This window comes from Streptomyces sp. NBC_00726 (assembly GCF_045161735.1).
GTDB lineage: Bacteria > Actinomycetota > Actinomycetes > Streptomycetales > Streptomycetaceae > Streptomyces.
Genome location: NZ_CP108983.1, coordinates 5,712,491 through 5,942,157 on the forward strand (window position 1 = coordinate 5,712,491; position 229,667 = coordinate 5,942,157).

Consider the following 229,667-nt stretch of genomic DNA (forward strand, 5'->3'; position numbering starts at 1 on the left):
CCGCCGCGTCGAGGCCGAGCCCGTCCGCGTAACCGCGCAGCAGGGCCGCGCCGCCCAGGATGTTGGCGGCGGTGTCGGTGCGCAGGGTGGCGGCCGGCTCGCCGGTGAGGGCGGCGGCGCGTTCCAGGGAGTGCCGCGTCGGGTTGCTGACCAGGTGCATCACCCCGTAGCCGCCCGCCTGGCTCGGGTGTCCGGAGTGGCCGTCGAGGCGGGTCTCGCCGTACCCGACGGCGGCGAGCAGATCGCGCGGTACGTCGAAGGCCCGGGCGGCCCGAGTGAACGCCCGGTCCATCGGGTGCCCGGGGTCCGCCGCCGCGAGGGCCGGGGAGCCGGTCGCGACGAGGACGGTGGCGGTGAGGGCCGCCAGGGCGGAGGCACGTGTGGGCATACCTGCTCCTGCTCTGTGGGGGGAGGGCGCCCGGGGCCGGGCACCCGCGAAGCCTGCTCACGATAGAGAGCCACCGAAGGTATGACAATCAGTCCGCGCGCGTGTCGAACCACCGCCACTCCGGAGGAGTTGACGGCCCGTGAGTACGTGCGCGCCGCGCCGGATTCGTACACCTGGGCGACAGCCCACCGCACGGGGGAACGCGGGCCGGGCCCGCCGCCGACAGGGCGTATAACAGAGAACTCCGGACCGGCCGGCGTCCCCGATGGCACTCACATCTCACGCGGCAAGGCGTCACCGCGTACGACAGCGGAGAAGCGCCCGATGAGCATGAGCACGGCAGACGAGGTCAGCACCTTGCTGACCGCCAACTTCGGAACCGACCCCGTGGCGATCCGCCCCGACGTGCCGCTCAGGCAGCTCCGGCTGGACTCGCTGGCGCTGGAGGAGCTGCGGCTCCTCATCGAGGACCGGCTCGGCATCGACCTGGACGACATCCAGCTCACCTCGCGCGACACCGTCGGCCAGCTGGTCGACGCCGTGCACCGCAAGGCCGCCGCGTGACGGCCCCCTACCGCCTGCCGCCGTTCGCCGCGGCCGTCACCGGCATCGGCCTCGTCACCTCGGCGGGCGTCGGCGCCGAGGCCACCTGGCGCGCCGTGAACGACCCCGCGACCGCGCCCTGTGTGCCGCACCGCACCGAACTGGCCGGACTGCCCTGCGACTTCATGTACAGCGTGACCGGCCTCGACACCCGGGCCGTGCTCGGCGTCGCCGCCCACCGGCTGATGGACCGCTTCTCGCACCTCGCCGTCATCGCCGCCCGCGAGGCCGTCGCCGACGCGGGCCTGGACCCCGCCGTCTGGGACAGCGGCCGGGTCGCCGTCGTCATCGGCTCCGCCCACGGCGGCCTGCCCTTCTACGACGAACAGCACACCGCCCTCACCGAACGCGGCGCCCGCCGCGTCTCGCCCAAGCTCGCCCCGCTCACCGTCGTCAACGGCGCCGCCAGCAGCGTCGCCACCGACCTCGGCGCCCACGGCCCCAGCCAGGCCGTCTCCACCGCCTGCTCCTCCGGCACCGTCGCCATCGGCACCGCCCACCAGATGCTGCGCACCGGCGCCTGCGACATCGTCGTCGCCGGCGGCGCCGAGTCCGTCTGCTCCCGTCTCCTGATCGCCAGCGCCTGCCGCCTGAAGGCCGTCTCCACCCGCATCGACGACCCGCAGGCCGCCTGCCGCCCCTTCGACACCCACCGCGACGGCTTCGTCGTCGGCGAGGGCGCCGGGCTCCTCGTCCTGGAACGCCCCGAACACGCCCGCGCCCGGGGCGCCACAGTCCGCGCCCACGTCACCGGCTACGGCTCGTCGAGCGACGCCTATTCGGCCGTCGCCCCCGACCCGGACGGGCTCGGCATCGAACGCGCGCTGCGCACCGCCCTCGCGGACGCCGGGACCGACCCCGCCGCCATCGGCCACGTCAACGCGCACGGCACCTCCACCGTCTCCAACGACCTGATCGAGACGGCCATGCTCCGCCGGGTCCTGGGCGAACACCCCCTCGTCACCTCCACCAAGGCGATGACCGGCCACACCCTCGGCGCCGCCGGAGGCATCGAGACCGCGCTCACCGTCCTCGCCCTCCAGCACCAGCTGATCCCGCCCACCGTCAATCTCGACGCCCCCGACCCGGACATCCCGGTCGAGGTGGTGAGCAAGGAGGCCAGGCCCGCCGCGTTCGAAGCGGCCGTCAAGACCTCGCTCGGCTTCGGGGGCCACAACGCCGCCCTCGTCCTCACCAGGTGACCGGGGCCAGGAACCAGACCTCATGACCGCTGAAATCATCCGCACCCTCACCGTCGACGGGCTGCGCTACCGCTACCGCGTCCTGCCGCAGCCCGCGCCCCGCACCGAACCGGTCGTCGTCCTCGGCGGCGCCCTCCAGGGCATCCACGGCTGGCCGCAGATGGACGAACACCTCGGCCCGCACGCCTCGGTGATCACCCTCGACCTGCCCGGCATGGGCGGCGCCGACCCGCTGCCGCCCGGCACCGGGGACGGCCTCCTGTGCGCCGCTGTCACCGGCGTCATGGACGACCTGGGCGCCGACCGGGTCAACCTCTTCGGCTTCTCCTACGGCACGTCCATCGCCTTCGGCTGCGCCCGTCGCCACCCCGGCCGGATCGCCCGCCTGGTCCTCGGCGGCGTACCGTCGCATCTCAGCGACGCCCAGCGCGACGGCTGGAGCCGGGCCGTCGACCGGCTGGCGGCCGGGGACGCGGAAGGGCTCGCCGCCCTGACCGCCGAGGCGCTGATGTGCCTGGACCCCGAACGGCCGGTCCACCGGCGGGAGCTGGCCCTCCGCTACGTCCGCCGGTCCTTCGTGCACGCCCTCACGCAGTCCCCGCACGCGGAGCGCTCACTGCGCCGGTCCCTTGAGCACCGCCCGGACTTCTCCGGCGGGCTGACCGGCGTCCCGGCGCTCGTCTTCGCGGGCGAGCACGACACCGTGACCTCGCCGCACCACCAGCGGGCCTTCGCGGCGACGATCGAGGGCAGCCGCTTCCTGACCATCGGCGAGTCGGACCACTGGGTCGTCCTGGAACGCCCCGACGACGTGGCGGACCTGGTGGCGCGCTTCCTGACCGACCGGCCGCTGGAACCCGCGCCCGCGCTGCGGCCGGTCGCGCCGCTGCCGCGCCCGCGTACGAGCGCGACGGCCCCGGTGCTGCCGCGGGCGGGCGGCTGAACCGCCCGCCCGCGGGCCGGGTCAGTGGTGCCCGCGGTGCCCGCCGTGGTCATGGCCGTGGCCGTGGCCGTTTCCGTGGCCGTGCCCGTGCTCCTGGGCGTTCACGTCGACGCGTACGATCTGCGGGTCGTGGTCGCTCGCCTGGTCGGCGAACTCCGCGTTGATGTGCACCACGTCGTAGTCGAAGCGGCGCACGCCCGGGCTGGTCAGGATGTGGTCGAGGGTCTGCGAGTTGCCCTCGTACACATAGCTGTACTGCTCGTTCTTCGGCAGCGTGGTGATCAGCGGCTTGAGGACCTTGCCGGCGGTCAGCGCGCCCACGGTCGGCGAGAACGCGAAGTCGTTGAGGTCGCCGAGGACCACGACCCGCGCCGACTTGTCCGCCGCCAGCAGCGACTTGACGAAGGTGTTGACCTCCTTCGCCTGCTGCACCCGCTGGGTCTCCGAGCTGCGCACCGGCTCCTGGTAGCGCCCGTGCAGGGGCTGGTCGCCGCCCTTCGACGCGAAGTGGTTGCCGATGACGAAGACCGGCTTCCCGTGGAAGCGGAACTCACCGACCAGCGGCTTGCGGCTGCTGTCCCAGGCCGTGCTCGTCGGGGCGATCCGGCCCGGCGACACCGACAGCGTGACGCCCTTCTTCGTCTTCACGGCCGCGACCGGGGTGGTGGCGTCGCCGCCCGGACGGTCCACGAAGCCGACCCGCTTCGCGTTGTACAGGAAGACGTTACGGATGTTGCCGCCGGGCTCGCCGCCGTCCTTGCCGTCCTCCGGGGCGACATAGCGCCACGAGTAGCGCGGGCCGCCCGCCGCGACGATCGCGTCCGTGAACCGCTTCAGCGTGGCCTCGGAGCCGACCGTGCCGTCGTTGACCGCGCCGTTGTCGTCCTGGATCTCCTCCAGCGACACGATGTCGGGCGAGGAGAGATTGACCGCGACGCCTTCGGCCAGCGTGTCGAACTTCGCCTGATCGTCCAGCGCGTCGAGGTTCTCCACGTTGTACGTGGCGACCGCCAGCTCCTTGCCCTTCTGCTTGCGTGTGACCTCGCGCTTCAGGTGGTGGTCGGTGACCTCGCCGAGCGCGGTGGCCTGGAGGTTGTAGCCGCCGTACGAGTCGTAGTCCAGGACGCCCGAGGTGGTCCCGGCGAGCACGTCGCCCACGTTCGCGGTGGGCACCGGCGCGGCCGGGTCCAGCGACATGACCTTGAGCCGGCCGGTGTTCTGGTCGGTGTACGAGGCGTAGAGCGTGCCGCCGCGCCGGGTCGGGTTCTGCTTCGGCTCGACCGTCACCCAGACCTCGTGGTACTTGGTCGTCGCGCCCGTGACCCTGGTGTCGGCGATCTGGACCCGGGTGCCCTCCAGCGACTCGTACAGATCCAGTGCGTACGTCGACGGCTCCAGGGGCAGCGCGTCGATCGAGCCGCCCCCGGCCGAGGGCACGTACTTCGACGGCACCGCCTTCGCGTCCAGCACCACCGGCGCGGGCAGCGCGTTCCCGGACGAGACGACCGTGACCTTCGGGGCGGTGATCTCGGTGACCGACTGGGTGGTGGACGACGGGTAGTACTCGTCCACGGTCCCGCTGACCAGCACCGAGTCGCCCACCTGGACGGCCGGGGCGGCGGAGCCGGTGTACACGAACACCCCCTCGCCGGTGCGCGGGTCGGTGTCCGGCGTGGTGTCCTGCATCCAGAAACCGCGTGACCCCGAGGTGCGGACCGCCGTGACGACACCGGGGACCCCGGTGACCGCCTGGCCGTCCAGCGGGGAGACCCGGGTGGTGCCCTGGATGTCGTGGATGCGCACGGTGCCGGGCTCGGTCGGGTTGCCCGGGTCACCCGGACCGCCCGGGTCCTCGCCGCCGCCCGAGGTCTCACCGGCCGCGTTCACCGGGGACGGGGTGCCCGAGGTCAGGTCGGCGGCGTTGTCGTCGGTGTCCGCGAGCGAGGCCGCCCGCGCCACGGAGGCGGTGGCCGAGGTGCCCTTGGCCGGTCCGCCGCCTTCCCGGACGACCGCGGTGCCGTAGCCGACCAGGTCCACGATCCGGGTGTCGGCGGCACAGTCGGCGGCCGTCTTGCAGGTCAGCGGTTCCGTCCCGGAGACCAGGGCCACGGTGCCGGCCGTGGCGGACATCGCGACGGTGCCCGTGGCGTCCGGGGCGGGCAGGGCCACCGTGCCGCCGGTGCCCGCCGCCTCCGCGACGAGATAGCGGCCGCCCGGGGCGACGGAACCGGTCAGCGTGGACACCTGCCACCGCGAGCCCGCCGACGGGGCGCCCGGCAGGTACTGGACGCTGAGCCCGTCCAGGCCGTACGCGGCGGAGCCGGCGTTGGCCAGCTCGATGAAGTCACGGGTCAGCGTCGCACCGGAGTTCCCGCCGCCCCCGTACACCTCGGAGATCACGGCGGTCGCGGACGGGGCCGCGAAGGCGGCGGGCAGCGCGGTCGCCGAGAGCGTCACGGCTACCGCGCCGGCCAGCAGGGCGGAACGGGTGGTGGATATGCGCACGGAGAATGCCCCTCAGAGTGTGGTGAGGGAGCACAAGCTATGCGCGTAGAACAGGCGATGACAAGGCATCAGAGGTGAATTCCGGAAAACGTTCGGTCACGCCCGGAGCTGTCCAGGATGCGGCAATGGTTTGACCGGGTTGCGCCGGTCCGGCTACGTTGCGCGGCATGCAGCGATCCGCATACCTCACGACGCGGGGTCACATCGACCTCAAGCGGGTGTGCTCCGCCGTGTGTCACCGCGCCTGAGGCACCGCGCCCGCGCCCTGTGCGCCCCGGCCCCGTGCCGCGCCGACACCGCGCCCATCGCCGCCCCGAGGTCTGGAAGACACGGTGAAGAGTCTCGCCGCCCCCGTCCGCCGCCCCCACGACACCCGCACCACCCCGCCGCGCCGCGCCGACATACCGGCCCCCGGGCCCGGCCGCCGCCCGACCGGCACCGGCTCCGTCCTCGGCGCGATCCTCGACCACGGGCCCGTCGCCCGGTCCACGGTCGCCCGCCTCACCGGCCTCTCGCCCGCCTCCGTCAGCGGCCATGTCGGCCGGCTGCTCGCCCGCGGACTGGTCCGGGAGGCCGCCGAGACCGCCGGGCCCAAGGGGCTCGGCCGGCCGCACATCCCCGTCGAGATCGACACCGGAAGCTATCTGGTGGCCGGCGCCCATATCGCCGTCGCCCACTCCACCCTGTCGCTGATGGACCTGCGCGGCCGGATCGTCGCCGAGGACCGGCGCCCCCACACCACCACGGACCCCCACCGCCTCCTGGCCCAACTCGCCGACCGGCTGCCCCCGTTGGCCGCCGCGCACGCCGGCGGGCGGACCGTCCTCGCGCTCGGCCTGGCCACCGGGCACCGCGTCGATCCGGTCGACGGGGTGATCGTGGCGCACCCGCAGCTCGGCTGGCGCGACGTCCCGGCCCGCGAGCTGCTCGCCGCCGCGACCGGGCTGCCCGTCCAGGTGGACAGCCACTCCCGCGCCCTGGCCCGGGCCGAGCAGCTGTTCGGCCAGGAGTCGACCCGGGCCAGCACCGTCCTGCTCTTCGTCGGCGCGGTCGTGGACGCCGCCTTCGCCACCGGGGGCACCCTGCACCGGGGACCGCGCTCCGGCGCGGGCAGCGTCGCCCATCTGCCCCTGGGTGCCGGGGGATCGGGCGGTGCGGAGCCGTGCCCCTGCGGGCGGTCCGGCTGCCTCCAGTCGGAGGTGTCCGAGCGGGCCATGGTGCGGCGCGCCGCCGCCCAGGGGCTGGTGACCGGGTCCTTCCCGGAGCTGCTGGACCGGGCGCTGGCCGGGGACGCCCGGGCGGTGGCGCTGTTCCGCCGGCGGGCCCGGCTGGTGGGGCGGGCGGCGGCCCTGCTCCTCGACATGTTCGACCCGGAGGTCCTGGTCGTGGTCGAGCCGGGGGCCGGGCGGATGCCGGAGTGCCTGGCCGATCTGCGGGCGGAGGCGGGCGCGCGGTCGGTGGTGTGCGACGACCCCGAGCGGGCCGTGGTGCCGAGCAGCTTCACCGGGTCGGTCCTGGCCGTGGCGGGTGCGGCGGTGGCCCTCGGCTCGCTGTACACGGACCCGCTGGGGCCGTGGCCTGCGCTGCCCGCGGTGTCCTGACGACGGGCCTGCCCCGCCCTTCCGTAATCCGATTTAATTCAGCCAGTTGCATTGTTGACCGGCCGCGAACGCCGACGGGATGATGGATTCATGACCAGCCGACAGCGGAATGCAGCGAAAGCGTCCTCGATGACGCCGCGCTTCCGCTCGTCCGCGTCTTCTTTTGTTTCTGCTTCTGCGCCCACCGCGCTCGCCGCCTCGCAGCCGTGTCGCGGCCGCTGTCCGGGTCTCCGGTAAACACCCGCTGATATCCGGCGAACTTTCCGCGCTTCCGTGCGCCTCGCCGTGCGCGTCCACGCCTTCGCGTAATTCCCGCTGCCTTTCTCTGCTGCCCTTTCGGCTTTTCACCTTCGGGAGACACCTTGACCGTCACCGTGCCCTCGTACGCGGCCCAGGCCGCCGCCCCCGCCCCGGCGGGGATCGCCCCCGACCGGTTCCGGCAGGCGTTCCGCCGCTACCCCGCCGGGGTCGTCGTCATCACCACCGATTCCGGGCGCGGCCCGGTCGGTTTCACCGCGACCTCGCTCACCTCGCTCTCGCTGACCCCGCCGCTCATCTCGTTCGGCATCGGCACCACCACCTCGTCCTGGCCGCACTTCGAGCACGCCCGTACGGCCGTCGTGCACTTCCTCGGCGCCGACCAGCAGCCCCTGGCCGCCACCTTCGCCACCAGCGGCATCGACCGCTTCGCCGCCCCTACCCGCTGGCACCGCCTGCCCGGCGGCGAGCCCTTGCTCGACGGGGTGGCCGGCCATCTGCGGGTGGCGGTCGAGCAGATCGTGCCGGCCGGTGACCACCGCATCGTCATCGCCCGGGTGGTGGAGGCCGAGCACGACGAGGGCCGCGGCCCGCTGCTCTTCCACGACGGCGCCTACCTCTCCCTCTGACCGGATCAGGACCTTTTCCCATGTCACGCCATCACGCATCCCCGGCGCTCGGCCGCCGCTCGTTTCTCGCCCTCGGCGGCTCCGCCCTCATCGGTACGCTGGCCGCCTGCTCGCCGCGGACACAATCCGTGGCGAGCGCCGAACCGGCCGGAAAACTGCCGTCCGGAGCGCCGCCGCCCGGCACGAAACTCTCCGTAGCCGTGCGCTCCACCCAACTCCAGCTCGGCCCGGCCGGACTGAAGAAGGACCTTCCCTTCACCGTTTCACAATGGCCCAACCTGGGCGCCGGCCCCGATATCATCCAGGGATTCCGGGCCCATTCCATCGACCTCGCCGTCAACGCCGGAATTCCGCCGATCCAGGCCCACGCCATCGGCGTCGGCGCGAAGATCGTCGCCGTGCAGGTGCGGAACAGTCCCTCGTACGTCTTCGCCACCGCACCCGGCTCCGGCATCCGCTCCACCGACGATTTCCGGGGCAGGAAGATCGGGTTCTCCCAGGGGCAGGCCCAGGGAGTCGTCGTGCTGCGGGCGCTGAAGCAGGCGGGCATCCCCACCAAGGACGTGGAGCTGGTCGCCCTGCCCAGCACCCAGTTCCTCACCGCTCTCCAGTCCCGGCAGGTCGACGTCGCCCCGCTGGGCGAACCCACCCTCACCAAATACCTCACCCAGTACGGCAAGGACGGGGCACGCGGTGTGAAGACCGATGTGGTGGACCTGCTCACGGTGCTCTGGGCGCCCAACGAGGTGCTGAACGACCGGGCCAAGGCCGCCGCCGTCCGCAGCTTCGTGCCGCTGTGGGCCCGGGGCCAGGTCTGGGCCTGGGAGCACACCGACGAGTGGATCGACACGTATTACGTCGAGGACCAGGGCGTCTCCCGGGAGGACGGCAAACGCATCGTCGCCTCCCTCAACAAGCCGCTCTTCCCGGCCTCCTGGGACGCGGCCATCGCCTGGGAGCAGGAGACCGCCGACCTGCTCGCCGCCGGCGGATTCGTACCGGAGCAGGACGCCACCGAGCTGTTCGACCGCCGCTTCGAGGGGCTGGCGGCCCAGGCCGTACCCGCCGAATACCGGGAGAAGTCATGACCGAGCTGCTGACCCACACCACCCGCCCCGCAGCACCCCCGGTCGCGCCACCGGTGAAGGCCGCCGCGCCCGCCCCCGCGCCGAAGACCCGCAGACGGCTCGGCCCCGGCCGGTCCGTCCCCTTCGGGCGGCTCATCGGCCCGGTCCTGGTCATCGCCCTGTGGTGGGCCGCCTCCGCCACCGGCTACCTGGACCCCCGGATACTCTCCAGCCCCGGCACGGTCCTCTCCACCGCGTCCGACCTCCTCTCCAGCGGCCGGCTCCAGGAGAACGTCCTCGTCTCGCTCCAGCGCGCCGGGCTCGGCCTCTTCTTCGGGGTGGGCGCCGGGGTCCTCCTCGCCGTCGCCGCCGGGCTGAGCCGGACCGGCGAATACCTCCTCGACGGACCGCTCCAGATCAAGCGGGCCATCCCCTCCCTGGCCATGCTCCCGCTGCTGATCCTCTGGCTCGGCATCGGCGAGCAGATGAAGGTCACCGTCATCGCGCTCGGCGTCGCGGTGAACATGTACGTCAACACGTACGCCTCGCTCACCGGCATCGACAGCCGCTACGTGGAACTCGCCGAAGGACTCGACCTGAGCCGCGCGCAGTTCATCCGCAAGGTCGTCGTCCCCGGCTCGCTGCCCGGGTTCTTCGTCGGGCTGCGCCTCGGCGTCACCGCGTCCTGGCTCGGCCTGATCGTGGTCGAGCAGATCAACGCCACCAGCGGCATCGGCTACATGATGTTCCAGGCCCAGCAGTACGCCCAGTCCGACGTGATCATCGTGGGCCTGGTGGCCTACGGGATCTTCGGCTTCGCGTCGGACGCGGCGGTACGCGCCGTGGAGAGGAAGGTCCTGTCATGGCGACGCACCCTGGCGGGCTGACCGCCCCCGGCGCGACGGCCCCCGCCCCGCGCCCCGCCATCCGCACCCGGAAACTCGTCCGCCGCTTCGGCGACCGCGACATCCTCAAGAAGCTCGATCTCACCGTCGCCCCCGGCGAGTTCACCGCACTGCTCGGGCGCAGCGGCTCCGGCAAGTCCACCCTGCTGCGCGCCGTCGCCCGCCTCGACCACACCGTCGCGGGCTCCGGCGAACTCGGCGTCCCCGACCGGGTCTCGCTCTCCTTCCAGGACTCCCGGCTGCTGCCCTGGCTCCGGCTCATCGACAACGTCACCCTCGGCCTGCGCGGCCCCGGCGCCCGGGAACGCGGCCTCACCGCCCTGGCGGAGGTCGGCCTGAAGGGCCGCGACCGCTCCTGGCCGCACGAGCTGTCCGGTGGCGAACAGCAGCGCGCCGCGCTCGCCCGCGCCCTGGTCCGCGAACCCGAACTCCTCCTCGCGGACGAGCCGTTCGGCGCCCTGGACGCGCTGACCCGGATCAAGATGCACGACCTGCTCCGGGAACTCCACGCACGCCACCGCCCCGCGGTGCTCCTGGTCACCCACGACGTCGACGAGGCCGTCGAACTCGCCGACCGCGTCCTGGTCCTGGAGGACGGCCGGATCTCCGTCGACCTCCCCGTCGACCTCCCGGCCCCGCGCTCCCGCCGCGACCCGCGCTTCCAGCAGTACCGGGACTCCCTCCTCACCGCCCTCGGGGTCACCGAGCCCCAGCCTCAGCCCCGTACCGAAGCGAAGGACTCCCATGACCCGCACGCCTGAGCGCAAGCAGCTCCACCTCAACGCCTTCCTCATGTCGACCGGCCACCACGAGGCGTCCTGGCGGCTGCCCGAGAGCCCGGCCGAGGCGAACTCCGACATCGAGCACTACAAGAACCTCGCCCGGATCGCCGAACGCGGCCGGCTCGACTCGCTGTTCCTCGCCGACAGCCCCGTCCTGATGGGCGACCCCGGCCGCCGCCCCGCCGCCAAGCTGGAGCCGACGGTCCTGCTCACCGCCCTCGCCGGCGCGACCAGCCGCATCGGCCTCATCGCCACCGCGTCGACCAGCTACAACGAGCCGTACAACCTGGCCCGCAGGTTCGCCTCGCTCGACCATGTCTCGGCCGGCCGGGCCGGCTGGAACATCGTCACCACCGCGGGCGCCGACGCGGCCCGCAACTTCGGCCTGGACGACACCCCGCTGCACCGCGACCGCTACCGGCGCGCCGGCGAGTTCGTGGAGGTGTCCACCAAGCTCTGGGACAGCTGGGCCGACGACGCGGTGATCGCCGACAAGGAGCGCGGGGTGCACGCCCTGGCCGAGCGGGTCAAGCAGATCGGGCACCGGGGCGAGTTCTTCCGGGTCGACGGACCGCTCAACGTACAACGGCCCCCGCAGGGCTACCCGTTGCTCGTGCAGGCCGGTTCCAGTGAGGACGGCAAGGACTTCGCCGCCCGGTACGCGGAGGCGGTGTTCACCGCCCAGCAGACCCTGGAGGAGGGCATCGCCTTCTACAAGGACGTCAAGGAGCGCACCACCGCCCTCGGCCGCAACCCGGACGGCATCAAGATCCTGCCCGGCATCGTCCCCGTCATCGGGGACACCGAGGCCGAGGCGCTGGCGCTCGACGCCGAGCTGGAGAACCTCATCGTCCCCGAGTACGCCAAACTCCAGCTCTCCCAGCGGCTGAGGATCGCCCCCGACGACCTCGACCTGGACGCGGAACTCCCCGAGGACATCCCCACCGAGGACGACATCGAGGGCGCCAAGAGCCGCTACACGCTCGTCGTGGAGCTGGCAAGACGCGAGAGGCTGACGGTACGTCAACTGATCGGCCGGCTCGGCGGCGGGCGCGGCCACCGCACCTTCGCCGGGACCGCCGAGCAGGTCGCGGGCACCATCGAGCACTGGTACGACAGCGGGGCCGCCGACGGCTTCAACATCATGCCCGCCGTCCTCCCGTCCGGCCTGGAGGTCTTCGTGGACCGGGTGGTGCCGATCCTCCAGGAACGCGGCCTGTTCCGCACCGAATACACCGCGAGCACCCTGCGCGGCCACTACGGACTGCCCCGCCCCGCCAACCGCCTCTTCGACCCCGTCACCCGCGACGCCGACAACTACGGAATCGGCCTGGAGGAGAACGCACGATGACGCACTACCGCCCCTTCGGCCGCACCGGAGTGCGGGTCAGCCCGCTGTGCCTGGGCACCATGATGTTCGGTGCCCGCGGCAACCCCGACCACGACGACAGCGTCCGGATCATCCACCACGCCCTGGACTCCGGCATCAACTTCGTGGACACCGCCGACGTCTACTCGGCCGGTGAGTCCGAAACCATCGTCGGCAAGGCGCTGGCGGGCGGCCGCCGCGACAACGTCGTACTGGCCACCAAATTCCACGGCAGCCTCGGCACCGACCCCAACGAGCAGGGGAACAGCCGACGTTGGATCATCCGTGAGGTGGAGAACAGCCTGCGCCGGCTGGACACCGACTGGATCGACCTCTACCAGGTGCACCGCCCGGAGCCCGGCACCGACTTCGACGAGACCCTGGGCGCCCTCTCCGACCTGGTCCGCCAGGGCAAGATCCGCTACATCGGCACCTCGACGTTCGAGCCGTCCGCGATCGTGGAGGGCCAGTGGACCGCCGAGCGGCGCGGCCGCGAACGCGTCGTCGCCGAGCAGCCCCCGTACTCGATCCTCGCCCGGGGCATCGAGCGCGAGGTGCTGCCCACCGCCCGGCGGCACGGCCTCGCCGTGCTGTCCTGGAGCCCGCTGGCCGGCGGCTGGCTCTCCGGCCGCTACCGCAGGGGCGCCGGCCGGCCGGACTCCAGCCGCGCCGCACGCCGGCCCGGCCGCTTCGACATCGCGTCCCCGGAGAACACCGCCAAGCTCGAAGCCGCCGAGGCGCTCGCCCAGCTCGCCGACGAGGCCGGGCTCACCCTCGTACAGCTCGCCCTGGCCTTCGTGCTCGAACACCCCGCCGTCACCTCGGCGATCATCGGCCCGCGCACCCTGGAACAGCTGGAGGGCCAGCTCGGCGCGGACCGGGTGCGGCTGAGCCAGGACGTGCTGGACCGGATCGACAAGATCGTGCCGCCCGGCACCAACCTCTCGTCCCAGGACGCCGGTTACCACCCGGCGGACCTCACCGACCCGGCCCTGCGCCGCCGTTCGCACCCCGCCGCGTGATCAGACGGCCGGCACCCGGTCCAGGAAGCCGCTGACCGAGGCGATCCGGCCGTCGTCGGCGAGCGTCGCCACGTCGAATCCGGCGACGGGCGCCGAGCCGTCGGGCGCCACCAGCTCCCACCCGAAGCGGACCACCGCGTGATGCCCGTCCACCGCCCCGACCGGCCGGAACGTGAACCCGGGGAACTGCTGCCGCGCCCCGCCGATGGCGGCCGCCAGCTGCTCGTGCCCCCGTACGTCGGCCAGCGGATCGGTGTACGCGGCCTCATCGGTGAACGCGGCGGCGACGGCCTTCTCCCGCTCGTCCGGACCGGCGTTCCAGGCGGTGAAGTAGCGCTGCACGGCGTCGTCGTACATGGTCATCGTGGGTCCCTCCGGTAAGGGCTTCCGGCCGGTGGGCCGGGAGCGCTGTGCTCGTGAGGAACACGATGTCCGAGGCCGCGCGGGGCGTCGATTACCTCCGGGGTAAGGGGGAACGGGCCGGCGGGAGGGGCCGGCCCTTCTACGCCTCGTCCGCGATGACGTGCACCGCGGCCTCCTCGGCCGAGGCCGCGGCGCCGTCGATCCCGACGTCCTCGCCCGCCGTGCTGTCCGGCTCGCGGATGTCCAGGTCCCGGGTGAGCCGCCCGGCGCGTACGGTGCCGACCTCGCGGTCCCACGGTTCCCCGTCCCCGTCCACGACATCGCCCACCCCGTCCCCGGGCGGGCCGTCGTCCTCGGGCCGCTCGCGCGCGAGCCGGCTCTCCAGGGACTCGCCCCGGTGCTGCTCGGCGGCGGTGGTGCCCACGTCGTCCACCGCGTACGGGCGCTCCGGCGGTGAATAACCCCGGTCCAGGACGTCGTCCACGTCCGGATCGGCCAGGGTGTCCTCCGTGTCGAGCTGCTCGACCGGATCGGATGCCTCCGACTCCTGCTGGGGCTGATAGACGTCGTCGCCCAGACCGGCCTCGTCCATGGCGCTTCCCTTCCCGCGGCGGGGCTCTCCTTCAGCATAGGCAGCCCCCGCCCCGGCCCGCAGGACACGCCCGCCCCTGCGTCCGGCCCGGGTCTGCGCGACCATGGACAGTGCAGGCCGGGCGCGCCCCGGGGGCCGGCCCGGCGAAAGTCGTCTGGAGAGCCCTCATGGATTATCCGGAAAGCTACGAGCTCGTCTTCCAGTCCTCGGCAGTGGAGGACGACGCCGTCACCGTCCACCGGACGGCACAGAGCGGAGCGGGCGGACACCCCGTCTACGAGGACGGCACCGGAATCGTCCGCGCCGAGATCAGCGACCAGGCGGAGGTGCGCATGCTCGCCAGCGGCGGCCACCAGCACCTCGGAGCCCCGCTGGTGGTGCGCGAGGAAGCCGCCTGAAACGGCCGACAACCGACGCCCGGTCCACGCCCCGGACCGGGCGTCTTCGCCGTGTCCGTATCACGTGGACACGTACCCGTACATCATGCCGAGGCAGGACAATCCGGCCGGGTGCCTCCCACACTTGGTCGAAATTTTGCCCCTGATGAGGGGTAGCGGAAGCGCACCAGGCAGACTCACCCTGTAGGAATCTCGCCACGAAGAGGATCACGCATGATCACGTTGAAGAAGGAAGACGGCCCGGCGGACCTGGACGGGGTGACCCACCTCTCCATCGGCGTCTCCTGGGACCCCACCGTCGGCAGCAGTGGCGGGCTGATGGGGAAGCTGAAGCAGAAGAAGGGCACCGACCTCGACCTGATCGCCATCGCGATGCAGGGCGCGGACCCGGTCCGGCTGGCCGGCCTGGACTCCCTGGACCCGCTGGGCAACGGCTCGATGGTGCACAGCGGTGACAACCAGACGGGAAGGGGCGAGGGCGACGACGAGACGGTGACCGTCGACTTCGCGAAGGTCCCGTCGAATGTCACGGCGATCGTCTTCATCGCCGCCGCGTACAAGAAGGGCAGCTCCTTCCAGAACGCGCGCAACGTCAGCATCAAGGTCTACGACGCCACGGGCGGCAGCAGCCAGCAGGTCGCCGACATCTGGCCGAGCCTGCTCACGCATGACAACGGCTGCGCCGTCGCCAAGGCCGTGCGCGTCGGCGCCGGCTGGAAGCTTGAGGTCATCAACGAGACCGGCAAGATCAAGCAGGGCGACGAGCACGCCCTGATGCGTTTCGCGATCAGCAAGTAGTACGCGAACGGTCCGGCCCCGGTCCGCACGCGCCAGGTCAGTCGACCCGGCGGGCGCGGGCCGGGGCCGTCGGGTTCCCGGCGGCCAGCGGCGACCGCGCCAGCTCCACGCACCCCGCCGCGATCAGCCCCAGCGCCAGCAGCTCGGGCAGCACCCACCAGCCGGTGCGCACCTCCTCGCCGAACAGCGTCACCCCGTACAGGACACTGATCAGGGCGTCGCCCAGGGTCAGACACGGCTGTACGGCGACGAGCGTGCCCGCCTGAAGGGCGTTCTGGAGCAGGAACAGCGCGCCGACCCCCGCCACCGCCATCGCGTACAGCTGCCAGGAGCTGAACAGCGCCCCCACGCCGCCCGTGTCGAGCCGCGCCATCGCGTCCTTCATCAGCGCGGCGGTCAGCGCGTAACCGCAGGCGGCGGCCGTGGCCAGCAGGGCGGCCCGGACATCGCCCCGGGTGGCCAGCGCGCCCGCGATCAGCAGTGTCCCGGCCAGGCCCGTCAGGATCAGCGCCGGCACCCACGCCGCCCCGTGCACGCTGTCGACGCCGCCGCCCGGCGCGGCCGCCGCCATCCCGAGGGCCAGTCCGGCCGTCACGGCGGCGACCCCCAGCCAGACCGTCCGGGGCAGCCGCGCCCGCATCATGAAACCGGCCAGCAGCAGGGTCGCCGGAAGCTCGATCACGAAGATCGGCTGCACCACGGAGATCGGCCCGGTGGCCAGCGCGACGGCCTGGCAGACGGCGGCGACGATCACCAGGACGATCCCCGCGAGCCACACCTTCTGGCGCAGCAGATGGCCGATGAGCGACACCCGCAGGGCCCCGGTCTGCGGCACGTCGAGGGCGGCCCGGCGCTGGAACACGGAGGCGGAGCCGTTGCTGAGGGCGGTCAGGACGGCGAACAGGACGGCGATCACGGGACCATGATGCGGGCGGCCGCACCGCGATTCCGGCTTCGCCGGGCGAGGGCGTGGCGGCCCCGGACCAGGGGCATGGCGTCCCCCGGACCGCGCTATTAGGACAGAATCCGGCCGCATGGACGCGTAGCGTGCCGTCATGGCCGTAACGAAGAAGACCCCCGCCGGTGCCGCCCCCGCCCCCGTCCCCGTGCTCACGCCCAGGGCCCTCGGCCGGGCGACCCTGGACCGCCAGCTGCTGCTGCGCCGGACCGCGATGAGCGCGAAGGACGCCGTCGCCCACCTCGTCGGCCTCCAGGCGCAGAACACCAAGCCGCCGTACTACCAGCTCCTGGCCCGGCTCCAGGACTTCCGGCCCGCCGAACTGTCCCTGCTGATGGAGGCGCGCGAGGCCGTCCGCATCGTCTCCCTGCGCTCGACCATCCACACCCACACCGCCGAGGACGCCCTGACCCTGCGCCCCCTGATGCAGCCCGCCGTCGACCGCGAGCTGAACATGTTCCGCAAGCGGCTCCCGGGCGTGGACCTGGACCGGGTGCGGGCGCTGAGCCGGGCGTACGTGGAGGAGGCGCCGCGCACCCCGAAGGAGATCCGCGCACGGCTGCTCACGGAGTGGCCCGACGCGGACCCGCAGGCCCTCGGTATCGCCGCCCGCTGCCTGCTGCCGCTGGTCCAGGTGACCCCGCGCGGCCTCTGGGGCATCAGCGGCGGCGTCGCGCTCACCACCGTCGAACACTGGCTCGGTCACGGGGGTGAGGCGGCGCCCGACATCGAGCGCGCCGTGCTGCGCTACCTCGGCGCGTTCGGCCCCGCGTCGGTGAAGGACATGCAGAGCTGGGCGGGGCTGACCCGCCTGAAGGAGGTCTTCGACCGGCTGCGGCGCCGGCTCGTCACCTTCCGCGACGAGCACGGCACCGAACTCTTCGATCTGCCCGACGCCCCGCGCCCCGCCGAGGACACCCCCGCGCCGCCCCGCTTCCTGCCCGAGTTCGACAACGTCCTCCTCGGCCACGCCGACCGCACCCGGATCATCCCGGCAGCCCTCAAGGGCCTCAACGGGGTGGGCAACCAGACCTACGGCAGCGTGCTGGTGGACGGCCTCTTCGCGGCGGTCTGGCGGCTGGACACGCCGCGCGACGCCCCCGCCGCCGTCACCGTCCAGGAGGTGCGCCCGCTGACGGCCGCGGAGTGCGAGGCCGTGACGGGGGAGGCGAGAGACCTGATGGCGGCGATGACCTCGGCGACGGAGCACGACGTCCGCTTCGGGGCGTTCGTGGACCTGGGGCGCTGACGGGGGCGCGGATGCGGGGGGACGGTTTACGGGGCGGGGGGACGCCCTACGGCGTTGGGGGCCCTACGGTGCGGGAGGACGCCCGACGGCGCGGGACGCGCCTACGGCAGCAGCCCCGCCCGCCGCGCCGCCACCACCGCCTCCAGCCGGGTGTGTGCCCCCAGCCGCCGCATCGCGGACCGCAGATAGCCCTTCACCGTCTCCGGGCGCAGCCCCAGCCGGTCCGCCGCCACCGCGTTCGTGGCGCCCGCGGCCACACACGCCAGCACATCGACCTCGCGCGGCGCCAGCCGGACCTCGCGCGCCCCGGGCTCCCGGGTGCCCGTCGCCGACGCCAGCCGCCCGCACACCGCGAGCAGCTCGTCCCGCAGCGCCGGGTCGAGCACCTTCGGCATCAGGGCGCGCAGCTCGCGGTGCGCCTCCCGGACGTCCTCCCAGGCCCCCGCCGCCGCTCCCGGAGCGGCATCCGGCTCCGGGCGGCCCGCCGCCAGCAGCCGCCGCACCTCGTCCCGGACCGCCAGCGCCTGCTCCACATCACGGGCGGCGGCCACCGCCGCGTCGAACGTGCGGTCCCCCAGCGTGAGCGGCTCGCGCAGCGCCCCGTACAGCACACCCCGTACCTCGCGCCGCACCACGACGGGGACGGCGACCACCGAGCGCAGGCCCTCCGCCGCGACGGCCGTGTCGTACTCGTGGCTGATGTGGCGCGAGACGCGGTAGTCGGTCACCGCGCACGGCCGCGCCAGGGCCATGGACTTGCCGCCCAGGCCGCTGCCCGACGAGATCACGAGCCCGCGCAGCGCCGCCGAGCGCGCCCCGTGCACCTCGGCGATCCTGGCGTGCCGGCTGTCCGAGAGCAGCCCGCCGAAAGCGACCGGCAGCCCGCTCGTCCGGCGCAGCCGCAGCAGCGCCGCTTGCATCTCGACCGCGTCGACGGATTCCGGCACCCTGCCGCCTCTCTGCCCGGCCCCCGATGGGATGGCGGCCCCGCGACACCCCCGTCCGGGGGTGGTGAGACCTGAGTCACTGTTTACATCATGTGAGGAGCCAAAGGACCGGCCGGGTCGGTAAAGAGGAGGGCACATGCCGGAAACGAGTGCGACGGAGACGTTCCGGGCGGCCCGGGACTTCCTGCTCCGGCACCGCGAGGACTACGCCGCCGCCTACGAGGGCTTCCGCTGGCCCCGCGACGACCGCTTCAACTGGGCGCTCGACTGGTTCGACGTCATCGCCCGGGACAACGACCGGACCGCCCTGCACATCGTGGAGGAGGACGGCACCCGCACCGAGGTGTCGTTCGCCGAGATGTCCGCCCGCTCCGACCGCGCCGCGAACTGGCTGCGTGCCCAGGGGGTGCGCGAGGGCGACCGCGTCCTCGTCATGCTCGGCAACCAGGCCGAGCTGTGGGAGACCGCGCTCGCCGCGATGAAGCTGCGCGCCGTCGTCATCCCGGCGACCCCGCTGCTCGGCCCCGCCGACCTGCGCGACCGCGTCGAGCGCGGCCGGGTCCGGCACGTCCTGGTCCGCGACACCGACACCGCGAAGTTCGCCGAGGTGCCCGGCTCCTACACCCGGATCTGCGTCGGCGCCCCGACCGAGGGGTGGCTCGACTACGCGGCGGCCGCCGAGGCGCCCCGCCCGTTCACGCCGGACCGCGAGACCGACGCGGACGAACCGCTGATGCTCTACTTCACCTCCGGCACGACCGCCAGCCCCAAGCTGGTCGAGCACACCCATGTCTCGTACCCGGTGGGCCACTTGGCGACGATGTACTGGATCGGGCTCAAGCCCGGCGACGTACACCTCAACATCTCCTCGCCCGGCTGGGCCAAGCACGCCTGGTCCAACCTCTTCGCGCCGTGGAGCGCCGAGGCCACCGTCTTCATCTTCAACTACACCCGCTTCGACGCCGGCCGTCTGATGGCCGAGATGGACCGCTCCGGCATCACGAGCTTCTGCGCCCCGCCCACTGTGTGGCGCATGCTCATCCAGGCCGACCTGACCCAGCTGAAGACCCCGCCGCGCGAGGTCGTCGCGGCCGGTGAACCGCTGAACCCCGAGGTCATCGAGGCGGTCCGGCGCGCCTGGGGCGTTACCATCCGCGACGGCTTCGGCCAGACGGAGACCGCCGTCCAGGTCGCCAACAGCCCCGGCCAGGTCCTCAAGCCCGGCTCGATGGGCCGCCCCAGCCCCGGCTTCCGGGTGGTCCTGCTCGACCCGGTGAGCGGGGAGCCCGGCGCGGCCGAGGGCGAGATCTCGCTCGACCTGTCGGCGCACCCGGTGGGCCTGATGACCGGCTACCACGGCGACCCGGAGCGCACGGCCGAGGCGATGGCCGGCGGCTACTACCGCACCGGTGACATCGGCTCCCGCGACGAGGACGGCTACATCACCTACGTGGGGCGCGCCGACGACGTCTTCAAGTCCTCCGACTACAAGATCTCCCCGTTCGAGCTGGAGAGCGCCCTGCTGGAGCACGAGGCGGTGGTCGAGGCCGCCGTCGTACCGGCCCCCGACGACGTCCGCCTCTCCGTCCCGAAGGCATATGTGGTGCTCGCCGAGGGCTGGGAGCCCGGGCCCGACACCGCCAAGGTGCTCTTCGCCCACTCCCGGTCCGTGCTCGCCCCGTACAAGCGGGTGCGGCGGCTGGAGTTCGCGGAGCTGCCCAAGACCGTCTCCGGCAAGATCCGCCGGATCGAACTGCGCGAGCGCACCGCCCAGGGCGGCGGCACCGAGTACGCCGAAGGGGACCTGGCATGACCGAGCTCTCGTACGCGCACGGCACGGGCACCACCGCCCTGCTCGGCGACACCATCGGACGCAATCTGGACCGGGCCGTCGCCGCCTGGCCCGACCGCGAGGCGCTGGTCGACGTACCGTCCGGGCGCCGCTGGACGTACACCGAGTTCGGCGCGGCCGTCGAGGAGCTGGCGCGGGCGCTGATGGCGTCGGGCGTGGCCAAGGGGGACCGGGTCGGCATCTGGGCGGTCAACTGCCCCGAATGGGTGCTCGTCCAGTACGCCACCGCGCGCATCGGCGCGATCATGGTGAACATCAACCCGGCTTACCGGGCACACGAGCTGGAGTACGTGCTGAAGCAGGCCGGGATCTCCCTGCTGGCCGCCTCCCTCACCCACCGCACCAGCGACTACCGGGCGCTGGTCGAGGAGGTCCGCGCCAACTGCCCGGACCTGCGTGCGGTGCACTACATCGGCGACGCGTCCTGGGGCGAACTCCTCTCCGCAGCACCGCAGGTGACGGCTGATCAGCTCGCCGCCCGTGAGGCGGAGCTGTCCTGCGACGACCCGATCAACATCCAGTACACCTCCGGCACCACCGGCTTCCCCAAGGGTGCGACGCTCTCGCACCACAACATCCTCAACAACGGCTATTTCGTGGGGGAGCTGGTCGCCTACACCGAGCAGGACCGGGTCTGCCTCCCCGTGCCCTTCTACCACTGCTTCGGCATGGTGATGGGCAACCTCGGCATCACCTCGCACGGCGCCTGCATCGTGATCCCCGGCGGCTCCTTCGAACCGGCCGCCGTGCTGAGCGCCGTGCAGCAGGAACGTTGTACCTCGCTGTACGGGGTGCCCACGATGTTCATCGCCGAACTCAATCTGCCGGACTTCGCCTCGTACGACCTGTCCTCGCTGCGCACCGGCATCATGGCCGGGTCGCCGTGCCCGGTCGAGGTGATGAAGCGCGTGGTGGCCGAGATGCACATGGACGAGGTGTCCATCTGCTACGGCATGACGGAGACCTCGCCGGTCTCCACGCAGACCCGCCGCGACGACGACCTGGAGCGCCGCACCGGCACCGTCGGCCGCGTCATGCCGCACATCGAGGTCAAGGTCATCGACCCGGCGACCGGCGTGACCCTGGAACGCGGGCGGTCCGGCGAGCTGTGCACCCGGGGCTACAGCGTGATGCTCGGCTACTGGGACCAGCCCGAGCGCACCGCCGAGGCCATTGACGCGGGGCGCTGGATGCACACCGGGGACCTCGCGGTGATGCGCGAGGACGGCTATGTACAGATCGTCGGCCGCATCAAGGACGTGATCATCCGGGGCGGCGAGAACATCTACCCGCGCGAGATCGAGGAGTTCCTGTACCGCCACCCGAAGATCGCCGATGTGCAGGTGGTCGGCGTGCCCGACGAGCGTTACGGGGAAGAGGTGCTGGCCTGCGTCATCCCCGCCGACCCCGCCGACCCGCCGGCCCTGGACGACGTACGGGCGTTCTGCGAGGGGAAGTTGGCGCACTACAAGATCCCGCGCCTGCTCCAGATCCTGGAGACCTTCCCGATGACGGTCAGCGGCAAGGTCCGCAAGATCGAGCTGCGGGAGGACTACCGGAGGTAGCCCGCGTCAGGCCGCCTCGATGACATCCCCCGCCGCCGGCCCGCGCGTCGCCGCCGCCCACTCGATGAGTAGCACCTCGTACGCGGCGGACTCCACGGGGGACCACTCCTGCCCCGCGCGGGCGTCCACGAACGCCCGTATCGCCTCGTTGGCCTCCAGGGCGGCGCGGCCGGCGAGCGCCGGGGCGTGCGCGGGAGTGTCCGAGGGTGGTGAAGTCCGTGGAGTTAAGACCATGCGCTCCACTGTAGGGCCCGCCACTGACAACGAACCGCAGATCGGGGCCGTTGGCCAGAACGTGACGGATCACACGCAGGGTGGCCGGGCGGTTTCTGTGAGGTACGGCACGTCGCCCGGCCCGGGTGTCCGATTCTGATGGGTGCGCGCGGGTCAGGCGCCGGTGCTGACGAGCTCGTCGGCCGCGCCGTTCACCGGCTGTGGCGTGCCGGTGAGGTCCAGGACGAACAGCGGCACCCGTAAGGTGTCCGCGCGCTTCCGGGCCTCCGGCGTATAGCCCGCGAGCGAGAACAGCACCCCGCGCACCGAGCCGTTGAGCGCGTTCAGCCACAGGCACTCGACGTCCCGGAGCCCGGTCGGCCGGGTCGTGGAGTCGACCTCGGCGATCAGCCCGGCCGCCCGCAGGTCGATCCGGGACGCCGGCCGGTTCACCGGGTGCGTCACGTCCCGGAAGCCCAGCCAGGCCAGATAGAGCGCCGCCGCCGCGACCGCGTCCCGCGCGGTGCGGATGGTCAGCGGCCGGAACGCCGGACGGGGCGCCGCCGCCGTGCGCGGCAGCGGTATGTGCGCGGGCCGGACCGCCCCGGCGGACGCCACCGGCCGCACCGGCACCCGCAGCACCGCGCCGCACGGGCAGCACAGCTCGGGCTGCGGCCACTGGTCGTGCCGCCCGCAGCTCCGGCACCGTACGGTCACCCAGTCGTCGGTCCAGGTGCGATGGGTGATCGGGACGACGGGGGCGCCGCGCAGTAACGGCGGGGCCGTCGGCTCCCCGCACGGGCACGGGTAGACGGGGACCACGTACGCGTGGTCGCGGCGACAGGCCGGGCACCGTACCGGCACCGACTCCACCCCGTGCTCCCTCCATGCCACTTCCGTGATCCGTCCATGCTCCCCCAAGAGCCCGCCGCCGGGTGCGGAATCGCTCCACTTCGCGCCCCTCGCCGCGCGCCTTCCCGCTCCCTTGACGGCCCTCCGGTCTCGCTTTAGATTGGCTTCCACATAACAGAAGAAGTTTTCCGCAATGCGGAATCGGTGAATTGGTGCTCTCAGGTGGCGCGACAGAGCCCGACTCAACCCCCGACTCCACCCAGGGACGAGCAGGAGCACTCAATGCCTCGTATGACCGCTGCCCGCGCGGCAGTCGAGATCCTCAAGCGCGAAGGCGTCAGCAACGCGTTCGGTGTGCCCGGCGCCGCGATCAACCCCTTCTACGCGGCCCTCAAGGCGGCCGGCGGCGTGCACCACACGCTCGCCCGCCACGTCGAGGGCGCCTCCCACATGGCGGAGGGCTACACCCGGGCCCGCCCGGGCAACATCGGCGTCTGCATCGGTACGTCGGGGCCCGCCGGCACCGACATGATCACCGGCCTGTACTCCGCGATCGCGGACTCGATCCCGATCCTGTGCATCACCGGCCAGGCGCCGACCGCCGTCCTGCACAAGGAGGACTTCCAGGCCGTCGACATCGCCTCGATCGCCGCCCCGGTCACCAAGGCCGCGACGACCGTCCTGGAGGCCGCGCAGGTCCCCGGCGTCTTCCAGCAGGCGTTCCACCTGATGCGCACGGGTCGCCCCGGCCCGGTCCTCATCGACCTGCCGATCGACGTCCAGATGACCGAGATCGAGTTCGACCCCGACCTGTACGAGCCGCTGCCGGTGCACAAGCCCGCCGCGTCCCGTAAGCAGATCGAGCGCGCGCTGGCCATGCTCGACGCCTCGGAGCGCCCGCTGCTCGTCGCGGGCGGCGGCATCATCAACGCCGACGCCTCCGAACTCCTGGTCGAGTTCGCCGAGTTGACCGGCATCCCGGTCGTCCCCACCCTGATGGGCTGGGGCATCATCCCCGACGACCACGAGCTGAACGCCGGCATGGTCGGCCTCCAGACCTCGCACCGCTACGGCAACGCGAACTTCCTGGAGTCCGACTTCGTCCTCGGCATCGGCAACCGCTGGGCCAACCGCCACACCGGCAAGCTGGACGTCTACACGGCGGGCCGCACCTTCGTCCACGTGGACATCGCGCCCACCCAGATCGGCAAGATCTTCGCCCCGGACCTCGGCATCGTCTCCGACGCGAAGGCGGCGCTGGAACTGTTCGTGGAGGTCGCCCGCGAACGGAAGGCGGCGGGGAAGCTCGCGGACCGCTCGGCGTGGGCGGCGTCCACGCAGGAGCGCCGTGCGACCCTGCAACGCCGTACGCACTTCGACAACGTCCCGCTGAAGCCGCAGCGGGTGTACGAGGAGATGAACCGCGCCTTCGGCCCGGAGACCCGGTACGTCACGACGATCGGCCTCTCCCAGATCGCCGGCGCCCAGATGCTCCACGTCTACCGCCCGCGCCACTGGATCAACTGCGGCCAGGCGGGCCCCCTCGGCTGGACGATCCCGGCGGCGCTCGGCGTCGCGACGGCCGACCCGGAGGGCTCGGTCGTCGCCCTCTCCGGCGACTACGACTTCCAGTTCATGCTGGAGGAGCTGGCCGTCGGCGCCCAGCACCGCATCCCGTACGTCCACGTCCTGGTCAACAACTCCTACCTCGGCCTGATCCGCCAGGCCCAGCGCAACTTCGACATCGACTTCCAGGTCAACCTGGAGTTCGAGAACCAGAACTCCCCGGAGCTGGGCGTCTACGGCGTCGACCACGTCAAGGTCGTCGAGGGCCTGGGCTGCAAGGCCATCCGCGTCACCGAACCGGACGCCCTCCTCCCGGCCTTCGAGGAAGCGAAGAAGCTGGCCGCCGAACACCGCGTCCCGGTGGTGGTCGAAGCGATCCTGGAACGCGTCACGAACATCTCGATGAGCGGCTCGGACATCGCTTCGGTCAACGAGTTCGAGGACGTGGCGACGGACCCGTCACACGCGCCTACGGCGATCAGGCCGTTCGTGGGGGCGTGACGCCGGCGGGCTGACGGCCCTGCCCCGGAAGGAGCACCTGCGGATCCCCGCAGGTGCTCCTTCTGTTCACACCCCGAAAGGGGGCTCGAACCTGCGACTGCTCGGCCCCGCGCTGTGACCTGCGTAGGCGACGGTCCAGGACGAATATCGCAAGACAACCCGAAGGACCACGCTGAACAATGCCCAGGTGGACTTCGTGATCGACATCCCCCGAGTGGAGGACGCCCCAGCCCTTGCTCACACCCTCCTGGCGGCCTGGCTACTGACCTACCCCAACCAGAACGCGGGGATCGACGAGGCATGGATCCGGGCGCAGCGCGGCGACGTGGTTACCAACGAGGGCATCGCCCAGTGGCGGGAGTTCATCGAGGAGGCTGAGCGCCGGCCCGCACATCTCTTCTGCCGTGTCGTGCGCCAGGGGGACGAGATCATCGGCTTCCTGTGCGGGCGCCGCGACGAAGCGGTCAGCCTCGGACCGATGTACCTGCTGCCCCAGGCGCAGGGCCGAAGCATCGGACGCAACTTGATGACGGCATTCCTCACCTGGGCCAACGACGCACCCATCCGCCTGTGGGTCACTGCCTACAACGAGCGGGCCATCAACTTCTACCAGCACTACGGGTTCGAAGACACCGGCGAGCGGCACCTGTGGCGAGACAAGCTGCCGAACCTCCGCATGGCCCGGACCGGCCCGCCGGAACAACGAACTGACTCAGATCACATGGGAGGCATCGTTTGATGGCAGCGATCAAAGACGATCACAGCAGGTGTCGATTGGGGGACTGCGCAGCGCTCGCGTACGTGGCCAGCGTTACGACCGTCACGCCGGCGGCTTCAAGTTTCTTCGTTCCGTTCGCGTCGGGGACGAAGGTGTCCGGTTCGGTCCAGGCCGTGATTACGCGGCGCAAGCCGGATTCTGCGATGAGCTGGGCGCATGGGTGGGGGCGGGAAGCTCGTTTGGCGCAGGGTTCCAGGGAGCTGTAGATCGTGGCTGTTGTGAGGCGGGGGTCCTGGGGTGGGAGTTTGGCCAGGGCGGCTTCCTCGGCGTGGTCATGCGGATCTGATTCCCGGGAGTAGCCGCGGGAGAGTTCGGTTCCGTCGGCGGCGACGATTACCGCGCCCACGCTGAAGGCGGTTTCCGAGGGCGGGCACAGGGTGGCCAGCTCGCAGGCGCGGGCGAGCCATCTGCCGTCGGCGGCGTTCGGCTCGCGGCCTGTGCCGGGGGCGTCGGGTGAGGTGGGCGTGGCGCTCATCGTGGCTCCGTCGAGGTGTCCTTGGGGGCGTACCTCAGGAGTACCACGTCGTTGATCTGGCGCGTTTCCAGCAGTCGCAGGCGCGCGGTGGGGCCGCCGGGGTAGGTGGCAGGGCCGAGCATCCGCACCGCGTCCGGCTGGCCGACGAGCAGCGGGGCGACCACGAGGTGCAGTTCGTCGGCCAGTCCTGCCGCCAGGAGTTGGGTGTGGACGGCGCCGCCGCCCTCCACCATGAGCCGCTTGACGCCGTACACATCACCCAGGGCATCGAGAGCGGCCGGCCATACGGCCTCGGCGGGGACGGTGTGGATCGCCGCCAGGCCGCCGAGGTTGGCACGGGCCTTGCTGGTGGCCGCGTCGCCGGCGGCCAGGACGAGCTTGTCTCCGCCGTGGTGCCAGAACTTCCAGTCCGGGTCGAGGTCTCCGGTTGCGGTGACGGTGACCTTCAGCGGGTACTCCGACCGCCCGGAAGCCAGCCGGGCCGCCCCGCGCTGCGCCGAGTTCACCAGCAGGCGCGGGTTGTCGGCGCGCAGTGTCCCGGCGCCGACGAGGATGGCGTCGACGCCGGCGCGTACGGAGTCGACCCGGTCGAAGTCCGCCTTGTTGGACAGCATGAGCCGGTCCTCGCCCGGGCGGGTGTCGAGGTAGCCGTCGATCGATACCGCTGCGGAGAGCAGGACGTATGGGTGTGCCATGGGTGGTCTCCAGGATTCTGGCGTCGATGGACGGCGCCGAGACTGGGGTCCGGGTTCAGCTTCTGCGGTGCTCGTTTCCCGGTTGGGCGGTGTCACGGATCATCACGGTGAGGACCGGCGAGGCCGGGGACGGCCGGCTTTGGCCGATGTCCTCGTAGCCCCAGGACTTGTACGGCTCCTCGCCGGTGGCGAGGAGGTGTCGTGGATGCGGCGGGCGGTGCCGGTCTTGCGCCAGGACGGGTGGACGCCGATCTCTTTGAGTGCCATGGCCGGGCGCTCGGTGTACTTCTCCGTCGGGGCCGGGCTGGTGCGCTGCCAGTAGCGGTCCCCGTGCTCGATGGTGTTGCTGTACGCGTAGCCGACCGGCTGGTTGTCCGCGTACGCGAGGACGGCTGTGAATCCGGGTTCGGTGGCGTGCCGGTCGATACGTTCGCCGAACGCGGTGACCGCGTAATGGGGCAGGTGGAGGGACAGGGTGCGTACCTCGGCATGCACGTCGGGCGCGTCGTCGCGGGTTGGCGTGGCCGCCGGCGAGCCGCATGCTCATGTGGTCACCCGCCAGGAGGCGGTGTGCTCGCTCCAGGCTTCCACGGCAGAACTGCCAGGTACGGAGGTGCGCAACGTGGTCCCGAAGTCGCGCAGCATGAGGGCGACCCGGGCGTGCTGGGTGGCCGCGTCGGCCGGCACGCTCATCGCGGTGGCCGTAGCGGCGTCGGGTGCGCCCTGACCGAGTTGGGCCTGTGCGAGCCGGGCGGTATTGATGGCGCGGTCACGCTGGACCTGAGGGGGAAGCAGGGTCAGGCTTCGGTGGGCGTGTGACTCGGCCTGCTCGAAGTTTCCGACGCGGAGGTACGCGGACAGCGCGAGGGTCTCGAATTCTGCGCCGTTGCGAACACCGGACATCCAGGCTGGACGGGGGAGATCCGGATCGGCACGTTCGAACGCGTCCCGGGCGCAGCCGAGAGCGTGCTTCACCGCTGTCGCGTCACCTGTGACACCGAGGGTGGCGGCGTGGCGGGCGTGGCCCAGGCAGGCGAACAGCGGATCGCGACGGGTGAGATGCAGGTTGCGGGCGACGTCGTTCGCGGCGATCGCGTCGGCGGGGCGGCCCATGTGCCGATACATGGTGCCCGCGTGACTCCAGATGCGGAACTTGATCGCCTGGTCGCCCGACATCTCCGCGAGGGCCTGGGCCTCGCGCATGTGCGCCTTCGCGGCCTCGTAGCGCCGGCCGTCGATGGCCGCCCACATCGCGGACGATCGGAATGCGGCGCCTGAGGCGTACAGACTGTTGCGTACTCTCTGGGTCGCGCTGCCCGAGTTCTGGAGGTTGAGTGCTTCGTTGGCGAGCGCGGTGGCCTGCTCCTCGATGCGGGGTTGCCCGCCGTGGCGGTGGTCGTTGGCGACGATTTCAGCGAAGCGCCTGTTCAGCCGGTTGACGTCGCTCATGCCGATCCGGCGCGGTGACGCGGTCCCTGGGGTTGCCGCTGCGGCAGCGGCCGCAGCGATGCCGCCGACGAGGGATCGGCGCTTCATGTCGGACTCCTCCTGCTGCGATGACGCGAGGGTGGGCAATGGTCGGCCCCGTGGCACGAACCCTAAAGCGACAGCGGGTAATCCCGTCACCGTCTCAAGCGCGGCACGCGTCGCTGACTTCGGCCAAGTGACTCGGCCCGCTTTCCACGCCCGGATCGATGACCCGTCGAGCCCTCCTATACGGCCCGTCAGCTCTTCGACGGCACTGTTCACTGCATCGGCAAGGCTGTTGGAGCTGTGCCCATGCTCGGTCATCCATGCCTTAAGGACGGTGTTACGGATCGCCACCATGCGGGCACGGTAGCCGCCGGGCTCTCGGCTCACCACGTAAAGGGCAGGTCAAAACGTCCTAGGTGAGCCCGCTCGATGGTGCTTGAGCGCCCTAACCAGCCTTCGGCGGAACGGAGTTATCTAGATGCCGGTCACTCTTCGCGAGTAACCGGTGACTACTTGTTCCCTTCTTTGAAGCAGGAGGCTCGCCATGCCCCACCAACACCCCCGGAGGAGCCGGCTCGCGTTGGCGGATACGTGCAATGCCGTGGCTCTGGCGCGGCTGCACACTGCCGATGTTCTCGTTGGCTGGGGAGCGTCCTCCGACGTGGTCGAGACGGCGAAGCTCCTGGTGTCCGAGCTGGCGACCAATGCCGTGCGGCACTCGGAGCGGGGGGAGGCGCCGACGCCTCCGCCCTCGTCGGAGTGCGGCGTGCAGACCTTCGAGCTGTTGTTGGAGGCCGTTTCCGGCGCCGTCAGGCTGTCCGTGTGGGACCGCGATCCGAGGCCGCCTGTTCTGAAGGAGGTGGGTGTCGATGCGATGGGCGGGCGGGGGATCTTCATTGTCGCGGCGATGAGCAGGGCCTGGGGGTACTACCCGGCTCGCCGTGCGCCGGGAAAAGTGGTGTGGGCCGAGATCGCGTTTGCCGCCGAGCGGTCGAACGAGGGCCGCGACGCTTCGGCGTCGTCTCCGGGCCTGCCCGAAACGGACGGTCTCCGGGCGTCCGGAGGTGCACAGGCCGACCCGAACCTCATCGGTCGGGTGCTCGTCGGCATCAAGGAACTCTGAGCGCGCCGGCCGGCTGGCCCTCCGTCCCCGAGCGGCGTGCCGCCGCACACGCATGCAGGTGTTCGACCTACCTCACGAGGATTATCCGATGACGAACTCGCTGACGCCCCCGATGGCCACCGCTCGCGCCCTGAAGCTTGTCCTGGAGTACGCCGGTCTCGGCTTCGAGCTGGAGGAAGGTCCCGCGCCGGGTGGCTGCCGCCTGTGGTTGGCTCCCTCGGCCGCCCATCCCTGGACGCGCGGAGACATGCGGGCCAACTTGCTCGCCGAAGGCATCACCGTTCAGGTGGAACACCTCGCGCCCGCGCCAGGTCCCGGCGGCCCCGGGCCGGCTCTCGCCCTGCCGTCGGAGCAGGAAGTCCGCGCTCTCGTGCGGCTGTTGGAGACAGGTCTCACCGAGGTACAGAACGCGGCCCTGCAGCTGCATCGCGCCCTTGCCCGCCTCGGCGTCGAGCGGCATGTGGATATTCAGGACGTGGGGAGCCGGGCCCTCATCGACATCGGCATGTTCGATACGGACGCGGCCGCGCTGCTCTATCGCGGTCTCGGCGGTGACGAGTCGGTCCTGCGCGCCCTCGATCTCGGGGACTGGCACGATCACGAGCGGTTCGCCCGGGAACTGGAGCGAACGATCGCCGCGACCGGCCAGGTGCTGCCCGTCGAGTCGGTGCCCACCTGCGGGCACTGTCGGGGCCGGCGCGGCGGCAACCGTATCCGCTTCGACTACCTGGACGCCGACGACGCGCTGCTCCTGGCGGACACGTTGGTCCGCGCCGCCGCATCGGCGGCGATTCGGTAAGGCCCGGTTCGGGGGCCGGGCGGCACAAGGAGCCTTGACGCCCGGAATTGGTCCAGGCCAATATGTGGATCATCGAGCGCCTCCGGGACCCGGCCGTGCCTCCGGGTGCGCGGTCCGCGCCGGCCGTCGCTGTCGCACGGAAGTACGGACGCACGGAAGTACCGGGGGGAAAGCGCTGTGCCAGGACCAGGACCACGACCGTTCGGCGGAGCCATAGGCGTCATACGGCGCAGGGCCGGCCGCTGGATCGACCTCGCGCGGCTGCTGCCCCGGGCGGGGATGCCGCTGGTGGCGGCGTCGCTTCTGGTGAACACCGTTCTCGGGCTGCTGCCGGGGGGGTTCATGCTCGCGGCGAGCGTGCTCCTGGACCGTGTCGCCGGAGGGTCGGGGCTGACGGGGGAGGTGTACGGGTGGCTGGCCGTCGTCGTCGGGGCCTTCGCGCTCCAGCACACCCTCACGCCCTTCCAGCCCGCGCTGACCGAGGCGGTCTCGCGGCGGGTCGACGGTCACTGCATCGGCCGGCTGCTCGATGTCACGCTGCGCCGGGCGCCGTTCGGGGTGCTGGAGGACACCGCGCACGAGGACCTGCTCGCGGACGCCAGGGCCGCCTTCGCCCGCACCGTACCCACCCCGGGCGAGGCCGCCGCCGCGCTGCCGCTGCTGTTCTCCCGGTACCTCCAACTCACCTTCGCCGTGGCCCTGGTCGGGTACGCGGCCGGACCGGTCGGCGCCGTCGTCACCGCCGTCACGGCGCTGGCGATCCGGTTCGGGGTGCGTGGCACCCTGGGCCGCTACGCCGCCCTCTGGGACTCCCTCGCCGGACACCGGCGGCGCACCGGCTACATCCGTCAGCTGGCGACCGGGACGGGGGCGGCGAAGGAGATCCGGCTGCTGGGCCTGATGCCCTGGCTCAGCGCCCGCTTCGGCCGCGACACCATGGCGCATCTGCGCCCGCTCTGGGCCGGCAGCCGCCGCCTCCAGTTCTGGCCGTTCATCGCCCTCGCCGCCGCCGGATTCGCCGGCGGGACCGCCGTGTTCGCGCTGCTCGCGCACGGCACCGTACAGGGCCGCACCGACCTCTTCGCCCTCGGCATCGGCCTCCAGGCGGCCCTGGTCACCATGCGCTTCGGCATCGCCTTCCCCGAGTGCGACACCCAGACCCAGTTCGGCCTGGTGTCCTTCCACGCACTCGAACGGCTCGAAGCGCTGGAGGAGTCGAAGCCCCGCCCGGCGGCCGGCACGGAGCCCGCGCCGCGCCCCGGGCACAGCATCCGGTTCGAGGACGTCGCCTTCTCCTACCGCCCGGACACGCCCCTGGTCCTGGACGGCCTCGACCTGGAGATCCCGGTCGGCTCCTGCACCGCGATCGTCGGCCTCAACGGCGCCGGGAAGACCACCCTGGTCAAAGTGCTCGCCCGGCTCTACGAACCGACCTCGGGGCGGATCACCGTGGACGGCGCCGATCTGGCCGCGCACAGCCCGGAGTCCTGGCAGCGCCGGATCGCCGTCGTCTTCCAGGACTTCCTCCGTTACGAACTTCCCGCCGCCGACAACATCGGCTTCGGCGCCCCCCACCTGGCGGCCGACGAAGCCCTCCTGCTGGACGCCGCCCGCCGGGCCGGGGCCGGCGCGGTCGTCGGCAAGCTCCCCGACGGACTGCGCACCCCGCTCTCCCGCCGCTACGACGGCGGGCACGACCTCTCCGGCGGCCAGTGGCAGCGCATCGCCCTCGCCCGCGCCCTGCACGCCGTCGAGGGCGGGGCCTCGCTGCTCGTCCTGGACGAACCGACGGCGCAGCTGGACGTGCGCGGCGAGGTCGCCTTCTTCGACGAGTTCCTCGCCGAGGCCGGTTCGCGCGGCATCACCAGCCTGATCATCTCGCATCGCTTCTCGACCGTCCGGCACGCCGACCGGATCGTCGTCGTGGAGCACGGCCGGGTCCTGGAACAGGGCGACCACGACTCCCTGATGCGCGCGGACGGCCGCTACGCCGAACTCTTCCGGCTCCAGGCCCAGCGCTTCGAGGACGACAACGACACCGTCGGGAGCAGAAGTTGAGAACCGTCATGGCCTCGGCCCGCTATCTGCTGGCCCTCGGGTGGCGGCTCAGCCCCGCGCGGCTGCTCACCTCGGTCGGCCTGCTCGCGGCCGGATACGTGGCCGCGCCGGTCGCCGCCGTACTGCTCGCCGCCTTCACCGAAGCGGCACTGGACGGACGGGGCGACGCGGCCCTGACCCTCTCCGTCGGCATCGGCCTGGTGCTGGTGCTCGACCTGACCATGGCGCACTTCGCGCACCTCTCCTACTACGAGCTCGCCCAGCTCCAACAGCTCGCCATCGGGCGGGAGATCGCCGATGTGGTCAACGGCTCGCCGGGCATCGAGGCCCACGACAACCCCCGGTTCAGCGAGACGCTGACCCAGCTCGGCGACCGGATCTTCCAGGTCCGGGCCGCCCTGGAAGCACTGCTGCTGCTCGGCGGCTCGCTGCTGCAAGGGCTGCTGACCGCCGTGGTGCTCGCCCGCGTCGACCCCTGGCTCGTCCTGCTGCCGCTCGCCGCCGTCCCCGCGGTGCTCGCCGGCAGCCGGGCCCAGCGGATCGTCGACGCCGCACGGACCGGCAGCGCCTCCGAACTCCAGCTCGCCCGGCACCTGGTGGAGATCGGCACCACAGCCGCCACCGCCAAGGAGATCCGGCTCTTCGGAGCCCGCCAAGCGGTCACCGAACGGCACGGGACCGCCTGGCGCGGCGTCACCCAGCGGCAGCTGGGCGGCGAACTGCGCGGGGCACTGGTCCGCGCGGCCGGACAGGTCTGGTTCGCCGTCGCCTACGGGGCGGCGATCCTGCTCGTGCTGCGGCGGGCCGCGCGCGGCGAGGCGGGCGTCGGTGAACTGGTGCTCACCCTCACCCTGGCCGTCCAGGTCGGCGGGCAGGTCGCCGCCGCGCTCGGCCAGCTGGGGCGGCTCCAGAGCGCCGGCCGGATCACCGAACTCCTGGCCGACCTGCGCGCGTTGGGCGCCGTGTCCGAGGATTCCGGGCACGCCGCCCCGCCGCCCGCACTGCGCGAGGGCATCCGGCTCGAACACGTCTCGTTCGCCTACCCCGGCAGCGACCGCAAGATCCTGGACGATGTCTCCCTCTTCCTCCCGGCCGATTCCAGCACCGCGCTCGTCGGTGAGAACGGAGCCGGGAAGAGCACCCTCGTAAAACTCCTCTGCGGGCTGTACCGGCCCACCGAGGGCCGCATCCTGGTCGACGGCACCGACCTCGCCGACCTCGATCCCGAGCAGTGGCAGCAGCGGCTCGCGACGCTCTTCCAGGACTTCGCCCGCGTCGAACTGACGCTCCGTGAGTCCGTCGGCGTCGGCAGGCTCGCGGCCCTGGACGACGACGCCGCGCTGCGCGCCGCACTCGTGGACGCCCGGGCCGGGGCGCTGGAGGGCAAGGTGCCGGGCGGTCTGGACGGACTGATCGGACGCGGTTACGGGGACGGCCAGGAGTTCTCCGGCGGCCAGTGGCAGTCCCTCGGTCTGGCCCGCACCGTGCTCCGCGCCGATCCGCTGCTGCTGGTCCTGGACGAGCCCGCCGCCGCCCTGGACGCGGCCGCCGAGCACTCCCTCTTCGAGCGCTTCGCCGCCGCCTCCTCGGCCAGTGGTACGACGGTCTTCGTCTCGCACCGCTTCTCCACGGTCCGCCTCGCCGACCGGATCGTCGTCCTCGACGGCGGCCGGGTCGCCGAGGCCGGCAGCCACCAGGAACTCATGGCCCGACAGGGGCTCTACCAGGAGATGTTCGACCTTCAGGCGGGGGCGTACACCACCTGACCGCTGCTTCCCGGTATCCGGATGCCTTGGCCGGCGATCTTCAACTGGGCCCGCCCGAATGCCCGTTGACGGCGTTCAGCATGGTGAGACGATCTTGACACCCTTCATTGGTCCAGGCCAATATGGGCTCAGTTTCAGCCACTGCGGCCCAACTATGGGCCGAAAGGGCGCTGTTGACGCTGTCCTCACAGCCGGTCGCGCGCCGAGAGACCGCAGTCCCTTTCCGCACCGGACGGAGTGTTCAGCGCTGTGACCGCCACGAGCGACAGGTCCGGGAACCCCGCCGCCGAGCCGCGGACCCCGGGAAGCATCGCCTTCTCCGGCCGGGCGCGCGGGCCGGGCCCCCTCATGTGGGCGCAGCGGCTGCTGTGGAACGACTGCCAGTGGATGGGGGAGGAGGCGCACTACTTCAACATGGCGCTTTCCGTCCCGGTGCCCGACGGGCTGTCGTACGACGAGGTCATGGACGTACTGAGCCGTGTCGTCCACCGCCATGAGGCGTTCCGCAGCTGCATCACCCTCGCCGCCGACGGCGAGCCGCTTCAGGAGGTCGCCGCCTCGGGGACCCTGCCGGTGCTCCTGGCGGAAGCGGCCGAGGGAGCCGTGGACGAGGTCGCCGCGCGCTGCCGCGAAGAGCTGTCCGGCCGCTCCTTCGACCTGCTCGAAGAATGGCCCGCGCGCCTCTGCGTCGTCGCCGTCCGGGGGATGCCCGCGAAGGTCGTCATGGTCCTCTCCCATGTGTTCGCGGACGGCGGCGCGACCCGGGTCCTCTCCCAGGAGCTGGCCGAAGCGATGAGCGGGCCCGTCCCGCCCGCCTCCTGGGCCGTGCCCGCCCCGCAGCCCCTGGACCGCGCCGCCCACGAACAGTCGGCGGCGGGCCAACGCCTCTCCGCGCGTTCGCTCGAACGGCTGGAGCGGCAGCTGCGGACGATGCCGCAGACCATGTTCCCCGGGCCCCGGCTCACGCCCGGCGCACACCGCTTCAAGCGGCTCGAAATGCGCTCCCCGGCCCTCACCGAGGCGCTGCGCCGGATCGCCGGGCGCGACGGAACGACCACGTCGAACGTACTCCTCGCCGCCACCGCCCTGATGCTCGGCGTGTTCACGGGCCACCGGCGTGTGGCCTTCAAGACCATCCTCGGCAACCGGTCCTTCCCCGATCTGAAGCGCATCGTGAGCAGCGCCGTGAGCAACGGCCTGGTGTGCGCCGACCTCGCGGACGGCACCTTCACCGGTCTGGTCCACTCCGTGGCGCAGGCCACCAGGGCGGACCTGCTGCGCAGCCAGTGCGACCCGGCCGAGCGCGAACGGCTGACGGCGCGGGTCAACGATGAACGAGGCGTTCACCTCGACCTCTCGTCGTTCTTCAACGACATCCGGGTGTTCATGGGCGAGCGCTCCGCCGGACCGGACGACAGCGCCGACCTGGACGCGCTCGCGAGCCGTACGCGACTGGCCTGGATCGGCGAATGGGACCGGCAGGACGCGAAGTTCTTCTTCCACGCCCGGACCCTGGGCGACTGCGATCACGTATACGCCATGATCGACACCGCCTTCATGCCGGCCGAGTCGGCGGAACGGCTGATGCGGGGCCTTGAGCGGGTGCTCATCACATCCGCCGGCGCCGACCTGCCGCTCTCCGAGCTGCGTGGCCTCGTCGCCGCCGACGGGTGCCGCCCCCCTGACCGGGGCGAGGACTGGGCCCTGGTGGACCACTGCTGGGTCCACCTGCCCGACGTGGTGTCCCTGCTCTCGGGCCTTCTCCCCGGCCGGCGTGTGGAGGCCGGGGCCGGAGAAGGCGAGAACGGCCCCGTCCTCGCGGCCCGGGTCTTCTGCGACGAGCCCGTCGACGTCGCGGAGCTGCGCCGGGCCGCGCACCGCGCCCTGCCGGACTATCCCGGGGCCATGGTGCCCGCGCTACTGACCGTACTTCCCGCCGGAGGCACCGCCGAGGGCTCCCCGGCATGACCTGACCTCCCGCACTCATCCGACCGTTCGTCGCATCCCATGGGGGAATCGTGGCAATCAGCACGTGGAACGAACTCGTGACAGCCCTGCGGGGCGAAGTCGACTGGACCGACAGCTCGTACCTGGAGCGGCAGGCGCCCGTGGTCGAGGAGATCCTGCGGGCCGCGGCCGCCCGCCCGGAGGTCTTCGCGGAGCGCACCGACCAGATCCTCGCGGACGGTGAGCTGTTCCGCAGCCTCGCTCCGCATTCCGCGTATCCGAGAATCCTCATGGACAAGTTCGTCCTCCACACGGAACCCGGCAACGGCTTCCGCATCCGGCTGCACCGGTTCAAGACGAGGTCGCAGAACGGCGGCGCCGAGGAACGGGTCCACTACCACAAGTGGCATTGCAGCACCGTCATGCTGCGAGGCGGCTACCGGGAGAAGCAGTTCGAGATCCGGAAGACCGACGAGGCGGCCGGTACGGCCCTGCTCCACGAGGATCTTGAACACTCCCTGGCGGAAGGGGAGTCCAACTCGCTTCCGGCCGGCCGGCCGCACCAGGTCATGAACGACAGCGACACCGACCCCTGTCTGACCCTCTTCGTCCGCGGCCCCTCCGTCATGGGCGCCGCGCGCATCTTCGACCTGGAACGCGGCACCTTCTACGACACGTTCGACCCGGACGGCCAGCTGAAGGTCGGACTGGCGGCCATGGGCCGACTCGACCCCGACTTCCACTGACCCGGTCCGCAACCACCACCGACATGGTCCGGCCGGACAGAGACAAGGACGAGCACATGACCGAGCAGGGCATCACCGACGCTCTGGAGAAGTTGCTGATCGCGCACAGCCCCGAACTGCGGGACGGAAGCGCGGCGGTGTCGCCGCAGGCCAGGCTGGCGGACCTCGGCATCGACTCGCTGGAGCTGCTGTCGCTGGCCGCCGACATCGAGGACGCCTTCCGGATCGACATCGAAGACAGCGATCTCGACGCCGCGAAGACCGTCGCCGACCTCGCGCGTCTCGTGGACGGCGTGTCCGGGGGCGGAGCGACGTGACCGATGCAACGGGGGTAGTGGTCACCGGCATGGGCTGCGTCTCGCCCTTCGGGACCGGAGTCCAGCGCTTCTGGGAGGGGCTCTACGCGGGGCGGTCGCCGGACACCGCGGACTGGCCCGGCGCCTGTGCCTACCGGACCTCGGCCGTCCACGAAGTCCCCTTCCGGGAGGGCTCGTCCGAGGACCGCCCGGCCGAACTGCTGGCGGCATCGGCGCGCGAGGCCCTGGCCCAGGCCGGTCTGGCGCCGCAGCACCTGCGTACCGCCGGGCTCGCGCTCGCGTCCACGAGCGCCGGCTGGCACCTGCCGGACGTGGCCTTCGGGGCGGTACCGCCCGACAGCGGGACCGACGCCAGGCGGTACCGCAAGGAGGGACCGGCCGTCTCACTGCGCGAACAGCTCGCGCTGGACGGCCCCTGCGCGGTGCTGTCCTCCGCGTGCGCGTCGAGCACCGGGGCACTGGCCTGGGCCGCCGAGCGGATCAGAAGCGGCGAGGCCCCGGTCGTGCTGGTCGCCGCGGTCGATGTGCTGGCCGAGGTCGTCTTCGCCGGGTTCCACTCGATGCGCCTGCTGTCCCGGACGACGACACGGCCGTTCGCCGCCGACCGGGACGGCTTCGTCCTGGCGGAGGGGGCGGCGGTCGTGGTCCTGGAGGACGCCCGGCACGCCGCGGAACGCGGGCACCCGGCGCTGGCCACCGTCCAGGGCTGGGGCGCCGGCTCCGACGCCGTCCATCTGACGACACCCGCCGCACAGGGCATCGCCCGGTCCCTGACCCGGGCGCTCGCCGACGCCCGCCGCAGCCCGGACGAGATCGGGCTCTACCACGCGCACGGAACCGCCTCGCAGGCCGGCGACCTGGCGGAGGCGCAGGCCGTGGCCGACGTGCTCGCCGGTGGCGGGCTCCCGGTACGGACCACGGCGACCAAGGCCGCCGCCGGACACACCGAAGGCGCCGCCGGGCTGTTCACCTTCATCGCCGCCACCGAGGGACTGATCCGGAACGCGACGCCCCCGGTGCTCCACTCCGGGGAGCAGGACCCCCGGACCGGGGCGCTCGCGCTCTCCGACGGACACGCGCCCCACCCCCGGGGGTCGGTCGTGGTGCACGCCTCCGGATTCGGGGGCGCCAACTGCACCGTGGTGCTGGACGACCGCCCGGCCGAACCCCGCCCCATGGACCGCAGACCCGTCTACGTGTACGCGGCCGCCTCGGTCGTGGACGGCCGCGCCACCGCCCGCGGCTGGTCCGCCGGATGGGCCGGCGGATCGCCCGCCGTCCCCGCCGCGCCCGTCGGCAACCCCCGCCCCGACCGGACCTGCCTCCTGGTGGCCGACGCGGTCGGCACCCTCCTGGGCGGTCTGCGCGGGACGACGCGGGCCGACCTCCGCGCCGGTGGTCTGCTGCTCGGCACCGAGTACGGGATGCAGAGCCACCATTCCCGCATCTGGACCACGCTCCAGGAACGGGGGCCACGGCGCGTCGACCCGATGGACTTCGCGCTGTCCACGTTCAACACCCCCGCCGCCATGGCGTCCGTCCTCTTCGGCGTCACCGGCCAGACCGAGACCTTCCTCGGCCGGACGGCAGGGGTCGAGGCGCTTGTCTCGGCAGCCCACCTGGTCGCGACGGAAAGGGCTTCGGGCTGCCTCGCCGGCGGCTACGACGCCCCGGAAAACCGGCTCTGGGCGGAAGCGGGGGACCCACCGGTCCCGCCCACGGGCACCGTGATCGCACTCGGCGCCGGGCCCGCCCGGGGTGAGGCGTCCGCGGTCGAGCTGGTGGCAGCGGTCCGGCTCCCCGTCGCCGCCGCACCGGCCGGGCTCGACGTGCTGGAGGAAGGGCTCGCGAGGCTCTGCCCGGCCCGGCCGAAGACCCTGATCGCCACGGGGCTCGACGGGACGAGCGCGGTCCTCGCGCCGTACTCCGGCTGGACGGAGTACGAGGCACTGGGCGGCGCCGCCGACCCCTTGACCGCCCATCTGGAGGCCATGGACATGATCGCGCGCGGTGAGATCGAGGAAGCGGTGGTCGCCGGCACGGGGGCCTACTCCGCCACGGTGCTCGTCCACTACCGGCGTCCGGGGCCGGAGGGGGCGGCATGATGCTCGACCTCCTCCACGGCCACGCCGTGGAACGCCCGCACGCGCTCGCCCTGGCCGATCCGGAGCGCACACTGACCTGGTCCCAGCTGGTCGACCGGGTCGCGGAACGGGCCCGCGAGCTGGCCCCGGCACCCGGCGTCCGCCCCGGACTCGCCGCGCTCCACCGGCCGGGCGACTGCCAGTGGGTGATCGACTTCCTGGCCCTGCGGTCCTGCGGACACCCGGTCCTTCCGCTGCCCGAGGCCATGCCCGGCACCACCGCCGAAGCGCTGGCCCGCGACATGGCGGCCACCCTCTTCGTCACCGCCGACGGGGTCGGGCGGCTGCCCGGCCGGGAGCCCGTCGAAACGGACCCCGAACGCCTTGCGCTGGTGCACCTCACCTCCGGGACCACCGGCACCTCCAAGGGGGTCCTGCGGAGCGAAGCGAACATCGAGGACGAGGCCGCCGCGGTCGCCCAGGCACTCGGCCTCGGCCCGGAGCACCCGGTCCTGACCGGCACGCCCGTGTCGCACAGCTTCGCCTCCGGGCTGCTCACCGCAGCGCTCCGGGCAGGCTCACCCAGCTTGCTGACGCCCCGTTACAACCCGGCGGGAATGGTCCGGACGGCGCACGAACACCGCCCCGGGACCATCTGCGGCACCCCCTACGTGTTCCGCGCGGTCGCCCGTACGAAGGAGGCCCGCCGCACCGGCCTCCCCGGGCTCCGCCACCCGCTCTCGGGCGGCGCGCCGCTGCACCCCTCCTGGGCCGAGGCGTGGCAGGACGTCACCGGTGTACCCATCTGCCAGGAGTACGGGCTGTCCGAGGGCGGCATCGCCACGATGAACCTCGCCGCGCACCCGGACACGGTGGGATCGGTGGGGCTGCCGGTTCCCGGAGTCACCGTGCGCATCCTCGGACCGGACGGCTCACCCCTCGGGGCCGGGCAGGCCGGACAGGTCGTGATCGACCGGCCCGCGACCCCCGCCCACTACCTCACGGGCGGCGGCGGACGGGCCCCGGTCCCCGTCGGCCCCGCCCTTCCCGGAGACCGCCCCACGGCGCGCTTCGTGGAGACCGGCGACCTGGGCAGACTCGATGAGCACGGACGGCTCTGGCTCACCGGCCGGACGAAGGTGCTGATCAACGTGGCCGGTGCGAAGGTCAGCCCGTTCGACGTCGAGCACCACCTGCTGAACAGCCCGCTGGTGAAGGACGCGGTGGTGGCCGGGGTCCCGGACCCCGATCGCGGCGAGATGGTCGCCGCCCTCGTCCACGCCGACCCCGGCACCACCGCCGCGGAGCTGGCCAAGCACCTCCGTGAACGCCTCAGCGGTTTCGCGGTGCCCCGCCGCTGGGTCTTCACACCCGACATTCCGCGCACGGCCTCGGGCAAGCCCGACCGGGCACGTGTTCTCGCCATCCTGGAAGGCTGACCGTTGATTCTCGAAGACTCCTACGCCGCGGCGAGGGTGGTCGACTCCGGCCGCTACCTCACCAGCGTGAACGAACTCTGCGACCACATCCCCGCGCTGCGACCGCGGTTGCTGGAGCATGTGACGGGACGACTGCTCGCCGCCCTGGACCTGGAGGGCTGCACCAAGATCCTGGTCGAGGAGGAGAAGGGGGCCGTCATCGGCGCCGCCGTGTCGCTGGCGACCGGAATCCCGCTGGCCATCGCGCGTACCTACCCCTACACCGTCCCGGGACACCGGGTCGACTTCGACAGCGAGTACACCGGGGGCTCCCTCTTCGTCAACGGGATCGAAGCCGGTGACCGGGTCTGCCTGGTGGACGACACCCTGTCCACCGGCGGCACCCTCATCGCCCTGGTGGACGCCGTCCGCGAGATCGGCGCCGAGGTCATCGACGCGGCCGTCGTGGTGGAGAAGCCGGCCAACAGCGGCCGGGACGCGCTCCGGTCGCGGACGGGACTGGAGATCACCTCCCTCATCCGGATCGACGTGACCCCGGACGGCGTCTCGGTACGCGACACCTCCTCCGGTGCCCGGCCGTCGCAGGACCCCGCCGCCGGCTTCCTCCGCCGGATGCGGCCGCACACCGCGCCCGGCCTCCTCGTCGTGGTCGAAGGCACCGACGGTGCGGGCAAGACCACCCTGGTCAAGGGGCTCAGCGCCGAACTCAGGGCCGCCGGTCACCAGGTGTACGACACCTTCCAGCCGACCCCGAGCGCCCGCGCCACCGAGGTGTTCCGCGGCTTCGCCGAGCGGGGCGGCGACGACCCGGCGATCCACCGGGCCCTCTACCTGGTCACCCTCGGCGACCGCCTCTACCACGCGCGGGCCACGATCCTCCCCCGGCTGGAAGCGGGCGAGACGGTGCTCTGCGACCGCTACATCTACACCACCGTCGCCAACGCACTGGCCCGGGGACAGCACTTCGACGGCTGGTTCCAGGACACGGTCGCGCTGCTGCCGGAGCCGGACCTGGCCCTGCTCGTGCACAGCCCGGTCGATGTGGCCGTCAGCCGCATCCGGCAGCGCCCCGAGGAGCGCGACCGGCCCATCGACATCGCGCACATGACCCGCGTGCGCACCGGCTTCCTCGACCTCGTCGACGCCGGCCACCTGACCGGCCTGGACACCTCGGTCTGCGAAGCGGACGAAACGCTCCGCGCCGCCCTCAAGGCCGTCGAGGCCGCGCGTGCCGACCGCGAGAGCGCCCCGGGGACCGGGGCATGACCTCCGCCGCGCTGGCACAGGCGCTCCTGGACCGCGCCCCGTTCGTGACGGCCCACCGGTCGGACGGCCTGCTGCTGAGCGACTACTTCGACGGCCACCGGGTATTGGGCGAACCCGCGCTGCTGCACGCCCTGGCGCTCGCCCTGCACGAGCGGATCGCCGCGACGACGGCCGAGGTGGTCGCCGGTGAGGTCGCCGCCGGCGGCCAGCTCGCCACCGCGGTGTCGCTGGTGAGCGCGTCCACCCCCCGCCCCCTGGAGGCCAGGGCCGTACGCCGTACGGCCAAGGACTACGGACTCTCCGGGCGGCTGTCCAGCCGGGTGCCCGAGGGCACGCGCTTCGCGGTGGTGGACGACGTCGCGGGCACCGGCGCGGCCCTGGAGCGCACGGTCCTTGAGCTGCGGCGTCAACAGCACCCGGTGGTGGGCGCGTTCGTCATACTTGACCGGCAACAGGGTGCGGCCGAAGCGCTCGAACGCATCGACTGCCCGCTCACCGCCCTGTTCCGGCTCGAAGACCTGACGCTCCTGCGCCGGCCGGACCGGGCACCCGAATCTGCAACGAGTAAGAGGACTGGCACATGAAACATCTCGGCGAAGCACTCCGCGCCAACCGGTACCCCGGCCGGCTGGTCGTGCTGGGGCGTACGCACGACGGCGTCCTCACCGCCGCGTATGCGCTGACCGGGCGCAGCGAGGCGTCCCGGGCCCGCCGCCTGGACGGCTCCGCGGCCGGGGAACTCGCGGTCGTACCCGTCGGCGCGCAGGACAACGACGCGCTGCGCCACTACGTCGCCGCATGCGTGGCGGGCCCCTGGACCGTCTACGGAAACGGTGAGCAGGTCGCCGAGGTAGCGGCCCGGCTGACCGGGGGGCAGTCACCGGCCGAGGCGCTGCACGGCCTGGACTACGAGCCGGACCCGCCGATCTTCACGCCCCGGATCACCGTCGTGGTCGGGCGGGCCGACGGCAAGGCATGGCTGGGTGCCGCCCGCCGCCCCGGGAACGGCCGGGAGAGCACCGACACCACCGTCACCGAGGTGGGCCCGCTGCCGGTCGGTCACGGCGTCCTGCTCTCCACCTACGAGTCGGACGGGGTGCAGGTCGCGACCGCCCGCCACCACCTGGACGTCCTGGTCGGTGCCGGCGACGCCGAACAGCTCCTGGAAGAGGTGTGGCAGGCGCTGGACCACGAGTACCGCGTCGCCGCCACGGCCTTCGCCCCGCAGGACGGGGTGGGCGGCCGGGTCCGGCACGCCGCGGACGTGACGGCCGGCTAACCGGCCGGCGCGGCGCCGCGGGCCGGGACACACCGTGACCCGGCCCGCGGCGCGCTTCCGACCGTCCTCCGGCGGCCCCGCACGGCCCGGACCCGTACACACAGAAGGCGAGAGAACATGTCCCCGCTCACCGTCGCCGAACGCATAGGCATCATCAGATCCAGCCTCGCCCCCTTTCCGGGAGAGGCCACAGGACCGCACCGGGACTGCTTCGACCGCCTTCTGGAGCGCCACGGCGACGGCACCGTCTACTCGTATCTGCGGCAGCGCAACGTCATCAACGCGACACTCGTCAGCCATGCCGGTCACCCGGCCGTGGCCGCCGAGGACGGGCCGTTCCAGCTCTACCGGACGGCGGCGCTGGCGATCCGCGAGATCCACCGCACCGAACTGGCGTCGGTCGCGACCGAGTTCCGGACCCAGGACGTCCCGCTGCTCGTCTACAAGGGCCTGGCCCTGGACGCCCTGACCGACAACACCGAGGCCCCGTCGTTCAGCAACGACATCGACCTGCTCGTACGGAAGGCTTCACTGGCCGACGCCAGGAAGATCATCGAGGGCCTGGGCTACGAGACGGGCATCCGCATCGACAACGGACGGGTGCGGCGGATGCCCGCGCGCATCAGCAGAATGACCGAGGAATCGGTCTACTCGTACGGGCAGGTCCAGCCGTACCACCGGCTGGTGCCCGTCCCCGCCCTGGAAGGCGTGTCCGATCGGGTGCAGGCGCTCATGCCCCGGACGTTCTGCACCGTGTCCGGACAGCTGCACCTCAGGGTCTCCATCGACCTGCACTACAGCCTCAACCTGCTGACCGAGGACATCGGCACACGCGTCAAGCCGGGCGAGGACAGCTGGTGGGAGGGGACCCAGGAGGTGCACATCGGCGGCGCGGCCGTCAGGACGCTCGGCGACGATGTGCTCGGCTGGGCGCTGCTGCACCGGCTGTACGTGGACTGCACCGTGCTCCAGGAGACCGGCCTCAAATCCCTGTGCCACATCAAACTCCTGTGGCACCGGGGCCGTTTCGACCTGGACGGCATCCATGAGGCCGCCCGCCGCCACCCCTATCTGGCGCCCTCCGTCCACCAGGCGCTGCGGGCCGTGGACACCATCTGCGACCTGGGCCTCCAAGGGCTGGTGGACCCGCGGGAGTTCCGTACCGCCGCGGCTCCGCTGATGAACGTCGGGGACTGCCTGCCCGCTCTGCTCGACTTCGGTGTCTCCATCGACCTGACCGAGCTCGAACAGGGCGGCGCCGGCGCGCGGTTCCACTGATTCCGGCGCCGCGCGGCGGCAGCCCCTTTTGTTTGCGGCTTTGTTTGCGGCTTTTGTTTTGCGGCACACCAACTGAATTCTCGTGGGCAGGGTGAGGAATGTCGTACGACCAGGATCCGTGGGGCCGTTGCAGCCCGACGGACAGGAAGATCATCGAAGAGCTCCAGGGGCGCCCGGAGGACGTCGCTCCGGATGAGGTGGTGCGCCGCATCGCCGGAAACTACCGGGACCTCGGGCAGCGCACCGCCCTGGTCGACGGCGACCGCGCATGGAGCTACGAGGCGCTGGGACACAAGGTGTCCGCCCTCGCCGCCCGCCTCGCGGCGATGGGGGACGAGCAGGGCTGGGCGGGCCGGAAGACCCTCGCGGTGGCGCTCGGCCGCTCGGCCGAACTGGTCGCCGCAACGCACGCCGTCGCGCTGTCCGGCCATGCGTACTGCCCCCTCGGCACCGGTGACCCGCTCGCCTGGCGGAGCTCGATCGCCGCGCGCAGCGGCGCCGCCGCCGTACTGGTCGACGGTGGCGCGGACGCCGAGACCCTGGGGATTCCGCGGTTCGACGTGACCGGCCCCGAAGGTCCGGCCGCGGACCTCACCCCCGTACAGCCGCTGGCGGACGACCTGTCGCAGGTGATCTTCACCTCGGGGTCGACCGGGCGGCCCAAGGGGGTCCTCTGCACGCACGGCGGCTTCGCCAACCGCATCCACTGGATGCAGCGCGCTTTCGCGCTGACACCGGACGACCGCGTCGCGCTCAAGACACCCTTCACCTTCGACGTGGCCGGCTGGGAACTCTTCTGGCCGCAGTACGCCGGAGCGCGGACCGTGGTCATCCCCGAGGGCGCCCACGCCTCACCCGAGGCGCTCACCGACCTCTTCACCCGGCACCGGGTCACCGTCACCCACTTCGTCCCCTCGATGCTGCGACTGTGGCTCCAGGCCGGTGGCGCCCGGCGGTGCCCGGACCTGCGGCTGGTTTTTTGCAGCGGCGAGGCGCTGGGCGCCGATCTGGTCGAGGAGTTCCGCCGCCAGAGCGGGGCCCGGCTGCACAACCTCTACGGTCCGACCGAGGCGTCCATCGACGTCACGCACTTCGACGCGAGCGAGGGCGCGCGTACGCCGGTGCCCATCGGCCGCCCCATCGCCAACACCCGGATCTACATCCTCGACGAGGACCGCCGGGTCTGCCCCGTCGGGGAGACGGGTGAGATCCACATCAACGGGCTCGGTGTGGCCGCCGGCTACACCGGGGCCGACGCCGGCGACGACGAGCGCTTCGCCCCGCTGGGAATCCCCACCCCGGACGGCTGGCGGACCTTCCGCACCGGGGACCGGGGCACGTACACCGCGGACGGCCTGATCGAGTACGAGGGCAGGGCGGACGACCAGGTGAAGATCCGCGGACAGCGGATCGAGCTGGGTGAACTGGAAGCCGCCGTCCGCGACCACCCGGCCGTGACCGGCGCCTGCGCCCGCACCTACGAGAGCGCCACCGGACGGCTCTGCCTGTCCGCGTACGCCGTCGTCGCCCCGGAGGCACGCGGCACGGACATCGGCGGCGCGATCACCGAGCACCTGGTGCGGCGGCTGCCGAGCCGTTCACTGCCCGGCCGCATCGTGCTCGTGGACGAACTCCCGCTCAGCGCCCACGGAAAGGTCGACCGGACCCGCCTCCCCGTCCCGTCCCGCAGCCGCCCCGATTCGGGCCGCCCGTTCCTCCCTCCCGCCACCCGACTGGAGGTCCACATCGCCGAGATCTGGGCCAGGGTCCTGGACCTGGACGAGGTCGGCCGCGACGACAACTTCCACGACCTGGGAGGGGACTCCATGGCGGCCGTGGAGGTCTCGTTCCTCATCGCCGACCGCTTCGGCCTGGACTACGACCACGACCTGGTGGCCGACATCCTGATCAGCGGCGACACCGTGGCGGCCTCCGCGAGGATCGCCGCCGAGGCGGGTGTCGAGGACCGCGAGCTCTGATACGTGACGGGACGCGTCGTCCGGCAACACCGGCGGGCCCACCCGGGTGGTGGCGATGGACCAGACGGGAGACTTCGGCCGCTCCGCGTGGCGGCGCCATGGGCCCGGGGGCATCGTCATATGCACCCGGACCGGCTCCGGTGACCTGCGCAGCCGCCGAGACTTCCCGGCCGGCGGAAAGCACGTGCCACGTGTTCCTGCGGAGGACGGGAACAAACGAGGAGACTTCATGGTGAACCACCGGCCCGCCCTGCGGCGCGTGCTGACGAGTGCGTCGATCGGCCTCGTCCTGGCCGTCACGGGTGCCGCGGGGGCCGCACAGGCCGACGTGGGCGCGGCTCCGGCCACGGCTGCCGCCGCCCCCACTCCGCGCGCGGAGTGCCCGCCCACGACGCTGTGGGCCAACACCGGCGGAGCCACCCGGGACCTCATCCAGTACGACACCGAGGGCACCGCCCTCAGCACCGCCCCGCTCGTCCGCGACTACGGCGACATCGCGTTCAGCCCGGACGGATCGACCCTGTACGGGGTCGACTTCCCCGGCGACGCCGGGGCGACCACGCTCTACACCATCGACCCGGTCACCGGTGCGGAGACGGCGAGCACGCCGATCACCGGCCCCCTCGCCGAGGTCACCCCGCTGCCCGCCGTCAACGGCCTGACCGCCCGCGCGGACGGGGCACTGATCGCCGGCTCGTTCGACACCGGCCAGATCTTCCTGATCGACCCCGCCACGGGCGTCTCCACGCCGTTCCCCGCGTCCTTCCCGGCCGGGGTCGTCTCCGCCGGCGACTTCATCACGCTGGACGACGGCGACATCCTCGCCTTCGGCACCCCGGACGCGACGAGCCCGTCCCCGGTCTTCCGGATCCACCCCGACAACACCATCGTGCAGATCGGCACGGTCCCGCAGACCTTCGGTGCCGCGAAGTCCGCCGGAACGGTCTACGCCTTCGCCTCCAGCGGCGACATCAACCGGCTCGACAGCCTGCCCACCACCGCCTCCACCGACCCGCTGCCCGTTACGACCGTCAAGGCGACCGGCAGCGGTTTCTACGGAGCCACCTCCACCCAGGACTCCGGCACCTGCGTCACTCCCGCGTACACGGTCGCCAAGACGGCGACACCGGCGGGGAAGGCCGACGAGGGCGACGACATCACCTACCAGGTCACCGTCCACAACACCGGCACCACCCCCGCGAGCGGCGACTTCACCGACGACCTCGGCGATGTCCTCGACGACGCCACCCTCGTCCCCGGCTCTCTCACTTCCACCACCGGAGACGCGAACGTCAGCGGCGACACGCTCACCTGGACGGGCACCCTCGACCCCGACGCGACCGCGACCATCACCTACCGGGTGACGGTGAACACGCCGGACACCGGCAATCACACCCTGTCCAACACCGCCGTACCCACCGCCCCCGGCGGCACCTGCACCGCCACCGGTGCCTGCACCGTCACCATCAAGGTCAACAAGGCCGAGGACTGCGACAAGCCCGGCCACGAGCACGACCACGGAAACGGCCACGACCACGGCCACGATGACGAAGCCGGCACGTGGAGCAAGCAGAAGGCCGCCCGGCCCTGACCCGGGCCTGCGGCAACAGAGAAGGGCGCGGAGTACGGGACCGTATCCGTACTCCGCGCCCTCGTTCAGGGGGGAACAGGGGCCGCGGCGGCGGCGCGAAGGGGGGCTGCACGGGCCTTCAGGTCTGGTGACCGGGCCGCCCTCCCGCGTACCACCGCACTGGCATCACACCACCGCCGCGGCCTCGTCCTGCCCGCACCGCGCAACAACCCCTCATCCGGGTGGACGCGTCGGCGCGAGCAGGGTTCGGGGGTGAGGTCAGTCCTCGCGGAGGGCGCGGACCGCCTCCTCCACGCGCTTGCCGTAGTCGGCGTCGGCGGCGTGGAAGTGGGCGAGGTTCTTCTCGATGACGTCGTCCCGGGTCACCTGGGAGAGGCCGCCCGCGATGTTCGCGATCAGGCGGTCCTTCTCGTCGGCCGACATCAGCCGGTACAGCTCGCCGGCCTGGAAGAAGTCGTCGTCCTTGGTGTGGGCGGGCGCCTCGTGGGTGCCGGTCCAGCCCTGGACGGGGAGCGGGGCGGAGAGCGCCGTGTCCGTCTGGGCGGGGCCCGCGTACGAGTTGGGCTCGTAGTTCTTGTCGTGGCGCGAGCCGTACTGGGTGGCGTGCAGGCCGTCGCGGCCGTAGTTGTCCGCGGCGGCGGCGCGCGGCGCGTTCACCGGGAGCTGGGTGTGGTTGATGCCCAGACGGTAGCGCTGCGCGTCCGCGTAGGCGAACAGGCGGCCCTGGAGCATCTTGTCCGGGGACGGGCCGATGCCGGGCACGAAGTTGTTCGGCGAGAACGCGGCCTGCTCGACCTCGGCGAAGACGTTGTCCGGGTTGCGGTCCAGCACCAGCCGGCCCACCCGCTGGAGCGGGTAGTCCGTGTGCGGCCACACCTTGGTGACGTCGAACGGGTTGAAGCGGTAGTCCGCGGCCTCGGCGGCCGGCATGAGCTGCACGTACAGCGTCCAGGACGGGTTCATGCCGCGCTCGATGGCCTGGAGCAGGTCCGTCTGGTGCGAGCTGCCGTCCTTGCCGACGAGCTCGGCGGCCTGGTCGGCGGAGAGCGAGCGCACACCCTGGTTGGTCTTGAAGTGGTACTTCACGAAGTACGCGTCGCCCGCGGCGTTCGTCCACTGGTAGGTGTGCGAGCCGTAGCCGTTCATGTGGCGGTACGAGGCGGGGATGCCCCGGTCGCCCATCAGCCAGGTGATCTGGTGCGTCGCCTCGGGGGAGTGCGCCCAGAAGTCCCAGACGTTGTCCGGCTCCTGACGGCCCGTGAACGGGTCGCGCTTCTGCGAGTGGATGAAGTCGGGGAACTTGATCGGGTCCTTGATGAAGAACACCGGGGTGTTGTTCCCGACGAGGTCGTAATTGCCGTCGTTCGTATAGAACTTGAGCGCGAAACCGCGCGGGTCCCGCACCGCGTCCGCGCCGCCCAGCGAGTCGGCGACGGTGGAGAAGCGGAGGAACGTCTCGGTGCGGCGGCCCACCTCGGAGAGGAAGTCGGCACGGGTGTACGCGGTGACGTCGTCGGTCACCTCGAAGTAGCCGTACGCGCCGGAGCCCCGGGCGTGCACCACGCGCTCCGGGATGCGCTCGCGGTTGAAGCGGGCGAGCTTCTCCAGGAGGTGGCCGTCCTGGAGGAGGATCGGGCCTCCGGCACCCGCGGTGGCGGAGTTCTGGTTGTCGGCGACCGGGGCGCCGGACTCGGTTGTAAGCACACGCTGCGTCATGGTGTCGGGGCGACCTTCCGTACGGGGAGCTGCTGAACTGCGACGGCTCGGGGCTCCAGGAGCGTAAATACGCTCCGAACCTGACGTCAACAGTTTGTTGAAATTCGTGGTGGGAGGGTGTTCCGGACGGTGCCGGCGCCTGGGCGCGACAGGACAGGTGTCAGCGACGGCACCGTCCGGAAGTCTGAGGGGGAGGGGGCCGGGATCAGCCCTGGACGGGCCGGCCGGACAGGCGCTCGACCGAGCGCAGCAGCGCCGAGTGGTCCAGGCCGCCGTCACCCTGCGCGCGCAGCGAGGCGACGAGCTGGGCGACCACACCGCCGACCGGCAGCGCGGCACCGACGTTGCGGGCGGCGTCCGTGACGATGCCCATGTCCTTGTGGTGCAGGTCGATCCGGAAGCCGGGCGCGAAGTCCCGGTTCAGGAAGTTGTCCTTCTTGCGGGTCAGCACCGTCGAGCCGGCCAGGCCGCCGTTCAGCACGTCCAGCGCGGCGGCGAGGTCCACGCCGGACTTCTCCAGGAAGACCACGGCCTCGGCGCATGCCTGGATGTTCACCGCGACGATCAGCTGGTTCGCGGCCTTCACCGTCTGGCCGGAGCCGTGCGGGCCGCACAGCACGATGGTCTTGCCGAGTGCTTCGAGCACCGGCTTCGCCGCGTCGAAGTCCGCCTGCTCGCCGCCCACCATGATGGAGAGGACGGCCTCGATCGCACCGGCCTCACCGCCGGAGACGGGGGCGTCCAGGACCCGGATGCCCTTCTCGGCGGCGTTCTTCGCGAGGTCCACGGAGGTCTGCGGGGTGATCGAGGACATGTCGATCAGCAGCGCCCCGCGCCTCGCGTTCTCCAGGATGCCGTCGGGGCCGTACGAGATGGCCTCCACCTGCGGGGACGCGGGCACCATCGTGATGACCACGTCCGCGTCCCGGACCGCCTCGGCGATCGAGGAGGCGCCGGTGCCGCCGGCCGCGGCCAGCCGGTCGACCTTGTCCTGCTCCAGGGTGTAGCCGGTGACGTCGTAACCGGCCTTGATCAGGTTCTCCGACATGGGCGAACCCATGATGCCGAGACCGATCCACGCGACCTTGGGGAGGTTGTTGCTCATGAGGGTGTCTTCCGATCTACGTGTATGAGAGGGCTCTCGCCGCGCTCAGCGGGCGGGCCGCGCCGCGGCCGGGAGCCAGTCGAAGGAATCGGCGCTCGGGCGGTCGCCGGGCTTGTACTCCAGCCCGACCCAGCCCTCGTAACCGGCCTTCGTCAGCTCGTCCAGAAGCTGCTCCAGCGGGAGCGAGCCGGTGCCGGGCGCGCCGCGGCCCGGGTTGTCGGCGATCTGGACGTGCCCGGTCCTGTCGGCGTACGCGGTGATGACCTGGCTCAGGTCCTCGCCGTTCATCGACAGGTGGTACAGGTCCAGCAGGAACTTCGCGTTGCCGAGGCCGGTCGCCGCGTTGACCCGGTCCACGACCTCGATCCCGGCCGGTGCGCTCACCAGCGGATAGCGCGGCGATTCCGGCGCGTTCAGGGTCTCGATCAGCAGCACCGCGCCGATCCGGTCGGCGGCGCGGGCCGCCAGTACCAGGTTCTCCAGGGCGAGTTCGTCCTGGGCGGCGGGGTCGACGCCGTCGACCCGGTTGCCGTACAGCGCGTTGAGCGCCTTGCAGCCGACCGAGGCGGCGAAATCGGCCGCCACCTCGATGTTGGCCCGGAACCGCTCCGACTCCGCGCCGGGCACGGAGAGCGCGCCGCGGTCGGGGCCGGGGAGCTGTCCGGCGTAGAAGTTCAGGCCCACCAGCCGGGTGCCGGCGTCGTCGAGCGCCTTCTTGAGGGCGTCGAGCTCGGCCTGCTCGGGGGTGGGGGTCTCGATCCAGGGCCACCACAGCTCGACCGCCGTGAAGCCGGCCGCGGCGGCTGCCGCGGGACGCTCCAGGAGCGGGAGTTCCGTGAAGAGGATCGAGAGGTTCACATCGAAGCGCTGGTCCGGGTAGCCCATGAGGGTTTCGGCGCTCCTTCCGTATTGCGGAAGTTTGTTTCTGCTTAATGGAAGATTGCCTGTCGGGTGGCGGGGCTGTCAAGAGGGTCCCGGGAATTCGCGCCGGTCAGGAGGTCCCTACGACTCGGGACAGCGGTCCCGGGCAGAAGCTCCGGATACGTTCCGGACATGCTCCGGACATGCGAAAGGCGGGGCGGAGGCCCGTCGGCCGCCGCCCCGCCCCTGCGTCCCGCTACCGGATCACCCGGCCGGAACCGTGTCCTGGAACGTCGTCCCCGCCGCGCGGTACGCGGCCACCTTCGCGTTCACCTGCGCGGGCGTGAGGACCTGGTCCTTCACATGCAGCACGTAGTCCACCTGCTGGTCGTACGCGCGCGGGCCGGTGCTCGTCTGCCCGGCGAGGTCGATCAGCCACTGGTTGAAGTTGATCGACATCCCGCGCTCCGGCAGATAGGCCGCCCCGTGCGTGCCGAACAGCTGCCCGTCGATGTAGTACGTGATCGCGCTGTCGTCGATGGTCACCACCAGGTCGTGCCAGCCGGCGTAGCTCTGCCGGGACTCGGTGTGCTGGTTGACGGCCTCCCACGGGTCGGGCCGGTAGGTCTCCCAGGAGGTCGTGTAGAGGATGTTGCCGCTCTCGCCCCAGCCGCCGTTGGGCAGGTACTCGAAGTCGTACTCGGCGTAGTCGTCCGCCATCGGGGCCTTGAGGTCGTTGATGGTGAAGAACGTCTGGACGAGGTGGTCGCCGTCCGGGCCCGACTTCGGCGCGTCGTTGAACTTGACCCGCGCCGCGTAGGTGCCGTTGCGGAACTTCATCGACTGGGTCAGGATCTCGGTCTGCTTGGTCGATTCGCCGCTGCCCGCCGTCGACGTCTCCAGGTTCATGATGGAGTTGCCGCTCTGCGTGGCGAACGTGACGTTCTCCGGCGCCCAGGTGGCGCCCGGCACCCCGGGCCCGCCCGCGTTGGATCGGACGCTCCAGCCGTGCGCGGCGATCTGCGGGTCCGTGTGGCCGCTGTAGTTGAAGTCGTCGAAGAGCGTCGGCCCGTCCTCACCCGGGTCCGTCGGATCGGTCGGGTCGGTGGGATCGGTCGGGTCGGTGGGGTCGTTGCCCTCGGGGGCCGTGCCCCAGACCGTGGCGCCGCCGAGCTGCGCGGTCACCTTCGTCCAGTCGGCGTACGAGGTCGCGCCGGCGCCGAACGAGTAGTCGTCGCTCTGCACCAGCGGCTGCCAGCTGGACCGGTAGAACCGCAGCTGCATGTCACCGGAGTCGGCACCCGGTGCCAGGGAGCCCGCGCCGGAGGTGAAGCCGATCTCCAGATAGCGGTCGGCGGTGGCGGTCGGATGCGCGAGCGTGCCGAATGTGCCCGTGATGTTCCCGCAGCCCTTCACCGCCCAGGAGCAGGCGAACCGGTAGACCTCGCCCACCGCGTCGCCCTTGAAGTAGTAGCGGATCTTCACGTCGCTGAGCTGCACGGACCCGCTGCCGGTGTTGCGCACCTTCAGCCAGGGCTCGCTCTGGTCGGCGCTCGCGCCGGACGCGCCGGTGCGGTACTGCACGGAGATCGGTTCACCGGCGGCGCTCGCCGTCGTCGGGACGGCGGCCAGGGCCGTACAGCCGAGGGCCACGGTGACCGCGGCCGCCGCGGCGGCGCGCAGCCGGCTCTTCGCGTGTGACTTCATGCGTCTGTTCCTTCCGGGAACGTCGTGGGGGAGTGGGGAATCACGAGGTTGGCGCTGTTCCTGGGGATGCCGCGGTGAGCGGCCGGGGGGTCAGGGGGCGATAGCGGACGCCCAATGCGTCCAGGCGGGTGGTGTGGTGGCCGAGGCGGGCGAGGAAGCCGGGCCAGCCGTCGCCGCCGCCGGACCAGGCGCGGTCCGCGAGGGCGCACAGCCTCGGATACGTCTGGTACTCGATCCGGTCCGGGGTGCGCGCGTACTCGGTCCACAGCTGGGCCTGCGTCCCGAGCAGCCGGGACGCGTCGCCCGGCTCCCAGTCGTCGGTCAGCGAGCGGTCGCCGTGCACCGTGCGCAGCTCGACGGGCGGGCCCGGCTGCGTGAGCGGTTCGCCGGGGGCGTCGGACTCCGCGTAGTCGAGGTAGGTGACCCGGTGGTGGGCGGCGACCACCTGGTGGCCGCGGCGGGCGGCGGCACGGGCGTGGGCCGGGTCGCGCCAGGTCATCACCGTGAATTCCGGGGGGAGTCCGGTGCCGGTCTCGGCCCAGCCGACCGGGATACGGCCCCGCTCGGTGACGTACGCCCCGATGCGGCCCATGAACCAGCCGTGCAGCGCCCGCGCGTCGGGCAGCCCCTCGGCGGCGGCCCGCTCCCGGGCCGCCGGGCTGTTCTCCCACTCGGCGGTCGGGCACTCGTCGCCGCCGACGTGGATGTACGGCGACGGGAAGACGTCCATGACCTCGTCCAGCACCGTCCGGCAGAAGTCGAAGACCTCCTCGTGCACCCCGAACACCGTGTCGCAGACACCCCACTTGGTCCACACACCCAGCCGCCGCGACGGATCGTTGCCCAGTTCCGGATGGGCGGCCAGGGCGGCCCGCGCATGCCCGGGCATCTCGATCTCCGGCACGATCCGCACCCCGCGCGCCTCCGCGTACCGGACGAGGTCGCGCAGCTCCCGCGTGGTGTACGCCCCCGAGTGCGGGATGCCGTCGAAGCGCTCGACGGGGCCGCCCGGCGGACCGTCCATCGACTGGGTCCGGTGGCCGCCGATCCCCGTCAGTCTCGGGTAGGCCGGGACGGGCATCCGCCAGCCCTGGTCGTCGGTGAGGTGGAGGTGCAGCGTGTTCAGCTTGTGCAGGGCCATCAGGTCCACGTAACGACGCAGGTAGGAGACCGGCTGGAAGTGCCGGGCCACGTCGAGCATCGTGCCGCGCCACGGATGCGCCGGGACATCGCTGATCTCCACGCACGGCAGCGACCACGTGCCGCCCCGCCGGGCCCCCGCCGCCAGCGCTTCGGCGGGCAGCAGCTGGCGCAGCGTCTGGACCCCGCACAGCAGACCGGCCGGGCGGGCCGCCCGCAGCAGCACCGTGTCCGGGCCGATGGTGAGCCCGTACCCCTCCTCGCCGAGGCCGCTCAGCTGCGGGTCCAGGGCGAGCACGATACGGCCGGTGGCGGAGGGGGCGAGGGGGAGCCCGGTGCCGGGGGCGAGCAGGGTGCGCAGCAGGTCGGCGGCGCCCTCCGCGCCGGGGTAGGCCCGGATGCCGGTGTCCGGGGTCAGAGTGAAGCGGCCGGGGCGCGCGGAGATCTTGCGGGGGCGGGGGACGAGGGAGTGTTCGGGGCGGGGTTCGGGCATGCGGGGCCTCCGGGAGGGGGTGCGGGGTCGTCGGTCGGGCCGGGTCCGGCGGATCAGGGCAAAGGAAAGGCCCTAACCCTTGACGGCGCCGGCGGCGAAGCCGGAGGTGACATGGCGCTGGAGCAGCAGGAAGACCACCAGCGCGGGCAGGGCGAAGAGGGTGGAGGCGGCCATCGTGGCGCCCCAGTCGGTGCCGAAGGTGTTCTGGAACGAGGACAGCCAGACCGGCAGGGTGCGGCTGTCCTGGTGCTTGATGATCAGGAAGTTGGCGTACGCGAACTCGTTCCAGGCGGTGATGAAGCCGAACAGCGAGGTGGCCATCAGACCGGGCGCGAGCAGCGGCAGCGCCACCTTCCGGAAGGCGGCGGTCCTGGTGCAGCCGTCGACCTGCGCGGCCTCCTCCAGCTCCGGCGGGATCGTCCCGATGAAGCCGCGCAGCACGATCACCGAGAACGGCAGCGTGACCATGAAATAGACCAGCGTGAGCGTGGGCAGCCGGTCCAGCATGTCCGTGTCGCGGGAGATGATGTAGATCGGGATGATCAGCGACTCCCAGGGCGCCATCTGCGCGATGAACACCATCAGCATGAACTGCCGCCGCCCCTTCCAGCGCAGCCTGGCCACCGCATACGCCGATGCCAGGGCGACGATCAGCGCCAGCAGGATCGAACTGACCGTCACCAGCACGCTGTTGCGCCAGAACATCCCGAAGCCGTCGGCCTGCACGGCGGTGCGGAAGTGGTCCAGGGTCCAGGTGTGCGGGAAGAGCTGCGGGTTCGACGACTGGATGTCCCTGGACGGTTTGAACGCGGTGGAGATCATCCAGTACACGGGGAACAGACAGACCAGGACGGTCAGCGTGGCGGCGGCGTTCAGCGGCAGCCGGCGCAGTCGGGCGCTACGGGCACGGCTCATCGGATCTCGTCCTCCTGGCGGAGCATCTGGCGGAAGTAGAGGACGAGCACCCCGGACATCAGGACCACGGTGACCATCGAGGCGGCCGAGCCCAGGTCGTAACGCTGGCCGGCGAGTGCGGTCTGGACCGCGTACACGGGCAGGATCGTCGTCGCGTCGCCCGGGCCGCCCCGGGTCATCACCCAGATCTGGACGAACGCCTTGAACGTCCAGATCACCTCAAGCGAGAACACCAGCAGGAAGATCGGCCGGAGCACCGGCAGGGTGACCGAGCGGAAGATCCGGGCCCCGCTCGCCCCGTCCAGCCGCGCCGACTCGTACAGCTCGGCCGGGACCGTGGTCAGCGCGGAGTAGAGGGTGATCGCCGCGAACGGCACCGACTGCCACACGACCAGCAGGACCAGGATGGCGAAGGCGGCGGTGCCGTGCGCGAACCACGGATACCGGTCGAACGAGGAGAAGCCCGCACCGGTCAGCAGATGGTTGACGATGCCGAACTCGGAGTGGAACAGCCACTGGAAGACCGTGGTGGCCGCGATCACCGGCATCGCCCAGGCCAGCACCAGCGAACTGAGCACCACCGTCCGGGCGACCTTGCCGAGCCGCTCGGTCATCAGGGCGACCAGCGTCGCGATCACCATGATCAGGACCACGTTGACCGCCATGAACAGGAAGGTGCGCCGGACCACCTCCCAGAACCGCGGATCGCTCAGCAGCGTGCGGTAGTTGCGCAGCCCGACGAACTCCGCGTCGCCCGTGATCAGCTGCCGCAGCCGGAAGTCCTGGAGCGAGATCAGGACCGCCCGCAGCAGCGGATAGACCAGCAGATAGAGCATGCCGCCGACGGCCGGTGCGATCAGGGCGTACGGCCACAGGCCGCGCGGTTCCCCGGACCGCCGCCGGCGGGGCGGCGGTCCGGACGTGCCGGGTACGGCCCGGCGCCTGGGACTGGGGGGTGCGGTCCGTTCCCGGATGACCGACACGGCACGCCTCCTCTCGACGGTGTGGGTGGGAGCGGGGGATCAGGAGCCGGAGTTCATGGCCCGGGTGATGTCGGCGGACGCCTTCGCGGCCTCCTTCGCCAGGTCACCGCCGGTGAGGACCGCGGTCATGTAGTCCTTGATCGGGTTCTCCGCCTCGACCGCGGCCCAGCTCGGCGTGTTGGGCGTGGCGTGGCCGTTCGCCGCGCCGACCGCCATCGCGGCCGCGCCCGGGTCGGCGGCCACCGCGGAGGCGAGCGTGGTCCGGTTCGGCACGTAGCTCATGGCGACGGCGAGCTTCTTCTGCCAGGTGTCGCCGGTGAGTTCCTTGATGAAGGTGAGCGCGGCCTCCTGCTTGCCGGAGGCGGTGGGGATCACCAGGTCCGAGCCGCCGGTGAAAACGGCACCCGGGGTGTCGGCGGTCTTGCCGGGGATCGGGAAGAAACCCAGCTTCCCCTTCAGCTCCGGATTCTTCTCGATGACGACATTGGCGCCGCCCGGCGTGGAGATGACCTGGGCGACCTTGCCCTGCGCCATCACATCGGCCTGCGGCGGGTCGGCCTCGTCGGCGTCCTTGGGTCCCTTGCCGAGCGCCTGGAGCTTCCCGTAGAACTCCATCCCGCGCTGCGCCTCCGGCGTGTCCAGGGCGCCCTTCCACTTGCCCCCGGACCCGGTGGCGAGGTCTCCGCCCTCGTCCCAGACGAAGCCGGCCAGCGCGTACCAGGTCTGGCCCGGCAGGTAGATGCCCTGGTTGCCGCCCTTGTTCAGCTTCTCGGTGGCGGCGATCCACTGGTCGCGGGTCTTGATGGCCTTCGCGTCGATGCCGGCCTTCTCGAAGAGGTCGGTGCGATAGATGACCACCCGGTTCGCCGCGTAGTACGGGATGCCGTACTGCTTGCCCTCGTACGCCCCCGGCTCGGCCAGGCCCTTGAGCCAGTCCTCGCCGTTCAGCTCGGCCACCTTGTCGCTGAGGTCGAGCAGCCCGCCGCTCTGCGCGAACTGGGCGACCTGGGTGTTGCCGCTCTCGATGACGTCCGGGGCGTCGTTGCTGGCGAGCGCGGCGGTGATCTTCTCGCCGATGCCGTCCCACTCCTGGATCTGGATCCGGGCCCGGATGCCGGGGTGCGCCTTCTCGAAGCCCTGGACGAACTCCTTCTGGAACTGCGCCGAGACGCTGTCGCGCATCAGCCAGACGTCGATGCTGGTCCGGCCGTCACCGGACGCGTCGGAGGAGTCGTCGGACGAGCCACAGGCGCTGAGGACGGCGGCCAGCACGAGCGCGGACCCACCGGCAAGCAAGCGGTACTTCACGGTTCACCTCTGGGAGAACAGGACCTGACCACCTGACCAGTGAAGGCCGCTGGACAGCTCACCTCTTGTTGGTGGATGAAGGTGGCATGGACCAATGAAGCCGTCAACCCCCTGGTATTCAAAGGATTTTGGCGATCTCCCGGAGGGGTGGCCCGCTGGAGCGGCTACAATCGACCTGACCAGTAGTCCAGTGGTTAGGTATGTAACCCGCCAGAAGGGGGCAGCTCATGGACGCCGACGCATCGGGGACGGTGCTCAAACGGGAGCGGGCCCGGGACGCCATCCTGGAAATGATCGAGTCCCGGCGCCCGGGCGACGCGATCCCCTCGGAGCGGTCCCTGTGCGCCACGCTCGGCGTCTCCCGGCCCACCCTGCGCGCCGCGGTGGACGAGCTGGTCGCGGCGGGGCTCCTCGTGCGGGAGCACGGCCGGGGCATGTTCGTCGCGCCCGAGAAGATCACTCAGGAGCTGATCTCCGCCGACCTCGCCCTGTCCGTGCCGCGGGCGGCCGGGGCCTGGTCGAGCCGGCTGCTTGAGTTCACCACGCTCCAGGCCGGCGCCCGGGTCGGCCGGAAGCTGCGCATGTCACCGGCGGCCGACATCGTGTACGTGGCCCGGCTGCGGCTGGTCGACGGCGCGCCCATGGCCATCGAGCACCTGCACATCAGGGCCGAGCTGGTGCCCGGGCTCTCCGCCGAGGAGCTGGAGAGCGGCGACCTCTACGAGCACCTGCGGGAGCGCCACGACGTGCACGTCCACGAAGCGGTCCAGGCGATCGAGCCGACCGTGGTGACCCGCGCCGAGGCCCGCCTCCTGGACGTGCCCGAGCTGTCCCCGGCGCTGCTCTTCGAGCGGCTGACCTCGGACACCACGGGCCGCCCCGTCGAATACGTGCACTCGCTCTACCGGGGCGACCGCTACCGCATCGTCTCCCGCCTGGCCCTCGGCCCGGCCGCCGCCGTCGAGCCCCTGGAGGGCGGCCACCACCCGGGCATCCCGCCGGGCGACTTCGCACAGCGCGAGCCGATCACGTCCTCGACGCGGGGGGACATCCAGTCGGGAGACTGAGGGGGCGGGCAGGGGCCCCGCCGCGCCCGCACAGGGCGCCATGGTGTTGCGCCCTGTGCAATGGCCGGTGCACCTCTTGCGGTGGGCCTCGGGGAGGGCCACTGTGGCTGCCACATCCGACGCTACCGACCCCACGAGGTGCCTCGCATGACGTCCCCCACCAGCCGCCGCACCCTGCTCGGAGCCCTCCTGGCGGGCGGTGCCCTCGCCGCCGCCCCCAGCCTCCCGCGCACCGCGCCCCACCCCGTGCCCCACCACCCCCACCACCTGCCGCGCCCGCCGCACCCCGCCCACCCCGCGACCCGGAGCACCCGCACCCTCTACCTCGGCACCTACACCTCGACCAGCCCGGGCGGCACCGGCGTCGGCGTCGCCGCGTACGACCCGGAGACGGCGGGCATCACCGCCCGCACCGTCGTCACGGGCGTCGAAAACCCCTCGTACCTCGCCCTCCACCCCACGGGCGGCACGCTCTACGCGGTGGACGAGCAGCAGAACGGCGGCGTCACCGCGGTCGCTCTCGCCGATGGCTTCCGGGTGCTCGGCACCCGGTCCACCGGCGGCGCCGGACCCTGTCATCTCTCGGTCCACCCGGGCGGGCGGTGGCTGCTCAGCGCCAACTACACCTCGGGCAGCGTCGCCGTGCACCCGCTCGCCGACGACGGATCGGTGGGGGAGCGCACCGACCTGGTCGCCCACAGCTCGCCCGCCCCCGGACCCGGGCAGGACGGGCCGCACGCGCACCAGATCATCACCTCGCCCGACGGCGGCCATGTGCTCGCCGTCGACCTCGGGAACGACACGGTGTACACGTACCGGCTGGACGAGACGCGCGGCACCCTGGAACAGGTCTCGTACGCCGCGCTGCGGCCGGGCGCGGGCCCCCGTCACCTCACCTTCCACCCCGACGGGCGCCACGCCTACCTGGCCTGCGAGCTCGACAACACGGCGGTGGTCTGCGGTTACGACCCCGCCACGGGCACGCTCACCCCGGGCGACCCGCAGTCCACCGGCACCGGCTCCGGCACCAGCTACCCCGCGCAGTTCCTGGTCACCGGCGACGGCCGGTTCGCCTACCTCGCCAACCGGGGGCACAACAGCATCACCCGGTACGCGATCGAGGACGGCGGGGCCGCGCTGCGGCTGCTCGACACCGTGCCCGTCGGCGGTGACTTCCCCCGGCACACCGCGTTCTCGCCGGACGGCACCCTGCTCTTCGCCGCCAACCAGAAGTCCGGCACGGTCACCGCCTTCCGGGTGGACGCCGAATCGGGCGCCCTGACCTCGGCCGGAACCCCGTACCCGGCCCCGGCGGCCGTCTGCGTGCTGCCGGTGTAGGGCGCTAAGGTCGAGCCCGAGCCGTATCAGGGAGGCACCATGCGCTTGAGAGTGGAGTTCACCACCGAGCCCTTCGATCTGGACGAGGCGCCCGCGCACGCGGTCGTGGCGCGCGAGGTCATCCAGGGGGCAGGGCTGGACGCCGTCGACGTCGGCCCGTTCGGCAACACGGCGGAGGGCGGTGCCGACCAGGTGCTCACCGCCGTGGACAGCCTGCTGCGGCAGGCGCTGGCATCGGGTGCCACCCGGGTCTCGCTCCAGGTCAACGTCATCGGGGAGGACCCGAAGTGACCGGACCGGTGGACCACCCGCTCGTCACCGCCGTGAAGCCGCTCGCGGACGCCATGGGGGCCGAGCTCATCGGCCCTCGTGAGGCGCACCCCGACGACGTGGTGCTGGCCTGGGAGGGCGAGGACGTCGTGGCGGTCCGGCTGCCCCAGCTCTCGGAGTCGCTGGACCACATCCTGGCCGCGATGGAGCGCCGGCACGGCATGCCGCTGGCCGAGCTGGACCGTAAGTCCAAGCAGGAGGCCGTCCGGCTCCTGGAGGCACGCGGTGCCTTCTCCGTACGGCACGGGGTGGAGACCGTGGCAGGGGCGCTGGGCGTCTCCCGGTTCACCGTGTACAACTACCTGAACAGGGAAAACGGGGCCAAGAGCGGGTAGTTGGGCCATCCACGTACCGACTGCCGATGCATGATCGATCAAGCCGCCGCCCGGACCACCGGGCGGCGGCTTTTTCTGTATACGGAATTTCAACAAACTGTTGACGTCGTGTTGCGGAGGGCGTTAGCTATCCGCAGCCCGACCAACGCACAGCGAAGAACAGCCACGGAGGCTCCCGTGACTTCGAGCTCCACACCGGGCCTCACCCGGTTCAACACCCAGGCGGACGCCGAGGCGGCCGCCGCACTGCACGAGGTGTGTGCCAGTGCGGCATGGGGACGAGCGATCCTCGCCCACCGCCCGTACACCACCACCGAAGCCCTGCTCTCCACGAGCGACACCGCCACGGCGGCACTCGGCGCGGAGGACCTGGCCGAGGCCATGGCCGGTCACCCGCCGATCGGCCGCCCGAAGCCCGGGGACCCGACCTCCTCCCGCGAACAGCGGGGCATGGCCGGGGCCTCCGAGGAGCTCAAGGCCGAGATGCTCGAACTCAACCTGGCCTACCAGGAGCGGTTCGGACATGTCTTCCTGATCTGCGCCACCGGCGCCACCGGTGAGCAGATGCGCGACGCGGTGAAGTCCCGCATCGGGAACTCACCCGAGCGGGAGCGGGGGATCGTGCGCACCGAACTGGGCAAGATCAACCGCATCCGCCTCACCCGCCTCGTCACGGAAGACGCGTAACACAAGGAGAGTCTTGAGCACCTTCGCCACCGCATCGGTGTCCACCCACATCCTGGACACCAGCATCGGCCGCCCCGCCGCCGATGTCGCCGTCTCGCTCGCCGCCCGCCAGGGCGCCGGTGCCGAGTGGGTGACGCTCGGGGGCTCCGCGACCGATGCGGACGGGCGCTGCAAGGACCTGCCGGCCCTGCCGGAAGGCACCACCCATGTGCGGCTCGACTTCGAGACCGAGCCGTACTTCACAGCCAAGAAGCAAGCCGAGGCGCAGCAGGACGCCCCCCGCGTAAGGGACAGCGGCGCGTTCTTCCCCGAGGTGGCGATCACTTTCGCCGTCACCCCGGGCGAGCACTACCACGTACCGCTGCTGCTCAACCCGTTCGGCTACTCCGTATACCGAGGGAGCTAGCAGACACATGCCCACGATTCTCGGCCAGAACCAGTACGGCAAAGCAGAGAACCGCGTCGTCAAGATCACGCGGGACGGCGACACCCACCACATCAAGGACCTGAACGTCTCGGTCGCGCTCTCCGGCGAGATGGACGACGTCCACTACTCCGGCTCCAACGCGCACGTCGTGCCCACGGACACCACCAAGAACACGGTGTTCGCGTTTGCCAAGGAGCACGGGATCGAGTCCGCCGAGCAGTTCGGCATCCACCTCGCCCGTCACTTCGTGACCTCGCAGGAGCCGATCAAGACCGCGCGCATCCGCATCGAGGAGTACGCCTGGGAGCGCATCGCCACCTCCGACGCCAACTCCCGCTTCATCGGGTCCGACGAGGTCAAGCACTCCTTCGTCCGCAAGAACCAGGAGATCCGCACCGCCCAGATCACCTTCGACGGTGAGAAGTGGCAGGTCGTCTCCGGGCTCAAGGACCTGACCGTGCTGAACTCGACCAACTCCGAGTTCTGGGGCTACGTCAAGGACAAGTACACGACGCTCAAGGAGGCGTACGACCGCATCCTCGCGACCGACGTCTCCGCCCGCTGGCGCTACAACTGGACCAGCGACGAGCAGCGCATGCCGAACTGGGAGAAGTCCTACGAGCAGGCGCGCAAGCACATGCTGCACGCCTTCGCCGAGACATACTCGCTCTCGCTCCAGCAGACCCTGTACCAGATGGGTTCGCGCATCATCAACAACCGCAGCGAGATCGACGAGATCCGCTTCTCGCTGCCGAACAACCACCACTTCCTCGTCGACCTGGAGCCGTTCGGGCTCAAGAACGACAACGAGGTGTATTTCGCGGCCGACCGTCCGTACGGGCTCATCGAGGGCACCGTGCTCCGGGACGGCGTCGAGCCGCAGATCCCGGTCGACATGACCAACCTCTGACGCGGCGCCGCGCCGGTGCCCGCCCGCCCCCGGGTCCTGTCCTGAGACAGGCCCTCGCGGCCGGGCACCGGCCGGGCCGGAGGGAACCCTCATGGCACAGCCAGCATCCGGGCCCGCGGAAGCAGAAGGCCCCTGTTCCACCCCGCCGGAGCGTGCGGTGCATCCGGTGGACGAGAAACTCACCCCCTCGCGGCTCCTGCCGGCCGCCCTCCAGCACATCGCCGCCATGTACGCAGGCGTCGTCACCCCTCCGCTGATCATCGGTCAGGCCGTCGGCCTCGACGCGGCGGGCATGACCCGGCTCATCGCGGCGAGCCTCCTCATCGCCGGCTGCGCCACCCTGCTCCAGACCCTTGGCATCGGCGGCCTCGCCGGCAACCGGCTGCCATTCGTCAACGCCGCCTCCTCCGCCGGGATCGCCCCGATGCTCGCGATCGCCGAGACCAGCGCACCCGGGCACCAACTCCCCGCGATCTACGGCGCGGTGCTCGTCGCCGGAGCGTTCTGCCTGGTCGTCGGGCCGTTCTTCGGCAGACTCCTGCGCTTCTTCCCGCCGCTGGTCACCGGTGTCGTGATCACCCTCATCGGGGTCACCCTGATGCCCGTACCGGTCTCCTGGGCGCAGGGCGGCGACCAGAACGCCGCCGACTTCGGCGACATGAAGTACCTCGCGCTCGCCGCCTTCACCCTCGTCGTGATCCTGCTGATCCAGCGCTTCGGCCGCGGATTCCTGCGCCAAGTCGCGTTGCTCATGGGTCTGTTGGTCGGCACGCTGGCCGCCGTGCCGTTCGGGCTCGCCGACTTCTCCGCGCTGCGCGACGCCCCGCTCGCCGCCGTGCCGACTCCGTTCGCCTTCGGCGCGCCGGAGTTCCAGCCGGCCGCGATCCTCTCGCTGTGCATCGTGATGCTCGTCCTGATGACCGAGTCGTCCGCCGGGATGCTGGCCGTCGGTGAGATCTGCGACCGCCGCACCGACGGACGCACCCTCACCCGCGGCCTGCGCACCGACGGCCTCGCCACCCTGATCGGCCCCGTCTTCGGCGGCTTCCCCACCAGCGCCTTCGCACAGAACGTGGGCGTCGTCTCGCTCACCAAGGTCCGCAGCCGTTACGTGGTCGCCGCGGCCGGGGCCGCCCTGCTGGTCCTCGGGCTCTTCCCGGTGCTCGGCGCGGTCGTCTCGCTCGTCCCGATGCCCGTGCTCGGCGGCGCCGGCATCGTCCTCTTCGGCTCGATCGCCGTCAGCGGCATCCGTACGCTCTCCGAGGCCGGCCTGGACGACAGCTCCAACATCATCCTGGTCGCCGTGGCCCTCGGCGCGGGCATCGTCCCGCTCGCCGCGCCCGGGTTCTACGCCGACTTCCCGTCCTGGGCCCAGACCGTCCTGGGCTCCGGAATCAGTGCGGGAGCGCTCGTCGCGGTCCTGCTCAACCTGTTCTTCCACCATCTCGGCACCCACGGCCGCACCGCCGTGGCACTCAAATCCTCCTAGGGTCCTGCCGTGCCCACATCCCGCATGAGAGAAGGAAGCACCATGGCAGCACCGGCAGCCCCCGACCGGGTGGAACGCATCGTCATCGAGAACTGCTCGATCGCGACCGTCGACGCCGCCGACACCGAGTACGCCTCGGGCTATGTCGTCGTCGCCGGCAACCGCATCGAGTCCGTCGGCGCCGGCCGGGCACCCGAGGGCCTGGAGAACGTCGTACGCCGGATCGACGGAACCGGCCACCTGGCCACCCCCGGCCTGGTCAACACGCACCACCACTTCTACCAGTGGATCACCCGGGGCCTCGCCACGGACCACAACCTCTTCAACTGGCTGGTCGCGCTCTACCCGACGTGGGCGCGCATCGACGAGCCGATGGCCCGCGCCGCCGCGCAGGGCTCGCTCGCCATGATGGCGCTCGGCGGCGTCACCACCGCGATGGACCACCACTACGTCTTCCCGAAGGGCTCCGGCGACCTGTCCGGCGCCATTATCGGGGCCGCCCGCGACATGGGCGTACGCTTCACCCTCGCCCGGGGCTCCATGGACCGCAGCGAGAAGGACGGCGGGCTGCCCCCGGACTTCGCCGTGGAGACCCTGGAAGGCGCGCTCGCCGCCACCGAGGCGACCGTCGACGCCCACCACGACGCCTCCTTCGACGCGATGACCCAGGTCGCCGTCGCCCCCTGTTCGCCGTTCTCCGTATCCACCGAACTCATGCGCCAGGGCGCCGAACTGGCCCGGCGCAAGGGCGTGCGGCTGCACACCCACGGCTCGGAGACCGTGGAGGAGGAGAAGTTCTGCCACGAGCTGTTCGGTATGGGCCCCACGGACTACTTCGAGTCCACCGGCTGGCTCGGCGACGACGTGTGGATGGCGCACTGCGTCCACATGAACGATTCCGACATCGCCGCCTTCGCCCGCACCGGCACCGGCGTCGCCCACTGCCCGTCCTCCAACGCCCGCCTCGCCGCCGGCATCGCCCGCGTCCCGGACATGCTCGCCGCGGGCGTCCCGGTCGGCCTCGGCGTCGACGGCACCGCGTCCAACGAGTCCGGCGAGCTGCACACCGAACTGCGCAACGCCCTCCTCATCAACCGCCTCGGCCCGCACCGCGAACGCGCCCTGAACGCCCGTCAGGCGCTGCGCCTCGGTACCTACGGCGGCGCCCAGGTCCTCGGCCGCGCCGCGCAGACCGGCTCGCTGGAGGCCGGCAAGCTCGCCGACCTGGTCCTGTGGAAGCTGGACACCCTCGCCCACGCCTCCATCGCCGACCCGGTCACCGCGCTCGTCTTCGGCGCCGCCGCCCCGGTCACCCTGTCACTCATCGACGGCAAGCCGGTCGTGGAGTCCGGCCGCCTGGTCACCGCGGACGAGGAGGCCATCGCCCGCGCCACCCGCGACGAGGCCCGCCGCCTCGCGCAGATCGCCGCCGGAGCCTAACGGCCCGGCGGCCCCGAATACGGCCGGACGAGGGGGACGGCCCTCGTCCGAGCCGCCGTGGACCCGAGCGGGGTCCGCGGCAACCGGTGCGGGAGGCGCGCCGCCCACGCGCACGCGCCTCCCGCACCGGCCATCCCGGCTGCCCGCACGCACCAGCCGTTCGACCTGCCTCACCGCACCACCGCAGCACACGGGGCCCGGTCCGGCGGACCGGCCCCGGCACCACCTCCCTGAACCCCACGTCACCGCCGACGTGTAACCGACCGGAGGAACCGCCGTGGCAGCTACGCCCAGGTTTCGCGACGACGCAAGTGCGACCCCCCACCCCGACGAGGACCCGACGACGACGGAGGCGTCCGGCCGGAAACACCCGGTCGACGGGACGCTTCCCCCGCTGAAGATGTTCACCAGCGGCCTCCAGCACGTGGCCGCGATGTACGCGGGCGTGGTGGCCCCGCCCATGATCGTGGGGCCCGCCGTGGGCCTCAGCCCCCAGGAGACCGCGTTCCTGATGGGGGCGAGCCTGTTCACCGCGGGCATAGCCACCCTGCTCCAGACGCTCGGCTTCTGGCGGATAGGCGCCCGGCTGCCGTTCGTCAACGGCGTCTCCTTCGCCGGGGTGACCCCGATGGTGGCGATCGGCAAGGACCGGGGGCACGACGGGATCGCCGTCATCTTCGGCGCGATCATCGTGGCGAGCCTCCTCGGCTTCGTCCTCGCCCCCTACTTCTGCAAACTGGTCCGCTTCTTCCCGCCCGTGGTCACCGGCACGGTCATCACCCTGATCGGTGTCTCGCTGCTGCCGGTCGCCTTCAACTGGTCCCAGGGCGGCAACGCGACCGCCCACGACTACGGGTCCACCACCAACATCACCATGGCGGCGGTCACCCTCGTCATCGTGCTGGCCCTGCGCAAACTGCTGCGCGGCTTCCTCCAGCAGATCGCGATCCTGCTCGGCCTGATCATCGGCACGCTGATCGCGATCCCGGTCGGCATCACCGACTTCGGCGCCATCAGGAACGCGGACGCGATCGGCTTCCCCACCCCGTTCCACTTCGGCGCCCCGCAGTTCGAGATCGCCGCGATCGTCTCGATGAGCATCGTGATGCTGGTCTGCATGACCGAGTCCACGGCGGACATGCTGGCCCTCGGCAAGATCGTGGACCGCCCCGCCGACGAACGGACCATCGAGGGCGGGCTGCGCGCCGACACCCTGGGCAGCGCCATCAGCCCGCTGTTCAACGGCTTCATGTGCAGCGCGTTCGCCCAGAACATCGGCCTGGTCGCGATGACCAAGGTGCGCAGCCGCTTCGTGGTCGCGGCCGGCGGCGGCATCCTGATCCTGCTCGGCCTGGTCCCGGTGGCCGCCTCCGTCATCGCGCTGGTGCCGCTGCCGGTGCTCGGCGGCGCGGGCATCGTCCTGTTCGGCTCGGTGGCCGCGAGCGGCATCCAGACCCTGGCCGGCGCCGCGCTGGAGAAGGGCGAGAACGCGCTGATCGTCGCGGCGGCCGTGGGGGTCGGGCTGATACCGATCGCGGCGCCGGACTTCTACCACGCCTTCCCGAAGGACCTCCTCGTCGTCCTCGACTCGGGGATCTCCACCGGCTGCGTCGTGGCGATCGTCCTCAACCTGGCCTTCAACCACCTCGGCCGCAAACCCGAGCCGGACGAGCCGGGCACCGCCCCCGGCGGCCACGGCCCGGTGAAGGCGATGGAGGTGGCCGCTCACTGACGTACAGTCAGCAGGCTGTGGCGCGTACGGGGGTTGGCCGTACGCGCCACAGCCGGTTTCAGCCGGTGTGGAAGCTGTCCCCGTAGACCTTCCAGGCCAGCGGCGGGTCCAGGTCCAGATTGCCGTCGCGCAGGAAGACCCGCTGGGCGGTGTCCACCCGGCTGGTGTCCGAGTGGGCCTCCTCCTGCTCCATGGCCCACACCCGGGCGTCCAGGAACGCGTCGAGGTAGGCCACCTCGTCACCACCCCGGGCCGGCGGCTGCGCCTGCGCCAGGGCGCGCCGGTGGATGGACCCGAAGCTCGCGCCGTCGTCGCCGTCGCCGTGCATCACGAAGGCGTCGTAGTACGCGAACTGGCCCAGCGCGCCCAGCCCGTCGCTCCTGGCCCGGCTGACGGCCGGATCGAAGTACACCCGGTCGCGCTCGTCGTTCTGCGCCTGCCGGAAGTCCGGATCCCGGGCGGCCGTCTCCCAGGCGTCCGGGAAGCCCGGGTCCAGACCGTCGTGTGAATCGCCGCCGTCCACCGCGCGCAGGGCCGGCAGATATCCGGCCAGTACGTTGTCCGGCCTGCGCCGCGTGTACAGCTCGACCAGGTCGAGCAGGTCGCCGGTGCCGGAGCAGAAGCCGATGATGCCCGCGGTGTAGCCGCGCCCGTCGCCGATGTCCTCGATGTAGCCGTACTGCGCCTTCCAGTCCAGCGTGGAGTTCTCCGCGCTGGAGACCAGTTGCATGGCGATGTCCTTCTTCGCCGGATCGTCGAGACCGGTCGGGGCGGTGCCGGGCACTTGGGCTCCTTCGAGTCGGGTGAGTCGATCGACGGGCCCCAGGCTACGGGCCCTTGATCTCGTAGCTGTCGCCGTACACCTTCCAGGCCAGCGGCGGGTCCAGGTCCAGATTCCCCTGGTCCAGGAAGACCCGTTGCGCGGTCTCGACGCGGCTGGTGTCGCTGTGCGAGGGCTCCTCGTGGATCGCTTCGATCCGGGCGTCGAGGAAGGCGTCGAGATACGCGGTCTCGTCGCCCCCGTCCGCGGGGGCCCTGGCCGCGTCGAGCGCCTGGCTCCGGATCGTACGGAAACCGGTGGTGCCGTCCGCGTCGGCCTCCCCGTGCATCACATACGCGTCGTAGTAGACGAACTGGCCCAGCGTGCCCAGCCCGTCCTGCTTCGCCCGGCGCACCGCCGGATCGAAGTACGAGGCGTCCCGCTCGGCGTCCTGCGCCTCCCGGAACGCCGTGTCGCCCGCCGCCTCGGCCCAGGCCCGGGTGAACGCCCCGCCCAGCCCCGTGTGCGCGTCGCCGCCCAGCACCTTCCGCAGCGCGGGCAGGAACCGTTCCAGCGGGTTGCCCGGCCGGGACTCCGCGTACCGCTCCACGACCCGGAGCAGGTCGCCCGTACCGGAGCAGAAGCCGATGATGCCGCCCGTGTAGCCGCGGCCGTCCCCGATGTCCTCGATGTACTTGTACTGCGCCTTCCAGTCCAGCGTGGAGTTCTCCGCGCTGGAGACGAGCCGCATGGCGATGTCCTTCTTCGCCGGGGCGGCGAGCCCGTCCGCCGCCCCCTTGCCGGACGAATCCCCGGCCCGGGCACAGCCGGTGAGCGTGGTGGCGGTCAGCAGGAGGGCGGCGAGCGGGGTGACCAGGGCGCGCGGGGTGAGCTTCACCGGTCCAGCCTGCCAGGCCAGGGGCGTGATCCCGGCGCATTCGGCGGTAGCGTCGGGGGCATGGATGATCAGTCTGTGGTGGATGTCGGCGACGTGCGGCTGGCGTACCGGAGCTGGGGTGACCCGTTCGGGTCGCCCGTCGTACTGCTGCACGATCTCGGCGCGAGCGCGGCGAGCTGGGAAGCGGCCGGGAGCCTGCTGGGGCGGGAGTGGCGGGTGTACGGGATCGACCTGCGCGGCCACGGCGAGAGCGACTGGCCCGACGCGTACGACCTGGAGCTGATGCGCGACGACGTGCTCGGGTTCCTGGACGAGTGCGAGCTGGACCGGGCGGGCGTGGTCGGCCACGGGATGGGCGGCGTCGTCGCCCACCTCCTCGCCCAGGAGCACCCGGACCGGGTGGAGCGGCTGGTGCTGGTGGAGACCCCGCCGCCGTTCCCCGGGGCGGCGGGCCCGGCCGTCGAGCCGGACGGGCCCGCCGATTACGACGAGGCGGTGCTCGCGTCGGTGAACGGCGAGCTGGCGGACCCGGACCCGGCCTGGGCGCGGGGGCTCGGGGAGATCGTCGCGCCGACGCTGCTGCTGGCGGGCGGACCGGCGAGCACGATGCCGCAGGGGCGCCTCCAGGACATGGCGTCGGTGATTCCGGACTGCCACCTGGTCACGATGGGCGGCGGGCACCGTCCGCACGAGGCCGATCCGGAGCAGACGGCCCAGCGGATCACGGAGTTCTTCACGAGCTGAGGGCGCGCGTTCCGGCGCGCACGCCGGGGCCCGGGTCCGCGCGCCGGGCGCCCGCGCGCGCCCCGAGTCCCCGCGCCCCCCTCAGCCCCCGACCCCGCGCGCCCCGCGCTCCTCAGTCCCCCGGCCGCCAGTCCGGTCGCCGCCCGCCCCTGGCCACCGCCCGGTCCAGCAGGGGTGCGTCATCGGGGACCTTCACCGGTGCCCCGAACGGGGAGCCGGGGGCCGGGTCGTCGCTCTGGTTCGCCAGCAGCGCGAGCGTGTTGTGCAAGTGGGCCTCCTCGGCGTCGAACGGCTGCCCGGTCGCCTTGGCGAGGTCCCAGCCGTGCAGGACCAGCTCGTTGAGCGCGACCATGCCCGCGACCCGGCCGGGCAGGTCCACGCCGCCCGCCCTGGTCATGCCCTCCCAGGCGTCGGGGGCGCGCCAGGCGGCCGCCATGGCGTCGAGCGCGGCGGGCAGCGTGGTGCGCCAGCCGGAGGGGAGTACGCCGGACTCGATGGCCGGCGGTGCTTCGGCCGTCGGTCCGGATTCCTTGCGGGCGGCGTCGCGGAAGGCGACGGCCAGGCCCGCGACATGGGCGAGCAGGGCGCCCACGGTCACGCCGGGGCAGGGTGTCGCGCCCTCCAGCGCGCTGTCGTCCAGGGCGTCGAGCTGTGCGGTGATCCGGCGCGCGGCCGGTTCCAGGTCAAGTGGTCGGGTATCCATACGAGTGCAGACTGCCGGACCGCCGCCAACTCATCGGTCAACGCACCATGTGTCCCCGCAGAACGATCCGGCGGGGGTGGTCGAGCACCGCGGGATCGGCGGCCGGATCGGTGCCGTACGCGACGAGGTCGGCCGGCGCCCCGTCCACCAGGCCCGGCAGGCCGAGCCACGACCGGGCCGTCCAGGACGCCGCGCCGAGCGCCGCCTCGGCCGGCAGCCCGGCCCGCAGCAGCCAGGACGCCTCGCTCGCGACGGTCCCGCAGGGGAACGAGTCGGTGCCGGCCAGCACCGTGACGCCCGCCTCGTGGGCGGCCCGGACGTTGCCGGACATGGTCTCCCAGCCGGCCGGCCACAGATCGCGGCGCACGCTCGGTTCCCGCGCCCGCATCGCGTCCACGCCCCTGCCGAACGCCGCCGGCGTCGGCACGAACGCCGTGCCCTGCGCCGCCATCCGGTCCAGCAGCCCGGGGTCCAGATGCATGCCGTACCTCGTACGCACAGCATCCGCCGACGGTACGTCAGGCTCCGTGTGTGCCCAGGGGCGGGGGCACACCGGCACATTGCGGAAGGTTCCGCTCCGTCGTCTCGCCGGCCCTCTTGTCGGCGACCCCCGCGCCATGCGATACAGGTCTGGACCATTGCTCCCGGATGGAAGGCAAGACCCGTGCGATCCCCCCACACGCATGCCGCGTCGGCATGCTCGGCCGTCCTGCTCCTCGCCGCGCTCACCACCGCCTGTGGCTCCGAGGCCCACACGGACACCGACGAGCCGACCGCACCGCACGGGGTGACCGCGCAGGCGAGCAGCGCCACTTCCGCGCATGTCATGTGGCAGGCCGCCACCGACGACACGGCCGTCACCGGCTACGACGTCTACCGCCAGGGCGAGAAGGTCAAGTCGGTGTCCGCGAGCCGGCTGATGATCGACATCGACGGGCTCACCGCCTCCACCGCCTACACCTTCACCGTCCGCGCCCGCGACGCGGCCGGCAACCTCTCCGCGCCGAGCACCGCCGCATCCGTCACCACCCCCGCCCCGACCCCCGCCGACCACGAGCCCCCGACCCGGCCCGGCAAGCCGCGCGGCAAGGCGGACGGCGGCCGGGCCGCGACCCTGTCCTGGGGCGCCTCCACGGACGACGTCGGCGTCACCGCGTACGACATCTACCAGGAGGGTTCCCGCATCCACAGCGTGCCCGGTACGCAGACCACCGCACGGCTCACCGGGCTGCGCCCCGGCACCATCTACACGTTCACCGTGCGGGCCCGGGACGCGGCCGACACCTCGTCACCGGACAGCGAGAGCCTCGACCTCACCACCGCGTCGGCCCCCGGCGCGCCCGCCTCCACCGCCCCGGCCGACCTCCGGATCACCAACCGGGCCGACGGCAAGGCGCACACCGTCGAACTGGACTGGGAGCAGCCGGAGACGGGCGGCAAGATCCCCGCGTACCAGCTGTACATGAACGGCAAGCTGACCACCACGATCGTCTGGGGCGGCGAGCCGCCCACGGGCCGCGCGCACTACGAACTCACCGTCACCGACCCGCGCGGCACCCGCTACTCGATGAAGCTCCGCGCCAAGCTCCCGGACGGCAAGTGGGGCGACTTCTCGGCGGCCCGCACGGTGGTGCTCGGTGACTGAGCCGGCTTTGCTTCAAGTGGTCTGTACCTATTGACGACTTGGTCCAGACCAATTACCTTCCCGTGTGCTCCATGGCACGACATCCGCACCTCCCCGAGGACCGCCTCACCGGTCCCTGCCGTAAGGGAGAACCATGTTCGAGCACATGCCACTGAGACGGAGAACGGCGACCGCACTGCTCGCCGTGCTCGGCCTCCTCCTCGCGCTCCTGTCGCTGCAAGCCGTCCCCGCGCACGCGGCGGGCAAGCTCACGGCGGACTTCACCTCCGCCGACAACGGCCCCTGGTGGAAGGGCACCTACGTCCTGCACAACGACACGGACACCGCCGTCACCGGCTGGAGCCTGGAGTTCGACCTGCCCTCCGGGGTCGCCATCCAGTCCTCGTACAACGGGACCACCACCACCCAGGGCAGCCACATCACCGCCGTCAACGCGCACTACAACGGCACGGTCGCCGCGCACAGCAGCACCGAGCCGTACAGCTTCTGGTTCGTCGCCACCGGCCCGATCACCGCACCGACCGGGTGCCGGATCAACGGCGACAAGTGCGACGGCTCCGCCGACGCGCCCCCGGGTGCGCCCGGCGGGCTGAAGCAGACCGACGTCACCGCCCGCACCGCGTCGCTGTCCTGGACGGCCGCCGACGCGGGCGACTTCCCCGTGGCCTCGTACGACATCCTGGCGGACGGCGAGGTCGTGGGCTCCGCCACCGCGACCACCTCCGCCACCGTCACCGGCCTGACCCCGGCCACCGCCTACGCGTTCACCGTCCGGGCCAAGGACACCCGGGGCAACGTCTCCGCCGAGAGCGCCCCGCTGACCGTCACGACCGTCGACCCGGCCACCGACACCTCGGCCCCGACGGCCCCCGGCGCCCTGCGCGCCACCGCCACCGACTCCTCGTCCGTGACGCTGGCCTGGGCCGCGTCGACGGACGACCAGCGCGTCGCCGCGTACGACATCTACCGGGGCTCCGCCCTGGCCACCACGGTCTCCGGCACCACGACCACCGCGACCGTCGGCGGCCTGTCGCCCTCCACCTCGTACACCTTCACCGTGAAGGCCCGCGACGCCGCCGACAACGCCTCCCCGGCGAGCAACACCCTCACCGTGAAGACCGACGACATCGTCGGCGCCGGGAACTACGCGAAGGTCGGCTACTTCGTGCAGTGGGGCATCTACGGCCGCCAGTACTTCGTCAAGAACCTGGAGACCTCGGGCGCCGCCGACAAGCTCGACATCGTCAACTACGCCTTCGCCAACATCGACCCCAACAACCTCACCTGCCTCAACGGAGTCACCAAGGGCACCACCGCCGACCCCCAGGACCCCGAGCAGGGCACCGGTGCGGGTGACGCGGACGCCGACTACGCCCGCCCGTTCAGCGCCGCCCAGTCCGTGGACGGGGTCGCGGACGACGGCTGGGGCAAGCTGCGCGGCAACTTCAACCAGCTGAAGAAGCTCAAGCAGCTCCACCCCGACCTGAAGATCGTGGTCTCGCTCGGCGGCTGGACGTACTCCAAGTACTTCTCGGACGTCGCCGCCACCGACGCCGCCCGCAAGAAGTTCGTCTCCTCCTGCATCGACATGTACATCAAGGGCAACCTGCCCGAGTACAACGGCGCGGGCGGCCCGGGCAGCGCGGCCGGCATCTTCGATGGCTTCGACATCGACTGGGAGTGGCCGGGCACCGGCACCGGGCACCCCGGCAACCACTACTCGCCCGACGACAAGGACAACCTCACCCTGCTGCTCGCCGAGTTCCGCAAGCAGCTCGACGCACTGGGCGGCGGCCACCGCCTGCTCACCGCCTTCACCCCCGCCGACCCGCAGAAGATCGACGAGGGCTGGGACCTGTCCAAGGTTTTCGACTCGCTCGACGTCGCCAACGTCCAGGGCTACGACTTCCACGGCTCCGGCAGCGACAACTCCTGGGAACCGGACCGCACCGGCCACCAGGCCAACCTCTACAACGACGAGCAGGACCCGTACGACTTCCACTTCAGCGCGGACACCGCCATCAAGGCGTACACCGACGCGGGCGTCGAACCCCGCAAGCTGACCCTCGGCATCCCCTTCTACGGACGGGGCTGGCAGGGCGTCACCGACGGCGGCGTCGCCGGTGAGTGGCAGCCGGCGGGCGGAGCCGCACCCGGGCAGTTCGCCGAGGAGGCCGGAACACGGGGCTACTCGAACCTCATCGGCGCCTATCCGACGATGACGGTCCATCACGACGAGCAGTCCATCTCGACGTACGGCTACACCGGCAGCCAGTGGTGGTCCTTCGACGACACCTGGTCCATCGGCAAGAAGACGGACTATGTGAAGGACAAGGGGCTGCTCGGCGTCATGGTCTGGGAGATGTCGGGCGACACCACCCAGGGCACGCTGATGGGTGCCCTGGACAACGGGCTGAAATAGCCCGTCACTGGTTGATTTCCCTCAAATCGAGACTTACCGCCCATAGCGGTAGGCTGGTCGCGGCGGTGCCCCCGTGGCACCGCCGTGCCTGACCACCGGGCTCCGTTACGGGTCCGGCCCCAGCCGTTCGATGCGCGGGAGGAATCATGACCAGCCCCGAGCAGGACCCGAACCAGCAGGAAGGCCCCGCGGACGGTGGCGCGGCGGGCACGCCCGGCGTCCACGACGGCGGCGCCGACGGCGGTGCCGATGGTGGCGCCGACGGCGGTGCCGAAGGTCCGGCCGATGGCGGCGCGTCCGGCACGCCGGGCGTCCACGACGGCGGTGCGGACGGTGGCGCCGAGGGTCCGGCCGACGGTGGCGCCGCAGGCACCCCCGGTGTCCACGACGGCGGGGCCGACGGCGGCGCGGACCGTTCTTGAGCACATCCCCGACCGGCACCCAGGACCCCCTGGCCGCGAGCGCGGCCCCCGGGGTCCTGGAGTCGCGCCTGACGCCCGGCACGAGCCGGGAGGCGTTCGCCCGCGACTTCTGGGGCCGTGAGGCGCTGCTCACCCGCCGGGCCGATGACTTCTCCGACCTCTTCCCGGCCGCCGCCGTGGACGAACTCGTCTCGCGGCGCGGACTGCGGACGCCGTTTCTCCGCGTCGCCAAGAACGGCGCCACGCTGCCCGACTCCTCGTTCACCTCGCCCGCCGGGGCGGGCGCCACCATCGGCGACCAGGCCGACGACACCGCGCTGTGGCGGGAGTTCGCCGACGGCGCCACCCTCGTCCTGCAAGCCCTCCAGCGCACCTGGGCCCCCGTCGCCGACCTCACCACCGCGCTCGCCGCCGAACTCGGCCACCCGGTGCAGGCCAACGCCTACGTCACCCCGCCGCAGAACCGCGGCTTCGACGCCCACTACGACGTGCACGACGTCTTCGTGCTCCAGACCGAGGGCGCCAAGCGCTGGATCGTCCACCGCCCCGTCCACCCCGACCCGCTGCGCGACCAGCCCTGGACCGACCACCGCCGCGCCGTCGCCGAGGCCGCCGGGGGCGCACCGTATCTGGACACCGTGCTCGGACCGGGCGACGTCCTCTACCTGCCGCGCGGCTGGCTGCACGCCGCCGAGGCGCAGGGCGAGGTCTCCGTCCATCTGACGCTCGGCGTCCACACCTGGACCCGGTACGCCCTCGCCGAACAGCTGATGCGCGCCGCGCTCGCGGAGCTGCGCGACGACCCCTGGATGCGCGGCTCCCTGCCGCTGGGCCTCGCGGACCCGGCCGAGGAGGCCGCTCCGGTACGCGAACGGCTCGGCGCGGCCCTCGCCGGCGCCGACCCCGCCCCGCACTTCCACCGCACCCGGCGCGCCCAGGCCCGCCCCGCCCCGCTCGGCCCGCTCGCCCAGCTCGCCGCCGTCGACGGACTCGCCCCCGGCACCCCGGTCCGCCTCCGGGGCGCGCTGGAAGCCCGACTGGAGGACCACCGCCTGGTCACCCGGGTCGGGTGGCTGGACTTCCCGGACGCGGATCTGCCCGCCCTGGCCCGCCTGCTCGCCGGCGAGGTGCGCACCGCCGGTGACCTCGGCCTCGCCTGTGCGGGGAGGCTGCTGCGCGCCGGTGTCCTCGTCCCGGCCGCTCAGTGAGCGCGGAACGCCTGCGGTGACAGCGGAACGCTTCTTCTGCGCCGACGCCGCCCGGGCCCGCGGTGACGCGCTCCCGGGCACCGCCCCGTACGGCCTGGTCTGGGTCCTCGTGGAGTACCACGCGCCCTGGCCGGCCAACGGCTACGACGGCCTCGCGCTCGACCCCGTGCCGAAGTCCCTGCTCTACGAGGCGGCCCGGGCGGTGCGCGCCCGCATCCTCCTGATCCGCCGCCACGGCCGCCGCCCCGAGGGGGCCGGCCCCCCGCGCTGGGCCGTCCTGCGCTACGACGGCACCGGCGCCCACCGCCAGCAGTGGGGGACCTGGGAGCGCGACGAGGACCTGGCGCTCGCCGCCGCCGCGCTCGCCGCGCCGGGGGAGACCGGGCACCCGCCGGTCGTCCTCGTCTGCGCCCACGGCCGGCACGACACCTGCTGCGCCCTGCGCGGACGCCCGGCGGCCCGCGCGCTGGCCGAGCGGTGGCCGGACCCGGTGTGGGAGTGCACCCATGTGGGCGGCGACCGCTTCGCCGCCAACGTCCTCGTCGCACCCGACGGCGTCTACTACGGCGGCCTGGACGCCACCTCCGCCGTGACGGTGGTCGGCCAGCACCTCGCCGACCGGGTCCACGCCGCCCACCTGCGCGGATACACCGACCTCTTCCCGGCCCAGCAGGCGGCCGTCGCCGCGGTCCTCGCCCGCTTCGGCCCGGCGGGCCGCCACGCCTACACGGTCACCGGCACCTCCCGGACCGGCCCGCACTGGCTGATCCGCCTCACCGGCCCCCCGCCCCGCACGACCGCGTACGACGTGGAGGTCACCGCACACCGCGCCCCACCACACCAACTGACCTGCAACGGCCCGGCGACGAGCGCGGCGATGGTCTACGAGGTCACGTCGATCCGGGCCGGCTGAACGCGGAAACCCCGCCCCCGGAGGCGTACGCCAGGGGGCGGGGTTTCCGTGCGGTGGTACCGACGTCAGCGCAGCCGCTCGTACGCCGGCAGGGTCAGGAAGTCCGCGTAGTCCTGGTCCAGGGAGACCTGGAGGAGCAGGTCGTGGGCCTCCTGCCACTGGCCGGCGGCGAAGGGTTCCTCGCCGATCTCCGCGCGGATCGCGGCCAGTTCCTCGGCGGCGACCTTGCGGGCCAGGTCCGCCGTGGCGTGCTCGCCGTTCTCGAAGACCACGTCCGCGTTGATCCACTGCCAGATCTGCGAGCGCGAGATCTCGGCGGTGGCCGCGTCCTCCATCAGGTTGAAGATGGCGACCGCGCCCATGCCGCGCAGCCACGCCTCGATGTAGCGGATGCCGACGGCGACGGCGTTGCGCAGGCCCTCGTACGTGGGCTTGGCGTGCAGGGTGTCGATGGCGATCAGGTCGCCGGCCGCCACCGAGACGTCCTCGCGCAGGCGCTCCTTCTGGTTCGGCTTCTCGCCGAGGACCGCGTCGAAGGAGGCCATGGCGATCGGGACGAGGTCCGGGTGGGCGACCCAGGAGCCGTCGAAGCCGTCGTTGGCCTCGCGGTCCTTGTCGGCCTTGACCTTCTCGAACGCGACCTTGTTGACCTCGGCGTCGCGGCGGGACGGGATGAAGGCCGCCATGCCGCCGATGGCGTGGGCGCCGCGCTTGTGGCAGGTGCGGACGAGGAGTTCGGTGTACGCCCGCATGAACGGGGCGGTCATCGTCACCGCGTTGCGGTCCGGCAGGACGAACTTGGCGCCGCCGTCGCGGAAGTTCTTCACGATGGAGAAGAGGTAGTCCCAGCGGCCCGCGTTCAGCCCGGAGGCGTGGTCGCGCAGCTCGTACAGGATCTCCTCCATCTCGTACGCGGCGGTGATGGTCTCGATCAGGACCGTGGCCCGGACGGTGCCCTGCGGAATGCCCAGCTCGTCCTGCGCGAAGACGAAGATGTCGTTCCAGAGGCGGGCCTCCAGGTGCGACTCCGTCTTCGGCAGGTAGAAGTACGGGCCCTTGCCGAGGTCGATCAGACGCTGGGCGTTGTGGAAGAAGTACAGGCCGAAGTCGACCAGCGCGCCGGGCACCGGGGTGCCGTCGAGCTGGAGGTGGCGCTCGTCCAGGTGCCAGCCGCGCGGGCGGGTGACGACGGTCGCCAGCTCCTCGGCGGGCTTCAGCGCGTACGACTTGCCGGACCCCGGGTCGGTGAAGTCGATGGAGCGGTTGTACGCGTCCATCAGGCTGAGCTGGCCGAGGACCACGTTCTCCCAGGTGGGGGCCGAGGCGTCCTCGAAGTCGGCGAGCCAGACCCTGGCGCCCGAGTTCAGGGCGTTGATGGTCATCTTGCGGTCGGTCGGACCGGTGATCTCCACCCGGCGGTCGTTCAGCGCGGCCGGGGCCGGCGCGACCTTCCAGGAGTCGTCCGCCCGGATCGCCGCGGTCTCCGGGAGGAAGTCCAGCGTACAGGTGCGGGCGATCTCGGCGCGGCGCTCACCGCGGCGGGCGAGCAGCTCGTTCCGCCGGGGCGTGAACCGGCGGTGCAGCTCGGCCACGAACGCGAGGGCCGCGGGGGTCAGGACCTCGTCCTGCCGGGGCAGGGGCTCGGCATCGACGATGGCCAGCGAGGACGGCGCTGGTGCGGACATGAGCTGTCACTCCTTCAGCGGGCGGTGCGGACGGCGTCACGGCCGCCGGGCCGCCCGATTCGGCACGGCGTGCCAGGGCTCCGGGATACGGCTGTGGCCGCCGTCTGAGGTGCAGAGGGCTTCTGAACAGTGGATAGTAGTTTCCTCATGGTGGAAGTTCAATGGTTTGTTGATGTCGAGATTCTTCGGGTCGACAGAACGGCCGGGGTGCTGGCGCAGCGTGCCAGGGCGTTCACTCCAGGTGCGAAAGGTCCGCCGGAGTGTCGATGTCGTACGCCTGTGCCACATCACCGCACTCCACCAGCGTCAGCGCCGCCCGGTGCGCCCGCAGATAGCCCCGGGCCCCCTGGTCGCCCACCGCACCCGCCGCGATGTCCGCCCACCGGTCCGCCCCGAACAGCACCGGATGCCCGCGTTCCCCCGCGTACGAGGCCGCCGCCAGGCTCGTCCGGTCCCGGTACGCCGCGCACACCCGGGCCACCGCCGCCGCCCCGATCCCCGGCTGGTCGACCAGCAGCACGAGCGCCGCGTCCGCGCCCGTCCCCGCGAGCGCGTCCAGCCCCGCCCGCAGCGACGAGCCCATGCCCTCGGTCCACTCCGGGTTGACGCTCACACCGCAGCCTTCGAGCCGGGCCCGGGCCCGCACCTCGTCGGCCGAGGCGCCGAGCACCACCTGGACCGGGCCGCAGCCGCCCGCGCGCAGCGTGCGCACCGCGTGCTCGACGAGCAGTCCGCCACGGTGTTCCAGCAGGGCTTTCGGGCGTCCGCCGAGCCGGCGGCCGCCGCCCGCGGCGAGCAGCAGTCCGGCGATCTGTGCGTGTGTCATGCCGCCTGGATACCCCACGGCGGCCGCTCCCGCCCAGCGCCTCGTACCTCAGCGGCGTGTGTTACGTACGCGGAGTGGCGCCCGGCACCTTTTATGGCGTTAACTTGCCCGCATCCCCGGACACTTGACCACGGTCCCGGGACCGGTCGGAACGACACCGGCACAAGGGTGTGCGAGGGGGAGCTTTGTTGAAGAGCGTCGGGCAGGAGCGGGTGACCGGCAGCGGTGAGGACCCCAGGGTGGCGGAGCTGCGTACCGCGGTCTCCCGGCTCCGGCGGGCCCTGGCCGGGCACCCCGGGCAGTTCCCCGACCGGGCCATCGCCGAGGACGAGCTCGCCGCGCTGGACGCGATGGCGCTCAGCGGGGCGCCCGAGATCCCCCGGCTGCGCCGCTCGCTGCTGCTGATCGCGGGCGCGATCGGCTCGGTCAGCGCCCTGGCCGCGGCCCTGCGCGACGTCCGGGTCGCCGTCGACCTCTTCGGTGAGCCGCCGCAGCGCTGACCGGTCCGATCGCGCCGCGGTCAGCGCCGGATCAGCCTGCGGGCCGTCGCCGCCGCCACGGCCGCCGTGCGCGAGTCGACGCCGAGCTTCGCGTAGATGTGCACCAGATGGGACTTCACGGTCGCCTGGCTGAGGAACAGCCGCTTGCTGATCTCCGCGTTCGACAGGCCCTCGCCGACCAGTTGCAGCACCTCCAGCTCCCGCTTGGTGAGCGCCTGGGCGGGGGTGCGCATCCGGTCCATCAGCCGGTGTGCGACGGCCGGGGCCAGCGCCGAGCGCCCGGCCGCCGCCGTACGGACCGCGGCCGCCAGCTCCTCGGGCGGCGCGTCCTTCAGCAGATAGCCCGCCGCCCCCGCCTCGACCGCCGCCAGGATGTCCGCGTCGCTGTCGTAGGTCGTCAGGATCAGCACCCGGGGCGCGTCCGGCGCCGCCGTGATCGCGGCGGTGGCCTGCGAGCCGTGCATCCCGGCGCCGAACTGGAGGTCCATCAGCACGACGTCGACGCCGCCGGCCGCCGCCCGGGCGACGGCTTCCTCGGCGGTGGCGGCCTCCGCGACGACCCGGAAGTCCGGCTCGGTGTCCAGGACGGCCCGCAGCCCCGCCCGTACCACCGGATGGTCGTCGGCGAGCAGCAGCCGGACGGGCTCCGCGCTCATGCCGCCTCCCGCCCGGCCCGGCCCGCCGGCAGCGGCAGCGTCAGCGCGACGGCGGTGCCCTGGCCGGGCGCCGACTCGACGCTCAGGGTGCCGCCGAGCGACCGGGCCCGGGAGCGCATCGCGGGCAGCCCGAAGCCGCCGGACTCGGTGGCACCGGCCGCCGGGACGTCCTGCGCGAAGCCGCGTCCGTCGTCCACCACGTCCAGCGCCACCGAGGTGTCCATGAAGCTCAGCGTGATCTCCGCCCGCCCCGCCCCGGCATGCCGCACGGTGTTGGCCAGCGCCGACTGGGCGGTCCGCAGCAACGCCACCTCGTAGGGCGTCGGCAGCTCGACCGGTGTGCCGCTGACCGCGAACCGCACGGTGAGCGCGGGCGTCGTGGCACGGGCCGACAGCCGTTCCAGGGCGGCCGTCAGGGAGCCGTTCGCCAGGTCGGGCGGGGTGAGCGCGCGGACGAAGCGGCGCGCCTCGGCGAGGTTGTCCTGTGCCGCCTCGCGCGCCCGGTGCACATGGGCGGCGGCCGGGGCGTCCTCGGGCAGCGCCCGTTCGGCGGCGCGCAGCAGCAGCTGGATGGAGGACAGTCCCTGGGCGAGGGTGTCGTGGATCTCCCGGGCCAGCCGCTCGCGCTCGGCCAGCGTGCCGGCGGTGCGCTCCGCCCCGGCCAGCTCCGCACGGGTCGCGACCAGCTCCTCGATGAGTTCGCGGCGCCGCTCGCTCTCCCGGAACAGCGCCTCGTAACCGAGGACGGTGGCGACGGCGACGGCCGCGCCGAGCAGCGGACCGATGAACGTGCCGGGCGTGACCGCCTGCCCGTGCAGCACGAAGCTCGCGATGGCGGCGCCCGCCGTCACCGCCACGGCGGGCAGGCCCCAGCGCGTCGGCAGCAGATGCAGCTGGAGGAAGTAGAGCGGGAAAGCCACCCACAGCGCGTCCGGCGACAGCACCAGCAGCGCCGCCCACAGCACCCCGAGCACCGCCAGCCACCCCGCGCCCGCCCGGGTTCCCGGCTGCACGAACCGGGCCGCCGCGCCCGCCACGTACACCCCGGCGAGCACCCCGGCGACCGCCGTCACCGCGCCGGGGTGCGGGCGGCCGTCGGTGAACGCCTTGACGGCGCTGAGCGCCAGCAGGCCGAGCATCAGCCCGTGCAGACACAGCCGCAGCGCGGCGGCGACCGGGGGATGGACACGCGTTTCCATGATGTTCCAGCCTAGGCGCGGCCCGCCCGGAGCCGGTCAATCGAAAGGTTGATGTCGTCACCAGCCCGGGGGCGATGTTTCCGGGGCGGCGGGAAACGACGCTGGACGCATGTTCGTCGCATGGAGAGACCTACGGTTCGCCAAGGGCCGGTTCGCGCTCATGGGCACGGTGATCGTGCTGATCACGCTGCTCGTGGGCCTGCTGTCCGGCCTGACCGCCGGGCTGGCCCGGGAGAACACCTCGGCCGTCACCGGGCTGAACGCCGACCATCTCGCGTTCGCCGCCCCGCCGGACGGCCGCTCGGTGTCCTTCACCGACTCGGCCGTCGGTGAGGACGCCGTACGCGCCTGGGCCGGGCGGCCCGGCGTGGCGTCCGCGCACCCGCTCGGCATCCGCACCCTGAACGCCACCGCCGGTACGGGGAAGCGCACCGCCGCCGTCTCCGCGTTCGGCGTCGAGCCCGGCAGCGGCCTGGCGCCCGCCCGGGTCGGCCCCGGCGAGGTGGTGCTCTCGCGCGGCGGCGCCGACGAGCTGGGCGTACGCCCGGGGGACCGGCTGACCCTCGGCGGCCGGGAGGCCACCGTGGCCGCCGTCGCGGGCGACGCCTCGTACAGCCACACCCCGGTGGTGTGGACCGACCTCGCCGACTGGCGGCGGTCCGGGAGCGGGGACGGGCGCGCCACCGTGATCGCCCTGACCACCACCGGCGCCGCCGATCTGGCCGCCGGTGACCGGGCGGCCGGCACCCGCACGCTCTCGCTGGACGACTCGCTGACCGCCATCGGCTCCTACCAGGCCGAGAACGGCTCGCTCCAGCTGATGCGCGGCTTCCTGTTCGCCATCTCCGCCCTGGTCATCGGCGCGTTCTTCACCGTCTGGACGATCCAGCGCAGCGGCGACGTCGCCGTGCTCAAGGCGCTGGGCGCCTCCACCCCGTATCTGCTCCGGGACGCGCTCGGGCAGGCCGTCGTGATGCTCGCCGTCGGCACGGGGCTGGGCACCGCCCTCGCCTCCGGCATCGGCGCCCTGGTCGCCGGCGGGGCCGTGCCGTTCGTCCTGGACGCGGCGACGGTCCTCGTCCCGGCCGCCGTGATGATCGCCCTCGGCGCGGCCGGGGCCGCCCTGTCCATCCGGCGGATCACCGCCGTCGACCCGCTCACCGCGCTCGGGAGTGCCCGATGACCCTCACGCTCACCGATGTCACCCTCACCTATCCGGACGGCGAAGGGCGGCTCACCGCGCTGGACCGCGTCGCGCTCGATGTGCCCGCCGGCACCCTCACCGCCGTCGTCGGCCCGTCCGGCTCCGGCAAGTCCAGCCTGCTCGCGGTGGCGGCGACCCTGGTCGCGCCGGACTGCGGGGCGGTCGTCGTCGCCGGTACGGACACCACGGGGCTGGGGCGCGCGGAGAAGGCGGCGCTGCGGCGGGAACGCATCGGCATCGTCTTCCAGCAGCCCAACCTGTTGCCGTCCCTGACCGCCGTGGAACAGCTCCAGGTCATGACCCATCTGTCGGGCGGCCGGGCCGGGGCGGCCAGGGCCCGGGCACTCGACCTGCTCGACGCGGTCGGTCTCGCCGGGCAGGCCGGCCGCAGGCCCCACCAGCTGTCCGGCGGGCAGCGCCAGCGGATCAACATCGCCCGGGCCCTGATGAACGACCCGGCCCTGCTGCTCGTGGACGAGCCGACCAGCGCCCTGGACCACGAGCGCGGCGCGGCCGTCCTGGACCTGCTGGTGACGCTGACCCGGGAGCGGTCCACGGCGACGGTCCTGGTCACGCACGACCGCGCCCACCTGGACCACGTGGACCGGACGGTCACGATGCTGGACGGGCGCCTGACGGTCCCGGCGGCGGCCTGAAACGGCTCCGGTTCGAAACGGCGGCGGCCTGAAACGCGGGCGGGCCCGGACCTCGCAAAAGGTCCGGGCCCGCCTCATGGCCGCTCAGCCCGTCGCACCGCTGCTCGCCAGCGCGTCCGACAGCTCCTTGGCCGCCTGCTGGAGGATCGGCACGATCCGCTCCGTGGCCGCCTCGGTGACCCGGCCCGCCGGGCCGGAGATCGAGATCGCGGCGGAGGTGGGGGAGTCGGGCACCGAGACCGCCAGGCACCGGACCCCTATCTCCTGCTCGTTGTCGTCCACCGCGTAGCCCACCCGGCGGACCTGGTCCAGCGCCTCCAGGAAACCGTCGGGCGTGGTGATCGTCTTCTCGGTGGCGGCGGGCATCCCGGTGCGGGCGAGCAGGGCGCGCACCTCGTCCGGCGGGGTGTGCGCCAGCAGCGCCTTGCCGACGCCCGTGGAGTGCGGCAGCACCCGGCGGCCCACCTCGGTGAACATGCGCATCGAGTGCTTGGACGGCACCTGCGCCACGTACACGATCTCGTCGCCGTCGAGCAGCGCCATGTTGGCCGTCTCGCCCGTCTCCTCGACCAGCCGGGCCAGATACGGGCGGGCCCAGGTGCCGAGCAGCCGGGCGGCGGACTCGCCGAGACGGATCAGCCGGGGGCCGAGCGCGTAACGCCGGTTGGGCTGCTGGCGTACGTAACCGCACAGGACCAGCGTGCGCATCAGGCGGTGAATCGTCGGCAGCGGCAGCCCGCTGCTCGCGGAGAGCTCGCTCAGGCCGACCTCGCCCCCCGCGTCGGCCATCCGCTCCAGCAGGTCGAAGGCGCGCTCAAGGGACTGCACACCGCCGCTGGAACCGGCGGGCTTGGAGTCGGAAGTGCTGGCGTGGGACGGCGGCACGACAACGGTCCTTTCGAAGCGGAGGAGCAAGTCAGCAGCCTACCGGGCCCTTTCCGGACGGCCCACAGCCGACGGGGGCCGTCCTGGCCGGTCAGCGCCCGTTTGTCCGGGTGTCCGCAGGCCGTGCGGCGGCCCGGCCGGGTGGCACCTGGCCCATTCTACGTTCCGTACTCCGAAATTCACCTTCTACTTTGTGGAAACCTCCAGCGCGGCTGTGACGGCGGGCCCGGTGCGGGGGAGGGGTCTTGACGGGTCGCGCTCCCGAGTGAAGACTCCTTCAACAGTTCGTTGAAAGTGCGAAGTGAGGAGCACCGGTGTCCGGTCCGGACGAGAAGCTGCTACTGCGCTCGACGCGCGTCGTCACCCCCGAGGGGACCCGGCCCGCCTCGGTCGCCGTCACCGGCGGGACCATCGACGCCGTTCTGCCGTACGACACCGAGGCCCCGGCCGGTGCCCGCGTCGAGGACTTCGGCGACGACGTCCTGCTGCCCGGCCTCGTGGACACCCACGTCCATGTGAACGACCCCGGCCGCACCGAGTGGGAGGGCTTCTGGACCGCCACCCGCGCGGCGGCGGCCGGCGGCATCACCACGCTGCTCGACATGCCCCTCAACTCGCTGCCGCCCACCACCACGGTGGAGAACCTGCGGGTCAAGCAGGGCGTCGCCGGGCCCAAGGCGCACGTCGACACCGGCTTCTGGGGCGGTGCGATCCCCGGCAACGTCAAGGACCTGCGCCCGCTGTACGAGGCCGGGGTGTTCGGTTTCAAGTGCTTCCTGTCGCCGTCCGGCGTCGAGGAGTTCCCCGAGCTGGACCAGGAGCAGCTGGCCCGGTCCATGGCCGAGATCGCCGGCTTCGGCGGGCTGCTCATCGTGCACGCCGAGGACCCCCACCACCTGGCATCCGCGCCGCAGCGGCCCGGCCCCGCCTACGCGGACTTCCTGGCTTCCCGGCCGCGCGACGCCGAGAACACCGCCATCGAGGGCCTGATTGCCCACGCCCGCCGGCTCAACGCCCGCGTCCACGTCCTGCACCTCTCGTCCAGCGACGCGCTGCCGCTGATCGCCGCCGCCCGGCGCGAGGGCGTCCGGCTCACCGTCGAGACCTGCCCGCACTTCCTCACCCTCACCGCCGAGGAGGTCCCGGACGGGGCCACCGAGTTCAAGTGCTGCCCGCCGATCCGGGAGGCCGCCAACCAGGACGCGCTGTGGCAGGGGCTCGCCGACGGCACCATCGACTGCATCGTCTCCGACCACTCGCCGTGCACCACCGACCTCAAGACCCCGGACTTCGCCTCCGCCTGGGGCGGCATTTCCTCCCTCCAGCTCGGCCTGCCCGCCATCTGGACCGAGGCCCGCCGGCGCGGCCACACCCTGGACGACGTCGCCCGCTGGATGTCCGCCGCCCCGGCCGCCCTCGCCGGGCTGCACCACAAGGGCGCCATCGAGGCGGGCCGCGACGCCGACTTCGCGGTTCTGGCGCCCGACGCCGCCTTCACCGTCGACCCGGCCGAGCTGTTCCACCGCAACCAGGTCACCGCCTACGCCGGCCGCACCCTGCACGGTGTGGTGCGCTCCACCTGGCTGCGCGGCGTACGCATCGCCGCCGACGGCGTGCTCTCCGAACCCACCGGCCGCCTCCAGACAAGGGACTCCCAGGCATGACGGCGACAGCGCACTTCACCGGCGACGCGAACCCGTACGGCGGCGGCGACCCGTACGCCGACTACCGCACCGCGGACCACCCCTTCACCCACCTCGTGGACCTCGCCGACCGGCGGCTCGGGGCGGGCGTGATCGCCGCCAACGACGAGTTCTTCGCCGAGCGCGAGAACCTGCTCAAGCCGGAGCCCGCCCACTTCGACCCGGAGCGCTTCGGGCACAAGGGCAAGATCATGGACGGCTGGGAGACCCGCCGCCGGCGCGGCGCGAGCGCCGAGCGGCCGCACCCGGTGGACGAGGACCACGACTGGGCGCTGATCCGCCTCGGCGCCCCCGGCATCGTGCGCGGCCTGGTCGTGGACACCGCCCACTTCCGCGGCAACTACCCGCAGGCCGTCTCCGTCGAGGCCGTCTCGCTGCCCGGCTCGCCCTCGCCCGAGGAACTGCTCGCCCCGGACGTGAAGTGGACGACGCTCGTCCCCCGTACCGCGGTCGGCGGCCACGCGGCCAACGGCTTCGCAGTCGACGTCGAGCGCCGCTTCACGCATCTGCGGCTCAACCAGCACCCGGACGGCGGCATCGCCCGCCTGCGGGTGTACGGCGAGGTCGCCCCCGACCCCGCCTGGCTGACCGCGCTCGGCACGTTCGACGTCGTCGCCCTGGAGAACGGCGGCCGCGTCGAGGACGCGTCGGACCGCTTCTACTCCCCGGCCACCAACACCATCCAGCCCGGCCGCTCCCACAAGATGGACGACGGCTGGGAGACCCGGCGCCGCCGCGACCGGGGCAACGACTGGATCCACTACCACCTGGCCGAAGAGGCGGACATCCGCGCCGTCGAGATCGACACCGCCTGCCTCAAGGGCAACGCGGCCGGCTGGGCCCGGCTCACCGCCCGGGACGCGGAAACCGGCGCGTGGACCGAATTCCTGCCCCGGACCCGGCTCCAGCCCGACACCGACCACCGCTTCGTGCTGCCCGTGGCCGTACGCGCCGACCAGGTCCGGATCGACATCTTCCCGGACGGCGGCATCTCCCGGCTCCGCCTCTTCGGCTCGCTCACCGAACGCGGTACGGCCCGGCTGACCGCCCGCCACGCCGAACTCGGCGGCTGACGCGCCGTTACCCCGGGGAGCGGAACGGGAGCGTCAGAACTCCTCGTGCTCCTCGGGGTCCCCGCCGAACCGCTGCCTGCGGCCGCCGCAGATCCGCCCCAGCTCCTCGGGCGTCAGCTCGAAGCCGAACAGGTCGAGATTGTCCCGCTGCCGCCCCGAGTCGGCCGACTTCGGAATCGGTACGGCCCCGAGCTGGGTGTGCCAGCGCAGCACCGCCTGCCCCGGGGTGACACCGTGTGCCTCGGCGACCGCCACCACGTCCGGGTCGGCCAGCAGATCCCGGCCGCGCCCCAGCGGGCTCCAGCTCTGCGTGACGATCCCCATCGCCGCGTGCGCCGCGCGCAGCTCCTCCTGGGGCAGCCGGGGGTGCAGCTCGATCTGGTTGACGGCGGGCACCACGCCCGTCTCGTCCTCCAGCCGCCTCAGATGCTCCGCGGTGAAGTTGGAGACCCCGATCGACCGGACGAGCCCGTCCTCGCGCAGCTTGATGAGAGCCCGCCAGGTGTCCACGTAAAGCCCCACCTTGGGCAGCGGCCAGTGGATGAGGTACAGGTCCACATAGTCCAGGCCGAGGTTGTGCCGGGACTCCTCGAACGAGGCGAGCGTCTTCTCGTAACCGTGGTGCCGGCCGGGCACCTTGGTCGTGACGACGACCTCCTCGCGCGGCACCCCGCTGCGGGCGATGCCACGCCCCGTACCGGTCTCGTTGCCGTAGTTCAGCGCGGTGTCCACCAGCCGGTAGCCGAGACCGAGGGCCCCGGACACCGCCCGCTCCGCCGCGTCGTCGTCCAGCGGATAGGTGCCGAGCCCGACCGCCGGGATCGTACGGCCGTCGTTCAGGGTGTGCGCCGGGATGCCGGACATGATCGCCCCTTCTCCTCGTCTGCCGTTATGGGGTTGCCTCCCCGCCCAGCGTAGGCGGGGCGGGGAGGGGTGGCAGGACGGGCGCGGGCGACGGTCACCGCCCCCGCGCGGCCTCCGCGTGCAGGCGAGTGATGACCTCGTCGACACCGGCCCGGTCGTAGCCCCGGCGGACCAGCTCGAAGCCGACGGCCTCGGCCGGCGGGGCACCGCCCAGGAGCCCGGTGACATAGGCGTCGACCTGGTCGCGGTCGTATCCGCGCCGGACGATGCGGAAGCCGAACCGCTCGTGCGGCGGGCGGTCGTCCTGTGCGTCCGTTGCGTCCGTTGCCGGTCGTGCCGACAGGAACCAGGAAAGTCGTCCGGCAGCCCGGAGACCGGCGGGAAACGGACGCCGAATCCGGGGGCTCGCCACGGCGGGAGCACGCCCGGTAGCGTGATCGTTCCCCAGTGCGAGCCGGTGCCGTCTCCACGTCGTCCCTGTGGAGAGATCAGGAGTCCAGGTGTCCTCCGCCGCCGTTTCCGCCCCCGTCCTCGCCCCGCCGCGCCGTGCCTGGCTCACCGATCTGCCCGTCCTGCTGGTCGCGGTGGTCTGGGGGTCCAGCTATCTCGCCGCCAAGGGCATCACCACCCCGCAGACCGTCGTCGCCGTGCTCGTGCTGCGGTTCGCCGTCGTGCTGCCCGTCCTGGTGGTCGCCGGACGGCGCCGGCTGCGTGCCCTGAGCGCCGCGCAGTGGCGGGGCGCCGGGCTGCTGGGCCTGGTGCTCAGCGGGATCTTCCTGGTGGAGACGTACGGCATCGTGCACACCTCGGCGACCAACGCCGGGCTCATCATCAGCCTCACCATGATCTTCACCCCGCTCGCCGAGGCCGCCGTCACCCGGACCCGGCCGACCGGGGCCTTCCTGGCCGCCGCCGGGCTCTCCGTGGCCGGGGTGGTGCTGCTGACCCAGGGCGGCGGATTCACCAGCCCCTCGGCCGGTGACCTGCTGATGCTCGCCGCCGCCCTCGCCCGGACCCTGCACGTGCTGCTCATGGCCCGCGTCAAGTCCGTCCAGGACGCGGACTCGCTGTCCCTGACGACCGTGCAGCTCGGCGGCTCCGTCGCCGTCTTCGCCCTGCTGGCCGCTGTGCCGGGGACGGGCGCGGTGCCCTGGACGGTCGCCGCCGGATTCGGGGTCCGGGAGTGGGGCGGGCTGCTCTTCCTCTCGGTGTTCTGCACACTCTTCGCGTTCTTCGTGCAGATGTGGTCCGTACGCCGCACCTCCCCGTCCCGGGTCAGCCTGTTGCTCGGTACGGAACCGCTGTGGGCCGCCGCCGCCGGCATCGCGATCGGCGGCGAGCGGCTGGGCGCCGCCGGGGCGGCGGGCGCCGCGCTGGTGCTGGCCGGGACCGCGTGGGGGCGGCGGAGCGCGGACCGGGGTGCGGACGGGGGTGCGGGCCGGAGCGCGGACCCGGGCGCGCCCTGACCGGCTCACTCCCTGACCGGCTCACTCCGTGATCGCGTCCGCCGCGACCATGACGGCCGCGCCCGCCGCCATCAGCACGATCGACACGAAGACCGGGTACTCGTCGGCGAATGGCAGCTTCTGCACCAGGTTGAAGAAGCGGAACCAGTCCAGCCACACATGGAGCAGCCCGGCGACCCCCTGGACGAAGACCAGGAACCCGACCGTCTCGCAGAGTTTCTTCATGACCCCGAGCCTGGCCGCCGGGGCCGCTCCGCCGCGTCGGCCGGTGGGCTGCCCGCCGGGTCCGAAAGTCTCCGGCTCCGCGACTTTGGTCGCTCCCGCGCCCCGGACACCCGGATTCGGGCGCCCGCGTGCGTAGCTTTGCCGACATGACGCGTACGGAGTATCCCTGGCTGCTGCCCTCGGCGATGGCCGGACCCGAGCTGCCCGGCGACCGGGGCCGGTCCCGCCGCACCGTGCGGGACTGGGCCGTCGACCTCACCGCGTTCCTCTGCGCGGCGGGCATCGGCCTGGCCACGCTCACCACGATCGAGGCCGACCCCACCACATCGGACACCTTCGTCCTGGTGGACTCCCTCGTCGGCGCCGCCGCCTGCTGCGCCCTGTGGCTCCGGCGCCGCTGGCCGGTCGGGCTCGCCCTCGCCCTGACCCTGCTGTCCACCGTCGAACCGGTCGCGGCGGGCGCCCTCCTCGTCGCGCTGTTCAGTGTGGCCGTCCACCGGCCGTTCCGCCCGGTCGCCCTCGTCGGCGCCCTGGCCCTGGCCGTCGTCCCCGTACAGCCGTATCTGCGCCCCGACCCCAACACGTCGTTCCTGGTGTCCACCATCGTCGGGCTCCTGCTGATCCTGCTCGTCCTCAGCTGGGGCATGGTCGTACGCTCCCGGCGTCAGCTCGTCGTCTCCCTCCGCGAACGCGCCGTCCGCGCCGAGACCGAGGCCGCCCTGCGCGCCGAGCACGCCCAGCGGCTCGCCCGCGAGGAGATCGCCCGGGAGATGCACGACGTGCTCGCCCACCGGCTGACCCTGCTCAGCGTCCACGCGGGCGCCCTGGAATTCCGGCCCGACGCGCCCCCGGCCGAGGTCGCCCGCGCCGCCGGGGTCATCCGGGACAGCGCGCACGAGGCCCTTCAGGACCTCCGCGAGATCATCGGCGTGCTGCGCGGCCCCCGCGACCGGGACGGCAACCGCCCGCAGCCCACCCTCGCCACGCTCGACGCCCTCGTCGCCGAATCCCGGGAAGCGGGCATGCGGGTCACCCTGGACAACCGCCTCGCCGACCCCGAAGCCGTGCCCGCCGCCTCCGGCCGCACCGTCTACCGCATCGCCCAGGAGGCGCTGACCAACGCCCGCAAGCACGCCCCCGGCACCGAGGTCACCGTCGCCGTCACCGGCGGACCCGGCCAGGGCATCACCGTCGAGGTGCGCAACCCGGCCCCCACCGAGCCCTTCACCCCGGTCCCCGGCTCCGGCCAGGGGCTCATCGGCCTCACCGAACGGGCCACCCTCGCCGGCGGCCGCCTCGACCACGGGCCCGCCCCCGGCGGCGGGTTCGCGGTACGGGCCTGGCTACCGTGGGCGTCATGACCGACGCGCCCGTCCGCCTGCTCATCATCGACGACGACCCGCTCGTCCGGGCCGGGCTGAAGCTGATGCTGGGCGGCGCCGACGACATCGACATCGTGGGCGAGGGCGCCGACGGCAGCGAGGCCACGGCCCTGGTCGACCGGCTGCGTCCGGATGTGGTCCTGATGGACATCCGGATGCCGGTCATGGACGGCCTCACCGCCACCGAAGCGCTGCGCGCCCGGCCCGGCGCGCCGGAGATCGTCGTCCTCACCACCTTCCACGCCGACGAACAGGTGCTCCGCGCCATCCGGGCCGGAGCAGCCGGCTTCGTCCTCAAGGACACCCCGCCCGCCCGGATCGTGGAGTCGGTGCGCCGGGTCGCGGCCGGCGACCCGGTCCTCTCGCCCGCCGTCACCCGGCAGCTCATGGCCCGGGCGGCCGGCTCCGGACAGGGGGAGCGCGTGGACCGGGCCGCCCGGGCGCGCGAGCGGATCGCGCTGCTCGCGGACCGGGAGCGCGAGGTGGCCGTCGCCGTGGGCCGGGGCCGGTCCAACGCGGAGATCGCCGCGACGCTCTACCTCAGCGTCGCCACGGTGAAGACCCAGGTCTCCCGCATCCTCGCCAGGTTCGGCTTCAACAACCGCGTCCAGATCGCCCTGCTCGTACACGACGCCGGTCTCCTGGACGACGAGGACGACGAGAACGGATCGAATCCGGCCTGAACCGGCCCCTTCCCGCAAGCCGCCCGGCATACGCTGAACGGGCCGGCCCCGAGGGCCGGGACGACACGACCGGGAGGGCGGGCCCATGTCCGAAGTCGATGTGGATCTCAGCGGGTTGGCCGATTTCACCGCGAATCCGTACCCCTACTACGAGCGGATGCGGGCGGCCGCGCCCGTGCACCTCGTCCGCACCGACGAGTTCGACCGGATCTGGCTCGTCGTCGGCTACGACGAGGGCCGGGCCGTCCTGGCCGACCAGCGCTTCGGCAAGGACTGGCGCTCGCTGCCCGGCGAGACCGGCGGCGACCCGATCAACGCCAACATGCTGGAGACGGACGCCCCCGACCACACCCGGCTGCGCAAGCTCGTCGCCCGCGCGTTCACCCCGCGCCGCATCGAGGCGCTGCGCCCCCGGGTCGAGCAGATCACCGGCGAACTCCTCGACCTGATGGTCCCCGAGGGCCGCGCCGACCTCGTGGACGCGCTCGCCTTCCCGCTCCCCATGACCGTGATCTGCGAGCTGCTCGGCGTCCCCGACCTGGACCGGTCCGCCTTCCGCAAGCTGTCCAACGGCGTCGTCGCCCCCGCGACCGCGGAGGAGGAGGGCGAGGCGGTCCGCGCCATGGGCGCCTACCTCGTACAGCTGATCGAGGACAAGCGCCGCTCGCCCGGCGACGACCTCCTCAGCGCCCTGATCGCCGCCCGCCACGAGGACGACGACGCGCTCTCGCCCGACGAGCTGGTCGGCATGGCCTTCCTGCTGCTCGTCGCCGGCCACGAGACGACGGTCAACCTCATCTCCAACGGCGTACGCGCGCTGCTCGCCCACCCCGACCAGCTCGCCGCGCTCCGCGCCGACCTCTCGCTCCTCGACGGCGCCGTCGAGGAGATGCTGCGCTACGACGGACCGGTCGAGACGGCCACCCTCCGGTTCGCCCGGGAACCGGTCCGGGCCGGCTCCCGGACCATCGCGACCGGTGACGCGGTCCTGGTCTCGCTCGCCGGTTCGGACCGCGACCCGGCCCGCTACCCCGAGCCCGACCGCTTCGACATCCGCCGTGACACCCGCGGCCACCTCGCCTTCGGACACGGCATCCACTTCTGCCTGGGCGCCCCGCTGGCCCGGATGGAGGGCCGCATCGCGATCCGCGCGCTCCTCGAACGCTGCCCCGGCCTGGCGGCCGACCCGGAGGCCGCCCCGTTCGACTGGCTGCCCGGCACCCTGATCCGGGGGGTGCGCCGCCTGCCGGTGCGCTGGTGAGCGACGCGCCGCCGCCCTCCCGCGCGCCCCTCCGGGTCGCGGCGGCGCCCGCTCGGGGATACTTGCCCAGCCGGGCCGGGACCACAGGGCCCCGGCTCCACCGGCAGCAGCACAGCGAGCAGCACAAGAAGGGCACGGCGTCGTGGCAAGGGTTCGGACAGGGGTACGTGCGATGGGCGCCGTGCTTGCGGCGGTGCTGGGGGTGTCCCTCATGGGATGCAGCAGCACCGGCGGCAAGCGGGCGGAGGAGCGTGCGGCCAAGGCCGCGGCCGAAGGCCGTTCCGCGGTGAACACACCCCGCTGGACGTTCGCCATGGTCACCCACTCGGGCGACGGCGACACCTTCTGGGACATCGTCCAGAAGGGCGCCGACATGGCCGCCAAGAAGGACAACATCAACTTCCTGTACTCGCACAACGACGAGGGCCAGCAGCAGGCCCAGCTGGTGCAGGCGGCCATCGACAAGAAGGTCGACGGGCTGATCGTCACGCTCGCCAAGCCCGATGCCCTCAAGGACGTCGTCGCCAAGGCCGTCCGCGCCGGCATCCCCGTGATCACCGTCAACTCCGGCTCCGCCGAGTCCAAGGCGTACGGCGCCCTCACCCACATCGGCCAGGACGAGTCCATCGCCGGTGAGGCCGTCGGCGAGGAGCTGAACGCGCGCGGCCGGAAGAAGGCCCTCTGCATCCTGCACGAGCAGGGCAACGTGGGCCACGAGCAGCGCTGCGCCGGCGCCAGGAAGACCTTCGACGGCCAGATGCAGAACCTGTACGTGGAGGGCACCAACATGCCCGATGTCCAGGCGTCCATCGAGGCGAAGCTCCAGTCCGACAAGGACATCGACGCGGTCGTCACGCTCGGCGCGCCCTTCGCGGACGCCGCCGTCAAGGCGAAGAAGACCGCCGGCAGCAAGGCCGAGATCGACACCTTCGACCTGAACCCCACCGTCGCCGCCGGGCTGAAGGCCAAGACCCTCGGCTTCGCCGTCGACCAGCAGCCCTACCTCCAGGGCTACGAGGCCGTCGACCTGCTCTGGCTCTACCGCTACAACCGCAACGTCCTCGGCGGCGGCCGCCCGGTCCTCACCGGCCCGCAGATCATCACCGCCAAGGACGCCGGCACGCTCGCCGAGTACGCCGACCGGGGCACCCGATGACCGCCGGGCCCGGATCGTCCGCCGTCGTGGACGAACGGCTGCTGCGCACCTCACCGCTGCGCAAGCTCCTCGGCCGCCCGGAGCTGGGCTCGGTCGTCGGAGCGCTCGCCGTCTTCCTCTTCTTCGCGGTCGTCGCCGACAGCTTCCTGCGCGCCACCAGCTTCGGCACCGTGCTGTACGCGGCCTCCACCATCGGGATCATGGCGGCCCCGGTCGCGCTCCTGATGATCGGCGGCGAGTTCGACCTGTCCGCCGGGGTGCTGGTCACCAGCTCCGCGCTGGTCTCCTCGATGTTCAGCTACCAGATGACCGCCAACGTCTGGGCCGGCGTCTTCGTGTCGTTGCTGGTCACGCTCGCCATCGGCGCGTTCAACGGCTTCATGCTGACCCGTACGAAACTCCCCAGCTTCATCATCACGCTGGGCACGTTCCTGATGCTGACCGGTCTCAATCTGGGCTTCACCAAGCTGATCAGCGGGACCGTCTCCACGAAGACCATCGGCAACATGGAGGGCTTTCCCTCCGCCCGCAAGCTCTTCGCCTCGTACTGGACCGTCGGCGGTGTCGAGCTCAAGGTGACGCTCCTGTGGTGGGCGGGTCTGGTGGCCGTCGCCACCTGGATTCTGCTCCGCACCCGCTTCGGCAACTGGATCTTCGCCGTCGGCGGCGGCGCGGACGCGGCCCGCGCGGTCGGCGTCCCCGTCATCCGCACCAAGATCGGGCTCTACCTCGGCGTCGCCTTCGCCGCCTGGGTCTCCGGACAGCACCTGCTGTTCAGCTACGACGTCGTGCAGTCCGGCGAGGGCGTCGGCAACGAACTGATCTACATCATCGCGGCCGTCATCGGCGGCTGCCTGATCACCGGCGGCTACGGCTCCGCGATCGGCTCGGCGGTCGGCGCCGTCATCTTCGGCATGACCAGCAAGGGCATCGTGTACGCGGAGTGGAACCCGGACTGGTTCAAGTTCTTCCTGGGAGCGATGCTGCTCCTGGCCACCCTGCTCAACGCATGGGTACGCAAGCGCGCGGAGGCGACGAAATGACGGCCCCCAAGGCCCCGGAAGGGCCCCAGGACACCGGCCGGCAGGCCCTCGTCGAGCTGGACGACGTGGCCAAGTACTACGGCAACATCAAGGCGCTGGAAGGCGTCTCCCTCACCGTGCACGCGGGCGAGATCTCCTGCGTGCTCGGTGACAACGGCGCCGGCAAGTCCACCCTCATCAAGATCATCGCCGGGCTGCACCGGCACGACGCCGGGCGGTTCCTCATCGACGGCGAGGAGACCACCCTCGCCAACCCGCGCGACGCCCTGGACCGGGGCATCGCCACCGTCTACCAGGACCTCGCGGTCGTCCCCCTGATGCCGGTCTGGCGCAACTTCTTCCTGGGCTCCGAGCCGACGACCGGCGCCGGCCCCTTCAAGCGCCTCGACGTCAAGCTGATGCGCGGGACGACGCACTCGGCGCTGCTCCGCATGGGCATCGACCTGCGCGACGTGGACCAGCCCATCGGCACCCTGTCCGGCGGTGAGCGGCAGTGCGTGGCCATCGCCCGCGCCGTCCACTTCGGCGCGAAGGTGCTCGTCCTGGACGAGCCGACGGCCGCGCTCGGCGTCAAGCAGTCCGGGGTCGTCCTGAAGTACATCGCGGCCGCCCGGGACGCCGGCCTCGGCGTGGTCCTCATCACGCACAACCCGCACCACGCCTATCTCGTCGGCGACCGGTTCGTCCTCCTGAAGCGGGGCGCCATGGCCGGCAGCCACACCAAGGACGGCGTCACGCTGGACGAGCTGACCCGGCAGATGGCGGGCGGCAGCGAGCTGGAGGAGCTGAGCCACGAGCTGGAGCGCACCTCGGGGCCGGGCACCCTCGGCAAGCCGTAGCGGCGCCGCCCGCCCGCCCCGTCCGACGGCCCCGCCCCCCGGGCAATGGCAGAATCGGGACGGACGGGCGCCGTCCGCCACCGGGATCACTCCTGACCCGGTCACCCCACACCTTTCAGGGACGATGAGCACGTACCGCGACTTCGCACACCGCGGCTCCGCCCGCGCGACCGTCCTGCGGACCGTGGGCACCCGGGAAAGGCGCTCGCACCTCACGGCGCCCCGGGTCCCCACCGTCGGGATCGACATCGGCGGCACCAAGGTCATGGCCGGTGTCGTGGACGCCGACGGCACGATCCTGGAGACCGTGCGCACCGAGACCCCGGACAAGTCGAAGAGCCCGAAGGTCGTCGAGGACACCATCGTGGAGCTGGTCCTCGACCTCTCCGACCGGCACGACGTGCACGCGGTGGGCATCGGCGCGGCCGGCTGGGTCGACGCGGACCGCTCCAAGGTCCTCTTCGCCCCGCACCTGGCCTGGCGCGACGAGCCCCTGCGCGACGCCCTCGCCTCCCGGCTCGTCGTCCCCGTCATGGTGGACAACGACGCCAACACCGCCGCCTGGGCCGAATGGCGCTTCGGCGCGGGGCGCGGCGAGGACCACCTGGTCATGATCACCCTCGGCACCGGCATCGGCGGCGCGATCCTGGAGGACGGCCAGGTCAAGCGCGGCAAGTACGGCGTCGCCGGTGAGTTCGGCCACATGCAGGTGGTGCCCGGCGGCCACCGCTGCCCCTGCGGCAACCGGGGCTGCTGGGAGCAGTACAGCTCCGGCAACGCGCTGGTCCGCGAGGCCCGCGAGCTGGCCGCCGCCGACTCGCCGGTGGCCCACGGGATCATCGAGCGCGTCAAGGGCAACGTCCCGGACATCACCGGACCGCTCATCACCGAACTGGCCCGCGAGGGCGACGCGATGTGCGTCGAACTCCTCCAGGACATCGGCCAGTGGCTCGGCGTCGGCATCGCCAATCTGGCCGCCGCGCTCGACCCCTCCTGCTTCGTCATCGGCGGCGGGGTGAGCGCCGCCGACGACCTGCTCATCGGCCCCGCCCGGGACGCCTTCAAACGCCACCTCACCGGCCGCGGCTACCGCCCCGAGGCCCGGATCGCGAAGGCACAGCTCGGCCCGGAGGCCGGTATGGTCGGCGCGGCGGACCTCGCCCGACTGGTCGCGCGGCGCTTCCGCCGCACCAACCGCCGCCGCGTCGAGCGGTACGAGCGGTACGCGCAGATCTACGACCAGGCCGCGAGCACCCTCCGCAGCAACCGCAACACCCGCACTTCCTAGGGGCCCCTCACCCATGACCGCAGCCGAGCACCCCGTCCTGCCGCGCCAGTCCCCGCCGCCGGACGAGGGCGACGGGCCGGCCCCCGAGACCCGCCGCCATCTGATCCGCCGGCGCCTGATCACGGCGACGATCATCGTGCTGCTCATCGGCATCCCCGCCGGATATCTGCTGATCTCGGCGGGCCAGAGCCGCCGGTCCGGCCAGGACAAGGCCGCCGAGGCCGCCGCGCAGGGCCTGCGCCCCGGCTGGCCGTCGAAGATGCTGCGCCGCATCTTCGAGGTCCCGATCCCGGGTTACGCGACCGGCGTGCAGTACTACGAGACGAACAACTGGAAGGCCAGCCGGATGTACGTGCAGTTCCGCACGACGTCCAACGGCCTGGACGCCTTCCTGACCAACCTCGGCACCGGCCGCGCCGCCCTGGAACCCGGCAAGGTCACCATCGGCAAGCGCGATACGAAAATCGCCGGCTGGTACTTCGGCGACGGTGTCTCCTGGGCGGGCACCACCCACACCAACGAGGACCCGCGCCCCACCCAGGACATCACCGTCGACATGACGGACCCGATGTCACCCGTCGTGTACGTCGTCTCCGCCGCGAGCCCCTGACCCGTCGCCGGGCGCCAGCGCCTGCACCTCGGCGTACGGGAGCGCCCCGCCCCGCACCGGCCCGCCGTCCCGGATCGCGGCAGCCGTGGACACGGCCCCGGTCAGCGCCTCCCGGTACAGCAGCGAACCGAGGCTGACCCGGCGCACCCCCAGGGCGCTCAGCTCGGCGATGCCCGGCCCGGCCGGGCTGTACAGCACGTTCAGCGGGGTCACCAGGGCGGCGGTCAGGGCGGCGATCCCCGCCCGGTCCGAAAGACCCGGCACGAACACCCCGTCCGCCCCGGCCCGCTCGTAGACCGCGAGCCGCCCGGCGGTCCGCTCCCGGTCGAGCCCCAGCCAGTACGTGTCCGTGCGGGCGTTCACGAACAGCCCGGGCACGGCCTCCTTCACGGCGGCGATCTTCGCGGCGTGCAGCTCCACCGGCGCCAGGGTGCCGTCGGCCCGCCCGTCCTCCAGATTGATCCCGGCCGCCCCCGCCTCGTACAGCCGGCGCGCGAAGACGGCGACCTCCGCCGGGTCGTCGCTGAACCCTCCCTCGGCGTCCACGCTGAACAGGAACGGCCCCCGGCCCAGCCGCCGGGCCAGGTCCACGGTCGCCTCCTTCGTCGCCGCGGCCCCGTCCGGCAGCCCCAGCCCCGCCGCGACGCCCAGGCTGGTGGTCCCCACCGCCCCGAATCCCCCGGCGGCCAGCGCGGCGGCCGACGCGTAGTCCCAGGCGTTGGGCAGCAGGAAGGCTTCGCCCCGGTGGTGGAGCCGGGCGAACGGGGTCATCGGCCGCCCGAGCAGCCCGTCCGTGAGCGCGAGGGCGTGGGCCCGGCCCGGGCAGACCCGGGGCGGCGCGCCGAAGGCGAGCGGCACGGAGTTGCCCTGCTGGGCGGCCGCCAGATCGAGGACCACCGCGTCGCCCTCGGTGATCTCCCGTCCGGCGATCCGGGTGGCCCGCGCGGCGACCCGGCGCATGGCCCGCACCGGCGGATCGTCCCGCAGCACCCGGGCCGTCGGCGCCCCGGGCCCGGCCGCCGCGACGGACCCGGCCAGCGCGGCGGTCGCGGCGCACGCCTGGGCCAGGAGCCCGATGCGGTTGGCGACGGCCTCCAGCCCGGCCTCGTCCGCCGGGCCCGGCGCGAGCAGGTCCACCAGCCGGGCGACGGCCCGGTCGGCCTCGGCCCCGCAGTCCGCGCCGAAGTACGCGTCCGCCACCACCGCCACCTCCCGGGCGACCCGCTCCGGCTCCGGCATGTCCAGGGCGGCGGCCAGGCAGCTCACCACCCGCGTCCGCGGACCGCCCTCCCCGGAAGCCGGTGCCGAGGCCGCCCGGTGCACATCGGCCGGGGCGAGCCGGGCGAGCTCGGCCTCCACGAGGGCCCGGCGCCGCCGGTGCGGCTCACCGGAGGCGAACCTCGCCACCGTGGCCCGCAACCAGGCGACACTCGCGCCGGGCGGTCCTTCGCAGGGGCCGGGCGCCGGCGGGACGAGCGCGGGGTCGGCGAGGGCCGCCAGGACCTCCGCGTACTGACTGAACTCATGGGTCGTCGGGTGGCTCATGGCTCCGACCGTAGGCCCGGAACACTTCGGCGCCCGCCGAACCGTCCCTGCGCCACCATGGAGGCATGTCCTCTCTCGCCGGCACCGCCGCCCTCTTCGCCGACCGCACCCGCGCCGCCTTCTGTGAGGCGCTGCTCGACGGGCGGGCCTGGACGTCCGGCGAGCTGGCCCGGCACGCGGGCGTCACCGCGTCCACCGCCAGCGAGCAGATCTCCCGCCTCGTGGCGGGCGGCCTGCTGGCCGAGGAGCGCCAGGGCCGGCACCGCTATGTCCGGCTCGCGGGCCCGGAGGCGGCCGCACTGACCGAGGCGCTGGCCGCGTACGCCCCCGGCACGCCCCGCCCGCGCACCCTGCGCGCCTCGGTCCGCCAGGACGCCGAGGCCCGGGCACGCACCTGCTACGACCATCTGGCGGGCCGGCTCGGCGTGGCCCTGGCGGACGCGATGACCGCGCGCGGCCTGGTCGACACCGGCTCCGGGATCGCCGTCACCCCGGCCGGCCGCGCCTGGCTGGCCGGCACCCTGGACTACCGGCCGCCCGCCGGGGCCCGCCGTCCCCTCGTCCGCACCTGCCTGGACTGGACCGAGCGCCGCTCCCACCTGGCCGGCGCCCTGGGCGCGGCGCTGTGCACGGCGGCCCTGGACCGCGGCTGGGTCCGGCGCGTCGGCTCGGGGCGCGCGGTGAAGGTGACCCCGGAGGGCGGCACGGCGTTCGCGGAACTGCTCGGGGTGGAGGCGTGAGGGGCAGCCCTCAGCGCCAGTCCACCTCCGTGGAGGCGAAGTAGGGCAGGCCCCGGGCGGCCCAGACGCGGCCGTGGTGGGCCAGCCGCTCGCGGTATTCGGCCCACTCCGGTGCGCGCCCGCACCAGGCCGCCTCCGCGACCGAGGCCAGCCGGGGCAGCAGGAGCAGGGAGACGTCCTCGAAGCCCTTGAACCGCTCGGCGAAGACCGTGGCCTCCACGCCCGCCACGTTCGCGTCCGGAATCGGATAGGCGCCCGGGTCCCAGGCCGCCGTGTGCCGGACCCCCAGCGGCCGGTAGCCGTCGAAGCCGAGCCGGGCGGCCTCGGCGGCCTGCCCGGGCGGGGCGAACTCGGCCGCGTACGGGCGGTCCAGGTAGAGGTGGGACTGCGGGGAGAGCAGCACGCGTCCGCCGCCCTCGACGGTGCGGCGCAGGTCGTCGTCGGTGGGGGCGAAGAACTTCTTCAGCGCCGCGATGATTTCCACGGTCCGCCCGGCGGCCACGAGTTCGGGCCGGGCGGCCAGCTCCTCCGCCGTGTCCGGGAGGTCCATCATCGCCACGTCCACCCAGTACTGCGCGATGTCCCCGGGCTCGGTCCCGGCCCGCGAGGACTCCTGCCAGGCCACCGGGCGCTTGCCCAGTTCGCGGACGAGCGCGCGCAGTTCGCGTACGGAGGCGTCGAAGCTCTCCGGGGTCGCGCCGAACGCCTCGTCGGCGCCGATGTGCACATACGGGCCGGCCGTCAGGGCGCAGACCTCGGTGAGGACGCGGGCGACGGCGGTGCGGGTCGCCGGGTCGGTCAGGTCGAGCGGGGGCACGAACGGGAAGCGGTCCGTGAGCCCGGCCGGGGCGGGGGCCGGGGGCAGTCCGGGGACGGCGGCCCGGAGCGTCGCGCAGTGCCCCGGCAGGTCGATCTCGGGGACGACGGTGACGAACCGCCGGGCCGCGTACGTCTGGAGCTCCCGGTACTCGGCCGCCGTGTAGAACTCCGCGCCCGGGGCCGTCAGCGCCGGGGTGCCGGGCAGTTCGATGCGCCAGCCCTCGTTGTCGGTGAGGTGGAGGTGCAGGACGTTGAGCTTGTAGAGCGCGGCCAGGTCGATGATCCGGCGCACCTCGTCCGGGGTGAGGAAGCTGCGGGCCGGGTCGACCATGAGCCCCCGCCAGGCGTAGCGCGGGGCGTCCGCCAGCTCCTGGTACGCGAGTTGGCCGGTGGCGATGAGCTGGAGGGCCGTGGCCGCGCCCCGGAACACCCCGGCCGGGGTGAGGCCGTGGCAGGTGATGCCGTCGGCGGCCACGCGGAGCCGGTAGCCCTCGTCCACCGGGTCCGTGCCGCCGCCGGGGGAGACCCCGAGGGGCGGCGCGGACGCCAACTCGTCCAGCCCGAGGACCAGTTCGCAGGGTTCTCCGCCCGGCGCGTCCGGCAGGTGCGGGGCGAGCAGCGCCCGTACGGTCTCCGCCACCTCCGCCAGCGCCGGGTCGGCCGCCCGTACGTGCCAGGGGCCGGCGGCGGGCAGGGCGCCGGCGGGGGATGACGGTCGGGCGTCGGCGTGCGGAATGACGGCGTTCACGGGCTTCTCCCTGGGGCGCGGGTGGACCAGGGGGCCGGAGCGGCGGCGTCAGGTTCCGGCGGGTCCGGCCCCCTGGGCGTTCGGCGCGGGTGCCGGGGCGAGACCGGACCGGCCGCCTCTTCTCCCGTACCGCTGCCACCTGTACGCTAACACGAAAACCGATCAATGAACGCTTTTTGCGGAGGGGGCGAACGGCCCGCCTCCGGGCGAAAGGAGAACCCGATGGTGCACGAGGCCGGACCCGGTTTCGCCCTGCCGGAAGGCTTCCTCATGGGGGCGTCGACCTCGGCCCACCAGGTCGAGGGCAACAACGTCTCCAGCGACTGGTGGACCCTGGAGAACCACCCCGGGAGCTTCGTCCAGGAGCCCAGCGGGGACGCCGCCGACAGCTTCCACCGATGGCCCGAGGACATGGACCTGCTGCGCGGACTCGGCTTCGACGCCTACCGGTTCAGCATCGAGTGGGCCCGCGTCGAGCCGGAGCGCGGCCGGATCTCGCGTGCTGCCCTCGCGCACTACCGGGCCATGGTGCGCGGCGCGCTGGACCGCGGGCTGACCCCGGTCGTCACCCTCCACCACTTCACCTCGCCCCAGTGGTTCAGCGACCTCGGCGGCTGGACGGCCCCCGGCGCGGACGAACTGTTCGCCGGCTACGCGCGCACCTGCGCCGGCATCCTGCGCGAGGGCGTCCGCCATGTCGCCACCATCAACGAGCCCAACATCATGGCCCTGATGTACGCCCTCAAGCGGCATGCGGCCGAGCACGGCTGGGAGAGCGTCGCGCACGGGGCGAACGCCGCCCGCGAGGCCGGGGCCGCCGCCGTCGACCCGGCCTCCTTCGCCCCGGACCCCGAGGTGATCCGGGCCCTGATCCGCGCCCACCGGGCCGCCACCGCCGCGCTGAAGGAGACCGTGCCCGGCGTCCAGGTCGGCTGGACCGTGGCCAACCAGGTCTACGAGCCCGAGCCGGGCTGCGAGTCCGCCGCGACCGCCTACGCATGGCCCCGCGAGGACGTCTTCCTGGAGGCCGCCCGCGAGGACGACTGGATCGGCGTCCAGGCGTACACCCGGCACCGCATCGGCCCGGACGGCACCCTGCCCCCGCCCCCGGGCGCCGAACTGACGCTCACCGGCTGGGAGTTCTACCCCGAAGCGCTCGGCGAAGCGGTGCGGCACACGGCGGAGGTGGTCGGCCCGCAGGTGCCCGTCCTGGTCACCGAGAACGGCATCGCCACGGACGACGACGAGCGCCGCGTCGCCTACACCGCCCGTGCCCTGGCGAGCCTCGCCGAGGTGATGGCCGAGGGCGTCGACGTACGCGGGTATCTGCACTGGAGCGCCCTCGACAACTACGAGTGGGGGAGCTACCGGCCGACGTTCGGGCTGATCGCGGTCGACCGCGACACCTTCGCCCGGACGCCCAAGGAGTCGGCGCGCTGGCTGGGCGGCCTGTCCCGGGACCGGCGGCTGCCCGCCGGAGCCCCGCTCGGGTCGGTGGCCGCGCCCTCCGCGCGTTAGGGTGACCGGCATGGCGAAACGGGGCCCGTACGAGAAGGGCGAGGCCAAGCGCAGCGAGATCCTGCACGCGGCCCTGGAGATCTTTGCCGCCGAGGGGTACCGGGGTACCTCTCTGCGGAAGGTGGCGGCGAAGTGCAGCCTCAGCCTGCCCGGTCTGATGCACTACTTCGACTCCAAGGAGGACCTGCTCACCCAGGTTCTGCGGATGCGTGACGAGACCGCGCGGGTGCGGCAGGCGGAGCGCGCCGATCCGCACGGCTACCGCGAGATCATCCGGGAGGGCGCGAAGACCCCCGGCCTGGTCGAGCTGTTCGTCTCGATGGCCGCCGCCGCCAGCGACCCGGCCCACCCCGCCCACGCCCACTTCGCCGAGCGCTACCCGGTGGTGCGCGAACGCGTCGCGGACTTCGTCCGGGAGAGGGTCGCGGAGGGGCGGATCAGCTCCGCGATCCCGCCGGAGCGGCTGGCCGTGCTCCTGGTCGCTGTCGCGGACGGCATCCAGCTGCAATGGCTGATCGACCGCTCCACGGACATGGAGCAGCCCATCGAGGACCTGCTCGCCGTGCTCGACCCGCGCCCGGCACCCGAAGGGGCCTGACCAGCAGTGGAGGGGCGGCGCGCATGCGCCGCCCCTCCACTTTTCTCTACGGGTCAGAGCGCCGCCGCCGTCGCGGTCACCGCCTCCGTCCAGTCCGTCCAGCGCGGATCGGGTCCGGCCGCAGGCTCCCAGGCCATCGCCGTACACACGTATCCCACCGCGAGACCGCTGCCGGGGTCGGCCATGCCCAGCCGGCCGCCCGCCCCCGCGTGCCCGAAGGAGCCCTCGCCCAGCATCGGCAGCCCCTTCCGGGGCAGCTCGAAGCCGAGCCCGAAGCGGGACCGGCCGGCCGGGTCCCCGCCGTCGAGCGGTGGCGGGGGCGGCACGTCGTCGCGCGGGGCGACCGCCCGTGCGAGCGCCGCCGGGGACAGCAGCCGCACTCCGTCCACCGGGCCGATCAGCGCGGCGTACATCCGGGACAGCGACCGGGCGTTGCCGATCCCACCGGCGCCGGGCAGCTCGGCCGCCCGGCCCTCGCGGGTCGCCAGACCCCGGACCGCCGCCGCCAGCTCCGCCTGCGAGGCCCGCAGCGCCGTCGCGAGCGGCGCGTCCGGGGCGAGCCCCAGCCCGGCGAGGAAGCCGGCGACCCGCTCCGGAGACGGATCGGGGCGTACGGAGAACTGCGGGGCGAACCGGTGCTCCTCCTCGGCCGGCAGCCCGATCCACAGGTCGAGCCCCAGCGGCGCCGCCACCTCGGAGGCGAAGAACGCCCCGATGCTCCGCCCGCTCACCCGGCGCACCACCTCGCCGACCAGATGGCCGTACGTCAGCGCGTGGTACAGGCACGCCGTGCCCGGCTCCCACACCGGCCGCATCGCCGCCAGGCCGGCCACCCGGGCGTCCCGGTCGAACAGCCCGGGCAGCCCGCACCCCGCCGGACCGGCCGAGAACGCGGGCAGCCCGGCCCGGTGCGTGAGGAGGCCGGCCACCGTCGTCCCGGCCTTCCCGGCGGCGGCGAACTCCGGCCAGTAGCGGGCCACGGGCGCGTCGAGGTCCAGGGCGCCCCGTTCGCTCAGCAGGTGGGCGCAGACCGCGACGAGCCCCTTGGTCACGGACATCAGCGCGCCGACCGAGTCCGTCCCGAAGTCCGGCGGACCGGTGGCCAGGTCGACCACCGGGCGGCCGTGGTGGTGGACGGCCAGCTGCGCGGCGCCCGGGTCGTCGGCGCAGCCGCGTACGAAGGCGTCGCGGACGGGCTCCCAGCCGGGCGCCACCCGGCCGGTGACCATCTCAGCCCTCCCGCTGTTCCGCGCGCGCCGCCACCTCGTCCGCCAGGGCGGGCAGGCTGTCGGGGGACAGCGGGCTCTGCGGGAACTCGCAGATCACGTCGAGCGGCACCCCGGCGAGGAACCGCAGCATCACGGGATCGGCGAGCGCGCCCGCGGACTCGTCCGTACGGGCCTTCGCGAACGCCTCCATCAGCAGCGGGCCGCCCACCGGGTGCTCGAACCACTCGGCGAGGGTGTTCCGGCCGGTCAGCCGCAGCCCCGAGGGGTCGCCCGCCACGTCGGTCTCCACCTGGGCGCGGATGTCGCGCGAGGAGGCGCCGGCCTCGAAGCGGTAGCGGCCGTCCTCGACCTTCCAGCCGCCCTCCCGCTCGCTGTAGTACGCCAGATCGTGCCGCGCCACCCGCACCGCCACCCCGGCACTCGCGCCCGGCTCCAGGAACACCGAGGCGAAGCCCCGCAGTTCGCGCACCGGCCGCAGGACGCGTGAACCGTCCGGCCCGGCCACGTACAGCTGCACGATCTCGCGCCCGGCCACCGGGCCGGTGTTGGTGACGGTCAGCGTGGCGAGGAAGCCGTCCCCGTCCTCCCGTACGGTCAGGTCCTCGTAGCCGAACGTCGTGTACGAAAGGCCGTGGCCGAACGGGAACGCGACCTCGCGGCGCTGCGCGTCGTACCCCCGGTACCCGACGAAGATCCCCTCGCCGTAGCGGGCCCTGCCCTCCTCGCCGGGGAACGTGAGGTGGCTCGGGGAGTCCTCCAGGCGCAGCGGGACGGTCTCCGTCAGCTTTCCGGACGGGTTGACCGCGCCGAACAGGACGCGGGCGAGCGCGCCGCCGCCCGCCTGGCCGAGCAGCCAGCCCTCCACGAGCGCCGGCACCCGGTCCTGCCAGGGCGCGGTGCGGACGACACCGCCGTTGGACAGCACCACGACCGTGCGCGGGTTGACGTCCACGACCCGCCGCAGCAGCTCGGTCTGGGCGGCGGGCAGGTCCAAGTGGTCGCGGTCGAAGCCCTCGGACTCGTCCTGCGCGGGCAGCCCGAGGAACAGCACCGCCGTGTCCGACGCCTCCGCCAGCCGCACCGCTTCGTCGGCCAGTTCGGCGTCCGGCGGCCCGTCCTCCGCGCCCGGCAGCGCGTACCCGGCGGCGAACCGCACCTCCGCGCCCGTCGCCAGCTCGCGCAGGCCGTCCAGCGGGACGTCGAGCCGGGTCGGGGTGACCTGCGAGCTGCCGGCGCCCTGGAAGCGGGGCGTACGGGCGAACTCCCCGATGACCGCCAGGCTGCCGCGCGCCGGGTCCAGCGGCAGCAGTGCGTCGTCGTTCCTCAGGAGCACCACGCACTGGTCGGCGGCCCGCCCGGCGATGCGGTGCGAGACGTCCGCGTCGAAGGTGCCGGGCGCCCCGGTTCCGCCGGTCGCGCGGTCGGCGAAGAGTGCGAGCCGTTCGACGGTCCGGTCGAGCACCGCCTCGTCCAGCGCGCCGGACTCCACGGCGGCGGCCACCTCGCGGTCCGTGTGCCCGCCCGGGCCCGGCATCTGGAGGTCGAGGCCGGCGCGGAGGGCGGCGACCCGGTCGCGTACCGCGCCCCAGTCGGAGACGACGATCCCGTCGAAGTCCCACTCGTCGCGCAGGATCTCGGTCAGCAGGCGGGTGTGCTGGGCCACCGGCACACCGTTGACGCCGTTGTAGGAGGCCATGACGGACCAGGGGTTGTCGCGGCGGACGACGCGTTCGAAGGCGCGCAGATAGATCTCGCGCAGCGGACGCTCGTCGATGTCGGCGCTCACCCGCATCCGGTCGGTCTCCTGGTTGTTGGCCGCGTAGTGCTTGAGCGACGCCCCGACCCCGGCGTTCTGGAGCCCGCGCACCATGGCGCCGCCCAGCTCCGAGGAGACCAGCGGGTCCTCGGAGAAGTATTCGAAGTTCCGGCCGCACAGCGGTGACCGCTTGATGTTGATGCCGGGACCGAGCACCACATGGACGCCGTGCGCCACCGCCTCGGCCGCGATGGCGGCGGCGACCTCCTCGGCCAGCTCCGGATTCCAGCTGGAGCCGAGCGCGACGGCGGGCGGGAAGCAGGTGGCGGGCGCCGCGCTGTGCAGGTCGAGCTGGCCGCCGTCGCCGGTCTCCCGGGGCAGCCGCAGCCCGTGCGGGCCGTCGGACATCCGGACGGCGGGCAGCCCCGCCGCCTCGGACCCCTCGCTGACGAAGTCCCCGGAACCGCTGGTCAGGGCGGCCTTCTCGGCGAGCGGGAGGGCGGTCGCGGGGGAGGGGCGGGGAGTGGATCGCTGAGTCATACGAATACCTGTCGGGCTTCCGTGAAGGGGGCGAGTGCCGGGCGCGAGGGGCGGGCCGTGGCCGTCCGGCGGAGCGAATCGGGGCAAGACGGCATGCGACCCAAAAACGTATGGTGATCGGTTTTCGCTGTCAAGGGTCCCCGCGCGCGGCGTGCGGGACCCCCTCGACCGGCCGGATTTCATTTCGGACGCGGCCCTTGACGGCTAGAAACCGATCACCGTACGGTTTTCGAGCTCGGGCGGTCCGCTCCGATGAGCTCCCTGCTGCCGACCGCCTCATCGGCCCCGCACTCCCATGAATCGCCCCGCACTCCCACGAATCGAGGAACGGTCATGTCGGTATCCGGTCGGTCGACCACCCCCGCGCTCCGAGTGACGGGCCACCCGGCCCGCGCCCCGCGCCTGGCCCTCGCGGCGGCGGCCGCCGCCGCACTGCTGGCGGCCGCCGCGACCCCCGGCGTCGCCGCCCCGGCGTCCGGCGAGCCCGTCCGGTACGTGGCGCTCGGCGACTCGTACAGCTCCGGGCTCGGCATCCCGCAGCAGACCGACACCGGCTGCGGCCGCTCCGACCGCAACTACCCGTCGCTGGTTGCGGCCGCGGTGGGCGCCGCGTCGTTCACCGACGTCACCTGCGCCGGGGCCGACACCACACACATGGCGGGGCCGCAGGACGCCGTGGCGCCCCAGCTCGACGCGCTGCGCCCCGACACCACCCTGGTCACCCTCGGTATCGGCGGCAACGACCTGGACCTGGCCGGGGTCATCACCCGGTGCGTCCTGGTCGGCTACCTCGCCCCGCACGGCTCGCCCTGCAAGACCAGCTTCACCCTGTTCGGCACGGACGAGATCGGCTCCCGGATCAACGCCACCGCGCCGAAGCTCGACGCGGTGCTCGACGCGATCCACGCCCGCTCGCCGCAGGCCCGGGTCCTCGTCGTCGGCTACCCGTCGCTGATGCCCGACGACGGCAGCGCCTGCCGTGCCACGGTCCCGCTCGCCGAAGGCGACTTCGGCTGGGTCCGGGACAAGGAGAAGCAGCTCGACGCGATGCTGGCGCAGCGGGCCGGGACGCGCGGTGCGGATTACGTCGACACCTACGGCCCGTCCGTCGGGCACGACGCCTGCCAGGCCGCGGGGGTGCGCTGGATCGAACCGGCCGACTCGGCCGAGGGCGCCGGCTTCCACCCGAACGCCTCCGGACACAGGAGCACGGCCGATGCCGTCCTCGCCGCCCTCGGTCACTGACGCCTCAGCCCCGTCCCTCCGCCGCCAGGCCGCAGCGGCGGAGGAAGGCGCGGACCTGCTCCGCCATGTCGACCGCGTCCGGGTCGAGGAGCCACTGCGTCTGGAGCCCGTCCATCAGGGCCAGCAGCTGCTGTGCCACGGCGGCCGGGTCCTCCCGGACATCCGCCGCCGCGAACAGCTCCGCGAGGAGGCCGGTCAGCTCGCGGCGCAGGACCTGGTAGCGCCGTACGAAGTAGGTGTGAGCGGGGTGGTCCGGATCGGACGCCTCCGCCGACAGCTTCGCGTACAGCGCGACCAGGCCCGGCGTCCGGGCATTGCGGTCGACCACGTCGAGCAGCAGGCGCAGCCGCTCGGCGGGCTCCGGCTCCGGTTCGCCCGGGGTGAGCACGCCGGGGAAGAGGCGGCGCGCGTCCAGCTCGTCGCGGCGGCTCAGCACGTCCAGGAGCAGGGCCTCCTTGCCGGGGAAGTGGTGCAGCACCCCGGCGTGGGTGAGCCCGGCGTGGGCGGCGATGTCGCGCAGCGAGACCGCGAGGAAGCCGGAGTGGGCGAACAGCTCGGCCGCGGAGTCCAGGACGCGGGCGCGGGTGCGCTCGCCCTTCGACAGCCGCCGGGGCGCCTCGGGCGCGGTCTCGGTCACTTCGGTCTCCTGCCGCGATCGGGTCTCGTCCAGCAGAACTTACCGGCTGGTTAATTCCACCGAGCAAAAACCTACCAAGTGGTTAATTCCGTGAGTAGGCTCACCGGCAATCTTCGCCGGGGCGGTGCCCCCGGCTCTCCAGACGGAGCGAAAGACATGAGCAGAACTGCCCGAACCGCGACGGTCGCCGCCTGCGTCGCGGCCTCGCTCGCCCTCGCCGGATGCGCCGGCGACAACGGCGGCACCGCGGGCGCCGGAGCGTCCACGCTGAACATCGCGACGATGACCCTCCCGCAGAGCCTGGACCCCGCTGTCGCCACCGGCAGCGCCCTGCCGTACTTCCAGGCGGTGTACGACACCCTCATCAAGCGCGAGCCCGACGGCACCTTCAGCCCGATGCTCGCCACGGAGTGGACGTACGACAAGAGCCGCACCGCGCTCGCGCTGACCCTGCGCGAGGATGTGAAGTTCGCCGACGGCACCGCCTTCGACGGCGCGGCGGTCAAGGCGAACCTGGAGCGCTTCCAGAAGGGCGGCGGCGCCTCCGCGAAGTGGCTGAACGACCTGGCGGCCGTCGACGTCACCGACGCGACCCACGTCACGCTGAAGCTCAAGCAGCCCAACCCGGCGATGGAGTTCTACCTCAGCGACGCGCCCGGCCTGATGGCGAACCCCGAGCAGTTCGCGAAGGGCGACAGCCTCAAGACCACCCCGGACGGCACCGGCCCCTACCGCCTCGACAAGACACGGACCACCGTCGGCACCAAGTGGTCCTACAGCCGCAACGCCGACTACTGGGGCGAGGAACTCCCGTACCAGAAAATCGACATCAGCTTCTTCGACAACGAGACCGCCATCACCAACGGCCTCAAGACCGGGCAGATCAACGCGGCGCTCCTCCAGACCGCCGACCAGCAGATCGCCATCGAGACCGACCCCGAGGTCAAGACGGAGAAGCAGGAGTTCGACTTCCAGGGGCTGCTGCTCTTCGACCGCGACGGCAAGATCACCCCCGCCCTGCGCGACCCGCGCGTGCGGCAGGCGCTCAACTACGCCGTCGACCGCGACACCATGCTCGACCGCATCCGCCAGAACCGCGGCCGTACCACCTCGCAGGTCTTCGGCCCCGAGACCCAGGCGTACGACAAGAAGCTGGACGGCTACTACGCGCACGACCCCGCCAAGGCCAAGTCCCTGCTCAGGCAGGCCGATTACGGAGACGGCTTCACACTGAAGCTGCCGCGCATCACGGCGATCGTCAACGACGCGCTCGCCGCCTCGCTCCAGTCCGACTTCAAGGCCATCGGCGTGAAGCTGGTCTGGGACACGCTCGACGGCGCCTCGGCCGTCCAGAAGGTGTTCAAGGACCGCCAGTACTCCGGCATGGTCATGAACATGGGCCAGTCCACCTCGGACTGGGCGGCGGCCGACGAGCTGGTCACCCCGGGCGCGTTCAACATGTTCGGCACCACGGACGAGGTGACGCGGAAGCTGCTGCCCGCGCTCAAGGCCGGCAGCGAGGCCGAGGCGAAGTCGGCCGCCCGCGAACTCAACCAACACCTGGTCGAGGAAGCCTGGTTCGTCCCCTTCTACCGGATGAGCTATCTGCACGTCTCGGACGGCACCGTGAAGATCGCGCCGCAGTCCGGCATGGCCGTCCCCTCGATCTACAACTACGCGCCCGCCAAGTAGCGCCCCGCGCCGACGGATACCGAGTGTCATGCTGAACTTCATCGCCCGCAGGATCGCCTCCGGAGCCCTGCTCCTGGTCGTGATCTCCTTCCTCACCTATCTGCTGCTGTCCGTCCCGCACATCGACGTGGGCCGGCAACTGCTCGGCGAGAGCGCGTCCCAGAGCGCCATCGACGCCAAGAACGCGTCGCTGGGCCTGGACGACCCGGTGCTCCAGCAGTACGGGAGCTGGCTCGCCCACGCCGTCCGGGGCGACCTCGGCACCTCCTGGTTCACGAGTGAGGACGTGGGCCGGGCCGTCGGCAACCGCCTCCCCGTCACGGCCAGCCTGATGCTCGGCGTCACCGCCGTCACCACGGTCCTCGCCTTCCTGCTCGGCGTGTGGGCCGGGGTGCGGCGCGGCGCCGCCGACCGCTTCGTGCAGGTGCTGGGCGTGGTGGGGTACGCCCTGCCGGGATTCCTGCTCACCCTCGTCCTGGTACTGGTCTTCGCGGTACGGCTCCGCTGGTTCCCGGCCATCGGCTACACCGGGTTCACCGACTCGCCCAGCGGCTGGCTCTCCACCATCACCCTGCCGGTGCTCTCCCTGTCGGTGGCCTCCGTCGCGGGGGTCTCGCAGCAGGTGCGGGGCGCCGTCATCGACGTCCTGCGGCAGGATTACGTACGCACCCTGCGCGCCCGCGGACTGCCCGCGTCCCGCATCGTGTTCAAGCACGTCCTGCGCAACGCCTCGGCGCCCGCGCTCTCCGTGCTCGGCATGCAGTTCGTCGGCCTGCTCGGCGGCGCCGTCCTCGTGGAGCAGATCTTCGGGCTCCCCGGCATCGGCTCCATGACCGTCACCTACACCACCCGCGGCGACATCCCCGTGATCATGGCGCTCGTCATGCTCACCGTCGTCGGCGTCGTCCTGATCAACCTCCTGGTCGACATCCTGATCGGCTGGCTCAACCCCAAGGCGAGGGTCGCATGAGTACCGGCCGCACCCTGCGCAGGGTCCTGCGCAACCCCCTCGGCGGGCTCTCCGCCGCCCTGCTCCTGATCGTCGTCGCGGCCGTGCTCCTCGCACCCGTGCTCGCCTCGCAGGACCCGGGCGCCTCGTCGCTGAGCGAGGCGTTCGCCGGGCCGAGCGGCGGGCACCCTCTCGGCATGGACTCGGCGGGGCGCGACATCCTCGCCCGGGTCCTTTACGGCGGCCGCAACACGCTGGGCGGCGCGCTGCTCGCCCTCGCCATCGCGCTGGTGCTCGGTGTGCCGGCGGGGCTCTACGCCGGATACCGGGGCGGCTGGTTCGACTCGGCCGCCAACTGGACGGTCAACCTCGTCATGGCCCTGCCCGCCATGGTCGTGCTGCTCGCCTCCCGCGCCATCCTCGGCCCGGACGTCCACGTGCTGATGATCGTGCTCGGCGTCCTGGTGGCGCCCAGCTTCTTCCGCCTGGTGCGCGGCATCGTCGCCAACGTCCGGGGCGAGTTGTACGTGGACGCCGCGAAGGTCTCCGGACTCTCCGACCCGCGCATCGTCGCCCGGCACGTCCTGACCGTCGTACGCGGCCCCATCATCATCCAGACCGCGCTGGTCGCCGGCATCGCGATCGCCCTCCAGGCCGGCCTGGAATTCCTCGGCGTCGGCAGCGGATCGTCGGCGACCTGGGGCGCCATGCTCAACGAGGCGTTCCAGAACATCCAGCGCGCGCCCCGGCTCATCCTCTGGCCCGGACTCGCCCTCGGCCTCACCAACTGCGCGCTCGTCCTGCTCGCCGGAGCCGTGCGCGACGCCCTGGAGGACCAGGCGCCCCGGCCCGCCCGCCGCCGGCGCACCGGGCCCGCCGCCGCCCCCGCCGAAGGGGCATCCACCGCCCCGCGCGCCGAACTGCTCTCCGTGCGCGGCCTCACCGTCGCCTACGCCCGGCCCGACGGCACCGACAAGGAGGTCGTGCACGGCGTCGACCTCGATGTGCGCCCCGGCGAAATCGTGGGCCTGGTCGGGGAGTCCGGCTCCGGGAAGACCCAGACCGCGTTTTCCGTGCTCGGCCTGCTGCCCGAGGGCGGCCGCGTCACGTGCGGCAGCATCACGGTCAACGGCCGCGAGACGGCGGGCCTGCGGGAACGCGACCACCGCGCGCTGCGCGGCCGCACCCTCGCGTACGTACCGCAGGAACCCATGAGCAATCTCGACCCCGCCTTCACCATCGGCAGCCAGCTCATCGAGCCCGTACGCCACCACCTCGGCCTCGGCCGCAAGGAAGCCGCCGACAAGGCACGCGAGTTGCTGCGGCTGGTCGAGATCCCCGACCCGGACCGCACCCTGCGCCTCTACCCGCACGAGATCTCCGGCGGCATGGCCCAGCGCGTCCTGATCGCCGGAGCCATGTCCTGCGACCCGGACCTCCTCATCGCCGACGAGCCCACCACCGCGCTCGACGTGCGCGTACAGGCCGAAGTGCTCGCCCTGCTGCGCCGGCTGCGGGACGAACGCGGCCTCGGCGTCCTCCTGGTCACCCACAACCTCGGGGTCGTCGCCGACCTCTGCGACCGGGTGGCCGTGATGAACGCCGGCCGCATCGTGGAGACCGGCACCACCGGACAGATCCTCGGCGCACCCCGCGACCCGTACACCCGCACCCTGCTCGCGGCCGTCCTGGACGACGCCCCGGCCCGCGCCCCCTGGCAGCCCCGAGAAGCAAGGACCGTCACCGCATGAAGACCCCCGACGCCGCGTCCGAAGCCGCCAGGCCCGAAGCCGCCGCGCCCGCCGACGCGGACGCCCTGCTCTCCGTGCGGGACCTGCGGGTCTCCTTCCCCGGCAAGGGGCGCCGCGCCCCGGAGACCGAGGTCCTCAAGGGCGTCGGCCTCTCCGTGCGGCCCGGGGAGACCCTGGGGCTGGTCGGCGAGTCCGGCTCCGGCAAGTCCACCATCGGGCGCGCGGTCCTCGGGCTCGTCCCGGTGCGCTCCGGCACGGTCACCTTCGACGGCGAGCGCGTCGAGCACGCCACCGCCCGTCGCCGCAGGGCCCTCAGCCGCGACCTCCAGGTCATCTTCCAGGACCCGTACACCTCCCTGAACCCGTCGCGCACCATCGGGGACACCCTCGCCGAACCGCTGATCGGGCAGGGCGCGGCGGCGCGGGAGGCCCGGGGGAGGGTCGCCGGGCTGCTGGACCGCGTCCAGCTGCCGTCCGACGCGGCGGACCGGCTGCCCCGGGAGTTCTCCGGGGGCCAGCGGCAGCGGGTCGCGATCGCCCGGGCGCTGGCGCTGCGGCCCCGGCTGGTCATCTGCGACGAGCCGGTGTCCGCGCTGGACCTGACGACCCAGCGCACGGTGCTCGACCTGCTCCTGGAGATCCAGGAGGAGACGGGGGTCGCGTACCTCTTCGTCTCCCACGACCTGGCCGTCGTCCGCTTCATGAGCCACCGTGTATCGGTCATCCACCGGGGCGAGATCGTGGAGACGGGCGACGCCGCGACGGTCACCTCCGCGCCGCGCCACGCCTACACACGCACCCTGCTGCTCGCCTCGCCGGTGGCGGACGTCGCCGGGCAGCGCAGCCGGCGCGCGGCGGCCGAGGCCGCGGCCCGAACGGGCTGACCTGCGGGGATACGGACGTGAACGGGGCGCTCACCGGGCGCCCCGTTGGCGTGTCCGAGGGCTCTTCGGGGCGGACCGCTATCGGCTACTCAGGGCACTTATCGCACTTTTCAGAGTGTTACGCGGCATTTATCCCATGCGTCATGGCATCTCTTAGGTCGATCGATTGATCAGTACGACAATCATCCCGGCTCGAAGGAGTTCAGCATGCGTATTTCCGCTTCCGTCCGTGCCCGCAGCGTCCGCGCGGGCACCGTCGCGGCCGCCGTGGCCGCGGCCGCCGCCGCCACGCTGGGCGGGGCGTCGGCCGCCTTCGCCGCCCCCGGCGACAGCGGTGACATCGACGTCCGCGCCGGCGGCTGGGCGGCGCGCGGCGGCGACGGCAACGAGGTCTGCAAGTTCGTTCTTCAGGCCGACAACTTCGGCGACATGCCGGCCGTGCCGTGGACCATCACCGCGCAGCCCCCGACCATCCCCCCGGGGGACACCCTCGCCAGCACCCTGCCCCTGGTGAACGGCTCGGCGCGCAGCCAGGAGTACCTGCTCCCCGAGGGCACGTACCAGCTGGTGTGGATCGTGCCGTCCGGCCCGAAGAACAAGGCGTTCAAGGTCAACTGCACCAAGCCCGCCGGTAACAACGGGTCCGCCAACAACGCCCAGCGCGGTTCCGCCGCTTCGGGCTCCGAGGCGGGCTACGAGCAGCCGTCCGGCGGCGTCCCCGCCGGTGGCGGCGGCGTCCCGGACATGGAGGGCGTCAGCTCCGAGAGCGACTCGAACGTCGGGACCACCGCCGCGCTGGCGGCCGGCGCCGTCGGAGCCGCCGGGCTGATCATGGTCCGCCGAGCCGCACGCCGCCGTGCCCGCAACGAGGCATAACCCGCGCAGAAGACGCCGACGGGGCCCGAGCCGGGCGTGTCGTCTCACGATGACCTTGTGCGTGACCTCCTCGCTGGTGACCGGCATCGTCTGGGCGAGTTCCGACTCGTCCGACGATGCGGTCGCCGCCGCCCACGGCAACGACGCCGCGGGCGGCGGCGACCGGCCGGTCCCGCACGCACCCCTGTCCCCGTCGCGGCCGGTGAAGGTCGCGGTGCCCGCGATCTTCATCGAGGCGCCGGTCACCGGCCTCGGACTCGACAAGAAGGGGCACCTCGGGGCCCCGCCCATGAGCAGGCCGAGGGAGGTGGGCTGGTACCGGGACGGGCCCTCGCCCGGCGAGCAGGGCACCTCGCTGATCGTCGGCCACCGCGACACGGAGACCGGACCGGCGATCTTCCTCAACCTCAACGCCCTGCACAAGGGCGACAAGGTCACCGTCACCCGGGCCGACAAGCGGAAAGCGGTCTTCACGGTCGACGCGGTCGAGACGTACACCAAGGACAAGTTCCCCGACGACAAGGTGTACGGCGGCACCGGCCGTCCGGAACTCCGCCTGATGACCTGCGGCGGGCGCTTCAACAAGAAGGACGGCTACGCGGCCAACGTCGTCGTCTTCGCCCACCTCACGTCGATGAAGAAGCTGTGACACCCCCGCACGTCCGGCACCCGCTCCTGCTACCCGGCGCCCCGACCGGCCCCGTCCGCCGGGCGCAGGGCCGCCGCACGGTAGTCGCGCGGAGCCATCCCGTACGCCGTCCGGAACGCCCGGCTGAACACGGTGGCGTCGGTGAAGCCCCATCGGGCGGCGACGGCCTGGATGGGCTGCCGGCGCAGCTCGGGGCGGGCCAGGTCCGTGCGGCAGCCGTCGAGCCGGCGGCGGCGGATCATCGCGGCGACGCTCTCGGGCTGGTCCCGGAAGAGCGCGTGCAGGCTCCGCAGCGACAGATGGTGGCGGGCGGCGATCAGGCTCGGGGACAGCCCGGGGTCACCGATGTGGTGGTCGATGAAGGCGCTGATCCGCCGCAGCAGCACATGCGTCCGCAGCTCGGCGGGGGCCCGCAGCGGGGACGAACCGATCCGGTCGGCCAGGCAGGACGCGGCCATGTCCACGGCCATCTCGCCCAGCACGCCGAGCTGTTGGGGCGAACAGCCGGCCCCCGTGGCGGCGAGGTTCGTCAGGAAACCGGCCAGGATCGCACCCATCCCCGTATCGCCCGGGACGCTCCGCGCGAGAATCCGGTCCACCCGCTGCGAGGGCAGCGGCATCCGGGCCTTCGGTATCTGGAGGACGATCACCTCGACGTCCCGCCCGTCCGTCCCCGAGCCGGACTCGTACGGGCGCGAGGTGTCCCACAACGCCATGCCGCCGGCGCCCAGTTCGGCCTCGCCGCCCTGCTGCGCGAACCACGCCGAGCCACGGGTCACCAGCGCCAGCTGGTACTGCTCCGGATCGCCCCGCCGGATCAGCGCCGGGGTCCTGCGCGACCGCAGCGGCCCATAGCTGAACCGTGCCAGCTGTACGGTCCCGAGCCCGAGCATCCCGCCCCGCGCGTCGAAGCCGCCTGGGTCCGCGGCGCGGAACTCCGTGGGAAGCAGGACGTCGGACACCACCTGCTGGAACCATTCGAACCGGTTGTCCGGCGCCATCTCGGCCGCCGCCATCTCCTGCCACACCGTCGGGCCCCCGTCAGATCGCGGCGGACCCCGCCGCTCCCGCCGGTGAACGCAGCACCAGCAACGTGATCTCGCTGGGCGCGAACACCCGGAACGGCGGGCCCCAGAAGCCGGTGCCCCGGCTGGTGTACAGCTGCGTGCGGTCACCGTGGCGGCTCAGCCCGGCGACGGCCGGCTGGTCGAGGCGGACCAGGTAGTGGAACGGCCAGATCTGACCGCCGTGGGTGTGGCCGGACAGCTGGAGGTCGACACCGCCCTCGGCGGCCCGGTCGATGAACTTCGGCTGGTGCGCCAGGAGCAGCACCGGCAGCTCCGGATCGGCGCCGTCCAGCGCCCCCGCGAGGTGCGCCCGGTGACCGGCCAGACCGGAGGACTCGGCGGTGACGTCGTCCACCCCGGCCACCACGAGGGTGTCGCCGCCGCGTTCGAGCAGCACATGGCGGTTGCGCAGCGGCTGCCAGCCCAGCTCGTCCATCAGGTCCACCCAGCCCTGCGCCTCGCTGTAGTACTCGTGGTTCCCGGTGACGTAGACGCGGGCGTGGGCGGCGCGCACCGTGCCGAGCGGGGCGGCCTGGGCGCGGCGGCGGTCGGCGGTGCCGTCGGCGATGTCACCGGTGTGGCAGACCAGGTCCGCCTCCAGCGCGTTGACCTCCGCGCAGACCCGCTCCGACCAGCGGGCCCGGTCCAGCGGCCCGTAGTGCGTGTCGGTGATGAGGGCGACCCGCGTCCCGTCCAGCCCCGGCCCCAGGCGCGGCAGTTGTACGTCGACCCGGCGCACCCTCGGCACCCGGCGCGCCTCGGCGTAACCCCAGCCGAGCAGGGCGGCGGCGGCCCCGAGCACCGACCAGGTGACGATCCTGGCCCGGTCCTGCCCGTCGCCGGTCCCGGCCAGGGTCAGGGCGAGCCGCAGCAGGACCCCGAGCAGCACGGACCAGGTGAACAGCACCCAGATGGAGCCGAGCATGCTGTCCCCGAGGATCGCCGCCCGGTCCTGCTGCCGCTTGCCGTGCCCCCGCACCATCGCCACCGGCATGGTGACGAGGCCGAGCGCGAAGAGACAGGTGGCGCCCGCTGTGACGGGGAGCGGCCAGTGCTGCCCGGTGTACAGCAGCACCCAGCACGGCACGGCCCAGAGCAGGACCGGGGCGACCAGGGGGACGTAACGCATCAGGCGCCGCACCCGGCCGGGCGGGGCCGCCGCCCCGCCGTCCGCGGACCGGGCCTCGCTGGTGTCGGTCACGTTTCCTCCTCGGACGGCCGGAATGCCGCCGGGCACTGTACCCGGTCGCCCCCGAAGCCCCGGAGACGGCCACCGCCCTCGGGAAGCCCCTAGCCCCGGGAGAGCGCGACGGCCGGCCGGGAGGGTGCGGCGGTCAGGCGGAGGCCGACCTCGATCAGGGTCCAGCCGAGCACGGTGCGCAGGGGGCGGGGGACCCGGGCGGACCGGGCGAGGCGGAATTCGTCGGCCTCGGCGTGGAGCTCGGCGGCGCGGACGTGGTGCAGGGCGAGGTGGGTCTGGGCATGCATGGGCGGTTCTCCTTTACTCGGTGGTGAGGGGGAACGCATGGGTGTGGACGCGTACGCGGGCGCTGTCGCTCTGGTCCTCGTCGGTGATCCGGTCGCGGTACTCGTCGATGAGCGCGTGCATCTTCTCGACGAGCTCTCCGGCGAGCCCGGGCGTCAGCCGCAGGGTCGCGCTGCTCATGTCCCAGCTGCGGTTCCACTCCTCGGGCCAGCCGCTGCGTTCACCGAGCCAGGCCGACAGCTCCCGGGCCTGGGTGAGCGCGACCTCGTGCAGATACATCTCGGCGGCGCCGCGCACCTCCGGGCTGGAGTGGTCGAGCAGGGAGTCGTCGAAGCTCAGCCCCTGGGTCGCCGCCTGCCACCAGCGCTCCCGCCCCTTGCCGTGCTCGGGGGCGTCCTTGATGAAGCCGTGCGCCGCGAGCTGCCGCAGGTGGTAGCTGGTGGCCCCGCTCGACTCACCCAGTTTCGCGGCGAGCTGGGAAGCGGTGGCCGGTCCGTCGAAGCGCAGTGCGTCGAGCAGCTGCATGCGCAGCGGATGGGCGAGCCCCCGCAAGGAGCGGGCGTCGAGATTGCGGATCGGTCCGTCCGGCTGTTCTTCCATGGCCTCAACGTTAGCCATGCAAAGACTCTGTTGCAAGGGTTTCTTTGCAACAGAGTCTTTGCATCGGTTCCTCCGGGCCGCGGCGAGAACCCGCCCATGGACGCTGTCCCGCTACGTGAGAGGGTCGAGGGCGTGAGTGAGACACCACCGAACACCCTGCAATACCGCTTCGACGGCCCCGAGGACGCGCCGGTCCTGGTCATCGGCCCCTCACTGGGTACCACATGGCACATGTGGGACCGCCAGATACCCGAGCTCGTCCGGCACTGGAGAGTCTTCCGGTACGACCTCCCCGGGCACGGCGGCGCCCCCGCCCGGCCCGCGACCACCGTGGCGGAGCTGGGGGACCGGCTCCTCGCGACGCTCGACGGGGTCGGGGTGCAGCGCTTCGGGTACGTGGGGTGCTCCATCGGCGGCGCGATCGGCGCGGACCTGGCGCTGCGGCACCCGCACCGGGTGGCCGCGCTCGCCCTGGTGGCGTCCTCCGCCCGCTTCGGCAGCGCCGACGAGTTCCGGCAGCGCGGCGTCATCGTCCGTACGAACGGCCTGGAGCCCATGGCGCGCACCGCGCCCGAGCGCTGGTTCACGCCCGCCTTCGCCGCCGCGCAGCCCGCCATCGTGGAGTGGGCCGTCCAGATGGTGCGCACCACCGACCCGGGGTGCTACATCGCCGCCTGCGAGGCCCTGGCCGCATTCGACGTCCGTACGGAACTGAGCCGCATCCCCGTCCCCACCCTCGTCGTGGTCGGGGCGGAGGACCGGGTGACCGGGCCCGGTGACGCGCGCACCCTGGTCGCCGGAATCCCGGACGCCCGGCTCGCGCTGGTGCCCGGCGCCTCGCACCTCGCGCCCGTCGAGCAGCCCGGGGCGGTCACCGATCTCCTGCTCACCCACTTCTCGACCGCCTGGCAGGACACCCAGGCGGCCATCCCGATGCCCGAATCCGTGCCCCGGCTCTCCGCCCCCGTCCAGCCCGTCGCGGAGATCGCCCCCGCCGGACCGGCCCCCGAGGCCGCGGCCGGCGGGCGTCCCGACCCGTACGCGCCGGGCATGCGGCTGCGGCGCGAGGTGCTGGGCGACGCACAGGTGGACGGAGCCCTGGCGGCCGCCGACGCCTTCACCGAGGACTTCCAGGAGCTGGTCACCCGGTACGCCTGGGGCGAGGTGTGGAGCAGGGAGGGGCTTGACCGGCGCACCCGCTCCACCGTCACGCTCACCGCGCTCGTCGCCTCCGGGCGGATGGAGAGCCTGGCCGCGCACACCAGGGCCGCCCTGCGCAACGGCCTCACGCCCACCGAGATCCGGGAGGTGCTGATGCAGACCGCCGTGTACTGCGGGGTCCCGGCCGCGAGCGCCGCCTTCACGATCGCGCAGTCGGTGATTCGGGCGGAAACGACACCGCCCGCGTAGCAGGATGGGCATATGAGCAGCCACGCCGGGAACGCCGCGCCGACCCTGACCAAGCAGTCGCACTCCTGCATCCGCCTGGAGAAGGACGGGCGCACGCTCGTCATCGACCCGGGCGGCTTCTCGGAGGGTGACGCGGCGATCGGCGCCGAGGCGATCCTCGTGACGCACGAGCACCCCGACCACTTCGACGAGGGGCGCATCCGGGCCGGTCTCGAAGCCGACCCGGCCGCCCGGGTCTGGACCCTGCGCAGTGTCGCGGAGCGGCTGAGCCCGGCCTTCCCGGGCCGCGTCCACACGGTCGGCCACGGCGACACCTTCTCGGCCGCCGGATTCGACATCGAGGTGCACGGCGAACTGCACGCGGTGATCCACCCGGACATCCCGCGCATCACCAACATCGGCTTCCTGGCCGACGGACAGGTCTTCCACCCCGGCGACGCCCTGACCGTCCCCGGCCGGGCCGTCGACACGCTCCTGCTCCCGGTGATGGCCCCCTGGAACAAGATCTCCGAAGTGATCGACTACGTGCGCGAGGTGAAGCCGCGCCGCGCGATCGACATCCACGACGCGCTCCTCACCGACCTGGCCCGCCCGATCTACGACCGCCAGATCGGCGAGCTGGGCGGCTCCGACCACGGCCGGATGGCACCGGGCGACTCGACGGGCCTGTGACGGCCACCGCTCCGGCTGCTGTCAGTGGCAGGCGTTAGGTTTACGTACATGCGCATCGCCACCTGGAACGTCAACTCGATCACCGCCCGCCTGCCGAGGCTGCTGGCCTGGCTGGAGAGCAGCGGCACCGACGTGCTGTGCCTCCAGGAGACCAAGTGCACCGCCGAGCAGTTCCCCGCCGAAGCGCTCCGCGAGGCCGGCTACGACTCCGCGGTCAACGCCAACGGGCGGTGGAACGGAGTCGCGCTGATCTCCCGCGCCGGCCTCTCCGACATCGTCCTCGGCCTTCCCGAGGGACCGGCCTACGAGGACGCGCAGGAGCCCCGCGCGATCAGCGCCACCTGCGGCCCGGTGCGCCTCTGGTCGGTGTACGTGCCCAACGGCCGCGAGGTCGCCCACGAGCACTACGCGTACAAGCTGCGCTGGCTGGAGGCGCTGCGCAAGGCGGTGGCCGCCGACGCCGCGGGGGCGGCCCCCTTCGCCGTGCTCGGCGACTTCAACGTGGCCCCGACCGATGAGGACGTCTGGGACCCGGCCCTCTTCGAGGGCGCCACGCATGTCACACCCGCCGAGCGCGAAGCCCTGGCCGCCCTGCGCGCCGAGGGCCTGTCCGACGTCATGCCCCGCCCCCTGAAGTACGACCGCCCGTACACCTTCTGGGACTACCGCGAGCTGCGCTTCCCGAAGAACAGGGGCATGCGCATCGACCTCGTCTACGGCAACGACCCCTTCACCACCGCGGTGAAGGACAGCTACGTGGACCGCGAGGAGCGCAAGGGCAAGGGCGCATCCGACCACGCCCCCGTGGTGGTCGACCTCGATCTCTGAGCGGGCCCGGCGCCGCGCGCCCTGTGGTGCGCGGGCGCGCGGGGGTGCGATGGTGAGTGGTATGAACATCCCTTTCTTGGACAACTGGCGTAAGCGTCACGACGGGACGCGGAGGACGGGCCTCGCGGGCGCCGTCGACGCCGATCCGGAGGGCGTGGCAGAGCTGCTCGCCGAATGCGAGCTGCTCCGGGTCCGGGTGGGGGAGCGCGGTATCGAACTGGACGACAGCCCCGCCTCGTTGACGGCTCTCGACCAGCTGGTGCCGCGCTGGCGCGACGACCCGGAGGAGCTGCCCTGGCTGGGCAACGACGCCGGGCTCTACCTCGGCACGGTCCTGGTGCGCAATGTCGCCGGGGCGCACTGGCACATCTGGCCGAGCGGCCAGCCCGTCGTGCGGCTCGCCTCCGGCCGCGAGATCGATGTGGTGGAGGCGGGTCTCGACTGGGCGATGTCCGGCAGCCCCGAACTGTCCCAGGTGTACGCGGAGTCCGCCGAGGGCTGACCGCCGCGCGACGGACCGTGCGAAGCGATAAGAATCCTTTTGCCCCATTGGTGCGTGTCGGTCGGGAAGTCCCTTGCCGGGCTGGTTAGTTTGCGCTGACCTCGACCGAGCGACAAGTGGGTAGGGCAGCGTATGGCCGTCGATCCGTTGATCGAGCTGCGAGACGTCAACAAGTTCTACGGAAAGTTGCACGTACTCCAGGACATCAATCTCACCGTCGGCCGCGGGGAGGTGGTGGTGGTCATCGGCCCGTCCGGCTCCGGGAAGTCGACGCTCTGCCGGACGATCAACCGGCTGGAGACCATCGAGTCGGGCCGCATCACCATCGACGGCAGACCGCTCCCCTCGGAGGGCCGGGGCCTGGCCCAGCTGAGGGCCGAAGTCGGCATGGTCTTCCAGTCGTTCAACCTCTTCGCGCACAAGACCGTCCTCGCCAACGTCTCCCTCGCCCAGGTCAAGGTGCGCAAGCGGAAGAAGGACGAGGCGGACCAGCGCTCCCGCGAACTCCTGGACCGGGTCGGGCTCGGCGCGCACGCCGACAAGTTCCCCGCCCAGCTCTCCGGCGGGCAGCAGCAGCGCGTCGCCATCGCCCGCGCCCTCGCCATGGACCCCAAGGCGCTCCTGTTCGACGAGCCGACCTCGGCGCTCGACCCGGAGATGATCAACGAAGTCCTCGAAGTGATGCGGCAGCTCGCCCGCGAGGGCATGACCATGGTCGTCGTCACCCATGAGATGGGCTTCGCCCGCTCCGCCGCCAACCGGGTCGTCTTCATGGCCGACGGCTGCGTCGTGGAGGACCGCACCCCGGAGGACTTCTTCACAGCCCCGGAGAGCGACCGGGCCAAGGACTTCCTGTCCAAGATCCTCAAGCACTGACGGGAGGCCCTGAGTTGCGTACGAGGAAACTGCTGGCCGCCTGTGCCGGCCTCCTGCTCGCCCTCTTCGCCGCCGGCTGCGGCAAGGACGGCAGCCCCCCGGTCAAGGGCCCGAAGGCCGACCAACTGCCCGTCTACCAGGTCGACAAGGGCTTCGAACTGCCCGGCTCCCGGACCTGGCGGAACGCGAAGAAGCGCGGCTACCTCCGGGTGGGCGCCAAGGAGGACCAGCCCTACCTGGGCGAGAAGGACCCGGCCACCGGCGTCTACTCCGGCTTCGACATCGAGATCGCCCGCATGATGTCCGCCTCGCTGGGCTTCGACCCGAAGACGATCCGCTTCAGGACGATCGCCTCCGCCAACCGCGAGACCGCCCTCCAGAACGGCCAGATCGACTACTACGTCGGCACCTACACCATCAACGACATGCGCAAGAAGCTCGTCGGCTTCGCCGGGCCCTACTACATGGCCGGCCAGGGGCTCCTGGTGCGCACCGACGAGGACGACATCCACGGCCCGCAGGACCTGGCCGGCAAGACGGTCTGCTCGGCCGCGGGCTCGACCCCGTACCAGCGGATCGCCGCCGACTACCCGAAGGCGAAGCTGGTCGCGTACGACACGTACTCGATCTGTGTCGACAACCTGCTGACGTTCCAGGTCGACGTCGTCACCACCGACGACGCGATCCTGCTCGGCTTCGCCGCCAAGGCGCCCGACGAGATGAAGGTCGTCGGCAAACCGTTCTCCGAGGAGCCGTACGGCATCGGGGTCCCGCGCAGCGACAACGCCCTGCGCTTCGCGCTGAACGACGCACTGGAGGCCAACGAGAGGAACGGCAACTGGAAGAAGGCGTTCGAAGCGACCCTCGGCCTGTCGGGCACCCCCGCGCCCGAGCCGCCGCCCATCGACCGCTACCCGGCGAACTGAGAGGACGGCCCACCCTCATGGACGTACTCACCGACAACTTCTCGCTCTACGGCAAGGGTTTCCTCGGCACCGTCGAACTCACCGTCTACGCCTCGGTCCTGGCGCTGGTCCTCGGCTTCGTCATGGCCTCGTTCCGGGTGGCGCCCGTCGGCTCGCTCCGGGTGTTCGGCACCGTCTGGGTGACGGTCCTGCGCAACACCCCGCTGACCCTGCTCTTCTTCGCCGTGCTCCTCGGCCTGCCGCGCTTCGGGCTCGTCCTGCCGTTCAACGTGTTCGCGGTCCTCGCGCTGGGGTGCTACACCTCCGCGTTCATCTGCGAGGTGCTGCGCTCCGGCATCAACACCGTGCCCACCGGGCAGGGCGAGGCGGCCCGCAGCCTCGGGATGACCTTCGGGCAGAGCCTCGGGTCCATCGTGCTGCCGCAGGCGTTCCGCTCGGTGATCCCGCCGATCGGCTCGACGCTCATCGCGCTCGCCAAGAACTCGGCGATCGCCGGGGCGTTCAGCGTCACCGAACTCCTCGGCACCTACAAGACCCTCAACGAGCTGGGATACAGCATCATCTGGACCTTCGTGTGGATCGCCGTGGGATACCTGATCATCACCCTCGCCATCAGCGCGCTCTTCCACGTCATGGAAAAGCGCTGGGGAGTCGCCCGATGACCACCCGCACCGCACCCACCGCCAACGCCCTGTACGACATCCCGGGGCCGCACACCCGTAAACGGCACCGCCTCTACGGCATCGTGTCGACGGTCCTCATCCTCGCGCTGATCGGCTGGGTGATCTATCTCCTCTTCGACACCGACCAGTTCACCGCCGCCAAGTGGACGCCCTTCGAATACAAGGGCATCCAGGAACTTCTGCTGCGCGGACTCGGCAACACCCTCAAGGCGTTCGCGTACGCCGCCGTGCTCTCGCTGGCCCTCGGTGCCGTCCTCGCGGTCGGGCGGCTGTCCGAACACCGCCCGGTGCGCTGGGTGGCGACGATCCTCGTCGAGTTCTTCCGCGCCATGCCCGTGCTGGTGATGATCTTCTTCATCTTCGTGGCGCTGAAGGTGCAGCCGCTGCCCGCGCTGGTCGCCGGACTGACGCTCTACAACGGCTCGGTGCTCGCCGAGGTGTTCCGTACCGGCATCAACTCCGTGGAGCGCGGCCAGCGCGAGGCCGCGTACGCGCTGGGCATGCGGAAGACACAGGTCACCACCTTCGTCCTGGCACCGCAGGCGATCCGCGCGATGCTGCCCACCATCATCAGCCAGCTGGTGGTGGCCCTGAAGGACACCTCGCTCGGCTACCTCATCACGTACGAGGAATTCCTCCACGCGGGCAAGCTCATCGCCTCCAATCTGGACTACGATCTGCCTTTCATCCCCGTGGTGATGGTGATCTCACCGATCTACATCGGGATGTGCATGCTGCTCTCCTGGTTCGCCACCTGGGTGGCGAGGCGGCAACGGCGCAATCCGAAGACGGAGGCGGTGGGCGTCGGACCGGCACAGCCCGGCACGCTGATGCCGGGAGGGCGGTAGACGGACGGGAGCGGGGTCCGCCCGGCAGCAGCCGGTGATCACTTCTCGCACGCGGGAAGAAGGTCAGCTGCACGCCGGCGGACCGGTCAGCCGAGGGCGCTCCTCGTCTGCCACTCGTGCCACGAGACGTTCCACGCCCCGTAGCCGTTGCCCTCCGCGACCGTGCCCTTGGTCTCCGCGCCCGTGATCTCGAACGGGTCGCCGACGCGGGCCTGCCGGTAGAGGGCTGCGGCGTCCGCGTCGCTCATCCCGACACATCCCGAACTGTGGTTGGCCCGCCCGAAGTACGCCGCGTTCCACGGCGCCGCGTGGGCGTACATGCCCGACCAGGTCAGCCGCATCGAGTAGTCGACCATCTTGTCGTACGTGTGGCCCAGGCCCACCGTCTCGGAGCGCATGTTGATCGTGCCCTCCTTCGCCATCAGCACGGCCGTCCCCCGCCACGACCGCTTGTCGCCGCCCGGAGTGCCGCCGGACACCGGCACGTCCATGACCGTACGCCCGTCCCGCTTCAGCGCCAGCCGGTGCCGGTCCAGGTCCACCCGCACCACCTGGCTCGCGCCCACCGTGAACGTCGTCGCGTAGTCCCGCACGAAGAAGCCGCCCCCGGGACCCGAGTCGACGCCGTTCAGTTCGGCGTCGAGCGTGATGCGCGTACCGGACTTCCAGTACTCCTTGGGGCGCCAGTCGACGCGGTCGCGGCCCGAGTAGTCGCGCAGCCAGCCCCAGGAGCCCTCGGTGTGGTTCGAGGTCGACACCTTGAGGGCCCTCTCGACGGCCGCCTTGTCCTTGACCGGGTTGTCGAACACGATCGACAGCGGCTGCGCGATGCCCACCGTGGTGTTCTTGCCGGGCGCGAGGCTCAGCTTGTTCACCTGGTCCGCCGCCTTCGTCGTGAACGAGGCCGTGTCACTGCCGCCCGAGGTGTCGCGCGCCTCCACGCGGTACGCGGTGCCGGGCGCCGCCACCCGGTCGGACGTCCAGGTCCGCCCGTCGGCGGAGATCCGGCCGCCGAGCGCGCCGCCCTCCCCGGCCGAAACGGTCACCTCACGCAGCTTCCCGGCCGCCAGGGTCACCGTCACCGGCTTCCCCGCGGCGGCCGATGTGCCGCGCAGGCTGACCGAGATGGAGGCCGGGGCCGCCTTCGAGGGGGCGGCGCCACCGTTCTTCCCCGACGCGGCGGCACCGCCCGAACAGGCCGTGAGGGTCACGCCGAGCACCGCGCAGCCGGCGATCAGCGCGAGCCGGGCGGGGCGCCGCGAGCGCGCCGGTATCAGGAATGCGGGATTCAACGGAATTACCTCCAGGGCCGTACTCGGTCATCGGTGAAGAGGAACGCACCGGAGCCTAAGTTCCGTAAATCCGTGGAAAAGCGGGAATTCCCCGTGTGACGGGAAGCGCAGCGCAACGGTCATCGTCCGGTCACATTCGGCGCGCGGACCCGTCACGGACCGCTGTGAGCATCCTGTGCAGCCCCGCCGGGCAGACCGCGGGGCCCACAAGGGGAGGGCCACCGACATGTCAGCGCTGCTCGCGACCGGAGACCGCCGCAGGGAACGGGACCTGCGCGTCCACGGCCTCACCGCCGACGAGCACCGGGCCCACCTGGCCACCCGGGCCGGCGCCAGCTTCCTCCAGCACCCCTCCTGGGCCGGGGTGAAAGAGGGCTGGTCCTCGGAAAGCCTCGGCTGGCACGACGACGACGGCGTCCTGAACGGCAGCGCACTCGTCCTCTACCGGCAATTCCCGGGCACCCGGAAATACTTCGCCTATCTTCCGGAGGGCCCGGCGGCCGACTGGGCCGACCCCGGAATGGACCGCTGGCTGCGCCCCCTGCTCGCCCATCTGCGCGCGGCCGGGGCGTTCGCCGTCCGCATCGGGCCCGGCCCCGCCTACCGCCGTTGGACCGGCGCCCGCCTCAAGGCCGCCACCGGCCCGGGGCGCACCGTCGGCGACGTCCTGGCGAGCGAGGTCGACCCGCTCGGCGCCGCCGTGGCCGACCGGCTGCGGGCGCGCGGCTGGCGGCGCTGCGGCGGGGACGGCGACGACGCGGACGCCCAGCCCCGGTACGTCTTCCGGGTGCCGCTCGCCGGACGCACCGCCGACGACCTGTGGTCCGGGCTCAACCAGGAATGGCGCCGCAACGTCCGCCGCGCGCAGCGGGCCGGGGTGCGGGTCGTGACCGGGAGCGCCGCCGAACTGCCCGAGTTCCACCGGCTGCTGAGGATCACCGAGGAGCGCGACGGCTTCCGGCTCGGCCGCTCGCTCGGCTACTACCAGCGCCAGTACGCGGTGCTCAACGCCGAGCGGCCCGGCCGGATGAAGCTCTGCCTCGCCGTGCACGACGGAGAGATCCTGGCCGCCCACACCATGATCAGCACCGGCCGCCGGGTCTGGTACCAGACGGGCGCCTCCGCCGACCACCGCCGCGAGGTCCGCCCCAGCAACGCGCTCCAGTGGCGGATGATGTGCGACGCCCTCGCCGGTGGCGCCGAGGTGTACGACATGCGCGGGGTATCCTCCACCCTCGACCCCCACGACCGGCCCTTCGGGCTGCTGCGCTGGAAGCTGGGCACCGGCGGGGAGGTCGTGGAGACCCTCGGAGAGTGGGAGACATCGGTGGGCGGAGCCGCCAACAACACGCTGTACCGGGCGTTCCAGGCGTACCTGGCACGCCGGTGACGGCCGCCGGCACCGCACCGGAGGCGGCCGCCCCCGAGGCGGAGAGCGGCGCGCGCGGCTCCGGCTCGGTGCTGCGCAGCGGCGCCGTGATGGCCGCCGGGTCCGTCGTCTCCCGGGCCACCGGGTTCATACGCTCGGCGGTCGTCGTCGCCGCGCTCGGCACCGGACTGCGGGCCGACGGGTACGCCGTCGCCAACACCGTGCCCAACATCCTCTACATGCTGCTCATCGGCGGCGCCCTCAACGCGGTCTTCGTCCCCGAACTCGTCCGCGCCGCCAGGGAACACGGCGACGGCGGGGCCGCGTACACCGACCGCCTGCTCACCCTGTGCACCGTGGGCCTGCTCGCCCTCACCGCGCTCGCCGTCCTCGGCGCACCGCTGATCATCCACGTGTACGCCCCCACCTACGACGGCGACCAGGCCGAACTCACCATCGCCCTGGCCCGCTACTGCCTGCCGCAGATCCTCTTCTACGGCCTGTTCACGCTCCTCGGCCAAGTCCTCAACGCCCGCGACCGGTTCGGCGCGATGATGTGGACGCCGGTCCTCAACAACCTCGTGATCATCGCCGTGTTCGGGCTCTACCTCTGGACGGCGGCCAACTCCGACGGCGCCCTCACCGCCGCGCAGGCGCAGTGGCTGGGCTGGGGCACCACGGCGGGCATCGCCGTGCAGAGCCTCGCCCTGGTGCCCTCGCTGCGCGCCGCGAAGTTCCGCTGGCGGCCCCGGTTCGACTGGCGCGGCAGCGGACTGACCCGGCCGCTGCGCGCCGCCGGCTGGCTCGTCATGCTCGTCCTCACCAACCAGGCCGCCTACTGGGTGATCACCCGGCTCGCCACCGCGAGCGGCCAGCACGCGGCGGACCAGCACCTCGCGGGCGGTGCCGGCTACACCGCGTACAGCTACGCCTACCAGCTCTGGGTCGTCCCGCAGGGCATCGTGACCGTCAGCCTCGTCACCGCGCTGATGCCGCGCATGAGCCGGGCGGCGGCCGGCGGCGACCTCGCCGGGGTGCGGCGCGACCTCTCGTACGCGCTGCGCACCTCCGCCGCCGTGGTGGTCCCGGCCGCCGCGCTCCTCCTGGCGCTCGCGCCCTGGGTGATGGGCTCGGTCTTCGGCTACGGGCGCACCGGCCCGGCGGACATCACGGTGATGGCGGGCATGATGGCCGCGTTCGCCCCCGGGCTCATCGCCTTCTCCGGGCAGTACGTGCTCTCGCGCGGGTTCTACGCGATGAGCGACACCCGCACCCCGTTCCTGCTGAACCTGGTCATCGCGGCCCTCAACGCGGGGCTCTCGGTCGCCGCCTATCTGACGCTGCCCGCGCGCTGGGCGGTGACCGGCATGGCGGGCGCGTACTCCGTCGCCCTGCTCACCGGCTTCGCCGTCACCGCGTATGTGCTGCACCGCAGGCTCTCCCCGCGCGGTGCGCCGCGCCCCTCGCTCGGCCGCTCGCCAGGGGCGCGGGCGCATGTGCGGCTGGTGGCCGCCTGTGTGCCGGCCGGTGCGCTGGCGTACGGGGCGGCCCGCGCCGTCGACACGGAGGGCTCGGGGCTCGGGGACTTCGGCGCGCTCGGTGCCGGGACCGCCGTCCTCGCGCTGGTCGTGGCGGGGCTGGCCCGGCCGCTGCGGCTCACCGAGGTGAGCGGTGCGCTGAACGCCGCCCGGGGCCGGCTGCGGCGCGGCTGAACCGGCCCGCCCCGCACGCCTGTTCGCATCCATTCCTTGACCGCTGGGATTTTGACGCCATGCCTCGCGTGCTCCTCATAGAAGACGACCCCTCGGTACGCGAAGGGGTCGAGCTGGGCCTGCGCAGGCGCGGCCACGAGCTGCGGGCCGTCGGCACCGGCGAAGCCGGACTCGCCGCGCTCGGCGACTTCCGGCCGGACCTGGTCCTCCTCGACCTGATGCTGCCCGGCATGAACGGCGTCCAGGTCTGCCGCCGCATCCGCGAGACCAGCCAGCTCCCCGTGATCATGCTGACCGCGCGCGGCGACGACTTCGACGTCGTCGTGGGCCTGGAGGCCGGCGCCGACGACTACATCGTCAAGCCCGCCCGTACCGAGGTCATCGAGGCCCGCATCCGCGCCGTGCTGCGCCGCCTCGCCGTCCCCGCCGGGCGCGGCGGCACCGAGTCGCACGGCGAACTGGCCGTCGACCGCGCCGGCCTCGCCGTCGCCAAGGCCGGCGAACGGCTGCTCCTTGCCCCCTCCGAACTGAAACTCCTGCTCCACCTCTCGGCCTCGCCGGAACAGGTCTTCAGCCGCCAGCAGCTCCTGGAACACGTATGGGAGCACAGCTACCACGGCGACGCCCGCCTGGTCGACGCCTGCGTCCGCCGCCTCCGCCAGAAGATCGAGGACGTCCCGGGCAGCCCCCGCTACATCCAGACGGTGAGAGGCTTCGGCTACCGCTTCGGACCGCTTACGTGAAACTGTTTGCCGCCCGCCTCGGCCTGCGCACCCGGCTGATCGCGGCGTTCCTGTTCGTCGCGGCCGTCAGTGCCGCCACCACCGCCGCGCTCACCTACCGTGAGGCCCGCTCCGCGATCCTCCAGCAGGCGCAGGACTCCGCCGTCGACCAGTTCCGCGACCGGGTCGGCGACCAGTCCGTCAGCCTGCCCATCGACGGCGAGCAGCTGCGCCAGGTCTGCCTGGGGCTGGCCCGGGCGGGCGGCGGGCGCGGCTGGACCGTGTTCGCCGAGTACGGGAAGCTGCGGGCCTCCTCCTCGGACCGGTCCTCGTCCGGGGTGATCACCGCCGAGCTGCGCACCGCCACCCGCGACAGCACCCACGGCTCGTTCCAGCGCGTCGTCAAGGACGGCAGGCCCTGGCTGACCGTCGGCATGCCCGCGCTCTTCGACCGGGGCGACGGCAGACAGCCCACCGGCCTCGTCCTCTATGCCGTGATGCCGCTGTCCACCGAGGAGGCCAACGTGGCCGCCATGGTCACCGCCGCCCGCGACGGCGCCCTGCCCGCCCTGCTCGTCGCCCTGGTGCCCGCGCTGCTCGCCTCCCGCAGCGTCCTGCGCCCGGTCCGCGATCTGCGCCGGGCTGCGGCGGGCATCGGCAGGGGCGAGCTCGACACCCGGATCACGGTGCGCGGCTCCGACGAACTCGCCGAGCTCGCCTGGACGTTCAACGAGTCGTCCACCAAGCTCCAGGAGTCCGTCGAGGAGCTGCGCCGGGCCGAGGAGCGGGCCAGGCGCTTCGCCTCCGATGTCTCCCACGAACTGCGCACCCCGCTCGCCGGTATGCTCGCCGTGACCGAGGTCCTGGACGAGGACGCCGGTGAGCTGCGCCCCGACACCGCCGCCGCCGTCCGCCTGATCAGCACGGAGACCGGCAAACTGGCCACCCTGGTCGAGGACTTGATGGAGATATCCCGCTTCGACGCCCGCGCGGCCGAGCTGCATCTGGACGAGGTGGATGTCGCCGAGACCGTACGCAAGACCCTCCAGGGCCGCCGCTGGGAGGGTCGGGTCACCACCGAACTCCCCGACGGCGTGCGGGCGTTGCTCGATCCGCGCCGCTTCGACGTGGTCGTCGCCAACCTGGTCGGCAACGCCCTGCGGCACGGCGCGGAGCCCGTCACCGTACGGGTGCGCGGCGGCGACCGGCTCGTCGTGGAGGTGGCGGACAGCGGGCCGGGCATCGACGCGGCGGTGCTCCCGCACATCTTCGACCGGTTCTACAAGGCCGACGCGGCCCGGACCCGGTCGGCGGGCAGCGGCCTCGGCCTCGCCATCGCCCAGGAGAACGTACGGCTGCACGGGGGGACGGTCGGCGCGGCGAACCGGCCCGGGGGCGGCGCGGTGTTCACCGTGGAGCTGCCGATGGGGGAGCGGTGAGGGGCGGGCGCGTGCTCGGCGCGCTGCTGCCCGGGCTGCTGCTCGTCACCGGGTGCGGAATCCGCGCGACGGAGGTCGTGGAGGCGGGTGAACCGGCGACCGTGGTGGTGGCCCCGGCCGATCAGCTCGGCCCCCTGCTGTACTTCGTGTCCTCGTCCTCGGCCTCCCGGCTGATGCCCGTCGTCCGGAAGCCCCGCCCCGTGCGGACCGGCGACGGCGGGTCCTGGGAAGAGGCCGGGCCCACCGGGGCGTCCGACGCCCTCCTGCTCCTCTTCATCGGGCCGACCAGGGCCGAGCACGACGCCGGACTCCGCACGGAGCTGCCCACCGGCCGGACACGCGTGGCCGTCGAGCTGAACGCGGACGGTGTGCGGGTCACCGTGGACATCCCGGTCACCGGGCTCTCCGAGGCCGCCCGCCAGCAGCTCGTCTGCACGGCGGCCCGGGCCCGTACGGCGGACCGGACCGAGGCGGTCACGGTGAAGGGCACGGACGGCGTCATCGGCCCGACGCACTGCTCGGTCTGACCGCGCTGAGGCCGCTCAGCCGGTTTTACGGGCGACCGCCCCGTAGATGCCGATCGTCGCCGGCACCGCCGCGACCGGTGCGTCCGGCCGCCAGGACGGGACGGGGACCAGGCCCGGCGCCAGGAGCTCGAAGCCGTCGAAGAACTTCTCGATCTCCGGGTGCGAGCGCGGGGTCAGGGGCGTGGTCGCGGTGGCGTACACGGCTTGCGCCGCCCGGCAGTCGGCGAAGTCGTCGGTGGCGTGCGAGAGCACCAGACAGCTGCCGGCCGGGAGCGCGTCGCGCAGGGTGGCGACGACCTGCCGGGGCCCCTGCGCGTCGGTGAGGAAGTGCAGCACCGAGGTGAGGACCAGGGCGACCGGCCGGCCGAAGTCGATGACTTCGCGGACCTGGGGATGCTCCACCACGGCCCGCGGGTCGCGGAGGTCGGCGAGCGCGACGCCGACCAGGTCGGAGCCGCGCAGCAGGGCGTCCGCGTGGGCGACGACGATCGGGTCGTGGTCGACGTACGCGACGCGCACATCGGGCGCCGCTTCCAGAGCGACCTCGTGCACATTGGGGGAGTGGGGCAGCCCGGTGCCGATGTCGAGGATCTGCCGCAGGCCCGCGCCGACGACATGGCGGACGGCGCGTTCCAGGAAGGCACGGTTGGCCCGGGCACCGGCCCGTTCCTGGGCCGCGGCGGCCACCAGCTCCTCGCCGGCCTGCTGGTCCACCCGGTAGTTGTCCTTGCCGCCGAGCAGGTAGTCGTAGATCCTTGCGGAATGAGGCCGACCGGTGTCGATCACCGGGGCGGGTAAGCCGTGCTGCCTCAAGTGGCGCTCCTCTCGGCGGCCGCTGCGGTCGGATTCCAGAGTCTGCCGATGCCGCGATCCTGCCTTTGCACCCGACAACATGTCAACTAAAGTACACAAGAGCAGGATTGATGACGGCGAGAGAGATCACCACGTGAGCGCGAGCCGTGACGAGGGGGAGCCCCACCGGGGCGCTGCCGCCGGAGGGCCGAGTCCGCGACCGCGCTCCCTCGCGCACAAGCTGAAGTCGCTCATGGCCCACCGCAAGGACGCGCGGGGCAGGGCCTATGTCTCCCGCACCCTGTCGCAGGCCGTCGACGATCTGCCCGACCCGCCCGCGACGACCTCGTTCGCGCTCATCGCGAAACTCGCCGGCGGCCAGCAGGACAACCCGACGATCAAGACCGTCCTCGCCCTGTGCCGGGCGCTCGGCGATGTGCCGCCCGCCTATTTGCTGCCGCACCCCGGCTACGACGACCTCGCCGCACTCGAAGCCTTCGAGAACCCTCTCGCGCGACGCGTGCTCGTCCTGCTGGGCGACCTGCCGGAGAGCGAAGTCCGTAAGGTGATCGCGCAATTGGAGGACCGGCGCCGAACCCTCGGCCTGCCCGCCGTGCCCGACGACGGTCCGGGCGCGGAGCAGCCGAAGAGGGCCCGGCGCCGACGGACCAAAACCGAAGCCGCCCAGTATGCGGCCGATGCACTGGAAGGTCTCTGATGGACGGCTTGATATTCGGCGCCTGCACCGTCGCGGGAGTGCTCGTCACCGCGCTCTGCGCCCGCAGAGCCCTGCACCACCCGCGCGTGTTCACCTGGTTAATCGCGGTCGCGTTCGGCGTGTGCACCGTGGGCGTCTTCTTCGCGGTCCCCGCGGTCGCCGGGGCGGCCGAGGAGGTCACCGGCCTGGACAACGCCGGGAAGCTGGTGGCGCACATCTGCGCCATCCTCTGGTGCGCGGCACTCCAGATGACGATGGTGGACCTGGCCTACCGCCCGGAGTATCTGCGCGCCGCCATGTACCAGCGGGTGTGCCTGGCGGTGGTCATCCTGGCCGTCATGGTCCCGCTGTTCCTCGCCACGAACGGCCAGGACGTCGAGTTCACCACGGCGTACGCCGACCACTCGTCCGTGACCGCCTACTTGCTGGTCTACCTCTTCTACGTCCTGATCACCTGCGGTGAACTCGCCTTCATGTGCGGCCGCACCGCCCGCCGGGCCCGGGCCGCCCGCCCCTGGACCGGCGCCGGCTTCACCCTGTGCGTGCTCGCGGCCGCCCTGGGCGTCGGCTACACGGTGTCCAAGGGGTCGTACCTCGTCTTCTACGCGCTCGGCAGCCCCTGGTCCCTCGATGCCGAGGAGGCGGTGAGCCCGGCACTGAGCGGGCTCGCCGTCCTTTTCGCCTTCGCCGGTCTGACCATGCCGATGCTCGGCGGGCTGCGCCGGCGGCTGCGCGGCGGCGGCGAACAGCCCGCGGAAAGCCTCGGCCAGTAGCCGGACCCGTCCTATGTCCCCGCGCGGTGCGAGGCGCGCGGTGCGGGGACCGGGGCCTGGGCCGCGCGGGTGACGTCGGCCACCAGCTCGACCACATCGGGGCCGTATGCCTGGGAGTTGACCACCTTCAGGAGCAGGCAGAAGGTGTTGTTGCCGTGCTTGCGGGCGAGGCGTTCGTGGTTACGGGCCAGGTAGCGGGTGGCGGCCTGGTTGGTGATGGCCTGCTGGCCGCAGAAGAGGAAGACCGGTCTGGCGTCCTGACCGGTCGTCAGCCGGGCCAGCAGCACGTACTCACTGGCGCCCTTCTCGACCCGGTAGCGCTCCGAGCCGATCTGGAAGGCGCCCCGGTCGGGGCCGGGCTCCGGTTCGGTGTTGATCCGCACCCCGGGGAGCAGCGAGTGGAGGTGCGCGGCCATCCGGCGGTTCGACACCGGGCCGCCGACGCAGAATTCGGTGCGCTCGCCTATGCCCTGCTGCGCGATGTCATGGGACAGGATCTGGGCGTGCGCCTCGCAGTCCTTGATCAGCGCGGACAGTTCGAGCAGGGCGAAGACGTCGTGGCGGTGGACGGAGCCGTCGCCGCCCGCGTCGCGGTTGACGACGAGCAGGCACTCGGAGTTCCCGGGCAGCCCGAAGAACGCCTGCTTGCGGCGCAGCTTCCGGCGCCACAGATAGGTGCGCGCGAGCCAGCCGAGGGCGGCGCTGATGCCGGCGGCCAGCACGCCCAGCACGATGTTGCGTACGTCGTCAGTCATGGGCGGGCATGTTAGCGGGCATTCGGCCTCAAGTTCGAGGCGGTCCTGACGGGGCGGCCGGGGCGGCGTTACCCTGCGCGGACGATCCTTCACCGGAGGTTGCGCATGCGACGTTCCAGCAGGCGAAATGTGTCGTTGGCGGCGATTCTGGCCGCCGTCGTGTCGGTCGGGGCCGCCGCCCCCTCCTCGTCCGCCCATCCCGGACATTCCCCCGCGCCACCGCCCAAGTCGCCCGTCGCGGTGGGATATGGGGGCGCGGTCTCCAGCGTCGACGCGGACGCCACGGCCGCAGGTATCGAGGTGCTGCGCAACGGGGGCAACGCGGTCGACGCCGCCGTGGCCACGGCCGCCGCGCTCGGCGTCACCGAGCCGTACTCGGCGGGGCTCGGCGGCGGTGGCTACTTCGTCTACTACGACGCCCGCAGCCACACCGTCCGCACCATCGACGGCCGCGAGACCGCACCGCGCAGCGCCGACGCCTCCCTCTTCCTGGAGAACGGCAAGCCGCTCGCCTTCGCGGACGCCGTGACCAGCGGGCTCGGCGTCGGCACCCCCGGCACGCCCGCCACCTGGGACACCGCCTTGAAATCCTGGGGCAGCAAATCGCTCCGGCAGGTCCTGAAGCCGGCCGAGCGGATCGCCCGGGACGGCTTCGTCGTGGACGAGACGTTCCGCTCGCAGACGGCCGGCAACGAGGAGCGGTTCCGGGACTTCCCGGCCACCCGCAAGCTGTTCCTGCCCGGCGGAAAGCTCCCCGAGGTCGGCTCGGTCCTCAGGAACCCGGACCTGGCCCGCACCTACGAGCAGGTCGGCCGCGAGGGCATGGACGAGCTGTACCGGGGCGAGCTGGCCGAGGACGTCGTACGGGCCGTACGCAACCCGCCCGTCGACCCGGCGTCCGACCGGGTGGTACGCCCCGGCGACCTGACCGCGAAGGACCTGCGCTCCTACCGCGCGCTGCGGCAGGCGCCGACGAAGGTGAACTACCGGGGGCTCGACGTGTACGGCATGGCGCCGTCCTCGTCCGGCGGCACGACGGTGGGCGAGGCCCTCAACATCCTGGAGTCCACGGACCTCTCGCGGGCGAGCGAGGCCGAGTATCTGCACCGGTACATCGAGGCGAGCCGCATCGCGTTCGCGGACCGGGGGCGCTGGGTCGGCGACCCCGCCTTCGAGAACGTGCCGACGAAGCAGCTGCTCGGTCAGCGGTTCGCGGACGCGCGAGCCTGCCTGATCAAGGACGACGCGGCGCTGACCAGCCCGCTCGCGCCGGGCGACCCGCGCCACCCCGGCGCCTGCCGGTCCACGGGGAAGGCCGCGCCGACCACGTACGAGGGTGAGAACACCACGCACCTGACGACCGCCGACAAGTGGGGCAACGTCGTCGCGTACACGCTGACGATCGAGCAGACCGGCGGCAGCGGGATCACCGTGCCGGGGCGCGGCTATCTGCTCAACAACGAGCTGACCGACTTCTCCTTCGCACCGGCCGACCCCGCCGTCCACGACCCGAATCTGCCCGGCCCCGGCAAGCGCCCGCGCTCCTCGATCTCGCCGACCATCGTCCTCCGGCACGGCGAGCCGGTCCTCGCCGTCGGTTCGCCCGGCGGGGCGACCATCATCACCACCGTGCTCCAGACGCTGACCGGCAAACTGGACCGGGGGCTCCCGCTGGTCGACGCCATCGCCGCGCCCCGGGCCAGCCAGCGCAACGCACCGGCCACCGAGCTGGAACCGGCCCTCTGGAACAGCCCGTTGCGGGCGAAGCTGGAATCCCTCGGCCATGTCTTCAGCCTCAACCAGGAGATCGGCGCGGCGACCGGCGTACAACGGCTGCCCGACGGGCGGTGGCTCGCCGCGGCCGAGCCGGAGCGGCGCGGCGGCGGCTCGGCGATGGTGGTGAGGCCGACCGGGCGGCCGTGACCGGCGCGCCGGGAGCGCGTGGGCGGGGACCAGGGCGGGTCCGGAAAGCCGCGCCGTCGGGCGGGGCTTTCCGGACCCGCCCTAGAGCGCGGTCAGGATGCGCGGGCCGTCGCTCGTGATCGCCACCGTGTGCTCCGCGTGGGCGGCCCGGCTGCCGTCCGTCGTGCGCAGGGTCCAGCCGTCGCGGTCGGCGCGGTACGTGTCCACGCCGCCCGCGATCAGCATCGGCTCGATGGCCAGCACCATGCCGTGGCGCAGCGGCATGCCGCGCCCCGGCCGGCCCTCGTTGGGCACCCCCGGGTCCTCGTGCATCTCGCGGCCCACGCCATGGCCGCCGAAGTCCTCGGGGATGCCGTAGCCGGCGGTGCGGCAGACCGTGCCGATGGCGTGCGCGATGTCACCGATCCGGTTGCCCACGGTGGCCGCCGCGATGCCCGCTTCCAGGGCCTGGTACGCGGTGTCGATGAGCCGGCTGTCGGCGGGGCGGGCGCGGCCCACGGTGAAGCTGATCGCGGAGTCGCCGGCCCAGCCGTCCAGGGTGGCGCCCGCGTCGATGCTGACCAGGTCGCCGTCGCGCAGCCGGTAGTCCGTGGGGATGCCGTGCACGATCGCGTCGTTGACCGACGCGCAGATGACCGCGGGGAAGGGGACCGGGGCGAAGTGCGGCCGGTAGCCCAGGAACGGCGAGCCGGCGCCCGCCTCGCGCAGCACCCCGCGCGCCACCTCGTCCAGTTCGCGCAGCGAGACGCCGACCTCGGCGGCCTCCCGGGCGGCGGTGAGCATGCGGGCGACGACGCGGCCGGTCGTACGCATGGCTTCGATGGATGTGTCCGTCTTGAGTTGCACCATGCCAATTACAATACCGCAATTACTATACCGGTCCGGGCGGTGTCAGAATCCGGGCGGTATTAGAATGACGGCATGGTCCGTACCCCCCTGACCCCCGAAGAGCGCCTGCGCGGCGAACGGCTCGGCCTGCTGTTGCGCGAGGCGCGCGGCGCCCGCTCCATGACCGAGATCGCCGCCCGGGCCGGAATCTCCGCCGAGACCCTGCGGAAGATCGAGACCGGCCGCGCCCCCACCCCCGCGTTCTTCACCGTCGCCGCCCTCGCCGGTGCGCTCGGCCTCTCCATGGACGAGATCCTGCCGCGCTGCTCCCCGGAACCGGCGGCGGTCCCGCTCGCCGGGTAGCGAGGATGCTCGCGCCCCGCTTGCGCCCACGCGCCTACGCTGGGCGCATGAGCCTCCAGGACTTCGCGCGCAGCGAGTACGTCAGCCTGACCACGTACCGCAAGGACGGCACGCCCGTCGCCACCCCCGTCTGGGCGGCGGCCGAGGGCGGCGAACTGCTCGTCTGGACCAAGGCGGACTCCTGGAAGGTCAAGCGCCTGCGCAACGACACCCGGGTCCGGGTCACCGTCTGCGACGTACGCGGCCGGACCGAGGAGGGCGCCCCGAGCGCCGAGGGCACCGCCAGGCTGCTCGACGAGCGGGAGACGGCCGCCGTGCGCCGCGCCATCGGCCGCAAGTACACCTGGAAGTACTGGCTGCTCGACTACCCGGCGATGATCGTCCGCCTCGGCAAGCGCCCGCACACCGGGATCGCCATCACCCTCTGAGCCCCGGCCGCCTCGCGCCCGCCTCCACGCGGACCGCGCCCACGCCCTCGGCCGCAGCTCCGGCGGCCGCACCCGGCTGCTGGAACGGCTGGGGCCTGTCCGGCGGATCTTCGCGGGTCCGCGACGCCTGGCACGCCGAGAAGTCGGGGATGCGCCTGCCGCCGCCCGGCCCGCCCTCCGGGCGGACGACGGGAATGTGACGACAGGGCCTGCGCCTTCGTACGGGTGCGGCCGCCGAGGGGGCGGCCGGCGTCGCGTATGCCCTGCGTGTGGCGGGACTGCGCTGAGGCGCGCGGACTACTGGCCCGCACGGGTGTGAAACATGATCGACTCAGCCGGTTCACGGCGATGGTCTTGCCCCGCCGTGTGACGGGGCTTACGTTCTCCCCTACGCACGTGTCTACGGGCGTAGAAGAAGCACGAAGAGGCTCTCTGACGCCGCGTCGAAGGAGCAGCTCATGTCCCACGTCGTACGCGCCGCACTCGTCCAGGCGACCTGGACCGGCGACACCGAATCCATGATCGCCAAGCACGAGGAGCACGCCCGCGAGGCCGCCCGGCAGGGGGCGAAGGTCATCGGCTTCCAGGAGGTGTTCAACGCCCCCTACTTCTGCCAGGTCCAGGAGCCCGAGCACTACCGCTGGGCCGAGGCGGTGCCGGACGGACCGACCGTACGGCGCATGCGGGACCTGGCCCGCGAGACCGGCATGGTGATCGTCGTCCCGGTCTTCGAGCTGGAGCAGTCCGGCTTCTACTACAACACCGCCGCCGTGATCGACGCCGACGGCTCCTACCTCGGCAAGTACCGCAAGCACCACATCCCGCAGGTCAAGGGCTTCTGGGAGAAGTACTACTTCAAACCCGGCAACGTGGGCTGGCCGGTCTTCGACACCGCCGTCGGCAAGGTCGGCGTCTACATCTGCTACGACCGGCACTTCCCCGAGGGTTGGCGGCAACTGGGTCTCAACGGCGCCCAGTTGGTCTACAACCCGTCCGCCACCTCGCGCGGCCTCTCCGCCTACCTCTGGCAGCTGGAACAGCCCGCGTCCGCCGTCGCCAACGAATACTTCATCGCCGCGATCAACCGCGTCGGCCAGGAGGAGTACGGCGACAACGACTTCTACGGCACCAGCTACTTCGTGGACCCGCGCGGCCGGTTCGTCGGCGACGTCGCCAGCGACAAGGAAGAGGAACTCCTCATCCGCGACCTGGACTTCGGGCTCATCGAAGAGGTCCGGCAGCAGTGGGCGTTCTACCGGGACCGACGACCCGACGCGTACGAGGGGCTGGTCGAGCCGTGAGCAGCCTCCACCACCGCCACCTCGCCGTCAGCCCCGACTGGCTGGCCCTCTACTACCGCCACCCGCTGGAGATCACACACGGCGAGGGCCGCCACGTCTGGGACGCCGACGGCAACCGCTACCTCGACTTCTTCGGCGGCATCCTCACCACCATGACCGCCCACGCCCTGCCCGAGGTCACCAAGGCCGTCAGCGAGCAGGCCGGCCGGATCATCCACTCCTCGACGCTCTACCTGAACCGCCCGATGGTCGAGCTGGCCGAGCGCATCGCCTCGCTCTCCGGCATCCCGGACGCCCGGGTCTTCTTCACCACGTCCGGCACCGAGGCCAACGACACCGCCCTGCTCCTGGCCACCACATATCGCAGGTCGAACCAGATCCTCGCGATGCGCAACAGCTACCACGGCCGGTCCTTCTCCGCGGTCTCCATCACCGGCAACAACGCCTGGTCGCCCACCAGCCTCTCGCCGCTCCAGACCCTGTACGTGCACGGCGGCGTCCGCACCCGCGGCCCCTACGCGCACCTGAGCGACGAGGAGTTCACCGCCGCCTGCGTCGCCGACCTGGAGGACCTGCTGGGCCACACCCGCACCCCGGCCGCCCTGATCGCCGAACCCATCCAGGGCGTCGGCGGCTTCACCTCACCGCCGGACGGGCTGTACGCCGCGTTCCGCGAGGTCCTGAAGAGGCACGGCGTGCTGTGGATCTCCGACGAGGTGCAGACGGGGTGGGGGCGCTCCGGCGAACACTTCTGGGGCTGGCAGGCCCACGCCCGGAACGGGCCGCCGGACATCCTCACCTTCGCCAAGGGCATCGGCAACGGCATGTCCATCGGCGGGGTGGTGGCCCGCGCCGAGGTCATGAACTGCCTGGACGCCAACTCCATCTCGACGTTCGGCGGTTCACCGGTCACCATGGCGGCCGGCCTCGCCAACCTCTCGTACCTCCTGGAACACGACCTCCAGGGCAACGCCCGCCGCGTCGGCGGCCTGCTCATCGAGCGGCTGCGAGCGATCGGCGCCACCTCGGAGCGGGTCCGCGAGGTGCGCGGCCGGGGCCTGATGATCGGCGTCGAGCTGGTGAAGCCCGGCACCGACGAGGCCGACCCGGAAGCGGCCGCGGCCGTCCTGGAGGCGGCACGCGAGGGCGGCCTGCTCATCGGCAAGGGCGGCGGCCACAACACCAGCGTGCTGCGCATCGCCCCGCCGCTCTCGCTCGCGATCCCCGAGGCGGAGGAGGGCGCGGACATCCTCGCCGACGCGCTGCGCTCGGTGGGCTGAGCGCCGGCAACCACGCGGGTGCGGGGCAGGACCCCGCACCCGCGTTCCACCAGCACAACGAGGAGGGGTACCCATGAGCCGTACCGTCATCCGCGGCGGCCTGGTCGTCACCGCGTCGGACGAGATGCACGCGGACGTCCTCGTCGACGGCGGCCGGATCGCCGCGCTCGCCGCCCACGACAGCGACGAGGCGGCCGGCTGGACCGCCGCCCGGACCATCGACGCGACCGGCAAATACGTCATCCCGGGCGGTGTCGACGCCCACACCCACATGGAGATGCCGTTCGGCGGCACCTACGCGGCCGACACCTTCGAGACCGGCACCCGCGCCGCGGCCTGGGGCGGCACCACCACCATCGTGGACTTCGCCATCCAGTCCGTCGGCCGCTCCCTGCGCGAGGGCCTGGACAGCTGGTACGCCAAGGCGGACGGCAACTGCGCCATCGACTACGCCTTCCACATGATCCTCGCGGACGTGAACGAGTCCTCGCTCAAGGAGATGGACCTCCTGGTCGGCGAAGGCATCACGTCCTTCAAGCTGTTCATGGCCTACCCCGGTGTCTTCTACAGCGACGACGGGCAGATCCTGCGCGCCATGCAGCGGGCCGAGTCCAACGGCGGCCTGATCATGATGCACGCGGAGAACGGCATCGCCATCGACGTCCTGGTGGAACAGGCCCTCGCCGCCGGCCGCACCGACCCCCGCTACCACGGCGACGTACGCAAGGTGGCGCTGGAAGCGGAGGCCACGCACCGCGCGATCCAGCTGGCCCGGGTCGCCGGTTCGCCGCTGTACGTCGTGCACGTCTCCGCCGACGAGGCCGTCGCCGAGATCGCCGCCGCCCGCCACAAGGGGCAGCCGGTCTTCGGCGAGACCTGCCCGCAGTACCTCTTCCTGTCCACCGACAACCTCGCCGAACCGGACTTCGAGGGCGCCAAGTACGTCTGCTCCACGCCGCTGCGGCCCCGGGAGCACCAGGAGGTCCTGTGGCGCGGGCTGCGCAACAACGAGCTCCAGGTCGTCTCCACCGACCACTGCCCCTTCTGCTTCTCCGGGCAGAAGGAGATGGGCCGGGGCGACTTCTCGAAGATCCCCAACGGCATGCCGGGCGTCGAGAACCGCATGGACCTGCTGCACCAGGCCGTGGTCGACGGCCACATCTCGCGTCGCCGCTGGATCGAGATCGCCTGCGCGTCCCCGGCGAGGATGTTCGGCCTCTACCCCAAGAAGGGCACCATCGCGCCCGGCGCGGACGCGGACATCGTCGTCTACGACCCGGCGGCCCGGCAGACCGTGTCCGCCGAGACCCATCACATGAACGTCGACTACTCGGCGTACGAGGGCAAGCAGCTCACCGGCCAGGTCGAGACGGTGCTCTCGCGCGGTGAGGTCGTCATCGACCGCCGCACGTACACCGGCCGCGCCGGCCACGGCAGCTACACCCCACGTGCCACCTGTCAGTACCTGAACTAGGAGCAACGGGCATGGACTTCGGACTCGTCCTCCAGACGGACCCGCCCGCATCGGCCGTGATCAGCCTGATGCGCCGCGCCGAACGCAACGGGTTCCGCTACGGCTGGACCTTCGACTCTGCGGTGCTCTGGCAGGAGCCGTTCGTCATCTACAGCAGCATCCTGGAGCACACCGACCGGCTCACCGTCGGCCCCATGGTCACCAACCCGGGCACCCGCACCTGGGAGGTCACCGCCTCCACCTTCGCCACCCTCAACGACATGTACGGCAACCGGACCGTGTGCGGGATCGGCCGGGGCGACTCCGCGATGCGCGTCGCCGGGCGCGCCCCCAACACCCTGGCCCGGCTCGGCGAGGCCATCGACGTCATCCGCGACCTGGCGGAGGGCCGCGAGGCCCAGGTGGACGGCAACCCCGTCCGCATCCCCTGGATCAAGGACGGCAAGCTCCCCGTCTGGATGGCCGCCTACGGTCCCAAGGCCCTCGCGCTCGCCGGGCAGAAGGCCGACGGCTTCATCCTCCAGCTCGCGGACCCGTATCTCACCGAGTGGATGATCAAAGCGGTACGGGACGCGGCGGCCGGCGCCGGACGCGACCCGGACTCCGTCACCATCTGCGTCGCCGCCCCCGCCTATGTCACCGACGACGACTCGCCCGAGGCGCTGGCCCACGCCCGGGACCAGTGCCGCTGGTTCGGCGGGATGGTCGGCAACCACGTCGCCGACCTCGTCGCCCGGTACGGCGAGCACTCGGGCCTGGTCCCGGACGAGCTGACCGCGTACATCAAGGACCGGCAGGGCTACGACTACAGCCACCACGGGCGCGCCGGGAACCCCGACACCGCGTTCGTCCCCGACGCCATCGTGGACCGCTTCTGCCTGCTCGGCCCGGCCGCCGCCCAGGTCGAGAAGCTGAGACACCTCAAGGGTCTGGGCGTCGACCAGTTCGCGGTGTACAACATGCACGACGCCCGCGAAGCCACCATCGACGCCTACGGCTCCGCCGTCATCCCCGCCCTCACCGACTGACCGCCCCCACGGTCGTACGCGAACCCCCCGGTCGTACGCGAACCCCCCCGCGCCCCGCCCCGCACGGCACCGCCCCGAGCGAAGGGTCCAGCCGCCATGACATCGACCGCACCTCCCTCCCCGTCCTCCTCGCCGGAACCCATACCGGCCGGCCCCTCCCACACCTCCGACCGCGTCGAACTCGCCCCCGGCGCCGCCCCCGACGACAACCGCTTCGTCAACGCGGACTTGCTGCCCGTCCCGCTGGCGCGGCGCGTCTGGACCACGTACAACTTCACCGCCCTGTGGGTCGGGATGGCCCACAACATCCCGTCCTGGCTGCTCGCCTCCGGTCTCGTCGCCCTCGGCATGGACTGGAAGCAGGCCGTCTTCACCATCGCGCTCGCCAACCTGATCGTGCTCGGGCCCATGCTGCTCACCGGGCACGCCGGGCCCAAGTACGGCATCCCCTTCCCGGTGCTGGCCCGGGCCTCGTTCGGGCTGCGCGGCGCCAACCTCCCGGCCCTGATCCGGGCGGCCGTCGCCTGCGCCTGGTTCGGTATCCAGACCTGGATCGGCGGCGTCGGCATCTTCACACTGCTGGGCAAGGTGTTCGGCGGCTGGGCCGAGGCGTCCGGGATCGGCGGGCAGCCCTGGACGCTCTGGCTGTGCTTCGTCCTCTTCTGGGCGCTCGAACTCGCCATCATCTACCGGGGGATGGACGCGCTGCGCCGGTTCGAGAACTGGGCGGCGCCCTTCGTCATCGTCGGCGCGGTGGTGCTCCTGGTGTGGGTCGCGGTCAAGGCGGGCGGCTTCGGGCCGCTGCTCGACCAGCCGTCGGAGCTGGGCTGGGGCAAGGACTTCTGGCCCGTCTTCTTCCCGTCCCTGATGGGCATGATCGCCTTCTGGGCCACGCTCTCCCTGAACATCCCGGACTTCACCCGCTTCGGCGCCGGCCAACGCGCCCAGATCCGGGGCCAGTCGCTCGGTCTGCCGACCACGATGACCCTGTTCGCGCTGCTCTCGGTGCTCGTCACCTCCGGCTCGCAGGCCGTCTACGGCAAGGCCGTCTGGGACCCGGTCGAGCTGGTCGCGCACACCGACAACGTCTTCGGACTGCTCTACGCCCTGGTGACCGTCCTGGTCGCGACGATCTCCGTCAACATCGCGGCGAACGTCGTCTCACCCGCGTACGACCTGGCGAACCTGGCACCGAAGCTCATCAGCTTCCGTACGGGGGCGCTGATCACCGGGGTCGTCGGCGTCGTCATCATGCCGTGGAAGCTCACCGAGACGCCCGAGCTGTACATCTTCACCTGGCTCGGCCTGGTCGGCGGGCTGCTCGGTACGGTGGCCGGCATCCTGATCGCCGACTACTGGATCGTCCGCCGCACCGTGCTGGATCTCGCCGACCTCTACCGGCCCGGCGGGCGCTACTGGTATACGGGCGGCTGGAACTGGCGGGCCGTCACCGCGTTCGCGGTCGGCGGTGTCCTCGCGATCGGTGGCTCCCACTCGAAGCCGGGAGAGGGACCGTTCCCCTCGGACGGCGTCATCCCGTTCCTGAAACCGCTCGCGGACTACGGCTGGGCGGTCGGCCTCGCGGCCTCGCTCCTCGTGTACGTGGCACTGATGGCGGGGTTCACGACGGAGCGGAGGTCCGGCCCAGCAGCGCGCTGACGTCGTACGAATCGGCGGGCGACGGCGTGTTCTTCGGCACCGGCCGGCCGAAGTCCGAGAGGTCCACCACCGCGTCCGTGCCGTCCCCGCCGTGCAACGAGAGCCGCAGCGGATAGGGCTTGCCGGTCGCGGCGACGTCCACCGTCAGCGTCATGTCGCCGCGCATCCGGGTCAGCGGCACCACGGACTTGCCGTCGATGGTGGTCTTCGGGCCCTTGTTGAGGGTGCCCGTGTCGTCGTTCGCGTTGTCGCTGACCAGCTTCTGGACGGTGTTGAGGTCGCATGCCTTCGTCAGGCCGCGCAGCCGGGGGCTGTCCGCGGGCGCCTTCAGATAGCGGTCGCCGACGATCGCCGCGAAGGCCGAACCGCCGTTCGGTACCTGGTTCTTCCAGAAGTCCGCGTCCGGTTTCAGCCACACGTCGTCGCCGCGCTTGACGATCAGCACCGAGCCCTGGCTCCGGCCCAGATCCACCGAGCCGTTGCAGTTGCCGTGCCGGTCCACGGCCAGGTCCAGGGACATGGACGGGGTGCCCTTGCCGAGATCGCCCCGCGTGGACACATGCAGCGATTCCGCGCCGAGCAGCGCGTCCCGGGAGCGGTCGGCGATCTGCTGGGCGGTGAGATGGTCGATGTCCTCCGCATGGGCGACGCCGCCGAGGGCACCGGTCCCACCGGCGCCGATCAGGAACGCGGCGGCCCACGCGGCCGGGCGGGTGCCGAAGAGTGAACCGGTCACGTCGCCTCCTCGGTAGGAAGAGTCGTGGGGGATTCCGGACGACTGCGGTCCGGACCAGTCGAGCGTACGCCGGAGGAGTGAACGCCGCCCGTTCGGCGGAAGGCACGCCCGGCCGCGTCCACACAGCGTGACGTTTTACGGCGCTCCCGGGTTAGGCACCGCGCGGGCGGCCCGCTCCGGCAGCCGCCCGCGCCGGAGTCGTACGCGACCGTGCGCGTGCCGCACCGGCGGTCACGGGCGGTCACCACCGAAAGGGCACCATGAAGAAGACCCTGGGGAACCTGTCCCGCCGCGCCGCCGCCACCGGCCTGGCCACGGCCCTCGCCATGGCCGGCGGGCTCGCCGTCGCCGCCCCGGCCTCCGCCACACCGCCCGGCCTGTCCTGCGACACCGGCAAGCACGCCGTGGACGACTACACCGGCTACGCGCTGTGCCGGAACAACGGCTCCACCACCCGGACCTTCTGGGTCCACCTGGTCTGCGGCTGGTCGCCCGACGTGGACGGCGAGCACGTCACCCTCGCGCCGGGCCAGTCCGGCCAGTCCACCGCGCACTGCGCCGGACTCGGCACGGGCATCGGCGGGATCAGCGTCCGGCCGTAAGGAGCTTCGCCGCAACGGTTGAGGGCGGCGCGCCCACTCGTTACCCTCCAGTAAGTCCGTTCGCGCGGACAGGTGTACGTGCGCACCTGACGGTACGAGGAGGCGAGCCGCCCATGTCCTCAGCCCCTGCCACCCGAACGGCCGAAGAACCCGTACCCGACCGGGACACCCCGGACCCCGCCCCGCGCGGGCTCGCCGACAGCGTGCGGGCCCTCGCGGACGGCCGGACCACCTCCGCCGCACTCGTCACCGCCGCGCTGGCCCGGATCGAGGCGAGCCAGGGCACCCTCAACGCCTTCCGCCACCTGCGCCCCGAAGCCGCGCTCACCGAGGCCGCCGAGGCCGACCGCAGACTCGCGGCGGGGGAGCGGCTGCCGCTGCTCGGGGTGCCCGTCGCGGTGAAGGACGACACGGACGTCGCCGGGATGCCCACCCACTTCGGCTGCGCCGGGGAGCGGGCGGCGGCGGGCGCCGACAGCGAGGCGGTCCGCAGGCTGCGCGCGGCCGGGGCGGTGATCGTCGGCAAGACCAACTCCTGCGAGCTGGGCCAGTGGCCGTTCACCGAGGGCGCCGCGTTCGGCGCCACCCGCAACCCCTGGCACACCGGCCACACCCCGGGCGGCTCGTCCGGCGGTTCGGCCGCCGCCGTCGCCGCCGGTCTCGTGCCCGCCGCCCTCGGCTCGGACGGCGCCGGGTCCGTCCGCATCCCCGCCGCCTGGACCCACCTGGTCGGCATCAAACCGCAGCGCGGCCGGATCTCGGTGCACCCGCACAGCGACGCCTTCCAGGGCCTCACCGTCAACGGGCCTTTGGCCAGGACCGTCGAGGACGCCGCCCTCCTGCTCGACGCCGTCGCGGGCCCGCACCCGGAGGACCCGCACCGCCCACCGCCCGTCGACGCCTCGGCCGCGGCCCGCCGCGACCCGGGCCGGCTGCGCATCGCGCTCGCCTGGCGGCCCCCGCTCACCCTCACCGGCACGGCACCCCACCCCGACGTGCGCCGCGCGGTGACCGCGCTCGCGGAGGCGCTGGCCCGGCTCGGCCACCACGTCGAGGAGGCCCGGCCGCGCTACGGGCTCATCGGCCTCGGCTTTGTGCCCCGCGCCACCGCGGGCATCGCCGAGCTCGCCGCCCTGCACCCCGAACCGGCGCTCCTGGACGCCCGCACCCGCAGCGCGCTGCGCACCGGCACCCGGCTGGGCGGCAGGGTGGTGCGGGCGGCCCGGGCGCGCGAGGTGCACCAGCACCGGCGGATCGGGGCGCTGTTCCACCACGGACGCGGCGGCGCCGGGTTCGATGTGCTGCTGACCCCGACGACCGCGATGCCGCCGCCCCGGATCGGCCGGTTCGACGGGCTGAGCGCCTGGCGCACCGATGTGGCGATGACCGAGGCATGCCCGTACGCCTGGCCGTGGAACGTGCTGGGCTGGCCCGGCGTCAACGTCCCGGCGGGCTTCACCCCGGACGGCCTCCCGGTCGGCGCCCAGCTCCTCGGCCCGTCGCGCAGCGAGGAACGCCTCGTCTCACTGGCGGCCCAGCTGGAGACGGAGCTGCGCTGGCAGGACCACCGGCCGCCGCCCCTGGGCTAGGGCACCCGGGCGGTCCACTCGGCGTTCGAGAACTTCGTACGGACCAGCTCCTCGGCCCGGGCCAGCTCCTCCGGGGTCACCTCGCCCCGGGTCAGCCCGTGCCGGTTGCGGAAGGATTCGATCATCCGCTCGATGACGGCCTGGCGCGGCAGGCCGGTCTGCCGGCGGAGCGGGTCCACCCGCTTCTTGGCACTCTTCGTGCCCTTGTCCGACATCTTCTCCTTGCCGATGCGCAGCACCTCCAGCATCTTGTCGGCGTCGATGTCGTACGACATGGTCACGTGGTGCAGCACCGCGCCGGGGCCGCCGTCCGGGCCGACCACGCGCTTCTGCGCGGCCCCGGCGATCTTGCCGACCTCGGTGGCGATGTCGTTGAGCGGCTGGTACCACGCCTTGATGCCCATGTCCCCGAGGGCTTCGAGCACCCAGTCGTCCAGGTAGGCGTAACTGTCCGCGAAGGAGAGCCCGGAGACCAGGGACTGCGGCACGGCGAGGGAGTACGTGATGGTGCTGCTCGGCTCCGCGAACATCGCGCCGCCGCCGGAGATCCGCCGGACGACGGTGACGCCGTGGCGCTCGACGCCCTCGGCGTCCACCTCGTTGCGCAGCGACTGGAAGCTCCCGATGATCACCGCCGGGGCGTCCCACTCCCACACCCGCAGCGTCGGCGGGCGCCTGCCCGCGGCCACCTCCGCCGTGATGACCTCGTCCAGCGCCATGTGGAGGGCCGGGGACTGCGGGGTGTCGTGGATGAGCTGCCAGTCGTAGTCGCTCCACTCCGTGGCATGCGCCAGCGCCCGGCGTACGGCGACGGCGACGCCCTCCGTGGTGAGCCCGAGCATCACCGTCGACTCGGGCAGCGCCGCGTCGATCCGGGCCGCGAGGGCCACCGTGCCGGTGGTCGCCGGGGCACCCTCCAGGGCCGCGTCGATCGCCAGGATCGCCTCATCCGGCTCCAGGAAGAAGTCACCGGCCACCCGGACGCCCCGCAGCGCGCCGCTCTCGACCTCCAGATCCACCACGACCAGCTTGCCGCCGGGGATCTTGTACTCACCGTGCACGGTCCTGCCTCCACTTCCGCCCGGCCCGCGTTCCTGCGTACGGGGTCCGGGCTGGCTCAACGCCACCGTCGCACGGAATAGTCCTGCGGACCGGGGTACGCGCGGACGGCCCGGCGTCACTTCGACTTCTGTGGTCCGTACCAAAGTCTTGACACGGCCTTTCTTCACTTCTTAAATCACGTAGCGAACCAAGTGCCCCATGCCCGCTCCACCGTGTCCGCTCCACTGTGTGCTCAACCTTGTGTGCTCGACCTGTCATGCGCATGACTTACGTGTGCACGGCGGGGTTCCCCTTCCCTCCCCATACACACCGGAAGGGAGAGTCATGGACTCCCCACGCCTTTCGCGGCGCCTGCTGCGCTCCGTACTCCCGGCACTCGCTCTCGCCCTGGCCACCGCGGGTCTGGCCGGTGCCGGCGGTCCCTCCCCGGCGGGCGCCGCTCCGATGTCGCAGGCCGCGGCGACCGCCACGACGACGTTCTCCGACGAGTTCGACGGACCGGCCGGTTCGGCCGTGGACGGCGGCAAGTGGCAGATCGAGACCGGCGACAACGTCAACAACCACGAGCGGCAGTACTACACCTCCGGCAACAAGAACGCCGCGCTCGACGGGCAGGGCCATCTGGTCATCACCGCCCGCAAGGAGAACCCCGCCAACTACCAGTGCTGGTACGGCACCTGTCAGTACACCTCCGCGAGGCTCAACACCTCCGGCAAGTTCACGCAGACCTATGGCCACGTCGAGGCGCGCATGAAGATCCCGCGCGGCCAGGGCATGTGGCCGGCCTTCTGGATGCTCGGCAACGACATCGGGCAGGTGGGCTGGCCCAACTCCGGTGAGATCGACATCATGGAGAACGTCGGCTTCGAGCCGTCCACCGTGCACGGCACCCTGCACGGCCCGGGCTACTCCGGCTCCGGGGGGATCGGCGCGGGCTACACCCTGCCGAACGGGCAGGCGTTCGCGGACGGCTTCCACACCTTCGCCGTCGACTGGGCACCCGACTCCGTCACCTGGTCGGTCGACGGCAACGTCTACCAGCACCGCACCCCGGCCGACACCAACGGCAACGCCTGGGCGTTCAACAAGCCGTTCTTCCTCATCCTCAACCTCGCGGTCGGCGGCTACTGGCCCGGCGACCCCGACGGCAGCACCGCCTTCCCGAACCAGCTCGTGGTCGACCACGTCCGCGTCACCACCAGCGACAGCCGGCCGCCGGCCACGGGCGGCCGGATCACCGGGCTCGCCGGCAAGTGTGTGGACGTCGCCGCCGCCAACACCGCGAACGGCACCCCGGTCCAGCTCTACGACTGCAACGGCACCGACGCGCAGAAGTGGACCGTGGGCGGCGACGGCACGATCCGGGCGCTCGGCAAGTGCCTCGACGTGGCCTCCGGCGGCACGGCGGACGGCACCCCGGTCCAGCTCTGGGACTGCAACGGATCGGCCGCGCAGAAATGGGCGGTCAGCGGGGCCCGCGACATCGTGAACCCCCAGGCGGACAAGTGCCTGGACGTCACGGGCAACAACGCGGCCAACGGCACCCGGTTGCAGATCTGGACCTGCGCCGGAACGGCCAACCAGAAGTGGACGGTCAACGGCTGACCGGCCCGGCCCGCCGGCGCCCCGGGGGCCCATGATTGGCTGGGGGCATGATCGATGCCTTCCTCGCCGGTGACCTGACCGACATCGAGGCGGCGGTCCGCGCAGCGGCCGCCGCCGAGATCATGCCCCGCTACCGGCAGCTCGCCGCCCACGAGGTGGTCGAGAAGAACGGCCCGCACGACCTCGTCACCGTCGCGGACCGGCGCGCCGAGGAACACCTCACCGCCTCCCTCGGCCGGCTCCTGCCCGGCTCGGTCGTCGTCGGCGAGGAGGCCGTCCACGCCGACCCGAAGGTGTACGAGGCGCTGGGCGGCGAGGCGCCCGTATGGATAGTCGACCCGGTCGACGGCACCCGCCAGTTCGTCCACGGCGAGCCCGGCTTCTGCACCCTGGTCGCCCTCGCCCACCGGGGCGAACTGCTGGCCTCCTGGACCTACGCCCCCGCCCTGGACGAGATGGCCGTCGCCGTACGCGGACGGGGCGCGCGGGTCGACGGCACCCCGATCAGGGCCGGCGCCCCCGCGCCCGACGCCGTGCTGCGCGTGGCGATGTCCCACCCCGACTACACCACCGACGAGCAGAAGGCGGCCCTGCTCGGCCTGCGCGCCGAGGGCTTCGCCGCCCGCCCCTGCGGCTCGGCGGGCCTCGAATACCTCGCCGTGGCCCGGGGCGAGAGCGACGCCGTCGCTTTCAACTGGGAGTACGCGTGGGACCACGCGGCGGGGCTCCTTCTCGTCGCCGAGGCGGGCGGCACGCAGTCCACCCTGTCCGGCGAGCCGTTCCGTATCACCGGCGGCAACACCCTGCCCTTCACCGCCGCCCGCGACCGCGCCACCGCGGACCGTGTCCTGGCGGCGCTGCGAGAAGGCCGCTCAGAGACCCAGTAGCTCCCGGGTCAGCGTGGTGAGCCGCTTGCGGGCCTCGGAGTCGTACGCCTGGTCGTGCGCCCGCGCGTCCGTGAACCGGTCGAAATAGCGGCCGGTGACCCCGGCGAGCGCCGGGTCGGTGATCAGCCGCACCGTCGGGCGCACCCCCTCCTCGATGGAGACCGCCGGCGTCAGCCCGTACGCGCGCACGCCCTCGGTGTCCATCAGGTGGGCCGGGTGCAGCGCGTTGACGGTGACGCCGGTGCGGGCCGTCACCTCCTCGGCCAGGTCGAACGTCGCCATGATCATCGCGAGCTTGCTCCGCAGGTACGCCTCAAGCCCCTCGTAACCGCGCTCCATCATGACGTCGTCCAGATCGACGGGAGCCTGGCCCATCGAGGCCACCTGGACCACCCGTGCGGGCGCCGAGGCCGACAGCAGCGGCAGCAGCTCCTTGATGAGCAGATACGGCGTCAGACAGTTGACGGTGAACCGCAGCTCGTGGCCCTGCGCGCCGAACTCGCGGCGCAGCGGTTCGCTTCCGCCGCCCGCCACCGCGTTGTTGACGAGCACGTCGAGCCGGGGTTCGGCGGCGCGGATCTCGGCCGCCATGGCCCGGACCTGGTCCAGGTCGGACAGGTCCGCGAGATACGTGCGGACCTCGGCCCGGCCGGCCGAGAGCTCCCGCGCCTCGGCGGCCGCCCGGTCGAGCCGGGCGCGGTCGCGGCCGTGCAGAAGGAGCGTCGCGCCGCGCCCGGCCAGGTCGCGGGCGAGGTGGAGGCCGAGGCCCTGGGTGGCGCCGGTGATGAGGACGGTGCCGTGGAAGGTGTCGGGTGCCATGTAAGTATCCATGAGTTGAGTTATATCAAGCTCTTGATTCATGTTCCATGCTTGTCTTGTGCTCAGTGCTTGCTGTATATCCGGCGCTGTACGCTCGCGACCATGGGAATGACCGCCGGTGAACGCCTCGGCCTGGACATCAAGCGCGCCGAGCAGGCCCTCATGGCAGCCAAGAGCACCGCGCTCAAGGACGCCGGCCTCACGGTCGCGCAGTACGCGGCGCTGCTCGCGCTCTCCGACAACCCCGGGATCTCCGGCGCGGCCCTCGCCCGGGAGTGCCTGGTCACCCCCCAGGCGATGGCGGGGGTGCTCAAGCACCTGGAGGAACGCGGCCTGATCGCCAGGTCCGCGCACCCCTACCACCAGAAGATGCTGGAAACCCGCCTGACCGAGTCCGGCACGGAGACCCTGCGCCGCGCCGACGAACGCGCGGTCCGCATCGAACGCCGCATCGCGGACGCGCTCACCCCGGAGGAACGTGACACCCTCCGCGACCTGCTGGCCCGCTGCGGCACGGCGATCCGGGCGGACTGACCCCGCTCAGGAAGCGGCGGCCAGCACCCCGCGCACCTCGCGCACCAGCTCCGCCGCCGTCTCCACCGCCGCCGGGTCCAGGCCGTGCAGCGCCGCGTTCGCCCGGTCCGTGAAGTCCGGCGGGGTCGCGGGGAGGGCGGCGGCGGCCGCGAGGGCGCCCTTCTCGTTGAGGCACCAGGTGCGGTGGTGGGCGTGGAGCGACTGGGCGAGGATGTCGAAGGCGCGGGACAGGCAGAGCGAGACATGCAGCCGGTCGCCCGCCGGGGCCGACTTGCGGGCGGCCGCGACGGAGAACTCCGCCTCCCAGGCCGCGTCGGCCAGCGCCCTGCGCAGCGGTTCCGGGTAGACCGAGGTCTCCTGCTTGAGGGCCGTCAACTCCCCGTACGGATCGGACAGTACGCGCCCGAGGGCGACCTCGCCCGGATACGCGGGCGACCAGAAGCCCAGCGGATGGCCGGGCTGGACGCCCACCTCGTAGCGGCCCTCCAGGCAGTCCGCCCAGACCGCCTCCACCCGGTCCAGGTCGCGCAGGATCCAGTCGACCTGGACGCCGTCCACCCGCAGCCAGCCGCCCGCGTTCACCCACGGACCCCAGCCGCCGGGGCCGGTCACCTCGGCCGGGGAGCCCTGGAAGGCGGAGGCCAGTGCGGACAGGGCGGCGGTGTCCGGCGTACCGCGGTAGTACACGCCCAGGTCCCAGTCGGAGTCCGGGCGGTGGGTGCCCCGGGCCCGGCTGCCGCCGAGCAGGACGGCCCGGATGCCGGGTACTCGGGTGAGCCGGGCGGCCATCTCGGCGACCCGGGCGGCCGTTGCGGAATCTGCGGGTCCCGCGAAGTTCTCTGAGGTCATCGGGCGAGGACCCTACCCGCCCCCCGGCTGTCAGTGCCTGCGAATATCCTGGGTGCTCCGACCGTCGGCTGACAAAGGAGTCCGAAGGTGCCGTCGATGCTCGATGCGGTCGTGGTGGGCGCGGGCCCCAACGGACTGACCGCCGCAGTCGAACTGGCCCGCCGGGGCTTCGCCGTCCAGGTCTTCGAGGCCGGACCCGCGGTCGGCGGCGGGGCGCGTACGGAGGAGCTGACGCTCCCCGGCTTCCGGCACGACCCCTGCTCGGCGGTGCACCCCCTGGCCATAGGCTCCCCGGCCTTCGACGCGATGCCCCTCGACCGGCACGGCCTGGAGTGGCTTCAGCCCGGCCTGGCCCTCGCCCACCCCTTCCCCGACGGCACCGCCGCCGTGCTCGCCGCCTCCGTGGGGGAGACCGCGATGGCGCTCGGCCCCGGGGACGCGGGCGCCTACCGCCGGTTCGTCGCCCCCTACCTCGGTCACTGGGACACCCTCGCCCGGGACTTCCTGCGCACCCCGTGGGACGGGCTGCCCAGCGACCCGTACCGCTGGGCGCGCTTCGGGCTCGACGCGATCCAGCCCGTCACCCTGCTCGCCCGCCGCTTCCGGGGCGAGAAGGCGCGCGGCCTGATCGCCGGCCTCGCCGCGCACGCCATCGCGCCCATGAACGGCATCGGGACCAGCGGCATCGCCCTGCTCTTCGCGCTCGCCGCGCACGAGCGGGGCTGGCCCGTTCCGCGCGGCGGCTCCCAGTCCATCTCCGATGCCCTCGCCTCGTATCTGCGGGAGCTGGGCGGCACCCTCACGACCGGTACGGAGGTCAAGCGCCTGGACGAACTGCCGCCCGCCCGCGCCTATGTCTTCGACACCTCCCCGGCCGCCCTCGCCCGGATCGCCGGCCTCGGCCGCGCCTACCAGGGGTACCGCTACGGCGCCTCCTGCTTCAAGATCGACTACGCGCTGTCGGGCCCGGTGCCCTGGACCGCCGAGGAGCCCCGCCGGGCCGGCACCGTGCACATCGGCCCCACCCTGGGCGAGATCGACGACGCCCTGCACCGGGCGGTCGACGGCCGCGACCCCCGTGTCCCCTTCCTGATCACCGCGCAGCCCAGCCTGACCGACCCCACCCGTGCCCCCGAGGGCAAGCACGTCTTCTGGGTGTACGGGCATGTCCCGGCGGGCTGGCAGGGCGACGCCACCGAGGTCATCGAACGGCAGCTGGAGCGGTTCGCCCCCGGCTTCCGTGACCTGGTCCTCGCCCGCGCGGTCGCCGGCCCGCCCGGCATCGCCAAGCGCAACGCGAACTACGTGGACGGGGACATCGCCTGCGGCGCCTTCGCCGGCCTCCAGACCGTCATCCGCCCCAAGCTCGCCCGCGTCCCGTACGCCACCGCGCACCCGGCGGTCTTCCTCTGCTCCTCGGCGACCCCGCCCGGCCCCGGGGTGCACGGCATGTCCGGACACCACGCCGCGAAGGCGGTCTGGCGAAGCCTGCGTGCCTCGGGGGAGTCCGGCCGCCGCCGCTGAGGGCCCGCGTCAGGCCGCCGCGTCACGCGGCCCGGCCGCCAGGAACTCCACCACCGCCAGCAGGAACAGCAGACAGAGCGCGATCCCGACGACGACCCACCCGGTCGGATGCGCCCACACCAGATAGACCACCAGCGCGCCCGCCACCAGCAGCCAGGTGAACCAGGCGCGGAACCGGCGTACGAACGGGCCCACCGGACCCGTCCGCAGCCCCGCCGCGCCGGCCGTGGCCCGCACCGCGCCGATCCCGGACGTCCACAGCCCCCGGACGGTCGCGGCACGCCGCCCCGGACCGGTGAGCCAGGCCGACAGCGCCACGACGACCCCCAGAGCCACCACCATCCGCACCGTCGTCCCCAGGAACCGGGTCATCGCGTCGTAGACCGCGCCCGCCGCCCCCGGCGACACCCCGGCCGGCAGCGCGTCCAGATAGACCGCCCGGAAGATCCGCAGCCCGATGCCGAGCAGCCCCACGGCGACCGCCGCGCCCAGGGCCCCCGCCACCAGCGACCGGCGCCGCCGCACCGAGAGCAGCACGCCCCCGGCGATCAGCAGGACGGCGATCACCGCGAGCCAGTCGCCCAGGAACTGAAGGACCCGCACATACGTCCTGACCTTGCCGATGTCCTCCGATCTGACGAGCGTGATGTCGGTGTGGACCTCCGGGATCTGCCCGGCGACCGTCATGCCCCGGTCCACCAGCTGCTGCTTGACCCGGTCGATCACGGGGGCGAGGTCCAGCGTGACGGCGTCGTCGGTCAGCTCCACCGCGCCGCCGCCCTTCCCGGTCAGCGCCTTGTCGACGGCCCGGTGCGCCCGCCGGTTGCCCTCGGTCCACACCTTCTCGAAGGTGTCCGAGGCGGCGACCGCCCGCGCCCGGTCGTGGACCAGACCGCGGACCGCGTCCTCCAGCGAACCACCGAGCCGCCCCAGCGCCTTCGCCAGCCGGGGCCGGTCGTCCGGCGACACCCCGGACAGCAGCGCGGCCAGGTCGATCCGGGTCATGAGGGCATCGGTCACCCGGTCCGCGACGGCGTCCTGGACGGCCGGGTCCGAAGCGAGCGGGGCGACCGTGTCCACGTACCGGTCGGTGTCCCCGATCTGGTCGGACGCCCACGCAGCGACGACGGAGAGCGGGGCGAGCAGACAGCCGAGGACGAGGAGGACGGCGGCGGGAAAGGACCGTCCACGATGCCGGGACGGCCGGGCGCCCGCCGCCTCCAGCGCGGCCACCCGTGCCCGCAGCGCCTCGACCTCCGCGGCCGAGGAGCCGTTACGCGCCGCCGCACCGCCGTCGTCCACCGCGCCTCCCGCCGGGTCCGGCCCCCCTGACTGTCCAGGCAACGGCGCCCGACGGGCCCGCGCGAGCGGGACTGCGCCGAACGGACACGTCCGCGCGTCGCGGGGCCCGCCTTCCGCCCCTCCGGCGAACCAGGGTGGCCGGCCAGGGGCCACAGCGGGCCCGGTTAGAGTGGGCGCCCTCATGAACCAGCGGCACACGGCACACAGCACGGACCAGGACCCGCCCCTGGTGCACATCCATCTCTTCGGCGGATTCCGGGTGACCCGCGACGGCGGACCGGCGCTGGCCGAGCGCTGGCCGAGGCAGACCGCCCAGTCGCTGGTGAAGCTGCTCGCCGTCGTACCCGGACACCGGCTCCACCGCGAACAGGTCATCGATGTCTGCTGGCCCGACACCGACCCCCAGGCCGCCCAGGGCAGTCTGCGCGTCGCCCTGCACGCCGCCCGCCGGGCCCTCGAACCCGAGCTGGCCTCCCGGGCCACCTCCTCGTACCTCGTCTCGGAAGGCGGACTGCTCCACCTCGACCCCGCACGCGTCCGCATCGACGCCGACCGTGCCGAGGAGGAGGCCCGGGCCGCGCTCGCCGCCGGTGGCGTGGACGTCCTCCGCGAGGCCCTGGACCGCTTCTCCGGCGAACTCCTCCCCGAGGACCGCTACGCCGACTGGGCCGAGGGCCGCCGCTCCCAGCTCGCCGACCTCAAGGAGCGGCTGCTCCTCGCCCTCGGCGACGCCCGGCTCCGGGCCGGCGAGCCCCAGGAGGCGGTCGCCCTCGCGGAACGGCTCCTGGCCGGCAACCCCGCCGAGGAACTGGCCCACCGCCTCCTCATCGACGCCTACACCCGGCTCGGGCTGCGCCGCCGCGCGGTCCGCCAGTACCACGTCTGCCGGGCGGCCCTCGACGCCGAACTGGGCGTACGGCCGGGCCCGGAGACCGAGCGCCTGCACCGCTCCGCGCTCGCGGCGGAGCCCGCCGGACCGCCGTCCGCGCCCTCCCTGCCCGCCTCGCTCCGCGTCCCCGCCGCCACCCCGCTGCGCGGGCGCGAAGCCGTGCTCGGGCGGCTGCTCGCGGCGGACGGGCCCGCCGTCGTCACCGTGCTCACCGGCGAGGCGGGCGTCGGCAAGACCCGGCTGGTCGGCGAGGTGGCCCGGCAGGCGGCCGCCGCCGGCACCGCCGTCCTGTGGGGCGGCGGGCACGACGCGGAGGGGCACACCCCGTACGGCGCCTTCGCCGAGGCCCTGGACGGCTGGCTCGCCGAACGCGACGAGGCGGAACGCGCCCGCGTCGGCGGCGAATACCCCGAGCTGGCCGCCTTCCTGCCGGCGCTCGGCCGGGTCCGCGCCGACTCCGAACGCAGCCCCGAGGAGGAGCGCGACCGCCTCTTCCGCGCCGCGGCCGGCCTGCTCGGCGAGCTGGCCACCGTACAGCCGGTGCTGATCGTGCTGGACGATCTGCACGCCGCGGACCTGGGCTCCTTCCAGCTGCTGAGCCACCTGGCCCGGCAGGCCGCGCGGACGGACGGCTGGCGGTTCCTCGTGACGTACCGGGAGGAGGAGATACCCGACGGCGACCCGCGCGGTGCGGGCCTGTCCTCGCTCGCCCGCCAGGGCCTCGCCGTCCGCGAGGACGTGCCGCGCCTGGACCAGGAGGCGTGCCTCGCCGTCGTGCGCGACACGGTCGAGCTGACGGCCGCCCCCGCCTCCGCCCCGGACCGGATCTGGGAACTCTCCCTCGGTAACCCGCTGTTCGCCGTCGAGCTGGCCCACGGCATGGCCGACGGCGCCGGGACCGTCGCCCCGGACGGGGTCCGGCAGCTCGTCGCGGACCGGCTCGCGCGGCTCGACCACGACGCCCGCAGGATGGTCGAGGCGCTTTCCGTGGCCGGACCGGAGACATCGTTGTCAGAACTGCTCGACGTCGCCGCGCACGGACTCCACCCCGTCGTCACCGGCGGCGCCGCCACCGACGCGCTGGAACGGGCCATGGACGCCTCGCTGATCGAGGAGCGGGACATCCTGGTCGGCGGCCGGCACGAGGTGGGGCTCACCTTCCGCCACCCCCTGGTGCGGCTCACCTGCTACGAGAAGCTGTCCGCCATCCGCCGCAGGCAGCTGCACGGCGCCTTCGCACAGGCGGTGCTCCGCCGCCGCCCGGACGCCGTGGATACCCTGGCCTCGCACTTCACCCGCGCCGACGACCCGCGCGCCGCCGAATACCTGCGCCGGGCCGCCGCCCGGGCCGCCGCCCTCTTCGCCAACGACACCGCCGACCGCTACTACCGCGACCTGGTCGCCCGGCTCGATGTGGACGCCGCCCGCGCCCGCCTCGCCCACAGCCAGGTGCTGCGCCGGATGGGGAACTTCGCCCAGGCCGCCGAGGTGCTGCGGCTCGCGCTGGACGAGTTCGTCAGGCGCGGCGACCACGAGGACATCGTGCTCGCGGCGGCCTGGCTCGCCGACACCCTCGGGCGCACCGGCCTGCCCGACGCCGGCCGGCGGGTCCTGGCCGCGCACCCGGTGACGCCGGACACCCCGCCGGAGCCCGCCACGGGGCACTATCTGGCCCAGGCCGTGCTGTGCCGCATCCAGGGGCGGTACGAGGACGCCTACCCGGCCGCCCAGCAGGCGGTGGCCGCCGGTCAGCGGGTGCCCGGCCGGGCCGGGGAGGGGCTGATGGCCCGGGCCCACTCGCTGCGGGCCAGCATCCTGGGCCTGAGCGGACGGCTGGACGAGGCCCAGGAGGCGGCCGACCTCGCCCTGCCCCCGGCCGAGGCGTACGGCGACCCGACCCTGCTCGGCTCGGTGCTCTCGACCCTGCGGGAGAACGAGCGGCGGGGCGGCCGGCTCCGCGAGGCCGTCGCCACCGGACAGCGCGCCCTTGACCTCGCCGAGCGGTCCGGCGACCCGGCGAGCGCCGCCTTCGAACGGGCCAACCTCGCCGAACTCTGGCTGCTCCTGGAGGACTTCGACACCGCGCGCACCCTCGCCGAGGCGGCGGTGGCGGGCGCCGAGCAGGACGACGCCTGGTGCCTTCCGTACACCCTGGCGGCCCTCGCCCTGGTCCGGATGCGCACCGGGGACGCGCCCGGCGCCGCCGCGCTCCTGGACCGCGCGCAGTCGTCCCCCGGCCTGGTCGACCGGCAGGCGGGCCACGAGGTCCGGGCGGCCCGCGCCGAACTCGCCCTGCGCGACGGGCTGCCCGGGCAGGCCCGGCGCGCCCTGGAGGGCCACGAGCGGGACGTGCCGGTGCTCGCGGCCTGGGCGGACCTGCGCAGCGGCCGCCCGGAACCGGCGCGCCGGCGGTCCGCCGACGAGGTGGCCCGCGCCGCCCGCACCGGCGAACGGCTCGCCGAGGCGGACGCGCGGACGGTCCTCGCCCTGGCCCTGCACCGACTCGGCGCCGGCGAGGCGGCCCGGGAGGCGTTGACACGTGCCGACGACCTGGCCCGGTCCCTGCCCTACCCGGCGGGCGCGGCCCACGCGGCCGAGGTGCGGGTGCTCATGGAAACGGAGCCGGACGCCCGGTAGCGGGGCGTCCGGCTCCGTGTGCGCTTCCTACGCAGGCAGCCGCTCCAGCAGCCCCGCGAAGTCGGTGTCCGGTGCCAGGGTGCCGAAGGCGAGGCCCCGGTCCCCGGCGAGCCGCGAGGCGCAGAACGCGTCGGCGACCGCCGTCGGCGCGTGCCGGACGAGCAGTGAGCCCTGGAGCACCAGCGCCGCGCGCTCGATGAGCCGCCGGGCCCGCAGCGGGGCGTCCTCGGTGAGGACCAGTTCGCCGCGCAGCTCCCGCCAGGCCGCGTCCAGCCGGCGGTCCGCCCCCGAGGCGGCCTCGACCTCGGCGCGGAAGGCGTCCAGCGACTCCGGCTCCCGGGCCAGCGCGCGCAGCAGGTCCAGCGCGTTCACATTGCCGGAGCCCTCCCAGATGCCGTTGAGCGGGGCCTCCCGGTACATGCGCGGCATGCCCGAGTCCTCGACGTAACCATTGCCGCCGAGGCATTCCAGCGCCTCCGCGACCGCGACCGGCTGGCGCTTGCACACCCAGTACTTGGACACCGCCGTGGCCAGCCGCAGGAACGCCCGCTCGCCGGCGTCGCCGCGCTGGGCCCGGTCGGCCGCGCCGGCCAGGCGCAGGCCGAGCGTGGTCGCCGCCTCGGACTCGACCGCGAGGTCCCCGATCACATTGCGCATCAGCGGCTGGTCGATCAGCTTGGCGCCGAACACCGATCGGTGGCGCACATGGTGGGCGGCCTGGGCGAGCGCGGCGCGGATGCCGGCGGCCGAACCGATGACGCAGTCCAGGCGGGTCATCGTCACCATGTCGATGATGGTGCGCACGCCCTTGCCCTCGGGGCCGACGAGCCAGGCGACCGTGTCGTCGAACTCGGGCTCGCTGCTGGCGTTGGACCGGTTGCCGAGCTTGTCCTTGAGCCGCTGGATGCGGAAGGTGTTGCGGCTGCCGTCCGGCAGGACGCGCGGCACCAGGAAGCAGGAGAGTCCGCCCGGCGCCTGGGCGAGGACCAGGAAGAGGTCGTTCATCGGGGCGCTGGTGAACCACTTGTGCCCGCGCAGCCGCCAGGTCCCGTCGCCGGCCTCGACGGCCACCGTGGTGTTGGCGCGCACATCGGTGCCGCCCTGCTTCTCCGTCATGCCCATCCCGGCGAGCAGCCCCGGCTTCTCGGCGGGGGTGCGGAGCCCGGCCTCGTACACCCGGCTGGTCAGCAGCGGTTCGTACGTCTTCGTCAGGTCGGGGGCGTGCCGCAGCGCCGGGACGACGGCGTACGTCATCGAGACGGGGCACAGGTGGCCCGCCTCCAGCGTCGACATCACCATGAAGCCGGCCGCGCGTGCCACATGGGCGCCGGGGCGCTCGTCCGCCCAGGCCGCGCCGGCCAGGCCCGCGCTGACCGAGGCGTTCATCAGGTGGTGGTAGGCGGGGTGGAAGTCGACCTCGTCCACGCGGTGGCCGTAGCGGTCGTGGGTGCGGAGCACGGGCTCGTTGGCGTTGGCCTGCTCGGCCCACTCCTGGGCCTGCGCGCTGCCGACGAGGCGCCCGAGCCGGTGCAGCTCCTCGGTGTGCCACTCGGCGCCCTCGCGGCGCAGGCCCTCCAGGAGCACCGCGTCGTCGGCCACGTCGTGCCCGGTCAACGGCGGTGTCTGGTTGGTCACTTCATGGGTCGCGGCGGTGGGGTTGCTGCGCGGGGCGACGGTTTCGGGCACGGGAACCTCCTGGTGGAAGGGGTGTCAGGGCTGCTGTACGGGCGGGGCGCCCGCACACCGCAGGGCCATGGCGACGAGTTCGGTGAGCAGCGTCTCGGTGGTCTCCCCGTCGCCGGCGCCGAGCGGGTCGACCAGCACCTCGCCGACCGCGCCGGTGAGCGCGGCGGCGGTGATCTCGCCGTTCTGCGCGGGCAGCAGGCCCTCTTCGATGCCCGCGTGGACGACCTCGGCGAACAGGGCGCGGTAGCGGCGGCGGTAGTCGAGGCGTTCGGCGCCGACCGCCGGATCGGCCGGGGCGGCGAGCAGCGCGTAGGCCAGGCCCCGGTTCTCCAGGGCGCGGCGGGCGAAGACCTCGACGCCCCGGGCCAGCCGCTCGACCGGGGTCCCCGGCTCGCGCAGCACCGTGCCCAGCACCTCGACCTCGCGCCCGGCGGCACGCCGGAACACCTCGACGGCCAGCGCCGCCTTGGACGAGAAGTGCTGGTAGACGGAGCCGGCCGCGATGCCGGCCGAGTCGGCGACGGCGGTGACCGACGCCTGCGACCAGCCGACTTCCGTCACCACCGAGGTGGCGGCGGCGATCAGATGCTCCCTGGCTGCTTCGAGCCGACTGATTTCGGCTGGGGTCTTGCGGTAGGCCATGAAAGAAGTGAACCATTATTCAGAGCTTCCCGCCATGGTCCGTTCGCACGGTCCGGCTCGTCAGGAGAACGTGATGCACCTCAGTACCCTGCTGGACAGCGCCGTCCGCTCGGCCGGCGACCACGAAGCGGTCGTCTACCGTGAGCGGCGGTGGTCCTACCGGGAATTCGGCGACGCGGCCCGCCGCGCCGCGACCGTGCTGCGCGAGGCCGGGCTGGGCCCGGGCGACCGGCTGGCCGTGATGACGTACAACACCCCGGCCTTCCTGTTCGCCGCGTTCGGCGCCTGGTACGCGGGCGCCACCCTGGTCCCCGTCAACCACAAGCTCCAGACCGCCGAGGTGGCCCGCCAGCTGGCCCACTGCGGCGCCCGCGTCGCCCTGGTCGACGCGGAGATCGGGGAGCGCGCCACCGCCGCCGACGCCGGGGTGACCTGGCTGGTCAGCCACCCCGACGCGGGTCCGGACGCCCTGCCCGCCGACGCGTTCGAGGCCCGGATCGCGGCCGCCGAGCCGTACGCCGGGGACCCCGGCACGGACGACGAGGTCGCGCAGATCCTGTACACCTCGGGCACCTCCGGCACCCCCAAGGGCTGTGTCCACACCCACCGGACGATCACCCTGACCGCCGCCTACACCGCCGCCGCCATCCCGCTGCGCCGGGACGAGCGGTTCCTGATCTGCATGCCCGTCTGGCACGCGTCGCCGCTCAACAACTGGGTGATGGGCACGCTGCTGATCCGCGGCACGGTGGTGCTCCAGCGCGAGTACGAGCCCCGGGGGATGCTGGAGGTCATCCAGCGCGAACGCGTCACCGCGATGTTCGGCGCCCCGATCGCCCTGATCGCGCCGACGCAGGCGGTCCCCGACTTCGCCTCGTACGACCTCTCGTCCGTGCGGGCCTGGATCTACGGCGCCGGACCGCTCGACGCGGACACCGCGCGCCGTCTGATGAAGGCGTACGGCTCCGAGGACTTCCATCAGGTGTACGGGATGAGCGAGACGGGCCCCGTCGGCGCCTCGCTCCCGCCCGCCGAGCAGGTCGCCAAGGCCGGAGCGATCGGCAGGGGCGGCATGCCCGGGGTCGAGCTGCGGGTGGTGCGCCAGGACGGCACGGACGCGGGCGCGGGGGAGACCGGCGAGATCTGGCTGCGCTCCGACACCCGCATGGTGGGCTACCTGGACGACGAGAAGGCCACCGCCGAGGCGTTCGCGGGCGACTGGTACCGCAGCGGCGACCTGGGCCGGGTGGACGAGGACGGGTTCGTCACGGTCGTGGACCGGATGAAGGACGTGATCATCACCGGCGGCGAGAACGTCGCCTCGCAGGAGGTGGAGGGCGCCCTGCGCGGCCACCCCGACGTCCTGGACGTCGCCGTCGTCGGCCGGCCCCACCCCCAGTGGGGTGAGACCGTGGTCGCCGTCGTCGTCCCGCGCGAGGGCGCCGCGCTCGGCCTGGAGGCCGTCCGCGCCTGGCTGGAGCCCCGGATCGCCCGCTACAAGGTGCCCCGCGAACTCGTCCTGCGCCCCGGCCTGCCGCGTACCCCGTCCGGGAAGATCACCAAGCACGTGCTGCGCGACGAGCTGACGCGGTGAGCCCGGGCCCGTACCCCTGCGGCGGGCGGCGGGCCGGGCCGCGTAGGGTCGGCACATGGCCGACGAACAGGTGACCAAGGCGAAGCGGGGCCCCGGCAGGCCCCGTGAGGAGCGCGTCACCCGGGCCGTCCTGGAGGCCGTGGTCGAGCTGGTCACGGAGAACGGCATGGGCGCCCTGACGATGGACGCCGTGGCGGCCCGTGCCGGCGTCAGCAAACCGGCCATGTACCGCCGTTGGGCCACCAAGCAGGATCTGGTCCTGGCCGCCGCCGAGAGCCGGATCGGGCCGCTCACCATCCCCGACATGGGCGACTTCCGGGCCGAGCTGCGCGCCGTGCTGACGGCGCGCATGGAGGCGTACCGGCAGCCGGGTGTCTCGCGCCTGCTCGCCGGGGTGATCGGCTCCGCGTCGGAGGCGGGCGCCGAGCCGGGCGCGTACCGCGACTACGCGGCCCGCGTGATGAGCGAGACCCGGCACCTCCTGGAGCGCGGGGTGGCGCGCGGCGACGTCCGGGCGGACGTCGACATCGCCGCCGCCGCGACGCTCGTCGCCGCCTCGCTGCTTTACCGAATGGTCGGCGAACAGCGCCTGCCGGACCAGCGGTTGGTGGACTCCGTGGTGGACCTCATCGGCCGCGCGGTCGCCGCCCCGGCGTAGCCGCGCACCCCTTCGCCCGGCCCCGCCGCCGGGTGCTTCGGCATGCCCGGAAGCGGCCGGAACGGCCACCGGACGGGCCGGGAAGCCGCTGGGAAAGTCGCCGGGAAGCCGCTGGGAAATCAATGCCCCGCACCCCTTGCCCCGCCGCATCCTCATATCGATACTGCTGGTTACGTAATTAGCCCGTCGTCGGGAGGAACACCCATGCAGACCGCTGTGACCAACCCCAGGCCGGTCCTGGACAAGCCGCTCATGCACTACGGGAGCCGGACCCTCGAACGCCTCGCGCCCGGCGCCGAGCCGGCCTCGTACCGGCAGGTCGGGATCAGTCCGCTCACCCCGCACTTCGGCGCCGTGCTCGACGGGGTCGACCTGACCCGGCCGCTCACCGAGGAGCTTGCCGAGGAGCTGCGCCAGGCGCTGCTGGAGTGGAAGGTGATCTTCTTCCGCAAGCAGACCGGCTTCACCGCCGAGCACCAGCTCGCCCTGTCCGGTGTCTGGGGCCCGCCCGAGCCCAACCCGTTCTTCCCGAAGACCGGGACGGCCGGCGTCTCGCGCCTCGCCAAGGACGCCAAGGCCGCCGGCAACAAGAACATCTGGCACAGCGACCACTCGTTCATGGTCAATCCGGCGCTCGGCTCCGTGCTGCGCGCCGTGGAGGTGCCCGGGGCGGGCGGCGACACGATGTGGGCGGACATGGCCGCCGCCTACGACAACCTGCCGGACGACCTGAAGGCCCGCATCGCCGAACTCACCGCCGTACACGACTGGGCACCCAGCTGGGGCGCCCTCATGAACGACGAGCAGAAGGCCGAGTTCCGCAAGTCCTGGCCGCAGGTCGAGCACCCCGTCGTCGTCCGCCACCCGCGCAGCGGCCGCAGGACGCTCTACGTCAACGAGCCCTTCACCACCCGCGTCAACGGCCTGACCGACGCCGAGAGCCGCGAACTGCTCGACATCCTGGTCCTCCAGGCCCGCATCCCCGAGTACCAGGTCCGCTTCCACTGGGAGGCCGACTCGATCGCCATCTGGGACAACATCGCCACCCAGCACTACGCGATCAACGACTACTTCCCGCAGCGCCGCGTCATGGAGCGCATCGCCATCGCCGGCGTACCGCTCTCCTGACCCCCTCCGCCCCTCTTCCCGGGAGATCCCATGACCGCGGCACCGATCGAACGGCCCCCGCACCCCACCGCAGCGGTGGCACCCGCCGGCACCCGTACCCGGGCCTGGACGGTGACCGCGCTCCTCGTGGTCTTCATGATGGTCAACTTCGCCGACAAGTCCGTGCTCGGTCTCGCCGCCGACGAGATCCGCGCGGACCTGCATCTGAGTGCCACTCAGTTCGGCCTCGTCAACGGCGCGTTCTTCCTGCTCTTCTCGGTCGCCGCCGTCCTGGTCGGGCTCGCCGCCGACCGGGTGTCACCGAAGATCCTGCTCCTCGTCATGGCGCTGCTGTGGTCCGTGGCCCAGGTCCCCGCGGCCATCGGCGGCGGCCTCGCCGTCCTCGTCGCCTCCCGGGTCTTCCTCGGCGCGGCCGAGGGCCCGGCCTTCCCCGTGGCCCAGCAGGCCACCCTCGCCTGGTTCCCGAACGACCGGCGCAACCTGCCGGGCGCCCTGATCACCCTCGGCGTCACGCTCGGCGTGATCACCTCCGCGCCCGGCCTGTCCTGGGTCATCCAGCACCATGGCTGGCGCACCGCCCTGTGGGTGCTGGCGGGTGCGGGCCTTGTCTGGGCCGCCGTCTGGAAGGTGCTCGGCGCCGACGGCGGACACCGCGTCGAGACCGCCCGTACGCCCGTACGCGAGGAGGCGCCCGCCGCCCCGGTCCCGTACCGCGCGATCCTCACCAGCCGCACCTGGATCGGCGCCACCTTCGCCTACTTCACCAGCTACTGGACCGTCGCCCTGATGCTGGTCTGGCTGCCGTCCTACCTCCGCAACGCCCTCGGCTACACGGCCGGCGAGGCGGGCACCGTCGTCGTCGCCCCCTGGACCATCGGCGCCGTCGTGCTGCTCGCCCAGGCCGGAGTCACCGGACGGCTGATGCGGCGCGGCGCCGGCAGCCGCCGCGCCCGGGGCTGGGTCGGCGGCACGCTGCTCGCGCTCGGCGCCCTGTGCTGCCTGGCCGTCCCCCTCGCGGACGGCGCCACGGCCAAGACCGTGCTGATCGCCCTCGGCTTCGGGCTCGGCGGTTCGTACGCGGCCGTCGCGGCGACCACCGTCAGCGAACTGGCCCCGCCGGACCGGGCCGGTGGCGCGCTGGGCGTCATGAACGCCCTGGTCACCCTGGCCGGACTGGCCGCCCCGGCCGTCGTGGGCGCCCTCGTCGACGCCCGGGGGACCGGCGGCTACCAGAACGCCGTCGTGCTCTCCGGTCTTCTCCTCGCCCTGGGGGCTGCGGCATCCTTCTGGCTCATCGACCCGGCCCGCGACACCGCCCGCCCGACCCCCTGACCCGCCCCCACCGCCCCAAGGAGCCCGCCCGTGAGCGCCGCCCCCGCCCTGGACACCAGCCCGCTCGACCTCGCCGTCTCCGAACTCCGCGCACACGCCGACGCCTGGACCGCAACGCCGCTCCCCGAACGCGTCGCCCTCCTGGAGCGCATGCTCCCGCGCATCGCCGGGACCGCGCCCGCCATGGTCGCCGACGCGGCCGCCGCCAAGGGGTACGCCGCCGACTCGGCCTGGGCCGCCGAGGACTGGGTCACCGCCCCCTGGGCCCTGGCCCAGACGGTGAGCGCCTACCTCCATGTGCTGCGCAGGCTCGCCGCCGGACAGGACCCGGTGGACCGCACGGCCGTCCGCGAGCGCGGGGGCCGCGTCCTGGTCGACGTCTTCCCCGCCACCGGCACGGACCGCCTCCTGCTCAACGGGTTCACCGCCGAAGTGTGGACCCTCCCCGGGACCACCCGCGCGCAGGCGCTGGCGGACGCGGCGGGGGAGTACCGGGGCCGTCAGGGCAGCCCGGCCGTCGCCCTGGTCCTGGGCGCGGGGAACGTCCCCGCGATCACCCCGCTCGACATCCTGCACAAGCTGTACGCGGAGGGCGAGGTCGTCCTCGCCAAGATGAACCCCGTCAACGCCTACCTGCGCCCGCACTTCGAGCAGGTGTTCGCCGAGTTCATCGAGCAGGGCTGGGTGCGCTTCGTGGACGGCGGCGCCGGCACCGGCGCCTACCTCACCACCCACGACGGCGTCGACACCATCCACGTCACCGGCAGCGAACGCACCCACGACGCGATCGTCTGGGGCACCGACGAGCAGGCCGAGCGGCGCAGGAGCGAGGACACCCCGCTCAACGACAAGCCGTTCACCAGCGAACTCGGCGGCGTCAGCCCCTGCATCGTCACCCCCGGCCCGTGGAGCGCGGCGGACTTCCGCTTCCAGGCCGAGCACATCGTCACCAGCAAGATGAACAACTCCGGCCACAACTGCGTCGCCAGCCAGATCCTCGTCGTCCCCCGCGAGTGGGACGGCACCGAACGGCTGCTCGCCGAGATCCGCCGGGTGCTGCGCGAACTCCCGCCCCGCGCCGACTACTACCCCGGCGCGGACGACCGCCTCGACGCGGTCGTCCGCGCCCACCCGGACGCCGAGACCCACGGCGAGGGCGCCTGCCGCCTCCTCGTCCCCGACATCACGGACGAGGGCGACCCGATGCTCGACACCGAGGTGTTCGCCAGCGCCCTCGGCGTCGTACGCCTGCCCGGCGCCGACGCCCCGGAATTCCTGCGCGCCGCGACGGAGTTCGCCAACGACCGGCTACCCGGCACCCTCGGCGCGACCCTGCTCGTCCACCCCCGCACCGAACGCGCCCACCGCCACGCGGTCGAGGAGGCGGTCGCCGGGCTCCGCTACGGCACCCTCGGCGTCAACTGCTGGTCGGCGTTCGGCTTCCTGCTCGGCTACACCCCCTGGGGCGCCTTCCCCGGGCACAGCCGCCAGGACATCGGCAGCGGCGTCGGCTTCGTGCACAACGCGTTCATGCTGGAGCACGTCGAGAAGGCGGTCGTACGCGCCCCCTTCGCACCCGCCCCGCGCGGCCTGCTCGCCGGCTCCCCGTCCCTGTCCCCGCGCCCCCCGTACTACGTCACCAACCGCACCGGCCGCACGACCATGGAACGCCTCACCGCTTACACGACCGACCCGAAGGTGTCCCGGCTGCCGGGGATCTTCGCCTCGGCTCTCCGGGGCTGAGCCGCACATGGGCGTCGGGCAGCCCCAGGCAGCCCGACGCCCATGTCGGATTTCCGCCAGCCCCTGGCCCCACCCGTGGCCCATCCTTGAACCATGCACACCGACACCGAGCGCTGCGTCCGGGCGGTCCGGTCCAAGGACGCCCGCTTCGACGGCTGGTTCTTCACGGCCGTCCTGACCACCCGGATCTACTGCCGCCCGAGCTGCCCCGTCGTGCCGCCCAAGGCCGAGAACATGACGTTCTACCCCAGCGCGGCCGCCTGCCAGCAGGCCGGGTTCCGGGCCTGCAAGCGGTGCCGCCCCGACACCAGCCCCGGATCGCCGGAGTGGAACGCCCGCGCCGATTCGGTGGCCCGCGCGATACGGCTCATCCGGGACGGGGTCGTGGACCGCGAAGGCGTCCCCGGCCTCGCCGCCCGGCTCGGCTACTCGCCCCGCCAGATCGAACGCCAGCTGCTCGCCGAGCTGGGCGCCGGACCGCTCGCCCTGGCCCGCGCCCAGCGCGCCCAGACCGCCCGGGTGCTCATCGAGACCACCGCGCTCCCCATGGCCGAGATCGCCTTCGCCGCCGGGTTCTCCTCGGTGCGCACCTTCAACGACACCGTCCGCGAGGTCTTCGCGCTCGCCCCCGGCGACCTGCGCACCCGGGCCGCCCGCACCGCACCCGCGCCCGCCACCCCCGGCGTCATCACGCTGCGCCTCCCGTACCGCGCCCCGCTCAACCCCGGCAACCTCTTCGGCCACCTCGCCGCGACCGCCGTCCCCGGTGTCGAGGAGTGGCGCGACGGCGCGTACCGCCGCACCCTCGCCCTGTCGCACGGCCACGGCATCGTCGCGCTCGCCCCGCGCCCCGACCACATCGCCTGCCGGCTCTCCCTCACCGACCCGCGCGACCTGACCCTCGCCATCAGCCGGTGCCGCCGGCTCCTCGACCTGGACGCCGACCCGGTCGCCGTGGACGAACAGCTGCGCGCCGACCCGCTGCTCGCCCCGCTCGTCGACACGGCACCGGGCCGCCGGGTGCCGGGGACCGTCGACGGCGCCGAATTCGCCGTACGCGCCGTGCTCGGCCAGCAGGTGTCCACCGCCGCCGCCCGCACCCACGCCGCCCGCCTGGTCACCGCCCACGGCACCCCGGTGGACGACCCCGAGGGCGGGCTCACCCACCTCTTCCCGGACCCGGAGGCGCTGGCCGGGCTCGACCCCGAGCAACTGGCCCTCCCGCGCAGCCGCCGCCGCACGCTCACCACCCTCGTCCAGGCCCTGGCGGACGGTTCGCTGCGCCTCGGCCCCGACTCCGACTGGGACCGGGCCCGCGCCGAACTGGCCGCACTGCCCGGCTTCGGCCCCTGGACCGTCGAGGTCATCGCCATGCGCGCCCTCGGCGACCCGGACGCCTTCCTCCCGACCGACCTCGGCATCCGCAGATCCGCCCAGCAGCTCGGCCTGCCCGCCACCCCGGCCGCCCTCACCGCCCGCGCGGCCGGCTGGCGCCCCTGGCGGGCGTACGCCGTCCAGTACCTCTGGACCGTCGACGACCACCCCATCAACCACCTCCCGGACGCGGAAGGAAGTGCCCCGTGACCCGGCAGCACACCATCACCGACAGCCCCTACGGCCCGCTGACCCTCGTCGCCGCCGACGGCGTCCTCGCCGGCCTCTACATGACCGGCCAGCGCCACCGGCCCCCCGAGGAGACCTTCGGCGAGCCCGACCCCCGCCCCTTCACCGAGGCGATCCGCCAGCTCGACGCCTACTTCGCCGGCGAACTGCGCGACTTCGACCTGCCGTTGCACCTGGCCGGCACCCCGTTCCAGCGCAGCGTCTGGGAGCAGCTGCGCCTCATCCCGTACGGCGAGACCCGCTCCTACGGCGAACTCGCCGAGAACCTGGGCAAGCCCGGGGCCTCCCGGGCGGTGGGCCTGGCCAACGGCAAGAACCCGGTCGGCATCATCGTGCCCTGCCACCGGGTGATCGGCGCCTCCGGAAGCCTCACCGGCTACGGAGGCGGGCTGGACCGCAAACAGCGCCTGCTGGCCTTCGAGAACGGCACGGAGGCGAGCACCCCGGCGCTGTTCTGACGCGGGTACGTGGCTCAGCCGGTGAAGATCTCGGTCACCGTCCAGATCGCCAGGCCCAGCATGCACAGCCCGCCGATCCGCTGCACGGTCTTCAGCGGTACGCGCTTCGCGATGAACCGGCCCGCCAGCAGCGCCAGCGCCGAAACGGACATCAGGGCGGCCGCCGAACCGATCGCGGTCGACCAGGTGCCGTTGCTCGCCGCCAGGTTGGCCGTCGTGATCTGCGTGAGGTCGCCCCACTCGCTGATGAACACCGCCATGAACGCCGTCGAGTACACCGGCCAGAAACCGGTCACCGTCTTCGGGCCCTCGTCGTCGTCCTCGTCACCGCCGCCCCCGCGCAGCAGCATGAACGCGCCGAACGCGAAGAGCGAGGCCGAGACGAGCTTGACGATCCAGCCGGGCAGCAGACCGAGCAGCCCGCCCGCCCCCACCGCGATGGCGACATGCACGATGAACGCGGACGAGGTGCCGAACCAGACATAGAGCGGACGCATGCGCGTGCCCATGGCGAGCGACGCGAACATCGTCTTGTCCGGGAGTTCGGCGAGGAAGATCAGCCCGAAAGCGGTGATAATCGCCAGGGGATCGAGATGCATTCCGGGTGGCTTTCTGTACGAGCCGGGCCCGGATCTCCGCGAAGTGCCGGTCGGCGTTTCGGAGGACCACTCGGCCCGGCATGACGGCACCGCCCACAGGGCGTGGGCGTGTCATACCTGACCGAAGGTCTCGCCCGCCCGCGATGATCCACGAGCCCGGCCACCGGGAACCGCGAGGCTCCAGTGTGTCGACGACCGGTTTGCGGGGCTACTCCCCTTCGCAGCCGTCCACACTACCTCACCCGGCTCCGCCGCCGCGCGAGCAGGAACGCCTGAGGCGTGCGCTCATCCGGCCCCGCCGCCCGCACGAGGCGCGCCCGCACCGCGAACCCGGCCTGCTCCAGCAGCCCGGCCACCCGGTCCGGGTCGAAGCGGTAGACGTCCAGGTTCGAAGTGATGGTGCTCGCGGGGGTCGGCAACCCGCAGGACGCCGTCGAGCTCGTCGTACGCGACTACATCGCGCGCGGCCACCGCACGGAGGCCCGCGTCGCGGCCCGCGAGGAGACCGCGCGCGACGACGAGACCAGGCCCCCGGAGACCCAGGGCTGACCGCCTCAGCCCACGGGGCGGCCGTCCTCCAGTTCCACGGCGCCCGTGCCGGCATCCAGCGCCTTCAGCGCCGCGTGCATCCGCCCGGCGCGCGCACCGGTCAGATGCCGGTCGATCTCCGCCGGCTCGACCAGCTTCCAGGACAGCAGCTCCGATTCCTGGAGCCGGATCGCCTTCAGCCGCTCCTCGTCCAGCACCCCGCCGTCGTACACGTACGCCACGATCGGCGGCCGGTCGCTGCCGCGCGCCCAGTCCACGACGAGGAGCCGGCCCGGCTCGATGTCCAGCCCGATCTCCTCCAGCGACTCGCGCCGCGCCCCCTGACGCGGACTCTCCCCGTCGGCCGACTCGACCGTCCCACCGGGCAGCGTCCACCCCTCCCGGTAGTTCGGCTCCACCAGCAGCACACGCCCGCGCGCGTCCCGGAAGACACAGGCGGCACCGACGAGGACCTTGGGAAGACCGGCGATATACGTGGCGTAGTCAGTAGTGGTCACACGGTCAGCCTAGGCGCACTTTGATCGATCGGACCATGGGCAGGGAGGGGGTGCGCCGGATAGGGTCGGGGCGGCGCGACTGCCTGTTCGAATGCAAAGGGAATCATGGTGACGGACGGAGCAGTGACCGCACGCGTGCTCGTCGCGGCGGACAAGTTCAAGGGCTCGCTCACGGCCGTGCAGGTCGCGGAGCGGGTGACGGCCGGGCTGCGGCGCGTCGTTCCCGGTGTACGGGTGGAGACCCTGCCGGTCGCCGACGGCGGCGACGGCACGGTGGCGGCGGCGGTGGCCGCCGGCTTCGAGCGGCGCGAGGCGCGGGTGACCGGGCCCCTGGGCGACCCCGTCACCGCCGCGTACGCGGTGCGGGGGACCACCGCGGTGGTCGAGATGGCCGAGGCGTCCGGCCTCCAGCACCTGCCCGAAGGCGTCTTCGCGCCCCTCACGGCCACCACGTACGGCTCGGGCGAACTGCTGCTCGCCGCGGTCGACGCGGGGGCCCGGACCATCGTCTTCGGCGTCGGCGGCAGCGCCACCACGGACGGCGGCGCCGGCATGCTCGCCGCGCTCGGCGCACGCTTCCTCGACGCGGACGGCAAGCCGGTCGGGCCGGGCGGTGGCGGTCTCGCGGACCTCGCCGAGGCGGACCTGTCCGGGCTCGACCCCCGGTTCGCCGGCATCGACCTCGTCCTCGCCAGCGACGTCGACAACCCGTTGACCGGCCCCAAGGGCGCGCCGGAGGTATACGGCCGGCAGAAGGGCGCCACCGAGGCGGACATCGCGACCCTCGACGCGGCGCTCGCGCACTACGCGTCGCTCCTCGGCCCCGCTCAGGCCGGCCTCCCCGGCGCCGGGGCGGCCGGCGGCATCGGCTACGGCGCGCTCGTCGCCCTCGGTGCGCGCTTCCGCCCCGGGATCGAGGTCATGCTCGACGTCCTGGGCTTCGCGCCCGCGCTCGACCGGGCGACCTTCGTCATCACCGGCGAGGGCTCCCTCGACGCCCAGACCCTCCACGGCAAGGCCCCGGCGGGCGTCGCGGCGGCGGCGAGGGCGGCGGGGGTGGAAGTGGTGGCGGTGTGCGGGCGGCTGACACTGTCGCCGGAGGCGTTGGAGGGGGCGGGGATCCGGCGGGCGTACGCGTTGCTGGATCTGGAGCCGGACCCCGCGGTGTGCATGGCGGAGGCGGGGCCGCTGCTGGAGCGGGTCGCGGAGTCGATCGCGCGGGACTTTCTGGCCTGAGGCAACCGGGGGTGCCGCCCCCGGACCCCCGCTCCCCGAACGCCGGCGGGGCTGAGAACCAGCCTCGCCGGCGATTGAGGCGCGGAGTCGGAGGATCAGCTGGTGTACGCCTCCAGTTCCGACAGCTGCGCGGCCGGCCAGCCGGTGTTGGCGGTGAACGTCAGCCGCAGATAGCGGGCCGACGTACCCGGCAGGGTGACCGTCGCCTGGTTGCCGCTCGACGGGTCGAAGGTGTAATCCGCCGAGCCCTTCAGGGAGTTGTACGTGTTGTTGTCGGTGCTGCCCGACACGCTCAGGGTCTGGGTGCGGGTCGCCCAGGCGGACGACGGGGGCAGCTTGAGGACGAGCCGCTTGACGGACTTGGCGGCGCCGAGGTCCACGGTGATCGTCTGCGGGAAGGCGTTGTTGCTGCTCTCCCAGTAGGTGTTCGCGTTGCCGTCGACCGCGTTGGACGCGCCGTACACATCGGCGTGACCGGACTCGGTGACCTGACGGCCCTGGGCGAGGTTACCGGTCTCCTCGGGCGGGTCGGTCGGGTCGGTGGGCGGGTCCGTGGGGTCGGTCGGCGGGTCGGTGGGGTCGGTCGGGCCGGTGCCGCCCTCCGGGACACCGCCGTTGGTCCACACCGGGTCGGGCCAGACACCGGTGCAGGCGGGCGGGTCGGCGTACCAGCCGGAGTTCCCGGAGCCCCGGGTGATCTCGAAGCCGCCGCCGACGCAGTTGTGGATCGGGTTCGACTGCGCGATGTGCGTCGCCGTGACGTTGTCGAAGGTGGCCGTGCCGGGGGCCTGGATCTGGAGCGCGTAGGTACCGGCGCCGTCGATCTTGATGTTCTTGAAGTGCAGCCCGTTGGTCGCGCCCTCGATGAGGTGGATCGCGGCGTAGGAGCTGTCCAGGACCTCGCTGTCGGTGATGTTGATGTCGCCGTTGATCGGTTCGTTGAGCCCGCTGAACCAGATCGCGCCGACCCCGAAGTTCCAGTTGTAGTCGCTGTTCCCGGTCCGGATCAGGGTGTTCCGGGCGGCCGTGGTGGTGCCCGAAACGGCCGTGCCCTGACCGGAGTTGACACCGGGATAGCGGTTGGCGATGTGCAGGCCGCCGCCGTTGGTGATGGTGTCCGCCATGACGTTGTCGGACAGGGTGATGTCCTTGCCGCCGTAGGTGACGATGTTGTTGGCGAGGATCGGCAGGATCACCGTGTTGAACGTGAATTTGTTCTTCACGTTCGGCACGTTCTCCGCCCACATGGCGAGCCCGTCGTCCCCGGTGTTGCGGACGAAGGTGTTGGTGACCGTCGAGTTGGTGACGCCGTAGTGGAAGTTCACCCCGTCGGCGGTCTGGTCCAGGATGCGGCTGTTCTTGATGGTGAAGTTGTCCATCGGGCCGTCCATCCAGGCGCCGCACTTGGTGTGCTGCATCCAGACGTTGTCGACGGTCGAGTCGGACAGGGCACCGCCGATGGCGTTCACCTGGTCGTTGTCGACGCGCTCGCGGATGTCACCGATGATGGCGAAGTCCTTGAGCGTGACATCGCTGCTGCCACCGTCCCCGGCGTACTTGCCGTAGACGCCGACGGCCTTGGACCGGTTCGACGGGTCACGCCCGGTCAGCACCGAATACCAGGGCCCGGCGCCGCGCAGGGTCACCTTGTCCACGATGATGTGGTCGCGGACCTGGAACGTGCCCTGCGGGATGTACACCTCCCTGCCCTGCGCCCGGCCCGCGTCCACGGCCGCCTGGATCTTGGCGGTCGAGTCGGCGGCCCCGGTCGGGTCGGCCCCGAAGTCGGAGACGACGTCCAGCGCACCGGACGGCTTGGCGATGGGCGCGCCCACCTCCTCGAAGTCCGCCAGGTCGATGGTGAACGACGGTGAGCCGGCGGTGGAGGAGACCTGGAGCCGGATCTTCGTACCGATGGGCAGCGTGGACCCGAACATGGTCCGGGCCTCGTCGTAGAAGTGGTGCGGGTTGGTGTCGCCCGGGTTGTTGTTGAACGGGTAACCCCCGTAGTACCAGCCGTACTTGGAGGTCACCGGCACCGCCTTGGGCGAGGCCCCGTTCACCCGTACGTCGATCGAGGCGTCCCGGCCCGTCCCGGCGGAGTTGTCCGGCAGCGAATACCGGAAGGACATCGCGTTGGCGGGGGCGGTGAGTGTGAACTCCACGTACTCACCGACCGCGTCCAGGGTCACCGCCTGCCGGCCCGACGCCTCGGAGGGCAGCGTGCCGTAGAGGCGGTTCGGGCCGATCAGGGTGCCGTTGGTGGCCGCGTACTCGGCCTCCTGTTCCTTGAACGGGACGGTCGCACCGCGGCCGGGTACGGCGAGCGGCGAGGGGGCGGGGACACCGGCCGCCTGGGCGGCCGGTGCGCCGGTCAGCACCACGGCGGCGGCGGTGCCGACCGCGGCGAGAGCCAGCGAGAGGGAGGCGGATATGGACCGCTTGAACAGCGGTCGTCGGGGTGGGGAAGTCACGTCGAAGTCGTCCTTGCGGCTCGTGGGGGCTCTTCGGACGTCCCACAGGCTAGGAGCACCTTCGCAAGGAAGTCCACGACGATGCGCAAGATTCTGCTTCAGCAACTAAAATTTATGACTCAAACCTGAGAGGAATGCGTTGAGTGCGCCGGTTGGCGAGGATTCGGCGCACCCAACGCGCGTACTGCGCAAGCCACTTGCGAGGTAGGCCGCTACTCCGTGCGCAGCGCCAGCCAGTCGTGAGCCGGACGGTGGCGGTGCGCTCGACGGCGTCCTGCCGGGGGCCGCCGAGCCAGGCACCCATGGAGGGGTACGAGACCGTCCCGGCGGGCACCCCGTCCACGGTCACGGTGTGCCCGGCGGTCCCGGCCAGGCCGTTCGCGTAACCGACGTCCACCAGGTACGACCTCACCTGGGACGAAGCCCTCGGCCGCGTCGTCCGCCTGGGCGTCTGCGACCACGGGGCATACCGCGAACCCTGTCCGCCCCTGCCCGTCGGCGACGGGCCCCTGGAACTGCGCCTCGCCGTACAGGGGGAGCGCGCCCAGTTCTCCGTACGGCAGGAAAGACAGGAAGGGCGGGACGCCTGGCAGCCCGCCGGGCCCGAGCTGGACACCAGCCCGCTCTCCGACGAGAACGCCACCCAGGGCGACCCGGACACCGGCCACTTCCGCACCTGGGGCTTCACCGGCGCGTTCCTCGGCCTGTGCGCCCAGGACCTCACGGGCGCCGGGGCACCCGCCGACTTCGACTGGACCGAATACCGGGCCGATACCCTTCCCGGAGCGGCAGCACGATGACCACACGCAGAAACGGATGGCAAGGATGACGACGGAGACCACCGGCACCCCGGGCAAGGTCACCCTGAACACGATCGCCTCGGTGGCCGGTGTCTCCGTCTCCACGGTCTCCAAGGTGCTCAACGACCGCTCCGACGTCTCCGCCGAGACCAAGGAGCGCGTCGAGTCCGTCATGGACGACCTCGGCTACGAGAGGCGCCCCGTCCGCCGCCGGGGCAGCGTGGTCGACCTGGTCCTCAACGAGCTCGACAGCCTCTGGTCCGTCGAGATCATCCGGGGCGTGGACGAGGTGCTGGCCGAGGCGGGCGCCAGCATGGTGCTCTCCGCGGTGCACGGCCGCAGCGCCGACACCCGGGAATGGCTGGACCAGCTCGCCGCGCGCCGCAGCAGCGGGGCCATCCTCGTCGTCTCCGACCTCACCTCGCAGCAGCGCCGCCGCCTCACCGCGATGGACATCCCGTTCGTCCTGGTCGACCCCGTGGGCAATGTCGACGCGCTGGTCCCCACCGTCGGCGCCACCAACTGGGCCGGCGCCGTCAGCGCCACCGAGCACCTGATCGAGCTCGGCCACACCCGGATCGCGCACCTCGCCGGACCCCGCCAGCTGCTGTGCAGCCGGGCCCGCGCCGACGGCTTCCGCGCGGCCATGGAACGCGCCGAGCTGCCCGTACCGGACGGCTGGGTCTCGCACGGCGAATTCAACGACCGCTCGGGCCGGCAGGAGATGGCCCGGCTGCTCGACGGGGCCGCCGAACGCGGTGAGGAGCCGCCCACCGCGGTCTTCGCCGCCAGCGACCTCCAGGCCCTCGGCGCCTTCGAGGTGCTGCGCGCCCGGTCCCTGGAGATCCCGGCCGACATGAGCGTGGTCGGCTTCGACGACCTGCCCGTGGCGCGCTGGACCCATCCCGCCCTGACGACCGTGCGCCAGCCCCTGCTGGACATGGCCTCCATGGCGGCGACCACGCTGCTCCGGATCATCGACGGCGAACAGGCCGACACCCTGCGCCTGGAACTCTCCACCCGCCTGGAGGTACGCGGCTCCACCGCCGCGCCCCGTACCGCCTGAGGGACACGCGGAAGGGCCCGGACGCCTTGCGGCATCCGGGCCCTTCTGTCGTTCGTACCGCCGCTACGGCAGCTGCGCCGCGCGTGCCTCGCGGCGGTTGTCACGGAAGGTGTTCACCCGGCGGGCGGTCGCGAAGAGCGGGATGACCGCCCCCAGGACCACCTGGAGCGCACAGCCGGTCTGGAGGAGCAGCTGACCGCCGGGGGCGTCCAGCGCCCAGGCCGCCAGCAGCCCCATCGCGGCCACGATCCAGCCGAGCATCGCCACCGCGAGGACACCCCGCGGCTTCGGGTACTCGACCCGGCTGACCATCAGCCACGCCACCCCGATGATCGCGAGCAGCGTCGGGACGAAGGGCAGCTCAAGCAGCACGATCGAGATGACCGTGAGCGCTCCGAAGGGGCTCGGCATGCCTTGGAACATGCCGTCCTTCAGCGTCACGCACGAGAACCGCGCAAGTCTGAGCACCACCGCCAGGAGCACCACGATCGCCGCGAGCGCCGAGACCCGCTGGTGTGCGTCGTCCGCGACCATGCCGTACACGAGGACGAAGTACGCCGGGGCGAGCCCGAAGCTGATCAGGTCCGAGAGGTTGTCCAGCTCGGCGCCCATCGGCGAGGAACGCAGCTTGCGGGCCACGAGCCCGTCGAACAGGTCGAAGATCGCTGCCATGAGCATGAGGATCACGGCGGTGGCGGCGGAGTGCCGCGCCATGCCGCTCTCGTCGCTGCCCGTGAGGTGCGGGATCAGGATGCCCGTGGTGGTGAAGTACACCGCCATGAACCCGCACGTCGCGTTACCGAGGGTGAGGGTGTCCGCTATCGACAGCCGCAGCGAGAGCGGCATGTCGTCGGCGTCGTCCTCCGCCTCGGCCTCCGGGACCCAGCCGGTCTGTGTGTCGGGATCAATCACGGTCAATGCGAGTCACCCCCGCGGTGGTGGCCTGGCCGACCTCGACCGCGACGTCCACACCTTCCGGGAGGTAGATGTCGACGCGGGAGCCGAAGCGGATCAGCCCGATGCGCTCACCCTGCTCCACCTTCGTGCCCTGCGGGATGTAGGGCACGATGCGCCGGGCCACCGCGCCGGCGATCTGCACCATCTCGATGTCACCCAGTTCGGTGTCGAAGTGCCAGACAACGCGCTCGTTGTTCTCGCTCTCCTTGTTGAACGCGGGGACGAAGCCACCGGGCACGTGCTCCACCGACGTCACCGTGCCGGCGAGCGGCGCGCGGTTCACGTGGACGTTCAGCGGGCTCATGAAGATCGCGACGCGGGTACGCCCGTCCTGCCACGGCATGATGCTCTGCACCACGCCGTCGGCCGGTGAGATGACGCGCCCCCGGGTGATCTCGCGCTCCGGGTCCCGGAAGAACCAGAGCATGCCCGCCGCGAGCGCGGTGGTGGGCACGGCCACGGCCGCCCAGCGCCCGGACCGGCGGGCGCGGGTCAGGCTGAGGGCGGCGGTGGCGACGGTCGGCAGGAGCCACGGCGAAGCTCCGCGTGCGATGCGGACCCGGCCGCGTGAGGCAGAGGTATGGCTGTCGGGCATGGATGACCTTCGTAGCGGATTGAGCCGCGCTGGCAACGGGGGACGGCGGCTTTTCCGGCGATGTTATCGGTTGCTGACCGCAACTGGGCAAGCCAGCAGCCGAGTCGGACGTCTGGAAGGCACCGGTTGAGGATGACAGGGTGTGATCTTCTTCGCGGTCAAATCGCCGCGAAAGGGGTGATCAACCCTGGAAACGGTACTCCTCAAGGAGTCGGCGCCCGATGATCATTTTCTGGATCTCGGCGGTACCTTCACCGATCAGCAGCATCGGTGCCTCGCGGTAGAGGCGCTCGATCTCGTACTCCTTGGAGAAGCCGTAGCCGCCGTGGATACGGAAGGCGTCCTCGACGACTTCCTTGCAGTACTCGGAGGCGAGGTACTTCGCCATCCCTGCCTCCAGGTCGTTTCGCTCCCCGGAGTCCTTTTTGCGTGCCGCATTCACCATCATGGCATGGGCGGCCTCGACCTTGGTGGCCATTTCGGCCAGCTTGAACTGGATCGCCTGGTGCTGCGCGATGGGCTTTCCGAAGGTCTGGCGCTGCTGTGCGTAGGAAACGCCCAGTTCGAATGCACGCTGTGCGACACCGCAGCCACGGGCCGCGACATTGACTCGGCCGACCTCGACTCCGTCCATCATTTGGTAAAACCCTCGGCCGGTGACACCCCCCAGCACTCGATTGGCCGGAATTCGCAGTCCGTCCATGATGAGCTCGGTGGTATCGACCCCCTTGTAACCCATCTTGTCGATCTTGCCGGGAATCGTGAGCCCCGGGCGGACCTCTCCGAAGCCCGGCTCCTTCTCGACCAGGAACGTCGTCATCGACTTGTGCGGCGCGGTGCCCTCGGGGTGTCCTTCGTCACTCCGGCACAGGACGGCGACGAGTGACGACGTACCGCCGTTCGTCAGCCACATCTTCTGGCCGTTGAGGACGTACTCCTCGCCGTCCCTGACACCCTTCGAGCTGATCGCCGAGACGTCCGAGCCGAGCGCCGGCTCCGACATCGAGAACGCGCCCCGCACCTCGCCCAGCGCCATGCGCGGCAGGAAGGTGTCCTTCTGCTCCTGCGTACCGTGCTGCTTGAGCATGTACGCCACGATGAAGTGCGTGTTGATGATGCCCGACACGCTCATCCAGCCCCGGGCGATCTCCTCCACGCACAGCGCGTAGGTGAGCAGTGACTCGCCCAGACCGCCGTACTCCTCGGGGATCATCAGCCCGAACACGCCGAGTTCCTTCAGCCCCTCCACGATCTCGGTGGGGTACTCGTCGCGGTGCTCCAGCTGGGTCGCGACCGGAATGATCTCCTTGTCGACGAAGTCCCTGACCGTCGAAAGGATCTCCTGCTGGACCTCGGTGAGCCCGGCCGTCTGGGCGAGTCGCGTCATGACTGCTTCTCCACGTTCTTCTGCGAGGGCTGGCTGAGCTCCGGGCGGCCGGGCTGTTCCCCGCCCCGCTCCTTGATGTACGTCTCGGTGGGGACCATGACCTTGCGGCGGAACACGCAGACGAGCGTGCCGTCCTGCTTGTAGCCCTTGGTCTCCACGTAGACGATTCCGCGGTCGCTCCTGGACCGCGACGGCGTCTTGTCCAGGACCGTCGTCTCGCCGTAGACCGTGTCGCCGTGGAAGGTCGGCGCCACGTGCTTCAGCGACTCGATCTCCAGGTTGGCGATGGCCTTTCCGGAGACGTCCGGCACCGACATGCCGAGCAGCAGCGAGTAGATGTAGTTGCCCACGACGACGTTCTTGCCGAAATCGGTCGTGTTCTCCGCATAGTTGCTGTCCATGTGCAGCGGGTGATGATTCATGGTCAGCAGGCAGAAGAGGTGGTCGTCGTATTCGGTGACGGTCTTTCCGGGCCAGTGCTTGTAGACCGCACCGACCTCGAATTCCTCGTAAGTGCGTCCGAACTGCATATCAGACCTCCGGGGCTTCGAACTTGGAGGTGCGCTGCATGCCGGCCGCCCGGCCCTTGCCCGCGATGACCAGGGCCATCTTGCGGCTGGCCTCGTCGATCATCTCGTCGCCGAGCATCGCCGAGCCCTTCTTGCCGCCCTCCTCGGAGGTGCACCAGTCGTAGGCGTCCAGGATCAGCTCGGCGTGGTCGTAGTCCTCCTGCGAGGGCGAGAACACCTCGTTGGCCGCGTCGACCTGACCGGGGTGCAGCACCCACTTGCCGTCGAAGCCGAGCGCCGCCGCCCGGCCCGCGACCTCGCGGTAGGCGTCCACGTCGCGGATCTGGAGGAACGGGCCGTCGATCGCCTGGAGGTCGTGCGTCCGCGCGGCCATCAGGATGCGCATCAGGATGTAGTGGTACGCGTCCGCCGGGTAGCCGGGCGGCTGCTGGCCGACGACCAGGGTCTTCATGTTGATCGACGCCATGAAGTCGGCCGGGCCGAAGATCAGCGTCTCCAGACGGGGCGAGGCGGCGCCGATCTCATCGATGTTGACGAGGCCCCTGGCGTTCTCGATCTGCGCCTCGATGCCGATACGGCCGACCTCGAAGCCCATCGTCTTCTCGATCTGCGTCAGCAGCAGGTCCAGCGCGACGACCTGCTGGGCGTCCTGCACCTTCGGCAGCATGATGCAGTCGAGGTTCGGCCCCGCGCCCTCGACCACCGTGATGACGTCCCGGTACGTCCAGTGCGTCGTCCAGTCGTTGACCCGGACCACCCGGGTCTTGCCCGTCCAGTCGCCGTTGTTCAGGGCGTCCACGATGTGGTGGCGGGCACCCTCCTTGGCGAGCGGCGCGCAGGCGTCCTCCAGGTCCAGGAACACCTGGTCGGCGGGGAGGCCCTGGGCCTTCTCCAGGAACCGCGGGTTCGAGCCGGGCACGGCCAGACACGAGCGGCGCGGGCGCAGGCGGTTGACGGCGGCAGTCATGCGGGGACCTCCAGAGGGTCGAGCTTGTTCGCTTTCCGGATCTCGTCGACGATACGGCCGATGATCTCCGTGATACCGAAGTCCTTCGGGGTGAACACGGCGGCGACACCCGCCCTGATCAGGGCCTCGGCGTCGGCCGGGGGAATGATGCCGCCGGCGATGACCGGGATGTCGCCGGCCCCGGTGCGGCGCAGCCGGACCAGCACGTCCGGCACCAGCTCGGCGTGCGAGCCGGACAGGATGGACAGGCCGACGCAGTGCACGTCCTCGGCGACGGCCGCCGAGACGATCTGTTCGGGCGTCAGGCGGATGCCCTGGTAGACGACCTCGAAGCCGGCGTCCCTGGCCCGCACCGCGATCTGCTCGGCGCCGTTGGAGTGCCCGTCCAGGCCGGGCTTGCCGACCAGCAGCCGCAGCCGCCCGACGCCCAGGTCCGCGGCGGTCCGCGCGGCCTTCTCGCGTACGAGGGCGAGCGGCGAGCCCGCCTCGGCGGCGACCGCGACCGGGGCGGACGACACCCCGGTCGGCGCCCGGAACTCGCCGAACACATCGCGCAGCGCCCAGGACCACTCGCCGGTGGTCACCCCCGCACGGGCGCACTCGACGGTCGCCTCCATCAGGTTCTCGGTGCCGGCGGCGGCCTTCTTCAGCGCGGCCAGCGCCTCGGTGGCCCGGGGCTCGTCGCGGTTGTCCCGCCACTCGTGGAGCGCGGCGACGACCCGCGCCTCGTTCGCCGGGTCGACCGTCATGATCGCCCCGTCGAGGTCGGCGGTGAGCGGGTTGGGCTCGGTCGTCTCGTAGACGTTGACGCCGATGATCTTCTCGTCGCCGGCCTCGATCCGGGCCCGCCGCTCGGCGTGCGAGGAGACCAGCTCGGACTTGAGGTAGCCGGACTCGACGGCTGCCATGGCGCCGCCCATCTGCTCGATCCGGTCCATCTCCGCCAGCGAGTCGGCGACCAGCTCGTCCACCTTGGCCTCGATGACGTGCGAACCGGCGAAGATGTCCTCGTACTCCAGCAGGTCGCTCTCGTGCGCCAGGACCTGCTGGATGCGCAGCGACCACTGCTGGTCCCAGGGCCGGGGGAGCCCCAGCGCCTCGTTCCAGGCGGGCAGCTGGACCGCGCGGGCCCGGGCGTCCTTGGAGAGGGTCACGGCCAGCATTTCGAGCACGATGCGCTGCACGTTGTTCTCCGGCTGCGCCTCGGTCAGGCCGAGCGAGTTGACCTGGACGCCGTAGCGGAACCGGCGCTGCTTGGCGTCGGTGATGCCGTAACGCTCGCGGGTGACCCGGTCCCAGATGCGGCCGAAGGCGCGCATCTTGCACATCTCCTCGATGAAGCGGACGCCCGCGTTCACGAAGAACGAGATCCGCGCGACGACGGCCCCGAACTTCTCCTCGGGAACCTGCCCGGAGTCCCGTACGGCGTCGAGGACGGCGATGGCCGTCGACATCGCGTACGCGATCTCCTGGACCGGTGTCGCCCCCGCCTCCTGGAGGTGGTAGCTACAGATGTTGATCGGGTTCCACTTGGGGATGTGGTTGACCGTGTACGTGATCATGTCGGTGGTCAGCCGCAGCGAGGGCCCGGGCGGGAAGACGTGCGTCCCGCGCGACAGGTACTCCTTGACGATGTCGTTCTGCGTGGTGCCCTGGAGTCTGCCCGGGTCGGCGCCCTGCTCCTCCGCGACGACCTGGTAGAGCGCCAGCAGCCACATGGCGGTGGCGTTGATCGTCATGGAGGTGTTCATCTGTTCCAGGGGGATGTCCTGGAACAGCCGCCGCATGTCACCGAGGTGCGACACGGGCACACCGACCCGGCCGACCTCGCCGCGCGCCAGCACGTGGTCGGGGTCGTACCCCGTCTGGGTCGGCAGGTCGAAGGCGACCGACAGACCCGTCTGGCCCTTGGCGAGGTTGCGCCGGTACAGCTCGTTGGACGCCTCGGCCGTGGAGTGGCCCGCGTACGTCCGCATGAGCCAGGGGCGGTCCTTCTGACGGCCACTCATCTCAGATGTCCCGGAAGCGGTTGATGGCGTCCAGGTGCTTCGCGCGCATCTCCTGGTCGCGCACGCCCATGCCCTCGCGCGGGGCCAGCGCCAGGACGCCGACCTTGCCCTGGTGGGCGTTGCGGTGCACGTCGTGGGCGGCCTGGCCGGTCTCCTCCAGCGAGTAGACCTTGGAGAGCGTCGGGTGGATCCTGCCCTTGGCGATCAGCCGGTTGGCCTCCCACGCCTCGCGGTAGTTGGCGAAGTGGGAGCCGATGATGCGCTTGAGCGACATCCACAGGTAGCGGTTGTCGTACTCGTGGTTGTAGCCCGAGGTCGAGGCGCAGGTGACGATGGTGCCGCCCTTGCGGGTCACGTAGACGCTCGCGCCGAAGGTCTCGCGGCCGGGGTGCTCGAAGACGATGTCCACGTCCTCGCCGCCGGTCAGTTCACGGATGCGCTTGCCGAACCGCTTCCATTCGCGCGGGTCCTGGTTCTGCTCGTCCTGCCAGAACTTGTAGCCCTCGGCGTTGCGGTCGATGATCGCCTCGGCGCCCATCTTCCGGCAGATCTCCGCCTTCTGCTCGCTGGAGACGACACAGATCGGGTTGGCGCCGCCGGCCAGCGCGAACTGCGTGGCGTACGAGCCGAGTCCGCCGCTGGCGCCCCAGATCAGGACGTTGTCGCCCTGCTTCATGCCGGCGCCGTTGCGCGAGACGAGCTGGCGGTACGCGGTCGAGTTGACGAGCCCGGGAGCCGCGGCCTCCTCCCAGCTGAGGTGGCCGGGCTTCGGCATCAGCTGGTTCGACTTGACGAGCGCGATCTCGGCGAGACCGCCGAAGTTGGTCTCGAAGCCCCAGATCCGCTGCTCCGGGTCGAGCATCGTGTCGTTGTGGCCGTCCGAGGACTCCAGCTCGACCGAGAGGCAGTGCGCGACGACCTCGTCGCCGGGCTTCCAGGCGTTGACGCCCGGGCCGGTGCGCAGGACGACGCCCGCCAGGTCGGAACCGATGACGTGGTACGGCAGGTCGTGGCGCTTGGTGAGCTCGCTGACCCGGCCGTAGCGCTCCAGGAAGCCGAAGGTGGAGACCGGCTCGAAGATCGAGGTCCAGACGGAGTTGTAGTTCACCGAGCTGGCCATGACCGCGACCAGGGCCTCGCCCGGGCCGAGCTCCGGCACCGGCACGTCCTCCACGTGGAGGGACTTGCGCGGGTCCTTGTCGCGGCTGTCGACGCCCGCGAACATCTCGGCCTCGTCCTTGTGGACGGTGACCGCGCGGTACGACTCGGGCACGGACAGCGCCGCGAAGTCGGCGGCGGTGGGCGCGTCGGAGCCGCCCTTCGCTTCGGTCTGCGACTGGATCGCGTCCAGGATTTCCTTCACGGGTGCCTCCGATGGTGCGGCGTTTGAGGGAACGCTGAGGGGCCCTGAGAACAGGGAAAGCGGGTCTGGAGGTGTGCCGTCGGTTCGGCGGGTGATGCTTGCTCGGTGGAGCAGAAGGGTTGCCTGGTGACGCAGGCGCCCGGGCGCGCAGGCACGGTGGCTTGCGGGGACAGCCGGCGTACGTGAGATCCCAGCACGCCGGCCGCCCGGACGCCTTCAACGTATGGCACTGCGTGACAGCTGACAAGGCACTCGGTGCCAGTAATTTCCCTCAATTGTCAGCTGGTCGCCACGCATGAGCAACACGGACGGCGGTATGGGTGCAATCGCCCGTATGTATCCCGTGTATGTGCGGTCAGGAGGGGGTGGGGCGATAGATGTACGGGGTCGTGGTGGTCAGTGCCGTGAAGCCGAGGCGCTCCAGGATCGGGCGGCTGTCCTCGGTGGCGTCGACCTGGAGGTAGTCGTAGCCCCGCTCCGCCGCCACGCCCGCCCGGAAGGCCACCAGCGCCCGGTAGACGCCGCGCCCGCGCCACGCCGGGTCCGTGCCGCCGCCCCACAGTCCCGCGAACCCCGTACCCGGGTACAGCTCCATCCGGGCCGAGCTGACCGGCTCGTCGCCCGCCAGGGCCACCAGCGCCACGAAATGCTCCGGGTCCTCCCGCAGCCGGTCCACGACCAGCCGGCGCAGCCAGGACCCGTCCCGGCCGAAGGCCCGCTCATTGGCGCGCGCCATCAGCTCCGCGCCCGCCTCGTCCCGCACCTCCTCCAGCCGGACGCCCTCCGGCGGCCGCACCTTCGTCGCGAGCTCCGCCACCCGCGCCACGAGCAGGGTCTCCGGCTCCTCGGCCTCGAAACCGGCCGCCAGCAGCCGTGCGCCCAGGTCGGCGGGCCGGTCGTGCCCGTACAGCTTCCACTCGAACTCGTCGCAGCCCGCCTGCTCGCAGTACGCCACCTGCTCCGCGATCGCCGCGTCCGCCCGGGCGGCGTCCAGGCCCGGCGCGGACCACACCACCCCGTTCCAGGCGTGCGCGGCGCCCACCTGCCGTACGACGTCACCGGCGCGTTCCACGCGGAGGCCGGGGGCCTCGGGGCGGGCCTCTTCGCGCATCACCCGGTCGAAATGGGCGAGCAGGCGGACCGGGTCCGATGTCACATGATCGTTCATGCGCACACCCCAGCACCGGGGGTCCGCCCCGGCAACAGGGTTTCCGGGGCGGCTCAGCGCTCCTTGAGGGCCTGCTGGATCGTCCGCATGACCTCGTCCAGGGGCGCGTCCGTACGCGCCACCGCGACCAGCACCTCGCCCTGGGTCTCCACCGAGGCGGCCGGCGGCTGCGCGGGCTCGGCGCCCGCCGTGCGGCCCGCGCCGATGCCCGTACCGAAGGTGTCGCGCACGATGGCGAACGCCTGGTCGAGCTGCGCCTCCACATCGCCCTGCCCGTCCGCCCGCAGCCAGCGGCGCAGCACATGGTTGTGCGCGGTGACGACGGCGGACGCGGCGACCTCGGCCAGCAACGGGTCGTCGTTGCCGGGGTGCTGGTCGCGCTCGTCGAAGTGGCCCAGCAGATAGCGGGTGAACAGCCGCTCGTAGCGGGCCACCGAGGCGATCTCCGCCTGGCGCAGGGTCGGCACCTCGCGGGTCAGCTTGTAACGGGCCACGGAGACCGCGGGCTTGGCCGCGTACATCCGCATGACTTCCTTGATGCCCCGGCACACCGTGTCGAGCGGGTGCTCGTGCGCGGGGGCCGCGTTGAGGACGGCCTCGGCCCGTACGAGGGTGTCGTCGTGGTCCGGGAAGATGGCCTCTTCCTTGGAACGGAAGTGGCGGAAGAAGGTCCGCCGGGCCACGCCCGCCGCGCCCGCGATCTCATCGACCGTGGTCGCTTCGTATCCCTTCGTCGCGAAGAGTTCCATCGCCGCGGCGGCCAGCTCGCGGCGCATTTTGAGCCGCTGGGCGGCGGCCCGGGTGCCGGCGGCACTTTCCGGGACGTCGGGCGCGGCGGACACACGGGTGGACCTGGCGGGCTGGGACATGGTGTGAACGTACTGCATGGGGGCGGGAGAGCGCGCCTGCGGGGGCGGGCCGCCCGGAGGCCCGAGCAGCCCGCCCCAGCCGGCTCCCGCGTCAGCGCCGGGCATATTCGCGGAATCCGCGCCCCGTCTTGCGGCCGAGGCAGCCCGCGGCCACCAGGTGCTCCAGGAGCGGGGCGGGCGCCAGGCCCGGGTCGCGGAACTCGTTGTGGAGCACCTTCTCGATGGCCAGCGAGACATCGAGCCCGACCACGTCGAGCAGCTCGAACGGGCCCATCGGGTAGCCGCCGCCCAGCTTCATCGCGGCGTCGATGTCATCGAGGGACGCGTAGTGCTCCTCGACCATCTTGATGGCGTTGTTGAGGTACGGGAACAGCAGCGCGTTCACGATGAAGCCGGCCCGGTCCCCGCAGTCCACCGGGTGCTTGCGGACCGTGTGGCACACCTCGTGGACCGTGGCGTGCACCTCGTCGGCGGTGAGCACCGTACGCACCACCTCGACCAGCTTCATCGCGGGCGCCGGGTTGAAGAAGTGCATCCCGACGACGTCCTCGGGCCGCCCGGTGGCCCGGGCGATCGCGACGACCGGCAGCGAGGAGGTCGTGGTGGCCAGCACCGCACCCGGCCGGCACACCTTGTCCAGCGTGGCGAACAGCTCCTGCTTGACCAGCAGATCCTCGGCGACCGCCTCCACGGCCAGGTCCACCTCCGCGAACGCGTCCAGCGAGGCCGCCGCGGTGATCCTGCCCAGCGCCTCGTCCCGGGCCTGCTCGCCCAGCCGCCCCTTGGCGACCGACCGGTCCAGCGACTTGGCGATCCGGGCCTTGGCGAGGTCCGCCTTCTCCTGGCCGCGCGCGGCGAGCACCACGTCGTAACCCGCCTTGGCGAAGACCTCCGCGATCCCCGAGGCCATCGTTCCCGAGCCCGCGACGCCCACCGACCGCACCGGGCGCCCGGCGGCCTCCGCGCCGCGCGGCGCGGGCGTCAGCGCGTCCGGCACCACGGTCTGGCTGCCCGGCTCGGCGTAGGTGTAGAAGCCGCGGCCCGCCTTGCGGCCGGTCAGCCCGGCGGAGGCGAGCTGGCCCAGGATGGGCGCGGGGGCGTGCAGCCGGTCGTGCGAGGCGGAGTACATCGCCTCCAGGACCGTACGGGCCGTGTCGATGCCGATCAGGTCCAGCAGGGCCAGCGGGCCCATCGGCAGGCCGCAGCCCAGCTTCATCGCGGCGTCGATGTCCTCGCGGGTGGCGTAGTTCGCCTCGTACATCGCGGCGGCCTGGTTGAGGTAGCCGAACAGCAGGCCGTCCGCGACGAATCCGGGCCGGTCGCCGATGGCCACCGGCTCCTTGCCCAGCAGGCGCGCCAGCTCGGTGACCGCCTCGACGGCGGGCGGGGCGGTCAGCACCGAGGAGACCACCTCGACCAGCTTCATCGCCGGCGCCGGGTTGAAGAAGTGCAGGCCGAGCACCCGCTCGGGGCGCTGCGACTCGGCCGCGAGCCGGGTCACCGACAGGGCGTTGGTGCCGGTCGCGAGGATCGTGCCCGGGGAGACGACCGCGTCGAGCTCGCGGAAGACCTGCTGCTTGATCTCGTACGACTCCGGCACGACCTCGATGACCAGCTCCGCGTCGGCGGCCGCCTGGAGGTCGGAGAAGGTGCGGAAGCGGGCGAGCGTGTCGCGCCGCTCCTCGTCGGTGATCCGGCCGCGCTCCACGGCGCGGGCGGTGGACGCCTCCAGCGAGGCGACGGCCCGGCGGGCGGCGGCCTCGTCGGTGTCGATGCCGATGACCTCGCGGCCGGAGCGGGCCAGGACTTCGGCGATTCCGGTGCCCATCGTGCCGAGGCCGACGACGGCAATGGTGGAGAGAGGGGTGTCCATCACGGGACTCCAGGGATGAGTGACGACTGAGGGGACGCACGGGGCGCGCGCGGCGCACCGCGTGCGGGAGGTGCCTGTCGTGGTGATCGACCACCGGGCGTGATCCACGCTCGGGACCGGAAAAGAGCGACGGACCCTGTCCCGGGGCCACGTCTCGTACAGCTGCCGAACCGACAACACTCCGGGTGGCTGCGTCACCAGGCCATCGGAGCGACGGGAGTGTGTCCCGCTCAACTGAGCTTAACCAGTGAGTAACGAGCGCGCCAGCCCTGCCCAGTTGTGGCCCGTGCCACATTCCGGACCCCCGTCGATACGCACCGTGTCCGCCGATACGCTGACGGTCATGGACGACGAGGAGTTCCGGTCACTGGCGCACCGGCTGGCCGACGAGGCGGGGGATTCGCCGGCCTGCCGCGCCCTGCTCGCCACCGAGGACGACGAGGAGCTGGCCCGGGTCCTCGTCGAGCGCGAACGCCCGCTCTGGGCCCGCGAGATCGCCGCCTTCCGTCTGGGCTGCGCCGGCGACCGCCGGGCCTTCGAACCCCTGGTGCTCCTCCTCAACCACCGCGACCCCGACCGCTGCGTCAGCGCCGCCCACGCCCTGGCCCGCCTCGCCGACCCCCGCACCCCCCGAGCAGCCGCCGCCCTCGCCACCAACCCCCTGCGCACCGCCTACGCCCTCCACCCGGTCCGCCTGCTCACCGCCCTCCGGGCCCCGGAGTCCGCCCCCGCGCTGGTCACCACCCTGTCCCGGCTGCTCGCCCCGGACGAACCGCACTGGCGGGTCGCCCTGGCGTGCGTCGAGGGCCTGGGCGCCCTGGGAGACCCCACCGCCCGCCCGGCCCTGGAGGCGGCGCTGCCACGGGCTCGGCTGGCGGACGCGGCACGGGAAGCGCTCAGCCGGCTGCCGGGCGAATGAGCGAAGGGGCGCACGCGGTCGTCCCGCGTGCGCCCCTCGGTGCCCGGGCCCGGGTCAGCCCCGGAACCCCAGCAGCCCGTGCAGCGTGCTGCCCGTGTCCGGGCGCAGTGCCGGGCGGGCCGACTTCGCGGGGTCCGGCTTCGGGTCCGGGGTTTTCGCGCAGACCGCGTCCGCTTCGCCGCGGCCGGCTCGGGGGGCCTTGCCGTTGGCGAGGTAGTCCGTCAGGTAGTGGTCCAGGCAGGCGTTGCCGCTCAGGGTGACGCCGTGGTTGCCGCCGCCCTGTTCGACCACCAGGCGGGAGCCGCGCAGTTTGCGGTGCAGGGTGACTCCGCCCTCGTACGGGGTGGCCGCGTCGTCCGTCGCCTGGAAGAGCAGGACCGGGGGCAGGGCGTGGTTGGAAACCCGCACCGGGTTCAGGGGTTCCACCGGCCAGTCGGCGCACGGGGCGTTGTACCAGGTGTTGCCCCAGGCCATGAACGGGGCCTTCGCGTGCACCCGCCAGGTGTCGTTGCGCCAGGTGTTCCAGTCGCGCGGCCAGTCGGAGTCCCGGCACTGGACGGCCGTGTAGACCGAGTAGCCGTTGTCGCCGTCCGCGTCCACCGCGGCGAACCGTTCGAACGCGGCGACGAGCGGCTTCTCGTTCTTGTCGTTGACGTACGCGGCGAACGCCTCGGCCAGCACCGGCCAGTAGCCGTTGTAGTAGCCGCCCGGCAGGAACGTGTCGTCCAGTTCGCCCGCGCCGACCTTCTCGCCCGCCGGACGCTTCTTCACCGCGTTCCGCATCCGGTACCAGGCGGCCTCCACCTTCGCCGGGTCACCGCCCAGGTGGTACGTGGCGTCGTACTCGGCGACCCAGGCGGCGAACGCCTTGTGCCGGGTGTCGAACGCGTAGTCCTGGGTGAGGTTGTCCTCGTACCAGACGCCTTCGGGGTCCACGTTCGAGTCGAGGACCAGCCGCCGGACGCGGTCCGGGAAGAGCTTCGCGTACACCGCGCCGAGGTAGGTGCCGTAGGAGTAGCCGAAGTAGTTGAGCTGCCGCGCCCCGGTCGCGCGGCGGATCACGTCCAGGTCCTTGGCCGCGCTCACCGTGTCCATGTACGGGAGCAGGTCCGGGTACTTCTCGCCGCAGGCCGCCGCGAAGTCGCGGGCGCGGTTGCGGTTGACCCGCTCGCCGCCCAGGGACTGCGGTACGGGGTCGGGCCTGACCGGGTCGAAGTACCCGGGCAGGCAGTCCAGGGCCGGCCGGCTCTTCCCGACGCCGCGCGGGTCGAAACCGATCACGTCGTACTGCGAGGCGACCGCCTTCGGCAGCGCGGCGGCCACGAAGGGCGCCATCGACAGGCCGCTGCCGCCGGGCCCGCCGGGGTTCACCAGCAGCGGGCCCTGGAAGGTCTTCGAGGTGTGCGGCACGCGCGTCAGGGCCAGGGTGACCTGGCGGCCCGACGGGTCGTCGTGGTCGAGCGGGGAGCGCACCGTCGCGCACTGGAGCGTCGGGGAGGACTTCGTGCCGCAGTCCTTCCAGGCGAGCGGTGCGGTGCGCGGTGTCGCGGTGTCCGCCGTGGCCGGTGCGGCGGTCACCAGACCGGCGACCGTCGCCCCCAGGGCGCACAGCAGTACTGAACGGTTCGTCATATGGCCTCCCGGAACGGGGGATCACGGCTGCGCGGGTGGGCAGCCCCCGCCGCATGTTCCCCGCAATCGGCGCCGGAAGGACCCGTTGTGGTGAGAGATGACCCGATTGCGCGTCCGGGTGCGCCCCGCCCGCTCAGAGCAGGGTGAGCTGGGTGGGCTCCGAGCCGTCGAGCGGCGGACGCGGCTCGCGCCGGGGGAGCTTGCGCGCCGCGCCCCGGTGCGCCGGCCCGATGCCGTACTCGGCCGCCAGCTCGTGCACGTACCGGGTGATCCGGCGCTGGTACCAGGTCGGCGCGTAGGCGCCGTCCGCGTACAGCCGTTCGTAACGCCGTACGAGATGCGGGTGGTGGCTGCCCAGCCACTGCATGAACCACTCGCGGGCGCCGGGGCGCAGATGCAGGACCAGCGGGGTCACCGACGTCGCTCCGGCGGCGGCGATCGCGCGGACGGTGGCCCGCAGCTGCTCGGGGCCGTCGCCGAGGTGCGGGATGACCGGCGCCATCAGCACCCCGCAGCCGATGCCCGCCTCGCTCAGCCTCCGTACGACGTCGAGACGGCGCTCCGGCGACGGCGTGCCGGGCTCCACGGTCCGCCACAGCTCCGGATCGGTGAAGCCGACCGAGACCGAGACGCCGACCTCGGTAACCTCGGCGGCCTGCCGCAGCAGCTCCAGGTCGCGCAGGATCAGTGTGCCCTTCGTCAGGATCGAGAACGGGTTCGCGTGGTCGCGCAGCGCGGCCAGGATGCCGGGCATCAGCCGGTAGCGGCCCTCCGCCCGCTGGTAGCAGTCGACGTTGGTGCCCATCGCGAGGTGCGCCCCGTGCCAGCGCGGCGCGGCGATCTCGCGGCGGACCAGCTCCGGGGCGTTGACCTTGACGACGATCTGCGAGTCGAAGCCGATCCCGGTGTCGAGGTCGAGATAGCCGTGCGTCTTGCGGGCGAAGCAGTAGACGCAGGCGTGCGTGCAGCCCCGGTACGGATTCACGGTCCATTCGAACGGCATCCGGGAGGCGCCGGGCACCCGGTTCACGATCGAACGGGCCCGGATCTCGTGGAAGGTGATGCCCCGGAATTCGGGGGTGTCGAAGGTGCGGGTGGTCACCGCGTCGGCGGCGAAGAGCGCACCCGTGCCGCTCGTGGGGTGGTTGGCGTTGGCTTCAGCCAGATTGTCCCAGCGCATGGACGCCTCCTCGGTAGTTCCGGACCGAGAATAGAACACTTGTTCCCATGATCGTTTTTTCCCCTTCGTCCCGGCCCGGATTTTGAGCCCGACACACAAGGTGGTTGGCTCAGCACACCCCGAAGAACCGAGTGCAGGAGGAGCAGGCATGGCGCAGGTCGAAGCCACGACGGAGCGGATCATCGCGGCGGACGCGGAGGCGGTGTTCGACGCGCTGGCCGACTACAAGGACGTCCGCGGCAAGGTGCTCCCCGCCCACTACAGCGAGTACGAGGTGCGCGAGGGCGGCGACGGCGAGGGCACCCTCGTCCACTGGAAGCTCCAGGCCACCAGCAAGCGGGTGCGCGACTGCCTCCTGGAGGTCAGCGAGCCGACCGATGGCCAGCTCGTGGAGAAGGACCGGAATTCGTCGATGGTCACCACCTGGACCGTCACTCCGGCCGGCGAGGGCAGGTCCAAGGCCGTCGTCACGACCGTGTGGAACGGCGCCGGCGGCATCGGCGGTTTCTTCGAGAAGACCTTCGCGCCCAAGGGCCTCGCCCGCATCTACGACGAGCTGCTGGCCAACCTCGCCGCCGAGGTCGAGAACTGACCCCGCGTCGGCACCGCCCGGCCTCACCGGTTCGGGTGGTCTTTGCGGCGGGGCGGTTGTGCGCCGTAGTGGCTCCCACCGGGGGATACGCCCCCTGAGTGCGCCGCAGGCGCCCCCCGCCGCGTTTGCCCTCTCTTGTCGCGCGATGCGAGAAATGTGCGGCAGCGCGACGAGGGGAGCGGCACGTGGTGGGTGGCATCACACTGTTGGAGGACGAGCCCGGCGGCCCGGGGGACGCCGAGGCGGCGCCCGCGCCCGCCCCGCCTCCGCCGCACCCCGCCGCGACGGAGACCGTCGCCCCCGACCCGTCCGACGGCATCGGTACGGACCCCCGCCGCATCCGGCTGGTCTTCGTCGGGCTGATGCTCACGCTCCTGCTCGCGGCGCTCGACCAGATGATCGTCGCCACCGCGCTCCCCAAGATCGTCGGCGAGCTGCACGGCCTGGAAAAGATGTCCTGGGCGGTCACCGCCTATCTGCTCGCCTCCACGATCGGCCTGCCGGTCTACGGGAAGCTCGGCGACCTCTTCGGCCGCAAGGGCGTCTTCCAGTTCGCCATCGTCGTCTTCGTCGTCGGCTCCGCACTGGCCGGCTGGTCCCGCACCATGGACCAGCTCATCGCCTTCCGGGCGCTCCAGGGCATCGGCGGCGGCGGGCTGATGATCGGGGTGCAGGCGATCATCGCGGACGTGGTCCCGCCCCGCGAGCGCGGCCGGTTCATGGGCCTCATCGGCGCCGCCTTCGGCCTCGCCTCGGTGGCCGGGCCGCTGCTCGGCGGCTTCTTCACGGACCACGCCTCCTGGCGCTGGTGCTTCTACATCAACGTGCCGTTCGGCCTGATCACCCTCGCCGTGATCACCGTCGTCCTCAAGCTCCCCCGGCCCACCGTCCGCCCCCGGCTCGACATCCTCGGCGCCGCCCTCCTCGCCGCCGCCTCCACCTGCCTGGTGCTGCTGACCAGCTGGGGCGGCACGGAGTACGCCTGGAGCTCGGGCACCATCCTGGGGCTGGGCGCCGGAGCTGCCGGAACGACTCTGCTGTTCGTCCTCGTGGAGCGCCGCGCCGCCGAACCGGTCATCCCGCTCCGGCTGTTCCGCGACTCGATCTTCAACGTGACCGCCCTGGTCGGCGCCGTCGTCGGCGTTGCGCTGTTCGGCGCGGCCAGCTATCTGCCGACCTTCCTCCAGATGGTCGACGGGGCCACCGCCACCGAGTCCGGGCTGCTGATGCTCCCCATGATGGGCGGCATCGTCGGCGCCTCCGTGATCTCGGGCCAGCTCATCTCCCGCACCGGGCGCTACCGGGTCTACCCGATCGCGGGCAGCGCGGTCTCGGCGGTCGGCATGTGGCTGCTGTCCCGTCTTGAGACCGACACCCCGCGCCTCGAATACAGCATCGCCCAGGCGGTCCTCGGCCTCGGCATCGGGCTCATCATGCCGGTCCTGGTCCTCGCCGTGCAGAACTCCGTGCGCCCCGCCGACCTGGGCACCGCCACCAGCGCCAACAACTACTTCCGGCAGATCGGCGGCAGCGTCGGCGCCGCCGTCTTCGGCACCCTGTTCGCCGGCCGGCTCGCCGACGCGCTCGCCGTCCGGCTGCCCTCCGGGGCGGACCTCCCCGACCCGGAGTCGATCAGCCCGCAACTGGTCCACACGATGGAGCCCGCGCTGCGGGACGCCTACATCCAGGCGTACGCCGACGCGATGCCCCGGATCTTCCTCTACCTCGTGCCGGTCCTCGTGCTCGGCCTGTTCTTCGCCTTCTTCCTCAAGGAGAAACCGCTGGTGTCCCACAGCCCCGAAACCACCGCAGGCCCCGAAGCCACCACCGAGTACACCCCGATCCCCGCCGCCCGCACCGACGCCGCCGTCCCGTCCGCCGGCTACCTCTCCGGCGTCCCGGTCTCCGGCAGCGTCCAGCACTCCGACGGTACGAAGGTGCCGCGCGCCGCCCTCACCCTCATCGACGTCCAGGGCCAGCAGGTCGGCCGGGGCGCCAGCGGCGACGAGGGGCGGTACGCGCTCAGCGTGCCGGGCGCCGGTTCGTACGTCCTGATCGCCGCCGCCGGGGGCCACCAGCCGCAGGCCGTCAGCGTCACCGTCGGCGAACGCCCGGTCGAGCTGGACGTGGTGCTCGGCGGCGCGGGGCGGCTCGCCGGCACCGTCGTCACGGCCGACGGGGCGCCCGTACACGACGCCGCCGTCACGCTCACCGACGTACGCGGCGAGGTCGTCGCCTCCACGCGCAGCGGCCGCGAGGGCGGCTACGTGATCAGTGAGCTGGTCGCCGGTGAATACACCCTTGCCGCCTCCGCCCCGGCCTTCCGGCCCGCCGCGCTTCCGGTCAGCGTGCAGGCGGCCCGGGAGACCCGGCAGGACATCGAACTGGCCGGCGGCGCCGTGCTGCGCGGGATCGTCCGGGCCACCGCCGGGCGGCCCGTCGAGGACGCCCGGGTCACACTCCTGGACGCGGCGGGCAACGTGGTGGACACCGTGACCACCGGCCCGGACGGCGCCTTCCGCTTCGTGGACCTGTCCACCGGCGAGTACACCGTCATCGCGGCCGGCTACCCGCCCGTCGCCACGGTCCTCCAGGTCGCGGGCGGCGGACGCACCGAGCGCGACCTCCAGCTGGGGCACGAGGACTGAACGCCCCGGGGCCTTTTGCCGCGCCCCGGAGTGCGCGGGGCGCACCACCCCCGAGGGGGATTCCGCCGATGACCCGCGGACGCCGGTCGCATCCCCGTACCGTGGAGTCACGCGCCGCGGAATGCCGCGGTGAGGAAGGAGCCTTCCCCTCATGGACCTCGGTGTGCCGCCGCAGAGGACACCACTGCCGGGCGACGGCACGGCGGGCCGCCTGCCGCTCGCCGTGGCCGTGGTCGACGCGGAGGGGCTGGTCTCGCACTGGTCGTCCGGGGCGAGAAGGCTCTTCGGCGTCGCCCGCGAGGAAGCGATCGGCAGCCCGGCCGGTGAACTCCTGCCCGTCACCGGCGTGTTGGGGGTGAACGGCACTCCCGCGCAGTACGACGAGGGCCCCGTGCCCGACAGCTCGCTGAGCGGGGACTTCCCCTACCCCGCGTCCGGCCGGGCCCGCCTGGACGAGCCCGGGCACGGCCGGATCGACGTGCTGTGGTGGGCCTACCCGCTCGCCGGCCCCGGACCGGCCCGGCTCCTCGTGCTCGCCGCCGACTGCGCGCAGCTGCGCGATGTGGAGGACGGCCACCCCGCCCGTACGGTCGCCCCCGGCTTCGCCCTGCACACCGACTTCCCCGGCCATCCCGAGCTGTCCGCGCGGCTGCCGGAGATCCTGCCGAACATGAGCGTCCAGGAGGCGACCGGCATCGTCGCCCAGGTGCTCGAACTGGGCTACCCCGTGCTGGAGTTCAGCCACCACGAACGCATCCCCGTCACCCCGGACTGGGGCGTGCCCAAGCGCCCCGGAGCGCTGCCGGTGCGCGAGGAGCGATACGGCACGGAGGCGGCGGTGGTCCCGCAGCGCACCGTGCCCCGCCCCGAACTGGACCTCGAATACGCGGCGGTCCGTGAACGGCTGGAATTCCTCAACGAGGTGAGCGGCCGCATCGGCACATCCCTCGACCTGGAACGCACCATCCGCGAGGTCACCAGCGCCGCCGTCCCCCGCTTCAGCGACTTCGCCGGTACGCATCTGCGCGCCGCCGTCCTCGCCGGTGAGGGCTTCCCCGACGGACCGCCCGACGTCACCACCATCTGGCACCGCGTCTGGGTCGAGCACAACGACGAACCGGGCCGCTGGGACGACACCGTGCCCGTCGGCGAGGCCATCGCCTTCCCCGAACACACCCCGTTCTTCCAGTGCATGGTCACCGGCGAGCCGGTCATCGTGCCCTATGTGAGCGGGGAGCTGAGCAACCGGATCTCCGGCGAGTTCGAGAAGCGCGACCTGCGCCCCCTGATCACCCACCGCTCGCTGCTCATCGTGCCGTTGAAGGCCCGTGACGTGGTCCTCGGCTTCATGGTCCTGATGCGCCGCCCCGGCCGCGAGCCCTTCGACGACATGGACCGCACCACCGGCGCCGAACTCGCCGCGCGGGCCGGGCTCGTCCTGGACAACGCCCGCATGTACACGTACCAGGAGAACGTCGCGGAGACGCTTCAGGACAGCATGCTGCCCAACGTCGAGCCCCGGATGGCCGGTTGCGACATCGCGACCCGCTATCTGCCGGGCACCCGGCTCGGCCGGATCGGCGGCGACTGGTTCGACTCGGTGAAGCTCCCCGGCTCGCGCACCGCGCTGGTCGTCGGCGACGTCATGGGCCACGGGCTCAACTCGGCAGCGATGATGGGCCAGTTGCGGACCGCCGTGCTGACCATGGCCACCATGGAGATGCCGCCCGCCCAGCTCCTGCGCAATCTGGACGACCTTGCCCAGCGCCTCGGCGAGCAGTACCTCGCGACCTGCCTGTACGCGGTCTACGACCCGATCGCGGGCGAGCTCCAGATCGCCAACGCCGGTCATATCCCGCCCGTGCTGGTCCGTGCCGAGGACGGCCGGGCCGAACTGCTCGACCTGCCGACCGGGGCGCCCATCGGCGTCGGCGGGGTCGCCTTCGAGACCGCCACCGTGCGGGTGCGCCCGGGGGACCGCCTCGTCCTGTGCACGGACGGGCTGGTCGAGGTGCGCGGCCAGGACATCGGGGCCGGGCTCGCCGCGCTCTGCGCCTCCGCCGCCCACCCCGCCGCGTCGATGGACGACGCCTGCGACACCATCATCCGCGCCCTGAACACCGGTGGCGGCCGCAAGGACGACGTCGCCCTGCTGATGGCCCGGCTGAACGGCATCGCGGACGAGGACGTCGCCGAATGGCAGCTCGCCCTGGACCCCCGCGAGGTGTCCCGGGCCCGCCGCCTGGTGCGCGGCCAACTCCTCGACTGGGAGCTGCCCGACGCCGTGGAGGCGGCCGAGCTGATGGTCAGCGAGCTGGTCACCAACGCCTTCAAGCACGGCCGCACCCACCACATCGGACTCCGCCTGGTCCGCACCGACGCGCTGCTGTGCGAGGTCAGCGACGACGAACCGGCCCCCGCCGCCCTCCTCGGAGTCACCGACGGCGACGAATTCGGCCGGGGCCTCATGGTGGTGAGCAGCCTCGCCAGGGAGTGGGGCACCAGCGGCACCGCGCGCGGCAAGACCGTCTGGTTCGAGCAGGCCCTGTCCCACGTCCCGCGCCCCCGGACCAACCGCCGTATCTGACAAGGAGGTTGCGTCCGCACCCTTGCCCCGGGGCACCCCTGGGCAGTAGTCCCTGGCTGAGCAATATGAGCCTGCACCACGGGACTTGGGAGGACGCATGGGTGTGTCACAGCAATACCGCGAGGCGTGGGAAGGATACTGGGCGGCCACACCGGACGAACCCGGCGCGGCCATCTGGGACTCCGGCCCGGATCTGAGCGCCGTACCGCACAGCCGGCTGCTCCTGCCGTACGCCGACACCGCTCTGCCCGTCGTGGACCTCGGCTGCGGCAGCGGCACCCAGACCCGGCACCTCGCCACCCTCTTCCCCCGCGCCCTCGGCGTGGACCTCTCGGAGGCGGCGATCGAGCACGCCCGGAAGGCGGACCCGGGGGAGACCGCCGCGTACCAGGCGCTCGACCTCACCGACGCCGACGCCGTGCGTGCCCTGCACGAGCGCATCGGTGACACGAACGTCTACATGCGGGCGGTGATCCACCAGAGCGACCCGGAGGCCCGCCCGGCCGTCGCCGCCGCCGTCGCCACGCTCCTCGGCGCACGCGGCCGGGCCTTCGTCGCCGAGCTGACCCCCGCCTCCAAGGACGTCCTGCAACGCGCCTCACAGGGCCCGGGCGGACCGGGCCCGAAGCTGCGCCGGGTCTTCGAACACGGGCTGAAACCGGCGAGCGCCACCGACGAGGAGGTCCCGCGGCTGCTCGCGGCGGCCGGGCTGACCGTCCTCGACAGCGGCGACACGGTCCTGCCGCAGACCGAGAACCTGCCCGACGGCACCCGGATCGACCTGCCGGCGAGGTGGTTCGTGCTGGCCACGGGCTGACACCGGGCGACGAGGGGAGTTTGACGACAGGCCCTAGCTCCCCGCGTCGTCCCGCAGCAGCGCCATCAGGGCCCGCGCCCCCGGGCTCAGCGCCCGCGCCTCGGGGAGCACCACGGCACTCTCGTAGAACGCCTCGCCGGCGCCCTCGGGCCGCACCGCCACCAGTCCGCGCGCCTCGGGCTTGCGGGAGAAGTGGTGCGGCACGAGCGCGATGCCCAGCTGCTCGTGCACCAGCTCCAGCAGACTGTGTACGTCGGTGACCTCCAGGGCCACCGTGCGGCGCACCCCGGCCGCCGTGAACGCCGCGTCGGCCGCGCGGCGCGGACCGAAGTCCGGGTGGAAGTCGATGAACGGCTCGCCGGACAGCTCCGCCCAGGCCGCCCGGTCCGCCGCCGCCAGCCGGTGGCCCGGCGCGCACAGCAGCACCATGGGCTCCCGGGCCAGCGGGACCAGCTCACCGCGCCAGCCCGCCGGGTCCACCGTCGCGGCGAACGCGATGTCCAGCCGGCCGCCCGCCACCCCGTCCACCAGCCTCGCCGTGCCCTCCTGGCGCAGCCGGATCTCCATGTGCGGGTGGGCGTGGTGGAAGGCGGCGAGCAGCCGGGGCAGCCGCAGTCCGGCCACGCACTGCTCCACGCCCACCGACAGGGTCCCGCGCAGCAGCCCCCGTACCGCGTCGACGGCCTCCTTCGCGGCCCGCACCCCGGCCAGCGTGCGTTCCGCCTCGACCAGCAGGGCGCGCCCCGCCTCGGTCAGCCGTACGCTGCGCGTGGTCCGGCTGAACAGCGGCGTCCGCAGCTCCTGCTCCAGCGCCCGTACGGAGGCGGAGAGCCCGGACTGCGAGACGGCGACCCGCTCCGCCGCCCGGGTGAAGTGCCGCTCCTCGGCGACCGCCACGAAATGTTCCAGCTGACGCAACTCCATGATTGAGAACTCTAGGCCCTGAATCCAAGCGGAATCTCCTATTGGACTACTGGATCGAAGTGAGCGAGCCTGGGGGTGTCCGGCCGGTCATGGCCGGCACACCTCTCCCATGGAGCCCGTATGTACCTCCCGTCCGCCGACCGCTACGCGAACATGCCCTACCGGCGCACCGGGCGCAGCGGCCTGAAGCTGCCCGCCCTCTCGCTCGGCCTGTGGCACAACTTCGGCGGGGACCGGACACCGGAGACCCAGGGCGAGATCCTGCGCCGGGCCTTCGACCTCGGCATCACCCACTTCGACCTGGCCAACAACTACGGCCCGCCGCCCGGCTCCGCCGAGACCGCGATGGGCCGGGCGCTCGCCACGGACTTCGCCGCCCACCGGGACGAGATCATCGTCTCCACCAAGGCCGGCTATCTGATGTGGGACGGCCCGTACGGCGAGTGGGGTTCGCGCAAGAACCTGCTGTCCTCGCTGGACCAGAGCCTCAACCGGCTCGGCCTGGACTATGTGGACATCTTCTACTCGCACCGGCCCGACCCCGAGACGCCGCTCGAAGAGACCATGGGCGCGCTCGACGCGGCGGTGCGCCAGGGCAAGGCGCTCTACGCCGGCGTCTCCAACTACTCACCCGAGCAGACCCGCGAGGCCGCCCGCATCCTGAAGGAGCTCGGCACCCCGCTCCTGATCCACCAGCCGCGCTACTCGATGCTCGACCGCCGCCCCGAGGACGGGCTGCTCACCGCCCTGGACGAGCTGGGCGTCGGCTCCATCGCCTACTCGCCGCTGGAACAGGGCATCCTCTCCGACCGCTATCTGAACGGCATCCCGGAGGGCTCCCGCGCCGCCGGCAGCAGCCCCTTCCTGTCGGCCGAGGCGGTCACCCCGGACCTGGTGTCCCGGCTGCGCGAGCTCAACGAACTCGCCGCCGCGCGCGGCCAGTCCCTCGCCCAGCTCGCCCTGGCCTGGGTGCTGCGCGGCGGGCGCGTCACCTCCGCCGTGGTCGGCGCGAGCAGCGTCGCCCAGCTGGAGAACAACGTCGAGACGGTCCGGAACCTGGACTTCACCGACAAGGAACTCAGCCGGATCGAGAAGCTGCTGAAGGGCGCCAAGCGCGGCTGACGCCCCCCGCCCCCGGCGGCCCGCGGCGGCCGCCGGGCCCGTCATTGGAATGGACCTGTGGCGTGCTCGGCAGCCCTGGCCTGGGCGTTCATCGGCGCGTACCGTGTGGCCGCATGAAGATCCTCGTCAGCGCCGACATGGAAGGCGCCACCGGCGTGACCTGGCCGGCCGACGTGCTGCCCGGCACACCGCAGTGGGAGCGGTGCCGCTCCCTGTTCACCTCCGACGTCAACGCCGCCGCCCTCGGCTTCTACGACGGGGGAGCGGACGAGGTGCTGGTCAACGAGGCCCACTGGACCATGCGCAACCTGCTCCTGGAGCACATGGACGAGCGCGTCCAGATGCTCACCGGCAAGCACAAGTCGCTCAGCATGGTCGAGGGCATCCAGCACGGGGACGTCGACGCGGTCGCCTTCGTCGGCTACCACACGGGCGCCGGTACGGAGGGCGTCCTCGCCCACACCTACCTCGCCAACTCCATCACCGGGGTCTGGCTGAACGGCGTCCGGGCGAGCGAGGGCCTGCTCAACGCGCATGTCGCCGCCGAGTACGGAGTCCCCGTCGTCCTCGTCACCGGCGACGACCTGACCTGCGTGGACGCCGAGGGGTACGCCCCCGGCGCGGAGAAGGTGGCCGTCAAGGACCACGTGTCGCGGTACGCCGCCGTCTGCCGCACCCCCGCCCGTACCGCCGCCGACATCCGGGCGGCCGCCGCCCGGGCCGTACCCCTGGCCGGGCGGTACACACCGGTGGCGGGCGGCCCGTTCACCGTGGAGCTGGAATTCGACGCCGAGCACCTGGCCGCGGCGGCCACCGTCGTACCCGGCGTGGCGCCGAGCGGCGAGAGGCGGGTCTCCTACACCAGCGCGACGATGTACGAAGGTATCCGCACGTTCAAGGCGGTGACGACGATCGTCTCGTCCGCCGTGGAGGAGCAGTATGGCTGAGGCGACCGCCCCCCAGGACTCCGTCGACGCCCTGGCGCTCGACGAATCGGTGACGTTCACCTCCGAACTGATCCGCATCGACACCACCAACCGGGGCGGCGGCGACTGCCGCGAACGCCCCGCCGCCGAATACGTCGCCGAGCGCCTGGCCGCCACCGGCCTGGAACCCGCGCTCCTGGAACGCACCCCCGGCCGCACCAACGTGGTCGCCCGGATTCCCGGCACCGACCCGTCCGCCCCCGCCCTCCTGGTCCACGGCCACCTGGACGTGGTGCCGGCCGAGGCCGCCGACTGGACCGTGCACCCCTTCTCCGGCGAGGTCCGCGACGGGACCGTGTGGGGGCGCGGCGCCATCGACATGAAGAACATGGACGCGATGGTCCTGGCCGTCGTCCGGTACTGGGCCCGGGCCGGCATCCGCCCGCGCCGCGACCTCGTCATCGCGTACACCGCCGACGAGGAGGCCAGCGCCGAGGACGGCTCGGGCTTCCTCGCCGACCGGCACGCCGCCCTCTTCGACGGCTGCACGGAGGGCATCAGCGAGTCCGGCGCCTTCACCTTCCACGCCGGGCCCTCCATGCCGCTCTATCCCATCGGCGCCGGCGAACGCGGCACCGGATGGCTGAAGCTCACCGCCCGCGGCAAGGCCGGCCACGGCTCCAAGGTCAACCGGGCCAACGCCGTCACCGCGCTCGCCGCCGCCGTCACCCGTATCGGCGAGCACGAGTGGCCGGTCCGGCTCACCCCGACGGTCCGCGCCGCGCTCACCGAACTCGCCGCGCTGCACGGCATCCACCCCGACCTCGACGCCCCCGGCTTCGACGTGGACGAACTCCTCGGCAAGCTCGGGCCCGCCGCGGACCTCGTCGCCCCGACCGTCCGCAACAGCTCCAACCCGACGATGCTGGACGCCGGTTACAAGGTCAACGTCATCCCGGGCCACGCCACCGCCTACATCGACGGCCGGACCGTCCCCGGCGGCGACGAGGAGTTCCACGCCACCCTGGACCGGCTCACCGGCCCCTCGGTCGACTGGGAGTTCGCCCACCGCGAGGTCGCCCTCCAGGCCCCGGTCGACTCACCCACGTACGCCAGACTCCGCGCCGCCGTCGAGCGGTTCGACCCGGACGGGCACGTCGTGCCGTACTGCATGTCCGGCGGCACCGACGCCAAGCAGTTCTCCCGGCTCGGCATCACCGGCTACGGTTTCTCACCGCTGAAGCTGCCTGTCGGCTTCGACTACCAGGCCCTCTTCCACGGCGTGGACGAACGCGTCCCCGTCGACGCGCTGCACTTCGGCGTCCGGGTCCTGGACCACTACCTGCGCACCGCCTGAACCACTCGGGGGGAGACCCACACCCATGCCCACCGCACAGCCCCACGGCAGCTGGCCCTCACCGATCGACGCCGCACTGGCCGCCTCCCACGACGGACGGCCCGAGTACACCGGAGCGGTCGGCGACGAGCTGTGGTGGACCGAACCGCGCCCCGCCGAAGCCGGCCGGCGCGCCCTGGTCCGCCGCACCGCCGACGGCACCACCACCGAACTGCCCGCCCCCTGGGACGTCCGCAGCCGGGTCATCGAGTACGGCGGACAGCCCTGGGCGGGCACCGAGCGGGCGGAGGGCGGCCCGCTGGTCGTCTTCGTCCACTTCGCCGACCAGCGGCTGTACGCCTACGAGCCCGACGGCGACCGCGAACCGTGGCCGCTCACCCCGGTCTCCGCCGTCGGCGGCGGACTGCGCTGGGCCGACCCGCGCGTCCGGCCGGACCGGGGCGCGGCCGGTGAGGTGTGGTGCGTCCTGGAGGAGTTCACCGGCGAGGCGCCCACCGCGCTGCGCCGGGTCCTCGCGGCCGTGCCCCTGGACGGATCGGCGGCGGGCGACCGGTCCGCCGTACGCGAACTCAGCGACGGACGGCACCGGTTCGTCACCGGCCCCGAGGTGTCGCCCGACGGGCGGCGCGCCGCCTGGATCGGCTGGGACCACCCGCGCATGCCCTGGGACGGCACCGAGGTGCTGGTCGCGGACATCGGCGCCGACGGCACCTTCCAGGACGCCAGGACCGTCGCCGGCGGCCCCGAGGAATCCGTGCCGCAGGTGCAGTGGACCGCCGACGGGCAGCTGCTCCTGGCGAGCGACCGCAGCGGCTGGTGGAACCTGTGCCGGCTCGACCCGGACACCGGAGACACCCGGGAACTCTGCCCGCGCGAGGAGGAGTTCGCCGGGCCGCTGTGGAAGATCGGGCTCGTCTGGTTCCGCCCCCTGGACAACGGGCTGATCGCCGTCCTGCACGGCAAGGGCACCACCACCCTCGGCATACTCGACCCGGAGACCGGCGAATTGGTCGACATCGCGGGCCCGTGGACCGAGTGGGTGCCGACGCTCACCGTGCGCGGCTCCCGCGTCACCGGCGTCGCCGCGAGCCCGCACAGCGGCTACGAGATCGTGGAGCTGGACACCGCCACCGGGCACACCCGGATCACCGGCACCCCGCACCAGGACTCCGTCGACCCCGCCTACTACCCGGAACCGGTCCTGCGCATCTTCACCGGACCCGGCGGACGCGAGATCCACGCCCAGATCTACCCGCCGCGCAACCCCGGACACACCGGCCCCGAGGGCGAGTCGCCGCCCTACGTGGTGTGGGCCCACGGCGGTCCCACCGGGCACGCCGCCCTCGTCCTGGACCTGGAGATCGCCTACTTCACCTCGCGCGGCATCGGTGTCGCCGAGGTCAACTACGGGGGCTCCGCCGGATACGGCCGCGCCTACCGCAACCGGCTGCGCGAGCAGTGGGGCGTGGTGGACGTGGAGGACTGCGCCGCTGTCGCCGGGACGCTCGCCGCCGAGGGCACCGCCGACCCGGACCGGCTCGCCATCCGGGGCGGCAGCGCCGGCGGCTGGACCACCGCCGCCTCGCTGACCGGCACCGACGTCTACGCCTGCGGCACCATCATCTACCCCATTCTCGACCTCGCCGGCTGGGGCACCGACGAGACCCACGACTTCGAGTCCCAGTACCTGGAATCGCTGGTCGGCCCCCTCGCCGAAGTCCCCGAGCGCTACCGGGAACGCTCCCCGGTCGGCCGCACCGACCGGCTCACCGTGCCGTTCCTGCTCCTCCAGGGCGAGGACGACCCCATCTGCCCGCCCGTGCAGTGCGAACGCTTCCTCGCCGCCGTCGCGGGGCGCTCCATCCCGCACGCGTACCGCACCTACCCGGGCGAGGGCCACGGCTTCCGCCGCGCCACCACGATGACCGACGCGCTCGAATCCGAACTCTCCCTGTACGCCCAGGTGTTCGGCTTCGACCGGCCCGATGTGGCCGCCCTGGAACTGAAGCGGTGACCCTCATCCCGGCGGCCCGCCCCGCCCGGCTGCGCCCCGGGTCCAGGGTCGCCGTCGTCTCCCCGTGCGGGCCCGTCCCCGCCGACCGGCTGGAACCCGGCCTGGACATCCTGCGCGGCTGGGGCCTCGACCCCGTGCCCATGCCCCATGTGCTGGACGTCCACCGGGAGCTGGACTACCTCGCCGGTACGGACGAGGACCGGGCCCGGGACCTCCGGGACGCGTGGTGCGACCCTTCCGTCGACGCGGTGATCTGTGCGCGCGGCGGGTACGGGGCGCACCGCATGGTCGACCTGGTGGACTGGGCGGCGGTGCGCGCGGCCGGGCCCAAGGTGTTCGTCGGCTACAGCGATGTCACCGTGCTCCACGAGGCGTTCGCGCTGCGGACCGGATTCGCCACCCTGCACGGGCCGATGACGGGGACCGAGACGTTCCTCAAGGACCCGCGCACCCAGGAGTCCCTGCGGGCCACGCTCTTCGACCCGGGGACGCAGCTGACCCTGGGCCTGGCGGACGCGCGGGCGCTGGTCCCGGGCCGGGCGCGCGGCATCACCTACGGCGGCTGTGTGAGCCTGCTCGCCGCCGACCTCGGCACCCCGCACGCCCGCCGCTCGGCCCGGGGCGGGCTGCTCGTCATCGAGGACACCACCGAGGACCCGTACGGCCTGGACCGCATCCTCACCCAGCTGCTGCGGGCCGGGGCGCTCGACGGCGTCGCCGGGGTGGCCTGCGGGTCCTGGGCGGGGTGCGGGCCGTACGAGAAGGTGCGGGCGGTGCTCGCGGACCGGCTGGGCGCGCTGGGCGTCCCGGTCGTGGAGGAGCTGGGCTTCGGCCACGGACCCACCGGGCTCACGATCCCGCTCGGGGTGCCCGCGGTGCTCGACGCCCCGGCGGACGGCGGCCGGGCCACCCTCACCGTCGAGGTGCCCGCCCTGCTCTGACCCGCCGATCCCGCCGCCCCCGTCACCCGAACGGCCGAACATCTCCGCCGGTGGGTACGGGGGCGGAGCCATGCTGGAGCCCCGGGGCGACGGCCGTACCAGGGCCGGGAAAGGGGCTGCTCATGAGCCCGAAGGACGTGTCGAGCAGCGGGAAGAGCGGCAGCGGGGCCTTCACCCCGGGCCGCATTCTGGTCCTCGTCATCGCGATCCTCTCGATCGTGTTCATCGCCGAGAACACCGAGGACGTCGAGGTCCGCCTCATCGTCCCGCTGGTGACGGCGCCGCTCTACGTATGGCTGGTCGTGATGTTCGTGGCCGGCATGGCCTGCGGCGCGTACGTCTTCCGCAGGCGGGCCAAGTAGCGGCGCGGGCGACGGCCGTACGGGGCAGGGCTCACCGGCCCTGCTCCGTACGGCCGTTCTAGGCTGGGGCGATGTCCGACGACACCCGCCATCTCGCCGAGGGGCCGCGCACGGCGATCCGCCCCTTCACCCCCGGCGACGCCGACGAGTTCACCGCCCGGGCCCGGGAGAGCGCCGCCCTGCACCGGCCCTGGCTCTTCCCGCCCGCCACCCCCGAGGCGTACGCCGCCTACGCGGGCGCGCTCATCGCGGACCCCACGAAGGCGGGGTTCCTGGTGTGCGAGCGGGACGCGGCGGGCGGGGCCGGGGCGATCGCCGGGTTCATCAACATCAACAACATCGTCGCCGGGGCCTTCCGCTGCGGCGCCCTCGGCTACGGCGCCTTCGCGCACGCGGCCGGGCGCGGCCTCATGGGCGAAGGGCTGGAACTCGTCCTGGACCACGCCTTCGGCCCGCTCGCCCTGCACCGGCTGGAGGCCAACGTCCAGCCGGACAACGCGGGCTCGATCGGGCTCGTGCGCCGGGCCGGCTTCCGGCTCGAAGGCTTCTCGCCGGACTTCCTCCACATCGACGGCGCCTGGCGCGACCACGAACGCTGGGCGATCACCGCCGAGATGCGCTGACCGCCTGACACCGGCTGCTCGGCGCCCGCCACTCGGCGCCGGCTATTTGACGAGGCCCCGCGCCGCGTCCGCGATGTGCGTGCGGGAGATCCCCGCCGCGTCGAGCAGCTCCGCCGGGGTGCCGGACCCCGGGAGGTTGCTCCCGGCGAGGTGGACGAAGGCCGGATGGCTGCCGGACTCCGCGAGCGACGACAGCACCGCCTCGCCGATGCCGCCCTCCGGGTGGTGGTCCTCCACCACGACCAGGGCCCCGGTCTCCCGGGCCGCGAGCGCCACCGCGCCGGCGTCGAGCGGCTTGACCGAGTAGAGGTCGATGACCCGGGCCCGTACGCCCTGCCCGGCCAGCAGCTCGGCGGCGGCCAGGCACTCGTGCAGCGTGACCCCCGCACCGATCAGGGTGACCTGGTCGTCGTCGCCGTGTCGCAGCGTCTTCGAGCCGCCCACGGGGAACGTCTCCCCGCTCCCGTACAGCACCGGGTAGGCGCCACGCGTGGTGCGCAGGTACGAGATGCCGTCGATGTCCGCCATCGCCACGGTCAGGGCCGCCGCCGAGGTCGCGTCGCTCGGGTAGAGGACCGTCGAGCCGCGCACCGCGCGCATCATCGCCAGGTCCTCGACACCCATCTGCGAGGGCCCGTCCGCGCCGATCTCCACTCCGCTGTGGGTGCCGCAGAGCGCCATCGTGATCTCCGAGACGGCCGCCATGCGGATGAAGTCGTGCGCCCGGGTGAGGAACGCCGCGAAGGTGGTCGCGTACGGGCGGAAGCCGCGCACCGCCATGCCGACGGCCTCGGCGACCATCTGCTGCTCCGCGATGTACGTCTGGAAGAAGCGGTCCGGGTACGCCTTCCCGAAGTCCTCCGAGTGCGTGGAGTTGCCGACCTCCGCGTCCAGGGCGACGACGTCGGGCCGTGCGCCGAGCGCGACCAGCGCCTTGCCGAAGGCGACCCGGGTGGCGATCTCGTCGCCCTTCTCGAAGCGCGGCAGCTCCACGGCGCCGCCGGTCCGCGCGGGGGCGGGCGCGGCCTTCGGCGGCCGGGGGCCCTCCACCCGCAGGTCGCGGACGCCGCCCAGCTCCTCGATGGCGCGCTCGGCCAGGTCCTCGGGCAGCGGCTTGCCGTGCCAGCCCTCCTTGTCGGCGACCTCGCTCACCCCGCGCCCCTTGACCGTCCTCGCGACGATTACCGTGGGCGCGCTGCCGTCCGCCGCCGTCTTCAGGGACCGGTCGATCTCGGTCAGGTCGTGCCCGTCGACCACCAGGGCGCGGCAGCCGAACGCCTCGACGCGGCGCGCGTAGGCGTCGGTGTCCCATTGCAGCTCGGTGGGTCCTGACTGGCCGAGGCGGTTGACGTCGATGACCGCGGTGAAGTTGCCCAGCCGGTGCCGGCCCGCCTTGTCCAGGGCCTCCCACACGGACCCCTCGGCCATCTCGCTGTCCCCGCACAGCACCCACACCCGGTACGGCTGGTGCTCCAGGTCGCGCCCGGCGAGCGCGATGCCCACGCCGTACGCGATGCCCTGGCCCAGCGAACCGGTCGCCACGTCCACCCAGGGCAGCTCGGGGGTGGGATGGCCCTGGAGCCGGTGCCCGAAGCGGCGGTAGGTCGTCATCAGCTCCTCGTCGGTGACGGCGCCGGCCGCCTTGAACATGGCGTACAGGAGCGGCGAGGCGTGGCCCTTGGAGAAGACCAGGTGATCGCCGGCCGGATTCTCGGGCGCGTTCCAGTCGTACCGCAGCTGCCGGGTCATGAGGACCGCCATCAGATCGGCCGCCGACAGGCTGGACGTGGGGTGCCCGGACCCCGCCGAGGTGCTGGCGCGCACCGAGTCCACCCGCAGCTGCTGGGCGAGCTCGAAGACCTCGGTGAGATCGCTGTCGGGGCCGAGCGTGCGGGGCTGTTCGCTGGTCATGGGCCGGACCTTTCGCGTGAGGGCGGGACGACGGAACGGGTTCCCGAATCCGCGCGGTCCATCACCTTCCGGGGGCAGGTTGCCCCCATCGGGCGCCCGGCCCGGCCTCACCGCCGCTTGTAGTTGATCTTCATCGTGTCCATGTCCGTCGCCGTGGACCGCAGCTCGCCGTGGCCGTACCCCGCCTCGCGCAGCGTCGTCTGCGCCCGGTCCTCGGCGATCGCGCCGGCCATCTCCTCGCCGTCCTCGGCGTCCGAGACGACCACATAGCGGAAGCTGAAGTGCTTGAGGACCCGGTCGTAGGTGAGCGACCCCTCCTCGGTGAACTGCATCGCGGCGAGCCCGTGCTCCTCGACCTCGGCCAGCAGCCGCTCGCGCGCCGCGTCCGTCAGATCCTGGAACGTGCCGCGCACGATCACCCGGTAGGTGTGCTGCGTACTCATCTGTTGCGCTGTCCCTCTCGCCCGCCGCGTCCGGTGTCCGCAGCGAGCGTACGGGGGCCGGGGGCGGGACGGAAACGGAATTCCGGGCGCCGAGACACCCCTTGTCGGGGCGGCGACCGGCGTGTTCCATGGTCATCGGGGGGCGCCCGGACCTGTGGCGGCCCGCGCGAGGGAGCGAGGTTGCCTTGGCCACCACCGTACGACGTGCCGTCCTGACCCTGCCCGCGGCGGCGACCGGGCCGGAGAACCCGCTGCCCGCGCTGCGGCCGCTGGACGAGACGCACGTCATCGAGGACCGGGGCCGGGCCGGGCTCCCGCGCGACATGGCCCGGCAGCTCGGCCACGCCCCGCTGACCACCGTCCTGCCCGTCCGCCTCCTCGACGGCTACGGGCGCGAGCGCGTCCCCACGGACCTCGACGCGATCGTCATCGAGAACGGCCATCTGCGCGTCACCGTGCTGCCCGGCCTCGGCGGCCGTATCCACTCGCTCGTCCACAAGCCGTCCGGCCGCGACCTCGTCCACACCAACCCGGTGCTCCAGCCCGCCGGCTTCGCGCTCAACGGCGCCTGGTTCTCCGGCGGCATCGAGTGGAACATCGGCGCGACCGGGCACACCACGCTCTCCTGCGCCCCGGTGCACGCGGCGCTCGTCCCGGCGCCCGACGGCGGCGAGATGGTCCGGCTCTGGGAGTGGGAGCGGCTGCGCGACCTGCCGTTCCAGGTGGACCTGTGGCTCCCCGCCGACTCCGCGTTCCTGCACGTCGGCGTACGGATACGCAACCCGCACGAGCAGCCCGCGCCGGTCTACTGGTGGTCCAACACCGCTGTCCCCGAGGACGAGCGCGGGCGGGTGATCGCCCCGGCCGACGAGGCGTGGCACTTCGGCTACGAACGCAGCCTGACCCGGGTCCCGGTCCCCGAGAGCGGCGGCACCGACCGCACCTACCCGCTACGCGGCGAGTACCCCGCCGACTACTTCTACGAGGTGCCCGACGGCGCCCGCCGCTGGATCGCCGCCCTGGACGGGCAGGGCCACGGCCTCGTCCAGACCTCCACCGACCTGCTGCGCGGCCGCAAACTGTTCCTCTGGGGCAGCGGGACCGGCGGCCGGCGCTGGCAGGACTGGCTCACCGAGCCCGGCACCGGCGGCTACGCGGAGATCCAGGCCGGACTGGCCCGCACCCAGCTGGAACACGTCCCGCTCGAACCGGGCGGCGAGTTCAGCTGGCTGGAGTCGTACGGGCCGCTCGCCGCCGACCCCTCCGTCGTGCACGGCGACGACTGGGCCGCCGCCCGCGCCGAGACCGAGCGGCGGCTCGCGGACGCCCTGCCGCGCGCCGACGTGGACGCCGCGTACACCGCCTGGCGCGCCCACGCCGACACCGAACCGGGCGAACGCCTCGCCACCGGCTCCGGCTGGGGCGCCCTTGAGGTGCGGCGCGGCCGGTACGAGCTGCCCAGCACACCGTTCGCCGCCGACACGCTGGGCGAGCAGCAGGCGCCCTGGCTCGAACTGCTCGACCAGGGCACGCTCCCCGGCCCCGAGGGGACGGTCCCCGGGCCCACCCTGGTCTCCCGGCACTGGCGCGACATGCTGGAGACGGCCCCCGCCGAACCGCTCACCGAATACCACCTCGGCATCGCGCAGTGGCACGCCGACGACCGCGCCCAGGCGGTCCGCAGCTGGGAACGCGGACTGGCCACGGCCGACTCGCGCTGGCCGCTGCTCCGCTGCCTGGCCGTCGCCGCCCTGGTCGGCGGCCAGCGCGAACTGGCCGCCGAGTATTACGCGGAGGCGTTCGACGGGCTGTGCGCGGAACGCCTCGAAGGCGACGCGCCCTGGACCGCGGCCACCGCCGCACTGGGCCGGGAGGCGATCGAGGCGCTGCTCACGGCGGGACGCACCGAGGCCGCCCGCACGGTGTGGGCGGGGCTGCCGCCGGAGGTCCGGGCACGGGGCCGGTTCCGGCTGCTGGAGGCCCGACTGCTGCTCGCGGAGGGCCGGCCCGAAGCCGCGAAGGCGGTGTTCGACGCGGGCTTCGAGGTCGCTGACCTGCGCGAGGGCGCGGAGATCCTGGAGGAGGTCTGGCAACGGCTCACGGACGAACCGCTGCCGGACGCGTACGACTACCGCATGCGCCCGCGCGCCTGAACGGCCGGCCGGTCCTGGCGCCGATGACCGTGGCCCGCCGGGCGTACGCCGACGAGATCTTCGGCGCCCTGGAGAAGGCGGGCGTGCCCGTGCACCACGAGGTGGCCCGGCTGGTGCTGGAGCGGGCCGGTCTCGGCTAGGGCGTGTTTCGAAAGTAGCGCCGTCCGCCCGCCGGACAGGCGGGACTTTCGAAACACGCCCTAGGCCGGTGCGTTGCGGTCGGCGTATTCGAAGACCGAGCCGTCCGGGTGCACCGCGATCAGGTTGCGGCCCACCGGGGTCGGGACCGGGCCCGCGATGACGCGGGCGCCGACGCGGGTCAGGGAGTCGTGGGCCTCGTCCACGTCCTTCACGGCGATGGTCGCGGTGACCTTGCGCAGGATCTCCAGCTCCGATTCGGGGCCGCTCATCAGCAGGAAGCAGCTGATCGCGGCGACGGACACCCCGCCGCGCTCGAAGCGGAGGGCTTGAGCGCCGGTCAGCCGCTCGTAGAAGGCGACCGCCGCCTCCAGGTCGTCGACGCAGATACGCAGCGTGGTTCCCAGGATCTCCATGGCGGCAAGGTTAGTTGGCCGCCCGCCGCCATGTGATCCCTTCGGCCCCGGCCGAGCCCTCAGACCCGGCAGAGCACCTCGCCGTGCGGCACCATGAACCAGCCGTCGTCCTGCGCGCCCCACCCGCGCCACGCCCCGGCGATCTCCGCCAGCTCCTCGGACGTGGCGTGCCCGCCGTCCACCGCGAGCTTCGCGTACACCGAGCCGACGGTGCGGTCGGCCCACAGCCCGCTCCACCAGGCCCGGCTTTCCGGCGTCGCGTAACACCAGGAGCCCGCCGTGGGTGTGATGTCGGTGAACCCGGCCTGCCGCGCCCAGGACAGCATCCGGCGCCCGGCGTCCGGCTCGCCGCCGTTGGCGCGGGCCACCCGGCCGTACAGGTCCGCCCAGCGGTCCATGCCCGGCGACTCGGGATACCAGGTCATCGCCGCGTAGTCGCTGTCGCGCGCGGCGACGACGCCCCCGGGACGGCACACCCGGCGCATCTCGCGCAGCGCCTGCACCGGGTTGCCCACGTGCTGGAGGACCTGATGGGCGTGCACCACGTCGAAGGAGTCGTCGGGGTAGTCCAGGGCGTGGACGTCCGCGACGGCGAACTCCACGTTGTCCACGCCGCGTTCGGCGGCCACCTCGGCGGCCTGGGCCAGGATCTCGTCGGTGGTGTCGACGGCGGTCACCCGGCCCGGGGCGACCAGCGCGGCCAGGTCCGCGGTGATGGTGCCGGGGCCGCAGCCGACGTCCAGCACGTCCAGGCCCGGACGCAGTTCGCCGACGAGATAGGCGGCGGAGTTGGCGGCGGTGCGCCACCGGTGCGAGCGCAGCACCGACTCGTGGTGGCCGTGGGTGTAGACGGCGGTCTCCTTCGGCATGGCCGTGCATCCTCTCTCGAAACGCGAACCGCGAAAGCGCTGATCGGTAGGACCACCGTAGAGCCTGCCGCCGAATAATGAGATGGGTATCTTGCTATGTGGACGTCCTGGGCCCGGTCTCCCTACACCGGCCGCGGGCAGTACACCGTCAACGCCTCCGGCAGCTTGTCGATCGTCAGCTCCGCCTCGCTGTGCGCCACTTCACCGTCGTACGCATACGGCGTCCCCGGCTTCAGGCCGGAGACCCGCACCCGCTGCCGGCGCACCGCCGCGTGCATGGGGGAGCGGGTCAGCGGACCCGCGACCGCCGTCGCGAGCAGCCTCAGCGCGGGCGTCCGGCCGCCGTGCACCACGCGGACGTCCAGCAGCCCGTCCGCGAGATTGTGCCGCCGCCCCGGCGCCGGGCCCACCCGCTGGAACAGGCCGTTGCCGACGAACAGCAGCCACAACGGGCGCCGCCGGCCCTGGAATTCGGCCTCCAGGGGGCGTTCGCCGCGCAACACGTGCAGGGCCGCGAGCACCCCGGCCGGCCAGCCGCCGATCCGGGGCGACCAGCGCTCCCGCATCCGCACCAGCTCCGGATACACGCCCAGGCTGAAGGCGTTCAGGAAGTAGCCGGCCGAGCCCTCCGGCCCCGGCCGGAACCGGCCCAGGTCCGCCCGCACCGCGTTCCCGGCGGCGAGCGCGGAACAGGCGTCGGCCACGGTCTCGATGCCCAGGTCGTACGCGAAGTGATTGAGCGTCCCGCCCGGGAACACCGCCAGCGGCACCCCGCGCTCCACCGCCACGGACGCCGCCAGATTGACCGTGCCGTCCCCGCCGCACACCCCCAGCGCCGTGCACCGGTCCGCCGCCCGCGCCAGCTCCGGGGCGAGCCGGCCGGGCGCGCACTCCACGATCTCCGCCTCCGGCAGCGCGTTCCGGATCAGCGAGGCCGTCGCGGTCGCCGTCCCCGACTCCTCGTTGGCGACCACCACAAGCCCCCGGCCCTCGGGCAGGGCGGGCGCGTCGGCCGGCGGTCTGCCCGGTGCGGGCAGCTGCCCCCGCGTCGGTATCACCCCCCGCAGCGCGAACGCCGCCCCCACGCCCAGCGCCGCCCCGGCCAGCACATCGCTCGGGTAGTGCACCCCGGTGTACACCCGGGACGCCGCGACGGACAGCGCGACGGGCGCCACGACCGCCCCCCAGCCCCGCGACTCCAGGGCGACCCCGGTCGCGAAGGCGGCGGCCGACGCGGCATGCCCGGACGGGAACGACGTGGTCACCGGCTGCCGCTTCAGCTGCCGTATCACCGGCACGGTGTCCAGGACCGGCCGCTGCCTGCGGACCGCCCCCTTGCCCACGGTGTTGATCGCGGCCGACGCCACCGCGAGCGAGGCGATGCCCCGCAGCGCGGCCCGCCGGGCCCGGGCACTGCCCCCGAAGGCGGCCATGCCGGCCGCCGCCCCGACCCACAGCAGCCCGTGATTGGCACTGCGGCTCAGCCGGGGCAGCACCGGGCCCGCGGCCGGCCAGTGCCGCTGGGCCAGATTCTGGAACACGGCGAGATCGCGCCGGTGGAACCGGTCGCGCAGCCCGGCGATCCGGGACGGGACGGAAGCACTGCTCGCTGAAGACATGCGACAGCGGATACCCCGCATCGCCGCCCCGAACCAGCAGCCACGCCGAAGGCGGCCCGGGGTTCGTACCGGCGCATGCGGACCGCGGGCCGCGCTCGACGCCTCGGACGCGACCGGAGGCCAGGGCAGGCGCCCCGCCCCGTTCCCTCGTATAAAGGTCCCGAGGGCGGACGGCGAAGGAGGCCCGATGGGCCGGGAGCGGACCGGGCGGCACGAGCGCGGCACGGACACGGTCCGGGAGGACCGGGGCCCCGTACGGTACGGGCCGCCGGCCCCCTGGCCGGGCCTGCCCGTGCTGCCCGGGCTGGCCGAGGTGCTGGCCTCCGCCGCGGGCGATGCCGCGCAGCCCGCCGGCGGATCGGCCGCCCTGCGCGAGGCCGCCTGCGCCTACTGGGGCCGGCGCGGACTGCACTGCGGCCCCGAGCGCGTCGCGGCCGCCCCCGGCACCGCACCCCTGCTGCTCGCCCTGATCGCCGCGCACGGCGGCGACGTGCTGCTGCCGCGCCCCTGCCCCGCCTCCTGGATTCCGCAGGCCAGGCTGCTCGGCCGGCCCGCCTACCAGGTGCCCACCCCCGCCGAGTGCGGCGGCGTGCCCGACCCGTACGCCCTGCTCGAAACCGTGCGGCGAGTACGCGTCGAGGGCGGCCGGCCCCGGCTGCTGCTGCTCTCGGCCGCCGACGACCCCACCGCCACGGTCGCCCCGCCGGAACTCGTCCGCGAGGCGTGCGAGGCCGCCGTGGACCAGGGGCTGCACATCGTCAGCGACGAGACCTGGCGCGACACCCTGCACCGCCCGCACGACACGGTCCTGGTCAGCCCCGCCGAGATGTGCCCCGACGACGTCACGGTGGTCTCCGGCCTGTACGGGGCACTGACCCCGGCCGCCTGGCCGGTCGCCGTCGCCCGGTTCCCGGACACCGCCCGCTCCGCCGCCCGCCACGCCCGTACGCTCGACGTCCTCACCGCGCTCGGCGCCTCCGTCGCCGGACCGGTCGCGGCCGCCGCCGCCCACGCGCTGCGCGAACCGGACGCCGTCACCGAACGGGCCCGGCGCTCCGCCGACCTGCACGCCCGGCTCGCCACCGCGGCGCACCGCGCCGTCCTCGGCTGGGGCGCCCTCGCCCGGCCCCCGCAGGCCGGCCGCCACCTCTACGCGGACCTCGGCCCGCTCCGCTCCCGGCTCGCCGCCCGGGGCGTCACCGACTCCCTCGAACTGGAGGAGTTCCTGTCCGCCCGGCTCGGCACCCCCGCCCCCGGCGGCCACCGCTTCGGCGACGAACTCGGCGCACTCCGGGTCCGGCTGGGTACCGGCTCCCTCCTCGGCACGGACCCGCAGCGCCAGACCGAGGCGCTCACCGCCCCGGACCCGCTCGAATTGCCGCATATCGCGGCAGCGCTGAGCATTTTCCGAGCAGCCCTCGACGCACCGCGCTGACCCACCCCGCCGGCGCACTCCTGGACGGGAGCCCCGATGACGGACCGGACCGAGACCCCCCTCGCACCCCCCGCGGTCTGCGGCGACATCGTCACCCCGCGCCCGCTCGGCGAGGTCCGCACCTGGCCCCGCAGCTTCGCCGACCGGCTCACCGCCCCGCTCCCCGGCGTCCGGAGCATGTCCCGGCTCGCCCGCGAGCACGCCATCCGGCCCAACGCGGAGGGCCTGCGCCACATCCACCGGCTGCCGTACGCCCCCGAGCCCCTGCCGCCCGTCCCGGCCGGTGCCGCGTCCGTCACCTGGGCCGGGCACGCCAGCTGGATCATCCGCACCGGCGGCCTCACCGTCCTCACCGACCCCGTCTGGTCCCGCCGCATCCTCGGCACCCCGGCCCGGATCACACCCGTCGGAGTCCGCTGGGAGGACCTGCCGCCCGTCGACGCGGTCGTCATCAGCCACAACCACTACGACCACCTGGACGCCCCCACCCTGCGCCGGCTGCCCCGGCACACCCCGCTGTTCGTGCCGGCCGGACTCGGCCAGTGGTGCCGCCGCCGGGGCTTCGCCAACGTCACCGAACTCGACTGGTGGGAACACGCCGAACTGCACGGCGTCCGCTTCGACTTCGTGCCGGCCCACCACTGGTCCCGGCGCACCCTCACCGACACCTGCCGCTCGCTGTGGGGCGGCTGGATCGTCCAGGACACCACCGGCGCGGGGGACGGCGGCCGGATCTACTTCGCCGGCGACACCGGATACGGCCACTGGTTCACCGAGATCGGCCGCCGCCACCCCGGCATCGACCTCGCCCTGCTGCCGATCGGCGCGTACGAACCCCGCTGGTGGCTCGGCGATGTGCACGCCGACCCGGAGGAGGCCGTGCAGGCGTACGAAGACCTCGGCGCCCACGCGATGGCGCCCATGCACTGGGCGGCCTTCCTGCTCTCCGCCGAACCGGTCCTCGAACCCCTCACCCGGCTGCGGACCGCCTGGCAGCGCGCCGGACACCCCCGCGACCGGCTCTGGGACCTGCCCATCGGCGGCTCCCGCCTGCTCACGGCCCGCCCGGCCGGCGTCACCGCGCCCACCACGCCCGCGTCCGGCGCCACACCGCGGGCGCCCCACTGATCAGCAGCGTCAGACCCACCGCCGCGACCACCCCCTGCCACGGCTCCGGAAACAGCGAACCGCCCAGAATCCCGATCAGCTGGTACGTCGCCGCCCACGCCAGACACGCCGGCGCATCGCCCCGGGCGAACCGCCGCAGCTCCATCCGCCCCAGCAGACACGCCAGCATCACCGGAATCCGCCCGGCCGGCACCAGCCGGGACAGCACCAGGACCGTCACCCCGTGCTCGTCCAGCTTCCGCTGCGCCTGCTCAAGGCGCTCCGGCGCCGCCCGGTCCCGGATCGTCCGCAGCCACCGCGACCCGTTCCTCGACCGCACCCCCCGCTGCCCCAGCCAGTACAGCGATATGTCCCCCAGGAACGCCGCCGCCGACGCCACCGCGAACACCACAAGCAGCGCGAACGGCGACGACTGGTGGAACGCCACCACGGCCGCCGAACTCACCAGCGCGCCCGTCGGCACCACCGGCACCAGCGCACCCAGCGCCACCAGCAGGAACAGCGACGGATAGCCGACCGCCTGCTGTGTCGACTCGGCGGGCAGCTGCGCCGTCTGGCGCAGGAACTCGATCACGCGCGGCCCTCCGGCCGTACCCGCTCGCCGTGCGCCAGCCGGTGCACCACGACCTCCGGCGCCACCAGCGCCGCCTTCCGCACGAACTCCTCGCCCGGCGCGTGGAACTCGTGCGGCCGGACCCCGTCCATCCCGATCGGCCAGTACGTGCCGTAGTGCACCGGCACCGCCGCGCGCGGCCGCAGCCGGGTCAGCGCCTGCGCCGCCCGCCCCGCGTCCAGATGCCCATGGCCCAGATACGGCCCCCAGCCGCCGACCGGCAGCAGCGCCACGTCCACCGGGCCGACCGCCCGCGCCATCTCGTCGAAGAGCCCTGTGTCCCCGGCGAAGTACGTACGCGCCGCGCCCTCCACCACGTAACCGAGCGCGGGGGAGCGGTGCGGGCCCAGCGGCAGGCGCCGGCCGTCGTGCAGCGCCGGGACGGCCCGGACCCGCACCCCGCCCACCCGCACCTCGTCGCCCGCGACCACCTCGGTGATCCGCAGCCCGCGCACCCGGCGCAGCAGCCGCAGCCCCGGCACCGACCGCACCGAACCACGCGGCACCACCACCCGGGCCCCCGGCTCGACGCGCGCCAGCGACGGCAGGTGCAGATGATCCGAGTGCAGATGCGAGATGAGGACCACATCGGCCACGGCCGCGTCCGGACCCGGCAGCTCGCCCCGGCGCCGCCGCAGATGCGCGAAGCGCCGTACGAACAGCGGATCGGTCAGGAAACGGACCCCGGAGTCCTCGATCGTGCACGTGGCATGACCCCACCAGGTGACCTCCACCGGCACGCGCCGCCTCCTCCCGCTCACCGGGCCCTCGGGCCCCCTCACACCTGCCCGGTCGAGCCTACGGCCAGTCACGCCCCGGCGGTCCGCGCACCCCGGCGCACCCGTGGATCACCGGTCCGGACCCGTGCCCCCGTGCGCCCCCTCGCCGCCCCGGAACGCTCCCTCGGCCGCCGCGTACGGGCGCATAGGGTCGGGGAACGACGAGCACCGGGAGAAGACGGGCCATGGGGGACGTACGCGTGGCGGCCATCGCCAGCCTGACGCCGCTGGAGGAACTGGACGGCGATCCGTTCCTCGTGGACACCCGCAGCCAGCACGCCATGTGCGCCCGCTGGGCCGCAGACCAGGGCTACGTCGTCACCCGGCAGCTGCGCGTCTACGCGCTGCGCCCCGACCACCCCGCGCTCTGGGACGGCATCGACAGCGGCGAGATCGAGCTGTTCGTCACCCCCAGCGACCGGGTCCTCGCCCGCGCCCTGGCCTCGGTGCCGGAATTCACCGCCGAGTGCCGCCGGCGCGGCGTACGCCTGGAGACCGCCGGGCTCGCCGAGCCGTCCTACACCGCCGAGGGCAAGGCCGGAGTGCACCGCAGGCTCTCCATGCCGACCGCCGGATACGACGGCTGCTGACCGGCCGCAGGGCTGTCCCGGCCGCTGTGAAAGGCTGGGAAAGGGCCCGGAACGGCAGGGCCCGGACATGAGGTGACGAGGGCGTGGGCGACAGACGATGGCGGCGGGCCGGCGCCGCCCTGATGCGCGTGATCGCGGTCTGGGCCGTCTCGACGCTCACCATGCTGGCGCTCGCGGGCATCCTCCCCGACTTCCGGCTCCAGTCCGCCGACGGCGACAGCATCACCAAGACCGCCTTCACCGCAGCCTGGGGCGCGGGCGCCTTCGGACTGCTCTCCGCCCTGGTCTGGCCCGTGCTGGTACGGGCCCTGCTCATCGTCCCGGCCCTCGTCCTCGGCGCGCTCGTCTTCTTCCTCAACGGCTCGCTGCTGCTGATCGCGCTGTGGCTCATCCCGGACGGCCGGGGCGCCGCCGCCCCGGAGACCGCCGTCGCCGTCGCGGCCGTGATGTCCGCCGTCGCCTCCGCGACCTCCACCGCCCTCGCCGTGCGCGACGACAACGCCTACCGCCGCCGCCTCTCCCGCCTGGCCGACCGGCGCCGCCGCCGCACCGGCACCGGCGACGCGCGCGGCGGCCCGCCCGGCACCGTCTTCCTCCAGCTCGACGGGGTCGGCCACGACGCCCTCGTCGCGGCGGCCGCCGGGGGAGTCATGCCGACCGTCGCCCACTGGCTGGCCGAACCGGAAGGACACCGGCTCATGCCCTGGCGCACCGACTGGTCCAGCCAGACCGGCGCCAGCCAGCTCGGCATCCTGCACGGCACCAACCACGACGTCCCCGCCTTCCGCTGGTACGAGAAGGAGACCGGCCTCGTCATGGTCTCCAGCAAGCCCGCGAGCGCCCTGGAACTCCAGCGCCGCGCCATCACCCGCACCCGGGACGGCGGACTGCTCACCCTTGACGGCGCCAGCCGGGGCAACCTCTTCAGCGGCGGCGCCGCCCAGCTCGCGCTCGTCCTCTCGATGGCCGCCCGGCTCGGCAAGGGCCGCCGCTCCCGGGCCGGGTACTTCGCCTACTTCTCCGACCCGGCCAACGCCGTCCGCACCGCCGGCTCCTTCGCCGCCGAGGTCTGCCGCGAGATCGCCCAGTCGACCCGCTCCCGCCTCCGCAAGGAGACGCCCCGCATCAAGCGCGGCGGCCTCTACCCCTTCATCCGCGCCTTCGCGACCGTGGTCGAACGCGATGTGGTGGTCGCCGCCGTCATCGGCGACATGTTCGCCGGCCGGACCGCCGTCTACGCCGACCTCGTCGCGTACGACGAAGTGGCGCACCACTCCGGACCGCGCAGCCGCGACGCGGAGAAGGTGCTCGCCCGCCTCGACCGGGCGCTCGCCCTGATCACCAAGGTCGCCGAGCAGGCGCCCCGCACCTACCGGATCGTGCTCCTCTCCGACCACGGCCAGAGCCCCGGGAACACCTTCGCCGGGGTGTACGGGCTGACCCTCAAGGACCTCGTCCGGGCGGGCAGCGGACTGCCCGTGCCCCGGCGCGCCCAGCGCACCCGCAGCGCATCCGAGGCCCGTGACGCGGTCCGCATCGCCCTGCACCGGCCGGTCGCCGAGGGCCAGGAGGAGCACATCGCGGTCCCCTCCGACCCGATAGTCCTCGCCTCCGGCAACCTCGGCCTGATCTCCTTCCCGGACATAAGGGGCCGAGCCTCCCAGGAGCAGCTGGAGCGCCGCCACCCCGCGCTGCTCTCCACCCTCGCCAACCACCCGGGCATCGGCTTCCTGCTCGTCCGCAGCGAGCGCCACGGCTCGGTGGTGCTGGCCCGCGACGGTGTACGGGTGCCCGTGGCGGAGCTGGCCGACGGACAGGGGCCACTGGCCGTGTACGGTCCCGGCGCGGCGGACGCGATCCGGCGGACGGACACCTTCCCGCACGTCGCCGACGTGATGGTCAACTCCATGTACGACCCCGCCACCGGCACCGTGCACGCCTTCGAGGAGCAGATCGGCTCGCACGGCGGCCTGGGCGGCGACCAGTCCCGGCCGTTCCTGCTCTGGCCGCGCACCCTGACCGACCCGCTGGACGCCGTCACCGGCGAGGACGGGAAACGCCCCGACGAAATCGTCGGCGCCGAGGCCGTGCACCGGGTCCTCCGGCGCTGGCTCCAAGAGGCGTCCGGGCCGCAGGTGCCGGTGACCTCCGACGAGGAGCCCGGCCGCGCCTGATGATCAGGCCGACTGCCGGCGTACGAGCGTCGGGTGGAAGATCACCGAAGGCGGCGGGTCCACCGGCTTCCCGATCTGCTTCAGCAGCAGCCGGGCCATCTCCGCCGACATCTCCTCCACCGGCTGCCGGACCGTCGTCAGCGGCGGATCACAGGCCAGCGCCGCACTGCTGTCGTCGAACCCGACGAGCGCGACGTCGTCCGGGACCTCCTTCCCGGCCCGCAGCAGCACCGGCACGGCCCCGAGCGCCATCAGGTCCGACGCGATGAACACCGCGTCCAGATCCGGCCGCTCCGCCAGCAGCCGCCGCATCGCCGCCGCGCCCCCGGCATGGGTGAAGTCGCCCTCGGCGGTCACCACATCCCGGATGCCGTGCGCCGCCAGCGCGTCCAGGAACCCGGCGAGCCGCGCCTGACCGGCCGGCATGTCCTGCGGGCCCGACACCGTGCCGACGCGGCGGCGGCCCAGCGCGGCGAGATGGTCGGCGGCCAGCCGCGCCCCGGCCCGCTGGTCCGCCTCGACATAGGTGAGCGGCGTCGGCCTGCGCGGCTGCCCGGCGAGCACGGCGGGCAGCCGGGTCCCGTGCAGCAGCCCGGGCAGCGGGTCGTCCGCGTGCGAGGAGATCAGCACCACCCCGTCGACATGCCCGTGGCGCAGATACGAAAGGAGCTGGTCGCGGGACTCCCGGTCGTCGGCCAGCATCAGGACCAGCTGGATGCCCGCCGGGCGCAGCACCTCCAGGAGACCGGCCACCACCCGCCCGAAGTACGGATCGGAGAACATCCGGCCGATGAACGGCTCGGGCACGGTGCGCCGCTCCCGCTCCGAGACGACCAGCGCGATCGAGTCGGTGCGCCGGGTCACCAGCGACCGGGCCGCGCGATTGGGGACGTAACCGGTGGCGTCCACCGCCGCCTCCACCGTCCGCCGCAGCGCCGGGTCCACCGTGGTCGCCCCGTTGATCACCCGGGACACCGTCGCCCGGGACACCCCGGCCACCCCGGCGACGTCCTCCAAGGTCACGGGACGGGCGGGCGGCGGCGCGTCGGCAGGCATGCAGTCTTTATACCCGGGCGGTACGACCGGTGGGGCAACGGCCCCGGGCGCCTTGGGATTACGTTGACCCGGCCGTCAGCCGGGAGCGCCGGACGGGGCGGGCAGCCGGGCGATCTCGGCCCGGCGGGCGGCGACCAGGGCGGCCGCGAGCCGCTTGGCGTCCGGCCGGGTGCCGGACCCGGTCTCGGAGCGCGACACCTGGGCGGTCTGACGCAGATGCCCGCCGATCCGGTCCACCAGGAACCGGTCGAAGGCCGCGCCCTTCAGCGTGCGGGCCCGTGCCAGGTCGTCGGCCGTCACCATGCCGGGCATGTGGTGGCCCTCGTGCACATTGGTGTCCGGGAGCCCCATCCGGGCCAGCAGCGGGCGCAGCCGGGCCAGTTCACCGTTCTGCGAGGTCCGCAGCCCGGCTGCCCAGCGCCGTACGGCGGTGTCGCCGGAGCGGTCTGCGGCGAGCGACAGGAGCGCCACGGCCGACTCGTTCATCGGGGTCATGAGCTGGGCCCAGGCGGCGTCGGTCGGATCGGCGGGGGCGCCGGTGGCGGGCGGGGGAGTGCGTCGCGGCTCGGCCGCCGGGGAGCCGCAGCCGGCCAGGAGGAGGAGCAGGGTGAGCGCCGCCGCGCCGCGGGCCGCTTTCATCGGGGGCTCCCTCGGGGAGGGCCCGTCCGGGGCGCGGGGCCCCGGACGGGCGGGTGGGGACGGGGGTGTGCGTCAGGGAGTGCCGTCGGCCCCGCACTTGATGATGGCGTTGATGCAGTCGCGTACGCGCTGCGCCATCTCGGCCTCGGGCCACACGTTGAAGAAGTCGCCGTGCATCGTGTAGCCGGGACCGGACGCCAGGCGGAACCTGGACGGGTCACCGTTGACCGGGTACCGCAGCACCTGGCGGAGCTTGGGCACCGGCACCGGGTGGGTGGCCGGGCACTCGCCGTTGACCGGGTACGACATGTGGCTCTTGTGGTCGGGCGAGTCGAGGTCCTTGCCGTTCCAGCACTGCGGGAAGTCGAGGTACGACTCCAGCATCGCGTCGGACGGGCAGTTGACGAAGTCGTGCGACGGGTTGACCTCGCCGTGGTGCAGACACGACCAGCGCGAGATCGTGTTGTCGTCGGGACCGGTCGCCTTGGCGTTGCCCGCGACGATCCGCAGACCCCGGGGGAAGGGCTGGATCTGCCGGATGACGTCGTCCCGGACACCCTCGCCCAGGTAGTAGAACGTGGTGCCGGTGGGCTCCACCTCCTTGTCGCCGTCGTACAGGGTCGGCACCCAGTACGACGACAGGTCGATGTCGGGTGAGCAGGTGCTCCGGGCCTGCTCCAGCGAGGCCAGGTCGGAGTTGCCGTCGGTGGAGTCGTTGCCGAAGAAGCTGTGCATGTGCGAGGCGCCGGGCAGGCCCGGGAAGACGATCGGGTCGTCGGGTGCCCGGTGGGTGTACGGGCACTCGGCGAGGAACTCGGCCACCCGGACCACATCGGCGGCCGCCTTGGGGGCGGCGGCCGGGGTGCCGGCGGACGCGCTGCCGGTGGTGGCCTGAAGGAGGGTCAGGGCGAGCGCGGCGGCGGCGAGCGCCGCCGTGCGGTACCGCCGGGGCGGTGGGGTTCTGCGGTGGCTGTCCTCGCCGCTGCGTCGTTGACGGAAGAAGAGCACGGCACTCCTGTTCGGGGAAGTGGTGGGGGGAGTTGCCCTGATCAGGGGCGGCCCGATCAGGCGAGAGAGCGCTCTCTGTGAGGGAACGTAGGAGCGTGTTGAGGGCATGTCAATACGGCTGACGAATCTTCGATTTCGGGCGCCATGGGGGCGGTTCGGGCCGTCAAGGCTGGGAGAGCGCTCTCTCCGGCATTTGTTGGTCGAAACCCCGGGCGCAGGGCGTGAGAGAGCGCTCTCCCTGCCTCTCCGGGTCTCGTCCGGGACTCGTCGGCCGGGGCGTTGTCAGTGGTGGGCGGCAGGATGGAGGGCATGACGAACTCAGCAGTCGTGCTCATCGACCATGCCTCCTACGCCGCCGCCGTCGAGGAGGCCGCGCAGGCCGCCGCCGCGTACTACGCCACGGGTGAGAGCACGCTGGACGACGACGCCTACGACCGCCTGGCGCGCGGCATCGCCGCGTACGAGCGGGAGCATCCGCAGGAGGTGCTGCCCGCCTCGCCGACCGGCAAGGTGGCGGGTGGCGCGGCCGTGGGGGACGTGCCGCACACCGTGCCGATGCTCTCCCTCGACAACGTCTTCTCGGCCGAGCAGTTCGCCACCTGGACCGCGTCCCTGGAGCGCCGGATCGGACGGCCCGTCACCGCGTGGAGCGTCGAGCCGAAGCTCGACGGGCTCGCGGTCGCCGCGCGGTATCGCGAGGGCCGGCTGGAACGGCTGATCACCCGGGGCGACGGGACGGCCGGTGAGGACGTGTCCCATGCGATCGGGACCGTCGTCGGGCTCCCCGCGCGGCTCGCGGAGCCGGTCACGATCGAGATACGCGGCGAGATCCTGATGACCGCCGAGCAGTTCGAGCAGGCCAACACGGTCCGCACCGAGCACGGCGGCGCCCCCTTCGCCAACGCGCGCAACGGCGCCGCGGGCACCCTGCGCGCCAAGGACCGTGCGTACACGGTGGAGATGACGTTCTTCGCCTACGGCGCCCTGCCGCTGCCCGAGTCCGGCGCACTGGCCGCCGAGCCGGCCGAGCTGCCGCACAGCCGGGTGCTCGCCCGGGTCGCCGAGCTCGGCGTGCACACCGCCGCGGACACGGACGTCGCGCCGCGCACCGCCGCCACCGTCGAGGAGGTCCAGGCCCGGATCGAGGAAGTCGCCGCGCTGCGGGCGGCGTTGCCGTTCGGGATCGACGGCATCGTGATCAAGGCGGACCTGGCGGCCGACCGGCGCGACGCCGGTTCCGGCACCCGGGCCCCGCGCTGGGCCATCGCCTACAAGCTGCCCGCCGTCGAGAAGGTCACCCGCCTCCTCGGCGTCGAGTGGAACGTGGGCCGTACCGGCATCATCGCGCCCCGCGCCGTCCTGGAGCCCGTTGAGATCGACGGCTCCACCGTCGGTTACGCCACCCTGCACAACCCGGCCGACATCACCCGCCGGGACCTGCGCATCGGCGACCATGTGATGGTCTACAAGGCGGGCGACATCATCCCCCGCATCGAGGCGCCCGTCGCCCATCTGCGCACCGGCGAGGAGCAGCCCGTCGACTTTCCCGAGGCGTGCCCCCAGTGCGGTTCGGAGATCGACAGCAGCGAGCAGCGCTGGCGCTGTGTGCGGGGCCGCGACTGCCGGATCGTCGC

The 229,667-nt window shown here is 72.7% G+C and carries 207 protein-coding genes and 2 pseudogenes (2 of these 209 running past the window's edge); 131 read left to right on the plus strand and 78 right to left on the minus strand.

Annotated elements, in window-relative coordinates; all coding sequences use genetic code 11:
* On the minus strand, positions 1-388 hold the start of the coding sequence (locus OG338_RS25405) for a peptidoglycan-binding protein (RefSeq protein ID WP_405939529.1). 1,142 nt of this gene lie to the left of the window's left edge; the window shows 388 of its 1,530 coding nt (coding positions 1-388); its start codon is at positions 386-388; its stop codon lies beyond the left edge, outside the window.
* Between the two features lie 330 nt (positions 389-718).
* On the opposite strand from OG338_RS25405, the gene OG338_RS25410 reads away from it, so the two are divergent.
* The 3 genes from OG338_RS25410 to OG338_RS25420 are packed head-to-tail and all read left to right on the plus strand — an operon-like array spanning position 719 to position 3,136.
* Positions 719-952 (plus strand): acyl carrier protein, encoded by a 234-nt coding sequence (locus OG338_RS25410; RefSeq protein ID WP_405939530.1) that lies wholly within the window; start codon positions 719-721, stop codon positions 950-952.
* The gene (locus OG338_RS25415; RefSeq protein ID WP_405939531.1) at positions 949-2,193 is read left to right on the plus strand and encodes a beta-ketoacyl-[acyl-carrier-protein] synthase family protein; all 1,245 of its coding nucleotides are present in this window, start codon (positions 949-951) and stop codon (positions 2,191-2,193) included. Before OG338_RS25410 ends, OG338_RS25415 begins: the two co-directional genes overlap by 4 nt.
* A 22-nt stretch (positions 2,194-2,215) precedes the next feature.
* Positions 2,216-3,136 carry an alpha/beta fold hydrolase gene (locus OG338_RS25420; protein WP_405939532.1) on the plus strand — a complete coding sequence of 307 codons (921 nt, stop codon included), beginning with the start codon at positions 2,216-2,218 and terminating at the stop codon, positions 3,134-3,136.
* Positions 3,137-3,157: 21 nt separating this feature from the next.
* Here OG338_RS25420 and OG338_RS25425 read toward each other — a convergent pair whose 3' ends face one another.
* Positions 3,158-5,641, minus strand: coding sequence for an endonuclease/exonuclease/phosphatase family protein (locus OG338_RS25425; RefSeq protein WP_405939533.1), 2,484 nt, complete (start codon positions 5,639-5,641; stop codon positions 3,158-3,160).
* Positions 5,642-5,973: 332 nt separating this feature from the next.
* Between OG338_RS25425 and OG338_RS25430 the strand changes: the two genes are divergently transcribed.
* The 7 genes from OG338_RS25430 to OG338_RS25460 all read left to right on the plus strand — a co-directional run bounded on the left by OG338_RS25430 (position 5,974) and on the right by OG338_RS25460 (position 13,274).
* Positions 5,974-7,242 (plus strand): ROK family protein, encoded by a 1,269-nt coding sequence (locus OG338_RS25430; RefSeq protein ID WP_405939534.1) that lies wholly within the window; start codon positions 5,974-5,976, stop codon positions 7,240-7,242.
* Positions 7,243-7,604: 362 nt separating this feature from the next.
* Positions 7,605-8,129 (plus strand): flavin reductase family protein, encoded by a 525-nt coding sequence (locus OG338_RS25435; protein ID WP_405939535.1) that lies wholly within the window; start codon positions 7,605-7,607, stop codon positions 8,127-8,129.
* 20 nt (positions 8,130-8,149) lie between these two features.
* A complete protein-coding gene (locus tag OG338_RS25440; protein WP_405939536.1) occupies positions 8,150-9,217 on the plus strand; it encodes an ABC transporter substrate-binding protein in 1,068 nt (355 codons plus the stop codon).
* Positions 9,214-10,083 carry an ABC transporter permease gene (locus OG338_RS25445; RefSeq protein WP_405939537.1) on the plus strand — a complete coding sequence of 290 codons (870 nt, stop codon included), beginning with the start codon at positions 9,214-9,216 and terminating at the stop codon, positions 10,081-10,083. The genes OG338_RS25440 and OG338_RS25445 overlap by 4 nt, the downstream gene beginning before the upstream one ends.
* The gene (locus tag OG338_RS25450; protein WP_405939538.1) at positions 10,059-10,862 is read left to right on the plus strand and encodes an ABC transporter ATP-binding protein; all 804 of its coding nucleotides are present in this window, start codon (positions 10,059-10,061) and stop codon (positions 10,860-10,862) included. Before OG338_RS25445 ends, OG338_RS25450 begins: the two co-directional genes overlap by 25 nt.
* Entirely contained in the window at positions 10,846-12,234 is a 1,389-nt protein-coding gene (locus OG338_RS25455; RefSeq protein ID WP_405939539.1) for an LLM class flavin-dependent oxidoreductase, read from the plus strand. Before OG338_RS25450 ends, OG338_RS25455 begins: the two co-directional genes overlap by 17 nt.
* A complete protein-coding gene (locus OG338_RS25460) occupies positions 12,231-13,274 on the plus strand; it encodes an aldo/keto reductase (protein ID WP_405939540.1) in 1,044 nt (347 codons plus the stop codon). Before OG338_RS25455 ends, OG338_RS25460 begins: the two co-directional genes overlap by 4 nt.
* On the opposite strand, the gene OG338_RS25465 is transcribed toward OG338_RS25460, so the two are convergent.
* Positions 13,275-13,637: a nuclear transport factor 2 family protein gene (locus OG338_RS25465; protein WP_405939541.1), complete on the minus strand. Its 363-nt coding sequence runs from the start codon at positions 13,635-13,637 to the stop codon at positions 13,275-13,277.
* Positions 13,638-13,776: 139 nt separating this feature from the next.
* Positions 13,777-14,229, minus strand: coding sequence for a DUF5709 domain-containing protein (locus OG338_RS25470; RefSeq protein WP_405939542.1), 453 nt, complete (start codon positions 14,227-14,229; stop codon positions 13,777-13,779).
* A gap of 167 nt (positions 14,230-14,396) precedes the next feature.
* Here OG338_RS25470 and OG338_RS25475 point away from each other — a divergent pair, with 167 nt between their 5' ends.
* The gene (locus OG338_RS25475) at positions 14,397-14,627 is read left to right on the plus strand and encodes a DUF6296 family protein (RefSeq protein ID WP_405939543.1); all 231 of its coding nucleotides are present in this window, start codon (positions 14,397-14,399) and stop codon (positions 14,625-14,627) included.
* A 213-nt stretch (positions 14,628-14,840) separates the two neighbouring features.
* The gene (locus tag OG338_RS25480) at positions 14,841-15,425 is read left to right on the plus strand and encodes a TerD family protein (protein ID WP_405939544.1); all 585 of its coding nucleotides are present in this window, start codon (positions 14,841-14,843) and stop codon (positions 15,423-15,425) included.
* Positions 15,426-15,462: 37 nt separating this feature from the next.
* On the opposite strand, the gene OG338_RS25485 is transcribed toward OG338_RS25480, so the two are convergent.
* A complete protein-coding gene (locus tag OG338_RS25485; RefSeq protein WP_405939545.1) occupies positions 15,463-16,341 on the minus strand; it encodes a DMT family transporter in 879 nt (292 codons plus the stop codon).
* A 139-nt stretch (positions 16,342-16,480) separates the two neighbouring features.
* On the opposite strand from OG338_RS25485, the gene OG338_RS25490 reads away from it, so the two are divergent.
* Positions 16,481-17,632, plus strand: a complete 1,152-nt coding sequence (locus OG338_RS25490) for a winged helix DNA-binding domain-containing protein (RefSeq protein ID WP_405939546.1) — start codon at positions 16,481-16,483, stop codon at positions 17,630-17,632.
* Between the two features lie 101 nt (positions 17,633-17,733).
* Here OG338_RS25490 and OG338_RS25495 read toward each other — a convergent pair whose 3' ends face one another.
* Entirely contained in the window at positions 17,734-18,579 is an 846-nt protein-coding gene (locus tag OG338_RS25495) for a response regulator transcription factor (RefSeq protein WP_405939547.1), read from the minus strand.
* A 136-nt stretch (positions 18,580-18,715) separates the two neighbouring features.
* Between OG338_RS25495 and OG338_RS25500 the strand changes: the two genes are divergently transcribed.
* A complete protein-coding gene (locus OG338_RS25500; protein WP_405939548.1) occupies positions 18,716-20,392 on the plus strand; it encodes an AMP-binding protein in 1,677 nt (558 codons plus the stop codon).
* On the plus strand, positions 20,389-21,996 hold the full coding sequence (locus OG338_RS25505; protein ID WP_405939549.1) for an AMP-binding protein: 1,608 nt from the start codon (positions 20,389-20,391) through the stop codon (positions 21,994-21,996). The genes OG338_RS25500 and OG338_RS25505 overlap by 4 nt, the downstream gene beginning before the upstream one ends.
* A gap of 6 nt (positions 21,997-22,002) precedes the next feature.
* Here the strand turns inward: OG338_RS25505 and OG338_RS25510 are convergent, their stop codons facing one another.
* Both OG338_RS25510 and OG338_RS25515 read right to left on the minus strand, forming a co-directional pair.
* The gene (locus OG338_RS25510) at positions 22,003-22,230 is read right to left on the minus strand and encodes a hypothetical protein (protein ID WP_405939550.1); all 228 of its coding nucleotides are present in this window, start codon (positions 22,228-22,230) and stop codon (positions 22,003-22,005) included.
* A 153-nt stretch (positions 22,231-22,383) separates the two neighbouring features.
* Complete coding sequence (locus OG338_RS25515; RefSeq protein ID WP_405939551.1) at positions 22,384-23,082, minus strand: hypothetical protein; 699 nt, start codon at positions 23,080-23,082, stop codon at positions 22,384-22,386.
* 261 nt (positions 23,083-23,343) lie between these two features.
* On the opposite strand from OG338_RS25515, the gene gcl reads away from it, so the two are divergent.
* Together gcl and OG338_RS25525 are read left to right on the plus strand one after the other, a co-directional pair.
* Complete coding sequence (gene gcl, locus OG338_RS25520) at positions 23,344-25,128, plus strand: glyoxylate carboligase (protein WP_405939552.1); 1,785 nt, start codon at positions 23,344-23,346, stop codon at positions 25,126-25,128.
* Between the two features lie 187 nt (positions 25,129-25,315).
* Positions 25,316-25,867 carry a GNAT family N-acetyltransferase gene (locus tag OG338_RS25525; RefSeq protein WP_405939553.1) on the plus strand — a complete coding sequence of 184 codons (552 nt, stop codon included), beginning with the start codon at positions 25,316-25,318 and terminating at the stop codon, positions 25,865-25,867.
* Between the two features lie 19 nt (positions 25,868-25,886).
* Here OG338_RS25525 and OG338_RS25530 read toward each other — a convergent pair.
* The 3 genes and pseudogenes from OG338_RS25530 to OG338_RS25540 form a co-directional block, all read right to left on the minus strand.
* Positions 25,887-27,076, minus strand: a pseudogene (locus OG338_RS25530) (dihydrofolate reductase family protein).
* Positions 27,077-27,131: 55 nt separating this feature from the next.
* A pseudogene (locus OG338_RS25535) lies at positions 27,132-27,589 on the minus strand (GNAT family N-acetyltransferase); the annotation flags it as partial.
* 30 nt (positions 27,590-27,619) lie between these two features.
* Positions 27,620-28,612: a hypothetical protein gene (locus OG338_RS25540; protein ID WP_405939554.1), complete on the minus strand. Its 993-nt coding sequence runs from the start codon at positions 28,610-28,612 to the stop codon at positions 27,620-27,622.
* Between the two features lie 481 nt (positions 28,613-29,093).
* On the opposite strand from OG338_RS25540, the gene OG338_RS25545 reads away from it, so the two are divergent.
* The 15 genes from OG338_RS25545 (at position 29,094) to OG338_RS25615 (ending at position 48,221) form a co-directional block, all read left to right on the plus strand.
* Entirely contained in the window at positions 29,094-29,672 is a 579-nt protein-coding gene (locus OG338_RS25545; protein WP_405939555.1) for an ATP-binding protein, read from the plus strand.
* A gap of 88 nt (positions 29,673-29,760) precedes the next feature.
* Positions 29,761-30,471 carry a hypothetical protein gene (locus tag OG338_RS25550; RefSeq protein ID WP_405939556.1) on the plus strand — a complete coding sequence of 237 codons (711 nt, stop codon included), beginning with the start codon at positions 29,761-29,763 and terminating at the stop codon, positions 30,469-30,471.
* 177 nt (positions 30,472-30,648) lie between these two features.
* On the plus strand, positions 30,649-32,529 hold the full coding sequence (locus tag OG338_RS25555; protein ID WP_405939557.1) for an ABC transporter ATP-binding protein: 1,881 nt from the start codon (positions 30,649-30,651) through the stop codon (positions 32,527-32,529).
* Entirely contained in the window at positions 32,526-34,295 is a 1,770-nt protein-coding gene (locus tag OG338_RS25560) for an ABC transporter ATP-binding protein (protein ID WP_405939558.1), read from the plus strand. Before OG338_RS25555 ends, OG338_RS25560 begins: the two co-directional genes overlap by 4 nt.
* Before the next feature lie 249 nt (positions 34,296-34,544).
* Complete coding sequence (locus OG338_RS25565; RefSeq protein WP_405939559.1) at positions 34,545-36,263, plus strand: condensation domain-containing protein; 1,719 nt, start codon at positions 34,545-34,547, stop codon at positions 36,261-36,263.
* Between the two features lie 50 nt (positions 36,264-36,313).
* A complete protein-coding gene (locus OG338_RS25570; protein WP_405939560.1) occupies positions 36,314-36,988 on the plus strand; it encodes a hypothetical protein in 675 nt (224 codons plus the stop codon).
* Between the two features lie 56 nt (positions 36,989-37,044).
* On the plus strand, positions 37,045-37,305 hold the full coding sequence (locus OG338_RS25575) for an acyl carrier protein (protein WP_405939561.1): 261 nt from the start codon (positions 37,045-37,047) through the stop codon (positions 37,303-37,305).
* Positions 37,302-39,410 (plus strand): beta-ketoacyl synthase N-terminal-like domain-containing protein, encoded by a 2,109-nt coding sequence (locus OG338_RS25580; protein ID WP_405939562.1) that lies wholly within the window; start codon positions 37,302-37,304, stop codon positions 39,408-39,410. Before OG338_RS25575 ends, OG338_RS25580 begins: the two co-directional genes overlap by 4 nt.
* On the plus strand, positions 39,407-40,828 hold the full coding sequence (locus OG338_RS25585) for a class I adenylate-forming enzyme family protein (RefSeq protein WP_405939563.1): 1,422 nt from the start codon (positions 39,407-39,409) through the stop codon (positions 40,826-40,828). Before OG338_RS25580 ends, OG338_RS25585 begins: the two co-directional genes overlap by 4 nt.
* 3 nt (positions 40,829-40,831) lie before the next feature.
* The gene (locus OG338_RS25590; protein WP_405939564.1) at positions 40,832-42,094 is read left to right on the plus strand and encodes a phosphoribosyltransferase family protein; all 1,263 of its coding nucleotides are present in this window, start codon (positions 40,832-40,834) and stop codon (positions 42,092-42,094) included.
* On the plus strand, positions 42,091-42,678 hold the full coding sequence (locus tag OG338_RS25595) for an orotate phosphoribosyltransferase (RefSeq protein WP_405939565.1): 588 nt from the start codon (positions 42,091-42,093) through the stop codon (positions 42,676-42,678). Before OG338_RS25590 ends, OG338_RS25595 begins: the two co-directional genes overlap by 4 nt.
* A complete protein-coding gene (locus OG338_RS25600; RefSeq protein ID WP_405939566.1) occupies positions 42,675-43,373 on the plus strand; it encodes an IMP cyclohydrolase in 699 nt (232 codons plus the stop codon). The genes OG338_RS25595 and OG338_RS25600 overlap by 4 nt, the downstream gene beginning before the upstream one ends.
* Positions 43,374-43,490: 117 nt before the next feature.
* A complete protein-coding gene (locus OG338_RS25605; RefSeq protein ID WP_405939567.1) occupies positions 43,491-44,651 on the plus strand; it encodes a nucleotidyltransferase family protein in 1,161 nt (386 codons plus the stop codon).
* Between the two features lie 98 nt (positions 44,652-44,749).
* A complete protein-coding gene (locus OG338_RS25610; protein ID WP_405939568.1) occupies positions 44,750-46,630 on the plus strand; it encodes a non-ribosomal peptide synthetase in 1,881 nt (626 codons plus the stop codon).
* A gap of 229 nt (positions 46,631-46,859) precedes the next feature.
* Positions 46,860-48,221 (plus strand): hypothetical protein, encoded by a 1,362-nt coding sequence (locus OG338_RS25615; RefSeq protein WP_405939569.1) that lies wholly within the window; start codon positions 46,860-46,862, stop codon positions 48,219-48,221.
* A gap of 258 nt (positions 48,222-48,479) precedes the next feature.
* Here OG338_RS25615 and OG338_RS25620 read toward each other — a convergent pair whose 3' ends face one another.
* From OG338_RS25620 to OG338_RS25655, 8 genes are all read right to left on the minus strand, one after another.
* Positions 48,480-49,937, minus strand: a complete 1,458-nt coding sequence (locus OG338_RS25620; RefSeq protein WP_405939570.1) for a catalase — start codon at positions 49,935-49,937, stop codon at positions 48,480-48,482.
* Between the two features lie 205 nt (positions 49,938-50,142).
* On the minus strand, positions 50,143-51,042 hold the full coding sequence (locus OG338_RS25625) for a 2-hydroxy-3-oxopropionate reductase (protein ID WP_405939571.1): 900 nt from the start codon (positions 51,040-51,042) through the stop codon (positions 50,143-50,145).
* Between the two features lie 45 nt (positions 51,043-51,087).
* Positions 51,088-51,927, minus strand: coding sequence for a TIM barrel protein (locus OG338_RS25630; RefSeq protein ID WP_405939572.1), 840 nt, complete (start codon positions 51,925-51,927; stop codon positions 51,088-51,090).
* Positions 51,928-52,167: 240 nt separating this feature from the next.
* Complete coding sequence (locus OG338_RS25635) at positions 52,168-53,610, minus strand: cellulose binding domain-containing protein (protein ID WP_405939573.1); 1,443 nt, start codon at positions 53,608-53,610, stop codon at positions 52,168-52,170.
* A gap of 40 nt (positions 53,611-53,650) precedes the next feature.
* Positions 53,651-55,243, minus strand: a complete 1,593-nt coding sequence (locus tag OG338_RS25640; RefSeq protein WP_405939574.1) for a beta-N-acetylhexosaminidase — start codon at positions 55,241-55,243, stop codon at positions 53,651-53,653.
* A gap of 72 nt (positions 55,244-55,315) precedes the next feature.
* Positions 55,316-56,158 carry a carbohydrate ABC transporter permease gene (locus OG338_RS25645; protein WP_405939575.1) on the minus strand — a complete coding sequence of 281 codons (843 nt, stop codon included), beginning with the start codon at positions 56,156-56,158 and terminating at the stop codon, positions 55,316-55,318.
* Positions 56,155-57,141 carry a carbohydrate ABC transporter permease gene (locus tag OG338_RS25650; protein WP_405939576.1) on the minus strand — a complete coding sequence of 329 codons (987 nt, stop codon included), beginning with the start codon at positions 57,139-57,141 and terminating at the stop codon, positions 56,155-56,157. Before OG338_RS25650 ends, OG338_RS25645 begins: the two co-directional genes overlap by 4 nt.
* Before the next feature lie 39 nt (positions 57,142-57,180).
* Positions 57,181-58,449 (minus strand): extracellular solute-binding protein, encoded by a 1,269-nt coding sequence (locus tag OG338_RS25655; protein WP_405939577.1) that lies wholly within the window; start codon positions 58,447-58,449, stop codon positions 57,181-57,183.
* A gap of 227 nt (positions 58,450-58,676) precedes the next feature.
* Between OG338_RS25655 and OG338_RS25660 the strand changes: the two genes are divergently transcribed.
* The 10 genes from OG338_RS25660 to OG338_RS25705 all read left to right on the plus strand — a co-directional run bounded on the left by OG338_RS25660 (position 58,677) and on the right by OG338_RS25705 (position 68,204).
* Positions 58,677-59,516, plus strand: a complete 840-nt coding sequence (locus tag OG338_RS25660) for a GntR family transcriptional regulator (protein WP_405939578.1) — start codon at positions 58,677-58,679, stop codon at positions 59,514-59,516.
* Between the two features lie 147 nt (positions 59,517-59,663).
* Positions 59,664-60,854: a lactonase family protein gene (locus OG338_RS25665; protein WP_405939579.1), complete on the plus strand. Its 1,191-nt coding sequence runs from the start codon at positions 59,664-59,666 to the stop codon at positions 60,852-60,854.
* A 39-nt stretch (positions 60,855-60,893) separates the two neighbouring features.
* The gene (locus tag OG338_RS25670; protein WP_073861495.1) at positions 60,894-61,145 is read left to right on the plus strand and encodes a hypothetical protein; all 252 of its coding nucleotides are present in this window, start codon (positions 60,894-60,896) and stop codon (positions 61,143-61,145) included.
* Complete coding sequence (locus tag OG338_RS25675; RefSeq protein ID WP_405939580.1) at positions 61,142-61,519, plus strand: helix-turn-helix domain-containing protein; 378 nt, start codon at positions 61,142-61,144, stop codon at positions 61,517-61,519. Before OG338_RS25670 ends, OG338_RS25675 begins: the two co-directional genes overlap by 4 nt.
* A 177-nt stretch (positions 61,520-61,696) precedes the next feature.
* Positions 61,697-62,206, plus strand: coding sequence for a 2-oxo-4-hydroxy-4-carboxy-5-ureidoimidazoline decarboxylase (gene uraD / locus OG338_RS25680; RefSeq protein WP_405939581.1), 510 nt, complete (start codon positions 61,697-61,699; stop codon positions 62,204-62,206).
* Between the two features lie 13 nt (positions 62,207-62,219).
* Positions 62,220-62,612 carry a hydroxyisourate hydrolase gene (uraH, locus tag OG338_RS25685; protein ID WP_330314326.1) on the plus strand — a complete coding sequence of 131 codons (393 nt, stop codon included), beginning with the start codon at positions 62,220-62,222 and terminating at the stop codon, positions 62,610-62,612.
* Positions 62,613-62,619: 7 nt separating this feature from the next.
* The gene (pucL, locus tag OG338_RS25690; protein WP_405939582.1) at positions 62,620-63,543 is read left to right on the plus strand and encodes a factor-independent urate hydroxylase; all 924 of its coding nucleotides are present in this window, start codon (positions 62,620-62,622) and stop codon (positions 63,541-63,543) included.
* 91 nt (positions 63,544-63,634) lie between these two features.
* Positions 63,635-65,032, plus strand: a complete 1,398-nt coding sequence (locus OG338_RS25695) for a nucleobase:cation symporter-2 family protein (protein ID WP_405939583.1) — start codon at positions 63,635-63,637, stop codon at positions 65,030-65,032.
* 42 nt (positions 65,033-65,074) lie between these two features.
* Positions 65,075-66,472, plus strand: a complete 1,398-nt coding sequence (locus OG338_RS25700) for an 8-oxoguanine deaminase (protein WP_405939584.1) — start codon at positions 65,075-65,077, stop codon at positions 66,470-66,472.
* A gap of 277 nt (positions 66,473-66,749) precedes the next feature.
* Positions 66,750-68,204: a nucleobase:cation symporter-2 family protein gene (locus OG338_RS25705; protein ID WP_405939585.1), complete on the plus strand. Its 1,455-nt coding sequence runs from the start codon at positions 66,750-66,752 to the stop codon at positions 68,202-68,204.
* Between the two features lie 58 nt (positions 68,205-68,262).
* Here OG338_RS25705 and OG338_RS25710 read toward each other — a convergent pair whose 3' ends face one another.
* Both OG338_RS25710 and OG338_RS25715 read right to left on the minus strand, forming a co-directional pair.
* Entirely contained in the window at positions 68,263-68,988 is a 726-nt protein-coding gene (locus OG338_RS25710) for a chitosanase (protein WP_405939586.1), read from the minus strand.
* 43 nt (positions 68,989-69,031) lie between these two features.
* Positions 69,032-69,862 carry a chitosanase gene (locus OG338_RS25715; RefSeq protein WP_405939587.1) on the minus strand — a complete coding sequence of 277 codons (831 nt, stop codon included), beginning with the start codon at positions 69,860-69,862 and terminating at the stop codon, positions 69,032-69,034.
* Positions 69,863-69,922: 60 nt separating this feature from the next.
* Here OG338_RS25715 and OG338_RS25720 point away from each other — a divergent pair, with 60 nt between their 5' ends.
* On the plus strand, positions 69,923-70,606 hold the full coding sequence (locus OG338_RS25720; RefSeq protein WP_405939588.1) for an alpha/beta fold hydrolase: 684 nt from the start codon (positions 69,923-69,925) through the stop codon (positions 70,604-70,606).
* Between the two features lie 112 nt (positions 70,607-70,718).
* Here OG338_RS25720 and OG338_RS25725 read toward each other — a convergent pair whose 3' ends face one another.
* Both OG338_RS25725 and OG338_RS25730 read right to left on the minus strand, forming a co-directional pair.
* Positions 70,719-71,309: a TIGR03086 family metal-binding protein gene (locus OG338_RS25725; protein WP_405939589.1), complete on the minus strand. Its 591-nt coding sequence runs from the start codon at positions 71,307-71,309 to the stop codon at positions 70,719-70,721.
* A 37-nt stretch (positions 71,310-71,346) separates the two neighbouring features.
* Positions 71,347-71,790, minus strand: coding sequence for a hypothetical protein (locus tag OG338_RS25730; RefSeq protein WP_405939590.1), 444 nt, complete (start codon positions 71,788-71,790; stop codon positions 71,347-71,349).
* 183 nt (positions 71,791-71,973) lie between these two features.
* On the opposite strand from OG338_RS25730, the gene OG338_RS25735 reads away from it, so the two are divergent.
* From OG338_RS25735 to OG338_RS25755, 5 genes are all read left to right on the plus strand, one after another.
* A complete protein-coding gene (locus OG338_RS25735; RefSeq protein WP_405939591.1) occupies positions 71,974-72,954 on the plus strand; it encodes a fibronectin type III domain-containing protein in 981 nt (326 codons plus the stop codon).
* 133 nt (positions 72,955-73,087) lie between these two features.
* Positions 73,088-75,376, plus strand: coding sequence for a glycosyl hydrolase family 18 protein (locus OG338_RS25740; protein ID WP_405939592.1), 2,289 nt, complete (start codon positions 73,088-73,090; stop codon positions 75,374-75,376).
* Positions 75,377-75,522: 146 nt separating this feature from the next.
* Positions 75,523-75,798, plus strand: a complete 276-nt coding sequence (locus OG338_RS25745; RefSeq protein WP_405939593.1) for a BatC protein — start codon at positions 75,523-75,525, stop codon at positions 75,796-75,798.
* On the plus strand, positions 75,795-77,006 hold the full coding sequence (locus OG338_RS25750; protein ID WP_405939594.1) for a cupin domain-containing protein: 1,212 nt from the start codon (positions 75,795-75,797) through the stop codon (positions 77,004-77,006). The genes OG338_RS25745 and OG338_RS25750 overlap by 4 nt, the downstream gene beginning before the upstream one ends.
* Before the next feature lie 16 nt (positions 77,007-77,022).
* Positions 77,023-77,919 (plus strand): sucrase ferredoxin, encoded by an 897-nt coding sequence (locus OG338_RS25755; protein WP_405939595.1) that lies wholly within the window; start codon positions 77,023-77,025, stop codon positions 77,917-77,919.
* 65 nt (positions 77,920-77,984) lie between these two features.
* On the opposite strand, the gene aceB is transcribed toward OG338_RS25755, so the two are convergent.
* Both aceB and OG338_RS25765 read right to left on the minus strand, forming a co-directional pair.
* On the minus strand, positions 77,985-79,604 hold the full coding sequence (aceB, locus tag OG338_RS25760; protein WP_405939596.1) for a malate synthase A: 1,620 nt from the start codon (positions 79,602-79,604) through the stop codon (positions 77,985-77,987).
* Positions 79,605-79,836: 232 nt separating this feature from the next.
* Positions 79,837-80,430: an NTP transferase domain-containing protein gene (locus OG338_RS25765; RefSeq protein WP_405939597.1), complete on the minus strand. Its 594-nt coding sequence runs from the start codon at positions 80,428-80,430 to the stop codon at positions 79,837-79,839.
* Between the two features lie 185 nt (positions 80,431-80,615).
* Between OG338_RS25765 and OG338_RS25770 the strand changes: the two genes are divergently transcribed.
* Positions 80,616-80,930 (plus strand): DUF5955 family protein, encoded by a 315-nt coding sequence (locus tag OG338_RS25770; protein ID WP_026171170.1) that lies wholly within the window; start codon positions 80,616-80,618, stop codon positions 80,928-80,930.
* Between the two features lie 20 nt (positions 80,931-80,950).
* Here OG338_RS25770 and OG338_RS25775 read toward each other — a convergent pair whose 3' ends face one another.
* Together OG338_RS25775 and OG338_RS25780 are read right to left on the minus strand one after the other, a co-directional pair.
* Positions 80,951-81,586: a response regulator gene (locus OG338_RS25775; protein WP_405939598.1), complete on the minus strand. Its 636-nt coding sequence runs from the start codon at positions 81,584-81,586 to the stop codon at positions 80,951-80,953.
* Positions 81,583-82,785 carry a sensor histidine kinase gene (locus OG338_RS25780; protein ID WP_405939599.1) on the minus strand — a complete coding sequence of 401 codons (1,203 nt, stop codon included), beginning with the start codon at positions 82,783-82,785 and terminating at the stop codon, positions 81,583-81,585. Before OG338_RS25780 ends, OG338_RS25775 begins: the two co-directional genes overlap by 4 nt.
* Before the next feature lie 109 nt (positions 82,786-82,894).
* On the opposite strand from OG338_RS25780, the gene OG338_RS25785 reads away from it, so the two are divergent.
* The gene (locus OG338_RS25785; protein ID WP_405939600.1) at positions 82,895-83,968 is read left to right on the plus strand and encodes an ABC transporter permease; all 1,074 of its coding nucleotides are present in this window, start codon (positions 82,895-82,897) and stop codon (positions 83,966-83,968) included.
* On the plus strand, positions 83,965-84,645 hold the full coding sequence (locus OG338_RS25790; protein WP_405939601.1) for an ABC transporter ATP-binding protein: 681 nt from the start codon (positions 83,965-83,967) through the stop codon (positions 84,643-84,645). Before OG338_RS25785 ends, OG338_RS25790 begins: the two co-directional genes overlap by 4 nt.
* Positions 84,646-84,729: 84 nt before the next feature.
* On the opposite strand, the gene OG338_RS25795 is transcribed toward OG338_RS25790, so the two are convergent.
* On the minus strand, positions 84,730-85,530 hold the full coding sequence (locus tag OG338_RS25795) for an IclR family transcriptional regulator (RefSeq protein ID WP_405939602.1): 801 nt from the start codon (positions 85,528-85,530) through the stop codon (positions 84,730-84,732).
* Between the two features lie 314 nt (positions 85,531-85,844).
* Here OG338_RS25795 and allB point away from each other — a divergent pair, with 314 nt between their 5' ends.
* Both allB and alc read left to right on the plus strand, forming a co-directional pair.
* Positions 85,845-87,194 (plus strand): allantoinase AllB, encoded by a 1,350-nt coding sequence (allB, locus tag OG338_RS25800; protein WP_405939603.1) that lies wholly within the window; start codon positions 85,845-85,847, stop codon positions 87,192-87,194.
* The gene (gene alc, locus OG338_RS25805; protein ID WP_405939604.1) at positions 87,191-88,306 is read left to right on the plus strand and encodes an allantoicase; all 1,116 of its coding nucleotides are present in this window, start codon (positions 87,191-87,193) and stop codon (positions 88,304-88,306) included. The genes allB and alc overlap by 4 nt, the downstream gene beginning before the upstream one ends.
* A gap of 33 nt (positions 88,307-88,339) precedes the next feature.
* Here the strand turns inward: alc and OG338_RS25810 are convergent, their stop codons facing one another.
* Both OG338_RS25810 and OG338_RS25815 read right to left on the minus strand, forming a co-directional pair.
* The gene (locus OG338_RS25810) at positions 88,340-89,170 is read right to left on the minus strand and encodes an aldo/keto reductase (RefSeq protein WP_405939605.1); all 831 of its coding nucleotides are present in this window, start codon (positions 89,168-89,170) and stop codon (positions 88,340-88,342) included.
* Between the two features lie 94 nt (positions 89,171-89,264).
* Positions 89,265-89,582, minus strand: a complete 318-nt coding sequence (locus OG338_RS25815; protein WP_405939606.1) for a hypothetical protein — start codon at positions 89,580-89,582, stop codon at positions 89,265-89,267.
* Between the two features lie 88 nt (positions 89,583-89,670).
* Between OG338_RS25815 and OG338_RS25820 the strand changes: the two genes are divergently transcribed.
* A complete protein-coding gene (locus OG338_RS25820) occupies positions 89,671-90,636 on the plus strand; it encodes a DMT family transporter (protein ID WP_405939607.1) in 966 nt (321 codons plus the stop codon).
* 21 nt (positions 90,637-90,657) lie between these two features.
* On the opposite strand, the gene OG338_RS25825 is transcribed toward OG338_RS25820, so the two are convergent.
* Entirely contained in the window at positions 90,658-90,861 is a 204-nt protein-coding gene (locus OG338_RS25825) for a hypothetical protein (RefSeq protein WP_405939608.1), read from the minus strand.
* A gap of 146 nt (positions 90,862-91,007) precedes the next feature.
* Between OG338_RS25825 and OG338_RS25830 the strand changes: the two genes are divergently transcribed.
* The 8 genes from OG338_RS25830 (at position 91,008) to OG338_RS25865 (ending at position 99,123) form a co-directional block, all read left to right on the plus strand.
* Positions 91,008-92,222: a sensor histidine kinase gene (locus OG338_RS25830; RefSeq protein WP_405939609.1), complete on the plus strand. Its 1,215-nt coding sequence runs from the start codon at positions 91,008-91,010 to the stop codon at positions 92,220-92,222.
* A complete protein-coding gene (locus OG338_RS25835) occupies positions 92,219-92,926 on the plus strand; it encodes a response regulator (RefSeq protein ID WP_405939610.1) in 708 nt (235 codons plus the stop codon). The genes OG338_RS25830 and OG338_RS25835 overlap by 4 nt, the downstream gene beginning before the upstream one ends.
* An 85-nt stretch (positions 92,927-93,011) precedes the next feature.
* Positions 93,012-94,187 carry a cytochrome P450 gene (locus tag OG338_RS25840; protein WP_405939611.1) on the plus strand — a complete coding sequence of 392 codons (1,176 nt, stop codon included), beginning with the start codon at positions 93,012-93,014 and terminating at the stop codon, positions 94,185-94,187.
* Positions 94,188-94,359: 172 nt separating this feature from the next.
* Positions 94,360-95,343, plus strand: a complete 984-nt coding sequence (locus OG338_RS25845; RefSeq protein ID WP_405939612.1) for a sugar ABC transporter substrate-binding protein — start codon at positions 94,360-94,362, stop codon at positions 95,341-95,343.
* Entirely contained in the window at positions 95,340-96,386 is a 1,047-nt protein-coding gene (locus OG338_RS25850) for an ABC transporter permease (protein ID WP_405939613.1), read from the plus strand. Before OG338_RS25845 ends, OG338_RS25850 begins: the two co-directional genes overlap by 4 nt.
* Entirely contained in the window at positions 96,383-97,225 is an 843-nt protein-coding gene (locus OG338_RS25855; protein ID WP_405939614.1) for an ATP-binding cassette domain-containing protein, read from the plus strand. The genes OG338_RS25850 and OG338_RS25855 overlap by 4 nt, the downstream gene beginning before the upstream one ends.
* Positions 97,226-97,349: 124 nt before the next feature.
* A complete protein-coding gene (locus tag OG338_RS25860) occupies positions 97,350-98,513 on the plus strand; it encodes an ROK family glucokinase (RefSeq protein WP_365687172.1) in 1,164 nt (387 codons plus the stop codon).
* A 13-nt stretch (positions 98,514-98,526) separates the two neighbouring features.
* A complete protein-coding gene (locus tag OG338_RS25865; RefSeq protein WP_405939615.1) occupies positions 98,527-99,123 on the plus strand; it encodes a hypothetical protein in 597 nt (198 codons plus the stop codon).
* Here the strand turns inward: OG338_RS25865 and OG338_RS25870 are convergent.
* Positions 99,085-100,668 carry an isocitrate lyase/phosphoenolpyruvate mutase family protein gene (locus tag OG338_RS25870; RefSeq protein WP_405939616.1) on the minus strand — a complete coding sequence of 528 codons (1,584 nt, stop codon included), beginning with the start codon at positions 100,666-100,668 and terminating at the stop codon, positions 99,085-99,087. The two genes, OG338_RS25865 and OG338_RS25870, sit on opposite strands and share 39 nt — an antisense overlap.
* Positions 100,669-100,733: 65 nt before the next feature.
* Between OG338_RS25870 and OG338_RS25875 the strand changes: the two genes are divergently transcribed.
* On the plus strand, positions 100,734-101,408 hold the full coding sequence (locus tag OG338_RS25875; RefSeq protein ID WP_405939617.1) for a winged helix-turn-helix domain-containing protein: 675 nt from the start codon (positions 100,734-100,736) through the stop codon (positions 101,406-101,408).
* A gap of 10 nt (positions 101,409-101,418) precedes the next feature.
* Here the strand turns inward: OG338_RS25875 and OG338_RS25880 are convergent, their stop codons facing one another.
* Complete coding sequence (locus OG338_RS25880) at positions 101,419-102,975, minus strand: family 20 glycosylhydrolase (protein ID WP_405939618.1); 1,557 nt, start codon at positions 102,973-102,975, stop codon at positions 101,419-101,421.
* Between the two features lie 222 nt (positions 102,976-103,197).
* Here OG338_RS25880 and OG338_RS25885 point away from each other — a divergent pair, with 222 nt between their 5' ends.
* Positions 103,198-104,493 (plus strand): glycoside hydrolase family 1 protein, encoded by a 1,296-nt coding sequence (locus tag OG338_RS25885; RefSeq protein ID WP_405939619.1) that lies wholly within the window; start codon positions 103,198-103,200, stop codon positions 104,491-104,493.
* A gap of 10 nt (positions 104,494-104,503) precedes the next feature.
* Positions 104,504-105,091, plus strand: coding sequence for a TetR/AcrR family transcriptional regulator (locus OG338_RS25890; RefSeq protein ID WP_405939620.1), 588 nt, complete (start codon positions 104,504-104,506; stop codon positions 105,089-105,091).
* Positions 105,092-105,144: 53 nt separating this feature from the next.
* Here the strand turns inward: OG338_RS25890 and OG338_RS25895 are convergent, their stop codons facing one another.
* Together OG338_RS25895 and OG338_RS25900 are read right to left on the minus strand one after the other, a co-directional pair.
* Positions 105,145-106,320: a serine hydrolase domain-containing protein gene (locus OG338_RS25895; RefSeq protein WP_405939621.1), complete on the minus strand. Its 1,176-nt coding sequence runs from the start codon at positions 106,318-106,320 to the stop codon at positions 105,145-105,147.
* A 1-nt stretch (position 106,321) separates the two neighbouring features.
* A complete protein-coding gene (locus OG338_RS25900) occupies positions 106,322-108,616 on the minus strand; it encodes a glycoside hydrolase family 3 C-terminal domain-containing protein (protein WP_405939622.1) in 2,295 nt (764 codons plus the stop codon).
* 333 nt (positions 108,617-108,949) lie between these two features.
* On the opposite strand from OG338_RS25900, the gene OG338_RS25905 reads away from it, so the two are divergent.
* Positions 108,950-109,861, plus strand: coding sequence for an SGNH/GDSL hydrolase family protein (locus OG338_RS25905; RefSeq protein WP_405939623.1), 912 nt, complete (start codon positions 108,950-108,952; stop codon positions 109,859-109,861).
* A 4-nt stretch (positions 109,862-109,865) separates the two neighbouring features.
* Here OG338_RS25905 and OG338_RS25910 read toward each other — a convergent pair whose 3' ends face one another.
* Entirely contained in the window at positions 109,866-110,498 is a 633-nt protein-coding gene (locus tag OG338_RS25910) for a TetR/AcrR family transcriptional regulator (protein ID WP_405939624.1), read from the minus strand.
* Positions 110,499-110,654: 156 nt separating this feature from the next.
* On the opposite strand from OG338_RS25910, the gene OG338_RS25915 reads away from it, so the two are divergent.
* The 6 genes from OG338_RS25915 to OG338_RS25940 all read left to right on the plus strand — a co-directional run bounded on the left by OG338_RS25915 (position 110,655) and on the right by OG338_RS25940 (position 117,299).
* Positions 110,655-112,190 (plus strand): ABC transporter substrate-binding protein, encoded by a 1,536-nt coding sequence (locus OG338_RS25915; RefSeq protein WP_405939625.1) that lies wholly within the window; start codon positions 110,655-110,657, stop codon positions 112,188-112,190.
* 28 nt (positions 112,191-112,218) lie between these two features.
* Complete coding sequence (locus OG338_RS25920) at positions 112,219-113,160, plus strand: ABC transporter permease (protein ID WP_405939626.1); 942 nt, start codon at positions 112,219-112,221, stop codon at positions 113,158-113,160.
* Positions 113,157-114,890 carry a dipeptide/oligopeptide/nickel ABC transporter permease/ATP-binding protein gene (locus OG338_RS25925; RefSeq protein WP_405939627.1) on the plus strand — a complete coding sequence of 578 codons (1,734 nt, stop codon included), beginning with the start codon at positions 113,157-113,159 and terminating at the stop codon, positions 114,888-114,890. The genes OG338_RS25920 and OG338_RS25925 overlap by 4 nt, the downstream gene beginning before the upstream one ends.
* Complete coding sequence (locus OG338_RS25930) at positions 114,887-115,774, plus strand: ABC transporter ATP-binding protein (protein ID WP_405939628.1); 888 nt, start codon at positions 114,887-114,889, stop codon at positions 115,772-115,774. Before OG338_RS25925 ends, OG338_RS25930 begins: the two co-directional genes overlap by 4 nt.
* A gap of 207 nt (positions 115,775-115,981) precedes the next feature.
* A complete protein-coding gene (locus OG338_RS25935; protein WP_405939629.1) occupies positions 115,982-116,650 on the plus strand; it encodes a hypothetical protein in 669 nt (222 codons plus the stop codon).
* A 49-nt stretch (positions 116,651-116,699) separates the two neighbouring features.
* On the plus strand, positions 116,700-117,299 hold the full coding sequence (locus tag OG338_RS25940) for a class F sortase (protein ID WP_405939630.1): 600 nt from the start codon (positions 116,700-116,702) through the stop codon (positions 117,297-117,299).
* A 29-nt stretch (positions 117,300-117,328) separates the two neighbouring features.
* Here the strand turns inward: OG338_RS25940 and OG338_RS25945 are convergent, their stop codons facing one another.
* The 4 genes from OG338_RS25945 to OG338_RS25960 all read right to left on the minus strand — a co-directional run bounded on the left by OG338_RS25945 (position 117,329) and on the right by OG338_RS25960 (position 120,452).
* A complete protein-coding gene (locus tag OG338_RS25945) occupies positions 117,329-118,327 on the minus strand; it encodes a helix-turn-helix domain-containing protein (RefSeq protein ID WP_405939631.1) in 999 nt (332 codons plus the stop codon).
* 13 nt (positions 118,328-118,340) lie between these two features.
* Positions 118,341-119,567 carry a metallophosphoesterase gene (locus tag OG338_RS25950; protein ID WP_405939632.1) on the minus strand — a complete coding sequence of 409 codons (1,227 nt, stop codon included), beginning with the start codon at positions 119,565-119,567 and terminating at the stop codon, positions 118,341-118,343.
* Between the two features lie 89 nt (positions 119,568-119,656).
* A complete protein-coding gene (locus OG338_RS25955) occupies positions 119,657-119,854 on the minus strand; it encodes a hypothetical protein (RefSeq protein WP_405939633.1) in 198 nt (65 codons plus the stop codon).
* A 13-nt stretch (positions 119,855-119,867) separates the two neighbouring features.
* Positions 119,868-120,452: an ArsR/SmtB family transcription factor gene (locus tag OG338_RS25960; RefSeq protein WP_405940532.1), complete on the minus strand. Its 585-nt coding sequence runs from the start codon at positions 120,450-120,452 to the stop codon at positions 119,868-119,870.
* Positions 120,453-120,548: 96 nt separating this feature from the next.
* On the opposite strand from OG338_RS25960, the gene OG338_RS25965 reads away from it, so the two are divergent.
* From OG338_RS25965 to OG338_RS26000, 8 genes are all read left to right on the plus strand, one after another.
* On the plus strand, positions 120,549-121,862 hold the full coding sequence (locus OG338_RS25965) for an alpha/beta fold hydrolase (protein WP_405939634.1): 1,314 nt from the start codon (positions 120,549-120,551) through the stop codon (positions 121,860-121,862).
* Positions 121,863-121,874: 12 nt separating this feature from the next.
* Complete coding sequence (locus OG338_RS25970) at positions 121,875-122,534, plus strand: MBL fold metallo-hydrolase (protein ID WP_405939635.1); 660 nt, start codon at positions 121,875-121,877, stop codon at positions 122,532-122,534.
* 48 nt (positions 122,535-122,582) lie between these two features.
* Positions 122,583-123,362 carry an exodeoxyribonuclease III gene (locus OG338_RS25975; protein ID WP_405939636.1) on the plus strand — a complete coding sequence of 260 codons (780 nt, stop codon included), beginning with the start codon at positions 122,583-122,585 and terminating at the stop codon, positions 123,360-123,362.
* 61 nt (positions 123,363-123,423) lie between these two features.
* Positions 123,424-123,864 carry a DUF6278 family protein gene (locus OG338_RS25980; protein WP_405939637.1) on the plus strand — a complete coding sequence of 147 codons (441 nt, stop codon included), beginning with the start codon at positions 123,424-123,426 and terminating at the stop codon, positions 123,862-123,864.
* A 132-nt stretch (positions 123,865-123,996) separates the two neighbouring features.
* A complete protein-coding gene (locus OG338_RS25985) occupies positions 123,997-124,740 on the plus strand; it encodes an amino acid ABC transporter ATP-binding protein (RefSeq protein WP_405939638.1) in 744 nt (247 codons plus the stop codon).
* A gap of 14 nt (positions 124,741-124,754) precedes the next feature.
* Complete coding sequence (locus OG338_RS25990; protein WP_405939639.1) at positions 124,755-125,666, plus strand: glutamate ABC transporter substrate-binding protein; 912 nt, start codon at positions 124,755-124,757, stop codon at positions 125,664-125,666.
* A 17-nt stretch (positions 125,667-125,683) separates the two neighbouring features.
* Positions 125,684-126,328 carry an amino acid ABC transporter permease gene (locus OG338_RS25995; protein ID WP_405939640.1) on the plus strand — a complete coding sequence of 215 codons (645 nt, stop codon included), beginning with the start codon at positions 125,684-125,686 and terminating at the stop codon, positions 126,326-126,328.
* Positions 126,325-127,197 carry an amino acid ABC transporter permease gene (locus OG338_RS26000; RefSeq protein ID WP_405939641.1) on the plus strand — a complete coding sequence of 291 codons (873 nt, stop codon included), beginning with the start codon at positions 126,325-126,327 and terminating at the stop codon, positions 127,195-127,197. The genes OG338_RS25995 and OG338_RS26000 overlap by 4 nt, the downstream gene beginning before the upstream one ends.
* A gap of 86 nt (positions 127,198-127,283) precedes the next feature.
* Here the strand turns inward: OG338_RS26000 and OG338_RS26005 are convergent, their stop codons facing one another.
* Positions 127,284-128,489: an Ig-like domain-containing protein gene (locus OG338_RS26005; protein ID WP_405939642.1), complete on the minus strand. Its 1,206-nt coding sequence runs from the start codon at positions 128,487-128,489 to the stop codon at positions 127,284-127,286.
* Between the two features lie 226 nt (positions 128,490-128,715).
* Here OG338_RS26005 and OG338_RS26010 point away from each other — a divergent pair, with 226 nt between their 5' ends.
* From OG338_RS26010 to OG338_RS26030, 5 genes are read left to right on the plus strand one after another with little or no spacing between them, the layout of a single operon-like run.
* Positions 128,716-129,879 (plus strand): lipid II:glycine glycyltransferase FemX, encoded by a 1,164-nt coding sequence (locus tag OG338_RS26010; protein WP_405939643.1) that lies wholly within the window; start codon positions 128,716-128,718, stop codon positions 129,877-129,879.
* A complete protein-coding gene (gene murJ, locus OG338_RS26015) occupies positions 129,876-131,570 on the plus strand; it encodes a murein biosynthesis integral membrane protein MurJ (RefSeq protein WP_405939644.1) in 1,695 nt (564 codons plus the stop codon). The genes OG338_RS26010 and murJ overlap by 4 nt, the downstream gene beginning before the upstream one ends.
* A gap of 59 nt (positions 131,571-131,629) precedes the next feature.
* Positions 131,630-132,313, plus strand: a complete 684-nt coding sequence (locus OG338_RS26020; RefSeq protein ID WP_405939645.1) for a response regulator — start codon at positions 131,630-131,632, stop codon at positions 132,311-132,313.
* Entirely contained in the window at positions 132,310-133,731 is a 1,422-nt protein-coding gene (locus OG338_RS26025; protein ID WP_405939646.1) for an ATP-binding protein, read from the plus strand. Before OG338_RS26020 ends, OG338_RS26025 begins: the two co-directional genes overlap by 4 nt.
* 11 nt (positions 133,732-133,742) lie before the next feature.
* Positions 133,743-134,258, plus strand: coding sequence for a hypothetical protein (locus OG338_RS26030; protein WP_405939647.1), 516 nt, complete (start codon positions 133,743-133,745; stop codon positions 134,256-134,258).
* Between the two features lie 15 nt (positions 134,259-134,273).
* Here the strand turns inward: OG338_RS26030 and OG338_RS26035 are convergent, their stop codons facing one another.
* Positions 134,274-135,071, minus strand: a complete 798-nt coding sequence (locus tag OG338_RS26035) for an SAM-dependent methyltransferase (protein WP_405939648.1) — start codon at positions 135,069-135,071, stop codon at positions 134,274-134,276.
* Between the two features lie 133 nt (positions 135,072-135,204).
* On the opposite strand from OG338_RS26035, the gene OG338_RS26040 reads away from it, so the two are divergent.
* A complete protein-coding gene (locus OG338_RS26040) occupies positions 135,205-135,768 on the plus strand; it encodes a hypothetical protein (protein ID WP_405939649.1) in 564 nt (187 codons plus the stop codon).
* A complete protein-coding gene (locus tag OG338_RS26045) occupies positions 135,768-136,541 on the plus strand; it encodes a hypothetical protein (RefSeq protein ID WP_405939650.1) in 774 nt (257 codons plus the stop codon). The genes OG338_RS26040 and OG338_RS26045 overlap by 1 nt, the downstream gene beginning before the upstream one ends.
* A gap of 11 nt (positions 136,542-136,552) precedes the next feature.
* Here the strand turns inward: OG338_RS26045 and OG338_RS26050 are convergent, their stop codons facing one another.
* Positions 136,553-137,296, minus strand: a complete 744-nt coding sequence (locus OG338_RS26050; protein WP_405939651.1) for a hypothetical protein — start codon at positions 137,294-137,296, stop codon at positions 136,553-136,555.
* A gap of 105 nt (positions 137,297-137,401) precedes the next feature.
* Between OG338_RS26050 and ggt the strand changes: the two genes are divergently transcribed.
* On the plus strand, positions 137,402-139,219 hold the full coding sequence (ggt, locus tag OG338_RS26055; protein WP_405939652.1) for a gamma-glutamyltransferase: 1,818 nt from the start codon (positions 137,402-137,404) through the stop codon (positions 139,217-139,219).
* An 81-nt stretch (positions 139,220-139,300) separates the two neighbouring features.
* On the opposite strand, the gene map is transcribed toward ggt, so the two are convergent.
* On the minus strand, positions 139,301-140,068 hold the full coding sequence (map, locus tag OG338_RS26060) for a type I methionyl aminopeptidase (protein WP_405939653.1): 768 nt from the start codon (positions 140,066-140,068) through the stop codon (positions 139,301-139,303).
* Between the two features lie 72 nt (positions 140,069-140,140).
* On the opposite strand from map, the gene OG338_RS26065 reads away from it, so the two are divergent.
* From OG338_RS26065 to OG338_RS26095, 7 genes are all read left to right on the plus strand, one after another.
* On the plus strand, positions 140,141-140,410 hold the full coding sequence (locus tag OG338_RS26065; protein ID WP_405939654.1) for a helix-turn-helix domain-containing protein: 270 nt from the start codon (positions 140,141-140,143) through the stop codon (positions 140,408-140,410).
* A 47-nt stretch (positions 140,411-140,457) separates the two neighbouring features.
* Positions 140,458-140,838, plus strand: coding sequence for a PPOX class F420-dependent oxidoreductase (locus OG338_RS26070; protein WP_405939655.1), 381 nt, complete (start codon positions 140,458-140,460; stop codon positions 140,836-140,838).
* A gap of 458 nt (positions 140,839-141,296) precedes the next feature.
* The gene (locus OG338_RS26075) at positions 141,297-142,139 is read left to right on the plus strand and encodes a nitrilase-related carbon-nitrogen hydrolase (RefSeq protein WP_405939656.1); all 843 of its coding nucleotides are present in this window, start codon (positions 141,297-141,299) and stop codon (positions 142,137-142,139) included.
* A complete protein-coding gene (locus OG338_RS26080; protein ID WP_405939657.1) occupies positions 142,136-143,419 on the plus strand; it encodes an aspartate aminotransferase family protein in 1,284 nt (427 codons plus the stop codon). The genes OG338_RS26075 and OG338_RS26080 overlap by 4 nt, the downstream gene beginning before the upstream one ends.
* A 73-nt stretch (positions 143,420-143,492) precedes the next feature.
* Positions 143,493-144,893, plus strand: a complete 1,401-nt coding sequence (hydA, locus tag OG338_RS26085) for a dihydropyrimidinase (protein WP_405939658.1) — start codon at positions 143,493-143,495, stop codon at positions 144,891-144,893.
* Between the two features lie 11 nt (positions 144,894-144,904).
* On the plus strand, positions 144,905-145,921 hold the full coding sequence (locus tag OG338_RS26090; protein WP_405939659.1) for a TIGR03842 family LLM class F420-dependent oxidoreductase: 1,017 nt from the start codon (positions 144,905-144,907) through the stop codon (positions 145,919-145,921).
* A gap of 96 nt (positions 145,922-146,017) precedes the next feature.
* Complete coding sequence (locus OG338_RS26095) at positions 146,018-147,580, plus strand: NCS1 family nucleobase:cation symporter-1 (protein ID WP_405939660.1); 1,563 nt, start codon at positions 146,018-146,020, stop codon at positions 147,578-147,580.
* Here OG338_RS26095 and OG338_RS26100 read toward each other — a convergent pair.
* Complete coding sequence (locus OG338_RS26100) at positions 147,543-148,316, minus strand: hypothetical protein (RefSeq protein ID WP_405939661.1); 774 nt, start codon at positions 148,314-148,316, stop codon at positions 147,543-147,545. The two genes, OG338_RS26095 and OG338_RS26100, sit on opposite strands and share 38 nt — an antisense overlap.
* A 260-nt stretch (positions 148,317-148,576) precedes the next feature.
* Between OG338_RS26100 and OG338_RS26105 the strand changes: the two genes are divergently transcribed.
* Together OG338_RS26105 and OG338_RS26110 are read left to right on the plus strand one after the other, a co-directional pair.
* Positions 148,577-148,918 (plus strand): hypothetical protein, encoded by a 342-nt coding sequence (locus OG338_RS26105; RefSeq protein WP_405939662.1) that lies wholly within the window; start codon positions 148,577-148,579, stop codon positions 148,916-148,918.
* A gap of 113 nt (positions 148,919-149,031) precedes the next feature.
* A complete protein-coding gene (locus OG338_RS26110) occupies positions 149,032-150,507 on the plus strand; it encodes an amidase (protein WP_405939663.1) in 1,476 nt (491 codons plus the stop codon).
* Here the strand turns inward: OG338_RS26110 and OG338_RS26115 are convergent.
* On the minus strand, positions 150,504-151,568 hold the full coding sequence (locus OG338_RS26115) for a biotin/lipoate A/B protein ligase family protein (protein WP_405939664.1): 1,065 nt from the start codon (positions 151,566-151,568) through the stop codon (positions 150,504-150,506). The genes OG338_RS26110 and OG338_RS26115 overlap by 4 nt on opposite strands.
* Before the next feature lie 325 nt (positions 151,569-151,893).
* Between OG338_RS26115 and OG338_RS26120 the strand changes: the two genes are divergently transcribed.
* Together OG338_RS26120 and OG338_RS26125 are read left to right on the plus strand one after the other, a co-directional pair.
* Positions 151,894-153,174: a lectin gene (locus OG338_RS26120; RefSeq protein WP_405939665.1), complete on the plus strand. Its 1,281-nt coding sequence runs from the start codon at positions 151,894-151,896 to the stop codon at positions 153,172-153,174.
* Positions 153,175-153,221: 47 nt separating this feature from the next.
* Positions 153,222-154,061 carry an inositol monophosphatase family protein gene (locus OG338_RS26125; RefSeq protein WP_405939666.1) on the plus strand — a complete coding sequence of 280 codons (840 nt, stop codon included), beginning with the start codon at positions 153,222-153,224 and terminating at the stop codon, positions 154,059-154,061.
* Here OG338_RS26125 and OG338_RS26130 read toward each other — a convergent pair.
* Positions 154,047-154,892, minus strand: a complete 846-nt coding sequence (locus OG338_RS26130; protein ID WP_405939667.1) for an SDR family NAD(P)-dependent oxidoreductase — start codon at positions 154,890-154,892, stop codon at positions 154,047-154,049. The two genes, OG338_RS26125 and OG338_RS26130, sit on opposite strands and share 15 nt — an antisense overlap.
* A 90-nt stretch (positions 154,893-154,982) precedes the next feature.
* Here OG338_RS26130 and OG338_RS26135 point away from each other — a divergent pair, with 90 nt between their 5' ends.
* A complete protein-coding gene (locus OG338_RS26135) occupies positions 154,983-155,414 on the plus strand; it encodes a MarR family winged helix-turn-helix transcriptional regulator (RefSeq protein ID WP_405939668.1) in 432 nt (143 codons plus the stop codon).
* A 6-nt stretch (positions 155,415-155,420) separates the two neighbouring features.
* Here OG338_RS26135 and OG338_RS26140 read toward each other — a convergent pair whose 3' ends face one another.
* On the minus strand, positions 155,421-156,263 hold the full coding sequence (locus OG338_RS26140; protein ID WP_405939669.1) for a nucleotidyltransferase domain-containing protein: 843 nt from the start codon (positions 156,261-156,263) through the stop codon (positions 155,421-155,423).
* Between the two features lie 87 nt (positions 156,264-156,350).
* Here OG338_RS26140 and OG338_RS26145 point away from each other — a divergent pair, with 87 nt between their 5' ends.
* Positions 156,351-157,787 carry a phytoene desaturase family protein gene (locus tag OG338_RS26145; RefSeq protein WP_405939670.1) on the plus strand — a complete coding sequence of 479 codons (1,437 nt, stop codon included), beginning with the start codon at positions 156,351-156,353 and terminating at the stop codon, positions 157,785-157,787.
* A gap of 9 nt (positions 157,788-157,796) precedes the next feature.
* Here the strand turns inward: OG338_RS26145 and OG338_RS26150 are convergent, their stop codons facing one another.
* Complete coding sequence (locus OG338_RS26150; protein ID WP_405939671.1) at positions 157,797-159,089, minus strand: hypothetical protein; 1,293 nt, start codon at positions 159,087-159,089, stop codon at positions 157,797-157,799.
* A gap of 181 nt (positions 159,090-159,270) precedes the next feature.
* Between OG338_RS26150 and OG338_RS26155 the strand changes: the two genes are divergently transcribed.
* Entirely contained in the window at positions 159,271-162,615 is a 3,345-nt protein-coding gene (locus OG338_RS26155; RefSeq protein WP_405939672.1) for an ATP-binding protein, read from the plus strand.
* A gap of 27 nt (positions 162,616-162,642) precedes the next feature.
* Here the strand turns inward: OG338_RS26155 and OG338_RS26160 are convergent, their stop codons facing one another.
* Both OG338_RS26160 and OG338_RS26165 read right to left on the minus strand, forming a co-directional pair.
* On the minus strand, positions 162,643-164,301 hold the full coding sequence (locus tag OG338_RS26160) for an acyl-CoA dehydrogenase family protein (RefSeq protein ID WP_405939673.1): 1,659 nt from the start codon (positions 164,299-164,301) through the stop codon (positions 162,643-162,645).
* Between the two features lie 24 nt (positions 164,302-164,325).
* Complete coding sequence (locus OG338_RS26165; RefSeq protein WP_405939674.1) at positions 164,326-164,943, minus strand: TetR/AcrR family transcriptional regulator; 618 nt, start codon at positions 164,941-164,943, stop codon at positions 164,326-164,328.
* Positions 164,944-165,016: 73 nt separating this feature from the next.
* Here OG338_RS26165 and OG338_RS26170 point away from each other — a divergent pair, with 73 nt between their 5' ends.
* The 7 genes from OG338_RS26170 (at position 165,017) to OG338_RS26200 (ending at position 173,479) form a co-directional block, all read left to right on the plus strand.
* Entirely contained in the window at positions 165,017-166,537 is a 1,521-nt protein-coding gene (locus OG338_RS26170; protein ID WP_405939675.1) for a class I adenylate-forming enzyme family protein, read from the plus strand.
* Positions 166,538-166,592: 55 nt separating this feature from the next.
* A complete protein-coding gene (locus tag OG338_RS26175) occupies positions 166,593-167,195 on the plus strand; it encodes a TetR/AcrR family transcriptional regulator (RefSeq protein ID WP_405939676.1) in 603 nt (200 codons plus the stop codon).
* A gap of 204 nt (positions 167,196-167,399) precedes the next feature.
* On the plus strand, positions 167,400-168,323 hold the full coding sequence (locus tag OG338_RS26180; protein ID WP_405939677.1) for a TauD/TfdA dioxygenase family protein: 924 nt from the start codon (positions 167,400-167,402) through the stop codon (positions 168,321-168,323).
* Between the two features lie 30 nt (positions 168,324-168,353).
* On the plus strand, positions 168,354-169,655 hold the full coding sequence (locus tag OG338_RS26185; protein ID WP_405939678.1) for an MFS transporter: 1,302 nt from the start codon (positions 168,354-168,356) through the stop codon (positions 169,653-169,655).
* 30 nt (positions 169,656-169,685) lie between these two features.
* On the plus strand, positions 169,686-171,398 hold the full coding sequence (locus OG338_RS26190) for an aldehyde dehydrogenase family protein (protein ID WP_405939679.1): 1,713 nt from the start codon (positions 169,686-169,688) through the stop codon (positions 171,396-171,398).
* Positions 171,399-171,491: 93 nt separating this feature from the next.
* Positions 171,492-172,982 carry an AlkA N-terminal domain-containing protein gene (locus tag OG338_RS26195; RefSeq protein WP_405939680.1) on the plus strand — a complete coding sequence of 497 codons (1,491 nt, stop codon included), beginning with the start codon at positions 171,492-171,494 and terminating at the stop codon, positions 172,980-172,982.
* Positions 172,979-173,479: a methylated-DNA--[protein]-cysteine S-methyltransferase gene (locus OG338_RS26200; RefSeq protein ID WP_405939681.1), complete on the plus strand. Its 501-nt coding sequence runs from the start codon at positions 172,979-172,981 to the stop codon at positions 173,477-173,479. Before OG338_RS26195 ends, OG338_RS26200 begins: the two co-directional genes overlap by 4 nt.
* A 14-nt stretch (positions 173,480-173,493) precedes the next feature.
* On the opposite strand, the gene OG338_RS26205 is transcribed toward OG338_RS26200, so the two are convergent.
* Together OG338_RS26205 and OG338_RS26210 are read right to left on the minus strand one after the other, a co-directional pair.
* The gene (locus tag OG338_RS26205) at positions 173,494-174,078 is read right to left on the minus strand and encodes a TMEM165/GDT1 family protein (protein WP_405939682.1); all 585 of its coding nucleotides are present in this window, start codon (positions 174,076-174,078) and stop codon (positions 173,494-173,496) included.
* Positions 174,079-174,311: 233 nt separating this feature from the next.
* On the minus strand, positions 174,312-174,497 hold the full coding sequence (locus tag OG338_RS26210; protein WP_405939683.1) for a hypothetical protein: 186 nt from the start codon (positions 174,495-174,497) through the stop codon (positions 174,312-174,314).
* Between OG338_RS26210 and OG338_RS26215 the strand changes: the two genes are divergently transcribed.
* Positions 174,475-174,627 (plus strand): DUF2191 domain-containing protein, encoded by a 153-nt coding sequence (locus OG338_RS26215; protein WP_405939684.1) that lies wholly within the window; start codon positions 174,475-174,477, stop codon positions 174,625-174,627. The genes OG338_RS26210 and OG338_RS26215 overlap by 23 nt on opposite strands.
* Positions 174,628-174,632: 5 nt before the next feature.
* On the opposite strand, the gene OG338_RS26220 is transcribed toward OG338_RS26215, so the two are convergent.
* The gene (locus OG338_RS26220; RefSeq protein WP_405939685.1) at positions 174,633-175,124 is read right to left on the minus strand and encodes an NUDIX domain-containing protein; all 492 of its coding nucleotides are present in this window, start codon (positions 175,122-175,124) and stop codon (positions 174,633-174,635) included.
* 105 nt (positions 175,125-175,229) lie between these two features.
* Between OG338_RS26220 and OG338_RS26225 the strand changes: the two genes are divergently transcribed.
* A complete protein-coding gene (locus OG338_RS26225; protein ID WP_405939686.1) occupies positions 175,230-176,360 on the plus strand; it encodes a glycerate kinase in 1,131 nt (376 codons plus the stop codon).
* A gap of 95 nt (positions 176,361-176,455) precedes the next feature.
* On the opposite strand, the gene OG338_RS26230 is transcribed toward OG338_RS26225, so the two are convergent.
* The gene (locus OG338_RS26230; RefSeq protein WP_405939687.1) at positions 176,456-178,834 is read right to left on the minus strand and encodes a discoidin domain-containing protein; all 2,379 of its coding nucleotides are present in this window, start codon (positions 178,832-178,834) and stop codon (positions 176,456-176,458) included.
* A gap of 443 nt (positions 178,835-179,277) precedes the next feature.
* On the opposite strand from OG338_RS26230, the gene OG338_RS26235 reads away from it, so the two are divergent.
* Together OG338_RS26235 and OG338_RS26240 are read left to right on the plus strand one after the other, a co-directional pair.
* Positions 179,278-179,634 (plus strand): hypothetical protein, encoded by a 357-nt coding sequence (locus OG338_RS26235; RefSeq protein WP_405940533.1) that lies wholly within the window; start codon positions 179,278-179,280, stop codon positions 179,632-179,634.
* A 25-nt stretch (positions 179,635-179,659) separates the two neighbouring features.
* On the plus strand, positions 179,660-180,700 hold the full coding sequence (locus tag OG338_RS26240; RefSeq protein ID WP_405939688.1) for a LacI family DNA-binding transcriptional regulator: 1,041 nt from the start codon (positions 179,660-179,662) through the stop codon (positions 180,698-180,700).
* Positions 180,701-180,763: 63 nt separating this feature from the next.
* Here the strand turns inward: OG338_RS26240 and pssA are convergent, their stop codons facing one another.
* The 10 genes from pssA to OG338_RS26290 form a co-directional block, all read right to left on the minus strand.
* Positions 180,764-181,618: a CDP-diacylglycerol--serine O-phosphatidyltransferase gene (gene pssA, locus OG338_RS26245; protein ID WP_405939689.1), complete on the minus strand. Its 855-nt coding sequence runs from the start codon at positions 181,616-181,618 to the stop codon at positions 180,764-180,766.
* Positions 181,605-182,252, minus strand: a complete 648-nt coding sequence (locus tag OG338_RS26250; RefSeq protein WP_405939690.1) for a phosphatidylserine decarboxylase — start codon at positions 182,250-182,252, stop codon at positions 181,605-181,607. Before OG338_RS26250 ends, pssA begins: the two co-directional genes overlap by 14 nt.
* A gap of 181 nt (positions 182,253-182,433) precedes the next feature.
* Positions 182,434-183,639, minus strand: a complete 1,206-nt coding sequence (locus tag OG338_RS26255) for an acyl-CoA dehydrogenase family protein (protein ID WP_374782900.1) — start codon at positions 183,637-183,639, stop codon at positions 182,434-182,436.
* Positions 183,636-184,169, minus strand: a complete 534-nt coding sequence (locus OG338_RS26260) for a MaoC family dehydratase (protein WP_405939691.1) — start codon at positions 184,167-184,169, stop codon at positions 183,636-183,638. The genes OG338_RS26255 and OG338_RS26260 overlap by 4 nt, the downstream gene beginning before the upstream one ends.
* A 1-nt stretch (position 184,170) precedes the next feature.
* Positions 184,171-185,136: an HpcH/HpaI aldolase/citrate lyase family protein gene (locus tag OG338_RS26265; protein ID WP_405939692.1), complete on the minus strand. Its 966-nt coding sequence runs from the start codon at positions 185,134-185,136 to the stop codon at positions 184,171-184,173.
* On the minus strand, positions 185,133-187,145 hold the full coding sequence (locus OG338_RS26270) for a protein meaA (protein WP_405939693.1): 2,013 nt from the start codon (positions 187,143-187,145) through the stop codon (positions 185,133-185,135). Before OG338_RS26270 ends, OG338_RS26265 begins: the two co-directional genes overlap by 4 nt.
* 1 nt (position 187,146) lies before the next feature.
* Positions 187,147-188,508: a crotonyl-CoA carboxylase/reductase gene (ccrA, locus tag OG338_RS26275; protein ID WP_405939694.1), complete on the minus strand. Its 1,362-nt coding sequence runs from the start codon at positions 188,506-188,508 to the stop codon at positions 187,147-187,149.
* A gap of 355 nt (positions 188,509-188,863) precedes the next feature.
* A complete protein-coding gene (locus OG338_RS26280) occupies positions 188,864-189,676 on the minus strand; it encodes a GNAT family N-acetyltransferase (protein ID WP_405939695.1) in 813 nt (270 codons plus the stop codon).
* A 53-nt stretch (positions 189,677-189,729) separates the two neighbouring features.
* Positions 189,730-190,545, minus strand: coding sequence for a TetR family transcriptional regulator (locus OG338_RS26285; RefSeq protein WP_026171159.1), 816 nt, complete (start codon positions 190,543-190,545; stop codon positions 189,730-189,732).
* Positions 190,546-190,636: 91 nt separating this feature from the next.
* On the minus strand, positions 190,637-192,418 hold the full coding sequence (locus OG338_RS26290) for a 3-hydroxyacyl-CoA dehydrogenase family protein (RefSeq protein ID WP_405939696.1): 1,782 nt from the start codon (positions 192,416-192,418) through the stop codon (positions 190,637-190,639).
* Between the two features lie 343 nt (positions 192,419-192,761).
* Between OG338_RS26290 and OG338_RS26295 the strand changes: the two genes are divergently transcribed.
* A complete protein-coding gene (locus tag OG338_RS26295; RefSeq protein ID WP_405939697.1) occupies positions 192,762-193,337 on the plus strand; it encodes a HEAT repeat domain-containing protein in 576 nt (191 codons plus the stop codon).
* A 54-nt stretch (positions 193,338-193,391) separates the two neighbouring features.
* Here the strand turns inward: OG338_RS26295 and OG338_RS26300 are convergent, their stop codons facing one another.
* Together OG338_RS26300 and OG338_RS26305 are read right to left on the minus strand one after the other, a co-directional pair.
* Positions 193,392-194,969, minus strand: coding sequence for an alpha/beta hydrolase (locus OG338_RS26300; protein ID WP_405939698.1), 1,578 nt, complete (start codon positions 194,967-194,969; stop codon positions 193,392-193,394).
* Between the two features lie 133 nt (positions 194,970-195,102).
* Positions 195,103-196,149: an Rv2578c family radical SAM protein gene (locus tag OG338_RS26305; protein WP_405939699.1), complete on the minus strand. Its 1,047-nt coding sequence runs from the start codon at positions 196,147-196,149 to the stop codon at positions 195,103-195,105.
* A gap of 148 nt (positions 196,150-196,297) precedes the next feature.
* Between OG338_RS26305 and OG338_RS26310 the strand changes: the two genes are divergently transcribed.
* The 4 genes from OG338_RS26310 to OG338_RS26325 all read left to right on the plus strand — a co-directional run bounded on the left by OG338_RS26310 (position 196,298) and on the right by OG338_RS26325 (position 202,793).
* A complete protein-coding gene (locus OG338_RS26310) occupies positions 196,298-196,741 on the plus strand; it encodes an SRPBCC family protein (RefSeq protein WP_405939700.1) in 444 nt (147 codons plus the stop codon).
* Positions 196,742-196,926: 185 nt separating this feature from the next.
* Positions 196,927-199,389: an MFS transporter gene (locus tag OG338_RS26315; RefSeq protein WP_405939701.1), complete on the plus strand. Its 2,463-nt coding sequence runs from the start codon at positions 196,927-196,929 to the stop codon at positions 199,387-199,389.
* 151 nt (positions 199,390-199,540) lie between these two features.
* Entirely contained in the window at positions 199,541-201,976 is a 2,436-nt protein-coding gene (locus tag OG338_RS26320) for a SpoIIE family protein phosphatase (RefSeq protein ID WP_405939702.1), read from the plus strand.
* A gap of 97 nt (positions 201,977-202,073) precedes the next feature.
* A complete protein-coding gene (locus tag OG338_RS26325; RefSeq protein WP_405939703.1) occupies positions 202,074-202,793 on the plus strand; it encodes a class I SAM-dependent methyltransferase in 720 nt (239 codons plus the stop codon).
* Positions 202,794-202,826: 33 nt separating this feature from the next.
* Here OG338_RS26325 and OG338_RS26330 read toward each other — a convergent pair whose 3' ends face one another.
* Entirely contained in the window at positions 202,827-203,717 is an 891-nt protein-coding gene (locus OG338_RS26330; protein WP_405939704.1) for a LysR family transcriptional regulator, read from the minus strand.
* A gap of 120 nt (positions 203,718-203,837) precedes the next feature.
* Here OG338_RS26330 and OG338_RS26335 point away from each other — a divergent pair, with 120 nt between their 5' ends.
* The 7 genes from OG338_RS26335 to OG338_RS26365 all read left to right on the plus strand — a co-directional run bounded on the left by OG338_RS26335 (position 203,838) and on the right by OG338_RS26365 (position 211,062).
* Positions 203,838-204,839 (plus strand): aldo/keto reductase, encoded by a 1,002-nt coding sequence (locus OG338_RS26335; RefSeq protein WP_405939705.1) that lies wholly within the window; start codon positions 203,838-203,840, stop codon positions 204,837-204,839.
* A gap of 113 nt (positions 204,840-204,952) precedes the next feature.
* A complete protein-coding gene (locus OG338_RS26340; RefSeq protein WP_405939706.1) occupies positions 204,953-205,786 on the plus strand; it encodes a M55 family metallopeptidase in 834 nt (277 codons plus the stop codon).
* On the plus strand, positions 205,779-207,122 hold the full coding sequence (locus tag OG338_RS26345; protein WP_405939707.1) for a M20/M25/M40 family metallo-hydrolase: 1,344 nt from the start codon (positions 205,779-205,781) through the stop codon (positions 207,120-207,122). The genes OG338_RS26340 and OG338_RS26345 overlap by 8 nt, the downstream gene beginning before the upstream one ends.
* 25 nt (positions 207,123-207,147) lie before the next feature.
* Positions 207,148-209,136, plus strand: a complete 1,989-nt coding sequence (locus tag OG338_RS26350; protein ID WP_405939708.1) for a prolyl oligopeptidase family serine peptidase — start codon at positions 207,148-207,150, stop codon at positions 209,134-209,136.
* Entirely contained in the window at positions 209,133-210,077 is a 945-nt protein-coding gene (locus OG338_RS26355) for an LD-carboxypeptidase (protein WP_405939709.1), read from the plus strand. Before OG338_RS26350 ends, OG338_RS26355 begins: the two co-directional genes overlap by 4 nt.
* 122 nt (positions 210,078-210,199) lie before the next feature.
* Positions 210,200-210,439 carry a DUF1049 domain-containing protein gene (locus OG338_RS26360; RefSeq protein WP_405939710.1) on the plus strand — a complete coding sequence of 80 codons (240 nt, stop codon included), beginning with the start codon at positions 210,200-210,202 and terminating at the stop codon, positions 210,437-210,439.
* Positions 210,440-210,510: 71 nt separating this feature from the next.
* A complete protein-coding gene (locus tag OG338_RS26365; RefSeq protein WP_405939711.1) occupies positions 210,511-211,062 on the plus strand; it encodes a GNAT family N-acetyltransferase in 552 nt (183 codons plus the stop codon).
* 42 nt (positions 211,063-211,104) lie between these two features.
* On the opposite strand, the gene OG338_RS26370 is transcribed toward OG338_RS26365, so the two are convergent.
* Both OG338_RS26370 and OG338_RS26375 read right to left on the minus strand, forming a co-directional pair.
* Positions 211,105-212,973, minus strand: coding sequence for a transketolase (locus OG338_RS26370; RefSeq protein ID WP_405939712.1), 1,869 nt, complete (start codon positions 212,971-212,973; stop codon positions 211,105-211,107).
* A gap of 107 nt (positions 212,974-213,080) precedes the next feature.
* The gene (locus OG338_RS26375; protein WP_405939713.1) at positions 213,081-213,416 is read right to left on the minus strand and encodes a DUF6204 family protein; all 336 of its coding nucleotides are present in this window, start codon (positions 213,414-213,416) and stop codon (positions 213,081-213,083) included.
* A gap of 185 nt (positions 213,417-213,601) precedes the next feature.
* Here OG338_RS26375 and OG338_RS26380 point away from each other — a divergent pair, with 185 nt between their 5' ends.
* Positions 213,602-215,569 (plus strand): DUF5107 domain-containing protein, encoded by a 1,968-nt coding sequence (locus tag OG338_RS26380; protein WP_405939714.1) that lies wholly within the window; start codon positions 213,602-213,604, stop codon positions 215,567-215,569.
* Positions 215,570-215,769: 200 nt separating this feature from the next.
* Here OG338_RS26380 and OG338_RS26385 read toward each other — a convergent pair whose 3' ends face one another.
* The 3 genes from OG338_RS26385 to OG338_RS26395 all read right to left on the minus strand — a co-directional run bounded on the left by OG338_RS26385 (position 215,770) and on the right by OG338_RS26395 (position 218,611).
* Positions 215,770-216,123 carry a VOC family protein gene (locus OG338_RS26385; RefSeq protein ID WP_405939715.1) on the minus strand — a complete coding sequence of 118 codons (354 nt, stop codon included), beginning with the start codon at positions 216,121-216,123 and terminating at the stop codon, positions 215,770-215,772.
* A gap of 59 nt (positions 216,124-216,182) precedes the next feature.
* Positions 216,183-216,992, minus strand: coding sequence for a class I SAM-dependent methyltransferase (locus tag OG338_RS26390; RefSeq protein ID WP_405939716.1), 810 nt, complete (start codon positions 216,990-216,992; stop codon positions 216,183-216,185).
* A gap of 122 nt (positions 216,993-217,114) precedes the next feature.
* Positions 217,115-218,611 carry a bifunctional phosphatase PAP2/diacylglycerol kinase family protein gene (locus OG338_RS26395; protein WP_405939717.1) on the minus strand — a complete coding sequence of 499 codons (1,497 nt, stop codon included), beginning with the start codon at positions 218,609-218,611 and terminating at the stop codon, positions 217,115-217,117.
* Between the two features lie 187 nt (positions 218,612-218,798).
* Between OG338_RS26395 and OG338_RS26400 the strand changes: the two genes are divergently transcribed.
* Entirely contained in the window at positions 218,799-220,046 is a 1,248-nt protein-coding gene (locus tag OG338_RS26400) for an aminotransferase class I/II-fold pyridoxal phosphate-dependent enzyme (protein ID WP_405939718.1), read from the plus strand.
* Positions 220,047-220,082: 36 nt separating this feature from the next.
* Complete coding sequence (locus OG338_RS26405; RefSeq protein ID WP_405939719.1) at positions 220,083-221,174, plus strand: MBL fold metallo-hydrolase; 1,092 nt, start codon at positions 220,083-220,085, stop codon at positions 221,172-221,174.
* Here the strand turns inward: OG338_RS26405 and OG338_RS26410 are convergent.
* Together OG338_RS26410 and OG338_RS26415 are read right to left on the minus strand one after the other, a co-directional pair.
* A complete protein-coding gene (locus tag OG338_RS26410; protein ID WP_405939720.1) occupies positions 221,122-221,748 on the minus strand; it encodes a DedA family protein in 627 nt (208 codons plus the stop codon). The genes OG338_RS26405 and OG338_RS26410 overlap by 53 nt on opposite strands.
* Entirely contained in the window at positions 221,745-222,527 is a 783-nt protein-coding gene (locus OG338_RS26415) for an MBL fold metallo-hydrolase (RefSeq protein ID WP_405939721.1), read from the minus strand. Before OG338_RS26415 ends, OG338_RS26410 begins: the two co-directional genes overlap by 4 nt.
* A gap of 224 nt (positions 222,528-222,751) precedes the next feature.
* On the opposite strand from OG338_RS26415, the gene OG338_RS26420 reads away from it, so the two are divergent.
* Positions 222,752-223,156 (plus strand): hypothetical protein, encoded by a 405-nt coding sequence (locus tag OG338_RS26420; RefSeq protein ID WP_405939722.1) that lies wholly within the window; start codon positions 222,752-222,754, stop codon positions 223,154-223,156.
* Positions 223,157-223,239: 83 nt separating this feature from the next.
* The gene (locus tag OG338_RS26425) at positions 223,240-225,330 is read left to right on the plus strand and encodes a phage holin family protein (protein ID WP_405939723.1); all 2,091 of its coding nucleotides are present in this window, start codon (positions 223,240-223,242) and stop codon (positions 225,328-225,330) included.
* A 3-nt stretch (positions 225,331-225,333) separates the two neighbouring features.
* Here the strand turns inward: OG338_RS26425 and OG338_RS26430 are convergent, their stop codons facing one another.
* From OG338_RS26430 to OG338_RS26440, 3 genes are all read right to left on the minus strand, one after another.
* Complete coding sequence (locus OG338_RS26430; protein ID WP_405939724.1) at positions 225,334-226,386, minus strand: LacI family DNA-binding transcriptional regulator; 1,053 nt, start codon at positions 226,384-226,386, stop codon at positions 225,334-225,336.
* Positions 226,387-226,461: 75 nt separating this feature from the next.
* The gene (locus OG338_RS26435) at positions 226,462-227,025 is read right to left on the minus strand and encodes a DUF305 domain-containing protein (RefSeq protein WP_405939725.1); all 564 of its coding nucleotides are present in this window, start codon (positions 227,023-227,025) and stop codon (positions 226,462-226,464) included.
* Between the two features lie 72 nt (positions 227,026-227,097).
* Positions 227,098-228,033, minus strand: a complete 936-nt coding sequence (locus OG338_RS26440) for a DUF1996 domain-containing protein (protein ID WP_405939726.1) — start codon at positions 228,031-228,033, stop codon at positions 227,098-227,100.
* Positions 228,034-228,333: 300 nt separating this feature from the next.
* Here OG338_RS26440 and ligA point away from each other — a divergent pair, with 300 nt between their 5' ends.
* Positions 228,334-229,667 carry the 5' portion of an NAD-dependent DNA ligase LigA gene (gene ligA, locus OG338_RS26445; RefSeq protein WP_405939727.1) on the plus strand. The gene runs 766 nt beyond the window's last position, so the window shows 1,334 of its 2,100 coding nt (coding positions 1-1,334); the start codon lies at positions 228,334-228,336; its stop codon lies off the right edge, out of view.

Bases quoted from the DNA above. Each gene is read 5' to 3' on its own strand.
- OG338_RS26280 (WP_405939695.1), bottom strand. From the start codon at position 189,676: ATGAACGATCATGTGACATCGGACCCGGTCCGCCTGCTCGCCCATTTC.
- pucL (WP_405939582.1), top strand. From the start codon at position 62,620: ATGCCCACGATTCTCGGCCAGAACCAGTACGGCAAAGCAGAGAACCGC.
- OG338_RS25875 (WP_405939617.1), top strand. From the start codon at position 100,734: ATGTCCTCTCTCGCCGGCACCGCCGCCCTCTTCGCCGACCGCACCCGC.
- OG338_RS26155 (WP_405939672.1), top strand. From the start codon at position 159,271: ATGAACCAGCGGCACACGGCACACAGCACGGACCAGGACCCGCCCCTG.
- OG338_RS26320 (WP_405939702.1), top strand. From the start codon at position 199,541: ATGGACCTCGGTGTGCCGCCGCAGAGGACACCACTGCCGGGCGACGGC.
- OG338_RS25475 (WP_405939543.1), top strand. From the start codon at position 14,397: ATGGATTATCCGGAAAGCTACGAGCTCGTCTTCCAGTCCTCGGCAGTG.
- OG338_RS25725 (WP_405939589.1), bottom strand. From the start codon at position 71,309: ATGGATACCCGACCACTTGACCTGGAACCGGCCGCGCGCCGGATCACC.
- OG338_RS25605 (WP_405939567.1), top strand. From the start codon at position 43,491: ATGTCCCCGCTCACCGTCGCCGAACGCATAGGCATCATCAGATCCAGC.
- OG338_RS25970 (WP_405939635.1), top strand. From the start codon at position 121,875: ATGAGCAGCCACGCCGGGAACGCCGCGCCGACCCTGACCAAGCAGTCG.
- OG338_RS25830 (WP_405939609.1), top strand. From the start codon at position 91,008: ATGACGCGTACGGAGTATCCCTGGCTGCTGCCCTCGGCGATGGCCGGA.
- OG338_RS25505 (WP_405939549.1), top strand. From the start codon at position 20,389: ATGACCGAGCTCTCGTACGCGCACGGCACGGGCACCACCGCCCTGCTC.
- OG338_RS25935 (WP_405939629.1), top strand. From the start codon at position 115,982: ATGCGTATTTCCGCTTCCGTCCGTGCCCGCAGCGTCCGCGCGGGCACC.
- OG338_RS25615 (WP_405939569.1), top strand. From the start codon at position 46,860: ATGGTGAACCACCGGCCCGCCCTGCGGCGCGTGCTGACGAGTGCGTCG.
- OG338_RS25975 (WP_405939636.1), top strand. From the start codon at position 122,583: ATGCGCATCGCCACCTGGAACGTCAACTCGATCACCGCCCGCCTGCCG.
- ggt (WP_405939652.1), top strand. From the start codon at position 137,402: ATGCGACGTTCCAGCAGGCGAAATGTGTCGTTGGCGGCGATTCTGGCC.
- OG338_RS26375 (WP_405939713.1), bottom strand. From the start codon at position 213,416: ATGAGTACGCAGCACACCTACCGGGTGATCGTGCGCGGCACGTTCCAG.
- OG338_RS25920 (WP_405939626.1), top strand. From the start codon at position 112,219: ATGCTGAACTTCATCGCCCGCAGGATCGCCTCCGGAGCCCTGCTCCTG.
- OG338_RS25620 (WP_405939570.1), bottom strand. From the start codon at position 49,937: ATGACGCAGCGTGTGCTTACAACCGAGTCCGGCGCCCCGGTCGCCGAC.
- OG338_RS26365 (WP_405939711.1), top strand. From the start codon at position 210,511: ATGTCCGACGACACCCGCCATCTCGCCGAGGGGCCGCGCACGGCGATC.
- OG338_RS26120 (WP_405939665.1), top strand. From the start codon at position 151,894: ATGGACTCCCCACGCCTTTCGCGGCGCCTGCTGCGCTCCGTACTCCCG.
- OG338_RS25470 (WP_405939542.1), bottom strand. From the start codon at position 14,229: ATGGACGAGGCCGGTCTGGGCGACGACGTCTATCAGCCCCAGCAGGAG.
- OG338_RS25865 (WP_405939615.1), top strand. From the start codon at position 98,527: ATGACCGCAGCCGAGCACCCCGTCCTGCCGCGCCAGTCCCCGCCGCCG.
- OG338_RS26270 (WP_405939693.1), bottom strand. From the start codon at position 187,145: ATGAGTGGCCGTCAGAAGGACCGCCCCTGGCTCATGCGGACGTACGCG.
- map (WP_405939653.1), bottom strand. From the start codon at position 140,068: ATGGTGCAACTCAAGACGGACACATCCATCGAAGCCATGCGTACGACC.
- OG338_RS25955 (WP_405939633.1), bottom strand. From the start codon at position 119,854: ATGCATGCCCAGACCCACCTCGCCCTGCACCACGTCCGCGCCGCCGAG.
- OG338_RS26285 (WP_026171159.1), bottom strand. From the start codon at position 190,545: ATGTCCCAGCCCGCCAGGTCCACCCGTGTGTCCGCCGCGCCCGACGTC.
- OG338_RS25635 (WP_405939573.1), bottom strand. From the start codon at position 53,610: ATGAAGTCACACGCGAAGAGCCGGCTGCGCGCCGCCGCGGCGGCCGCG.
- OG338_RS25630 (WP_405939572.1), bottom strand. From the start codon at position 51,927: ATGGGCTACCCGGACCAGCGCTTCGATGTGAACCTCTCGATCCTCTTC.
- OG338_RS25780 (WP_405939599.1), bottom strand. From the start codon at position 82,785: ATGGAAACGCGTGTCCATCCCCCGGTCGCCGCCGCGCTGCGGCTGTGT.
- OG338_RS25645 (WP_405939575.1), bottom strand. From the start codon at position 56,158: ATGAGCCGTGCCCGTAGCGCCCGACTGCGCCGGCTGCCGCTGAACGCC.
- OG338_RS25465 (WP_405939541.1), bottom strand. From the start codon at position 13,637: ATGACCATGTACGACGACGCCGTGCAGCGCTACTTCACCGCCTGGAAC.
- OG338_RS26070 (WP_405939655.1), top strand. From the start codon at position 140,458: ATGAGCCTCCAGGACTTCGCGCGCAGCGAGTACGTCAGCCTGACCACG.
- OG338_RS25995 (WP_405939640.1), top strand. From the start codon at position 125,684: ATGGACGTACTCACCGACAACTTCTCGCTCTACGGCAAGGGTTTCCTC.
- OG338_RS25440 (WP_405939536.1), top strand. From the start codon at position 8,150: ATGTCACGCCATCACGCATCCCCGGCGCTCGGCCGCCGCTCGTTTCTC.
- OG338_RS26205 (WP_405939682.1), bottom strand. From the start codon at position 174,078: ATGCATCTCGATCCCCTGGCGATTATCACCGCTTTCGGGCTGATCTTC.
- OG338_RS25860 (WP_365687172.1), top strand. From the start codon at position 97,350: ATGAGCACGTACCGCGACTTCGCACACCGCGGCTCCGCCCGCGCGACC.
- OG338_RS25870 (WP_405939616.1), bottom strand. From the start codon at position 100,668: ATGAGCCACCCGACGACCCATGAGTTCAGTCAGTACGCGGAGGTCCTG.
- OG338_RS25980 (WP_405939637.1), top strand. From the start codon at position 123,424: ATGAACATCCCTTTCTTGGACAACTGGCGTAAGCGTCACGACGGGACG.
- OG338_RS25585 (WP_405939563.1), top strand. From the start codon at position 39,407: ATGATGCTCGACCTCCTCCACGGCCACGCCGTGGAACGCCCGCACGCG.
- OG338_RS25765 (WP_405939597.1), bottom strand. From the start codon at position 80,430: ATGACACACGCACAGATCGCCGGACTGCTGCTCGCCGCGGGCGGCGGC.
- OG338_RS26050 (WP_405939651.1), bottom strand. From the start codon at position 137,296: ATGACTGACGACGTACGCAACATCGTGCTGGGCGTGCTGGCCGCCGGC.
- OG338_RS25785 (WP_405939600.1), top strand. From the start codon at position 82,895: ATGTTCGTCGCATGGAGAGACCTACGGTTCGCCAAGGGCCGGTTCGCG.
- OG338_RS25930 (WP_405939628.1), top strand. From the start codon at position 114,887: ATGAAGACCCCCGACGCCGCGTCCGAAGCCGCCAGGCCCGAAGCCGCC.
- OG338_RS25445 (WP_405939537.1), top strand. From the start codon at position 9,214: ATGACCGAGCTGCTGACCCACACCACCCGCCCCGCAGCACCCCCGGTC.
- OG338_RS25410 (WP_405939530.1), top strand. From the start codon at position 719: ATGAGCACGGCAGACGAGGTCAGCACCTTGCTGACCGCCAACTTCGGA.
- OG338_RS25900 (WP_405939622.1), bottom strand. From the start codon at position 108,616: ATGACTCAGCGATCCACTCCCCGCCCCTCCCCCGCGACCGCCCTCCCG.
- OG338_RS26110 (WP_405939663.1), top strand. From the start codon at position 149,032: ATGTCCTCAGCCCCTGCCACCCGAACGGCCGAAGAACCCGTACCCGAC.
- OG338_RS26125 (WP_405939666.1), top strand. From the start codon at position 153,222: ATGATCGATGCCTTCCTCGCCGGTGACCTGACCGACATCGAGGCGGCG.
- OG338_RS26240 (WP_405939688.1), top strand. From the start codon at position 179,660: ATGACGACGGAGACCACCGGCACCCCGGGCAAGGTCACCCTGAACACG.
- OG338_RS26370 (WP_405939712.1), bottom strand. From the start codon at position 212,973: ATGACCAGCGAACAGCCCCGCACGCTCGGCCCCGACAGCGATCTCACC.
- OG338_RS25890 (WP_405939620.1), top strand. From the start codon at position 104,504: ATGGCGAAACGGGGCCCGTACGAGAAGGGCGAGGCCAAGCGCAGCGAG.
- OG338_RS25740 (WP_405939592.1), top strand. From the start codon at position 73,088: ATGTTCGAGCACATGCCACTGAGACGGAGAACGGCGACCGCACTGCTC.
- OG338_RS25540 (WP_405939554.1), bottom strand. From the start codon at position 28,612: ATGAAGCGCCGATCCCTCGTCGGCGGCATCGCTGCGGCCGCTGCCGCA.
- OG338_RS26330 (WP_405939704.1), bottom strand. From the start codon at position 203,717: ATGGAGTTGCGTCAGCTGGAACATTTCGTGGCGGTCGCCGAGGAGCGG.
- OG338_RS26185 (WP_405939678.1), top strand. From the start codon at position 168,354: ATGACCGCGGCACCGATCGAACGGCCCCCGCACCCCACCGCAGCGGTG.
- OG338_RS25460 (WP_405939540.1), top strand. From the start codon at position 12,231: ATGACGCACTACCGCCCCTTCGGCCGCACCGGAGTGCGGGTCAGCCCG.
- OG338_RS26135 (WP_405939668.1), top strand. From the start codon at position 154,983: ATGGGAATGACCGCCGGTGAACGCCTCGGCCTGGACATCAAGCGCGCC.
- aceB (WP_405939596.1), bottom strand. From the start codon at position 79,604: ATGTCCGCACCAGCGCCGTCCTCGCTGGCCATCGTCGATGCCGAGCCC.
- OG338_RS26195 (WP_405939680.1), top strand. From the start codon at position 171,492: ATGCACACCGACACCGAGCGCTGCGTCCGGGCGGTCCGGTCCAAGGAC.
- OG338_RS25850 (WP_405939613.1), top strand. From the start codon at position 95,340: ATGACCGCCGGGCCCGGATCGTCCGCCGTCGTGGACGAACGGCTGCTG.
- OG338_RS26255 (WP_374782900.1), bottom strand. From the start codon at position 183,639: ATGACGCGACTCGCCCAGACGGCCGGGCTCACCGAGGTCCAGCAGGAG.
- OG338_RS25730 (WP_405939590.1), bottom strand. From the start codon at position 71,790: ATGCATCTGGACCCCGGGCTGCTGGACCGGATGGCGGCGCAGGGCACG.
- OG338_RS26400 (WP_405939718.1), top strand. From the start codon at position 218,799: ATGGGCCGGGAGCGGACCGGGCGGCACGAGCGCGGCACGGACACGGTC.
- OG338_RS26065 (WP_405939654.1), top strand. From the start codon at position 140,141: ATGGTCCGTACCCCCCTGACCCCCGAAGAGCGCCTGCGCGGCGAACGG.
- OG338_RS26430 (WP_405939724.1), bottom strand. From the start codon at position 226,386: ATGCCTGCCGACGCGCCGCCGCCCGCCCGTCCCGTGACCTTGGAGGAC.
- OG338_RS26305 (WP_405939699.1), bottom strand. From the start codon at position 196,149: ATGCGCTGGGACAATCTGGCTGAAGCCAACGCCAACCACCCCACGAGC.
- OG338_RS26360 (WP_405939710.1), top strand. From the start codon at position 210,200: ATGAGCCCGAAGGACGTGTCGAGCAGCGGGAAGAGCGGCAGCGGGGCC.
- OG338_RS26090 (WP_405939659.1), top strand. From the start codon at position 144,905: ATGGACTTCGGACTCGTCCTCCAGACGGACCCGCCCGCATCGGCCGTG.
- OG338_RS25700 (WP_405939584.1), top strand. From the start codon at position 65,075: ATGGCAGCACCGGCAGCCCCCGACCGGGTGGAACGCATCGTCATCGAG.
- OG338_RS25625 (WP_405939571.1), bottom strand. From the start codon at position 51,042: ATGAGCAACAACCTCCCCAAGGTCGCGTGGATCGGTCTCGGCATCATG.
- OG338_RS25855 (WP_405939614.1), top strand. From the start codon at position 96,383: ATGACGGCCCCCAAGGCCCCGGAAGGGCCCCAGGACACCGGCCGGCAG.
- OG338_RS25575 (WP_405939561.1), top strand. From the start codon at position 37,045: ATGACCGAGCAGGGCATCACCGACGCTCTGGAGAAGTTGCTGATCGCG.
- OG338_RS26325 (WP_405939703.1), top strand. From the start codon at position 202,074: ATGGGTGTGTCACAGCAATACCGCGAGGCGTGGGAAGGATACTGGGCG.
- OG338_RS26420 (WP_405939722.1), top strand. From the start codon at position 222,752: ATGGGGGACGTACGCGTGGCGGCCATCGCCAGCCTGACGCCGCTGGAG.
- OG338_RS25825 (WP_405939608.1), bottom strand. From the start codon at position 90,861: ATGAAGAAACTCTGCGAGACGGTCGGGTTCCTGGTCTTCGTCCAGGGG.
- OG338_RS26260 (WP_405939691.1), bottom strand. From the start codon at position 184,169: ATGCAGTTCGGACGCACTTACGAGGAATTCGAGGTCGGTGCGGTCTAC.
- OG338_RS26010 (WP_405939643.1), top strand. From the start codon at position 128,716: ATGTCAGCGCTGCTCGCGACCGGAGACCGCCGCAGGGAACGGGACCTG.
- OG338_RS25960 (WP_405940532.1), bottom strand. From the start codon at position 120,452: ATGGAAGAACAGCCGGACGGACCGATCCGCAATCTCGACGCCCGCTCC.
- hydA (WP_405939658.1), top strand. From the start codon at position 143,493: ATGAGCCGTACCGTCATCCGCGGCGGCCTGGTCGTCACCGCGTCGGAC.
- OG338_RS25640 (WP_405939574.1), bottom strand. From the start codon at position 55,243: ATGCCCGAACCCCGCCCCGAACACTCCCTCGTCCCCCGCCCCCGCAAG.
- OG338_RS26215 (WP_405939684.1), top strand. From the start codon at position 174,475: ATGGTGCTCGCGGGGGTCGGCAACCCGCAGGACGCCGTCGAGCTCGTC.
- OG338_RS25595 (WP_405939565.1), top strand. From the start codon at position 42,091: ATGACCTCCGCCGCGCTGGCACAGGCGCTCCTGGACCGCGCCCCGTTC.
- OG338_RS26250 (WP_405939690.1), bottom strand. From the start codon at position 182,252: ATGCCCGACAGCCATACCTCTGCCTCACGCGGCCGGGTCCGCATCGCA.
- OG338_RS26300 (WP_405939698.1), bottom strand. From the start codon at position 194,969: ATGACGAACCGTTCAGTACTGCTGTGCGCCCTGGGGGCGACGGTCGCC.
- OG338_RS26180 (WP_405939677.1), top strand. From the start codon at position 167,400: ATGCAGACCGCTGTGACCAACCCCAGGCCGGTCCTGGACAAGCCGCTC.
- OG338_RS25510 (WP_405939550.1), bottom strand. From the start codon at position 22,230: ATGGTCTTAACTCCACGGACTTCACCACCCTCGGACACTCCCGCGCAC.
- alc (WP_405939604.1), top strand. From the start codon at position 87,191: ATGACGGCGACAGCGCACTTCACCGGCGACGCGAACCCGTACGGCGGC.
- OG338_RS26170 (WP_405939675.1), top strand. From the start codon at position 165,017: ATGCACCTCAGTACCCTGCTGGACAGCGCCGTCCGCTCGGCCGGCGAC.
- OG338_RS25895 (WP_405939621.1), bottom strand. From the start codon at position 106,320: ATGGTCACCGGCCGGGTGGCGCCCGGCTGGGAGCCCGTCCGCGACGCC.
- OG338_RS25420 (WP_405939532.1), top strand. From the start codon at position 2,216: ATGACCGCTGAAATCATCCGCACCCTCACCGTCGACGGGCTGCGCTAC.
- OG338_RS26165 (WP_405939674.1), bottom strand. From the start codon at position 164,943: ATGGCCTACCGCAAGACCCCAGCCGAAATCAGTCGGCTCGAAGCAGCC.
- OG338_RS25695 (WP_405939583.1), top strand. From the start codon at position 63,635: ATGGCACAGCCAGCATCCGGGCCCGCGGAAGCAGAAGGCCCCTGTTCC.
- OG338_RS26390 (WP_405939716.1), bottom strand. From the start codon at position 216,992: ATGCCGAAGGAGACCGCCGTCTACACCCACGGCCACCACGAGTCGGTG.
- OG338_RS26225 (WP_405939686.1), top strand. From the start codon at position 175,230: ATGGTGACGGACGGAGCAGTGACCGCACGCGTGCTCGTCGCGGCGGAC.
- OG338_RS25545 (WP_405939555.1), top strand. From the start codon at position 29,094: ATGCCCCACCAACACCCCCGGAGGAGCCGGCTCGCGTTGGCGGATACG.
- OG338_RS26095 (WP_405939660.1), top strand. From the start codon at position 146,018: ATGACATCGACCGCACCTCCCTCCCCGTCCTCCTCGCCGGAACCCATA.
- OG338_RS26395 (WP_405939717.1), bottom strand. From the start codon at position 218,611: ATGTCTTCAGCGAGCAGTGCTTCCGTCCCGTCCCGGATCGCCGGGCTG.
- OG338_RS25600 (WP_405939566.1), top strand. From the start codon at position 42,675: ATGAAACATCTCGGCGAAGCACTCCGCGCCAACCGGTACCCCGGCCGG.
- OG338_RS25450 (WP_405939538.1), top strand. From the start codon at position 10,059: ATGGCGACGCACCCTGGCGGGCTGACCGCCCCCGGCGCGACGGCCCCC.
- OG338_RS26350 (WP_405939708.1), top strand. From the start codon at position 207,148: ATGCCCACCGCACAGCCCCACGGCAGCTGGCCCTCACCGATCGACGCC.
- gcl (WP_405939552.1), top strand. From the start codon at position 23,344: ATGCCTCGTATGACCGCTGCCCGCGCGGCAGTCGAGATCCTCAAGCGC.
- OG338_RS26310 (WP_405939700.1), top strand. From the start codon at position 196,298: ATGGCGCAGGTCGAAGCCACGACGGAGCGGATCATCGCGGCGGACGCG.
- OG338_RS26295 (WP_405939697.1), top strand. From the start codon at position 192,762: ATGGACGACGAGGAGTTCCGGTCACTGGCGCACCGGCTGGCCGACGAG.
- OG338_RS25940 (WP_405939630.1), top strand. From the start codon at position 116,700: ATGACCTTGTGCGTGACCTCCTCGCTGGTGACCGGCATCGTCTGGGCG.
- OG338_RS25790 (WP_405939601.1), top strand. From the start codon at position 83,965: ATGACCCTCACGCTCACCGATGTCACCCTCACCTATCCGGACGGCGAA.
- OG338_RS25810 (WP_405939605.1), bottom strand. From the start codon at position 89,170: ATGTCCGGCATCCCGGCGCACACCCTGAACGACGGCCGTACGATCCCG.
- OG338_RS25745 (WP_405939593.1), top strand. From the start codon at position 75,523: ATGACCAGCCCCGAGCAGGACCCGAACCAGCAGGAAGGCCCCGCGGAC.
- OG338_RS25480 (WP_405939544.1), top strand. From the start codon at position 14,841: ATGATCACGTTGAAGAAGGAAGACGGCCCGGCGGACCTGGACGGGGTG.
- OG338_RS26345 (WP_405939707.1), top strand. From the start codon at position 205,779: ATGGCTGAGGCGACCGCCCCCCAGGACTCCGTCGACGCCCTGGCGCTC.
- OG338_RS26435 (WP_405939725.1), bottom strand. From the start codon at position 227,025: ATGAAAGCGGCCCGCGGCGCGGCGGCGCTCACCCTGCTCCTCCTCCTG.
- OG338_RS25835 (WP_405939610.1), top strand. From the start codon at position 92,219: ATGACCGACGCGCCCGTCCGCCTGCTCATCATCGACGACGACCCGCTC.
- OG338_RS26105 (WP_405939662.1), top strand. From the start codon at position 148,577: ATGAAGAAGACCCTGGGGAACCTGTCCCGCCGCGCCGCCGCCACCGGC.
- OG338_RS25490 (WP_405939546.1), top strand. From the start codon at position 16,481: ATGGCCGTAACGAAGAAGACCCCCGCCGGTGCCGCCCCCGCCCCCGTC.
- OG338_RS26000 (WP_405939641.1), top strand. From the start codon at position 126,325: ATGACCACCCGCACCGCACCCACCGCCAACGCCCTGTACGACATCCCG.
- OG338_RS26045 (WP_405939650.1), top strand. From the start codon at position 135,768: ATGGACGGCTTGATATTCGGCGCCTGCACCGTCGCGGGAGTGCTCGTC.
- OG338_RS26020 (WP_405939645.1), top strand. From the start codon at position 131,630: ATGCCTCGCGTGCTCCTCATAGAAGACGACCCCTCGGTACGCGAAGGG.
- OG338_RS26290 (WP_405939696.1), bottom strand. From the start codon at position 192,418: ATGGACACCCCTCTCTCCACCATTGCCGTCGTCGGCCTCGGCACGATG.
- OG338_RS26140 (WP_405939669.1), bottom strand. From the start codon at position 156,263: ATGACCTCAGAGAACTTCGCGGGACCCGCAGATTCCGCAACGGCCGCC.
- OG338_RS25915 (WP_405939625.1), top strand. From the start codon at position 110,655: ATGAGCAGAACTGCCCGAACCGCGACGGTCGCCGCCTGCGTCGCGGCC.
- OG338_RS26335 (WP_405939705.1), top strand. From the start codon at position 203,838: ATGTACCTCCCGTCCGCCGACCGCTACGCGAACATGCCCTACCGGCGC.
- OG338_RS25660 (WP_405939578.1), top strand. From the start codon at position 58,677: ATGGACGCCGACGCATCGGGGACGGTGCTCAAACGGGAGCGGGCCCGG.
- OG338_RS25665 (WP_405939579.1), top strand. From the start codon at position 59,664: ATGACGTCCCCCACCAGCCGCCGCACCCTGCTCGGAGCCCTCCTGGCG.
- OG338_RS26340 (WP_405939706.1), top strand. From the start codon at position 204,953: ATGAAGATCCTCGTCAGCGCCGACATGGAAGGCGCCACCGGCGTGACC.
- OG338_RS25610 (WP_405939568.1), top strand. From the start codon at position 44,750: ATGTCGTACGACCAGGATCCGTGGGGCCGTTGCAGCCCGACGGACAGG.
- OG338_RS26405 (WP_405939719.1), top strand. From the start codon at position 220,083: ATGACGGACCGGACCGAGACCCCCCTCGCACCCCCCGCGGTCTGCGGC.
- OG338_RS26130 (WP_405939667.1), bottom strand. From the start codon at position 154,892: ATGGATACTTACATGGCACCCGACACCTTCCACGGCACCGTCCTCATC.
- OG338_RS25845 (WP_405939612.1), top strand. From the start codon at position 94,360: ATGGGCGCCGTGCTTGCGGCGGTGCTGGGGGTGTCCCTCATGGGATGC.
- OG338_RS25840 (WP_405939611.1), top strand. From the start codon at position 93,012: ATGTCCGAAGTCGATGTGGATCTCAGCGGGTTGGCCGATTTCACCGCG.
- OG338_RS25670 (WP_073861495.1), top strand. From the start codon at position 60,894: ATGCGCTTGAGAGTGGAGTTCACCACCGAGCCCTTCGATCTGGACGAG.
- OG338_RS25455 (WP_405939539.1), top strand. From the start codon at position 10,846: ATGACCCGCACGCCTGAGCGCAAGCAGCTCCACCTCAACGCCTTCCTC.
- OG338_RS25550 (WP_405939556.1), top strand. From the start codon at position 29,761: ATGACGAACTCGCTGACGCCCCCGATGGCCACCGCTCGCGCCCTGAAG.
- OG338_RS25985 (WP_405939638.1), top strand. From the start codon at position 123,997: ATGGCCGTCGATCCGTTGATCGAGCTGCGAGACGTCAACAAGTTCTAC.
- OG338_RS25500 (WP_405939548.1), top strand. From the start codon at position 18,716: ATGCCGGAAACGAGTGCGACGGAGACGTTCCGGGCGGCCCGGGACTTC.
- OG338_RS26385 (WP_405939715.1), bottom strand. From the start codon at position 216,123: ATGGAGATCCTGGGAACCACGCTGCGTATCTGCGTCGACGACCTGGAG.
- OG338_RS25905 (WP_405939623.1), top strand. From the start codon at position 108,950: ATGTCGGTATCCGGTCGGTCGACCACCCCCGCGCTCCGAGTGACGGGC.
- OG338_RS25720 (WP_405939588.1), top strand. From the start codon at position 69,923: ATGGATGATCAGTCTGTGGTGGATGTCGGCGACGTGCGGCTGGCGTAC.
- OG338_RS26265 (WP_405939692.1), bottom strand. From the start codon at position 185,136: ATGACTGCCGCCGTCAACCGCCTGCGCCCGCGCCGCTCGTGTCTGGCC.
- OG338_RS25775 (WP_405939598.1), bottom strand. From the start codon at position 81,586: ATGAGCGCGGAGCCCGTCCGGCTGCTGCTCGCCGACGACCATCCGGTG.
- OG338_RS26175 (WP_405939676.1), top strand. From the start codon at position 166,593: ATGGCCGACGAACAGGTGACCAAGGCGAAGCGGGGCCCCGGCAGGCCC.
- OG338_RS25965 (WP_405939634.1), top strand. From the start codon at position 120,549: ATGGACGCTGTCCCGCTACGTGAGAGGGTCGAGGGCGTGAGTGAGACA.
- OG338_RS26075 (WP_405939656.1), top strand. From the start codon at position 141,297: ATGTCCCACGTCGTACGCGCCGCACTCGTCCAGGCGACCTGGACCGGC.
- OG338_RS25925 (WP_405939627.1), top strand. From the start codon at position 113,157: ATGAGTACCGGCCGCACCCTGCGCAGGGTCCTGCGCAACCCCCTCGGC.
- OG338_RS25885 (WP_405939619.1), top strand. From the start codon at position 103,198: ATGGTGCACGAGGCCGGACCCGGTTTCGCCCTGCCGGAAGGCTTCCTC.